We start from the raw sequence: 230,686 nt of genomic DNA on the forward strand, positions 1-230,686 counted from the left end.
GGACTCGAAGACCATCGTCGCCATCAACAAAGATCCTGAAGCGCCGATCTTCTCCGTGGCCGACTACGGCATCGTGGGCGATCTGTTCGACATCGTGCCGCAATTGACCGCCGAGCTGAGCGCGTAACTCCCCGGGACTGTGATCTTCTCCGAGGCCCAAGAGGGCCTCAAGGCAGCCGCCAGCAAGGTGCTCCACACCCGTGGCAGCGCTGGCGGGTTTACACGGCCCGGGCGGTGACGCTTGTAGAGCTACGCTGAAGCAGTTCTTGCACTCGGCAGTCAGACAGGCCCGTGATCGGACAACCGAAGGGGGCGGGCAGCGCCCATGAGCGAACGGCCAAGTGATAAAATGCAAGTGCTTTACAATTCTCGTTTTTGGGACGCCATCTTTTTGAAATAGATAGCCACCTTCTCTAGAACTTTTAGTATTTCCGGTTCGATATTGCAACATAGCGAAAAAGACCATGGGCCACAACATCCAATCCATCAAAGAAGCCTGCGCCCTCGCGCTGCGTGTCTGGCGCGAAGCGTCGGCCTTCTTCTTCAGCATCGAACTGTGGCTGATGGTGCTGGTGGCCATGGCCACCGTAGGCGGGGTGTTCCTGGCTTTCATGGGCAGCCCGTTCAGCATCCTCGCTTTCGGCTTCGCCATCGCCTACGTCGGCACGCGCGCCGTGCTGCACGCCAAGCGCATCCTGCACTGGCCGTTTATCTGACCTGGCCTGCTTGCCGCCATGGTGGCCGGTGTTGAATTTCGTTGGCTGTATTGAGCATTATCGCAATTGCCGCGCAGCGCGGGCTCATGCAATATAGCGCCTACGACATCACTTCGTAACAACGTCAAGACTAACCACAGTGAGCCGGGCGCAGCGGCCTTGCAAGTATCGCCCCGCCGAGAGGCGTGGCGCCGAGCCTGTTCCAAACCTATCCAAATGCAAGAGCTCTATAAAAAGGCGCTGCTGGCGCTGGTGTTGCTGGTGGTCGCGGACGCGTTGCTGGCGGGCTTTTTCGTCTACCGCAGTTTTCCGACGCAGACGCTGCTGCCGGCACACAGGGATGGCGCCCGCTGGCGTTCCGAAACGTATTCCGATGTCGCGACCGGCGGCGCGTCCGCGGTGCGCTTGCACGGCGCGTCGCGCGAGCGGCTGCGCTTCGACTTCAAGCTGAAGGACGCGGCCCAGTATCCTTTTGTCTCCGCTCTGCTGTTCATGGATGACGGTAAAGGAGGGCAGGCCCATGAGGACTGGTCGCAATTCCATGCCATTAGCTTTGTCGCCAAATGCGCGCCGGCCACGTCCATGGTGTTCGAACTGGCCACCTTCGATGAAATAGTCTCCAGGCCAGGCAAACTCGATACTTACCGTCCGCCGGGGACGTATTTTTCGTGCAATGAACAGGGTATGCCGGTTACGCTCGACCTGGCCCGGCTGGTTGTCCCCGAATGGTGGTTGCTGTCGATGAAACAGGACTTGGCGCATCAGGGTTATAGACTGGACAGGGTTGCGAGAATCCTGTTTGGCACCAGCAGCGCCACACCACACAATGTTGATACCTATATCGAAATCAGCGAACTGACGTTGCATGGCCGGGATTACCGCTATATGGCGGCGATGCTGGCCATTGTCCTGGGCGGCTGGGGCGCATTCGGCGTCTGGTTCTTCGTGGCCCATTCCCGCGCGCTGACGGCAAGCGTGGATTCCAAAATGAAGAAAGATTTGCCATTGCTGGCTTATCGCCAGTTGACCCTGGAACCGTACAAGGATATGGAAAAGACGTCGGTCCTGCGCTATATCGCGACCAACTACACCGATCCCCGACTGGACCTGGAAACCGTGGCGGCCGGGACTGGCGCGAACCGCCACAAAATCAATGAAGTGCTGAAATCCGAACTTGGCATGACATTTACCGCCTATGTGAATAAATTGCGGCTGACAGAAGCGTCCAGGCTGCTCGCCGAGAAAAGCAGCGCGGCCGTGTCGGAAATCGCCTATTCGGTTGGCTATGCGAATGTTCCTTATTTTAATCGGCTGTTCAAGGAAGAATACGGCTGCACGCCGAAGTCATTCCGGTCCCTTGCCGCTCAGCCGGGCCAGCAGGCGTTGCCTGCCCAAGTGCCGCCGCGTGAATCGCTCGCTTGAAGCGCCCCGTCCCTGCATCGGCCCGAAGCCGGCCTTGCACTGCGGCTAAAAATTCTTGCAATTTCTGCGGTGTGCAAGGAATTCGCACGCCCGCGATACCGCTGCGCAGGACGTCCATCCTATGCTTCACCCTGTACGGCCCCAGGGTTGCCCTGGCGCGTACGCGCAGTGGCCGGTGCTTGCCCGCCATGCAAATAAATAAGAGTGAATGGGAGACGATTGTGGCAGTGGAAGAAATTCGCGCGTTGCTATGGGCTGCATTGTTGGCTGGACCCGCAGTCCACGCGGAAAATTACAAAGAGGCGCCGGGCTCGCGGCCCCCGGTTTTGGCTGCCATCTTCGGCGACCATGCTGTCCTGCAGCGCGGCCAGCCCATCGCCATCTGGGGCAAAGCGCCGGCCGGTAGCGTTGTTACCGTCCAGCTCAATGGCGAATCGGTGCTGGCCACGGCCGATGGCGGCGGAAAGTGGCGCGCCCGTTTGCCGGCCATGGCGGCCGGCGGCCCCTACGCGCTGAGCGTCGGCGCGAACGGCGGCACCAGCACAGTGAACGACATCATGATCGGGGACGTCTTCCTGTGCGGCGGGCAGTCGAACATGGAACTGCCGATGGCTCAAGCGACGAATGCGGCGATGGACGTCGCGTTCTCCGCCAGCCCGCTGATCCGGTTCGTCAATATCCCGCGCGACAGTTCGGCGGTCCGTCTTGACGATTTCAAGACCGTCCCGCAATGGCAGGTCGCTGGAGCGCAGACTACCGGCCAGGCCTCCGCCGTCTGCTACCACATGGCCCGCGCGCTGCAGCGCCGGTACGAGGTCCCGGTGGGCTTCGTCAACGCCAGTTGGGGCGGCAGCACGATCCAGAGCTGGATCAGCGGCGCGTCCATGCGAAAAATGGCCGGGTACGCCCAGGCGCTGGATGTGGTGGACCAGTACGCGGCGGACGCGGCGGCCGGCATGCGTGCGGAGGAGGTCCGTCAGCAAGCCTGGTGGGAGACGGCCGATCCGCAGGCCCGCGCGCAACGCGCCTGGGCCGGCAAGGCGTTCGACGACAGCGCCTGGCCCGTCATGCAGCCGGCTGGACGCTGGAACGAGTCCGGAATCGGCGCGCTCAGCACACATCGCGGGGTCGCGTGGTTCCGCACTACGGTCGAGCTGACCGCGCAGCAGGCCGCTGCTGTGACCCACCTGTTGCTCGGCCAGGTGGCCACCGCCGACACCACCTGGGTTAACGGTGTGCGGGTGGGCGCCAACACCAACTGGTGGACTGGCCGCGAATACGCCGTGCCCAGAGGCGTGCTCACGCCGGGGCGCAACGTGGTCGCGGTGCGGGTGCTGGGCGACGACCAAGGTGGCGGACTGGTCAGCCCTGCCGGCCAGCGCGCGCTGCGCACCGCGGATGGCGCAAGGATCGCCTTGCCGTTACGCTGGAAGTACCAGGTCGGGTCCCAATTGAGCGCGACGCAGCCGCCCACGCCCTGGGAGGCGCCAACCAGCCTGGGTACGCTGTACAACGGCATGATCGCACCGCTGCAAGGCTATGCGTTCAAACTGGCGGCGTGGTACCAGGGCGAGGCCAACGCCGGCGCGGCCCGGGAATACCGCACTTTGCTGCCGCTGCTGTTCGACGACTGGCGCCAGACCTTTGCCCAGCCGGACTTGCCCTTCCTTGTTGCACAGCTGACTTCGTTCGGGGCGGTGTCGACCACACCGGGCCGGTCGGCGTGGGCCGAATTGCGCCAGGCCCAGTCGGCGGCGGTCCGGAACGATCCGCATGCGGGATTGGCGGTGACCTTCGACTTCGGCGACCGCTCCGATATCCATCCAAGCCAGAAAGCAATTGTCGGTCAGCGCCTGGCCCGGGCCGCCCGTGCGGTGGCATATGGCGAGAAGATCACGCCGGGCGGGCCGGAGGCCGTCTCGGCAAGCCGTAGCGGAGAGGATGTCGTGATCCGCTTTGCCAATACCAATGGCGGGTTGCGGACCTACTCATCGGATACGGCGATCGGATTCGAAGTATGCGAACAGGACGCGTGCCGCTACGCGCGCGCAACAGCCGAGGGCGACACGGTCAGGCTACCGGGCGCGGCCACCGTCCGCGCAAGCAAAGTGCGTTACGGCTGGTCCGACGCGCCGTTTATCAACCTGTTCAGCATGGACGATCTGCCGGCCAGCGGCTTCGAGCTGGATTTGAACTGATGCCGGCACATTTCGGTGTGCCGTGACGACCGCAATGGCGGCAACTGCCACGGTGCGCCGGCCTTTTCCTTCCTTTTTTGAAAAACTATCTGATGACGATGAAAAAACTGAGTGTGCTGTTGGGATTGGCCTTGGCAACTGGCGCCGCGTTCGCGCTCCAGAGTCCGGACCGGCAGCTGGATGTGTCGGTACTGGTCAATCCGGACCAGACCCTGTCCTACAGTATCAAGCGCAACGGCCAGCCGGTGTTGTTGCCTTCGCCGCTGGGCTTGAAGCTGGCCGGCGCGGACTTCTCGCAGGGCCTCAAGCTGGCGGGCACTTCGCCGGTGAGGCCGGTCTCCGAGCGTTACACGATGGCGGTGGGCAAGCGCGGTGTCATCCAGTACCGCGCCAACGAGCAGGTGTACTCGCTGGTCAATGCGGCCGGCCACAAGATGGAGGTGGCGTTCCGCGTGTCCGACGATGGCGTGGCCTTCCGCTATGTCGTTGCCGAGCCCCGGCTTGCGTCCAAGCGCTTTGTCGGCGAGACGACCGGTTTCGCATTCGACCCGAAGACGCGCGCCTTCCTGCAGCCGATGGCGGTGGCCAAGAGCGGCTGGGGCAAAACCAACCCTTCCTATGAAGAGCACTACCAGGTCGACATGCCGGTCGGCCAGCCCGCGCCCTTGAAAGCCGGCTGGGTCTTCCCGGCGCTGTTCCGCAGCGGCGAGACCTGGGTGGCGCTGACCGAGGCCAATATGGACGGCAGCTTCCATGCCTCGCGGCTGGCCACCGACTCCCCCGGTGGCGTGTACCGGATCGATGGGCCGACATCGCCGGAGGTTTTCACCAACGGCGGGCTGCTGGCGGAAACCGCGGGCACGCTGGTTACGCCCTGGCGCGTCATTGCCGTGGGTGCGCTCAGCACCGTGATGGATTCCACCCTCGGCACCGACCTGGCGGCGCCGGCGGTCCCGTTCGACGCCAAGCTGATCCGGCCCGGCCATGCATCCTGGAGCTGGCCGCTGCTCAAGGACGAGGCCACGGTGTTCGACGTGCAGAAAAAGTTCATCGACTACGCGGTGGACATGAAATGGGACTACACCCTGGTCGACGCCGAGTGGGATCGGCAAATCGGCTACGCCAAAATGGCCGAGCTGGCGCGCTATGCCGCTGCCAGGGGGGTGGGCGTGCTGGTCTGGTACAACTCGGCCGGCGCGTGGAACGATGCGCCGCAGACGCCGCGCAACCAGCTGTTGACGCGCGATGCGCGCGTGAAGGAATTCGCGCGCCTGAGGAAAATGGGCGTCAAGGGCGTGAAGATCGATTTCTTCGGTGGCGACGGCGCGTCCATGATCCGGTACTACGTCGACATCCTGAAGGACGCGGCCGCTGCCGGCCTGCTGGTGAACTTCCATGGCGCGACGCTGCCGCGCGGACTGGAGCGAACCTTCCCCAACCTGATGACGGCCGAAGCGATCCGCGGGTTCGAGTTCACGACCTTCGACCAGAAAGACCATGACGCCGTCGCGCCCCATGCGGTGAATGCGGCCATGATCCGCAACCTGTTCGACCCGATGGACTTCACGCCGATGGTGTTTGGCGACATGGGCCAGATCAAGCGCCTTACCCGCAACGGCTTCGAGCTGGCCCAGTCGGTGCTGTTCTTGTCGGGCATCCAGCATTTCGCGGAGATCCCGGAGGGCATGGCGAGCGTGCCGGAATATGTCCGAAGCTTCCTGCGCGACTTGCCGCGCCGCTGGGACGACAGCCGCTTCCTCGCGGGCTATCCGGGTTCGCATGTGGTGCTTGCCCGCCAAGCCGGCAGCAGCTGGTATGTGGCCGGCGTCAATGCCGAACAGGGCGAGCGCACGGTCGAGCTGGACCTGTCCTTTATCGGCAAGCGCAAGGGCGCCATGATCACCGACGGCGCCGGCCAGCGCGAATTCAGCCAGGCCGAGCTCCAGTCCGGCAAGGTGCGCGTGACGCTGAAACCGCGCGGCGGCTTTGTGGCGGTCTTTCGCTGAGGTGGGATCATGAAATTTCCAGGCAAGGCCATCCCGGCCATCTCGCTCGCGCCCGCTGCCGTTTGCGCCAACGCGGCGGGACCGGTCCCCGGTGGACTGGACAAGAACGGCCGCCGGCTGGCGGCCCCCATCGCCAGCCGCGCCGGCTTCGGCTACGTGCGCCCGGCGCGGTTGCTGGGCGACCTGGCCGCCGGCGGCCTGGTGCGCCGCCGTCGCCCTCCGGTCTCCGCCAGCGCCGCTGCGGTTGCCTTGCTTGCCATCGCCGCCGTGTCATTCGGCTTTCCCGCCGCTGCGGCGGAATGCGGCGCCGACGCATTGGGCACGGCCCGCACGCTCATACTCAAGCGCGAGTACGGCGCCTGGGGCGCGAGCCAGCATACCGCGCTGCCGCTGCGCAAGGGAGAGGTGGTCCTGACCTTCGACGACGGTCCGCGCCCGGACACCACGCCGCGCGTGCTCAAAGCGCTTGCCGATCACTGTGTCAAGGCCACGTTCTTCATGGTCGGCAATAACATGGCCGCATTCCCGGACCTTGCGCGCAGCGTTGTCCGCGCCGGCCATTCGGCTGCAATGCACAGCTATGCCCATCCCTATCTTGGCCATCTGGCGCCCGCCGATCAACTGGCCGACCTGAAGAAAACCCAGGAAGTCTACCAGGCGACCCTGGGCGCGGCGGCGCCGGCTTATCGCTTTCCCATGCTGGCGGAAACGCCGACCTTGATGGCGGCGCTGCAGGCGCAGCATATCGCGGTCTTCTCGATTGACGTCGGTATCGGCGATTGGGAAGCGGATGTGACGACCGGCGTCCTTGCGGCCCGCCTCGCTGAAAACCTGAAAGCGGCCGGCGGCGGCATCGTGCTGATGCACGATGCCTACGGGCCGCTGGCGGACGCCTTGCCCGTGCTGTTAAAGTTGCTCAAGGACGGCGGGTACCAGGTCGTGCACCTGGAATGGGAAGGGGCCAAAGATCCTGATTAAACCACCCCGCCTCCGCCACCTTGCCGCCCCCATGGCGGCGTTGGCGATTTGCCTGTTGCTGGTCCGGTTAGGCAGCCGGGCAGCCGGTGTGTTGCGCAATGTGCGCCGCTATCTGCTGCAGCAGCGTTTGCAGTTGTTCCACGATGGCCATGGCCATGGCGGGCGCGCGTTCACTGTCCGCCTCGCACGGCGCAAGCTGCTCCAGCTGCTCGCACAAGTCGCCCATGCGGAACGCGCCGACGGTGCGTGCTGCCGCCTTCATGCGGTGGCCCAGTTCGCGCACGGCGTCCAGGTCGCCGTGGGCCAGCGCAGCCTCCATATCGCGCACGCCCTCCTGTGAACTGTGCAGGAATTTGGCGGCGAATTTGCGTACTTTCTCCGCATCGTAGCCAAGCAGCATGGCCAGCACCGACAGGTCTATCACGTCCGGGTTGCCGCCGTGCGCGGCCGTGGCCTCAATGACCTCAGTAGCCGTGGGCGCCGGCGCCGCCGGCTGCGGCTCGGCCGGCGGCACGCGCGGAGGCAGCCAGTTGGCGATGGTTTGATACAGCAGCGCCGGCTGCACCGGCTTCGAAATAAAGTCGTTCATGCCTGCATCGATGCAGCGCACCCGGGCTTCGGTGGTGGCGGTAGCCGTCATTGCCAGCACCGGTATCTGGCCGAATCGCGGCGAGGCGCGGATGCGGCGCGTCGTTTCCAGCCCATCCATGACCGGCATCTGCAAGTCCATCAATACGCAGTCGAAATCGGTCTTGTGCAACAGCTCCAGCGCGGCCGCGCCATTGTTGGCAAGGCAAACGGCAGCGCCCATTTCTTCCAGCATTTCCTGCGCTATCTGCTGATTGAAGACGTTGTCCTCCACCAGCAGGATGCGGGCCGTGCGCAGCGACGCCATCATGGCCGATGCGCGGGAATTGGCCAGCAGTTCGCCGGCAGCGTCGCTGATCTGGCTGATCAGCGTGGACATGGGCCGGGGCGATATGCCGAGTTGGGCCGTGAACCAGAATGTACTGCCGACGCCGGGCTGGCTGTCGACTCCGACGCGGCCGCCCATCAGTTCTGCCAGTTCCTTGCAGATCGCCAGGCCCAGGCCGGTGCCGCCATATTCGCGCGTGGTCGACGTGTCGGCCTGCTGGAACGAGACGAACAATTTGGCCATCTCCGCTTCGGACAGGCCGATGCCCTGGTCGCTCACTTCAAAGCGCACCAGGCAGCCGTCGGCGCCGCTGGCCACCATGCGCGCGCGGAAGGCGATCCTGCCTTGCTCGCTGAACTTGATGGCGTTGTTGGCGTAGTTGATGAGCACCTGCTTCAGCCGCAGCGGATCGCCCACCAGCACCGGCGGCAGCGCGGGATCCAGGTCGAACACCAGTTCCAGGCCGCGCGAGGCCGCCTTTGGCGCTACCACCGCCGTCAGCGTTTGCACCACCTGGTCGAGCGAAAAGTCGACATGCTGCAGGTCCATCTTGCCGGCCTCGATCTTGGAAATGTCAAGAATGTCGTCGATGATGCCCAGCACGTGCTCGCCGGCGAAGCGGATCTTTTCCAGATAGTCGCGCTGGCGCGGGTCCAGCTCGGTCTTCAGCGCCAGGTAGGCCATGCCGATGACGCAATTCAGTGGCGTGCGGATTTCATGGCTCATATTGGACAGGAACTGGCCCTTGGCCATGCTGGCCGCCTCGGCCAGTCGCTTGGCCTGCAGCAGTTCCTCGTTCTTGGCCTCAAGCTGCTGTTCGTAGTGCCGCTCGGATGTCACATCGTGATAAATGGTGACGAAACCACTGACCGCCCCGTCCGCGCCGTAGATGGGGCGGCCGACGATGTTCAGCACCACGCCGTCCACGCTGATGCGGGTGAAATTGTGAGGCTCGAACTTCAGGCACAGCGCCTCCCTGGCTGCCACCAGCCCGTCGATGTCGCCTGGCCCATAGTCGCCGCGCGCGGCGAGGGCGCGGAATACATCGCCCATGGTGACGCCGGCGTGCATCACGTCGGCCGGCAGGCGCTGCAACTGGCAAAAGGCGGGATTCCAGAACCGGATGGTCAGGTCGCTATCGACTATGGTCACCCCAACCGGCATGTATTCCAGTGCGGCGGCCAGCCTGGGGAAATTCAGCCTGATGAATTCTTCGCTTTGAATAGTGTGGACAGTGGAATCCATAAGCCGGTCATCCCGCATGGCGAAACTGGAACGTGTTTCTGGGCCACGCTCGCTGGCTGGCACATCAGGCAGAACTCTAACTGATATGACGGTCGCTGTCAGGAGCTGCGATGGTTCCTATCATCCAGCCATGCGGCGCCAGCGTGGCGTGTTGAGCCTGCCAGCCCGACGCGTACAGCGGCTGTGCGCGCGCCAGTGCGGCATCGAGCGCCAATTCCGACGGCGACAGGTTGGCCAGCACCACCATGTGCCCGTCCCTGGCACTGCGGGTAAAACCGATGGCGCCCGCCGGCAATCCATCCAGAAACGACGTGGCGCCGGTGCGCAGCGCGGCATGGCGGCGGCGCAAGCCGATCAGGGCCTGGTAGTGCGCAAACAGCCCGCTGTCGAAGGTGTTCCAGTCAAGCCGGTAGGGATCGAACAGCACCGGCCAGCCAGTCCAGCTCGGCTCGTCGAATTCCTGCCCCATCAGGATGTGCGGCACGCCGTCCATGGCCAGCAGCACGGCGGCCGCCGGACGATGGGCGGCGCGGCCCAGGAAGGCGGATGCGCGTCCCTGTTCCTTGTCTTCCAGCCAGCGCATGCGCAAGGCGCCGTGCGGGAAACTGTAGGTGGACTCGTTCCAATAGCGGGCGAATGCGGCGCCATCCGCCTCGCCATGGGCGCAGCGGCGCAGCATCTCGCGCGTGCCGCCTTCGTAGGTCAGGTCGCAGGCGGCCAGGTGGTGAAATTCGTCGTAGGACTGGGAGATCAGGGCGATGTCGGAGCGTACGGCTGCCAGCGCCGCGCGGACCTCGTCGAGGAAATCCAGCGGCGTGATGTCGGAATCGTCGAAGCGCAGGCCGTCGAAGCCGAAGCGCTCGAGCCAGCCGCACATGCTGCCGATCAGGTAGGAGCGCAGTGTGCGGTCGGTGAAGTCGAAGCCGGCGAAGTACTCTCGGTTGGGAACGGCGTAATAGATGCTGCCGTCGGCACGCCGCGTGTACCAGTGCGGATGCGAGCGCGTGAACGGATGGTCCACGCTGCTGCGGTTGAGCGTCCAGTCCATGATCACACGCATGCCGCGCGCGTGCGCCGCGTCCACCAGCGCGCGCAGGGCCTCGGCATCGCCCAGGGTTGGATCGATGGCGTCGAAATCACGCACCGCGTAAGGGTCGCCCGACGCGCCCCGGCGGGCTTCGATGCCGATGGGGTGGAGCGGCATGATCCACAGCACGTTTGCGCCCAGCTCGCTCAAGTAGGGCAGCCTGGCGCGCACGCCGTCGAAGTTGCCGCCGAAGGCAGGCACGGAGAGCTGGTAGATCACGCCGTCGCGCAGCCAGTCCGGGCTGGCCAGCGCTGCGCGCGCGTGCAGCGGGCCCGGCGCGGCGGCGCTCAGGCCGGCCTGGCGCATCAGCACCACGCCGGATTCATCGACCGTCAGGCAGGAGTTGTGCTGGCCGTCTTCCGAGATCCAGGGATTGGCGGGGTCGGCGATCCAGTCGGTGCCGTTGACGACCAGCTTGTAAAGGTGCCGCCCGGCCGGAATCGGCAGCGTGGCCTGCCAGCGCGTGGCGGAAACGCGCTCCAGCAAGCAGGCGTCGCCTGCCCAGCTGTTGAACGTGCCTGCCAGCGCAACGCTGCGGGTGTCGGGCGCGGCGTCGAAGACGAAGCGCACGCCACCGGGCGCGGCGTGCGGCAAGCGGGCCGGGGTAGGGCGGAATTGCAAATCCATGGCGTTCGATCCTGTGTAGTTTTACTACTATTTAGCAGTAAACTACGCGATAGCGGCAGGAATTGCAATATTGACTAGGTAATTCTATTACAAGATGAGGCGGTCCCGCTTTAGCGGACGTCCAGCAGCTCCACGTCGAAGATCAAGGTGGCATTGGGCGGGATGGGGCCTGCGCCGCCGTCGCCGTAGCCCATGGCGGCCGGCACGATCAGTGTGCGCTTGCCGCCCACCTTCATGCCTTGCACGCCTTCGTCCCAGCCCTTGATGACCTGGCCGCCGCCCAGCTGGAAGTCGAACGGACCGCGACCGGCCGAGGAATCGAACTGTTTGCCGTGCAGCTGGGGCGCGGCTGGATCGTACAGCCAGCCGGTGTAGTTGACCACGGCGGTGCTGCCGGCCACGGCTTCCTTGCCGGTGCCGGCAACGCTGTCGATCTTCTGGAAGGCTACCGCAGGTACGGCGGCCGCCGGCGGGGCCTTGGCGCGGTCGCAGGCGGCCAGCGTCAAAGTCAGGGTCAGCGCGATGGCGCAGGAGGAGAACAGATGTTTCATGGTGTGCTTTCGGATGGTGAATGCTGGAAATCGCAGCAGCATACACCAGGCACAGGTCATGTGCCGAGCGCTTGCGCGGTTTCGGGTGTGCCGTTGCGCTCCACGTGCACGATCGAAATGTCGAAGTGGTAGGACATGGCCGACACCGCGCCCATCGCATCGCCGGAGCAGATCCGCTCCACCACGGCGTCGTGCGCGTCGATCACGCGCACCAGTTCGCTCTCGCTGCGGCTGTCGTCGAAGTGGATGCGCGAAGACGCCTCCACCGGCGTGCGCAGGGCCGCCAGCAGGATGCTGTTCAGCGGGTTGCCGCTGGCTTCGGCGATGATGGTGTGGATCGCGGTGTCGCAGGCCACGCGGCGCACGTGGTCGGAACCGGCTGCCCGCATTTGCTTCACCAGGTCGCGCAGCGCCTGGCGCTGGGCCGGCGTGGCGTAGCGCGCCGCCAGCTGTGCGGTCTGCAGTTCGATGGCGCGCCGGGTCTCGATGACGTGCGCCACGCTGACCTGCGCCGTGGTGAGCGCGTAGTCGAACACCTGCGCCAGCACTTGCGGGTCGATGGCTTTCAGGCGCGGCCGCCGTCCGCCCTCGATTTCCAGGATGCCGAGTGCCGCCAGGGTGCGGTAGGCTTCGCGCACGCTGCCACGGCTGACCTTCAGGTCCAGCCCGATTTGCACTTCGCTCGGCACGGTGTCGCCCGGCCGCAGCTGGTCGCGGTTGATCAGTGCCAGCAGGTGGCGGGCCACCTGGGAGGACAGGGTGGGGCGTTCAAGCGCTGAGATGGGCGCAATCGTGGGGGCAATCGAGTTCATCGCATTAGCCTAACGTGTCGCGCCAGACCTGTCAAACAGGTTGCGCGTGCCGGCCCGGATACACGCGCGCGATGCGCCGTGCCAGCAGCCAGAAGAACATTCCTGTGAGCAAATTGACCAGCACGATGGCCGTCATGGCGCTGCGCAGGCCGTCCACCCCATTGTCCTTGGTCTGCAGCGCATCGCTCAGCAGGCCGACCAGCACCGGCCCCATGCCGTGGCCGATCACCACGCCGGCCACGCCGATGATGGCGACCGCCGTGGCGCGCGCCTGCGGCGCCACCAGGTCCTGCACGGTGCCGAATACCGGCCCGGCCAGTGTGCCGGCTACCAGGAAAGCCAGGAACAGCAAGCCCAGTGCGACCATCGGGTTGGGGACATGGAAGCTGGCGATCAGCGGCACCAGCACGGCCCAGCTCACCAGCGCCGAATAGCGGGCTGCGGCGGAGCGCGACTTCCTGGCCAGGCGTACGCTGACCTGGCCGCCCACCAGCGCGCCGATGCCGCTGGCCAGGCCGATGCACAGCCCCAGTCCCAGTCCGATTGTCATCGGCTTCATCTGGAAGGCGCGTTCAAAATAGCTGGGCAGCCAGGCGCCGACCGCGCCGGCCAGGCCGACGAAGGAGAACGCCAGCATCAGCATGAAGAAGCAGCGCAGGTCGCCCAGCTGGCCCCAGATGCCCGCGCCCAGCGTGGCGGGGGGCGGCTGGTCCACGCGCAGCGGTTCGCGCACGGTGAAGTGGAAGATCAGCGCCATGACCGCGCCGGCGATGCCCAGCCAGATGAAGCCCAGGCGCCAGCCCACGGTCTGGACCAGGATGCCGCCGCCCAGCATCCCGCCCAGCATGCCGAGGTAGACGCCGCTGAAATGGGTGGCGTAGGCGCGTCCGCGCAGTTCGCGCGGGTAGTAGTCGCCCAGCATCGAATGGCTGGCCGGCACGCAGCCCGCCTCGCCCACGCCGACGCCGATGCGCGCCGCCAGCAGCAGCGCGAAGCTGGTCGCCATGCCCGACAGGCCTGTCATCAAGGTCCAAGCGATGAAGCTCAGCGTGATGATCCACTTGCGGTTGCCGCGGTCTGCCATGCGCGCCAGCGGGATCGATACCAGGCCGCCGAGCAGGGAGAACGCCAGGCCGTTGAGCAGGCCAAGTTCGGTATCGGTGAGCAGGAATTCCTTCTTGATCGGCTCCATGAACATCGAGATGACGACTTTGTCGACCGAGCACATGAAGCCCACCACGGCCAGCGCCACCAGCACGTAGGTGCGGTAGGCATTGCTCATGGCGCCGGGGCCGGCCAGTGTGTCCGCAGCCGGTGCGGTGGCAAGCTGCGCGCCGGCCAGTCCGTGCGGATCGCTTGGTGCGATGGCAGTTTTCATGCTGCTACCTCCTGGTTCATGAAGAGACGTAAATCGTCTGCCCACAGCGCCGCGTCGGCGCCGGAGGCGAAATGGCCTTTTTCGCTGTCGAGTTCCCGGTAGGCCCAGCCGGCCGCGCCGGGCAGGGCCAATACCTCGCCGGCCAGCGTTGGCGAGAACACCGGGTCGGTGCGCGACAGCACGTACAGCACGGGCGCCTTGATCCGGCCCAGGTGCGCGCGCAGGTCGAACGCTTCGGCGGCCTGCATCAGCACCACCAGCGACATGGGATTGAATTCCCCGGCCCACTCATGCGCCAGGCGCTGGATCTCGGCCGCGCGCTGTGCCGGGTCGGGAATGCGCGGCGCCAGTTCGGCGTCCACGCCGTAGGTGGTCAGTGTATTGACGCGCATGGCGGCCAGGTGCGGCACCATGGCGTTGGCATCGCCTTTGCACCATGCCTGCCATCCGTCGGCGGCCTCCAGCCCGGCCCGGATCGCCGCAGCGGCGCCGGGCGGCATGGGATGGAAGGGCGCGCCGACTGCGGCCACCACCCGCTCCACCATCGCTGGGTAGCTGAGCGCCCAATGGAAGGCCTGGTAGGACCCGAACGACGGTCCGGCCACCGCTGCCAGGCGGCGCACGCCCAGCGCATCGAGCAGCGCCTTCTGCGAATTGACGATGTCCTCCACCGTGATGGCGGGGAATTCGGCGCCGCATCCGGGGCCGGTGCTGCCGTAGCACGAGCCGAGCATGTTCGGGCAGACCACGAAGTACTTGTCGGTGTCGATGGGGCGCCCGGGACCAACCAGGACGCTCCAGGAACCTTCGGCCACGTTCGCGCCTTCCTCCAGCATGGCCGTGCCGGTGGTATAGCCGTGCAGCACCAGCACGCAGTTGGTGCCGGCGGCGTTCAGTGTGCCCATCGAACGATAGGCCACCACCAGCTGCGGCAGCACGGTCCCGCTGGCGAGCATGAACTCGCCGAGCGCTTTGGAGTGGACGGTGGCCATGGTCAGAAGCGGTAGCTGATGTCGGCGCCGAAGGTGCGCGGCGCGATCACGCCTGCGCCGAACGGGCTGCCTTGCGGCTGCAGCGAGAGGGACTTGAGGAAGGTGACGCCGCGTTTGTCGCCCAGGTTCTTGCCGTACAGGGACAGGCGCCAGTTGCCGTTCTCGATGCCGCCGCTGATATTGATGGTGCTGTAGGAGGGCACGTCTTGCGCGGCACGCTGGCTGAAGTCGGAGCGGCGGTCGCCGGTGTAGTTGATGCTTGCGCCGGCCGACGCCTTGAAGCCGCCGCCGACGTTCCAGCGGTAATTGGCGCCCAGCGAGCCGCTGACCTTGGGCACGAAAGGCAGGCGGTCGCCGTCCAGGCCACCGGCCGCGGGCGCCGCTTCACTCAGCTTGGCGTCGGTGTAGCCGATCGATGCGCGCAGCGACAGGCCCGGGACCGGGAACAGCATGAGCGACGCTTCCGCGCCCCTGCTGGTGGCGGCGCCGCCGTTGACGTAGAAGTTGAAGCCATTGGCGCTGGTCTGGATCTGGATGTCTTTCCAGTCGGTGCTGAACAGGGCCGCTTCCAGCGACACTTTTCCTTCGGCCATGACGGCCTTGTAGCCCACTTCATAACTGGTCAGGGTGTCCGGCTGGAAGGTTTGCGGGGCGTTGCCGGCTCCGGTGGGCGGCACGGCGTTCGGGCCGCCGGGACGGAAGCCGTTGGCGACGCGCGCATACAGCGCGGCGTCCGAGGACGGCTTGTAACGCGCTGTGAACAGGTAGGTCGATTTGTTCTCGCTGGAGCCGGAATTGATCACCACCGGCGCGGGACCGACCAGCAGGCCGCTGTAGTCCTGCGCGTAGACCTGGTCATCCTTGCCGTGGCGGACGCCGGCCAGCACGTCGAACTTGTCGCTGACGGCGTAGGTGGCGTTGGCAAACACCGACCATTCCTTGTAGCTGCTGTCGATCGAGGCCTTGACGATGCTGGGCAGAGGATAGGTGGTGCCGGTGGTGGTCGAGAACGGGCGGAAGCCGGGGATGCGGTTGGTGTTGTCTTCCTTGGTGTAGTAGACACCAGCCTCGTAGGTCAGCTTGTCGCCCAGCGCGCTTGCGCCGGCGCGGATTTCCTGCGACACCCGGCGCGTGGTGGTGGCCTGTGCGTAGGAGACGCCGAGGTCCGGAATCTTGAACGCCGCGCCCAGTGCCACGCCATAGCCATAGGTGCCGTCGGCGCCTTGCGAGGCGTCGAAATCCTGCACCGTGGTGGAGGACACCAGCGTCAGGCCGCCGATGCTGCCGTTCAGGGTCAGGTTGGCAACGTCCAGCTTGGCGGTGGAGACTTCGGGCGCGTAGCGGGTCTGCGTCAGGTCGCCGCGCAGAGGCTTGAGCGTGGCCGGATCGACATCGACGATGCCGTTGGCGTCGCCTTGCACCTTTTGCGTCAGGGCGAAGGCCGACAGCTTCCAGTCGCTGTTGATCAGCCAGTTGAAGGCCACGCGCCCGCCGCGCACCTTGGTCTCGTTGACGTCCTTGGCGCCGCCTTGCGTGTTGTCGATGTAGCCGGCGTCGGTGCGTTCAAAGGCGGACAGGCGCAGCGCCATGGTGTTGTCGGCGAAGGGTAGGTTCAGGGACAAACGGCCGCTCTTGCCATTGCCGCCGTTCTTGACCGCGTTGCCGCCCAGGGTCACGCTGCCGCGCAACGCGCGGTAGTCCGGCGCGGCGGTCACGTAGCGCACCATGCCGCCCATGGCGCCGGCGCCGTACAGCGTGCCTTGCGGCCCCTTCAGCACTTCCACGCGCTGCAGGTCGGCCGGATCGATGTCCGGCGTGACCGAACTGCCGGCCGCATACGCGTTGACCGAGCCGATGGGCGCTTCGTCGATATAGAAGGCGGTGCTCGACGCCGACTGCGCCACACCGGTGGTGATGCCGCGCAGCGTGACCTGGCTGAAGCCCTGGCGGAAGGAGGACAGGGACAGGCCGGGAATCTGCGCCACGTAGTCTTCGAGCTTGGTCTTGCCGTCGCGCGTGAGCTGCTCGGCGACCACCGCCGTGACCGAGGCCGGCACGTCGATCGCGGCCTGCTCGCGTTTTTGCGCGGTGATCACCACCTTGTCGACGGTCTGGTTGGCTTCGGCTTGTTGCGCCATGGCGGGAATGGATTGCATGGCGCACAGCAGGGCCGCTGCGGCGGCGGTTGCGGTACGGGGCAGGCGTGGGGCTGATTGCATGGTTGTCTCCTGATTTTTATAGTGGTGTTGCGACTTGCCGGGGCAGCTTATGCGCCGAATATCTTCCCTGGATTGAGGATCATGTTGGGATCCCACGCCTGCTTGATCGTGCGCATGAGGCCAACCACCTCCGCACCATATTCCATCAGCAGCTTGTCCTTCTTGCCCATGCCGATGCCATGCTCGCCGGTGCAGGTGCCGCCCATTTCCAGCGCGCGTTCGACCATGGCGCTGTAGACCCGGTCCACTGCCGCGTGCTCGGCCGCGTTGTCCGGCATCGGCATGAACAGCACATGGAAGTTGCCGTCGCCGACATGGCCGAGGATGGGGGCGACCAGTCCTTCGCGGTCGATCATGGCGCGCGCCATGCCCACGCATTCGGCCAGCGCCGACATCGGCACGCAGATATCGGCCACGATGCTCACGCAGCCGGGGCGCAGCGCCAGCGCGGCGAAGTAGGCCAGGTGGCGCGCGTGCCACAGGCGGGAACGGTCTTCCGGGCGCGTGGCCCACTGGAAGTCGACGCCGCCATGGCTGGCCGCCACTTCCTGTGCCAGTTCGGCTTGTTCCTTGACCGCCAGCGGCGTGCCATGGAATTCCAGGAACAGGGTTGGCATCTCGGCCAGGCCCAGGTGCGAGTGCGCGTTGCAGGCGCGGATCTGGTGTTCGTCCAGGAATTCGATGCGGGCGAACGGCACGCCGCACATCGACATTTCCGCCACCGCCTCCACCGCTGCGGCCAGCGTGGGGAAGGCGCAGGTGGCGGCGGCCACGTCGGCCGGCAGCGCGTGCAGTCGCAGCGTGACTTCGGTGATGATGCCGAGCGTGCCTTCGGAGCCGGTCAGCAGGTGCACCAGGTCGTAGCCGGCCGACGATTTGCGGGCGCGGGTGCCGACCCGCACCAGGCGGCCATCGGCCAGCGCCACTTCCAGGCACATCACGTTGTGCGCCATGGAACCGTAGCGCAGGGTGGTGGTGCCGGAGGCGCGGGTGGAGACCATGCCGCCTATGGTGGCGTTGGCGCCCGGGTCAACCGGGAAGAACAGGCCGCTGCCTTTCAGGTGGGCGTTCAGGTCTTCGCGGGTGATCCCCGGCTGGACCACGCAATCGCCGTCTTCCAGGTGCACCGCCAGCACGGCGTTCATGCGCGACAGGTCGATGCACACGCCGCCGAACGGCGCGCTGACATGTCCTTCGAGCGAACTGCCGGCGCCAAATGGAATGATGGGTACTTGCTGGGCATTGCACAGGGCCAGGATGGCGCACACTTCGGCCTTATCCTGGGGCCAGACCACGACGTCCGGCGCCAGGCTGGTCGACAGGCCCTCGCCGCGAGCATGCTGCTCGCGCACGGCCCGAACCACGCTGACGCGGTCGCCGTAGCGCTGCTGCAGCGCGCCGATGACCTGCTCGACGGCGCCGTAGGCAACTGGAGGCAGTTCTTGTTTCATGGTGTCCCCGTGTTTGGATGGTTGATCTTGGATGGTTTGATCCGAGAATACGCCCACAAAATAAACCTGTCAAACAGGTTGTACATGTTCGATAGGTTGCGTGTCTAAGCTGCCACAGGCTTGCTAACGCGTCAAATTTGCCTCATCCTGTCGGACATGTTGAGACTGGGGAGATAAAAATGCAGATGACTGTGATCCTGATTCACGGCGCCACCCTGAATGGTGCGTCCTGGGCGCCCGTGCGGCGCCACCTGGAGGGAGCGGGCCTGCGGGTGCTGACGCCGGATCTACCCGGCCACGGCAAGCGCCGGAGCGAGCGCTACAGCTTGCCCGAGGCGGTGCGCACCATCGCCGAACTGGCCGCGACGCTGGACGGCGGGCCGCTGATCCTGGCCGGCGACTCCCTGGGAGGTTATACCGCGCAGGCGGCGGCCGCCCATCTGCCGCGCGAGCAGTTGAAAGGTCTGGTGCTGGGCGGGAGCAGCCATGAATTCAGGGGCTGGCCCACCATTCCCTACCGCGCCAAGGCATTGATGTTCCGCGCCACCTTTGCGTTGAAGGACGAGCGCAAGGTGATCGAGGAAAAGGTTCCCGGCCTGCTGCGGGAGTATGGGCTGGAAGAGAGGGATGTCGCCGCCACCATGGCGGGCGGTTTCAGCCTGTCGGTCTTTCCGCAGGCGGTGGCGGCGCTGTGCGGCGTCGATTTCCGCGCCAAGCTGGCAGCGATTCCGCAGCCGGTGATGTTCATCAACGGCGACCTCGATACCAAGCATGTGCGCGGCGAAGCCGCTTACGTCGCCGCCGCGCGGGATGCGACAGTGCACCGCTTCGCCGGCTGCGACCACGGCGTGAGCCTGCGGCGCAGCGGCGAGTACGCGGAATTGGTCAGGCAGTTCGCGCAGCGCGTGGCCGCTTGATTTCCACGGTTGTTTCCACCATCGCCCCCGCATTCGCGGGGGCGGCGGCCAGCGCCGCCACCTGGCGCTGATATTGCTCCATGGCCTGGTGTTTCACGGGGCCGAAGCCGCGTATCTCCTGCGGCAGGCGCGCCAGTTCGGTGGCATGCGCCAGGTTGCCCCGCGTCAGGTTCGCTGCCGCAGCGCGCACCTGCTCTTCGAACTTCTCGGCCAGCGCGCGCTCCATGCGACGCTCTTCGGTATAGCCGAAGGGGTCGAAGCGCGTGCCGCGCAAGCCCTTCAACCCGCCCAACATGCGCAGCAGCGGGAATACCCATGGACCGAATTTGCGTTTCTGCGGCCTGCCGGTGGCGGGATCGATGCGTGACAACAGCGGCGGCGCCAGCCAGACCGACATTTTTCCGGTGCCCGAGAACTGGGCTGACAGGCTGGCTTTGAACTCGTCGCTGCCGTACAGGCGGGCGACTTCGTATTCATCCTTGTAGGCCATCAGGCGATAGGCGCTGAGGGCGGTGTGGCGGGTGAATTCACCGGCCGCGCCGGCAAGCGCCTGTTCGGCGTCGCGGGCCACCTGCACCAGTGCGCGGTAGCGGCTGGCGTAGGCTTCGTCCTGGTAGGCCGCCAGGTCCTGCGCCCGGGCGGCAATCAGTTCGTCGATCGTCATGGAGGCCGCCGTGTTTGCGGTCGCTGGTGCGGCGGTGCCCTGCAGGCGCGCCAGCAGGTCCGGGTGCTGGGCGGCGATGCGGCCCCAGGTAAAGGCGCGCCGGTTCAGCGCCACGGCGGCGCCGTTCAGTTCAATGGTGCGGTCGAGCGCGTCGAACGACAGCGGCACCAGCCCTTTTTGCCAGGCGTAGCCCAGCATCAGCGTGTGCGCGGTGACAGTGTCGCCGAACAGCGTCTGCGCCAGCGCGCTGGCGTCCAGTTCATGGAAACGGCCGGGCGCGCAACGCTGGCGCACGCGCTGCGCCATCAGGCTGGTGGGCTGGGTGGCGTCGCGCTGGCTTACCACGGCCGATGTCGGCGTTTCGCCGGTGTTCAGCACTGCGGCGCTGCGCGCCGGCGACAGGCGGCCGGCATTGTCGGCCGCTGCCGCCACCACCATGTCCGCGCCCAGCAGCAGGTCGGCGGCGCCGGGGCCGATGCGCACCGCGCTGATCATGCCGGGCGAGGGCGCGATGCGCACCTGGCTGACCACGGCGCCGTTCTTCTGCGCCAGGCCGGTGAAATCGAGCACCGTGGAGCCCATGCCTTCCAGGTGGGCCGCGCCGCCGATCAGGGCGCCCATGGTCAGCACGCCGCTGCCGCCGATGCCGGTCACGAGCACATTGAAGTGCCCGTCCAGGGCGGGGACGCGTGGCGCCGCCAGGGCGGCCCCCAGTTCGGTTTCCATCGCCTGCATGCGGGCCGCGTCGGGCTTGCGCAGCTGGGCGCCCTCGATTTCGACGAAGCTCGGGCAGAAGCCCTTGACGCACGAGAAGTCCTTGTTGCAAGCGCTCTGGTTGATCTTGCGCTTGCGCCCGAACGCCGTTTCCAGCGGCTCGATGGAGATGCAGTTCGACTGCACCGAGCAGTCGCCGCAGCCTTCGCACACGCGCTGGTTGATGAACACGCGCTTGTCCGGGTCCGGCATTTCCTTGCGCTTGCGGCGGCGCCGCTTCTCGGCCGCGCAGGTTTGCTCGTAGACGATGGCCGTCACCCCGGCAATTTCGCGCAGTTCGCGCTGTACGGCGTCGAGCTCGCTGCGGTCGTGCACCGTGACGCCCGGTGCCAGCTCCGCGTCGCCTTGCCAGCGCTGCGGGTTGTCCGACACCAGCGCGATGCGCAGCACGCCCTCGGCGTCGAGCTGGCGCGTGATGCGCGCCGGATCGATCACGCCTTCGGCCGCCTGGCCGCCGGTCATGGCGACGGCGTCGTTGTACAGGATCTTGTAGGTGATGTTCGCCTTGGCCGCTACCGCAGCGCGTATCGCCAGCAGGCCGGAATGCTGGTAGGTGCCGTCGCCCAGGTTCTGGAACATGTGCGCAGTGGCGGAGAACGGCGCGGCGCCCAGCCATTGCGCGCCTTCGCCGCCCATCTGTGAAAAGGTGGAGGTCTTCAGTTCGGGCTGCGCCAGCGACATCACATGGCAGCCGATGCCGCCGCCGGTGCGCGAACCTTCCGGCGTCCTGGTCGAGGTATTGTGCGGGCAGCCGGAGCAGAAGTAGGGCGCGCGGATCGGGATCACCGCCGCGCTTACCGGATGGTGCGCCGCCTCCAGCGCCTGCAGGCGCTCGCGCAGCAGCGGCAGCGCATCGCCAAAGCGGGCGGCGAGGGCGCGCGCCACCATCAACGGCGTGAACTCGGATATTTCGGGCAGCACGGTGGGACCGGCGCCGGCATGCTTGCCGCTGATGCGCGGACGGTGCGTGTCCGGCAGGCCGTACAGCGCCTCTTTCAGCTGGGTCTCCACGTTGGCGCGCTTTTCCTCGATCACCAGCACTTCCTCGTTGCCCTCCGCGAAAGCGGCGGCGCCGTCGGTTTCCAATGGCCAGCTCATGGCGACCTTGTAGACTGAGATTCCCATGGCGCGCAGGTCGGCGCTGCCCAGGCGCAGCTCATCGAAAGCCTGCATCAGGTCCTGGTGCGCCTTGCCGACGGTGATGATGCCGAAGCGGCGCTGCGGGGCCGCGACGATGGTGCGGTCAAGCCGGTTGGCCTTGGCCCACGCGCGCGCGGCGGGCAGGCGTTCTTCGATCAGGCGGCGTTCCAGTTCCGCGCGCTGGCCGGGCCAGGCGATGCCCGGGTCCCAGTTCAGGCCATGCGCCGGCAACGCGTGCTCGGGAGTGATGAAGGGGGCGGGCGGGTCGAGGTCGAAGGCGGCGGCGGTTTCCACCACTTCGGCGATGGTCTTCAGGCCGACCCACAGGCCGCAGTAGCGCGACAAGGCAATGCCGGCCAGCCCGAGTTCAATCACTTCGCGCACGCTGGCAGGCTGTAGCACGGGCATCGAGGCGGAGTGGAAAATGCCATCGGTCTGGTGCGGATACATCGAGGACTGCGCCGCGTGGTCGTCGCCGGACACCGCCAGCACGCCGCCAAGCGGCGAGGTGCCAAGCATGTTCGCGGTACGGAACACGTCGCCGGTGCGGTCCACGCCCGGACCCTTGCCGTACCAGATGCCGAACACGCCGTCGACCTTGGTTTCGCCGTACGCCTTGTGCATTTGCGCGCCCCACAGCGCGGTTGCCGCAAGGTCTTCGTTCAGGCCGGGCTGGAACACGATGTCGTGCGCGGCGAGGTCTTTCTGCGCTTTCCACAACTGCTGGTCGTAGGCGCCCAGCGGCGAGCCGCGATAGCCGGACACCAGGCCGCCGGTGCTCAAGCCTTGCGCCCGGTCCATCTGCCGCTGCAGCATCGGCAGCATGACCAGGGCCTGGATGCCCGTCAGGAAAATGCGTCCCTGCGTGTTCGCGTAAATGCTGTTCGCCGCCATGATTTTTTGTCCCGTTAGAGTTCTGTCTGTATATCGATTTTAGGGCGGAGCTTTGAGTAAATGGGACTGAAACAGCTTATACAAAAGCGTAAAATTAGTTAGAATTGCCAGGATAGGCAAATACTGTAGGTGAATATGACTAATGCTGCGGATCTTGATAAGACCGACCTGAAAATCCTCAAGGAGCTGGCGCTGGATGGCCGCATCGCGTGGAGCGCACTGGCCGACAAGGTGGGGCTGTCGCTGACGCCGACGCTGCGCCGTGTGCGCCAGCTGGAAGAGAGCGGATTGATACGCGGCTACGTGGCGCAGCTGGATGAAGCGCGCCTGGCCGGGCGCATGACGGTGTTCGTCTCGGTGACGCTGACCAGCCAGGCGGAAGAAGTGATTGCGCGCTTTGAAGAGCTGATTGCGCTCGCGCCGGAAGTGATGAGCTGCTTTCTGATGACGGGCGATGCCGACTACAACCTGCGCGTGGTGGTGGCCGACCTGGACGCCTACCACCACTTTCTGACGCGCACGCTGACCCGCATCCCCGGCGTGGCGCACATCAAGTCGAGCTTCGCGCTTAAAACGGTGCTGATGCGAGCTTCGCCGCTGCTGTAGCGATGGCCGCGCGCACTTGCGCATTCTGCACGCAGAACGGATCGAGTCGCACCTCCCCGTAGAGGCGGATGTACAGTGCCGGCAGCATGGCCGCCGCGTCCAGCGGCAGGCCGAGGCGGACCCGGTCCATTAACGTCGGCACGATGAAGCCGGACAGCTTGGCCGCGCTATCGGCCAGCACGCGGTCCACCGTGTCTTCGATGGCAGCGCTGGCAAAGCGCTCGATGACCGCGTCGCGGTAGGCGGCGAGATCGATCGGGCTGGGACGCAGGCAGTCGAACACCGCCCCGGTCACATACTCGTGCACCAGCGCGCGGATGCGCGGGTCGGCCAGGCAGGCGTGGATGGTGGCGTGTCCGGCCAGAGCGCCGGCCCACGCGGCGCAGCTGTGGCTGGCATTCAGGATGCGGATCTTCGCTTCCTCGTACGGCGCCACCGACGCCACCATTTGCACCCCAACGCCGGCCCAGTCGGGGCGGCCGTTGCAGAAGTTGTCCTCCACCACCCATTGCAGCCAGGTTTCGCTGCCTACCGCCGCTGCGTCGTCGATGCCGGTGGCGGCCTTCACCCGTTCGCGCAAGGCCGGCGTCGGGCGCGGCGTGATGCGGTCCACCATCGCATTCGGGCAGCTCGTGTTCGATTCCGCCCACGCCGCCAGATCCGGTTCGTTGGCCGCCGCCAGATACTGCTGCAGGCCGCGCCTTACGGTATCGCCGTTGTGGCGCAGATTGTCGCAGGACAGCAACGTCACGGCTCCATGCCCGCCGGCGCGGCGCGCGCGCAGTATCCCGGCCAGCACGCCGTACAGCGCCGCGCCGCTGTCGGGGCCATATCCGCTTTCCGTCACGGTGAACGAAATGATGCGCGTAGCGGGATCGGCCCCGATCGCCGTCAGCGCGGCGTTGCCTGGTACATGGGGCAGGGCGCGTCCGATCGCCGTGATGCGCCGGTAGCTGCGCTGGCCGGACGGCGACACGGTCTCCAGCATGTAGGCGTTGCCCTGCGCCCGCATGGCGGCGGCCGGATCGTTGGCATCGGGGCGGATGTTCCCGCTGGCGAGGGTCCAGCTGCGGTCGCCCCGGTCGTGCAGCGCCTGCAGGTATACCGCCTGGTGCGCGCGGTGGAAATTGCCGAGGCCCAGATGAAGGATGGTTGGCATAGGCTGTAGGATAGGTTTTGTGTTATTTCAAAGAATGGTGATGCGTTCGGTGAAATTCTACAGTAACATGTATGACAGGTTGCGTTTATTTTGAAGGGGAATCGCCATGGTTCATGCCAGTAAATCCGCCTCTACCCGGGCCGCCATTCTCGACCACGCGCTCAGCGTCGCCAGCCACGAAGGGCTGGAGTCGCTCACCCTGGGCACCATTGCCGACTCGCTCAAGATGAGCAAGAGCGGCGTCGTGGCACGCGTCGGTTCGCGGGAGACGCTGCAGCTCGCCGTGCTGGACCAGTACCGGCAGCGCTTCGAGGCCGAGGTCATCGCGCCGGCGCGCTGCAGCGTGCCGGGCCTGGCGCGCTTGCGGCGGCTGTTCGCCATGAGCCTGGAGCAGGTGGCGTCGGGCCAGTCGGCGGGCTGTTTCTATATCAGTTGCGCCGCCGAGTACGACGACCGCCCCGGCTCCGTGCGCCTCGAACTGGCCAGCAGCGTGGCCGCGTGGCGCGCCGCCTTCGAGCAATGCGCGGAGCAGGCCATCGCCGCAGGCCAGCTGGCGGCGGGCACTTGCCCGGACCAGCTGGTGTTCGAGGTCTACGCGCTGCTGCTGGCGGCGCAACACGACACGCGCCTGCTCGAACGCAGCGATGGCGTCGCGCGCGCCACAGCGGGATTTGAACGCATCATGTCGCGCTGCATGGCGCAGCCGGAGGAAGCGCAGCATGGACACGAATGACACGGCCCGGCAGGCGGTGATGGCCGCGCTGGCGGCGCAGTTGCCCGGCATACCCGAGCGGGACCTGCCGCGCTTTGCCGCGTCGTTGCTGGTGGCCGGGCAGTACGCGGCGCCCGCCGTCGATGCCGGCGTGCCTGCGGGCAGGCTGAGCGCCGGGCGCCATTGCAGCACCTCGCTGTATCCCGGCGTGGAGCGCGGCTACACCCTGTATGTGCCGCAGCAATATGACGCGCGGCGGCCAGCCGCCCTGATGGTGTTCCAGGACGGCGCGCGCTATCTGGGCCAGGAAGCGAATGCCGCGCGCATCCTGGACATGCTGATTGCCAGCGGGGAGATGCCCGTCACCATCGCGCTGTTTGCCGAACCAGGCGAGCGGGGCCCCGGCTTGCCCATCTATGGCGGCACCGATAACCGCAGCGTTGAATACGATGCGCAGGGCGACCGCTACGTGCGTTTCCTGCTGGAGGAATTGCTGCCGCAGGCGACGGCCGGATACAGCCTCTCGTCCGATCCCGCACAGCGCGCCATCGCCGGGATCAGCTCAGGCGGCGCCTGTGCCTTCAACGCCGCCTGGGCACGCCCGGACCAGTTTGGAAAAGTGATGAGCCACTGCGGCAGTTTCGTCGGCATCCGGGGCGCCGACAGCTGCGCGGCGCGCGTGCGGTGCGAGGCGGCTCGGCCGTTGCGCGTGTACCTGCAAAGCGGAGAGCATGACCTCGACATCGTGTTTGGCAACTGGCTGCTGGCCAACCGCACACTCGCCGGCGCGCTCGCGTACCGCGACTATGACCACTGCCTGCTGGTCGGGCAGGGCGGCCATTCGCTCGAACACGGCGGCGCGGTGCTGGCGGATGGCTTGCGCTGGCTGTGGCGCGCTGCTGTCTGACCGCTGCCTATTTTTCAGCGCGGGCGGATGGGGTGGTTCATCTTGTCGATCAAACTGGATATTTCGCGCTCGGTCGCCGATGCCATATTCATGAATTTGCAGCCTACGTGGAGCTGTTCGCCGAGCAGGAAGGAGCGGTAGGAGCGGGTGAGGCGCACTTCCAGGTCCGCGACGATGACGGTCTGCGGACCCAGTTCGAGCCGCACGTCGAGCAGCTTGCGGCCTTTGATAAGGCCGCGTGCTGCGTGCTTGGCGCAGCGCAGGCCCACGCCGCCCAGCGACAGATCGTACAGCGGCAGCTCGTACGGCGCACCGTTGACCACGAAGGAGGCGGTGAAATTCGCGCCCAGCGGCGTCTCCAGCCGCTCGCTGGCGCGCCGGTTCAGCACGTCGCAGGTTTCCGGGAAGGTCATCGGAATCCGCGCCGGCAGGCCGGGCTGCGATCGCCACTCGGGCTCTGTCAGGCTGAACTGCATCTTGGCGTTGCGCAGCCAGGCGACAAAGGTGACTTTTCCCGGCGGCAGAATTTCGCCCTGGTTCAATTCCATCACAAAGTGCGGCAGCTCGGGGTCGACCGAGAAGATGCGCCCCAGCACCGCCTTGCGGCTGCCCGCCGCGTACATTGAAATCGCATCCCCTGATTCCGCCAGCAGCGTCAGCGCGTCGCCGATTTCGTCGATGTCCGCTATCTCGTGCGGCCTCATGGCGGCCGGAATTGGCTCGATTGCGTCTTGCGGCCGAGGCGGGCCCTTGCGGATCAGCAGGATGTGTTCGTTTAATTGCATATTTTTTATGGATGAACGTTTAATTTCAATGTAGATATGCAGCTCACATAGTCTATAAGCTAATCTTGTATTTTCATTGCGCTAAAGCAATAAACTTGAATTTCAGCCATAAACTGTGGCGAAAACCACACTCGCGGCTGAAACGGTGCTGCCGATATATTGGCCTGACCGGTTTGACAATTGGTCTAATAGGTTTGTAGAATGGATGCGCAATCTCCGCCACGCCCGCTACCAGACAGGAAGACCATGAAGCTATCTCCAACCGTATCGGCGCCGCGCCGCGCGCTGCTCAAAGGGGCCGTGTCGGCCGGGCTGGTGGCGGCTGCCGGCAAGCCGCTGGCGCAAGCCGCCGGCACAGCGCGCAGGCGCGTGATCGTATCGACCGACATCGGCGGTACCGACTTCGATGATTTCCAGTCCTTGGTGCACCTGCTGTTGTACAGCGACATGCTGGACCTGGAAGGCATGATCGCCTCGCCATGGGGCGAGGGGCGCAACCGCAAGCAGCATCTTCTGAGCCTGATTTCAGTCTACGAGCAGGATTATCCCAAGCTGCGCACATGGTCGCCGCACTATCCCGCTCCCGAACGGCTGCGCGCCATTTCCAAACAGGGCGGCACGGACCTCGCGGGGCCGCATGGCTGGGGGCAGGCCACCGAAGGCTCCAGCTGGATCATCGAGCGCGCGCGCAGCAGCGATCCGCGCCCGCTCTGGGTACTGCTGTGGGGCGGCTTCGAAGACCTGGCGCAGGCGCTGCATGATGCGCCTGACATCAAGGGCAAACTGCGCGTGTACATGATAGGGGGGCCGAACAAGAAGTGGTCTACCAATGCCTATGACTACATCGCGCGCACCCATCCGGACTTGTGGATTATCGAGAACAATGCGAGCTACCGGGGCTGGTTCACCGGCGGGCAGCAGTCGGGCGATCTTGGCAATGTCTCCTTCGTCCAGCAGCACGTGAAAGGCAAGGGCGCGTTGGGCGACTACTTCACCACCATCGCGCCGCAGATCAAGATGGGCGATACGCCGTCGCTGAGCTATGTATTGGGCGCCAATCCTGAACAGCCGGGCGCAGGCGGCTGGGGGGGACGTTTCGTGCGCGCATGGGACCGGCCGCGTGTCACGTTTACCGCACCGCCCACGGAGGCGGACGTGGTGGAAACCTTCGCCATCGTCGAGCTGGTGTACCGCCCCGCCGGCGCCGAACCAGAGCGGGCGCAAGCCACGCTGGTGGTGGACAATCAGGAATTCAACGGCTACCGCGATGCCGGCGGCGCCTGGCGCTTCCTGTTTTCCCCGAAAGAGGCCAAGGCTTGGCGCTACCGCATCGAGAGTAATCATCCCGGCCTGGCCGGACAGACGGGCGGCTTCACTTCGCGCAACGCCGCACCGGAGCAGGCGCGGCATCCGTCCGCGCGCTATCCCAACTGGTGGACCGACGATCCTGCGCCGGAATTCAGCGTCGGCCCGCACCAGGGCGCACAAACGGTCAGCCGCTGGCGCGCCGGCTTCCTGCGCGACTTCGCCGCGCGCCTGCTGCGCGCGCAAGCGGCCGCCCCCGCCAAGCTGTGAACGGACCCTGACTGATGAAGAAACTTCTGCTTTCCATGCTGCTGGCCGCTGCCACGGCTTATGCGCCCGGCGCCTGCGCGGCCGACAAACCGCGCGTGATGGTGCTCACCGATATCGAGAACGAGCCGGACGACGCCATGTCGCTGGTGCGCTTCCTGGTCTACGCCAATCAGTTCGACATCGAGGGTCTTGCCGCCACCACTTCGGTGCACCAGCGCGGCCGCGTCGCGCCGCAGCGCATCCGCCAGATCGTCACGGCCTACGGCAAGGTGCGCAACAACCTGGAATTGCATGAACCCGGTTTCCCAACTGGCGAGGCGCTGCTGGCGCGGGTGAGCGAAGGCTTGCCCGTGTATGGCATGGAAGGGGTAGGCGAGGGCAGGGATTCGTCGGCCTCCGAGCAGCTGATACGGGCGGTGGACCGCGACGATGCGCGTCCGCTGTGGGTACCCGTCTGGGGCGGGTCCAGCGTGCTGGCGCAAGCGCTGTGGAAGGTGCGCGCCACGCGCTCGCCGGAAGCGCTGGCGCGTTTCGTCGCCCGACTGCGCGTCTACGCCATTTCCGATCAGGACGACAGCGGCCCCTGGCTGCGCGAAAACTTCCCGCGCCTGTTCTATATCGTCAGCCCCGGCATCAACGCCAGCGGGGGCTACCACCACGCCGCATGGTCCGGCATCGCCGGGGACAACTTCCATGGCCGCTTTGCCGGCGGCGATGCGCTGATCGTGTCCAATGAATGGCTGGAGCACAACGTGCGGCGCAAGGGGCCGCTGGGCGCCGAGTATCCGCATTGGGAGTTCATGATGGAGGGCGACACGCCGTCTTTCCTGAACCTGGTCAATAACGGACTGAGCAACCCCGAACGCCCCGACTGGGGCGGCTGGGGCGGCCGCTACGAGCTGTACACGCCGCGCAAGGAGCGCTGGTTTGTCCAGCCGGAAACGCGTCCGATCTGGGCCGACACGCAGGACGAGGTGCTGGGCGCGGACGGCAAGTGGCATACCTCCAACCACGCCACCATCTGGCGCTGGCGCGCCGCCTTCCAGAACGATTTCGCCGCCCGCATGGACTGGACCGTCAAACCGTACGCGGGCGCCAACCATCCGCCGGTGCCCCGCCTGGGCCATGCCGCCCAGCTCACCGCCCGGCGCGGCGCGCGCGTGGACCTGAGCGCCGAGGGCAGCAGCGATCCGGATGGCCACAGCCTGTCGTATGCGTGGTTTGCGTATGCGGAGGCCGGCACCATGGTGGTGTCCAGCGGCCGCTCGGGGCAGCCCGTCGAGATCAGCGGCCATGACCAGCAGAAGGCATGGTTTACCGTGCCGACCACGCGCGTGCTGCCGCCGGGGACGGGCACCCTGCACGTCATCCTGGCCGTGACCGACCACGGCACGCCGCGCCTGACGCGCTATCAGCGGGTGATCGTCAACGTGGTCCCCTGACCGCTGCGTTGGTTGCTGCGCGGACACGAAACGAAGGACTTTCTCTCGTCTTATGTCTTATAGAAGACTTGTTGAGGTACAATAGCGCACACACTCGGCGGCCGCGCTCGCGCGACCCCTGCTATTAACCCTCACTGAAAGAGTCTTTCATGTTAGCTGCTTACCGCGAACACGTCGCTGAACGTGCTGCCCTCGGCATTCCTGCACTGCCGCTTTCGGCTGCCCAGACCACCAGCCTGGTTGAGCTGCTGATCAATCCGCCGGCTGGCGAAGAAGCCTTCCTGGTCGACCTGATCACCTACCGCGTGCCGGCCGGCGTGGACGATGCCGCCAAGGTCAAGTGCGCCTTCCTGGCAGCCGTTGCCAAAGGCACGGAAACCAGCCCGCTGATTTCGCGCGAACTGGCTACCCGCCTGCTGGGCACCATGCTGGGCGGCTTCAACATCAAGCCGATGATCGACCTGCTGGACGACGCGGTGGTTGGCGCCGTGGCCGCCGAAGGCCTGAAGAAAACCCTGCTGATGTTCGATTACTTCCACGACGTGAAGGAACTGGCGGACAAGGGCAGCGAGCGCGCCAAAGACGTGATCCAGTCCTGGGCCAACGCCGAGTGGTTCACCTCGCGTCCCGAAGTGCCGCAAAGCCTGACCCTGACCGTGTTCAAGGTCTCCGGCGAAACCAACACCGACGACCTGTCGCCGGCGCCGGACGCCACCACCCGTCCCGACATCCCGCTGCACGCGCTGGCCATGCTGAAGAACGCCCGTCCAGGCATCAACCCGGACGAGCCGGGCCAGATCGGCCCGATCAAGCAGATCGAAGCGCTGAAAGCCAAGGGCCACCTGGTTGCCTACGTGGGCGACGTGGTCGGCACCGGCTCTTCCCGCAAGTCCGCCACCAACTCGGTGCTGTGGTTCACCGGCGAAGACATTCCATTCATCCCGAACAAGCGCTTCGGCGGCGTGTGCCTGGGCGCCAAGATCGCGCCGATCTTCTACAACACCATGGAAGACGCCGGCGCGCTGCCGATCGAACTGGACGTGTCGCAGATGGAAATGGGCGACGTGATCGAACTGCGCCCGTTCGAAGGCAAAGCGCTGAAGAACGGCGAAGTGATCGCCGAGTTCAAGGTCAAGTCCGACGTGCTGTTCGACGAAGTGCGCGCCGGCGGCCGCATTCCGCTGATCATCGGCCGCGGCCTGACCTCCAAGGCGCGCGAAGCGCTGGGCCTGGCCCCTTCGACCCTGTTCCGCCTGCCGCAGAACCCGGCCGACACCGGCCGTGGCTACACCCTGGCGCAGAAGATGGTTGGCCGCGCCTGCGGCATGCCTGAAGGCAAGGGCATCCGCCCAGGCACCTACTGCGAACCGAAGATGACCACCGTCGGCTCCCAGGACACCACCGGCCCGATGACCCGCGACGAGCTGAAAGACCTGGCTTGCCTGGGCTTCTCGGCCGACCTGGTGATGCAGTCGTTCTGCCACACCGCCGCCTACCCGAAAGTGGTGGACGTCAAGACCCACCGCGAACTGCCGGCTTTCATCGAAAACCGTGGCGGCGTAGCGCTGCGCCCGGGCGACGGCGTGATCCACTCGTGGCTGAACCGCCTGCTGCTGCCGGACACCGTCGGCACCGGCGGCGACTCGCACACCCGCTTCCCGATCGGCATCTCGTTCCCTGCGGGTTCGGGCCTGGTGGCCTTCGCCGCCGCCACCGGCGTGATGCCGCTGGATATGCCTGAATCGGTGCTGGTGCGCTTCAAGGGCGAAATGCAGCCTGGCGTGACCCTGCGCGACCTGGTCAACGCGATCCCGCTGTACGCCATCCAGCAAGGCATGCTGACCGTGGACAAGAAAGGCAAGAAGAACATCTTCTCCGGCCGCATCCTGGAAATCGAAGGCCTGCCGAAGCTGAAGGTCGAGCAAGCGTTCGAACTGTCCGACGCCTCGGCCGAGCGTTCCGCCGCCGGCTGCACCGTGCACCTGGATAAGGAGCCGATCATCGAGTACATGAACTCGAACATCACCCTGATGAAGTGGATGATCGCCACCGGCTACCTGGACAAGCGCACGCTGGAACGCCGCATCCAGGCCATGGAAGCGTGGCTGGCCAAGCCCGAGCTGCTGTCGCCGGACGCGGACGCCGAGTACGCCGCCGTCATCGAAATCGACCTGGCCGACATCCACGAGCCTATCGTGGCATGCCCGAACGACCCGGACGACGTGAAGACCCTGGCGGACGTGGCCGGCGCCAAGATCGACGACGTGTTCGTCGGCTCCTGCATGACCAACATCGGCCACTTCCGCGCCGCCTCCAAGGTACTGGAAGGCAAGTCCGATATTCCAGTCCGCCTGTGGATCGCGCCGCCGACCAAAATGGACGCGCAAGTGCTGACCTCGGAAGGCCACTACGGCACCCTGGGCCGTACCGGCGCGCGCATGGAAATGCCGGGCTGCTCGCTGTGCATGGGCAACCAGGCGCAGATCCGCAAGGGCGCCACCGTGATGTCGACCTCGACCCGCAACTTCCCGAACCGCCTGGGCATCGACACCAACGTCTACCTCGGTTCGGCCGAGCTGGCAGCGGTGTGCTCGGCGCTGGGCCGCATCCCGACCAAGGCGGAATACATGTCGCAGATCGGCGTCATTGCGGACAACGCGGACCAGATCTACCGTTACATGAACTTCGACCAGATCGCGGAATTCCGCGACGTGGCCGATGCTGTGAAAGCCTGAGTCTCCCCTGACTGAGTGAAAAGTCGCCGCTAGCCGGCGATTTTTCATTTGCGCAAACAATCATTTTTGTGAGCCGGATTGCGGCGCCTTTGAAGGGATAATTCCCTATCTACCTAAGCGCGCACAATATGGCCAACTACCGCTCACGCCTGCTGGTTTCGCTCTCCGCCGCAGTCGCCGTTGCCGTCGCTGCAACCCCGCTTGCCGCCATCGCCACGCCACCCGACGGCGCCCGCCTGTTCGCTTCCAACTGCGCCATGTGCCATAGCGCGACGCCGGACCTGCAGCCGCTTGCCGGGCCGGGCTTGTTCAACGTGCTGGGGCGGCGTATCGCCGGCGCGCCCGGCTATGCCTATTCCAAAGCCCTGGCCGCAGCGGGCAGTAGCGGCCGCGCGTGGAGCGACAGCGAACTTGACCGGTATATACTCGATCCGGCCGCCCATACGCCCGGCACCACGATGCCCATGAGCGTGCCGGACCAGGCCGATCGCGCGGCGCTGATCGGCTACCTGAAAACGCTTGCGGGCAAGCAGGCGCCGCCTGCCAGGGCCTTGGCTGCACCAGTATCGGCAGCGAAGGGCGGCGGCGACTGGAGCGCGGACCAGCCGGGACGCATCCACCAGGTGCGCGCCGACCAGCTGGCGGCGCCGTTCGCCACGTCCAGCGCGGGCAACAATCCGCAGACGGTGCAACGCCCGAAAGACACGCTGCCCGCCGTTCCGCCCGGCTTCAAAGTGAACCTGTGGGCCACCGATCCGGACAAGGGCCGCCTGCTCGTCAAGGCCCCCAACGGCGACCTGTTCATGTCCTCCATGCCGAAGCGCCTGATGAAGGTGTTCCGCTCCTCCACCGGCGAGCAGGCCGACACGGTCAGCGTGTTCGCGTCTGGCCTGAACCGCCCGTTCGGCTTTGCGTTCTGGCCCGTGGGGCCGAACCCGCAATACCTGTACGTCGCCTACGTCAATTCCATCGTGCGCTTCCCGTACAAGAACGGCGACCTGGTGGCCAGCGCCGCGCCGGAAGTGGTGGTGCCGTCGCTGGTGGCCGCGCCGGGATCGCACACCACCCGCACGCTCGCCTTCTCGGCCGACAGCAAGACCATGTATGTGTCGATCGGCTCGGCCTCGAATATCGGCGAACGGATAGAGCGACGTGCGCCCGAACCGCTGCCGGACTGGGAGGCGAAGCACGGACTGGGCGGCGCCTGGGGCGACGAGACCGACCGTGGCGTGGTCCTGGCCTTCGACCCGGACGGCGGCAACCGCCGCACCCACGCCACCGGCTTGCGCAACTGCGTGGGCATGTACCGGCACCCGGCAACCGACGACCTGTTTTGCAGCGTGAATGAGCGGGACCTGCTGGGCGACAACCTGCCGCCCGACTACCTGACGCGCGTGCCGCGCGGCGCCTTCTTCGGCTGGCCGTGGTACTACATCGGCGCCAACGAAGAGCCTCGCCTGCAAGGCATCCGCCCGGACCTGAAGGACAAGGTCAGCAAGCCGGATCTTCTGGTGACGGCGCATTCCGCGCCGTTGGGCATGGTGGCGTACGAAGCCGGCGCCGGCGCGCGCAGCCGCTTCCCGGCCGACTACAACGGCGACATGTTCCTGGCGCTGCACGGCTCCTGGAACCGCGCCACGCGCACCGGCTCGAAAGTGGTGCGCGTGTTCATGAAGCACGGCGTGCCAACCGGTTCCTACCAGGACTTCGCCACTGGCTTCGTGGTCAGCGACCGCGAAGTGTGGGGCCGGCCGTCCTCGGTGGCGGTGCAGGACGACGGTTCTCTGCTGATCGTCGACGATGTCACCGGCGAAATCTGGCGCGTGGCGCCGGCCAACACAAATCCTGCGCAATAAAGGCACCCATGTCCCGCCTCCCGTCCCGCCCCATGGTCCGCACCACGCTACGCCAGGCCGTCGGTGTCGCAGCCGCCTTGCTCGGGCTAGGCGCAGCGGATGCCGCCAACGTCCAAGCCGCCAAAGAGGCCGCGTATTCGCTCACGCTGAACGGCGACTGGTCGTTCAAGTACATCGCGGGGCGGGATGCTGGCGCCGATGCCGAATTCAGCTCCGCGAGCTTCGATGCATCCCGCTGGAACACCATCCCGGTGCCAGCCAACTGGGAACTGAAAGGCTTTGCCGAGCCTATCTATGCGGACGAACTGAAGGAGGGCCAGGGCCTGTACCGGCGTACATTCCGCGTACCGGTGAGCTGGCAGGGCCGCCGCACCTTGCTGCGCTTCGAGGGCGTGGCATTCGGCTACGAACTGTGGATCAACGGCAGGAAGGCCGGCGCATCGAGCGCCAGTGCGTTCAACCGCCACACCTTCGACGTCACCGAATTTCTGCTGCCGGGCGAAGCCGCCAACACGCTGGCGGTACGCGTGACAACCAGGCCGCCGGGATACGAATTCGACCTGAACGACGACTGGTCCCTGTCCGGCATTTACCGCGACGTGACGCTGTTCTCCGTACCCGCCGCGCATATCGCGGAGCTGGCGACCAGCACCAGGCTGCTGCCGGACGGCGCGGCCGAATTCTCGCTGGATGTGGAGCTGAGCAAGGATGAAGGCGAGCTGCGCGCCACGCTGATCGCGCCCGACGGGACAAGCGCCGCGACTGCGCGCCTGGTGACGCCGGCGGGCAAGGATGGCGCGCGCCGCCGCGCCGTGCTGCGCGTGGCCAAACCCAGGCTGTGGACGGCGGAGACGCCCGCGCTGTACCGCCTGCAGCTCGCGCTTGCGGACAAGGGGAAGACCGTGCATGCGGTGGATGAGCGGGTGGGGCTTCGCGAGGTCCGCATCGATGGCAGGGTGCTGCTGCTGAACGGGCGCCCGATCAAGCTGCGCGGCGTAAACCACCACGACCTCGATCCGCTGCATGGCCGCGCCATCACCGAGGCGCAGATGCGCGCCGACCTGGCGCTGATGAAAAAGGCTAACGTCAATTTCGTCCGCACCTCGCACTATCCACCCAACGTCCGCCTGCTGGAGCTGGCCGACGAAATGGGCTTTTACGTGATGGATGAAGTCTCGATCGGCCACGGCGAGAAAAACCTCGTGAAGCCCGAGTACCGGGACAACATCCTGGCGCGGGTGGAACCGACCATCGCGCGCGACAAGAACCATGCGTCGGTCCTGATCTGGAGCATCGGCAACGAGAACCCGGTCACGGAGGTGGAGCTGGAAGCAGGGCGGCTGGCGAAGCAGCTCGATCCGTCCCGGCCGATCACCTACCCGAAGATCGGCAGCTACTTCGCTGCGAACTACCAGAAAATTCCGGACTGGGTGGATATTCACGCGCCGCACTACCCAAGCAATGCGCGCCTGGTGGACTACGCAGCCACACTCGCGCGGCCGGCCATCATTACTGAATATGCGCACGCGCTGGGCTTGGCTACAGACCGCTTGCAGGAGCAGTGGGAAACCATACAGAACAGCCCGGTACTGGCCGGCGGCGCGATATGGCACTTCATGGACCAGGGCATCCTGAGCACCAGCGCCGCACCGGTCGATCCGGCAAGGCCGACGCAGTACGCGTGGCTGGACCCGACACGCTACTACAACACGCATGGGCTGGACGGCACGGACGGCGTGGTCTACGCGGACCGCACGCCGCAGACCGACTACTGGCAGATGCGCAAGGTGTATGCGCCGGTGCGGTTTCCCGAGCAGCGCGCGCAGGTGAAGCCAGGACGGCAGCAGGTAAGCGTTACGGTGGAAAGCCGCTATGATTTCCGGCCACTGCGCGGCGTGGGCCTGCACTGGTCCTTGCAGCGCAACGGCAAGGAAATCGGCCGTGGCATGGCGGGCTTGACGGCTGCGGCGCGCAGCAGCGAGGTTGTGCGCATTCCGCTGGATATCCCGGCCGGGGCGCAGGGCGACGTGCTCGCGCTGCAGCTGCGGGCGGTCGATGAAAGCGGCATGCAGGTGAATGAACGCACTGTGCAGCTCGATCTGCACGGCGCCGCCGGCACCCATATCGGCATGCAGCCGCGCGCCGGTTGGCCCGCTGGATTGCCGGCGCAGGGCGAACCCGCCGTCAGCGAGAGCGAAGATGGCATACAGGTCACCTTGCCGCAGTGGGTGCTGACGGTGCAGCGCTCCTCGGGAGCGCTGACGATCCGCGACCACGAAGGCAAGGTGCTGGTGGACGGGATTTATCCGCATTCCGGACGCAAGCCGCTGATGGCGGAGGCCTTGCGTGCCAAGCTGTCGGGGCTCTGGCTGAAGTCCACCCTTACGCGGCTGGAAAACGCGGTGATCAAGGTGCAAAAGCGCGACGGCAAGGTGCTGCTGGCCGTATCGGGCGAATATCCGCTGCCGCCGGATGGCAAGGACGCTCCGGCTGCGGCGCGTTCGCCGTCGCAGCCGTTTGACGATTTGGTGCCGGATGCTCCGGGCGCCGCGCAAGCGGCCGCCGCGCCTGCCCATGCACGCGGCGCAGTCCGCGACACGCTGCGCGGCGGCTACCAGCTCGACATCGCGGCCAACGGCGCCATCACGGTCTCGTACGCATTTAGGCCTGCCGCTGCTTCAGGTTTGCTGTCGGAAGCCGGCCTGTCCGTGGTGGCGCCGGCGGGTGTGGAAGAGTTCCGCTGGATCGGGCAGGGGCCGTACGCCGGCTATCCCGGCAAGGACATGCTCAACGAGTTTGGGCAGTATCACCTGAACCGCGCCGACCAGCGCTTCCAGGGCAACCGGCGCGGCACCGAGCTGGCGCTGCTGAGCGAAACCCGGGGCGCCGGCTTTGCGGTGGCCATGCAGCCCGGCGACGTCGCCGTGGAGCGCGACGGCGAACGCACGCTGCTGAGCCACAACGCCTTGGTCGGCGGCCTTGGCAACAAGGGCACCGCGCCGGAGGTGACCTACCTGGCGGAGAACAGCCCCCAGATCGCCGGCTCCTTCACGCTGGTGCCGCTGGGGACGCGCTGGCCGGCGGCGCTGGTCCGCTGGTTCGGAGCACCGGCGCCTGCAAAGGCGGTGTTCAAGCCGTTTTTCCACAGTTACGATCAATAGCCCTGCCGGGCAGGGCGTGCCGCGTCAGGACGCAGGGCTGGAGACCCGAATGCGGTCGCCGTCCGTTTGCACGTTCAGGCCGAAGCCCACGTGCAGCAGGCGCGCGAAGGCTTCCACATTGTGCGCATCGAACACGCCGCCGATGGCGATGCGCGCGGCAGCGTCGTCCTCGATCACCAGCTGCCGGCGGCCGTAGCGGTTGAACTGGCGCGCCGCGTCGGCCAGGCTCACCTGGTCGAACACCAGTTTGCCCTGCAGCCAGCTCAAGCTGGCGCTCAACTGCTGGCTGGACTTCCTGGTCACCAGCACATTGGCGACGTCGGCCACGGCGGCGTCGTCGCGCGCCAGCACGGTGGCGCTGGCGCGCGCGGTCTTCACCTGCACGCGTCCTTCCAGTACCGCCACGCGCAGCCGGTCGCCTTCGCGGAACAGTGAAAATTTGGTGCCCAGCACCGTCACGGTCTGCTTGCCGGCATGAACCACGAACGGCCGTTTCGCGTCATGGGCGATGTCGAAGAACGCTTCGCCCTGGTCCAGCCACACTTCGCGCGCCTTGGGCGTGACGGCGGTGCGCAATTTTGTGGCGGTGTTCAACGTCAGGTGCGAGCCGTCGGCCAGGGCCACCGATTCGCGCTGGCCGCGCGCGGTGGCATAGCGCTGCGTATCGGACTGTCCAAAACCGCCCAGCCCGCCAAGGCCGCCAAGGTCGGTCACCAGCACCAGGGCCAGCACAGCCAGGCTCAGGCCGGCGGCCGCGCGGTATACCGGCGGCCGCGCCAGCCATGCCAGGCGCGCGCGCCTGGGCGGCTCTGCGCCAAGGGCAGGGGATGGTGTTTGCAGCGCGCGCAGGCGGTCGGCACGGCGCCAGGCGTGGTCCAGGCGCAGGTAGGCAACCCGGTTGGCGGTGGATGCGTTCAGCCATTCGTCCAGTGCCTGCTGGCGTTCGGACGGCAAGCCCGCGTCGTTGCCGTCACGTTCCGCGATCCAGTCGGCCGCCCGTGCTTCAATTTCATTCAGTGCTTCAGATTTCATTGTATGGTTCCTTTCTTGCGCGCCGCCGCAATGCGCGCAGCGGCGGCGCTGCCACCCAGCGCGGCCGCCTGCAGCGCCACAGCCAGGGCGCGCACGCCCTTGGACACCTGGCGTTCCACCGTGTCCTCTGTGATGCCCATGCGCGAGGCTACCTCGCGCTGCGACAAGCCTTCTATCTTGCGCAGTTCGACCACTTCGCGGCAACGGGCCGGCAGCAGGTTCAGGGCAAGCTGCAGCAGCCGCAGCTCGCTGCGCGCGGCCAGATGCCGTTCGGGACTCAGCTCATCGATGGTCGGCGCCAGCGTATCCATGTCGGCGAAGGCTTCGATGGAAACGATTTGCGCGCGGCGTGCACGGTCGATCAGCAGATTGCGGGCTGTCGACAACACGAATGCCTGGGCCGATTCGGGCCGGCGCTGCGCGCAGCCGTCGTAGACGCGCGCGTACACTTCCTGCCGCAAATCGGCGATCTCGCCCGCATCGCGCCAGTTGCGGCGCAAATAGCGTTCGAGCACGCCTTCCAGCGGCAGGACCTGTTCGACAAACCAGGCGCTTAATTCATCATCTTTCAATCCGACCCCTCGCAAGTTTGCGGTTCAGCCATCATCCTCGTTGCCCTCAACGTCCTATATAGTAAGACGAGGCAGCGAAAAAAATCCGGTATCCCGCAACGAAATATATTTTTGAGCGAAATGCATACCGGATTGCGGCGCGGGGTTCGTCTTAGTTTGGTGGAGACACCCTAAAAAAGAGAAAACAATGAAACCGAAAACAACGATGAAGCTCCTGGTCCGGCTGGCCGTCGCTGGCGCAGTGGTATTGTGCGCCGGCGTGCAGGCCCAGGAACGCAATTTCGATATCGCCGGCGGCGAGTTGAAGGCTGCACTGGATGCGTATGCGGCGCAGTCGGGCACGCAGCTGATCTACAAGATAGAGGACGTCAAGGGCCGCAGCACCAAAGGCATCAAGCGGGCGTTGTCGTCCGAAGAAGCGTTGCGGCAGCTGCTCGATGGCACTTCGCTGTCGGTGCGGCGCGACGTATCGGGCGCCCTGGTGATATTTGTCGATGCGCCGCCGCCCAGGCCGGAAAAACGCGCGCAGACCGAGCCGCCCGCCATGGACACGGTGGTCGTCAGCGCCACCCGGCGCCGCGAACCGGCGCGCGAAGTGCCGATGCAGGTCAGCCGGCTGTCGACCGAGAAGCTGAGCCGCTCCGGCGCCAAGTCCTTGCAGGACTACCTGGGCAACGAGGCTGGCGTCGATGTCAAAAGCACCGGCGGGCCCGGCATCGGAACCCTGGCCATCCGGGGCGTGAGCACCGGAACCCAGACCATAGCGACGGTCGGCGTGTACATCGACGACGTGGCGTTCGGCTCCAGCACCGCTGTCGCCAATGGCGCGCAAATGGCGCTGGACATGGCCTTGCTGGACCTGAGCCACATTGAACTGCTGCGCGGTCCGCAGGGCACGCTCTACGGCGCCAGCGCGATGGGCGGCCTGCTCAAGTACGTGACCAACGACCCGGATACCTTCGAGTTTTCCGGCAAAGCCGCGTTGAGCGTTTCCGGCACGCGGGGCGGGGGCGTCAACCACACACTGAGCGCGGTGGTCAACGTGCCGCTGAAAGAGGACGTCGCGGGCCTGCGCATGTCGGCCTTCACCGACCACGCGGGCGGCAGCATCGACAGCGTAGGTTCGCCCAGCCGGCAGAACATCGACCGTGGCAACACGCGCGGCGCCCGGCTCGCCCTGCTGCTTACGCCCACCAGCCGGCTCAGGGTGCGGCTGACCGGAACCGCCCAGAACATCAGCCGTGAAGGTTACGAGTTTGTCGACTACAGCGCCGCCACCGGCCGCCCCATCGAGGGCGAGACCATCCGGCGCCTGTATGCCGCCGAACCCTATAGCGTGAAGATTGGCCTGCTGGCGGCCGATATCGAATACGACTTCGGCTGGGCGCGGCTCAATTCCATCACCTCGCGCCAGCGCGTGCGCTCCAGCGCTGCCACCGACGCCAGCGCTGGCTATATTCCGCTGCTGGCCGATTTCGGCATGGACCTGGGCAGCACCCCCGCGCTGGTCAGGGTGGCGCTGGACAAGTCTACGCAAGAGCTGCGCCTGACGTCCAGGCCCGACAAGCAGCTCGAATGGCTGGCCGGCTTCTATTACAACCAGGAGAAAAGCAACAACCGGCAGCGCGTGAAAAGTACCCTGGCCAGCGGGGCGCCGGGATCCGATCTGCTGACGGCGGAAGTGCCCGCCAGCTATCGGGAAGCGGCGCTGTATGGCGATCTGACCTGGAAATTCGCCAAGAACCTGTCCGTGACGGGCGGCCTGAGGGTGGCGCGCAACGAGCAGCAATATGTGCAGCGCTCCGACGGGCTGCTCGCCGGCGGTGCGCAAGTCATCGACGCCCGTTCCGCCGACACCAGCCGCACCTGGCTGCTGACCGCGCGCTACGGCCTGACGCCAGCCAGCTCGGTCTATGTGCGCGCCGCCACCGGCTACCGGCCCGGCGGACCGAACTCGGTGCTGAGGGATCCGCACACCGGTGCACTGAACGGCCTGCCGGCGTTCCAGCCGGACACCTTGACCAGCCATGAGCTTGGCTACAAGGCCGATTTGCTGGGCAAGCGCCTTTCAGTCGAGGCGGCGCTGTTCAAGCTGGACTGGAGGAATCTGCAGCAGTACCGGCCGATCAACGGCGTGTCGGCAATCGTCAATGCCGGCGCGGCGCGCGTGCGTGGCGCCGAACTAATGCTGGGCTACCGGCCGGATGCCCATTGGACCCTGGCCGGCAACGCCGCCTACCTGGACGCCGTGCTGACCGACGATGCGCCCGGCCTGGGCGCGCTGGCCGGCGCGCGCATGCCGGCCAGCGCCCGCCTGTCGGCCAGCCTGAGCGCCAATTACGCCTTTGAGCTGGCCGGTTTCGCCAGCTACGCCGGGGTGGCGCAACGCTACGTCGGCGCGCGCAACGGCGGCTTTCCGGGCAGCGTAGCGATGCCGCTGTATCGGCTGCCGGCCTATGCGCTGACCGATCTGCAAGCCGGGATCGATTTTAAACGCTACAGCATCGCCCTGTTTGCGCGCAACCTGTTCGACAAGCGTGCCCAGTTGGGAGCGGACAGTACAGTGCAGGCACTGGGCGGCCCGGTCTGGGTGTCATTGGCCAAGGCGCGCACGCTGGGCGCCACGGTGACAGTGCCGTTCTAAGCCACCCGCGCGGCTAGCCGGCGCAGTTGCCGGCACATCCGCACGCTGCCGGCGGCGTTCCGCCGCCGGATCCACATTCTCTTTTTCTTCTAGGGGCTACGCTCATGGACAATCACGTCTTGCATTTCGCTGCGCCGCCGCAGTCCACCACCTCGTCCGCGGGCGGCCTGCTGGCCGGCTACGGGCTGCTGGTGCTGGTAATCGCCACCATTTTCAGCGCGCTGGACCGGCAGATCCTGGTGCTGTTGGCAGAGCCGATGCGCCAGAGCCTGGGCCTGTCGGACACCAGGCTGGGCTTGGTGCAGGGTGTCGGCATCACCCTGTTCGCCGGCGCGGCCGCCGTGCCGTTGGGCTGGCTGGCCGACCGCTACGGCCGCCGCACGCTGCTGGCCGCCTGCGTCCTGGTGTGGGGCGCCGCCACCGCAGCCTGCGGCATGGCGCAGGATTTCACTTCGCTGTTCGTCGCGGCCATCGGCCTGGGCATCGGCGAAGCCGGGCTGGCGCCCATCGTCTACGGGCTGATACCGGAGATCGTGCCGGAGCGCCGCCGCGTGCTGGCCAACGGCGTGTACACGCTGGCTGCCATCCTCGGCTCGGGCCTGGGGATGGCGCTCAGCGGCGCGCTGGTGGACGCGCTGGACGGCGTGCGTCCGCTGTTGCCGCCCATCCTGCAGGCGCTGGAGTCCTGGCGCCTGGCCTTTCTTGCCGTGGCGCTGCCCGGCCCCCTGGTAGCGCTGGCGGTGCTGCTGATACGGCTGCATCCGCAGCGCGCCGCCGCCCATGCGCCATCCGAACAGGCCAAGCCCGCCGTGCCCGCCTATATCCGCGCCCATGGCCGGACCATGGCTTGCGTGTTCGGCGGCTCCGGCCTGATGGCGCTGGGAATCGCGGCGAGCGCCAACTGGGCGCCCATCGTGGCCTCGCGCATGTTCGGCGCCACCACCGGCCAGGTGGGGCAGGGGATCGGTGTGGCCTATTTGCTGGGTACGGTGGGCGGCGCGGTGCTGGGCGCGGCCGGCGTGCGGATGCTGCGCGGCCGGGCCGGGCTGGCCACGCCGGTGCGGGTAGTCACCATCGGCGCCGTGCTGGCCGCGCTGGCTTCGTTGCTGATGCCGGCCGCGCGCAGCGCCGACGGCCTGTACTGGCTGTTCGGCGCGCAGGTGGCAGCGCTGATCGCCGGCAGCGTGCTGGTGCCGACCCTGCTACAGGACATGACACCGGCGGCGCTGCGCTCAAGGCTGATCGCCATCGGCAGCGGCGTGACCGTGGGGCTCTCGGCACTCAGCCCGCTGCTGGTGGGCGCGCTATCCGACCTGCTGCGGGCGGACCCCGAGGGGCTGATGACCGCCATGGCAGCCGTCGGCGCGGCCGCCTTTGCACTGGCCGCACTGGTCATGCGCATGGCCGAAAAGCCCTTTGTGAACACCGTTGCAACCATCCACCCCGACCTCGCGCTGCGCGGGGCTTGACCGCTTTACTGGAGAGACCATGAACGAGGCAAACATGATAGACAAGACCGGTACGCTGGACGCGCTGTTCCAGCCCCACAACCGCAGCGACGCGCCCGGCCTGGTGGTCGGCGTGGCGCAGCACGGCCGGCGCCTGTACCGGCGCGGCTTCGGCCTGGCCAGCGTGGAGCTGGGTGTGGCCAACACCGCCTGGACCCGCATGCGCATCGGCTCGACCAGCAAGCACTTCACCTGCCTGGCAGCGCTGCTGCTGGCCGAGGAAGGCAAGCTGAACGTGGATGCCGGCGTGCGCGAGTATTTCCCCGCGCTGCCGCCGCTGCGTGGCGAACCCACCCTGCGCCAGCTCATGACGCACACCAGCGGCTACCGCTGCTTCCTGGACCTGGCCTCGATCGGCGACGGCATGGCCATCAAGCCGCAGGGTGCGGCCCTGGCCGCGCAGTTGCGCCAGACGGCGGTAAATTTCGCGCCGGGAGAAAAGATCTTGTACTGCAACGGCGGCTACCACCTGCTGTCCCTGGTGATAGAGAAGGTGGCCGGCATGCCCTTTGAGCAGTTCCTGAAGGAGCGCATCTTCACGCCGCTGGGGATGGTGGACACGATCTCGTCTCCCAGCGATTTCGAGATCCATCGCGGCATGGCCACGCTGCACGTGCCGCGCCCGCCCGAGCAGGGCGGCGGCTGGCGCCTCGGGATTTTCCCGACCGAGGAATTGCGCGGCGAGGGCGCCATGATCTCCACGCTGGACGATATGCTGACCTGGCTCGCGCATCTGCGTTCAACCAGCAAGACGGTGGGCAGCGAGGCCAGCTGGCGCCAGATGACCACCCGCGCCACGCTGAATAACGGGCTGTCCGTGCCTTATGGGCTGGGCCTGATGCTGCACGGCTACCGGGGCGTGGAGGTGATCCACCATGCCGGCGGCGTGGTCGGCGGCACCTGCCAGATGATCACCGTGCCCAGTCACGCGCTCGACATCATCATCATGACCAACGGCGCGCAGGCCAATCCCATGGACCTGGGCTACAGCATCATCGACACCATGCTGGGCGACGCCTTGCCTGCCGCCGCGCGCGAAAAGGCTGCCGCCGCGCGTTTCCAGCCTATGCTGGGGACGCGCTACCATTCCGGCGCCTCCGGGCTGGTATGCGGCTTTACCGAAGCGCCGGAAGGGAAGCTGGGCCTGAGCTTCCTGGACAGCCTGCCGGTGCCGATGACGGAACACGATGCCAGCTTGCGCATCGGTTTCGAGGAGTTGGCGCTGGGGCCGTTGGAAGTGCCGGCCGCCGCGCTGGCGATGGAAGGCCAGCAGGCGCCGCCCACGCTCACGCTCAGCGAGGGCGGCCGTGCCGAGCGCTACGAGCGCCTGCCTGCCACGCCGCCGGCCCTGGCCGAAGTGGGCCTGGCCTTGCTGGGCCGCTACCACGCGCCGGACCTGGGAGCCGATGCGCTGATGCGCTTCGACGGCGCCCAGCTGAAACTGGAAGTGTTCGGCGCGCACGGCTGCGACGTCATGGTGCTGGAAGCGTTTTCGGACCTGGTGTTCGGCCTGCGCTTCGGCGGTGAATACCCGCCCTTGCGCGGTGTGCTCAGCGCCGAACGGTCGGACGGCGCGGTCAAGGCGTTCCGCATCAACACGCACCGCACCCGCAACCTGCGCTTCGAGCGCCTGGCCGACTGAAGGGAGGCGCGATGAAATTCTTTATTGCCCAGTTGGCCACCGAGACCAATACCTTCGCCACCACGCCGACCGGCCGTGGCGGCTTCGAGGAATGCGGCATTTTCAGGGGCGACGGCAGCCGCGAGGATCCGGACGGCACCGGCGCCATCATGCACGCCTGCCGTTCGATGATGGAAGCCGACGGCCACCAGGTCGTTGAAGGCCTGTGCACGCTTGCCGAGCCCTCCGGCCGCACCGTGCGCGCAGTGTACGAGGAGCTGCGCGAAATGCTGCTGGAAGACCTGCGCGCGGCCCTGCCGGTCGACGCGGTGCAGCTGATGCTGCATGGCGCGATGGCGGCGGACGGCTATGACGATTGCGAAGGGGACCTGCTGGCGCGCGTGCGCGAAATCGTCGGCCCCGGCGTACCGGTGGGCGCAGAGCTGGACTTGCACTGCCATTTCACGGAACTGATGCGCGCCTCGGCGGACGTCATCATCGCCTTCAAGGAGTATCCGCACACCGATATCGCCGAGCGCGCGCGGGAGCTGTACCGCATCCTGGCCGACACGCACGCCGGGCGGGTGCGGCCGGTCACCGCTGTATTCGACTGCAAGATGGTAGGCGCGTGGCAGACCACGCGCGAGCCGATGAAGGGTTTCGTGCAGCGCATGCAATCCTTCGAGGGGCGGGACGGCGTGCTGTCGGTGTCGCTGGGCCACGGCTTCCCGTGGGGCGACGTGGCCGATTCCAGCGCCAGGCTGTGGGTCGTCACCGACAACGACACGGCGCTGGCAGAAAAGCTGGCTGCGCAGCTGGCGCACGAGTTCTGGAACCTGCGTGAACTGGCCGGCGTGCAGGTGCTGCAGCTCGACGCCGCATTGAACCAGGCCCTGAACCTGGCCCTGGAGCAGGCCACGGCGCAGAATCCCGGTCCCGTGGTGCTGGCCGACGTGGCCGACAACCCCGGCGGCGGCGCGCCCGGCGACGCCACCTTCGTGCTGCGGCGGCTGATCGAACGCGGCATCGGCAACGTCGCCATCGGCGCCTTCTGGGACCTCGGTGCGATCCAGATCTGCAAGGACGCCGGCGTGGGCGCAACCATGGATCTGCGCATCGGCGGCAAGTGCGGTCCCGCCTCGGGCCAGCCGCTGGACCTGCACGTGACCGTGCGCGCGGTCGTCGAAGGCCATAGCCAGAGCGCGGCGGCCGTGGGCGGGCGGGTGGGGCTGGGCACCTGCGTCTGGGTGGAAGGGCCGAACCGGGTGCACATCCTGCTGGCGTCGCTGCGCGGCCAGATATTCTCGCCCGAAGCCTTCACCGGTGTCGGCCTGAGCCTGGAGGACAAGAAGCTGGTGGTGGTGAAATCCGCCGTCCACTTCCACGCCGAGTTCGCGCCCATCGCCAGCACGGTGCTGTACGCCTCCACCCCCGGCGCCATCGCGCCCGACTTCGCGGCCCTGCCGTACCGGGTGCGCAACCTCGACTACTGGCCGCGCGTGGCCCAACCGCACGCGGCCTGGCGCTAAACCCATTGACCGGAACGGACTTTCCCATGCTATTGCTACGTAAACCCTACCTGCTTTTCCTCGGCGACGCCACCTCACCCGTCACCGCCAAGACCGCTCTCGGCGTGGCCGAATGGTGCCCGGCCGACGTGGTTGGCGAACTGCGCTTTGCCGGCGCCACCGTCACTACCGGCAAGCCCGCGCTGAGCGTGGCGCAGGCCGTCGCCGCCGGAGCCGGTTCGCTGCTGATCGGCATTGCACCCGCAGGCGGCCAGTTGCCGCCGCACTGGCTGCCGACCCTGATCGAGGCCGCCGCTGCAGGCCTGGACATCGTCAGCGGCCTGCATACGCGCCTCAGCGGCATACCCGAGCTGGTGGCCGCCGCCGCTGCGGCAGGCGTGCAGCTGCACGATGTGCGCCACGGCGACTGGCCGCGCGTCACCGGCACCGGCCGCAAGCGCCCGGGCCGGCGCCTGCTCACGGTGGGCACCGATTGCGCGCTCGGCAAGAAGTACACCGCGCTGGCGCTGGCCCGCTCGCTACAGGCGCGCGGCGTAGCCGCCACCTTCCGCGCCACCGGACAGACCGGCATCATGATCTCCGGCGGCGGTGTCGCCATCGATGCGGTGGTGGCCGACTTCATCGCCGGCGTGGCCGAGCAGCTTTCGCCCGACAACCACGCCGGCCACTGGGACGTGATCGAAGGGCAGGGCTCGCTGTTCCACCCCGCCTATGCGGGCGTCAGCCTGGGCCTGCTGCATGGCTCGCAGCCGGACGCGCTGGTGCTGTGCCACGATCCCAGCCGCACCCACCTCGACGCGCTGCCCGGCTATCAGACCCCGCGCCTGGAGAACGCCATTGAAATGTATCTGCAGGCCGGCCGGCTGACCAATCCCGCCGTCCGCTGCATCGGCATCAGCGTCAATTCCTCGTCGCTGGGCGAGGCCGCCTGGCGCGCCTACCGGGACCGCATCGAGGCCGAGCTGGGCCTGCCCGTGGTCGACCCCATCCGAGGCGGCGTCGAAGCGCTCGCCGCCGCCATCACACATCAACAGGAGACTTGCCATGACAATTGAATGCACCATCACGCTGGAAAGCTGGCCCTTGCAGGAACCGTTTGAAATCTCCCGTGAGACGATGACGGCCATCGACGTGCTGGTGGTGAGCCTGCGCGACGCGCATGGCACCGTCGGCCGGGGCGAGGCCGCCGGAGTGCCCTACGACGGCGAGACGCCGCAGTCGATCGCCGCGCAGATCGGTGCGGTGGCGCCGCTGCTGCGGGCCGACGTGTCGCATGCGGAGCTGGCGCAATGGCTGCCGGCCGGCGGCGCGCGCAACGCGCTCGACTGCGCGTTGTGGGACCTGCGCGCGCGGCAGGCGGGCCAGCGGGCCTGGCAGCTGGCCGGACGCGTTCATGCGGCGCCCGTGCTGACCGCCTACACGATTGGACTCGGAACGGAAGCGGATGTGCGCCGCAAGATCCGCGCCGCGCGCCACTTCCCCTTGCTGAAGCTGAAGGCCGATGCCACCCGCCACATCGACATGGTGCGCTTCGCGCGCGAGGAGCATCCGCACGCCCGGCTGGTGATCGACGCCAACCAGGCCTGGAACCGCCAGCTGCTGGAGCAGATCCTGCCTGAATTGCAGGCCCGCGGCGTGGAATTGATCGAACAGCCGGTGCCGCGCGGCAGCGACGCGCAGCTCGATGGACTGCAGTCGCCTATCCCGCTGGCGGCGGACGAGTCCTGCACCGACCGCGGCTCGCTGGACGCCCTGGTCGGCCGCTATCAGTACGTCAATATCAAGCTCGACAAGTGCGGTGGCCTGACCGAGGCGCTGGCGCTGGCGCGCCGCGCCAGGGAACTGGGCTTCGAGCTCATGGTGGGCAATATGGGGGGCACTTCGCTGGCCATGGCGCCTGCCCACCTGGTGGCACAGGAATGCACCTACGTCGACCTGGATGGACCGCTGCTGCTGCGGGAAGACCGGGCCGCAGCCATGCGCTACCAGGCTGCGTTGCTGAGCGCTGCGGAGCCGGACCTGTGGGGATGACATTTGACAGCGCAGGCATGACCCGCAAGGACTGCATCGCGCTCGATGCGCAGGATGCGCTGGCCCCCTTGCGCGCGCATTTCGAGCTGCCCGAAGGCGTGATTTACCTCGACGGCAACTCGCTGGGGGCGGCGCCCGCCGCAGCCATGGCGCGCGCGCGGCAAGTGATCGCCCAGGAATGGGGGCAGGGGCTGATACGCAGCTGGAACACGGCCGGCTGGTTCGCACTGCCGAAGCGCCTGGGCGACCGGATCGCGCCGCTGATCGGTGCCGCAGGCGGCGAAGTGGCGGTGACCGACACCACCTCCGTCAACTTGTTCAAGGCGCTGGCCGCCGCGCTGCATTTGCAGGCCCATCACCCGTCGCACGGCGGGCGGCGCGTCATCGTCACTGAACGCGGCAACTTCCCGACCGACATCTATATCGCCCAGGGCCTGTCGTCCTGGCTGGCGCGCGGCTACACGGTGAGGCTGGTCGATTCGGCCGCCGAGCTGCCAGCCGCAATCGATGCCGACACGGCGGTGGTGATGCTGACCCACGTGAACTACCGCACCGGCTACCAGCACGACATGGCCGCCGTCAGTGCGCAGGCCCATGCGCGGGGCGCGCTGATCATCTGGGATCTGGCGCATTCGGCCGGCGCCGTGCCGCTGGCGGTGGCGGCGGACGGCGCCGATTTCGCGGTCGGCTGCGGCTACAAGTACCTCAACGGCGGTCCGGGTGCGCCGGCATTCATCTGGGTGCCCCGGCGCCACCAGGCCGGTTTCATGCAGCCGCTGTCGGGCTGGTGGGGACACGCCGCGCCGTTCGACATGGCGCCAGATTTTGCGCCCGCCGCAGGCATCGGCCGCGCGCTGTGCGGCACGCAGCCCATGGTGTCGCTGGCGCTGGTCGAGTGCGGGCTGGACGTGTTCGCGCTCACCACCATGGAGGCGCTGCGCGCCAAGTCGCTGGCGCTGACGGATCTGTTCATCGGCCTGGTGGAAACGCGCTGCGCCGGCCGCGGGCTGGAGCTGGTCACGCCGCGCGAGCATGCGCGACGCGGCAGCCATGTCAGTTTCACGCACCCGCACGGCTACGCGGTGATGGCCGCGTTGATTGCGTGCGGCGTGATCGGCGACTACCGGGAGCCCGCCATCATGCGCTTCGGCTTTGCGCCCTTGTACACCGGCTTTGCCGATGTGTGGGACGCGGTGGAGATCCTGCGCCAGATCCTGGCGCGGCAGGACTACGATGTCGCGGCCGAACGCGGAGCGGTGACATGACGGCGCGGAGCGACAATGAGCAGTGGCACGGGGCGCGCATGGATTTCAGCAAGTCGATGAGCTACGGCGACTACCTCGCGCTGGACAGCATCCTCACGGCGCAGCACCCGCTGTCGCCCGCGCACGACGAGATGCTCTTCATCGTCCAGCACCAGGCCAGCGAACTTTGGATGAAGCTGATGCTGCATGAACTGCACGCCGTCCGTGCCTCGGTGCGGCAGGGCGCAGTGGCGCCCGCTTGCAAGATGCTGGCGCGGGTGGCGCGCATCATGGACCAGCTGGTGCACGCCTGGGACGTGCTGGCCACCATGACGCCGCCGGAGTACACGGCGCTGCGCCCTTATCTCGGCGCGTCGTCGGGCTTCCAGTCGTTCCAGTACCGCGAGATCGAGTTCATCCTCGGGAACAAGAATGCAGCCATGCTGGCGGTGCATGCCAGCGTGCCGGACCGCCACGCGCGGCTGGAGGAAGAGCTGAACGCCCCCTCGCTGTACGACGAAGCGGTTCATCTGCTGGCGCGCAGCGGCTTTTCCATTGCACCGCAGCGGCTGGATGGCCGCTGGTCCCGGCCCACCGAGGCAGACAGCTCGGTGCAAGCGGCGTGGCTGGAGGTATACCGCGAGCCGTCGCGGCACTGGGCACTGTACGAGTTGGCTGAAAAGCTGGTCGACCTCGAGACCGCGTTCCGGCTCTGGCGCTTCCGCCACGTGAACACGGTGGAACGCATTATCGGTTTCAAGGCCGGCACCGGCGGTACGGCGGGCGCCAGCTACCTGCGCAAGATGCTGGACACGGTGCTGTTCCCGGAACTGTTCGCGCTGCGCACCCAACTATGAAAATGAAGACGAAAGAAGGCATGGAATTCAGAATCAAGGAGCAGGACACGCGCAGCGGCTGCATCGCGGTGGGCGTCTTCGAGCAGGGCCGCCTGTCGGCGCAAGCGAAGCAGCTGGACGGCGAGGGCGCTATCACGCAAGCGATGCGCTCGGGCGACATCAGCGGCAAGCCCGGGTCCACGCTGCTGCTGCGTGGCGTGGGCGGCGTGGCGCGCGTGCTGCTGGTCGGATTGGGCGCGCAGGGCGCGTTAACGGAAGGCGCTTTCGGCGCGGCGGTGCGGGCCATGCTGGCGGCGTTCGCGCCGCTGGGGGCGGCGCAGGCAACGGTTGCGCTGCCGCTCGATGAGGTGGCGGGGCGCGGCCTGGCGTGGGCCATCGGCTGCGTGGTGGCTGCCGCGCGCGACAGCGTGTTCCGCCGCGATGGGCTAAAGAGCCGCAAGCAAGCCACGTCCGCCGGGGTGAAGCGCATCGTGCTGGCCGCGCGGCCGGATGCCGAGGCCAAGGCCGCGCTGGCCGGGGCGCTGGCCACCGCCAACGGCGTCGATCTGTGCAAGGAACTGGGCAACCTGCCAGCTAACATCTGCACGCCAGCCTACCTGGCCGAAGCAGCCCGCAAGCTGGGCCGCGAGTGGGGCACCGGCGTGCAGGTGCTCGACCGCAAGCAGATCGAACAGCTGGACATGCGCTGCCTGCTGGCGGTGGCCGACGGCAGCGACGTGCCGCCGCGCTTCATTATCCTGAAGCACATGGGCGGCAAGCCCCGGCAGGCGCCGGTGGTCCTGGTGGGCAAGGGCATCACCTTCGACTCGGGCGGCATTTCGATCAAGCCCGGCGCCGGCATGGAGGAGATGAAGTACGACATGTGCGGCGGCGCCGCAGTGCTGGGCGCCTTTCGCGCCATCGCAGAAATGGGCCTGCCCTTGAACGTGATCGGCCTGGTGGCGGCGTGCGAGAACATGCCTTCCGGGCGTGCCGTCAAACCCGGCGACATCGTCGCCTCGATGAGCGGCCTGACCGTGGAAGTGCAGAACACCGACGCGGAAGGGCGCATGGTGCTGTGCGACGCGCTTGCCTACGCGGAGCGCTTCAAGCCTGCCGCCGTGGTCGATATCGCCACGCTGACGGGCGCTTGCGTGTCGGCGCTGGGCCACCACCATTCCGGCCTGTTCACCCGGCACGACGCGGCGCACGACGCGCTGGCCGGCGAGCTGCTGTCGGCCGGGCGCGCCAGCGGCGACCTGGCCTGGCGCATGCCGCTGGGCGAGGCCTACCAGGAGCAGATCAAGTCCGAGTACGCCGACCTGGCCAACCTCGGCAGCCCCGGCGCGGGCAGCATCACGGCGGCCTGCTTCCTGGAGAATTTCACGCGCGCCTATAGCTGGGCGCATCTCGATATCGCCGGAAGCGCCTGGGGCGGGAGCGGGACCAAAGGCGCCAGCGGCCGCCCGGTGCCGTTGCTGGTGGCCTTCCTGCTGGCGCGTGCGCGCGGCTGAAGGGCGGGCCAACAGGCGGCCTTGATATCCGTTTGGATATCAAGGCGGCTGAAAACGTCATTGGACGCGAATTTTTGTCTGCGATATCGTGCAATCGGCCGAACACGGCTTAAAAAAACGATAAAAATATCGGAGACAAAAATTGACCAAGACCTTATCGCTATGGGGCGCGTGCGCCCTGATGGCCACTTCCTTGCTGTCCACCCACGCGACCAACGCCGCCGCGCAGGCAGCGCCCCCGCCCGTCACGTTCCAGAACGCCGCCGTCCATGATCCTTCGGTGATCAAGTCCGGCGGCACCTACTATGTGTTCGGCTCCCACCTGGCGTCGGCCAAATCCACCGATCTGATGCGTTGGCAGCAGATCACCGATTCGGTCAGCGCCACCAACAAGCTGTTCCTGAACGGCGCCAGCAACGTGTACACCGAACTGGCCGAGACATTCAGCTGGGCGCAGACCAGCACGCTGTGGGCGCCGGACGTTATCCGCCTGGCCGACGGCAAGTACTACATGTACTACAACGCCTGCAAAGGCGATTCCCCGCGCTCGGCCCTGGGCATTGCCGTCGCGGACAATATCGAAGGTCCGTACGTGAACAAGGGCGTGATCCTGAAGTCCGGCATGTGGGGCCAGGCCAGCCATGACGGCACCATTTACGACGCGCTGAAGCACCCCAACACGGTCGATCCGAACGTGTTCTTCGATAACGGCGGCCGGCTCTGGATGACCTATGGTTCCTACTCCGGCGGCATCTTCATCATGCAGATGAATCCAGCCAACGGCATGCCGCTGCCGAACCAGGGCTACGGCAAGCGCCTGATAGGCGGCAACCACGCCCGCATCGAAGGCGCGTACGTGATGTACAGCCCCGCCACGCAGTACTACTACCTGTTCACTTCATTCGGCGGACTGGATGCCGGCGGCGGCTACAATATGCGCGTGGCGCGCTCCGCCTCGCCGGACGGCCCGTACGTCGACGCCCAGGGCGTCAGCATGGCCAGCGTCAAGTCCGATCCCGCCAGGCCGTTGTTCGACGACGCCTCGATTGCTCCCTACGGCGTGAAAATCATGGGCAACTTCCTGTTCGAGCGCAGGATAGGCGACGCCGGCACAGGCATCGGCACCGGCTATGTCTCGGCCGGCCACAATTCGGCTTATTACGACGCGGCCACCGGCAAGCATTTCCTGATCTTCCACAGCCGCTTCCCCGAACGCGGCGAACAGCACGAGATCCGCGTGCACCAGATGTTCATGAACGCCGATGGCTGGCCGGTGGTGGCGCCGTACCGCAACACCAACGAAACCCTCACGGCGGTGCGCCGCGAATTCGTGCTTGGCGACTATATGTTCGTCAATCACGCCAAGGACATTTCCGCCACCATCAAGAAGTCGCGGCTGATCACCCTGAATACGAACGGCACCGTCAGCGGCGCCGCTTCCGGCACCTGGACCCTGACGGGCACCAACCGCATCGAGATCAACCTGCCGGGCTCGTCGCCGTTCAAAGGCGTGTTCCTCAGCCAGTGGGACGAAACCTCGAAGAGCTATGTGATGACGTTCTCCGCCACCTCGCGCGAAGGCGTTTCCATCATGGGCAGCCGCCTGATTCCCCGCACCGATGCGCAGGTGACCGCGGCCGTCTACAACGAACTTAGTCTCGGCAACACCAGCGCGGTAACCGGCAACCTGACCCTGCCGACGCTTGCCGCGCGCGACGCGGTTATCCGCTGGACATCGTCGAATCCGGCCGTATTGAGCAATACGGGCGTGGTCACCAGCCCGGCCAGCGACGTCACGCTCACGCTGACGGCCACCATCACCAAGGGCACCTCGACTGTCGTCAAGACCTTCACTGTCACGGTCCGCAAGATCGGCGGCATGCTGGCCCACTATGCTTTCGACGGCAGCCTTGCCGATTCGACCGGCACGTTCGGCGCCGGCAGTGTCATCGGCAGCAAGATCGACGCCGCAGGCGGCAGCATGGCTTACGAGGCCGGCATGAAGGGCAGCGCGGCCGTCTTCAACGGCGCCAGCGGCGTGCGCCTGCCCAATGGCCTGATCTCGACCAACAGCTACACGGTGGCCATGTGGCTCAAGCCGGCGCAGTTGACCGCCTTCACCACCACCTTCTTCGGCGCCCGCAACGGCGATTCGTGGATCAGCCTCTTGCCTAGGGGGCATGACGGTGTCGGCGGCGCGACCATGCTGTGGTCCGGCACGGCGTGGTACGACGCCGGCCTGGGCATGACTATCCCAACGGGGCAGTGGTCGCATGTGGCGCTCACCGTCAACAACGGCGCCGTCAGCGTGTACGTCAATGGCGCCAAGCGTTTCGGCGGCGTGAATTTCCCGAACGTGTTCACCACCACCAGCGGCGTATTCGCGCTGGGCGTGAACTGGTGGGACGTGCCGTACAAAGGCGCGATGGACGATCTGCGCATCTACGGCTCGGCATTGACCGACGCCGAAATTTCCAGCCTCGCGCGCTGAACCAGGGAGAAACAACATGACTGACATGCTGAAAAAGATGCTGCTGTCCTTGCTGTTCGGAACAACGTGTGCCACGGCTTCCGCCGGCGTAATCAGCTTCGACGATCTGTCCGGCGACTTCACGGAAGCGATTGCAGCCGGCTACCAGGGCCTGGTCTGGGAGAACATGGGCGCGATCCGTTCGGATGCGTTTCCCGGCAGCGGCTACGAAGCGGGTACGGTTTCGCAGGCCAACGCGGCCTACAACCGCGATGGCGGCACGGTGGCGATTTCGAAGGCGGGGGCGGGCACGTTCGACTTCGCCGGCGCCTTCTTCACGTCCGCCTGGTTCGAGCAGGAACTCGCATTCGAGGGCTACCTGAATGGCCAGCTGCTGCACGCGACGGCAACGTCCTTCGTCATCGACACTGTCACGCCCTTGTGGGTGCAGCTGAACTGGGGCGGGATCGATACGCTGGTCATCTACAACAGCAGCGGCACCCAGTGGGCCATGGACGACATGGCCGTGCCCGAGCCGCCGTCGCTGGCGCTGTTCGGCGCGGCCGCGATGGGGCTGGTGCTGGCGCGCCGCCGCTCCCGCCGTCAGTAGAGCGCTTTGTATCCCAGTGTGTCCGGCCCGCGCCTGGATACGCTGGGAGCGTGTTTTGACATGCGCTGGACATCTGCACGATACAGCTGCAAGGTGTAATGTCTGCATCGACAATCACTTCAGACGAGGCAGACAGATGAAACGCATTTCTTTGGCGCTGGCCGGCAGCTTGGCCGGCATCGTGATGGCAGCAGCGGTGGGCGGCGCCTCGGCCGCACCGGCCGCAGCTTCCGCTCCATTCCGCAGCAACCTGCCGGTGGAAGGCACGGCGCCCGGCTTCGACGGCGCGGTCACCTGGCTCAATTCGGCTCCGCTTACTTCCAGGCAGCTGCGCGGCAAAGTGGTGCTGGTCGATTTCTGGACCTACTCCTGCATTAACTGCATCCGTACCGTGCCCTACGTGCGCGCCTGGGCCAGCAAATACCGCGAGCACGGGCTGGCGGTGGTGGGCGTGCACACGCCGGAATTCAAGTTCGAGCAGGACCTGACCAATGTGAACGCCGCCGTGGGCCGCTTCCAGATCGATTTCCCGATCGCCGTGGACAGCAACCAGGCCATCTGGCAGGCATGGGGCAATCGCTACTGGCCGGCCTATTACCTGGTCGACGCCAGCGGCAAGATCCGCTACAAGCAGTTCGGCGAAGGCGATTTCGACAAAATGGAACGCGCCATCCAGTCGCTGCTGGCCGAAGCACGCGGCAGCGCGGTCGATATGGGCCTGGTGAATCCCCCCGCCACTGCCGAGCAGGCGGCGCCCGATCTCGGCAACATCCGTTCCGGCGAAGCCTATATCGGCTACCGTCAGGCGGCCAATTTCAGTTCGCCCGAACGCCTGCGGGAGGACCGTCCGCAGCAGTACACCGTGGGCGCGCTGCGCCTGAATGAATGGGGCTTGTCCGGGCAGTGGACGGTGGGCGCCGAGAGCGCGATGGCCGGCCAGCCGGATGCGGGCGTGGCGCACCGCTTCAGCGCGCGCGACCTGCACCTGGTGCTCGGGCCAGGCAAGGCCGGCGGCAGCGTGCGCATCAAGGTGACGCTGGACGGCCAGCCGCCGGGTGCGGACCACGGCGCCGATATCGACGCGGAAGGCAACGGCGTGATCAATGCCACCCGCCTGTACCAGCTGGTGCGCCAGTCCGGCAAGGTGCGCCAGCGCCGCTTCGAGATCCGCTTCCTCGACAAGGGCGCCGAAGCTTACGCCTTCACCTTCGGCTAAGCAGCTTTAATTCGACACGCGCCCAGATCGGCGGTTTACCGGCTGCCATGGTGAAATTGCTCAAAGGCGGGAACGAAACCGTGGTGTGGAATTTTATTCCTCCGCTTGGGCGATTTTGTAATTGCGCCGCAAGCTGGCCGCCGGCACAATCGGGTTCACTTTTTCTCACGAATGGCGTTGATGAACCCAGGCGCACAATTCATCCCGGCCGTCTTGCTGGCGGCGTGGGCACTTTGCTCGCAGGCCGCCGGCGCACCGGCCATTTCCCTTTACGCGGGCAAGCCTGTGCCGTCGTGGCAGGTAACCGTGGCCGGCTTCGAAAGCCCCGAGCAGGTACTGCGGGGCGGCTCGCTGACCCTGGCCAAGCCCGCAGACTCCTACGCCCCCAACGGCATGGTGGGCGCCAGCGCCGGGCCAGCCGCAGGGAAGCGAGGCGCACTGACCTTGCGCTGGAAGGACGCCTGGTTTGCCAGCCTGCGCCTGGATGGCGGCGCGCCGCTCGACCTGCGCCCCTACCTGGCCGCCGGCACGCTGGAATTCGATATCAATGTGCGCGAGCTGTCCAATGGCGGCATGTACGTCGCCATGCGCTGCGGCCCGGAATGCAACCGCAAGGTGCCCTACGTCCTGCCGGGCCGCGCGCTGCAGGGCAAGGGCTGGCAGCGCCTGTCGTTCTCGCTGTCCTGCTTTGCCCGCGAAAAGGACGACTTCAGCCAGGTGCCGATGCCGTTCGCGCTGGAAGGCAACGGCGCCGGCGAAGTGGCCGTGGCCAATGTCAAGCTGGTTCGGAAGGGCAAGCCCAATGCCGAATGCCCGGACTACCGCACCGTCGCCGTCACGCCCGCGCCGCTGACCCACGCCTGGGCGCTGGGCAAATGGGAGGCGCGCCATGAGCAGAAACTGGCCGAGCTGCGCAAGCTCAAGGAAGCAGGCAAGAATCCCGGCATCGTCTTCATTGGCGACTCCATCACCGAGGGCTGGGAAAAGGCCGGGCTGCCGGTGTGGAAGCGCTACTATGAGCAATACAACGCGCTGGCGCTGGGCTTCGGCGGCGACCACACGGAAAACGTGCTGTGGCGCCTGCGGCACGGCGAAATCGACGGCATAGCGCCCAAGGTTGCGGTGCTCATGATCGGCACCAACAACGCGGGCGACCGGCAGGACGAACCCGAGGCCACCGCCGCCGGCATCAAGGCCATCGTTGACGAGCTGCGCCGCCGCCTGCCGGACACCAAGGTGCTGCTGCTGGCCATTTTCCCGCGCGACGAGCAGCCATCGGGATCGCTGCGCCGCCTCAACGAGCGGGTGAACAAACTCATTGCCGGCTATGCCGACGGACGGCAGGTTTTCTTTGCCAACCTCAACGCCGCGATGCTGAACCCGGACGGCTCGCTGCCGCGCGAGCTGATGCCCGACATGCTGCATCCCGGCGAGAAGGGCTACGAAGTCTGGGCAAGGGAGCTGGGTCCGCACCTGGAAAAACTGCTGGCGGACGCACCCGAAGCGGCCAGGGAGGCTGTCGCATGCGCCACCAATGCCGCGCCGCGCACCGTCGACTATCCATGGATGTCGATGGCACGCTGGCGCCGGATGCACGAGGAACAGGCCGCGCGCGCCGCGCAGGGCGATATCGAGGTGATGTTCGTCGGCGACTCGCTTACCGAGATGTGGCCAAAAGCGCAGTGGGACGCGAACTTCGGACGCCTCAAGGCCGCCAACTTCGGCATCGGCGGCGACCACACGGGCAACCTGCTGTGGCGCCTGCGGAACCCGGCCATTGCCGCGCTCACGCCCCGGCTGGTGGTGTTGATGATAGGCGTGAACAACATCAATCTGTGCGGCGAACGGCCGGAGCAGGTGTTCACCGGCATCCAGGCCGTGGTGGCGCGGCTGCGCCAGCAGTATCCGGGCGCGCGCATCCTGCTCAATGCAGTGCTGCCGGAAGGCGCACTGCCGGACGCGCCCGAACGCCGCCACGTGGCGGCGCTCAACCAGATGGTCAAGACACTGGACGACGGCAAGAACGTATTCTTCCACGACTACGGCGCGCGCTTCGTCGGCGCAGACGGCAAGCTGTCGGCGCAGCTCCAGCCGGATTTCCTGCACATGTCGGAACAGGGTTACCAGGTCTTTGCCAGCGCGATCCGGCCCGATATCGAGCGCTTGTTGAAGGCTGAGCCGGCCGCAGGCGCCGCCTTGTCCGCGCCGGACGACGTGCGGGCCTTGCCGCCGCCGCCGCCCGGCTTCGCCGATCCGCAGCCCGGCGCCGCGCAAGGAACGTTGCAGGAATTTGCCTACCAGTCGGTGGTGACGGGTACGCAGCGCAAGGCCAGCGTCTACCTGCCAGCCGGTTACTCGGCCCAGCGCCGCTACCCGGTGCTGTACCTGTTGCACGGCATAGGCGGCAGCCAGGATGAATGGCGCGGCTACGTGCGCGCCAACGCGGTGCTCGACCGGCTGATCGCCGGCGGCGAGGCCGTGCCGATGATCGTCGTCATGCCCAACGGCCGGGCGCTGGCCGACGACCGGCCGCCGCCGGCCGAACGCACCTTCTCGCCCGGACACGTGGCGGCGTTTGCGGCATTCGAGCGCGACTTGCTGGAATCGCTGATACCGGCCATCGACAAGGCCTACCCGACCCTGGCCGTGCGCGGCCAGCGCGCCATCGCCGGGCTGTCGATGGGCGGCGGCCAGGCGCTGAACTTCGGCCTCGGCCATCTGGACACGTTTGCCTGGGTGGGCGGCTTCTCCTCCGCGCCCAACACGCGCCCCGCAGCGGTCTTGCTGCCCGACCCGGCCGCTGCGCGCCGCCAGCTGCAACTGCTGTATCTGTCGTGCGGCAGCCAGGACGGGTTGATCGGCGTGTCGCAGCAAGTCCGCCGCTACCTGCGCGAGCACGGCGTGCCGCATGTCTGGAATGTGGACGGTTTTGGACATGACCGGGACAGCTGGGCCGAAAACCTGCATCACTTTGCCCGGCTGATTTTCCGTCCGGCGCGTTGAGCCTGCGCGCGGCCGGATTCGCCCCAAGCGGCTGCTGCCGGCTGTTATGATGCGAGGGAGAATGTAACTTTTTAGTGTTGAAATGCAAGATTTCTACAAGAAGGCGTTGCTGGCGCTCCTTCTGCTGATGGTGGCGGATATGCTGCTGGCGTGCCTGTTCGTGTTCCGGAGCTACCCCTCGTATTCCCTGCTGCCGGCGCAGGGGAGCGGCCCCAGCTGGCATTACCGGACCTATTCCGACGTGTCCACGCATGGCACATCGAGCGTGCGGCTCCACAGTTCGACGCGCGAGCGCCTGCGCTTTAACTTCCGGCTGACCGACGCCGCTCCCCATCCCTACGTTTCAACCGAGCTTGTGCTGGACGACAGGCAGGGCCGGCAGGCCCACGCGGACTGGTCGGCATACAGCACCATCACCTTCCTGGCCAAGTGCGCGCCGGCCGGCTCGATGACGCTGGTTATTTCCACCTTTGACGAAGCAATCTCGCGGCCCGGCAAGTTCGAGACCTACCGCTCGCCGGGCACCTATTTCCCCTGCAACGAGCGGGGCGTGCCGGTGTCGCTGGACCTGGCGCGGCTGACGCTGCCGGACTGGTGGTTCGAGCAGATGAAGCTCGACCTGTCGCACCAGGGCTACACGCTGGACAAGGTGGCGAAAATCGTTTTCGGCACCAGCGCCCACAGCGCGCGCAACGTCGATTCCTATCTTGAAATCAGCGGCCTGACCTTGCGCGGCCGCGATTACCGCTATCTGGCGGCGCTGGCCGCCATCATCCTTGCAAGCTGGCTGGGATTCGGCCTGTGGTTTGTCCGGGGGCATGCGCGCGCGCTGGTCGCCAGCCTGGATCACAAGATGAAAAAGGACCTGCCGCTGGTGGCATACCGCCAGTTGACGCTGGAACCTTACAGGGACAAGGAGAAGGCGTCCGTATTGCGCTTCATTGCCACCAACTATACCGATACCGCACTGGATCTCGAGCGCGTGGCAAATGAAACCGGCGCCAACCGCAACAAGGTCAATGAAGTGCTGAAAGCGGAACTCGGCATGACATTTACGAGCTACCTGAACAAGCTGCGGTTGACGGAAGCGGCGCGGCTGCTGGCCTAGAAGAACGGCGCGGCGGTGGCGGAGATCGCCTATTCGGTCGGCTACGCCAACGTGTCCTATTTCAACAAGCTGTTCAAGGAAGAATACGGCTGCACGCCGAAAGCCTTCCGCTCCCTCGCCACGCCCGCGGCCTAGCCGAGCCGCTGCAGGCGCCTGAGCGGTCGGCCGGCCTTTTAGTCACGATATTGATCGCTGCGATCATTCTTTGTCGAATATCCTAGTGCCCATGCAAGGCACTTATTATTCGACAAGGAGACGTATCAGATGAATGCTTCGACGCTGCGCCGCTGTGTGACCGGTGCGCTGGCCGCCGGCCTGTTCCCGGTGGCGCTCAACGTATCGGCCCAGGAAGCGCCCGTGGCCCAGGAAAAAGGTCCGGCCCCGGCCGACGCCATGCTGCATGCGCTGGCGGTGACCTACCCGACTCCTTACCGCGCCATGGAAACCGCCGAAGTGAAGGCGGTGCTGGACCGCGTGTTCGCCTACCTGGACAGCACGACGCCCGCTGAACTGATCAGCAAGAGCAGCGGCGCGGCGGTCACCGACCTGTCGCGTGCCGACCCTGATACGGTGCTCAAGCCGGGCGACTTCCGCCTGACCAGCTACGAGTGGGGCGTGACCTACCTGGGCATGCTGGCCGCCGGCGCAGCCACCGGCGACCAGCGCTACACCGACTACACCGTCAAGCGCCACCAGCTGCTGTCGCAGCTGACCAAGGCCTACTACCCGGCGGTGAAAGCCGACCCGAAGAACGCGCACGCGCCGATCAAGAGCTTCCTCAATCCGCACGCGCTGGACGACGCGGGCGCGCTGTGCCACAGCTTCATGAAGGCCAAGCTGGGCGGCTCGCCGGTCGATTACGGCCAGATGATAGGCATCTGCGGCGACTTCGTCACCAAGCAGGAATACCGCCTGAAGGACGGCACCCTGGCGCGCGGCGGCCCGGACGGCAAGGGCGGCGTGAAAATGCGCCCGCTGCCGGACACGCTGTGGCTGGACGACATGTTCATGGGCGTGCCGACCATGGCCTACTTGGGTGCCGTCTCCGGCGACCGCAAGCACTTCGACGACGCCGGCAAGCAGGTGCTGCAGTTCTCCAAGCGCATGTTCAATCCGCAGCTGGGCATCTATATGCACGGCTATGTGGAAGGCCTGCGCGACCATCCAGAGATGCACTGGGCGCGCGCCAACGGCTGGGCGGTAATGTCCATGGTGGAGATCCTGGAAGTGCTGCCGAAGAACCACAAGCACTACAAGGCGGTGCTCGAGCAGCTGCGCGCCCACATCAAGGGCCTGGCGTCGTACCAGACCCGGGACGGGTTCTGGCACCAGCTGATCGACCGCCCGGACACCTACCAGGAAACCTCTGCCACCGCCATCTACACTTATGCCATTGCGCGCGCCGTGAACCGCGGCTATGTGGATGCGCAAATGTATGGCCCGATGGCCAACCTGGCCTGGAACGCGGTGGCCAGCAAGGTCACCGCCAACGGCCAGATCGAAGGCATCTGCGTCGGCACCGGCATGGCGTTCGACCCGGCGTTCTACGCTTACCGGCCCACCAGCGTGAAGGCGGCGCACGGCTACGGCCCGGCACTGCTGGCCGGCGCCGAGATCATCGAGATGAACAAGAAGTTCAAGTTCGGCCTCAATGACAGCGGCTTGATGTACCAGGGGGCGCGTCAGTAGGGCGGGCGGCCGCAGTCCGTAGCGGCCGGTCACAGTTCCAGCACCAGCCTGCTGGATTGGCCGGTCTGGCCGGCCCATGAGACGCAGGTGCACATGCCTGCGCTTCGCATGGCCGGTGTCAGGCACACGTCGCGGTGCTGCGGCCGGCCCTGCAGGACAGGGGTGTAGCAGCTGCCGCACTCGCCGCGCTTGCATTCGTAGGAAACGAATACATCCGCCGCAATCAGCGCGTCCAATATTGACGTGCCTGGCTGCACTTCCACCGTCATCTGCGACAGCGCCAGTTCCACCGTGAGCGGGGCGTCCTCCGTCTGCGCACGGGGGCCGAAGCTCTCGAAGCGCATCGCGCCGGCCGGCCATCCGAGCTGCGAGCCCGTTTCGGCAAGGCTTTGCAGCAGCGCCACCGGGCCGCAGGCGTAGAATGTGCCGCCCGCGCGGTAGGGGCCGAGCAGGGCTGCAAGGTCGGCGCGGCCGTCTTCCTGCGACAGGTGCGGAACGATGGCGGCGTGCGGGATGGCGCGCAGCTCCTCCATCAGGACCAGCCGGTCCGCGCTGCGCGCCAGATAGTGCAGTTCGAACGGCATGCCCAGCGCATGCGCCATCGATACCAGGGGCGTGATGCCGATGCCGCCGGCGATCAGCACCACGCGCGCACTCTCCTGCGCAGCGCTTAGTGGAAAACTGTTGAACGGGCCGCTCACTTCGAGCGTGCTGCCGGCGCCGAATTCGTCGTGCAGGCAGCGCGAACCGCCCTTGCCGTGCGCTTCGCGCTGCACGGCGATGCGGTAAGTATCGGCCGGTCCCGCTACGCCGACCAGCGAATAGTGGTTTTCGAAAACGGTGCCGTCGGCAGCGGCGAAGCGCAGCACGATGTGCGCGCCGGGCTGCCAGTCCGGCAGCGGCGCGCCGTCCTGGCGCCGGATATGGAACTCCTTGACGGCCGCGCCGAGGGCGGCCACGCTGGCGATGACATGGCTCATGACCCAGGCCTCAGGCATGCGCCGGCGGGTTGAACGGGGAGGCGTCCAGATACTCCCATTCCAGCGGCTGTGGCGTGTCGCGCAGTATCCATTGCCCCACTTTGAATTCCCAGTAGCGGCGGGTGCCGCCGGTTTCGTTGTGCGGATCGTCCTGGTCCCATTGCACCGTGGCCGTGCCGGTCAGCTGCAGCAGCTGGCCGTGCACGAAGTCCGGGATGCACAGGCCGGCGCGCGGATCGGCAGTGATGTTGCCCAGCGTGTTGAACAGGCTGTTGCCGTGGTAGTCCGGGATGCGCAGCGTGGTGTCGTCCACCACCTTCACGAAGCCGGGCGTGCCGCCGCGGTGCGAGGCGTCGGCCCCGCTGGCCGTGTTATGGCTGGCCACGAAGACGGTGTCGGCCTGCTGGACGATGTCCGCCACCGTGCCGCGCAGCACCGTGCCATGCGCCGCCTGTACCGGCAGCGCCGGCTCGCCGGCCTGGCGCAGGTGGCGGCGCTGGATGTACTTGGGACAGTTCGGATAGGCCTCGCGGATCGCCACTTCGGCGCCGTGCGCATCGAGGTGCTGCACCGTGCCGTTGACGCGGTAGCGGCGCCGCGAACCGAGTTCGATGAACAGCATGCCGAGGTCGGAACCGGTTGCCAGGTTGGCCCACAGCGGGTCGGCCTGGTCGCGCTCCTTCTCCGCCACGTCGATCACGATGGCGCGGCCGCTGTCGGTGTGCAGGAAGCCCGGCTTGCCGAACACCAGCGAGGACCATACCTTGCCGTCCGCGCCGACGCTGGCCAGCACCGCCATGAACTGCTTGGCGATGAAGGGACGGGCGCCGCCGATGACGGTGTCCGTCAGCACTGCGATATTGCGGTCGGCGATGGCGGTCTCGCCTGCGCTTTGCTGCACCGCGCGTTCGCCGGCGTGAAAGAAATTGTGCTCGTTCATGACGCTCTCCCATCGGTATGATTGCTGTTGATGCTATTGTGCGAAATAATTCGGCAAACAAGAATGGGCGCCGTACGCAAATCACCATTTCGCCTGGAGTAATGAATGGATCAAGTCCACTTGATGAATGTGTTTGTCGCCGTGGGGGAGGAGGAGAGCTTCGCGGCCGCCGCGCGGCGCCTGGACCTGTCGCCGGCGGCGATTACCCGCGCCGTGTCGGCCCTGGAGGAGCAACTGGGCGTCAAGCTGCTGCTGCGCACCACGCGCAACGTCAGGATGACGGAAGCGGGGCGGCGCTATATGGACGACAGCCGCAACATCCTGGCCAGCATCGCCGAGGCCAACGAGGCCGCCGCCGGCGTCAATTCGGCGCCCAAGGGCAATCTGTCGGTGACGGCGTCGGTGCTGTTCGGCAAGTCTTTCATCATGCCCTGCATCGTCCATTTCCTGGAACGCTACCCGGAGGTGGAGGTGTCGGCTTATTTCCTGGACCGGGTGGTCAATCTGGTTGACGAGGGCATCGATGTCGCGGTGCGCATCGGCCACCTGCCGGATTCGAGCCTGAAGGCGCTGCGGGTAGGGCAGGTGCGGCGCGTGCTGTGCGCGGCGCCCGAATACCTGGCCAAAAACGGCGTGCCCCAGCATCCGGCCGACCTGCTGCGCCATACCATTATTGCCGCCAGCGGCATTTCGCCGCGGGTGGAGTGGAAATTCGGCGCGGTGGACGATCCCACCATGGTGCGCATGAAGCCGCGCCTGATGGTGACAAGCAACGATTCAGCCATCGACGCCGCCGTGGGCGGGCTGGGCATCTGCCGCCTGCTGTCCTACCAGATCGCCGGCGAGCTGCAGGACGGGCGCCTGAAAATCATCCTGGCCGAGTATGAAGAGGCGCCGTGGCCGGTGCACGTGCTGCACCGGGAAAGCAAGTTCGGCTCGTCGAAAGTGCGCAACTTCATCGACCTGCTGGCGGCCCACTTGCGGGCGCATCCGCATTTGAACACGCCAGCTACTGTTCCCTCTGGCGAAATAATCAATTGACTCCGGCGCTGTTTCTCTCGCTGTTCCAAGTGCCTAGAATGGCCTCATCCGCTGCACTGTGCGGCGGGCCAGTCTGACCAACCAACGAGGGGAACCACCATGAAAGCAGCCATCATCATCCTGTCCGATCCCAAAGCCGGCGAAGAGGCTCTGGGACGCATGTTCAACGGCCTGGCCGCCGCCTACGATTTCAAGCACAAGGGCAGTGACGTCGGCATCTACTTCCAGGGCACCGGCACCCGCTGGCCTGGCGTGCTGGCGGCGGAAAGCCACCCGATCCACGCGCTCTACAAGGCAGTGGAAGACAAGGTGGTCGGCATTTCCTGCGGCTGCGCCGACGTGTTCGGCGCCCGCGAGGAAGTGGAGAAGGCGGGCTTCGACCTGATCACCGACAACAGCGTGCCCGGCACGTCCGGCCTGCCCAGCATCGCGCAGATCGCGGCGGACGGCTACACCGTCTTCACTTTCTGAGCAGGGCGCACGCGGTAGGATTTTCCCTTGGCCGCGTCGAACGCCAGCGTGTAGCCGATTGCGCTGCGCCGGCTGCGCGCCTTGACGCCATCCACGGTCACCGGCGCCGCCGTGCGGATCACGCAGCGGCCGCCCCGGCGGGCCTCGATGCGGGCCTCCTGCAGGCTGCCGTCTTTCCAGCCCAGGTCCACCACGAAGTTGCCGCGCCCGACCAGCCCTTTGACTTCGCCGTCCCGCCAGGCCGCCGGCAGCGCTGGCAGCAGGTGCAGTTCGTCGTTCTGGCTTTGCAGCAGCATCTCGATGGCCCCGGCCGTGCCGGCGAAGTTGCCGTCGATCTGGAACGGAGGATGGGCGTCGAACATATTGGCGTAGGCGCCGCCATGCGAATCGCCCTCCCTGGTCAGCCGCAGCAGGTCGCGGAACAGCTTGTAGGAGCGGTCGCCGTCCAGCAGGCGGGCCCAGAAGTTGACCTTCCACGCCAGGCTCCAGCCGGTGCCTTCATCGCCGCGCAGTTCCAGCGCGCGGCGCGCGGCCTTGGCCAGCTCCGGCGTGGCCAGCGGCGAAATGATGCGCGCCGGGTGCAGCGCGTACAGGTGCGACACATGGCGGTGATGCGGCTCCACCTCGTCGAAGTCCTGGTACCACTCGAGCAGCTGGCCCTTCGCGCCTATCTGGAACGGGAACAGCTTTTGCCCGGCCGTCTTCACTTCCTTTCGGAACGCGTGGTCGGTGTTCAGCACCTTCCCGGCCGCATCCAGGTTGGCAAACAGGTCGCGGGCGATCGACATGTCCATGGTGGAGGCCACGCTGACGATGCCGGTTTTCCCGTCGCCGTAGCGGAACGCGTTTTCCGGGGAGGTCGATGGCGCCGTCACCAGGCGGCCTTGCGCATCGGGCTGCAGCCAGGCCAGCAGGAAGCGGGCCGCGTCCTTCATCACCGGATAGGATTGCTTCAGGAACTCGCGGTCGCCGGTGAACTGGTAGTGTTCCCACAGATGGCGCGTCAGCCACGCGCTGCCCATCGACCAGTTTGCCCATTTGGGATCGCCTTTGCCGAAATCGCCAACCGGGTTGCTGGCGGCCCAGATGTCCGAATTGTGGTGCACCACCCAGCCCGGGGCGTGGTAGAACGACGCCGCCGTTTCGCTGCCGGTGACGGACAGGTTGCGGATCAGGTCATTCATGGGCGAGAACAGTTCGCTCAGGTTGGCGCTTTCCACAGGCCAGTAGTTCATCTGCACGTTGATGTTGGTGGTGTAGTTGCTGCTCCATGGCGGACGCACGTGCTGGTTCCAGATGCCCTGCAGGTTGGCGGGGGCGTCCTTGGTGCGGGAGGAGGAGATCAGCAGGTAGCGGCCGAATTGCACGTACAGCGCCTCCAGGGCGGGATCGGACTGTCCGGCAGTGTGCTCGGCCAGGCGGCGGTCGGTGGGGATGGCGCTGCGGTCGGCTGCGGCTTGGCCCTTGCCCTGGTCCTTGCCCCGGTACTGGCCCAGCGTCAGCGACACGCGGTCGAAGTAACTGTGGAAGTCGGCGATGTGCGCTGCGCGCAAGGCCGCGTAGCCGCGCTGCGCGGCGCGCTCCAGGTGGCCGGCGGCCAGCGCGTGCTGGTCCTTGCCGGCGCTGTCCGGACACCGGTCGAAGCCGGCGAAGCTGGTCGCGGCCGACAGCAGCAGCACCACTTCCGACGCGTCGCCCACCTGCAGGCGCTTGCCTTGCGTGGCCAGTGTGCCGTCGGTGGCGACCGGCTTGACCATCAGTTCATAGCGCATGCCCTTGCAGCCGGACGGATCGTCCTGCGCCACGGGTTCCACGTTGTAATTGATGTAGCTGGGGTCGACGCGGGCTGGCGCCTTGCCGCGCAGCGTCAGCATATTGTCCGCAGCAGTGGCCTCGGCGCGCAGCTGGCTGCGGGTTTCCAATGCGAGGTTGAGCGCGCGCGGCCGGTCGGCCGAGATGCGCACCACGATCACCTGGTCCGGGGCGGAGGCGAACACTTCGCGCCGATAGCGAACGCCGTTGGCGGTGAAGCTGGTGGTGGCGATGCCGTCGCGGATGTTCAGGTCACGCCTGTAGCCGGCGGCGGTGGCGCCCTTCAGGTCTTGCTGGATCAGCAGGTCGCCCAGCGGCATATAGCTTTCCGTGTAGCGGCCCTGTATCTTGTGCGTCAGCGCATAGGCGGCGGCGTAGTCGCCGCCGGCCAGCGCCTGGCGCACCTGGCCCAGCGCTTCGAACGCCCCCGGATTGACGTTGCTGCCCACCGGCCCGCCGCTCCACAGCGTCGCTTCGTTCAGCTGCAGCAGCTCCTGCTCGGGGCGGCCGAACACCATGGCGCCCAGCCTGCCGTTGCCGACGGGGAGGGCGTCGGTCCATACGGCCGCCGGTTTGTCGTAGTGCAGGGTCAGCGCGTCCGGGGTGGTGGATAGGGAGTTGGCGCTGGCGCTGGCGGCCAGGATGGCGGCCAGCGCCAACGCGGTGCGTATGGAGATCATCGCAACAGTCCTGTACATGTCAGTGGCTCCGCCGTGGACTGCTACTGCGTGCCGGCCAGGCCTGCGGTGGCATCAGCCGGCTGTGGCGGAAGGGGCGGGGGTGGGCAGCGCCAAATCGCGGCGGTGAATTCCAACTCATTGTTTCGTCCTAAGTGTGGGCGGAAAAGCGCCGCCGTGCGGTTGGCAGCTTGCTTGACTAAGCGTGATTGTATTGTATATATTAAGTGCACTCAAACTTTTTCTCCGTTCGCCCGGTAATGGTTCAAGTACCGGCCGGCAGCGGCGCCGGCGGATCCGGGCCGCCGGGGAGTGGCCACCCCGGACGACCTGGCCGATCATGCGGCGGCATCTTTTTTATCACTTGGAACGAGGATGGATCATGGAACGCATGGGCATGGTGATCGGAATAGATCCCGCCAGAATCGATGAATACCGGGCCTTGCATGCCGCAGTGTGGCCACAGGTACTGGCCACGCTGGCGGCGGCGAACGTGCGCAACTACACGATCTTCCTGCGCGAGCCGGAGAATTTGCTGTTCGGCTACTGGGAGTACCACGGCAGCGATTTCGAAGCCGACATGCGCAGCGTGGCGGCCGACCCCGACACCCGGCGCTGGTGGACCTTCTGCGCACCGTGCCAGGCGCCGCTGGCCAGCCGCGCCGAAGGCGAACACTGGGCCATGATGCGTCCCGTGTTCCACATGGACTGAAGCAGCGGGTATTCCGGGATCGGCCAACGGAAATTTCGTTCCGGCGATTGGCCGTTTTCGTAATTGCGCTGCCTGTGCGCCCCCCGCACAATCGGGAGAGTCCACTTTAGCGAATCCCGCCGGTGACCCAAGCATACGATTCGTTACAGCGGCGTTCCCGCCGGCCTGCGCCCGGAAGGCGGCGCGCCAGCGAAGCGGCCTGCCGTTCGGCAGTATAAAAAAAGGAGAGGGAGCATGCTTTTGAAACCGATCGGTGCGCTGCTGTCGGCAGCACTGCTGATGTCGCTGTCCGCCCGGGCGGAAACGTATAAATGGGACGCCGTCGCCATGGGCGGGGCCGGCTATGTCACCGGCGTGATTCCGAGTAAATCCGAGCGCGGCGTTGTCTATATGCGCACCGACGTGGGCGGCGCCTACCGCTGGGATCCGCAGCGCGAGCGCTGGACCGCGCTGCAGGACTGGATAGGCGAGGAACGCTCCGGCTTGATGGGCGTGGAATCGGTGGCGGTCGATCCCAGGAATGCCGCCAATGTCTACCTGATGGCCGGCACGGATTACCTCAACGGCGGCAAGAGCGCCATCCTGCGTTCGCGCGACTATGGCCGCAACTTCGAGGTGCTCGACACCACGCCGCAGTTCAAGGTGCATGGCAACGGCATGGGACGGGGCAACGGCGAGCGGCTGCAAGTCGACCCGGGCGACAGCAACGTGCTGTATGCGGGCACCCGCCGCAACGGCCTGTTCAGGAGTAGCGACGCGGGCACGACCTGGAACCGTGTGGCGTCGTTGCCGGTCACCTCCACGCCGAACGACAACGGCATCGGCTTCGTGCTGCTGGATCCGGCCAGCGCCGACGGCGGTCCTGCGCAGCGCATCTTCATCGGCGTGTCTCGCCTGGAGCCGAACCGGCCCAACCTGTATTTCAGCTATGACGGCGGCGCAAGCTTCGAGCCGGTGGAAGGCGGTCCCGCTGGCTTGATGCCGCAGCGCGCCGTCATCTCACCCGAAGGCAAGCTGTATATCACTTACGCGAACGGCGCCGGCCCCCATCCCACCGCGCTGGAGGCCATGAACCAGGGCCAGGTGTGGGAATACGACGCGGCAGGCGGCAACTGGAGCAACATCACGCCGGCCGGCATGACTGGCCCATTCGGCGGCATCAGCATGGATCCGGCCGACCCGCTGCACCTGGTGGTGTCCACCACCAACGTCTGGTATCCGCAAGGCAGCGGCTATGGCGACCAGATTTACACCTCCAGCGATGCGGGGCGTACCTGGTCCAATGTAATGGCGCGCCCGTTTACCATCGACCCGAAAGGCGCTGCCTGGATTACGGGCAGCTCCATCCACTGGGCTTCCGACGTGGTGTTCGATCCCTTCGACACCAGGACAGCCTGGGTCGTTTCCGGCAACGGCGTGTTCCGCACCACCGATATCGACGCGCCGGCCACCACCTGGCATTTCGCCGTGGCAGGCGTGGAGGAGAGCGGCGCGTTCTCGGTGATCAGCCTGCCGAACGGGCAACTGGCGACCGCGATCGGCGACTACGACGGCTTTATCCATAGCGACCCGTCGCAATACGGCGCGCGCCACAACCCGGCGATGGGCACCACCACCAGCCTGGCCGCCAGCGCCGACGGCCGCGTGCTGGCGCGGACCGGCAACCAGCTCTACTACTCCACCGATACCGGCGCCAGCTGGACCAAGGCGTCCGCCAGCAATGGCAGCGCCGGCCAGCTTGCGCTGTCTGCCGACGGCCAGGTGCTGCTGCACAATCCCGACGGTTCATCCACCACCTACCGCTCCGCCAACTATGGCGCCAGCTGGACTACGGTGGCCGGCCTGAACCTGGCCGGCGCGCGCCCCGTCGCGGACACGGTCAACCCGCTCAGGTTCTACGCCTATGACAGCGGCACCGGGCGCATGCTGGCGAGCACCGACGGCGGCGCTTCCTTTGCGCCGCAGGGCAGTCCGGGGCTGGGTGGTTCGAAGTTCATCACGGCCACGCCGGGGATCGAGGGCGACCTGTGGGTATGCCTGCCCGGCGGGCTGGCGCACACCACCGACGGCGGCGCAACCTTCAGCAAGATCGCCGCCGTCAGCAACTGCGCCACGGCCGGCGTGGGCAAGGCTGCGCCGGGCGCCGGCTATCCCGCGCTCTACGTGTGGGGTACCGTGGGCGGCACGCGCGGCATGCTGCGTTCCACAGACCGGGGCGCGACCTGGGTGCGCGTGAACGACGACGCGCACCAGTTTGGCGGAATCGGCGCGGCCCCGGTGATTGCCGGCGATATGAACAATTACGGCGCCGTGTACATGAACGCGATGGGGCGCGGCGTGGCCTATGGCGTGGTGGCGGCGGACGGCGACGTCGTGGTCACGCCGACCGACCCGAACAGCGGGCCGCAGCAGCCGCCCAACAAATGCGAGTACGTGATCACCGCATCCTGGCAGGGCGGTCATATCGCCGATGTGCGCATTACCAACAACCGCTCCGTGTCCGTCAACGGCTGGTCGGTCAACTGGACCTACAGCGAGAACTCGACGGTGGATTCATGGTGGAACGGCGCCGTCTCGGGCACCTCGCCGAGCTTTACGGCCGCGTCCTCGGAAAGCTGGAACACCGTCATCGCGCCCGGTGCGACAGCCAGCGTCGGCATGGTCGTCGGCAATTACAACGCTGCGACGGTGCCAACTGTAAGCGGCGACGGCTGCAACTGATACCGGCCGGAGGCGCTGCTGGCGCTTCCTCACAACACACAAGAGGACACCATGAAAAGCTTGATACCCGGCCTGATGGCCGGCGCCGGCCTGCTGCTGGCTTCCACGGCCCACGCCGCCGTGATTGACTTCGACGATCTGGACGCGGGCGGGAAACTGGCCAGCCTGTCGAAAAACAATCCGTACGCCGGCTTGGTGTGGAGCGCCAGCTGGTATCTGGGCGACACCGCCGTGGCGGGTTACGACAACGGCGCGCACTCCGGTACGGAATTCGTTTTGAACGGCTTCGGCACGAACCATCTCAGCATCAGCAGCGCGACGCCGTTCGCGTTTGCCGGCGCCTGGTTCGCCACGCCGAACACCAATGGCGCCAAGGCCAGCTGGGTCAACATCACCGCATACGATAGCGCCAACCAGCTGATCGGCAGCACCGGCAACATCGCCATTTCCTCCACTTACGCAATGGTCGCGGCTAATTTCGGCAACGTCGCGCGGCTCGACATCGCGCGCGACAAGGGCTGGTTCGTCATGGACGACCTTGCCTTCAGCCGCGCTGCAACGGTGCCCGAACCGGGCAGCATGGCGCTGCTGGGCCTTGGCGCGGCGGCCATGGGATGGGCCGCGCGGCGCCGCGAGAACGTGGCGGCGCGGCGCGGGGGCGGACCATGCGCCTGAATAAGGGCATGCTGGCGGCAAGCGGCGTGGCACTGCGGGGCGTGGCGGCATTCGCTGCGATATTTGTGGCTGGATCGGCTACCGCACCGGCTGCCGCAGCGCCGGTGGGGGCCGCGCCGGTGGTGGTCACTTCGCCGGACGGCCGCACCGCCATCGCGATCGCGCGCGACGCCGGCCGGTTCTCGGTCTCGCGCGGCGGAGAAGCCGTGATCGCGCCTTCTCCGCTGGGCCTCGACTTCGACGGCGCTGCGGACCTCGGCCCGCTGGCGCTGGAAAAGCAGGATAGAACAGCGGTCGATCGCACCATCCCCCTGGTGGCCACCAAGGCTGCCGCCGCACGCGACCACTACAACGGCGCCACCCTGGTGTTCCGCGAAAGCGCACCGGCCGGGCGCCGGCTGCTCATCGACGTGCGCGCCTACGACGACGGCGTGGCATTCCGCTACCGCATCGCCGATGCCAATCCGGTGCGCCTGCGCGGCGAGCGCACCGCTTTCGTGCCGGCCGGCGATCCCGCCTGCCTGGTCACGCTGCTGGAGGGCGCGCACGAGCTGCCGTTCGAGCGCAAGCAGATCTCGCAGCTGAGCAACGGCGTCGCCTACGATGTGCCGGTGGTCTGCGCCACGCCATCGGGCCGGACCTCGTACGCGATTACGCAAGCTTACCTGGACGGCTACACCGGCTCGTCGCTGTGGCGCGAGGGCGACGCCCTGCGGGTGCGGCTGTCAGCCGTGCCGCAGCGGCCCGCGCCGGCATTCCAGTCAGCGGCCGGGCTGCAGACGGCCTGGCGCGTGGTCATGCTGGGCGACCGGTCCGGCGACATGATCGCCTCCAACCTGATCGGCAACCTGAACCCCGCGCCGACGGGCGACTTCAGCTGGGTCAAACCCGGCAAGGCGGCATGGGACTTGTGGTCCGGGCCGTTGGCCGGCATGAAGCCGGACATGGCGGCCTATCGCCGTTTCATCGATTTCGCCGCCGCATCCGGCTTTCCCTACTACCTGATCGACGCCGGCTGGGCCAAGGGCTCGGGACCCAACTGCTGGGAGGCGCTGCCCGCCACGGACATCACCCGCGCCGAAGACGGCATCGACATGCCGGCGCTGGCGCGCTACGCGGCGGAGAAGGGCGTGGGGCTGCTGTTGTGGGCGCACTGGGAACACGTGGCCCCGCGCATGGACGAAGTGTTCGACACCTACGCACGCTGGGGAATCAAGGGCGTGAAGGTCGACTTCATGAACCGCGACGACCAGGATATGGTCGGCTTCTACCACCGCATTGCGGAAGCCGCCGCCAGGCGCCGCCTGCTGCTCAATCTGCATGGCGCCTACGTCCCGGCCGGCTTGCAGCGCACCTGGCCCAACTTCATCACGCAGGAAGGCGTGCTGGGCGCCGAGTGGAACAAGATGGATGCCCGCATCACGCCGCAGCACAACCTGACGCTGCCGTACACGCGCATGCTGGCCGGTCCGATGGACTACACGCCGGGCGGCTTCCGCAACGCAACGCCGGCCGGCTTCCAGGTGCGCGAGGTGATGCCGATGACGCAGAGTACCCGTGCCCAGGCGCTGGCGATGTATGTGGTGTACGACAGCCCGCTGCAGATGGTGTCCGACGATCCGGAAACGTACCGCGACGCCGCCGGCTTCGATTTCATCCGGCGCGTGCCGACCGCCTGGGACGAGACGCGCTTCCTGGCGGGCGAGCCGGGGCGTGACATCGTGCTGGCGCGGCGCCAGGGGAGCACCTGGTACGTCGGCGCGATGACGGCGGCCGGCGACGGCGAGGGGCGCAAAACCGGCAGCGTGCCCTTGCGCTTCCTGCCTGCCGGGCGTTACCGCGCCACGGTATGGGAGGATGGCGGCACGCCCAACGAGCTGCGGCGCCGCGAACTCGGCGTCACGGCTGGCGACACGCTCACGCTGCATCTGGCGCTTGCCGGGGGCGCTGCCGTGGTGCTGGAGCGCCTGCCATGACGGCCTTGCATTTCTTCAAGAGCGCCACGGTATCGGGTGCGCTGCTGGCTGCCGCACTGTCGCTGCCAGCCGGCGATGCGCCGGCACAGGCCTGGTATGCGCCCGAACGGCCCATACAGCGGCTCGAGGGCGAAGACCCTGCGGCGCGCGTCAAGTGGTGGCGCGGGGCGCGCTTCGGCATGTTCATCCACTGGGGCTTGTATTCCGTTCCCGGCCGTGGCGAATGGGTGCAGTGGAACGAACAGATTCCTGTCGGGGAGTATGCCAGGCTGGCCGACCAGTTCAAACCCGGCGACGTGAATTTCGATACCTGGGCCGAAACCGCCAAGGCCGCCGGCATGAAATACGTGGTGTTGACGGCGCGTCACCATGACGGTTTCGCCCTGTTCGACGACGGCGCCAACCCGTTCACCAGCGTCAGCACCGGCGCGCGCCGCGATCTGGTGGCCGACTACGTGAAGGCGGTGCGCAAGGCGGGGCTGGGCGTTGGCCTGTACTACTCGCCGATGGACTGGCGCTTTCCGGGCTATTTTTTCCCCGACCTGCAGCGCGACAGTGCGGAAGCCATGCGCGAGCAGTATCACCGCCAGGTCGAGAAGCTGATGGCCGGCTACGGCAAGATCGACGTGCTGTGGTTTGACGGGGGCGAGGCCAACTGGCTGAACTTCGGCGCCGACTGGAAGGATGCCGGCGCCCATCCCAAGTGGGTGGCGCGTCCGCGCGGCCAGCAGTACAAGGGCGGCTTCAGCTGGCAGCACGACAAGGTGTATTCGACAATACGCCGCCTGCAGCCGCAAGTGCTGATGAACGGACGCGCCGACATGCCGGAGGATTTCGCTTCCCGTGAGGGCGACGGCGCGCTGGGCGATTTCGACAACCAGCGTCCATGGGAGCTGTGCACCACCATCGCCGGCGCGTGGGGCTACTAGAGCGACGCGCAAGTAAAGCCGCTCAAGCACTACATCCAGCTGCTGGCCAAGGTGGCGGGGCGCGACGGCAACCTGCTGCTGAACGTCGGCCCGCGCGCCGACGGCCGCATCGATCCGCCGCAGGTGCAGCGCCTGCGGGAAATCGGCGCCTGGCTCGGCAAGCATGGCGAGAGCATCTACGAAACCCGCGGCGGCCCGTTCCTGCCGGCGGAATACGGCGCCTCCACGCACCGCGGCAAGACGGTGTATGTGCATGTGCTGAGCTGGCCGAAGGACAAGCTGGCCTTGCCGCCGATTCCGGCGAAGATCGTTGGCGCCTCGGTTCTGGGAGGCGGCAAGGCGGTGTTGACCCAAACCGGGCGCGGCATCGAGCTGTCTGTGCCGCCTGCGGCGCGCAGCGACATCGACACCGTCATCGCCCTCGAGCTGGACTCGCCGGCCGAAGCCATCGTTCCGGTGCGCGTGGCCGACTGAATGCTTGCGCACCGGCCGGCGCCTTGCGGCGTCCTGCGGGTGCGCGGGCGTGGAGGAGCGGCTTACTTGGCGTCCTCTTCGATGATGGCGACGTCCCACGGCGCCAGCGTCAGCTTTTCCCCGGCGGCCACGCGGCCGCCGCCCAACAGGCTGGCGCCGGGCTTGCGCGCATAGTTGAAGCTCACTTCCGCACCGGAGTAGTTGAAATAGTAGTGCACCGCGCGCTGGTAACCGTTGGTGCCGGTGCGCGTCTTCACGCTGGCCGGCAGCTGCTGGTCCGGTCCCGCCACGCCCAGCTCCTGCAGCGAGGACCGCAGCACCGCCCGCTGCAGCTTGTCCGACAGATAAGTGCCCTCATACACCACCTTGCCCGCGCCGAACTGGTTAGACGTGATGGCCGGCCAGCGGCCGAAGAAGGGGTGGTCATACCAGGCCAGCGCCCTGGCCGTGTCCAGTTCCAGGAACTCGGCCCAGTGCTGCACCTTGTTGTCCGCGCCGGCCTGGAATGGATCGCCCTTCAGGGCCAGCGGCTGCGCCAGGTTGGAGAATTCCTGGTAGTGGAAGCCCAGCGCTTCCCTCAGCGGTCCCGGCGCCATGGTCCAGCGCACGGCCGCGTTCTCGTTGGCGAAGCCGCTCTTGAAGGTCATCACCACGTGGCCGCCCTGGCGCACGTATTCGGTGATGCGCCGCAGCAGCGCCTCGTCCGCCACGTACAGCGATGGCACCACCAGCAGCTTGTAGGAAGAGAAGTCCTGCGTGTCGTCGAACACGAAGTCGGTGCCCACGTTCATGTCGTACAGCTGGCGGTGGATCTGGCGCACCTGCGAGCCGTAGTCCGCCTTGGTGCCCGAGCCGCCCCATTGGGATTCCTTCGCGAACGGCATGTCGTTGAGGGCGTTGAGCGAATCGCGGCTCCACAGGATGGCCACGTCGTTGCGGATCTTCAGGTTCACCAGGCGCGGGCCGATCTTCTGCAGCTCGCGGCCGGTGCGGCTCATTTCGGCGTACGCCCGGTTCGGCTCCAGGTCGTGCGACAGCACGCCTTTCCAGTAGGTCTCCTGGTTGGCGTGCACCGAGGCCCAGTGCCAGTATTCGACCATGTTGGCGCCGTTGGCCAGGTGGGTGTAGACGTCCTGGCGGAACTGGCCGTCGTAGGGCGGATACTGGAACGAGGAGCTCCAGTCGGTGCTCTGCGCATTGGTTTCGGTGACCAGGAAGTTGCCGCGCTTGAGCGAGCGCGTGAAGTCGGCGTCGAGCGTCTGGCCGGCGCCGCTGTAGTACTCGCGCTGGCCCCAGTGGTAGACGTTCACGGACGGCATGTCCAGTGCGCGCGTGACGGCCACTTCGTTCACGTCGGCATGCATGGAGCCTGCGAAATCGTGCGTGACGAACTGGCGTGGCGACGCCGATTCGCGTATCAGCTGCGCCTGCCAGCTCAGGAAGTCGGTCACCCGCATCTGCCCCCAGCGCGACCATTCCAGCTTGTAGCCGGTGCTCTGGGCGCCGTCCGGGCGCGGCAGGTCCACCCAGCTGTGTAGGTTCTGGCCCCAGTAGTTCAGGAACCAGGCCTTGCTGAGGTTTTCCGGCGTGCCGAATTTTTTCTCGAGATAGTGCTGGAAGCGGATGAACACGTCGTCGTTGGCGGCGCCGTAGGTGCCGGTTTCATTGTCCACCTGCCAGCCGATGACGTAGGGGTTGTCCTTGTAGCGGGCGGCGATCTTGCGTATCAGGCGTTCGGCGTAGAAGCGGTAGGCGGCCGAATCGGTGTTCATGTTCTGGCGCATGCCGTAGGTGTTCTGTACGCCGTTGAACTTGCGGGCCAGGATTTCCGGGTTTTGCCTGGCCATCCAGGCGGGGATCGAGTAGGTCGGCGTGCCCATGATGACCTTGATGCCGGCCTTGCCCATGGCGTCGATCACGCGGTCCATCCACGCGTATTCGAAGCGGCCGTCCTCCGGTTCCCACAAGCTCCAGGTGGACTCCCCCAGGCGCACCACGTTGAAGCCGGCCGCCTTCATCATCGCCACGTCCTTGTCCAGCCGCTCGTAGGGCATGTACTCGTGGTAGTAGGCTGCGCCGTACAGGATGGTGGGGAATTCCGGCGGCGCGGCGGTTGCGGTTTGCGCCGCTGCCGGCGCGCACGCCGCGGCGGCCAGCGCAAACGACAAGGCGCACGACAGTACTGTTCGTTTCAGCATTCGATTTCTTTCTGATGGTTGACGTGGTAAGGGGCAGCCTATTGTGGCCACGCGCGGCGGGTCCGCGCAATTATGAAAATGTCCAGTGCTGCGTATGATTTGTCGCCGGCCGCGTCTGCGCAATTTCATATTGGCCGTTGACGAATTTTGCAATTGCGGCGCATGGGCGCTGCTTCCACAATAGTTGCACCGGTAGCTGCCGGGGCCGCAGGAGACGCGGCATCCAACCCGCCGCGCCTAACCCCTACCAGAGGTGGAAGAGATGAACGCTGTGTTATCCAAGGCCTTGATTGCCGTTGCGGTCTGCGCGGCGCCGTTTGCGCAGGCGCAGAACTGCGGCAGCGGCGGCGGTGCGACGGTGTGCCTGACGGCGGCCGGCACCGGCAGCGGCGTCCAGTTGAACTGGACCGTGGGCGGCGCGGTCAGCGGCGTGCAGATCTACCGCGATACCGACACCGGCGCCAACGGCCGCAGCCGCGTCGCAGTCCTGAACAAGAGTGCGACCAGCTATACCGACAACAGCGCGGCCCCCGGTACCGCCTACTGGTATTGGGTCAAGTTCAGCGCCGGCGGCGGCAGCTACAACTCCGGCGCCGCCAAGGCCGTGCGCGTAGGCGTGATGCGCAACCTGACCAGCATGCAGCTGTCCGGGCAGATGTCGCCGGGCTGGAACCTGGGCAATTCGCTGGAGGCGATCGGCGGCGCTTACGTCTGGGGCAGCACCAGTTTCAACGAAACCTACTGGGGCAATCCGGCGGCGAACCAGGCGCTGTTCGACGGCATCAAGGCCGCCGGCTTCAGGAGCGTGCGCATCCCGGTGTCGTGGAAGCAATATGCGGACGCGAACGACAACATCAGCCCGCAGTGGATGGACCGCGTCACGGAGGTGGTGAACTACGCCCACAACGCCGGCCTGGCCGCCATGATCAACATCCACTGGGACGGCGGCTGGATGCAGCCGACCTACGCCCAGCAGGGCGCGGCCAACGCCAGGCTGGCCAAGTTCTGGACCCAGATCGCCAACAACTTCAAGAACCACGACGACACCCTGCTGTTCGCCGGCACCAACGAGGTGATGGTCGACGGGAACTACAATCCGCCGACGGCCGAGTACTGCTCGGTGCAGAAGGGCTTCAACCAGGCCTTCATCACGGCCGTGCGCGCCACCGGCGGCAACAACGCCAGCCGCCACCTGGTGGTGCAGGCCTACAACACCAACATCGACCATGCGGTCAATTGCAATGCCGCGATGCCGAGCGACTGGGTGGCCAACCGCATGATGATGGAAGTGCACTATTACGACCCGTTCGACTTCGCGCTGGACGCCAACGGCACTTCCTGGAAGTGGGGCCAGGCTGCCAATCCCTCGGGCTGGGCCAACGAGTCCTATACCGACGCCCAGTTCCAGAAGATCAAGACCGCCTTCATCGACAGGGGCGTGCCGGTGATCCTGGGCGAGTACTCGGCCATCCTGCGCACCGAATACGACCCGGCCGGCGCCTACCGCAAGTACTGGGACCAGTACATCACGCGGGCCGCCTTCACGCGCGGCGTGGTGCCGATGTACTGGGATAACGGCTACACCGCCAACCATCAGTCCGGCCTGTTCAACCGCGCGGCCGGCACGCAGGCATTCCCGGACGTGACGGCGGCCATCGTCAACGCGGCCAGGTGAGGCAGGGCGGCGCCAGGGCGCCGCTGCACAGGTTTTTTTCGTAGTCCGTTGTGTCCGACTGCCTAAACAGCAGTTTTAGGGCGGCTTCGGCCGCCCGCTTTTTTACCCGATATTCACATCAATGGAAGCAAACATGAGATTCAAGAAGCAGATCAGTATCTTGGCGGCCGCAGTGGCCATGTGCTACGGCTGCGCGCTGGCTGCGGACGCAGGCGGCCAGCCGTGGATGAACGCGCGCCTGGACCCGGCGCAGCGCGCCACCCTGGCGGTGGGCGCCATGACCCTGGACGAGAAGCTGAAGCTGGTCTACGGCTACCTCGGCAACGATATGGAGAACAAGAAGACCAAGCGTCCCGAGGAGGCGCACATCCAATCGGCCGGCTTCATCTACGGCGTGCCGCGTCTCGGCATTCCGCACCTGCGCGAAACCGACGCCGGCCTGGGCGTGGCCAGCCAGGGCGGACCGAATGTGCGCACCGCGACGGCGCTGCCGTCCGGCCTGAACACGGCCGCCACCTGGGACATGAAAACCGCCTACGAGGGCGGCGCCATGATAGGCGCGGAGGCGCGCGCCTACGGCTTCAACGTGCTGCTGGCCGGCGGCGTGAACCTGATGCGCGATCCACGTAACGGCCGCAATTTCGAGTACGGCGGCGAGGACCCTCTGCTGGCCGGCAAGATGGTGGGCGCGCAGATCAAGGGCATCCAGTCCAGGCGCGTGGTGTCCACGCTGAAGCATTTCGCGCTGAACGACCAGGAAACCGGACGCACCACGCTCAACGTGAAGATCGACGACCAGGCCAACCGCATGTCGGACCTGCTGGCCTTGCAGATCGCCTACGAGGAGGGCAATCCCGGTTCGGTCATGTGCGCCTACAACCGCATCAATGGCGAGTACGGCTGCGAGAACAACTACCTGCTGAACGAGGTGCTGAAGAAGGACTGGGGCTTCAAGGGCTGGGTGATGTCGGACTGGGGCGCGGTGCACAGCACCATACCGGCCGCCAATGCCGGGCTGGACCAGCAGTCCGGCATGCCGTTCGACTTGGCCGACTACTTCGGCCCGCCGCTCAAGGAAGCTGTGCTCAACGGCTGGGTGCCGCAAGCGCGCCTGGACGACATGGTGCGCCGCATCCTGCACGCCATGTTCGAACACGGCGTAGTGGACCACCCGGTGAAGCCGGCCCTGGACGGCATCGACTTCAAGGCCAACGCCGCCGTGTCGCTGAAGGACGCGCAGGAGGGCATGGTGCTGCTGAAGAACGGCGCCAACCTGCTGCCGCTGAACCCGGCCGTCAAGCGGGTCGCCGTGATCGGCGGCTATGCGGACCGGGGCGTGATGGCGGGCGGCGGTTCCTCGCTGGTGTATCCGGCCGGCGGCAACGCCGCGCCTGAGCTCACGCCCAAGACCTGGCCGGGCCCGGTGATGATCTACCCGTCCTCGCCGCTGAAAGCCATCCAGGCGCGCCTGCCCAAGGCGGTGGTGGCCTACAGCGACGGCACCGATCCCGCAGCGGCGGCCAGGCTGGCGCGGGAAAGCGACGTGGTGCTGGTGTTCGCCACCCAGTGGACCGGCGAAGGCTTCGACATGCCCAACCTGTCACTGCCCAACAAGCAGGACGAGCTGATTGCCGCGGTGGCGGCGGCCAACGCCAAAACGGTGGTGGTGCTGGAAACCGGCGGCCCCGTGACCATGCCGTGGCTGCCCAAGGTGTCCTCGGTGCTGGAAGCGTGGTATCCGGGCAGCAACGGCGGCGAGGCGATTGCCGGCGTGCTGTTCGGCGAAGCCAATCCGTCCGGCCATTTGCCCGCCACCTTCCCGGCGTCCGAGTCGCAGCTGCCCCGGCCGGCGCTGGACGGCTATCCCGAAGTGGCCGACAAGCGCTTCGAGGTTAACTATCACGAAGGCGCGGCGGTCGGCTACAAGTGGTTCGACCTGAAGGGCCTGAAGCCGCTGTTCCCGTTTGGCCACGGCCTGTCCTATACCGAGTTTGCCATGTCCGGCCTGGAGGCCGGTGTCAAGAACGGCGTGCTGCACGCGTCGTTCACCGTGAAGAACACCGGCAAGCTGGCCGGCAAGGAAGTGGCCCAGGTCTACGTGGCGCCGCTCAACACGCGCTGGGAAGCGCCCAGGCGCCTGGCCGGCTTCCAGAAGGTCGATGTCAAGCCGGGTGCCAGCGTGCAGGGCGCCGTCAGCGTCGATCCGCGCCTGCTGGCCATGTTCGACTCGGCCAGCAGGACCTGGAAAGTGGCCAAGGGCGACTACAAGGTCATCCTCGCGGCAGACGCCGCCGCAGCCGCCGACAGCAAGGCCGTCAGCAAGGTGGTGCACCTGGAAGCCGCCGTCTACGACGTGAACGGCAAGCCGCTGAAATAGCCACAACCCCCGGGAGCGCGCAATGAACACGACAGAAATATTCTTGCTGGCCATGCTGCTGATCTTCAGCGTGCCTTACCTGGTGTGGCGGCTCGGCAAAACCGACTATGTCGCCCCGCTGGCGGTGGTGCAGATTATTGGCGGCGTGCTGCTCGGCCCGGGCGTGCTGGGGGCGGCCTTCCCGGAATATCACCGGTTCGTGTTCACTCCCGCCGTCATGCAATCGCTGAACGGCATCGCGTGGTGGGCGGTCATGCTGTTCGTGATGCTGGCCGGCATGGAGCTGGACTTGAAGAAGGTCTGGCAATACCGCCGCGAGAGTGGCGCCACCGCCGCCTTCGCGCTCGGCGTGCCGCTGCTGTTCGGCTGCGGCGCCGCGCTGCTGCTGCTCGGCTACCAGGGCTGGATCGGCCCGAAGGGCAAGGACTGGCAGTTCATGCTTGGCATCGGCATGGCGTGCGCGGTCACCGCGCTGCCGGTGCTGGTGCTGCTGATGGAAAAACTGGAGATGCTGCGCCAGCCCATGGGCCAGCGCATCCTGCGCTACGCCAGCCTGGACGACGTGGCGATCTGGGGCGTGCTGGCGGTGATCATGCTGGATTGGGAGCGGGTAGGGCGCCAGGCCGGCTTCCTGCTCGCTTTCGCCGTGCTCACCGTGCTGTTCCGCCGCCTGATGGTCAAGCTGGAGGAGAGCGACCGCTGGTATGTGTCGCTGATCTGGCTGGCCGCCTGCGGCTTCGGCGCCGACTGGGCCGGCCTGCATTACATGGTGGGCGCTTTCCTGGCCGGCGTGGTGATGGACGCGCACTGGTTCGAACAGCGCAAGCTGGACATGCTGTTCAAGCACATCCTGCTGGCGCTGATGCCGGTGTTCTTCCTCAGCACCGGCTTGCGCACCCAGTGGGACATCGGCAGTTATCCGGTGTTCTTCGCGGCCGGGCTGATGCTGCTGGCCTCCGTGGGCGGCAAGCTGGCGGGCGCCCGCCTGGCCGGGAAGATGCTGGGCTGGAAGCAGGGCGAGGCCTCGATTATCGGCTGGCTGCTGCAGACCAAGGGGCTGATCGAGATCATCTTCGCCAATATCCTGCTGGACAAGCAGATCATCAGCGGCGAAACCTTCACCGCGCTGCTGCTGATGGCCTGCGCCAGCACCATGCTGACGGTGCCCATGGTTCATCCCAAGCTGCACCGCGCGGCCGGCTCCGGCCTGCTGCAGCAAGCCAGTTCCTAGCGCCTGCCGATAGAACGCACTGGTGCCCGGTTGTGCTGCTATGATGCAGGCAAGCCCACCCGCTAGAGGTGTGGCATTGAGACATCTCAACACACTGCACCATCATGCAAGAGTTCTATAAGAAGGCGCTGCAGGCGCTGATTCTCCTGTTGCTTGCGGACGCGCTGCTTGCGGCATTTTTCATCTATCAGAGCTACCTGACCGTGACCGTGCTGGCGCCGCAGCCAGGCGGCCTGCACTGGAAATATGTCGGCCACTCGGATGACGCGCAGGGCGGCACATCGACCGTCCGCATAGACGAGGCCAGGGACGGCGCACTGCGGTTCGACCTCAAGGTGACCGGCGTCGCGACCTATCCTTTTTCGTCGGCCAGCCTTGTGCTGGACAACGGCAAGGGGCAGCCGGCGTTGGTGGACTGGTCGAAGTATTCCACCATCACCTTCCTGGCGAAATGCACGCCCTCCAACTCGATGGTGTTCGCCCTGTCAACGTTCGACGAGAAGGTGTCCACCAAGGGTGAATTCCTGACCTACCGCTCGCCGGCAACCTACTTTTCCTGCAACCGGCATGGCGTGCCGGTGTCCGTCGACATGACCCGGCTGACCATTCCCGACTGGTGGTTCTACACCATGAAGCTCGACCTGACGCACCAGGGGTATGCCTTGGACAAGGTGGGCAGGCTGGTGTTCGGCAGCAGCGTCAACAGTCCTCGCGACATTGTATCCCACGTGGAAATCACTGAATTGACGCTGCGGGGGCGGGATTACCGCTATATCGCCGCGCTGGCGGCGATTCTGCTGGCTGGATGGAGCGCGTTCGGTATCTGGTTTTTCCGCGCCCATGCGCGCGCGCTGATTGCCAGCCTGGACTCCCGGCTGAAAAAAGATTTGCCGCTGATGGCGTACCGGCAATTGACTCTGGAACCTTACAAGGATAAGGAAAAAGCTTCGGTATTGCGTTTTATCGCCACCAATTACACCAATACCGAGTTGGACCTGGAATGCGTTGTTATCGGAACGGGCGCCAACCGCAATAAGGTCAACGAGGTGCTGAGAACGGAACTGGGCATGACCTTCACCAGTTACCTGAATAAATTGAGATTGACGGAAGCGGCCAGGCTGCTGGCCGAGAAAAGCAGTGCGGCGGTGGCCGAAATCGCTTATTCTGTCGGTTACGCCAACGTGTCGTATTTTAATAAATTGTTCAAGGAAGAATACGGCTGCACGCCGAAAGCCTTCCGCTCCATTGCTACTCAGCAAGACCAACCTGCCGCATGCGCGGCCTTGCCTTCCGCCCCTGCGGCGGACGCGTCACACTAGCGCTCCAGCGCGTTTTTCACTGCTTGCACTCCCTGCAGAACTAATCGCAATTTCTGCACGGTGATAGAAATCCTTCTGCAGGCGTTATCGCTGCTGCAGCCCAGTCAATATGCTTGGGCTGTAGTTTGGCGTTCGCCACCTTACTGACCGAGGCGCTGCCATAAAGCGCCCGGCAGCGGGCCTGTTATTGCCTGGGTTATAAAAAGCAATAGAGGAGGAGACCTTTGTATCTGAAAGCGCTGTGCGGGCTGCTGTCCGCCGTATTATTGCCGTTTTTTTCTGCGCATGCGGAGACCTATCAATGGAATTCGGTCGCCATGGGCGGCGGCGGCTTTGTTTCAGGGGTAATTCCAAGCAAAATTGAGCGCGGCATTGTTTATGCGCGCACCGATGTCGGCGGCGCCTATCGCTGGGATGCGCGCGCCGAACGCTGGGTGCCGCTGCTGGATTGGGTGGCGGAAGAAAATGTCGGTTATCTGGGCGTTGAATCGGTGGCGGTGGATCCGAAAAACGCCGCCAACGTGTATCTCATGGTGGGCACAGCCTATTTAAATGGCGGAAAATCCGCCATCCTGCGGTCCCGCAATTACGGCAAGACTTTCGACATCACCGATGTCACCAGACATTTCAAGGCGCACGGCAATGGCATCGGGCGCCAGAACGGCGAACGGCTGCAGGTTGACGCGGACGACAGCAAGGTGCTGTACGCCGGCACGCGCGCCGATGGCCTGTTCAAGAGCGCCGACGCCGGTGCGACCTGGAAGCGCCTGGACGCGCTGCCGGTCACCGCCACGCCGAATGGCAACGGTGTCAATTTCGTGCTCGCCGCCCCGGGCAGGCGGCTGTTCGTTGCCGTCTCGCGCGCCGAATCGGCCGGTCCCAACCTGTACGCCAGCCGCGACGGCGGCGCCAGTTTCGAACCGGTCAAGGGCGGTCCCGCCGGCCTGCTGCCGCAGCGCGCAGCGCTGGCGCCGGACGGCAAGCTGTATATCACCTACGCCAACGGCGCCGGCCCGCATCCGTCCGGCGCCGAAGCCATGGACCGCGGCCAGGTGTGGGAGTACGACAGCGCCGCCGGTGGCGGGACCGGCAGGTGGACCGACATCACGCCGGCCGGCAGCAAGGGCCCGTTCGGCGGCATCAGCATCGACCAGGCCGATCCCCGGCGCCTGGTACTGGCCACCATCAATGTCTGGCAGCCGCAAGGCAAGGGCAGGGCCAGCGCGCAGGGCGACCGCATCTACACCACGCGCGACGCCGGCCGCAGCTGGACCGACGTGGTGGGACGCGGCTTTGCCCTGGACGCGCGCGGCAGGAACTGGATCGCCGGCAGCTCCATCCACTGGACCGGCGACGTGCAGTTCGATCCCTTTGACAGCCAGGCCGCCTGGGTCGTGTCCGGCAACGGCATATTCCGCACCACCGGCATCGATGCGGCCACGGCCACCTGGCGGTTTGAAACCGCCGGCATGGAGGAAACGGTGCCATTCTCGGTGATCGGCCTGCCCGGCGGCCGGTTGGCCACGGCGATCGGCGACTACGATGGCTTTGTGCACCGCAGCCCGGCGCATTACGGCGCCCGCCACAGCCCGGAGATGGGCACTACCACCAGCCTGGTTGCCAGCGCGGACGGCCGCGCCTTGGCGCGTGCCGGCAAGGCCATCTACTCCTCCAATGATGGCGGCGCCACCTGGTCCAAGGCGCCGGCGCTGGCCCACGCCATCAGCGGCGGCTTCGGCCAGCTGGCCCTGTCGGCCGACGGCAGCGTGCTGCTGCATAGCCCGTCGCACGCCTCCGCCACATTCCGCGCCACGGTCGGCGCGATCAGCCGCGCGGGCGGAGCGGGCGCCGGCTGGAGCGCGGTGGCTGGGCTGGACGTGCGCGAAGCGCGCCCGGTGGCGGACGCGGTCAACCCGCAAAAATTCTACGCCTACGACAGCGCCAGCGGCCGCCTGCTGGTGAGCAGGGACGGCGGCGCCTCCTTCGCACCGCAGGCCCGCCTGGCTGCCGGGGGCTCGAAAATCCTCGCCGCCACGCCCGGCGTCGAGGGCGACGTCTGGGCCTGCCTGGCCGGCGCCGGACTGGCGCACACCACCGACAGCGGCGCGCGCTTCCGCAAGATCGCCGGCGTGAGCGCGTGCGGGGCGGTCGGCGTGGGCAAGGCCGCGCCGGGAGCCAGCTATCCCACGCTCTATATGTGGGGCACGGTGGGCGGCGTGCGCGGCATGCTGCGCTCGACCGACAAGGGCGCCAGCTGGGTGCGGATCAACGACGACGCCCACCAGTACGGCGGCCCCGGCAACGGCCAACTGGTGGCCGGCGACATGAACACCTACGGCACCGTCTACATGACGACGGCGGGCCGGGGCATTGTGTACGGCAGGACAGCCGGCACGGCCGGGGACGTGCCCGTCACCGCAACAGGGACGGGTTCAGCTTTATAAAAAAAGAATAGCAATTCAGACCGGAGACAAAGACCATGAAAACGAAAGCGCACCGCATTGCTCTGCTGTTCAACGCAAACAAGAGTTTCGACCGTGAAGTCACCGCCGGCATCGCCGCTTACCTGGGCAGCACGCGCGCAACCTGGGACCTGTTTCTGGAAGAGGACTTCCGCCTGCGCCTGGCGGGGATCGAGTCCTGGCAGGGCGACGGCATCATCGCCGACTTCGACGATCCGGCGGTGGCGGCGGCCCTGTCGCGCTGCCGCGTGCCGGTGGTGGCGGTGGGCGGCTCCTATGCCGAGCAGGCCGACTACCCGTGCGGCGTGCCCTACGTGGCGACCGATAATTTCAAGCTCATCAAGCTGGCGCGCGACCACCTGATCGATGTCGGCCTGCACCGCTTCGCCATGTTCAGCCTGCCCAAGGCCAAGGAAAACCGCTGGGCGCAGGAGCGCGAGAACGCCTTTCTCAGCCTGATGCTGGAAGACCAGATGGAAGCGGAGATCTTCCGCGGCTGCGAAACCAGCGCCTCGTCGTGGGACGAGGCGGTGCAGGGCCAGATCGCCTGGCTGCGCAGCCTGCCCAAGCCTATCGGCATCATCGGTGTGACCGACGCGCGCGCACGCCAGCTGCTGCAGGCTTGCACCATCGCCGGCATCGAGGTGCCGGAGCAGGTGGCGCTGATCGGCATCGACAACGATCCGCTGGTGCGCATGCTGACCCGTATCCCGCTCAGCTCCGTGATCCAGGGCGCGCAGGAAATGGGCCGCACGGCGGCCCACCTGCTGGACCAGATGCTGCACGGCGTGCGCCTGGCCGACACCCGCATCCAGGTACCGCCGGCCGGCATCAACGTATTCGCCTCCAGCCAGCACCAGCCGGTCAAGCATCCGCACGTGATGCGGGCGCGCCATTTCATTCGCCAGTACGCCTGCCAGGGCATCAAGACGCACCAGGTGGCCGAATATGTGGGCGTGTCGCGGTCGTCGCTGGAGGCTTACTTCCGCCAGGAGCTGGGCTGCAGTGTGCACGACGTGATATTGCGCTTCAAGCTGGACGCGGCCAAGGCGGGCCTGGAAGAAGGCGAACGCAGTATTGCCGACGTGGCCCTGGGCTGCGGTTTCACGTCCACCCAGTATATGCACCTGGTGTTCAAGCGCGAACTGGGCTGTACCCCGCGCGCCTACCGCGACCGCGCATTGGGCGAGAGCGCAGCGGCGGCTTGAAGGTACCGGGATCCGCGCCGGCGCCGCCGCCGGCCCGGCTTCAATACCGGCGCCGCGCCAGCTCGCCGGCTGCCGCATCCGCAGGGAACACCGACTCGGCCGTGGTCACCCACCTGGGCACGCGCCTGCCGGCAAGCACGTCGCGGGCCAGCTGCATCAGCTGGGGGCCGATCAGCGGACTGCATTCGACCGCCACATTGAGCTTGCCAGCCACCATGGCCTCGAACGCCGCCCGCGAGCCGCCTATGGCCATCACCAGCACGTCGCGCCCCGGCTTCAGGCCTGCTTCTCCGATGGCGTCGATGGCGCCCATCGCCAACTGGTCGCTATGCGCATACACCACATGGATATTCCTGCCTTCGGCTTTCAGCCAGGCCGCCATGGCCTGCCGGCCTTGCGCGCGCGACGCTGCGCCGCCCTGCGCATGCAGCAGCTTGAGTCTGGGCCGGGCGGCAATCGCCTGCGCGAAGCCTTTGCTGCGGGCGAGGGTGGCGGGCGAACCCGGAGCGCCCTGCAGTTCCACGATGTTGAAGGCGGCGTCCGGCGCGGCGGCTGCGCGCGCGGCCAGCCAGCGTCCTGCGCGCCGGCCCTGTTCGGCAAAGTCCGAGCCGATGAAGGCTGCGTACAGGCCCAGGCCGCCCGCTTCCACGGCCTGGCCGGCCACCAGCACCGGGATGCCGGCCGCTTGCGCTTCGCGCAGCACCATGTCCCAGCCCGATTCCGCCACCGGCGAGAAGGCGATCAGGTCGACTTTTTGAGCAATGAAGGAGCGCATCGCCGCGATCTGGCTTTCCCGGCTATCCCCGGCGTCGGCGAACTTGAGGGTAATGCCTTCCAGGGCGGCGGCGGTCTTGATGGACGCGCTGTTGGCGTTGCGCCATGCGCTGTCGTTTCCCGCCTGGGAGAAGCCGATCACCAGCGGTGCGGCTGATGCGGCCGCAACCGCGGCCTTGGCTGCCGCGGCGGCAGCGGCCGGGCCGCTGGCCGCCGCGATGAGGGCGGCGGCCAGCAGGGTCCTGCGTAGCGCCTTCATGATGCGCGGCGGCCACCGGGTCCCTGCTACCGCTTACCACCAGCCGCTGTAGATCGCAGCCAGCGTTACGCCAATGACGGCCGAGCCGAGGGCAAAGGCGCCGTCTACGCGGAACAGCGAGGTGTCGATATGCAGGTGCCTGGACGTGCCTTGGCGGCGCGCCTCGGCCAGTTTGCTGATCAGCACCATGCCGGCGACGACGAAGAAGAACACGATGAACATGCGGTCCAGGAAGGGAATCTCGGCCACGCCGGCGTCGGTGACCTTGGCAAAGCCGATCGGGATCAGGAAGGACAAGTCCATCATGGCCGGCAGGAATTTCAGCACGATGGAGCCGACCAGGCCGCCCACGGTGGCGAACATGGCCGCGCCGGCGGTGGTTTTCTTCCAGAAGAAGCCCATCAGGAACATGGCCAGGATGCCGGGCGAGACAAAGCCGGTGTATTCCTGGATGTACTGGAAACCGCCTTTCTTGTCGATGCCCAGCATCGGCGCGATGAACACGGCCAGGCCCATGGCCACCACCACGCTGACGCGGCCGATCCACACCATGCGCTGTTCGTTGGCTTCCTTGTTGAAGTTTTTCTTATACAGGTCGAGCGTGAAAATGGTGGCGATGCTGTTGGCCTTGCCGGCCAGCGACGCCACCACGGCGGCTGTCAGCGCGGCAAAGGCGATGCCCTTCAGGCCCGATGGCAGCAGGTTCAGCAGGACCGGGTAGGCGCGGTCCGGATTGACTTCGCCGCCGTGCTGCATGGCGGTGCCCAGCGCGCCGGCCTGGTCCAGCACGTACGCGGCAATGCCGGGCAGGACCACGATGATGGGCATCAGCAGTTTCAGGAAGGCCGCGAACAGCAGGCCTTTGCGGGCGGTCGGCAGGTCGGCGCCCAGTGCGCGCTGGGTGATGTACTGGTTGCAGCCCCAGTAGTTCAGGTTGACGATCCACATGCCGCCGATCAGCACCGACAGGCCGGGCAAGTCCATATAGTTCGGGTTGTCGCGCGCGAGCACCATGTCGAAGTGGCCGCCGGCGCGCACGAACAGTTCGGAGAAGCCGGCAATCGCGCCTTGCTTGTTGGCCAGGGCCGCCACCATGTCCAGCGCCAGCCAGGTGGTGACCAGGCCGCCGATCACCAGGCAGGTCACCTGCACCACGTCGGTGTAGCCGATCACCTTCATGCCGCCCAGCGTGATGATGGCGGCGAACACGGCCAGGAACAGCATGCATGGCAGCAGGGCGATGCCGGACAGGCTGCTGATGGCCAGCGCGCCCAGGTACAGGATGGAGGTCAGGTTGACCACCACGTACAGGCCCAGCCAGAACAGCGCCATGGTGGTGGCCACTGCCTTGCCGTAGCGCTGCTCCAGGAACTGCGGCATGGTGTAGATGCGGTTCTTCAGGTAGACCGGCATGAAGAACACGGCCACGATCACCAGCGTGGCGGCGGCCATCAGTTCATACACGGCGATGGCCATGCCGATCTTGAAGCCGGAGCCGCTCATGCCGATGAACTGCTCGGCCGAGATGTTGGACGCGATCAGCGAGGCGCCGATGGCCCACCAGGTCAGCGAGCCTTCGGCCAGGAAGTAGTCGTGCGAGGCCGAGCCGGAGCCGGCCTGCTTGCGCCGGTACACCCAGAGCCCGTAGCCGGACACCAGGACGAAGTAGAAGAGGAAGACGATCACGTCGACGGTTGAAAAGGTGCTCATGAAATGCTCACGGTGAAAGGTTGTCTCTGGGCGGGCGGCCGTGCTGTGCGCCGGGCCCCATTTATAAAAATCGGCAAAAGGAAAATCTTAGACGACATGGGCCTATGATTTCCAATATGACTTTTGCATCCAGCTATACTGTTTCGGCATGGATCAGTTCGCTTCTGCGACCCGCTGCGCTCGCATTATTGCCCAAGACCGGGGCCCGTAAACGCCTTTGCGGGGCAGTTAGCCAGAATCGTTCCGCCCCTTGGTGATTTTCGTAATTGATAGGCCGTGCCGGCGATTGCAGAATGGCATGGTGCCGTTCTCGTACAGGAAGCCCCGCATTGCAATGATGACCAAACCCTTTCCCGGCACCGTGGCGGAGCCGGACGAATACCGCTTGTTTACGCTCAAGAATGCCGGCGATATGGCGGTCACGATCAGCGAACGGGGCGGCGCGCTGCGTTCGTGGCGCACGCCCGACCGCTACGGCCGCATGGCCGACGTGCTGCTGGCCGGGCGCGACGGCGCCGCAGCCCTGTGGCAGGGCCGCCAGGCCGGCGGCGGCGTGGCCATGCTGCTGACGGCGCCGGGTGGCACCCCCGGCATGCTGGTTGACTATCGGCTGGACTATCGCCTGGACGACGACGGCAGCCTGACCGTCGACTATCACGCCACGGCCCGGTCCGCAGCCAGGCTGGAAGCCAAGCCGCACACCTGCTTCAACCTGAACGGCGGCGTCACCGACGTCGGCGACCACATCTTGCGGATCGACGCCGACTACTATGTGGAAGTGGATGCCGAAGGCACGCCGGCCGGCGTGGCCGCGGTAGGGGGAACGCCGTTCGACTTCCGCCAGCCGGCGCCCATCGGTCCGCGCCTGAGCTGGCCAGACCGGCAGATCCACCTGGCCGGCGGCTTCGACCACTGCCTGTTCGTGCGCAGCCACTACACCGGCGGCCAGGGCGTCTTGCGCGAAGTGGCGCGCGTGGTCGATCCCGGCTCCGGACGCTGCCTGCAGATGTACACCACCGAGGCGGCCGTGCAATTCTGCGCCGGGGCGCGCTCCCCGGGGGCCGGCCAGATCCCGGGCCTGGGCCCGGGGCCGGGCGGCTTCTGCCTGGACACCAGTGCCCGGCCGGGCCTGACCAGCGCCGCCTGGCCGCACGTCATGCTGCACCCGGGGAAAGCGTACCGGCAGACCACGGTCTACCGGTTGTCGCTGGAAGCCTAGCGCACGGCAGGCGCCCGCTCAGGCGGGCGGCAAGCCCCGATAGCGGAACTGGCTGATCCTGACCTGGCCCTTGCCGGCGCTGTAAATGCCCACCTTCAGGCTCAGGAAGCCGCCGAACACGTTGTGATGGAAGCCGGACACCTCCATCTGCCAGGGGTGCTTGATCCACTTTTTGCCGTCGTGCGAATAGTGGAAGGTGACGATGTTGGCCCGGTTGGCCACTTTCACGTGCACCGCCTTGACATCCATCTTCTCGCGCATCCAGCCCTGTTCCTCGGAGCAGTGGTAGGTGAACATCTGCTCCGCGCTGAAGCCGATGCCGCAGTAGGCGCGCTGGCTGTAGTACAGCAGCAGGCCGCCTTGGGCGCCGCCGCTCATTTCCAGCACCACCGATGCTTCATAGTCGCGGTCGCCGACGATGCAGGTCAGCGGCGAACAGTCGGCGGCGGAGGCGCCCTTGCCCTGGATGACGAGGCTGTTGCCGTCGTAGCGAGCGCGCTGCGCCTCGTTCGGCCCGGGGGCGAAGAAGCTCCATTGCACGCCGAACCGGTCGGACGAAAAATCGTCCGACAGCGCATGGCCCGAAGGGCAGGCGCGCCCGCCCTTCGGCTTCGGCATGGGCTTGGCCAAGGTGCCGCCGCGCGCGCGGAACCAGCCGTCGGTGGTCCATTCGACAGGTTCGAGCAGCGTCTGCCGGCCCAGCGTGCGGAAGCCGTTCTCGTAGCCGTGGTAGACCATCCACCAGTCGCCGCCCGGGCCTTCGATGACGGTGGCGTGGCCGCGCGACCACCAGGGCTCATCCGCGCTTTGGGTGCGGACGATGGGATTGTGTGGGCAGTTCTGCCACGGGCCGTGGATCGAGGCGGAACGGGCCACTGTCACCATGTGGCTGGTGGGCGGACCGGAAGTGCCGCCCACGGCGGACACCAGGTAAAACCACTTGCCGCGCCGGAACAGCTTGGGGCCTTCGGGCGCGAACATCTCCACCACCCAGTCTTCGGGATAGCGCCACGGGTCGTAGACGTGCTCCAGCTTCCCGGCTGTGGCCAGCCCGTCGTCCGCCAGGGCGATGCGGCGCACGCCGTTCATGAACAGGTAGCGCTTGCCGTCCTCGCCCACGGCGTGGCCGGGATCGATGCAGCCGGCGATCTTCAGATCGACCGGCTCGCTCCATGGCCCCCGGATGTCGTCCGCGTAGATGACGAAGATGGCGCTTTCGCCGTTCGGGCTGGCGGGAATGTAGATGTAGTAGCGGCCTTCGTGCTTGACCAAATCCATCGCCCACACCGAACCGAGCGGTTTGGTGAGGGCGGCACAGATGGGCGCCCAGTTGACCAGGTCGCGCGAATGCCAGATCACCACGCCCGGGTAGGAGAAGAACGACGAAAACGTCATGTAGTAATCGTCGCCGTCTTTCAGGATGGTGGGGTCCGGGTGGTCACCGGAGACGATGGGGTTGATGAAGGTGCCGTTACCGAGGTCCGCCTTGCGCTGGCCTTCGATGCCGTAGGCGGCGCCCGCTGCTTGCTCTGCGCCTGCGGCACTGGCCGCGAACGGCGCGGCAGCGGCGGCGCCCGCGCCGGCCAGGGCCAGCTTGAACAGGCCGCGCCGGCCGGCTTGCCTGCTGCCGGCTTGTTTAGGCGTGCTCATTTGCCCACCACCTTGGTGACGCTCGGCGCCATGCGGGCCAGTTCCTGGTTGCCGCTCACGCTCAGGCGGCCCGCGCCGTCGTTCCACTGCAGGCGCGCCAGCGTGCCCTTGCCCTTTTCATAGTCGTACGACACGCCATCGTCGTCATACAGCGAGAAAGCGCCATCCTTGCCGGGATAGACGCGGATCTCGGCGATCGCCTGTCTGGTGGCCGTCGACTGAATCTCCGCGCCGAACGGCACGATGGAGCCGGCCTTGACGAACACCGGCATCTGCTCGATGGGCGCCGCCACCTTGACCCAGCGGCCGCCGGCCAGCTTCTCGTTGGTCCAGAAGTTGTACCAGTCGCTGCCGGCCGGCAGGTAGACGTCCTTCTCGGTCTGGCCCTGCTCGGTGACCGGCGCCACCAGGAAGGCCGGGCCGAACATGTACTGCGTGCCGATGTTGGCCACGTTGGCGTCGTTGGGGAAGTCCATCCACAACGGCCGCATGAACGGCGCGCCGCTGTCCCAGGTGGCCTTGGCCTGGCTGTAGATGTACGGGATCAGCTTGTAGCGCAGCCGGTCGTAGTCGGCCAGGATGGTTTCGGCGTGCTGGCCGAATTCCCAGATCTCCGCGTGCTTGCGGTCGCCGTGCACGCGCAGGGTGGGCAGGAAGGTGCCGTACTGGAACCAGCGCGTGAGCAGCTCCGGATAGTCGTGGTTCTGGCCGATGGTGGCGGCGGCGCCGGCCGGATCGACCAGCGGTTTCCTGGTCGCCTTGGTGGCCTGCGGCAGCCACTGCCAGCCGCCGATGTCATTGCCCCAGTAGGCGATGCCGGACGCCGTCATGTTCAAGCCGGTCGGCACCTGCCGCGCCAGCGCTTCCCAGGACGGATGGATGTCGGAAGACCAGAACAGCGCGCCGCTGCGCTGCGAGCCGAGGTAGGCCGCGCGCGACAGGATCAGCGCGCGCTTGTTCGGCTTCCATGCGCGCATGCCGTCGGCCACGCCCTGCACGTGCAGCAGCGGGAACAGGTTGCGGTAGCGGTCGCCCGAGCCTATCGAGTAGAAATAGCCGTCCGGCACAAGGTCCGGTTCGGTCTCGTCCAGCCACGGATAGTCGAAGCCCTGCGACAGGATGTTGTCGCGCACGCGCTCCCAGAACCACTGGCGCGCCGCCGGATTGGTGGCGTCGATCAGTGCGCCGGTGCGGTCGGAGCGGAAGGGCAGGCCGTCCACGGTCTTGCCGTCCTTGTCCTTCAGGAAGTAGCCCTTGGCATCGAGCTCGTTGAAGTAGCGGCCCGAGGTTTCATAGCGCGGCCACACCGAGATGATGGACTGCATGCCGAGGCCGTGCAGTTCCTTGTTCATGGCCACCGGGTCGGGGAACTGGGCCGGATCGATGTCCATCTGCCCCATGCGGGTCCAGTGGAACCAGTCCACCACCATGATATCGAGCGGGTACTTCTTCTGGCGGTAGGTGTTGGCCACGCGCAGCACTTCCTGCTGGCTCTCGTAGCGGGCCTTGGACTGGATCAGGCCGAAAGCGGCCTTGGGCGGGATCGGCGTCTTGCCGGTCAAGCGCGCATAGCCCGAGTAGATTTCTTCCGGCGTGTTGCCGGTGATGACAAAGAAGCTGACACGCTCGCCCACGTTGGACTGGAACGCCGTGCGGCCGTTGACGCCGGCGATGAAGCGCGTGGCGGAAGGATTGTCCCAGACGAGGCCGTAGCCCTTGGACGACACCATGAACGGCACGCACACCGATTCGCCGGCCGGCGCGTCGTACCAGTGCTTGCAGTCGAGCACGCGGCCGCGCAGGTCGAGCGGGCCGGTCGATTCCTGGTTCTGGCCCATGCCGTAGTAATGCTCGTCGGCCGGCGCGCTGAAGGAGGCGCCGGCCTGGTAGGTCTTTTCGGTGTTGACGGTGTGCGGCGCCAGCTCCCAGCCGGTCATGTCGAGCACCGTTTCGCCTTTTGCGTTTTTCACCTTCAGCGCGACCGGTGCGAGCTGTGGCGCGAAGTACTTTTCGCCGCTGGTCGGCACGCGCGGCAGCGGCGCCGGGGCGACGGTGAGGCTCAGTGCGGAGGACGCGAAGGTGTCACCGTCCTTGCCGCCGGTGTGGCGGAAGGCGGAGTTGTCGGCGTTCTTGGGCAGGATGCCATGGCCGGGGCCTTTCAGCGCCTCGGCCTTGTCGGCCGCTATCGTGAGGTGGATAACGTTCGGACCGTAGGCCTCCACCGATACCCATGCGCCATTGCGGTCCAGCGTGGTGATGGGCGCGGCCAGTGCCTGCGCTGCTGCTCCGAGAGCCATCAAGGAAATCGAGGCGGCCAGGGCCTTGCGCTTGTGATGCACTTTCATGTCGTCTCCTGCATGCGTTTTGATAATCCGGTGCATCTTCACAGACTCGCCAACCGGCGGCAATTATGAAAATGACCGACGCTGCGTATGATTTGCCGTAATCAACGCGGCAGCCGTTCCTGGCGCAAAACGATGGTGATAGCATCGCCTCCACTACTGAAAACGGGGGTAAGGAAGAATGAAACATGTACCGCGTATTTGCCTGGCCGCGATTGGCGCCGCCTGCCTTTCCATCGCTGCCGCGGCGCCGGCGTCGAAGGTGCCGCCGCGCCAGGTCGTGCTGGATGCGGCCAGGGCCAGCGAGCCGCTGGACCGCTTCTTCGACCTGTCCATCGGCTCCGACTATCCCGGCACGCTGATACGCGACGACAGCATGGCGCAGCTGAAGACGCTGACCGGGGAGACCGGCTTCCGCTACATCCGCTTCCACGCCGTCTTCCACGACGTGCTGCAGACCGTGCGCAAGGAGAACGGCGTGCTGGTGTACGACTGGACCCGGCTCGACGAGCTGTACGACAAGCTACTGGCGCGTAACATCAAGCCCTTCGTGGAACTGGGCTTCACGCCCAAGGCGCTGGCCACCTCGAACAACAAGATCTTCTACTGGGAGGGCAACACCTCGCACCCCGAGCACGCTGGCTGGAAGGACTTGATCGGGGCCTTCGTCAACCACATCCAGCAGCGCTACGGCAAGGAAGAAGTGCGGACCTGGTTCTTCGAGGTGTGGAACGAACCCAACCTGGACGGCTTCTGGGAGAAGGCCGACCAGAAAGCCTACTTCGAGCTGTACGACCTGACTGCCAAGACCATCAAGGCGATCGATCCCGCGCTGCGCGTAGGCGGCCCGTCCACAGCGGGCGCTGCCTGGGTGCCGGAGTTCCTCGACTACATGGACAAGAGCGGCGCGGCGGTGGACTTCGTCACCACCCATACTTACGGCGTGGAAAGCGGCTTCCTGGACGAGAAGGGCGTGGACGACACCAAGCTGTCGCCGTCGCCGGACGCCATCATCGGCGACGTGCGCCGCGTGCGCGAGCAGATCACGGCCTCGAAGTTCCCCAAGCTGCCGCTGTACTTCACGGAGTGGAGCACCAGCTACACGCCGCGCGACCTGGTGCATGATTCCTACATCAGCGCACCCTACATCCTGAGCAAGCTGCAAGGCAGCAAAGGCCTGGCGCAGGGCATGAGCTACTGGACCTATACCGACCTGTTTGAGGAGCCGGGCCCGCCGACCAAGCCGTTCGAGGGCGGCTTCGGCCTGATGAACCCGCAGGGCATCCGCAAGAGCGCCTACTTCGCCTACAAATACCTGCACGCGCTGAGCGGCAAGGAAATTCCCGTGAAGGACGCGCAGGTGATGGCGGCCACGGACGGCAATGCGCTGCGTGCGGTTATGTGGGACTTCCAGCAGCCGGACCAGAAGCTCAGCAACCGCTCCTTCTACAGCCGCGTGCTGCCGGCCACCCCGTCGGCGCCGGTGGCGGTGCAGTTCCGCCACGCCCGGGCGGGCAAGTACCGCCTGCAAGTGCGCCGCACCGGCTTCAAGGCCAACGACGCCTACACGGCCTACATCGAAATGGGCGCGCCCAATACGCTGACGCCGGCTCAGGTCGACCAGCTGCACACGCTGACCAACGATGCGCCCGAGACGGACCGGGTGGTCACGGTAGGCAAATCCGGCGCCTTCAACACTTCCGTGCCGATGCGCAGCAACGATATCGTGCTGGTAACCCTGGAGCCGCTGAGCCGGTAGCTTCGTCGTTCGCGCCCCGCTTTTCGCGCTTCGTCGCCTGGCCCCTCCTGCGGGGGCCGCGCCGCCTCACATTGCCGTCATGGGTACGATCATGACATGCGAGGGAGGCCGCCTAGCGCCTGGAGTGCAGGTGCACGGCAGCGCGGAAAAGCTGCCGGCCAGCCGCACCTTCGCGCACCTGTTCCCGGACTGAGGCGATTGCCGGGCTAGCGGCCTGCCGGCGCCGCCTGGTATTGCCATTGCACCGTATCGGTGGCGGCGCCCGCCGTCAGTTCGATGCGGTTGACGCCTTCGGCCAGCCGCACTTGCCAGACCGCCACGTGCCCTACCACGGGCTGTGTGCCCAGCTCAACTCCGTTAAGGCGCAGGCTGGCGCTGGCCTGGTTGCTGTACGCTTTAAGCTGCACGTCGGCCGCGTGGCGCTGCACAAGGCGGCGCGAGGTGATGTAGGCCATCGGCCGTGCGCTCCAGTTGGCCTGGTACCAGAAATACGCATCCTTCTTCACGTTGCGGTCGAAACTGACCAGGCCCTTGTCATTGAAACCCGGCCGGTCGCCCTCGTTGCGCCCGGCCGAAGGGAAGTCGAATCCCACCCAGATGAAACTGGCCCACAGCCAAGGCCGTGCGGCCAGCTGTGGCCAGGCGGCTTCGTGGTACAGCGCCTGGTACTGCTCCGGGTGCCAGCGGCCGTCCGGCTTGGGCCGGCGCGGCGGATCCTCCTGCTGCAGCGCGCTGCCGCCGGCCCCGTATTCGCTGACCGAGAGCGCCGTGGAAGGACGGCGCGCACTGTTTGCGTCCAGGAAGGGCCCGAGGCCGCCGAACTCGCCGTCGTACCAGCCGTAATACACGTTCGATCCCACGGCGTCCGTGTGCGACGCTTGGGGACCGTCGATGGGCGCGCAGCAGTTGGCGTATGCTGTCGGCCGGCTGTCATCCTCCTTGCGCGCCAGCCGCTGCAGCAGCGCCAGGACTGCCGCGCTGTCGGCGTCCACTTTGTAGATCTCGTTTCCTAGCCCCCATACCATGACGCACGGGTGGTTGCTGTTCTGGCGTATCAGCTCGCGCAGCTGCTGCACGCTGTTGGCCTGGAATGCCTCCGTGCCGGCGACGGAAGCCGTTAGCGGCATCTCGGTCCAGACCAGCCAGCCGTTGCGGTCGGCCAGGTCGTAGGCGCGCTGCGGGTGCTGGTAGTGCGCGTAGCGCAGGCCGGTCACGCCCAGGTCCGCCAGGATGCGGTAGTCGGCATCGATGTCGGCCTCGGAGACGGCGGGGCCCTTGCCGGGCAGGGCGGTCTGGTGCACGTTCACGCCGTGCACCGGACAAGGGGCGCCGTTCAGCAGCAGGCCTTGGGCCGCGTCCAGCCGGATCTCGCGGATGCCGGTCTGGAACGACAGCCGGTCCAGTGCGCGGGCGGGGGCGCCGTCGACGCTCAGTTCGGCCTCGCTGGTGTACAGGTAGGGATCGCTCACGCCCCGCCAAAGGCGCGGTGCGGCCAGCGTGCCGTCCAGCGCAACGCCGATCACGCTGCGCGGGGGCACCGTCACCGTTCTGCGCGCGGTGGCCACCACGCGCCGTGCCGCGTCGCGCAAGCGGGTGGTGACCACTGCGCGCACGGCGCTGCCACGGTCATTGGCGACACGGGCGGTCCAGCTTAGCGAGGCGCCCTGCGCCGAGATCCCGGTGGCCTTGAAGTAGACGCCGGGTCCCCCGTAGTCCAGCATGTCGAAATGCACCCCGCCGGTGGATACCAGCCGTACCTGCCGGTACAGGCCGCCGAACATCGTGTAGTCGCCGCCCAGCGGCGCCACGTTGCCGTCGGGTGCATTGTCGACGCTGACTTCGATGTCGTTGCGCCCTGCCTTTAGCCATGGCGTCACGTCGAAGCGGAAGCGCGCAAAGCCGCCCGCATGGCGCCCGGCCGGCTTGCCGTTGACCCGCACCTCCGTCACCAGCATGGCGCCGTCGAATTCCAGGAAGTGGCGCCGGTCCGCGTCCTGGCGCGGCAATTCCAGCGTGCGCCGGTACAGGGCTTTGCCGCGGTAGGGCTGCGGGCTGGCGCCGTCGCCGGTATCGAAGCTGTGGGGCAGGGCGACGGCTTGCCAGGTCTGGCTATCGGCCTTCCTGAAATGCCAGTCTGCGTCCAGCGGCGTGGTGGCGCGCGTGGCGGCGGGCGCCTGCTGCCGGTGGGCCCGCACCTTTCCTGCTGCAGCGGCGTCGCCTGCGGCACAAGGCGCCATCAGCGCCGCCTGGCAAATCCACAGCGATGCGTGTCGTAACGTGAGCATTTTTCTCCCTTCCAAATAGTTTGCGGCCATTCTCCGCGCGCGCGCGCGGCCCGGCAATCGGGGCAGCGCCGCTTGGCTGATTTCGTTCGCCGGTTTAACGAATTTCACAATTGCCGCAGGCCGGAGCAACTCGCACAATGTTCTGCCAAGTAGAAGAGAAATTCAGAACAATTCAAACGAATGCAGGGAGACGTGCATGGAGACCGCATACAAGCGCATCGTGGTGGTTGGCGGCGGCGCGGCCGGCTGGATGGCGGCAACGGCGCTGGCCAGCGCCCTGCCGGGCAGCACGGTGGAACTGGTTGAATCGGAAGAGATCGGCATCATTGGCGTGGGCGAAGCTACCTTCCCGTCGATCCGCGCCTTTCACAAGATCCTCGGCATCGACGAGGCCGAATTCCTGCGCGCGACCAACGGCACTTACAAACTCGGTATCGAGTTCCGCGACTGGCGCGTGCAGGGCGAGGGCTACTTCCATACCTTCGGCGACTTCGGCGCGCTGGCCGGCCCGCAGGCCCTGTGGGGCCAGCTGCGCCGCGTGGGCGAGGCCGGCCTTGGAACGCTGGGCGAACAATGCCTGCCCAGCGTGATGGCCAGCCAGGGCCGCTTCCAGGCGCCGCCTGAGCGCGAAGAGTACTTCAACTACGCCTATCACTTCGACGCCGTGCTGTACGCAGGCTTCCTGCGCACGCTGGCGCTGCAGCGCGGCGTGCGGCGTACCGAAGGCCGCATCGTCGAGGTGCTGCGGCGCGCCTGCGGCGCCGTGGACCGGATCAAGCTGGCCGACGGCCGCGCCGTGGCCGGCGACCTGTTCATCGATTGCTCCGGCTTTGCATCGCTGCTGCTGGGACGCGCGCTGGACGAGCCCTTCGTGGACTTCAGCCACTGGCTGCCGGTGGACCGGGCCTGGGCCTGTCCCAGCGAACGCAGCGGCACTGAGCTGGCGCCGTACACGCGCGCCACGGCGCTGGAAGCCGGCTGGGCGTGGCGCATCCCCCTGCGCAACCGCACCGGCCACGGCCACGTGTTCGCCAGCCGCTACATCGACGAGGACCGTGCGCGGGAGCAGTTGATGCGGCAGATGGATGGCCCGGCGCTGGCCGCACCGCGCCTGCTGCGCTTTGCCACCGGCCACCGCGAGCGGTTCTGGGTGCACAACGTGGTGGCGCTGGGCCTGTCGTCCGGCTTCCTGGAGCCGCTGGAGTCGACCAGCATTTTCCTGGTGCAGAGCGGCCTGGGACGTCTGATCGAGCAACTGCTGCCCGGAGCGGAGCCCAGCGCGGAGGCGGTGGCCGGCTACAACTCGGCCATGGTGCGCCAGTTCGCGCGGGTGCGCGACTTCATCATTTTGCACTACCGCCTCACGGCGCGGCGCGACAGTGAACTGTGGCGTGCCATGGCGTCGATGGCGTTGCCTGAAACACTGGCCTTCAAGATCCACGCCTGGCGCCAGACCGGCGCGCTGCACCAGTACGGCGACGAGGGTTTCGACGCCACCAGCTGGCTGGCGATCCACGCCGGCATGGGGCACTGGCCTGAGCGCCCCGACCCGGCGCTGGCCGACCTGGCGCCCGGCCTGGCCTTGCAAGCGCTGCGCCAGCGCCGCGACAGCATCGCCGCCGCCGTGGCTGCCATGCCCAGCCATGACAGCTATCTGCGCAGTGTGCTGGCGCGCTGAACCAACTATTTACAGGAGACAGGATGAAGCGCAGAGATTTACTGAAGTCCATGGGCGCTGCGATTCCCGCAGCCGCCTTGTCCGGTGTCGCGCAAGCGGCCGACGCGTTGGCGCAAGCGCCATCAGGTTCGATCGCCGCCGGCCCGTTTTCGCCGGACTGGAGTTCGCTGGAGAAGTACCAGACCCCGGACTGGTTCCGCAACGCCAAGTTCGGCATCTGGGCGCACTGGGGCCCGCAATGCGAACCGGAGTTCGGCGACTGGTACGGCCGCATCATGTACGAGGAGGGCAGCGACGTCTACCGCTACCACGTGCGGAAGTATGGCCATCCGTCGAAGTTCGGCTTCAAGGACGTGATCCGCCAGTGGAAAGCCGAGCAATGGAATCCCGACGAGCTGATGGCCTTGTACAAGCAGGCCGGCGCCAGGTATTTCATGGCGCTGGCCAATCACCACGACAACTTCGACCTGTACCGCAGCCGGCACCAGCCGCAGTGGAATGCCACGGCCATGGGCCCGCGCAAAGACCTGATCGCCGGCTGGAGCAAGGCCGCGCGCGCCAAGGGCATGCGCTTCGGCGTGAGCGTGCACGCGGCGCACGCGTGGACCTGGTACGAGACGGCACAGCGCGCCGACAAGAGCGGCCCTTACGCCGGTATTCCCTACGATGGCAAGCTGACCCGCGCCGACGGCAAGGGCCAGTGGTGGGAAGGGCTCGATCCGCAGGCGCTGTACGCGCAGAACCATCCGCTGAGCAAAGCCGACGGCGACGGCGGCGTGCATCACGAGCAGTGGCATTGGGGCGGCGGCGCCTCCATTCCAAGCCAGGCCTATTGCGACAATTTTTTCAACCGCACGCGCGACCTGATCGATTCCTACGATCCGGATATGGTGTATTACGACGACACCGTGCTGCCGCTATGGCCGTTTAGCGACGTCGGCCTGCGCCTGGCCGCGCACATGTACAACCGCAGCATCGCCGCCAGGGGAAAACTGGAGGCTGTCGTCAACGGCAAGATACTCAACGCGCAACAGCGCCGCAGCATGGTGCTGGACATCGAGCGCGGCCAGAGCAACAAGATTGAAGAGCTGCCATGGCAAACCTGCACCTGCATCGGCAACTGGCATTACGACCGGCGCGTCTACGACAACAAGAGCTACAAGAGCGCGCAGACGGTGGTCCATACGCTGATCGACGTGGTCAGCAAGAACGGCAATCTGCTGCTGAGCGTGCCGGTGCGCGGCAACGGCACCATCGACGAGCAGGAGCGCGCCATCGTCGAGGAAATCGGCCGCTGGCTGGACGTCAACGGCGAGGCCGTCTACGACACCCGGCCGTGGCGCATGTTCGGCGAAGGGCCGGTGGCGTCGGAGGCGGGGGCGCCAATGTCGGGCGCGGGCTTCAACGAGGGCAAAGGCAAGCCGTTTTCCTCGGCCGATATCCGCTTTACCGCCAAGGGCGGGGCGGTGTACGCCTTCGTGATGGGCTGGCCGGACAGCGGAAGGCTGGCCATCCAGGCCATGGCCAGCGGCAGCCCGCACATGCCCAAGCCGGTGGCGCGCGTGGAGCTGGTGGGAACGGGGCAGGCGCTGGCATTCCGCCAGACCGGCGAGGGCTTGCAGGTGACGCTGCCGGCAGGCAGGCCCGCGCTGGCCTACGCCAGTGCATTGAAGATCACCTGAGCGGAATTTTCGTTTGTTGTATTGGTGATTTTCGCAATTGCGGCTGCACTTGGCAAGTCGCACAATGAAAGCATCGCCGCCGGGGCTTGGGGTTGGACAGTCAAACCGCTGAAGTGGCGACCTGGAACTAGAAGATAAATATGGGGACGAGCAAATTGAAAAACCTTAGAAAAACCGCGATAGCCATGGGCGTAGCGCAGATCGCACTGATGGCCAGCGGCGCCGCACCGGCGCAAACCGCAAGCCCCGCCGGCGGCAATGGTAACGGCAGCACGGTGGTGGTCGTGGGGCAGCGGGCGGCGCTGGAGTCGGCCCAGAAGCGCAAGCAGGACGCGGACGAAATCGTCGATTCGATCGTCGCAGACGACATGGGCAAGCTGCCGGACAAGTCGGTCACCGAGGTGCTGCAGCGCATGCCGGGCGTGACCATCGACCGCACCATGAACCGCTCCGACCCGCAGCAGGGCGTGGGCGACGGCATCATGCGTTTCGCCGCCGAAGGCACCGGCGTGTCGATCCGCGGCATGAGCTATGTGCGTTCCGAGCTGAATGGCCGCGACTCCTTCTCCGCCAACGGCGGCCGCTCGCTGAGCTTCGAGGACGTGCCGCCGGAACTGATGGCGGGCGTGGACGTCTACAAGAGTCCTTCCGCCGAGCAGATCGAGGGCGCCGTCGGCGGCCTGGTGAACCTGCGCACCGCCATGCCGTTCGACTACAAGGGCCGCAAGGGCGCCATTTCGGTGGAGGCGACCCGTTCGCAGCTGCGCGGCAAGGTGGCGCCTTCGTTCTCCGCCCTGCTGTCGGACCGCTGGGAAACCGGCATCGGCCAGATCGGCGCGCTGATCGACGTGGCGGGTTCGCGCATCAAGACGCGCAGCGACGGCCTGGCCGTGTCGCCCTACATTCCCCGCACCGACGCCGTGGTTGGCGACACCAGCGGCAAGCTGCGCTGGATTCCGGCCGGCGGCTCGTGGAACCGCGGCGATTTCGACCGCGACCGCCAGGGCCTGTACGGCGCGCTGCAGTGGAAGAAGGATGCGTGGGCTTCCTCGCTGACCTACTTCAAGTCGAAGTACGAAATGGACACCACGGAAGCATCGCTGTTCCAGTCGGCCAATCCGGCCACCATCAAGCTCGATGCGGGCGCCACTTTCGACGAAAAAGGCGCGCTGCTCAAAGGGACGCTGCGCGCGCCGACCGAGCCCGGCGTGGGTTATGGCACCAACACGCGCGCTGTGGGCCGCGAGGCCGGTACCCGCGACGTTGCCTGGAACCTGACCTGGCGCGCCAGTGACCAATGGGTGTTCCGCTCGGACCTGCAGCACATCAAGGCCACCACCACCGGCTTCGACAACACCGTCGGCCTGGGCGGCTATATTCCCAAGGAGACGCTGGACCTGAGCTCGTCGCCGCCGCGCTTCATTTTCGACGATGCGGACCGCGCCCACCTGGCCAATCCCAACAACTATTACTGGGGCTTCGCCCAGGAGCACCGCGACACGGCCAAGGCTACCCAGACCGCCGGCCGCCTGGACGCCAAGTTCACTTTCGACAGCCCGGTGCTGCAGGACTTGCGCTTCGGTGTGCGCTTCACCGACCGCGAGGCGCAAACGCGCTCCACGCACGACACCGAATGGGCGCAGATCACCCAGCCTTGGGCGGTCGGCGATTCGTGGCAGCCATTGAGCCAGCTGGCCTACCTGAGCGATCCTCGTTTCGCCGGCGGCACCACGCCGCTGACATTCAACAATTTCTTCAACGGCAAAATGCCGACCCCGCCGCAAGTGGTGGCGCCGGACCTGTCCTGGTCGCAGGGTTCGCCGCCGCCGGGCTTTGAAAAGCTGCACAGCTATACGCAGATGGTCTGCAAGTCCCCGTGCACGCAATCCTGGAACTACGCGCCGTACGGCGACGACAAGGGCTTGAACCTGCAGCATGAAAAGACCAAGGCGGCGTTTGCCCAGCTGCGTTTCTCGTTCGAGAACGTGCTGCCCTATCCGGTGGACGGTAACGTGGGCGTGCGCGTGGTGCGCACCACCTCGTCGGCGGACGGCTACACGCTGTTCAACCCACCGGCCAACCTGCTGCCGGGCGTGCCCGCGATTCCGAAGCAGTCGGACAAGCAGACCTTTGACAACAGCTACACCAACACGCTGCCCAGCCTGAACCTGCGCATGAAGGTCAACAACGAGCTGCAGTTCCGTACCGCCTTCTCGAAAGGAATGACGCGGCCCGACTTCTACCAGATGCAGGCCTACACCACGCTGGAGCAGAAGGTCAACTCCCACCAGGACTCCGTGACTGGTCTGCCGGTGCTCGATTCGGTCGCCTATCTTGGCTCCGCACGCGGCAATCCGATGCTGCGTCCGGTGCTGTCGAATAACTTCGACCTGACCGGCGAGTACTACTTCGGCCGCAGCAGCTCGTTCACCGTGTCGCTGTTCAACAAGCGCCTGAAGGACATCATCATCGGCCAGACCTCGACCTACCGTCTGAACGACACGGCCGGCCAGCCGCATGACTTCCTGATCACGTCGCAGGTCAACGGCGCAACGGGCCGGGCGCGCGGCGCGGAGATCGGCTACCAGCAGTACTTCGACAAGCTGCCCGGCCTGCTGTCCGGCCTGGGCGTGTCCGCCAACTACACCTACATCGACAGCCGCATGAACCTCGGCTCGCCGGTGACACGCAGCTGGTGCACGCCGAAGGACACCATGGAAGCGAACCTGGCCCGCGACCTGGCCGGCTGCGACACGGACGGCCACGTGCTGGGTGGCCTGCCGATGGTGGGCATGTCGAAGAACGCCTACAACCTGGCGCTGCTGTACGACCATGGGCCGCTGTCGACGCGCCTGGCCTACACCTGGCGCGGCAAGTACCTGCAGGCGGCCAATGCCTACGGCACGGCCAGCAACGACGGTATCGACCGCAACCCGGACAGCCCGAACTTCGGCCAGGCCTATTCGGTGAACTACGCCTTGCCGACCTGGGGCGGCGCCTACGGCCAGCTTGACATGGGCATTCACTACAAGGCGACCGACAACCTGAGCGTGGCGTTCGAAGCGCAGAACCTGAACAACGCGCTGTACAAGCAGTATATGCAGCAGGGTATCGGCCTGAAAGACCGCTCGGCGTTTTTCACCGGCCGCCGCTTCACGCTGCAGGCGCGCTACTCGTTCTGAGCGTAAGCGGTCCGCATCAAGGCCTTCCGCGATCCCGCCGGTTGCGGGAGGCCTGTTCGCTTGTTCCATACGTTGCGCCGTTTCCGCCGCCCCCTTCACTTTTGCCCGAGTACATGAACAAAACAGCCAACCTTCTCGCCGTCCTGTGCGCACTGGGCTGCTCCGCCGGCCAGGCCGGCGCCGCCGCCCCGATTCCCCACCTGGTCCAGAAAGACGGGCGCCATGCGCTCATCGTCGATGGCAAACCCTACACCATGCTGGCCGTGCAGGCGCACAACTCGAGCAACTATCCGGCGGCGCTGCCGGAAGTCTGGGCCGGCGTGCGGGACGCGCAGGCCAACACGCTGGAGATCCCAGTGGCCTGGGAACAGGTTGAGCCGGCCGAAGGCAAGTATGATTTCAGCTATGTCGACACACTGGTGGCGCAGGCGCGCCAGAACAAGGTGCGCCTGGTGCTGCTGTGGTTCGGCACCTGGAAGAACACCAGTCCGCAGTACACGCCGGCCTGGGTCAAATTCAACAACGCGCGCTTCCCGCGCATGCTGGACAAGGAAGGCAAGACAATCTACTGCCTGTCGCCGCACGGCGAGGAAACGCTGAAGGCGGACCGGCGCGCTTTCGTCGCCTTCATGGCGCACCTGAAGAAGATCGACGAAGAGCAGCGCACCGTCATCATGGTGCAGGTCGAGAACGAAGTCGGCACCTACGGCACCGTGCGCGACTTCGCGCCGAAGGCCGAGGCGGCATTCCGCCAGCCGGTGCCGGCGGCGGTGCTGGCGCGCAAGAAGGCGCCGCAGCCCGGCAAGGCCAGCGGCTCGTGGAGCGACGTTTATGGACCGTACGCGGACGAGTACTTCCACGCCTATGCCATCGCCAGCTATATCGAACAGATCGCCAAGGCCGGACGCGCCGTCTACAACCTGCCGATGTTCGTCAACAATGCGCTGCGCGATCCGATCGAGCCGATGGCGCCGTGGAAGGGCAACTTCGCCAGCGGCGGCCCGACCTTCGACGTGATCGATATCTACAAGGCGGCCGCCCCGCACATCGACATCGCCGCACCCGACCAGTACGCGCCGGAGTCGAACAAGGTCACGGCCACGCTGGCACTGTTCCAACGCCCGGACAACGCGCTGTTCATGCCGGAGATGGGCAACTCGGCGAACTACGCGCGCTACGTCTACCAGATCCTGGGACGCGGCGCGATCGGCGTGGCGCCGTTCGGTGTCGACTACGCGGACTACAGCAACTATCCGCTGGGTTCCAAGCTGAAGGACAAGAGCATGGCCGAGCCGTTCGGCAGGATCTACGCGGCATTCCGTCCGATGGCGCAGCTGTGGGCGGGCTGGGCGCTCGAAGGCCGCACCGCCGGCATTGCGGAAAGCGACGCGCGCACGCCGCAGACGCTGGCGTTCGGTAACTGGAGCATCACAGCCTCGTTCCGCGAGTGGCAGTTCGGCGAGCGCCCGGAGGCGGACAAGGCGAGCGGCAAGGACGCACCGCCTGGCACCGAGTCCCCCACGGGCGGCGTGGCGGTGGCGCAGCTGGGAGAAAACGAGTTCATCGTGATTGGGCAGAACGTCCGGCTGCGCTTCGGCGGCGCTGGCGCCAACGCCGGCAAACCGTTCATGCACGACCGTGTCGAGGAAGGGCAATTCGACGCGCAAGGCAAATGGATCATGACACGCAACTGGAACGGCGACCAGGCAGACCATGGCCTGAACCTGACCGGAAAACCGGTGGTCCTGCGGATCACCATGGGTACTTACTGAGGAAATCATGCATATCAAACCGATGACTGTAGCTGTATGGCTGGCACTGGCCGCTGCTGGCCAGGCCCACGCGGCCAGCTTTGAAAAGACCGCCACCGGTGTGGTGGTACGCCCGGACCAGGGCGCGGCGAAGGAAGTGCGGCTGGAAGTCATGCGGAACAACATTATCCACGTCGTCAAGCTGGACCAGCCGGGCAAGCGCCTGACGCCGTCGCTGATGACGGTGGCCGCGCCGTGCGCCTGCAAGTTCACGGTGGCCGGGAAGGGCCAGGCCGTCACGCTCAAGGCGGGCAAGATCTCCGCCACGGTATCGCTGGCCGACGGCCGGGTGCATTTCGCCGACAGCAAGGGCAAGGTCTTCCTCAAGCAGGCGGCGGAAGCCATCGCGCCGGTGACGGTGGGCGGCAAGCCCTATGTCGCCATCACCGAGGGCTTCAACCACGGCACCAGGGACGCCTACTACGGCCTGGGCCAGCACCAGAACGGGCAGATGAACCTGAACGGCGAAGACGTGCTGCTGGCCCAGCACAATATGGACGTGGCCGTGCCCTTCGTGGTCTCGGACAAGAACTACGGCGTCCTGTGGGACAACAATGCGATTTCCCGCTTCGGCGACCCGAAACCGTACGGCCCCATGGGGCGCGACCTGAAGCTGGTGGACGACGAGGGCAAGCCCGGCGGCCTGACGGCCCGCTACTACGTGGGCGGCAAGCTGGTGCTCACGCGGCACGAGAAGGACATCGCCTACCAGTACCTGAAGGACGTGGACGAGAACTGGCCCAAGGAACTGGGCAAGCTGAAGGAACTGAAGGACGTGAAAGTGGTGTGGGACGCCACCCTGAGCACGGACAAGCCGGGCGTGCACAAGATGCAGCTGTACTCGTCCGACTACGCCACGCTCACGGTGGACGGCAAGCAAGTGCTGGACGTGTGGCGCCAGGGCTGGAACCCGTGGTACCACAATTTCGAAGTGAACTTCACCAAGGACAAGCCGGTGAAGCTGCACCTGGAGTGGAAGCCGTCGAGCGGCATGGTGGCCATCACCCACAACGATCCGCTGCCGCAGGCGGAGCGCCACTCGCTCACCATGTCGTCCGAAGTGGCGGAAGCCATCAACTACCACGTGATCAGCGCCGAGAGCATCGACAAGGTGATAGCCGGCTACCGCCACCTCACCGGCCAGGCGCCCATGATGCCGAAGTGGAGCTACGGCTTCTGGCAGTCGCGCCAGCGCTACGAGACCCAGGAGCAGCTGCTGGACGTGGTGCGCGAATACCGCAAGCGCGGCTGGCCGCTGGACGCCATCGTGCAGGACTGGTTCTACTGGCCGCAGGACGGCTGGGGCACGCACGATTTCGACAAGGCGCGCTTCCCCAATCCCAAGGCCATGGTGGACGAGGTCCACAAGAACAATGCCCGCATCATGCTGTCGATCTGGGGCAAGTTCTACGCCAACACGGACAACTACAAGGAGTTCGCCGCCAAGGGCCATATGTGGACCAAGAACGTCGAGGACGGCGCGCTGGACTGGGTGGGCCCGGGCTACAAGAACAGCCACTACGACCCCTACACCAAGGAGGCGCGCGACATCTACTACCGCCAGCTCAAGACCAAGCTGGTGGACCTGGGCTTCGACGCCTGGTGGATGGACAACAGCGAGGCGGATGTGCTGTCCAATTCTCGGCTGGAAGACTTCAAGCAGCTGATCGGGCCCACCGTGTACGGCGCCGGCGAAGTCACCTTCAACCCCTACAGCCTGGTGCACTCTCAGGCCATGATAGACGGCCTGCGGCGCGACCAGCCGGACAAGCGCCAGTTTATCCTGTCGCGTTCGGGCTTTGCCGGCATCCAGCGCAACGCGGTGGCGGTATGGAGCGGCGACACGGTGGCGCGCTGGAACAACCTGTATGACCAGATCTCCGCAGGCGTGAACTTCTCCATGTCCGGCATCCCGAACTGGACGCACGACATCGGCGGCTACGCGCAGGAAGACCGTTTCCAGAGCGGCGACGTGGGCTCGGCGCAGGAAAACCGCAACGCGGGCAAAGTGCAGATCAAGCCGGAGGACCTGAGGGAGTGGCAGGAGCTGAACCTGCGCTGGTTCCAGTTCGGCGCGTTCAGCCCGCTATTCCGCTCGCACGGCGAAGTGGTCAAGCGCGAGATCCACGTCATCTCGCCGGAAGGTTCGGAGATGCGCGATTCCATGGTCTGGTACGACAAGCTGCGCTACCGCCTCATGCCCTACATCTACGCCACGGCGTCGGACACGCACCACAACGCCGGCACCATCATGCGCGGCCTGGTGATGGACTTTCCTGCCGACGACCAGGTGAAGGACATCAAGGACCAGTACCTGTTTGGCCACAGCCTGATGGTGGCGCCGGTGTACGAATACGGCGCGCGCGAGCGCAGCGTCTACATGCCCAAGGGCGCATCCTGGTATGACTTCGACACCGGCGAAGTGCACAAGGGCGGCGCGTCCGTGACCGTGAAGGCGCCGTACGGCCGCATTCCGGTGCTGGTGAAGGCCGGCGCCATCCTGCCGATGGGGCCGGTGACGCAGTACGTGGACGAGTGTCCGGACGCGCCCATCACGCTGAATATCTACACCGGCGCCGACGGCAGTTTCAGCCTGTACGAAGACGACGGCGTGACCAACGCCTATACCAGGGGTGAATTCAGCCGCATCCCCTTGAGCTACAACGACAAAACCGGTGTGGTGACCATAGGCGCGCGCAGCGGGCAGTACAAGGGCATGGTCAGCAAGCGCGAGTTCCGTGTCCGCTTCATCAAGCCGGGCATGTCCACCTCGCAGTCGCTTGACGACGCGCAGCACACGGTCAGCTATGAGGGCAAGGCCGTCACGGTAAGGGGGAAATAAGCATGAATGATCGGCATGGCCGGGCCATCCGGAAAATTGTCATTGCCGGCGGCGGTACGGCGGGTTGGATGACGGCCGCGCCGCTGGCGCTCAGGCTGGGCAAGGCCTGCGAGATCGTGCTGGTGGAGTCGCCGGAAATCGGCACGGTGGGCGTGGGCGAGGCGACCCTGCCCACCATCGCCTACTACAACCGCGCGCTCGGGCTGGATGTGGCAGATTTCGCCCGCATGACCATGGCAACCTTCAAGCTCGGCATCGACTTCAAGGATTGGGGCCACCTGGGCAACCGTTTCTTCCACGGCTTCGGCGATTTCGGTCCGGCCATCGAGAAGCGCTCGCCGTATCTGTACTGGCTGCGGCTGGCGCGCGAGTTCAAGGACATGCCGTCGTACGAGGACTGGTCGGTGGCGACGGTGATGGGGCGGGCCAACCGCTTCATGGAGCCCTACGGCGACCAGCCTGCCGTGACCAACGCCTTCAGCTACGCCTATCACTTCGACGCCGGGCTGTACGCCGCCTATCTGCGCGACTACGCCGTGCAGCGCGGCGTGACGCGCATCGAAGGCATGATCACGGCGGTGGAGCAGCATCCTGGGACTGGCTTCATTACCGCCGTCAAGCTGCGCGACGGCAGCCGGGTCGAGGGCGACCTGTTCATCGATTGCTCGGGCTTCCGCGGCCTGCTGATCGAAGGCGTGTACCAGGCAGGCTACGACGACTGGAGCGCCATGCTGCCCTGTAACAGCGCGCAGGCCGTGCCGTGCGCGCGCGTGGAACCGCTCACGCCCTACACGCGCTCGACCGCGCAGAGCGCCGGCTGGACCTGGCGCATTCCGCTGCAGCACCGCACCGGCAACGGGCATGTGTACTGCAATGGCTTCACATCGGATGAAGATGCGTCGCGTGTGCTGCTGGCCGGCCTGGACGGCCGCGCGCTCGACGACCCGCGCCAGTTGCGCTTTACCACGGGCCGCCGCCTCAAGTCCTGGATCAAGAACTGCGTGGCCATCGGCCTGTCCAGCGGCTTCCTGGAGCCGCTTGAATCGACCAGCATCAACATCATTGAAAACTCGGTGGGCTGGCTGCTGCAGCACTTCCCTGACCGGGACTTCCGGCCCGCGCTGGCGGACGAGTTCAACCGCCTGGTCTCGCAGCGCTACGAGTTCGTGCGAGATTTCATCGTCATGCACTACAAGATCACCAAGCGCGACGATTCGGAGTTCTGGCGCTACTGCGCCAACATGCCGGTCCCCGACACGCTGCGGCACCAGATCGAACTGTTCCGCGAAACCGGCCGCGTCGCCATCTACGATCCGGAAGGTTTCCAGGTGTCGTCCCATATCTCCATCATGGCCGGGCTGGGCATTACGCCCAAGACCCATGATCCGCTGATCGACCTGATGGACCTGCAGGCATTGCGTACCCATTTCGACCGGGTGCGCGAGACCATCGTGCGGGCAGTGCAGGCCATGCCGGACCATGGCGCCTATGTCAGCCGGCTGGCCGGCACGCCGGCCGTTCCGCCGCTGGCTGCCTGACGCTATACATGCGGCGCAGCCGCCGCTCCACTCAGCTAAACCATGGGGCGAGGTACTTGTCGAAGGCCTGCCAAAATTCCTCGGTTCGTTGCTCCGGATCTTCTAGTGCTTCGAAAATGGACTCCAGCAGTTTGAACATCGCGGAATCCTGCATTTTCACGGCGTCCCAGCGGTTGAGAAACTCCTTGTTTTTTCTTAGATATGCCCAATCAAGAGGCACGTTATCGAGTGATCGGTAAAGCGTGCAATCCGTGACGGCTTTCATGCCCGCGCCCTTCTTTCCCGTGTACGCGACGTCATTGTTGGTGCACGGCGGGTTATCGGCGTCGTACTTGACTTCGAAGAATTGGATGGTATTGCCGACCTTGGTGGCATTGCCGCGCAGGCGGAGCGCCTCGCAGTAGAGGAAGAGGGCCTTGTCCTCCTTGGATGCAATAAAATACTTGGAAAAGACTGGTCGCTCGGGCTCAGTCGATTTAGGGTTGATTATGGTCAGGATGTTTAACTGGCCTTTTGGCGAGACACCCGTGATCCAGGGATATTTTGCCTCAATTGTCGGTGCTATCTCCTTCATGGTGTCCACAGTGATGGAAGTACCGCGGTAGATGAGATCCTTGGTTCTATCGTCTGTCATGAAGCAAGTGCGGTCGAGTATCTTCGCTACATGCAGGCCAACGGCCCGGCCGCAGCCCATGCCAAAGCCGTCGTATCCAAGCACCGTGACGCCGTGCGCTTTGAACTGATTGTAATTGGCGAGTTCTTCGTCCGACACGACAAAAAAAATATCGACTTTCTTCAGAAATCGAACCCACCAGAATTTCTCCGGAGCGCCCAGGGCTGTTCCGAGCCATTGGCCGTTCTTGCCCCCCGATGGAATGATGATGGCCGGCAGCGTGGGAAATTTGCATTCCAAACTTGCAAGCTTGGGCAGCGCGAACGCGCAGCATTGCTGGCGGTGGCCCTGCAAGAGATCGAAGAGCATTAATTTCTGGACCAGGCTATCTGTGCAGACTTTGGGCGTCATCTCTATGACGTCGGGGTATTTGATGTTGGATTTGCCCCGATAGTATTCACTCCAGCTGCGGTCCTGGAACTGGATACACATTGTTGGGCAAAGCTCGAGCGTTTCTGCATTGCGGTTTGCAATCTCGGCAAGGCGGAGTGATTTCAGCTGTGCGGCCTTGGTTGGCTGGAGGGCGCAGGTCTGGATGGCGAGGGAGATTTGCTTGCCGGGGTCGTGTTCATGCGGGCCGGTGCTCGTCTTCTCTGCTTGAATCTTTTTTAGCAGCTTTTCGAGCAGCTCTTGTTTCTTTTTTTCGGGCAGGTTCTCACTCATGTTCAAGTATTGGGTGAGGGCGCTATTGACGTCCTTTGCCAGAGTGTCGGCGACTTTGGGTTCCATAGCGATCTTATGCCCCGAACGTGATGGCGCCGGTCTGATGGAAGCCGCATTTCGCCGCCACCTTCAGTGACGGCATGTTGCCCGGTTCAATGGTGAGCACCAGTTTTTCGGTTTTCATGGCGCTTTTCAGTTGCATCAGCGCCTGGCTGGCGATGCCTTGTCCCCACGCGCGGCGGGCAATCCAGTACGAAACGCGGGTGGCCGTTTCGATGCGCGTGGCAAAGGCGGCGCCGAGGAATTGGCCCTGCCGGTTGACGACCGCGTAGCCGGTTTTGACGCCTGGTTCGCAGTTGCCGATCAGTTCAAGGGCGTCGGCGGCGCTGGTCATGGGCGTCATACGGGCGAGACGCCAGACGTCGGGATGAAGAGCATCGCGGAAGTAGGCGTCTGCATGCCGGTCTTCAAGGGGTATGAGCGAAATGGCGCTACTGCCGGGCGTGGATTTCCGGTACCGGCTGACGATATCGAATTGGGCAGCGTTATCCCAATCGCCCGGTGCGGCGTGGGTAAAGAGCGCCAGAATGCGGACGTCCCGGTCGTAACTGGTGAGAATTTCCTTGAAAGGCGGGTACTCATCGAAGAGCGGACCGACAGTCAGGGAGAGGCGAACGAATGTCTCGGCGTCGTCACGGGCGTGGAGCTCATGAACCGCGATTTTTGAGACGGCCGAGGCGAGCCGAAAGTCGAGTTCGGCCGGAGCCAGTCCAGCGACGGCGTGCGGGGCAGAGGTGCGTAGTGCGGCCAGGACGGAACGGGCCAGTTGGCGGCGACTGTCATGTTCGAAGGTCGAGAGCTGGATAGGGCGGATCGCGAGCATGGGGGGGAGGCCTATGTCAGTGAGGGTGGATGGCAACGCTCGTCAGGGCCGCCTTGGCGGCCCCCTGCGCGCATCGGTCAGCCGCCGGCCGCAAGATCCTTGCACTGCACCAGGCACGCTTCGCGCACCCGTTGCACGGTGGCGGGCGAGTCCATCTGGAACCACTCGTTGTGGCCACGGTCGGCGCGTGCCGCCCGGACCGCCTGTTTGACCGCGAAGAAGGCGGTGGCGGCCAGCGTCATCGGCGGCTCTCCGATCTCCTTGGACGACAGCAGCTCGCTCGCGTCCGGAGCTTGCGGCGCCAGGTCGCGCGGGAACAGGATCACGTTCATCTCCAGCGGGATGGACTGCGCTGCGGGCGGCTTGTATTCCCAGGTGTTGACCGTGTACAGCGCGCCGGGCGCAGGACGGGTGGCCGAGGTCGTGGTGGCGGAGGTGGCTGGCTGGTAGCTCAGCTCCTCGCTCAGCACGTAGCCCAGGCCCTGCACGAAGCCGCCTTCAACCTGGCCCACGTCCACGGCGGGGTTCAGGCTGATCCCCGCGTCGTACACCACGTCGGCCCGCAACACCGTGGTTTCGCCCGTCAGCACGTCGATCTCGACCTCGGTGCAGGCCGCGCTGAAGGTGTAGCCGTTGAAGTAGTCCACTTCTTCGCTTGCGGCCACCAGTTCACCCTGTGCGTTCCTGACCTGCTTGAAGGTCAGGCCGGTGTCCGGCTTGTCGCCGCCCGGCACCGCGATGCGCGCCTGCGCCGACAGGTTGACGCGGGCGTTGAAGGCGCTATCGACGATGATGGCCCACATCAGTTTTGGCGGCGCGCCGTTCGCTTGGGGCATCATGGCGCGCCAGCCTTGCTGGAAATCCCAGAAGTTGATTTGCTTGGTGACGCACCAGGCGTTGCCATGCTGCAGCTGCAGATGGCGGCAGTAGTCCTCCAGCCGCTGCCGCAGCGCCTGGCAGGCTTGCTGGGCGGCCCCGCCGTTGAAGGAGGTGCCGGTCGACGCGCCCGTGCCTTCAGGGTTGGGGACCACGGCGGTATCGCATTCGGCCACACGGATCGAGGCCATCGGCACGTTCAGCGCCAGTGCTACCACCTGCGCCACCTTGGTGTCCAGGCCCTGGCCCATTTCCACGCCGCCGTGGCGCACCAGTACCGCGCCGTCCGGCGAGTAGACCTCGATCAGGGCGCCGCCCTGTTCCAGCGCGGTCAGGTTGAACCCGGAACCGTATTTGACCGGCAGCAGGGAAATGCCGCGCTTGCGCCAGCGGTTGTTGGCGTTGAACTCGTGCACCGCCTGCTGGCGGGCATGGAAGTCGGACTTTTCGATGGTGTAATCCCACACTTCGCGCATGTAGCAGGACTCCAGCGGTTCGCCGTAGGGCGTGCTGTCCCCCGGCACGTACAGGTTCTTTTCCCGCACCGTATGGGCCGGCAGGCCGACGCTGTGCGCGGCCGCTTCGACCGCATCTTCCACGATCAGCACCGCCTGCAGCATGCCCATGGTACGCATCGAGGTGTTGCTGGTCTTGTTGGTGCGGCACACGTCAGCCGCGCAGTTCCAGTTCGGAATGTTGTAGGCGGTGTCGCTGCGCAGCGCCAGGCAGTCGCTGACGATGGGCGAACATTCGTAGGTGCGGCCGCCGTCCAGCCAGAAATCGGCCTGGAAGCCCAGCAGCTTGCCGTGCGTGGCGGGATTGGAAGCGTCGCCGACGGCGATGTTGTAATTGCCCAGCACCGGATGGCGATGGCCGAACATGGCGCTGTCGACCTGGCGCAGCAGGGCCAGGCGCACGGTGCGGTTCTGCTTCCAGGCCGCCACGGCGGCCATGCTGGAGGCGTAGGCGGAGATGTTGCACTTGCCGCCATAGCCGCCGCCGGTGCGGCGCACCTGCACGCTGACCTGGTTCGACGCCAGCCCGATCACGCTGCATGCCGCGCTTTGCACCGAGGCCGGACTCTGGGTGGACGGATGCAGCCGCAGCTGGCGGTCGCCCAGCACTTCGGCCACGCAGGACTGGGTTTCCATGTAAAAGTGGATCTGGCTGCCGACTTTCTGCTTCGACGACACGCGCGTGCAGGCGACCTGCGTGCCCAGCCCCGGCACGGCAACGCCCTTGGCCACCACCGGCTCACCGGGGTCGGGCTGGCTGGTGTCGGCCTGCGGCAGCCACTGCAGCGTGCTGCCCTCGCGCGTGATCTGCCAGATATGGGTGGGGAAGGGCAGCAGGTCGGGGAACACGATTTTCTCGCGTTCGGCCTTGGTGTCGGGCAGGTCGAGCAAGGGCGGCGTGTCCGGATCGGGCGCGAACAGGCACAGTTCGGTCTGCAGGTGCCAGGCGGCTTCCTGCGCTTCCTGTTCGTCCTCGGCCAGCACCATGCCGATGGACTGGCCAAAGCCGGTCAGCAGCAGCGGCGCGCAGGCGTCATAGCCGGCCGGCAGCCTGCCGTGCGGACAGGCGGACGGCTCGACGCTGATGGCGAACAGCGGCTCGTCGGCACCGATGCCGATCACCGCCGCCGCCGGCACGTCGATCGCGGTAACGTAGTCGACCACGCCGGGGAATCGCAGGCGCAGCGCGTCGAGCACCTGGGCCGGACTGGCGTAGCCTTCCACGCCCGGCACGCGGTATGTGCAGGTGCCCAGCGCGATGGTGCTTTGCACCGGGGCGCCGTTCAGGCCGCGCCGGGGCAGCGGAATGTCATGCACATACTGGGCTTCGCCGGTGGCTTGCAGGTAGGCGCCGATCTTGATGTAGGGCAGGTTGGCCGGGTATTCGGCCGGTTCCTTCTCGTAGGCCTGGGTGCCGCGCGTCTCTTGCGGCTGGCTGCGCTGCGCCGCCGAGCGCACCGGTTCCGGCACCGGCAGGCCGCGCCATTGCGCCACCTCGATGAAAAACTTGTACAAATAGGACAGGCACAGCGCCCGCTTGTAGCCGCTGGAATAGCCCTCGTCCGGCAGTTCCGCATAGTGAGCGGCATGGCGGCGCATGATGGTGTCCACTTCGGCGCCCAGCGCCTCCAGCGCCACGCCCAGCGTCGCCTCGGTCCAGGGCTGGCCGAGCAGCGCTGCTTCGCACAGCGGCAAGCGGCAAGCCACCGGCGAGATCCCGCCCAGCACCAGCACCGCTTCGGTCACGCGCTGCTCCGCGTCCAGCAGCACCCGCATGCCGCCGTTGACGATGGAATGGGCATTGACGATGCGCTGGGCGGTCTTGTAGGTCTGCGCGTATTCGTTGTCGCGCGTGGCCGGCACCTCGTAGCGCAGCAGCACGCAGCCGCCGTCCAGCTCCGCCGCACTGTTCCACCGCGCGGCGAAGTCCAGCAGGCCGAAGCGGCGTTCGCCTTCCCAGCCGGGTGCAATGGCGAGCACGTTGGCGCCGAGCGCGGCCAGGGCCGTGAAGCAGTCGGACGGAAACGGTACGCCTTGTTCGCCGTGCCGCACCACCAGCATGGTGTTGCCCGCCAGCGTGGCGGCATTGCGCACGATGGTGCCGGCGGTGCGGCCTGCCATGTAGCGCAGGGCCAGCAGGCCGGGCACGGCGGCGGCGCCGGCAGGCGTGTCGGCGATCTGGCGGTCGAGCAGTTCCAGCAGCGCGCTGTAGCGCATGCCGGCGCCGAGGGTCAGCCTGCCGTGCGCCGCGCGGCTTTCACGCAATTCGCGCACCTGGGCCAGGTCGATGAAGACGCGCGGGTCCTCCACGGTGGCGGGATAGATGCCGATGGAGGTGTTGCCGCCGACCAGGCGCACGTTCTGGCGGTCGGGGTATTGGGCAAGCAGAGCCAGGGCCTCGCCCAGGGTGGTGGGGCGGAACCAGCGGGCGGCCGGCGCTTCGAAGGCCAGCGCGCGTGCGCGGCGGCGCAGTTCGTGCGGGAAGGAGAGCGTGAACGGCACCGCCTTGTCGATCGCCTCCGCCGGATCGATGATGCAGGCCATGCTGCCCTGTTCATCGACGGCGGGATTCCAGTCGGACGCGAATTCCTTCTTGAAGCCATACAGGATGGGACGGTAGCCGGTGCAGCGGCAGATGTTGCCGTCGAACAGCCCCTCGATCTCGGCCTTGGTGCCGGGCTTGGGGCCGCGCTCGGCGATGGCGGCCGTCATGTTCATGACCCAGCCGGGCGTGCAGAAACCGCATTGGGTGCCGTTGTTGTCCGCCAAACACTTCTGGACGGTGCTGATGGCCTCGGACTTCACGCTGCCCGTGCCTTCCACCGTGGTGACCATCATCCCGTCCAGCGCCGCCAGCGGCCGCATGCAGGAGTTGATGGATGAATTTTTCACCGTTTGCGTCGCCTCGTCCCACTCCGACAGCAGCACGGTGCAGGCGCCGCAGCCGCCCTGTTTGCAGCCGATCTTGGTGCCGGTCAGCCCAACGTCGGGTGAGCGCAAATAGTCGGCCAACAGCATTTTCGGGTCCACGTTGTGGCGCTGGACGCGCTTGCCGTTCAAATAAAAAACCAGGTCGGCGCTAAAGCCGGGAACGCTGTGGCTGTCGGGCATGGTGAATTCCTGTTCGCTGTTGGAAGTTATCGTTTTAAAAGCTATTACACGCTGGTGATCCTGATAACCTTAGCAGAAGCCAAATGGCAAATCAATCGCCCGAGGTTGAGTGCTTGCCGCCCGAACGATGGCGGCAATTGTTGTTGTTAATTTGGGAATGGCTGGAAATTCCCAAGCTGGATTCTCGAGTTTTCGAATATATTGTGAGGTCGATAGAAATGGGCGGGCCGGCTGGCGGCTTTCATTTCTTAATCAAACTTCCCGGGAGGCTCCAGATGAACGTGAAATCGGGACTGTCTTGCGCCAGCTTCACCGCAGTGCTGCTGTGCCTGTCCCAAGGGGCTGAGAATTCCTTTGAGCCACACCCATATCGAGATCACGCCGGGAATAGATGGGCAAATTTATGATATTGCCATAGACAATGTGTTCGCGCCGGATTATGACCGAACCAAGTGGTGGTTCCGCCGTCCTATGCAAAAAGCTTGACCGCGAACAGCACGGTTAATTTATGCAGCGGCAATCCCCCCCAAAGTGCCGTACGCGCTCAACGAGACCGTTGCCAGCCAGGGTGTCGACTGGGTACATACGAACTGTGCAGCGAGCGGTTATAAGTCGGCTTTTAAAAACGGACTCATCTACAGCCAGAATATCAATTTGACGAATAGCCAGACTTATTGCCGTCTTTGTCCCAATTGATATTGACTACGCCGCGCTGCGCGCGTTATTGGAAAATGCCTGGGGGATGGGGCATAATGAACCTATGGACGCCGCAGCCGGCATCATTGTCATAGGGAACTTTCCCCAGCTCCGACTGATCGCATGGAATCGTAATCCGCATGAGGCGAGCACCGGGGCGGAGGCGTTCGACCTCTACGAGCACAACTGGCGGTTCGTTGACGCAACTGCCATGCCGCCGCACGAGCGTGCCATGCTCGACCGCCTCACGCATGAATACGGCCATGGCATCTTGCATGTTTGACCGGCCTCGCCACCAGCGCGTCGCAAAGTTCCTCGCATCCCTCAATGCAGATTTTCTTGCCCAGTCCTGCTGCTATTTCGGCGGCGGGACCGCAATCGTGTTGTCGCTGAACGAGTACCGGGAGTCGGCCGATGTTGATTTCCTGTGCAGCTCGGTTGATGGCTACCGTGCTTTGCGCAATACGATCACTAACGCTTCGTTGGGAGACATTCTCAGTCAACCGGTTGAACTGGCCCGCGAGGTGCGTGCGGACCGCTATGGCATTCGGACGTTCGTGCGTGTGGACGGCGTCCCGATCAAATTTGAGATCGGGAATGAGGCCCGGATGAATGTCACAGGCGCGCTGAGTCCTCTGTTTGGTGTGCCAACGCTGTGCCGTGAGGATATGTACGCCGAACAGCTACTGGCTAATGCGGACCGGTACGGCGAACGCTCAGTTGCCAGCCGCGATGCCATCGACTTGGCGATGCTGATTGAGAACTGGGGCCCGATCCCTGACGAGGCCTGGGCCAAAGCACGAAGGGCATATGGTCACAGCGTCGACGCGGGCTACAGCAAGGCAGTTTCATTGGTAAGCGATCAGGCATACTTGTCGTCCTGCTTGCAGAAAATGGGCATGCAGCCCGTTTTGGCCGGGCGTATTCTGGCATTGTTGCAAGGCTTCCAGTCTTCCGAAGGCTAGGCGGCAAAGCGCTTGCGTGCTTCCCGCCGTGGCGACGCCACCGCTGCCGGGTGGCGCCATGCATGCCGGGCGGCAGCGGGTCAGGTGGCGGCGGTTTGCGGCCCGTTGGCCGGCTCGGCCGTGCCGTCGTCATGGTGGAAGGGGGCCTTCCAGCACACGATGAAGGATGGGATGGTGGCCACCATGACGAACACGAAGTAGGTCACGTAGCCCATCATCTCCTGCAGGTAGCCGCTGAGCACGCCGGTCACCATGCCGCACAGGCCCATCAGGCCGGTACCGAAAGCGTAGTGGGTGGTGGCGTACTTGCCGGGGGCCAGCTGCTGCATCAGGTAGATCATGAAGCCGACCGCGCCAAAGCCGAAGAAGAACTTCTCGATCACCACGCCGGAGGCGATGGCGAACACGCTGTCGGGCTGGTAGACGCTCATCACCAGGAAGGTGGCGTTGGGGATGTTGATGGCGCAGCACAGCGTGAACAGGGTGGCTTTCAGCCCGCGCCGCGCCACGAACCAGCCGCCCAGCAGTGAACCCAGCAGCACGGCAGCCAGGCCGTAGGTGCCGTAGATGATGCCCAGTTGCTCGTTCGACAGGCCCAGGCCGCCCTTGCTCACCGGGTCCACCATGAAGAAGGGACCGATCTTTTCCAGGAAGCCCACGCTGAGGCGGAACAGGAAGGCGAAGGCGATCATCAGCCACACGCCGCGCTTGGCGAACAGGGTGCGGAAGGCGTCCAGCAGGATGCGGCGCGCTTCGGCCGCAGAGGAGGGCGTGTCCGGGGCGCGCGCGCCGTCCGGCATCACGCGTACGTGCCAGGCCATCATCAGCAGCGTCAGCACGGCGACGATGATGAAGATGACGCGCCAGGCGTCCATCCACTCCGGGCCGAAGGTCTTCGGATCATGGCCGAACACGTCGGCGTGCAGGCGGCCGGACAGGTACACCAGGCCGCCCGAGGCGACGATGGGGCCGACGTTCCACGACAGGCTCTGGATGCCGCAGTACAGCGACTGGCTGCGCGAGTCGAGCGAGGTGACGTACACGCCGTCGCTGGCGATGTCCTGGGTGGCGCCGATGAAGGACATCAGCACGAACATCACCATCAGCATCACCAGCGCGTTCGGGATCGCCATGGCCAGCGCGATGGCGCCGAAGCCGAGCGCCAGCAGCAGCTGCGTGGCCAGCACGAAGAATTTCTTGGTGCGGTACATGTCCACGAAGGGGGCGAACAGCGGCTTGACGGTGTAGGCGAAGATCAGCAGGCTGGAATAGCCGGCGGCCTGGCCGTTGTCCATGCCCAGGTTCTTGAACATGATGGAACTGACGCTGGTCAGCATCACATAGGCCAGCGCCATGGTGAAGTAACCGGTGGGCACCCATAGCAGCGGCGAGGTGGTGGGGCGGGTTGGTGGCATTGCGTGTCTCCGTTGCTGCTTGCAGCTTATTTTACCGGTGGCTTGAAAACGTTTTCACATTTTATGAAAACGTTTTCATGATACCGAGAGACTTTTCATCATGTCAAACAAAACCGCAGTTTTGCGGCAAATTGATTGCCGGGATAGGCGAACTGCCGGGAGAGGCGGGGACGGGGCGGCTTGCGGCAGCCCCGCAGCAGGCTAGTAGAATTCCGGGACCACGATCTCCTGCGGCACCGGGCGGCGTACATAGTCGTCGTTGTATTCCCGCTCGGGCAGCTGGATCAGCGGGCGCTCGACTTCGACATAGGGCATCTGCTGCAGCAAGTGGTGGATGCAGTTCAGGCGCGCCTTCTTCTTGTCCACGCCTTGCACCACCCACCATTTGGCTTCTTCGATGTGGGTGCGCTCCAGCATGATCTCCTTGGCCTTGGTGTATTCCTCCCAGCGGCGGCGCGATTCGAGGTCCATCGGGCTGAGCTTCCACTGCTTGAGCGGGTCGTGGATGCGGCTCAGGAAGCGCGCGTTCTGTTCCTCGTCCGAGATGGAGAACCAGTACTTGATCACCTGGATGCCGGAGCGCACCAGCATGCGCTCGAATTCCGGCACAGACTGGAAGAATTCCTCGTACTGCTCGTTGCTGCAAAAGCCCATCACGCGCTCGATGCCAGCGCGGTTGTACCAGCTGCGGTCGAACAGCACGATCTCGCCGGCGGCCGGCAGGTGGGCCACGTAGCGCTGGAAATACCATTGCGTGCGTTCGCGGTCGTTGGGGGCGGGCAGGGCGGCCACCCGGCACACGCGCGGATTCAGGCGCTGCACGATGCGCTTGATGACGCCGCCCTTGCCGGCCGCGTCGCGGCCCTCAAACAGGATCACCACCTTGTGGCCGGTGTGCACCACCCAGTCCTGCAGCTTGACCAGCTCGGCCTGCATGCGGAACAGTTCGCGGAAGTAGACCCGTCGCGCTTCCTTTTCCTGCTCACTGCGGCCTTGCTGCGGCAGCAGGGTGCCGGAATCGAGGTCGCGGTCGTCCAGCTCCAGTTCCAGTTCCTCGTCGTAGCTGTCGACAATGTCCTTGTGCACGCGGGCGGTCAGTTCTCTCAGTTGGATGTCCATGGTGGGCGTTCGCAGTAGCCTGATGATAGTCGTCCGAGTATAGGCGGGCGATGTGACATGCCCGTGACCGGGCTGCCGGTTTGTTGTGGCGGACAAACGGTACGCCGGTTTAGATTGCGCATTTCGGGATCGAAGTGGTAACGTTAACCTATAAAAATAATCCTGGTTGCGCTCAAATTGGAGAAACCGATGAATCTCGCTTTTCGCCCGCCGCGCCGGGGCTTGCTGCTGGCTTTGCTATTGCACGCGGGCCTGGCCGCCGTACCTGCCCGCGCCGATGTGTACGACGACATGCGGACCAAGTGGCTGAACCGCAGCGCGAGCGCGCCCGCCCTCGCGCCCGACGATCCCGACGTGGCCATGCAGGCTGCCGGCGGCAGTGCCGCCGCCACGCAGTACTGGAGCACGATGAACCGGGGCCCCGGCCGCACCGCGCTGTGGCCCGACTTGCCGCTGGGCGCAGTGTCGGCCAGTATCACTGCCAGCGTGGCGCGTTTGAGCACACTGATGGCGGCCTACCAGTCCGCCGCTTCGCCTTACTATCAGAATCCCGAGGTGCTGCAGGCAGCGCTGGAGGGGCTGGATTGGCTGCTGGCCAACGGGTATTCCGCCACCGGCACCGGCCATGACAACTGGTGGGACTGGCAGATCGGCGCTCCGGCCAATCTGAACAACCTCATGATGGCGAACTACAGCCTGCTGTCGCCGGCGCGTATCGCCGCGTGCATCGCCGCGATCGACCACTACGCGCCCGATCCGACGCGGCGCGCCAGCATGGATGGTTCGATTGCCGCCAACGCCATTGAGGAAGTGGGCGCCAACCGCCTGGACAAGGCGCTTGGCGCAGTGATGCGTGGCATATTGGGCAAGAGCGGCGCCAAGATCACGGCAGGGCGCGATGCGATCCCCGCGGCGTTGGCCTACGTGGCCACCGGCGACGGCTACTACACCGACGGCAGCTTTATCCAGCACACGCACACGCCTTACGTGGGCGCCTACGGCACGGTGCTGCTGGCCGATATCAGCAAGCTGTATTACCTGCTGAACGACAGCCCCTGGTCCATCAGCACGGACCCGAACTACCTCAATCCCTACGACTGGGCGATGAACGCCTATCGCCCATTCATCTTCGACGGCGCCATGATGGACAACCAGCGCGGCCGCAGCATTTCGCGCCAGGGCACGTCGGACCACCTTAGCGGCCGTGCGACCGTCAGTGCCCTGGCCGAGCTGGCACAGGTGCTGCCCGCAGCGCAGGCGCTGCAGCTGAAATCGGTGATCAAGGGCTGGGTGGAGCGCGACGGCAGCTTTGGAGAAAGCTATTTCACGCCGCAGTACGGCTCCGGCGTGCCGGTGTTCGACATCGCGCTCATCAAGGCCATCCTGAACGATGCGGGCATCCCCTCGGCGCCGGAGGGCAACGAAACGCGCATCTTCCCGTCGGCCGACCGCGCCGTGTCGCGCGGCGACGGCTATGCCTTCGCCTTGTCGATGTTCTCCAAGCGCATCAGTGCCTTTGAATTCGGCAATGGCGAAAACAAGTTCGGCTGGTGGACCGGCATCGGCATGACCCAGCTCTATAACGCCGACCAGACCCAGTACGGCAACGACTTCTGGCCCACGGTCGACCTGCGGCGCCTGTCCGGCACCACGACCGACCGCAGTGGCGGCACGCCGGTGGCGTGGAAGCACTACGGCAACACCAAGAACGCCATCGGCGGCGCGGAACTGAACCGCCAGTTCGCCACCGCCGCCATGGAGTTCGCGCTGACCAACGCCACGGCCAGTACCCTGTCGGGCAAGAAGGCCTGGTTCCTGTTCGGCGACCGCATCGTCGCCGTCGGCACCGGCATCACCAGCACCGACGGCGTGCCGGTTGAAACCATTGTGGAAAACCGCCTGCTGAACGGAGCGGGCGACAATCAGCTGACCGTCAACGACGTGGCCAACGTCATGCCTGCCCCGCTGGGCTGGAGCGAGGCCATGCCCGCCACAAAGTGGGCGCACCTGGCTGGCAATACATCCTACGGGTCCGATATCGGTTATGTCTTTCCCGATCTCCCTGCGGTGGCCGCGTTGCGCGAAAGCCGTAGCGGCGCGTGGCGTAACATCAACGATGGCGGCAGCACGGCCACGGTCAGCAACAACTTCCTGAGCCTGGCGCTGAACCACGGCGTCAATCCGGTGAACGCGGCCTACACCTACGTCCTGCTGCCAAACCGCAGCGCGGAGGAAACCGCCGCCTTTGCCGCCGCCAATCCCATCAGCGTGATCGAACGCTCCACCACCGCCACGGCCGTGCGCGACAATACGCAGGGCGTGACGGGCGTGGTGTACTGGTTCGACGCGCCGAAGACTGTCAACGTCGCGGGCCAGCCTTATCTCACCAGCGACAAGCGCTCGGTGGTCACGCTGCGGCAGGCGGGCGGCGAGCTGGAACTGGCGGTGGCCGATCCGACCCAGCTCAATACGGGCTTGATCAACCTTGAACTGAACCGCGCCGGCAACCTGGTGAGCAAGGACGACGCCATCGCTTTCCTCAATCCGGGCGGCGCCACCATCAAGCTGGCGGTCAGCGTCAACGGCGCGCTGGGCAAGTCGTTCAAGGCCAGGTTCACGCTGATCAACAGGACGGCGCTGGCGCCCGCTGCGGACGCGTATGTGCGCGATGGCACCTACGCCGGCGCCAACTACGGCGCCACCGCGACCATGGTGGTCAAGCAGGAGACGGTGAGCTATACCCGCAAGGCGCTGCTGAAGTTCGACCTTGCCGCCATCAGTGGCACGGTTACCAGCGCCAAGCTGAAACTGGTGCCGACTTCCGTCGGCATGGCGGGCGTGACGCACAATCTGTATCAAACCGCAGCAGACAGCTGGACCGAGAGCGCGCTGACCTGGAATGGCATGCCGGCCAACGGCGGCTTGCTGGGGAGCTGGGAGGTGCCGGCGGCGAATACGCCGGTCGAAATCGATGTGACGGCGGCTGCCAGCGGCGTGATGGGCGGCAGCAAGGTGTTGTCGCTGAAGCTGGAGGGCGCCGCCAATTACGGCAGCGCCTCGTCGGTGGAATATGGGACCAGGGAGCATGGGAATGCGAATTACCGTCCCACGCTGGTCGTGACTTATCAGTAATTCCTGAAGTAATTCACGAGCAACCCTTTGCCCGTTCCTGCGATTCGCCGGGGCGGGTTTTTTTTGGCCGCAGCGCGAGCAAGGCCGCCAGTCCGGCACCCATCAGCAGCAGCGATGCAGGTTCGGGCAGGGCTGCCGCATCCAGATAGTGAATGGTCAGGACCATGCCCGCGCGGTCCGCCGCGTAGGCGCCGTTGTTGGCCACTGTCCATTGCGCCACGGTGGACCCTCGCAGGTGCATGCCGAACCAGCTGTCGCGCGCGGCCAGGCTGGCCGCCAGCAGGGAAGTGAGGTCGAAATGGCTGGTCGCCCGGCCCGCCAGCGTGGACACCACAGAGCCGTAGTTGGCGCCGGGCGCGTTCCAGCTGTAGGCCAGCTTGCCCGCGTTGGCGTCCGCGTCGAAGCCTACCAGCGTGCCGTTCTGCGGCCCGGTCTCGCCCTCCTTGAGTTCAAATGACAGCACCGCGCTGGAAATGGTCTTGCCCGCCAGCGCTCCGATATCGACCTGCATGATGGTGCGGCTCAAATTGCTGCGTTCCACGCCCAGGATGTGCGCCCAGGCGCTGCTGTACATGCCCAGGTAGCCGGTGCCCGCGTAGGTGCTGGCGGTATTGCTGTTCCTGAGCGTGGAGAAGGTGCCGATGTCGTCGAGCGAAATCGCCATCACGCCGGCTTGCGCCTGAGTTGCGGCCAGCAGTGGGATCAGGGCTAACAGTGTTTTCATGATGCGTCTCCGGTGGTGTAGTTGGCAACGTGCTCCGTGCGCGCGCCTTTCTTGTCTGCGCGTCCTTCGAAATAGCGTCCGATTTCCTCCAGCGTCTTGCCGCGCGTTTCGGGCAACAGGATGGCGGCGGCCAGGAAGTACACCACCGTGCAGCCGGCCCAGGCGAAGAACATGGGCGCATAGCCGTGCTGGCCCACGGTGGGCAGGAACACTGCCGCGATGGAGGTCGATACCAGCTGATTGAGCAGCAGGGCCACGCTCATGCCGTTGGAACGGATGCGGTTTGGCATCAGCTCGGACAGCGCCAGCCACACGCACACGCCGGGACCGACCGCGAAGCTGGAGACAAATGCCAACAGGCAGGCCAGCAGCAGCCAGCCTTGGGCTGGCGTGGGCGGTGGACCCAGGCGGGCGCGCTCGATCACCAGCGGCGCGCCTTGCGCCAGCCTCATGTCCGGGAAAGGGTTCAGATGCAGCGCGCGGAAGGCCGCTCCCAGCGCGCTGTCGCCTTCGATACCGCTGGGCGGGGCGATGCTCAGCGCTTGTCCCGGGCGCAGCGTGCGGACCTGGGTCAACGGGCCGTAGCTGTAGGCGATTTCGAGCTGGTAGGCGTCGTTGCCCGCCAGTGCGCGCAGCGCTGGAGCGTCCAGCGTGAGTGCCTGGTTTTTTGCCAGCGGCGCCAGCGTGGCGCGCAGGTCGGCTTTGCCGTGGTCCATGGCCAGGAACAGGGCGCCGGCGGCGCACAGCGAGGCGATGATGCCGCCGCAGCCCAGCATGAGCAGGAAGCGGCGGCCTTTGCGGTCCACCAGCACCACGGCCGCCACCGTCACCAGGGCGTTGGCCAGCTTCAGCGCCACGTCGCCCCAGTTGGCCTGCGATCCGGCCAGGCCGCCCTGTTCAAGAATGTTGACAGAGTAGGCCAGCACCGAGTTCATGCCAGTGGCCTGGTTGCAGGCCAGGATCAGGCAGGCCAGCAGGAAGGGGAGTACAAAGCGGCGCTGCATAAGGCTGCCCTGGTCGGCGGCGCCATGGTTGCCGGCTGTGGCCTTGGTCCCGGTGCTGCCTGCGGCCGCGCCGATGGCGGCCAGCTCGGCGTCGGCATCGGCGTGTGTGCGGGTGCGGCGCAGGGCGGCGAGCGCCTGTTCGCGGCGTCCGCGCGCAAGCAGCCAGCGCGGCGATTCGCTCAGGCCCAGCACGCCGGCGCAGAACAGCAGTCCCGGCGCCAGGCTGAGCCAAAAGATGCGGCGCCAGGCTGCGTCCTGCATGGCGGGCAGCCCGGCGGGATTGGTCTGTGCGACGGTTTCCACCTGCTGCGATACGATCAGGCCGATCAGCGCGGCGGCCACCAGGCCGATGGTGAGCAACAGCTGGAACAAGGCCGTGCCGCGCCCGCGCACGGCCGCCGGCAGCGACTCGGCCAGGTAGAGCGGCACGATCACGCCGACCAGGCCACCGCTGACCCCTTGCAGCAAGCGGCCCAGCAGCAGCGGCACATAGCCGGCGGCCAGCGCGATCATGGGAATGCTGGCTGAGAACAGCAGGCCAGCCACCAGCATGCCGGCCTTGCGGCCGATGGTGTCGGCCAGCGCGCCGGCGGCCAGTGAGGACAGTACTGAGCCGAGCAGCACGGCGGCCACGACCAAGCCGAGCTGTTGCGCCGACAGCTTCCACAGCTGCGCGGCGGACGACTCCAGATAGGGCAGGGCGCCGGCGATGATGCCGACGTCGATACCGTACAGCAGGCCGCCAAGGCCGGCCACGGCCAGCAGGTAACGGGTTTGGCTAGCGTGTTTCTCAGGCGGGTAGGGGCGCATGGTGTTTTCCTTGTTGAATGTCCAGCGGGTCCAGGGGACGGCCGCGCAGCAGCACGGAACGTACTTGCAATTCGTCGTCCAGCACGACGATGTCGGCGCGCGCACCTGCTGCCAGGCGGCCGCGGTCCTGCATGCCGAGGTAGTCGGCCGGGAAGCGCGACACGCGGTCGCTGGCGTCGGCCAGCATCAGGCCGATGCCGACCAGGTTGCGCAGCGCCTGGTCCATCGTCAGCGCGCTGCCGGCCAGCGAATCGCCGCTGGCCAGGCGCACGCAGCCCGCGCATTTCATGACGCGCTGGCTGCCCAGCATGTAGGCGCCGTCCGGCATGCCGGTGGCGGACGTGGCGTCGGTCACCGCGTACAGGCGCGGGATGGCGCGCACGGCGGCGCGCAGCGCGCCGGGTCGGGCGTGGTGCAGGTCGGGGATGATTTCGGCGTATTGTCCGTGCGCCAGCGCAGCGCCGACGATGCCGGGCGCATACTGGTTCAGGCCCGTCATGCCATTGAACAGGTGGGTGAACCCGGCCAGGCCCGCCTCGAGCGCCGCCACGCCGTCTTCATAAGTGCCGGCGCTGTGGCCGGCCTGCACCCGGATGCCCATGGCGCACAACTGGGGAATGAGCTCCAGGTGGCCGGCCACTTCAGGCGCCAGGGTCAACACGCGGATGGGCGCCAGCGCATGCCACGCCAGCACCTGTACCAGCGTGCCGGGCGTGACCAGCGGCGGCTGCGCACCCAGGCGGCCGATGTTGAGAAAAGGGCCTTCCAGGTGCACGCCGGCGATGTGTGCGGCATCCGCAGCGGGGGTGGCCATGGCAGCGGCAGCGCCGCGCAGCGCGTGCGCTATTGCCTCCGGCGGCGCGGTCATGGTGGTGGCCAGCAGCGTTGTGGTACCGTGGCGTGCGTGCAGCCGGGCCACGGTCTGCGCGGCGCCGCCGCCCTGCATGATGTCCACGCCGCCCGCCCCGTGCACGTGCAGGTCGATAAAGCCGGGCAGTATCCAGCGGTCGCCGCGCGCGGTGTCGTCGGCTTCGATGGCAACGATGTCGGCTCCATGGCGCAGGCGTCCGCGTATCCAGCCGCCGGGGGTGAGGATGCGGCCTTCCAGCGTCCCGTGCATGTCAGTTGCCATGCTCGTGCTCCGCAATGATGACGGTGATGCCCTGCGCCGCTAGCTGCTCGCGCAGCGTGGGCGCCAGGCTGGCGTCGGTGATGATGGTGTCCACATGCTTGAGCGCGCAAATGCGGTTCAGGCAGATGCGGCCGAATTTGGACGCGTCGGCCAGCACGATCACCTGGCGCGCACAGGCAGCCATGCGTGCGTTCAGGCTGGCGTCCGCGGCGTCGTGGGTGGACAGGCCGAAGGCCGGATCGATGCCGTCCGCGCCGAGAAACAGCTTGTCGAACACATAGCCGTCCAGGCTGGCCTCGGCCTGTTTGCCTTGCAGAGACTGGGACGCGTGGCGCAGCACGCCGCCTGACACGATCAGGTCGATGTCGCTGGAGTGCGCCAGTTCGGAGGCAATCGGCAGGCTGTTGGTAAACACCGTCAGCGTGCCGCGCGCGCTGAGCAGGCGCGCCAGTTGCAGGGTGCTGCTGCCTGCGTCCAGTATCAGCTTGTCGCCGGGCGCAACCAGGGCCGCCGCGCAAGCGGCGATGCGCTGCTTGCGCTCGCGGTGCTGCAGGCGTTTTTCCGCCAGCGGTGCTTCCGGCGGGGCGGAATGCGCCAGCCGCGCACCGCCGTGCTGGCGCTGCACCAGGCCGGCTTCGGCCAGCGCCCGCAGGTCCAGGCGTATCGTCACCGCCGTGACGCCGAGGCGCTGCGCCAGGCGCTGCACGCGCACACTGTCCTGCTCGCGCAGCGCATGCAGGATTTGCCGGCGCCGTTCCTCGCAGCTGGCCGTGGTGTTGCCGTGGTAGTGCGGCGCGGCGCCGCCGGCCGGGGCGAATGTCAGCATGGCGCGGCCACCCCGTTGAGCCGGCACGCGCGGGCGTAGCGCGCCAGCACCAGTGCGACTTTGTGGCGCGCCAGGTCTGCAGCACGCGCGGGCAGGCGCCCGGCGTTGACCAGTTCGGCCTGTTCCGGCAGGTATTGGCTGAGCAGGGGAAGCGGCAATGGGCCCGCGTCCAGGTTGGCTTTCAGCGTGGCGAGCGCCTGCTGTACCGGCGCCGCAGGCCAGTAGTAGCGGCTGCGGTCGGACAGCGCGTAGCGGCGCAGCGTGGCTTGCTGGCCGGGCGTGCCAGGGTAGTGCTTGTTCCAGTAGCCGGGCTGCTCCAGCATGCAGCGCTCAAGCACTGCCTTGAAGTGCGAGCGCTGCTCGACGGGCAGCAGTTCGTCCTCGATGGCGGCCAGCGCGAACCATGCCTCGCGCAGCGCGTGGGTAGCAGCCGGTCCCACCTTGAGAATGGCGAAGTGGCCGCGCACCAGCGCGTGCAGCGCCTGTTCGGACTGGTAGTCGGTGGAATGGGCTTCATACACCAGGCCCGGATGGTCCTCGATGAAGGCCGACAGTTCAAGCGCTTCCGCCGGCGCGTAGTGGCGCACCGTGCTGTGGTCGAAATCCACGCCCGGCTGCACCACCAGCGCGATCACGCGCTGCCATGCCGCCTCCAGGCCGCGCTGCGCGAAGGCCCGGCGATGTGCCTCCAGCGTAGCGGCCGCCGCCTGTGGGCGCGTCACCTGGATGCCGCCTTCCAGCGACGCTTCGCCGCCCGGCACCGGCACCTCGGTGCCAACCACGTACACCGGCGGCGTCAGGCCGGCACCGGCCGCCGCGCGTTCGGCCACATCGGCCAGGTCGGCCGAACGCGCCGCCACCAGGTCGTCCGGCAGCGGCAGCGGGTCTCCCGCGCAGGCCATGCTGCAATCGAGGTGGATTTTTTCAAAGCCTGCTTCGACGTAGGCTGCGATCAGCACGCGCGCATGCGCCATCGCCTGCTCCGGCGGCAGGTGCTGCCAGGTGTTGGGACCGAGATGGTCTCCGCCCAGGATCAACCGCTCCGCCGGGAAGTCCATCGAACGAGCCAGGCCGCGCACGTAGGCGACAAAGTCGCGCGGGCGCATGCCGGTGTAGCCGCCGAACTGGTCGACCTGGTTGGAGGTCGATTCCACCAGCAGCGGGCCGCCGTGTTCCAGGGCGACGGCAATAGCCGCCTGCAGTACTTCGGCGTTGCTGCAGCAGACGCTGGCGATTCCCGCGGCCGCGCCGTTGCCGTGCTCGCGTATCAGGTTTTGGAGATGGGACATCATGATTCCTTTGCAATGAGGTTGGGCTGGCGCGCCAGCAGGGCCGCGCCGCGCGCGCCGCCGGCGTCGCCGAAGAAGGGCGGCAGGATGGGCGGCACCGCAAGACCGGGCAGCAGGTGGGCACTGGCCGCTTGCGCCAGCTCCGTGTACAAGTGCGGCATGCGCGACAAGCCGCCACCCAGTACGATGGCGTGCGGGTCGTACGCCAGCACGATGCGGGCGATGGCCGCGCCCAGCAGGTCCAGGTGCAGCGCCACGACGCGCTGTGCCACCGGGTCGCCCGCGCAGCGCAGCGCGAGCAGGGCCTCCGCGTCCGCCCCGTTGGCGCCGTTGCCGTCAGTCGCACCGCCGATTGCGTGCCGGTGCAGGCGGCGCATGCCGGTGCCGGACACGTAGCATTCGAGGCAGGCTTGGCTACCGCAGGCGCAGTGCCAGACCGGCAGACCGTAGCGCCGCAGCAGGTCCGGACCGATGGGCCAGTGGCCCCATTCGCCCGCGATGCCGTTGCGTCCGCGAACCAGCTGGCCGTCCAGCACATACCCGGCGCCGGCGCCGGTGCCGATGATGAGGCCAAACATGCTGGGGTAACCTTGCGCCGCACCGCCATGCGCCTCCGACAGCGCAAAGCACTGGCAGTCGTTGCCGATGGCGATGGGACGCTCCAGCATGGTGCGCAGCACGGGCAGCAGGTGGCGTCCGGTCAGGCAGGGCACGTTGGCGCTGAGGTGCTTGCCGCTGGCTGCATCGACGATGCCTGGAACGCCCAACCCCACCGGTGCACGCATGCCCAGTTCCTGGTCGGCGCCGCGCACCAGGTCGGCCAGGGCGGCCACGAAGGTGCCGTAGTCGCTGCCGGGGGTGGGCACGCGGCGGCGCAGGAGCACGTTCAGCGCCGCATCGCACGCCACCAGTTCCATCTTGGTGCCGCCGATGTCGATGCCGTAGGTGTTGCCGCTGACCGGCTCAGGCGGCTTCATCGGCATACACCGTTACGCCTTGCACCACGCGGTTCACGGTGCCGTCGGGGAAGGGATTGTCCGGCGTGAGGCCGAGGCGCACCGACTGGTGCAGCGCCAGCGTTTGCGCCAGCAGCACGTAGGCCGCCGCCAGCCAGGCGTCGGGCAGGTCCGCAGGCGCGCCCAGCGCGGCGCCATCGAGCGCAGCCACGCGGCCCGCCACCCCGTCGCGCCGCAGTTCGGCCAGCAGGTCGTGCTCGTAGCGGCGCGCGTGGGCGCCCTGGCTGTGGAACAGCACCACCAGCGTGTCGCGGTTGAGCATGGACTTGGGGCCGTGGCGGAAGCCCAGCGGCGTGTTGGGCATGGCCAGCACCTGGCCTGCGGTGAGCTCCAGCACCTTGAGCGCCGCTTCGCGCGCTAGGCTTTCGAGGGCTGCCCCGCCCAGGTAGACGATGCGCGACACCGCCAGGCAGCCAAGCTGGCGCCACTCCGCGGCGAGGGTGTCCAGCCAGTGGCCGGCCAATGCCGCCACGGCGTCGATGCGCTGCGCCGCCTGCGCCAGCGGGGCAGGTTCCAGCAGCGACAGCGCGGCCAGCAGCATGGTGGTGAAACTGCTGGTCATGGCGAAGCTGCGGTCGCAGGTGGCCGGCGGCAGCAGCAGGGTGATGGTGTCGCTGCGGCCGCCGCCGTCGCGAGCCAGCGCGCCTTCGCCGTTGCAGGTGATATGCAGGAACAGGACGCCCGGCGCCTTGGCGCGCACCAGGTCCACCACGGCCTGGCTTTCCGGGCTGTTGCCGCTGCGTGCGAACGATACCAGCAACAAGGGCTTGCCGGCGGCCAGGTAGAGGGCAGGGTGGCTCAGCAGGCTGGTGGTGGCCACGGCGCGGACTTGCGCCGGCCAGGCCTGGTTCAGGCCGTCGGCGGCCACTTCGCCGATAAAGGAAGAGGTGCCTGCGCCGGTGAGGATGGCTTGCGCCGACGGGTCGGCCAGCAAGGCGTGCAGCCGGGCGCGGTCGGCTGCGGATATGCTGTTGGCGCCGGGCCCGGTTTCGTCCGGCTGCGCGTCGGTTGCCAGCGCGGCTGCCAGCTGGCGCCATACCGCAGGCTGTTGCGCGATCTCGCGCGCTGTGTGCTGTCCGCCCAGCGCTTCCCATTGTGCGCTGGCCAGGTCGTAAGGCTGTGTCATGTCATGCTCCGGTTCGATGGTGGAATTGATCGATCAAATAAATGGTAACGTTAACGCATCGACTTTTCCAGTTTCACTTTCGGATTTGTTGTCCGAATGCGCAAACGAAGAAACGGAGATAAAAACGCTGGTATTGGCGGATTTTAGTGTGGTATCGTTAACGCATTGTTGCCGCGATGTGGAACCCGGCTTCAGGAAATTTCCCAATTCTTAACAAAGGACGCACTATGAAACCTACTTTGCTCTCCTGGTCCGCAGTCCGGCTGCTGGGCGCCGCCTTGGCGCTGACGCTGCTGGCCGGCGCGCCCGGCGCGGCGGCCGAACGCGCCGTGACGCCTGCGGCCACCCTGGCGGTCATGCAGCGCGTGGCGGACTGGCAGCTGGCCCATCCCAGTACCTACCCTGAGGATGATTGGACCCAGGCGGTTGGCGACGCGGGCATGATGGCGCTGGCCGGCATCGCCGCCGACAGCCGTTACCGCGACGCCATGGTGTCCATGGGCCGGCGCAATGAATGGAAGCTGGGCCCGAGCATGTACCACGCGGACGACTACGCGGTGGGCCAGACCTACGCGGAACTGTACCTGCAGCTGCGCGACCCGGACATGATCGCGCCGATGCGCGCCCAGTTCGACTACATGCTGGCGCACCCGCGCGAAGGCAGCCTGAACTGGATCACGCCCGGCGTGCTGCACCGCTGGGCCTGGTGCGACTCGCTGTTCATGGGGCCTCCGGCCTGGGCGCGCCTTGCGGCCGCCACCGGCGAGCACCGTTACCTGGAGTTCGCGGTAGCGAACTGGTGGCGCACCTCGGATTACCTGTACGACAAGGAAGAACACCTGTACTACCGCGACAGCCGCTTCTTCAAACAGCGCGAAGCCAATGGGCGCAAGATGTTCTGGGGCCGTGGCAACGGCTGGGTGATGGGCGGCCTGGTACGCATGCTGCAGTACGTGCCGGCCGGCCATCCTTCGCGCGCGCGCTTCGTGCAGCAGTTCACCGAAATGTCGGAAAAGCTGCTCACGCTGCAGCAGCGCGACGGCATGTGGCGCGCCAGCCTGCTGGACCCGGCCAGCTACCCGCTGCAGGAAACCAGCGGCACCGGCCTGTACACCTATGCGCTGGCTTATGGCGTCAACCAAGGCTTGCTGGACCGTGCGCGCTTTGCGCCGGCGGTGGCCAAAGCCTGGGACGCGCTGGTGGCCAATGTGGATGCGGCCGGCAAGCTGACCCACGTGCAGCCTATCGGCGAAGACCCCAAGGCTTTCGATCCCGGTTCCACCGACGTGTACGGCGTGGGCGCCTTCCTGATGGCGGGCAGCGAGCTGCACCGCATGCAAGCGCGCGGCGCGGCAAATAGCGGCGACTGAAGGGCAACGGCCCGTCCTGCTGCCCGGCGCTGTGGAATTCTCCGCAAATCCGGTAAAATAACCTGCATCGAGGCCAAAAGCCCGATATCGTTATCAGTAGCCAAAGGACAGCAATGAAGAAATCGACGGTAACCCTGGTCGATGTGGCCAAAAAAGCGGGTGTGTCAGTGATGACGGCTTCGCGCGCGCTGAGCGGCGAAGGCTATGCATCGGACGAAACCCGGGCCAAGGTGCAGGCCGCCGCGCAAGAGCTGGGCTACGCGCCCAACGCGCTGGCGCGCATGATGAAGGGCGGCCGCACCAATGTGATCGGGGTGGTCGTCAACGATCTGGCGTCCACGGTGGTCAACGGCTTCGTCTCGGCCATCAGCGAGGAAGTGCGCAAGTACGAGATGGACATGTTCATCTACAACTCGCTGGGCGACCTGGGCGACGGCAAGGGCAAGCGCCTGAGCCAGATGCTGCACGGCTTGTGGGACGGCCTGATTTATGTGCTGCCGCGCATGAGCGACGATTATCTGCGCACGCTGGAGGCGAGCACCAGCCCCATCGTCATGATCAACTACTGCAAGCAGGAGACCACCTTGCCGGTGGTGCGCGGCGATAACGTCAACGGCGCGCGCGATGCGGTGGCGCATCTGATCGAACTGGGGCACCGTCGCATTGCCTTCGTGCGCGGCACCGGCTACACCGGCCAGAGCGACGAGCGCGAGCGCGGCTACCGGGCGGCGCTGCAGGAGGCCGGCATCGATTGCGAGCCGGAGCTGATTGCGCAGGGCGATTTCAACGAGCCGTCCGGCGTGGAGGCGGGGCGCGCGCTGATGGCGCTGGCCGAACCGCCGACGGCGATCTTTGCCGCCAACGACGCCATGGCGCTGGGCTGCATGAGCGCGCTACGCGAAAAAGAGCTGCGCATTCCGCAGGACGTGTCGGTGATCGGTTTCGATGACATGGCCGGCGCCTCGGTGGCCCAGCCCGGGCTGACCACGTTGCGCCATCCGGTGGGGCCGATGGCGCAAGCGGCCGTGCAGGAGCTGATGCGGCGCATCCAGTCGCAGCCGGGCCGGCGCCAGCGGATTGAGTTCCCCAGCGAATTCCTGATCCGCGCCTCGACCGGGCCGGGACCGGAAGCGCCTGCCGCCAGGAGCAAGCCCCGCGCGCGCAAGCGGGCGGCCTGAAGATCGGCCCGCGGCCAGCGGCCCGGGCCTTTTTTATAGCTGAATATGATAACGATACCTCAAATTCGCGCAACGCAGGCCGAACTGTTCCGGGACGCGCAGGCTGCGGCGCTGGATCAGCTGGAGCGCCACGCGCTGCGCTTCGGCACCGGTTTCCCTGACGACACCGCCACGGACGGCGTGTACCGCCTGCGGCAGGCGCCCGGCTTCCCGCGCGGCGCCAACGTGGGCTGGACCACCGGCTTCTGGACGGGCATGGGCTGGCTGGCCTACGAGTTGTGCGGGCGCGGCGTGTTCCGGCAATGGGCACAAAGCCACCATGCCAGCTTCGCTGCCCGCGTGGCACAGCGCACCGACCTGGATCATCACGACCTGGGCTTCCTGTACGGGCCTTCGGTGGCTGCGTTCCGCGTAACCGGCGAAGAGCACCACCGCGCCCTGGCGCTGGAGGCGGCGCAGGTGCTGGCCGAGCGCTTCCTGCCTGCGGCCGGCGTGATCCAGGCCTGGGGCAGGATCGGCGACCGCGCCGACCAGCGCGACCAGGGCCGCATCATCATCGACACGCTGATGAACCTGCCCCTGCTGCACTGGGCCACTGCCCAGACGCATGAGCCGCGCTACGGCGACGCGGCGCGCATGCACCTGGCCCGCTCGCTGGCGCTGCTGCTGCGGCCGGACGGCTCCAGCGCGCACAGCTGCCATATTGACCTGGACAGCGGCGCCGCGCTGCGCATCAGCACCGTGCAGGGCCACGGCAGCGATTCCTGCTGGGCGCGCGGCCAGGCCTGGGGCGTCTATGGCCTGGCGCTGAACCACCGCCACGCGCCGGGGCAGGGCGCGCTGGAGGCGGCCTGCCGCATGGCGGACCACCTGCTGGCGCGCCTGCCGGACGACGGTGTATGCCAGTGGGATCTGGCGCTGGACTGGCGTGGCGGCGAGCAGCGCGACAGCTCGGCCTCCGCGATTGCGGTATGCGGCCTGCTGGAGCTGGCGGCGCAGCTGCCGCCGGGCGCGCGCGGCCAGCATTACCGGGAGCGCGCGCTGCATATGCTGCAAGGCCTGGCCGCCGGCTACGCTGCGCCGCCCGGACCGGGGCGGGGCCTGCTGTTGCATGGCGTGTACAGCTGGCCCGAGGCGCGCGGCGTGGACGAGGCCAATCTGTGGGGCGACTATTATTTTCTGGAAGCGCTGGCCAGGGTCAATGCCGGCTGGCGCAGCTACTGGAGCGGCGGCGCAGCACCGCAGCACGGTCATGCCGCCGCCTGACTGTGTGCCGCGTGCCGATGTGTAATTCGGGCTGAGTTTCGCACCTGGCTGCTACCGCTGAGTGTCCAAATCGGCTAGCATGCTACAAGTCATCAGCGGGGAGGGGGAGTGGGCCAGAAAGTGCTTTTGCGGCAGGCGCCGCCGCTGCTGCTTGCCGCCGGCCTGGCCTCGCTGCTGCCGCTATGTTTTTTTCTCCTGATGGGGGACCTGGCATGGTCGCTCAAGGAGCGCGCGGTGCAGGAAGTGGTGAAAGCCCAGCTGCGCGAGTTCAGCCGGAATCCCGTGCTGCTCAACGTGATGTTTGGCGCCTTGCCAGCCTTGCTGTCGCTGCTGTTCGGTCCCTTGGTGGGCGCCTGGAGCGATCGCACCCGCACCCGCCTGGGGCGGCGCATTCCCTTTCTGCTGTGCGGCGCGCCACTGCTGTCCGGCTCCCTGGTGGGGCTGGCCTACAGCGAGGCGCTGGCCGACGCGCTGATGGCCTGGTTCGGCATCGGCCCCGCGTTCCGCCGCGAAGCCGTGATTGCCTGCATGGCGGTGTTCTGGGCGCTGTTCGAGCTGTTCAGCATCACCGGCAACGCCCTGTTCATCGCCCTCGTCAACGACACCGTGCCCAAGCCTTTGCTGGGGCGCTTCTTCGGCCTGTTCCGCATTGTCAGCCTGGCGGTGGGCGCGGCCTTTTTCTATGTCGTCTTCGGCAACGACCTGCCGTCGTTTGCGCGCCAGGTCATGCTGGCCATTGCCGCCGTCTACCTGGCCGGCTTCGCCCTGCTGTGCGCCTTCGTGCGCGAACCGGACTGTCCGCCGCCCAGCGCGCTGGCGGCGCCGCCGGGACTGGGCCGCTTGCGCGCGCCGGGCGGCGAAGCGCCCTGGTTCTATGTGCTGCTGTTCGCCGCGCTGGGCCTGGCCACCACCAGCCTGCTGCCAGTGAATATCAACAGCTACAACGCCATCAGCCAGTTCGGCGTGGACCGCAACAGTTTCGGCCATGCGGTGGCGCTCACCTATTGCATCTCCATCGTGCTGGCGCTGCCGCTGGGCTGGCTGGCCGACCGCGTCCATCCGTTGCGGGTGGGCTTCGCCGCGCTGGCGCTGTATGCGCTGTGCATGCTGGGCGCCTGGCTGCTGGTGGTGGGGCGCACCTCCTTCCTGATCTGGTTCGTGGTGCACGGCGTGCTGGCGGGCGCTTTCCTGACCGGTACCGCCGCGTTGCTGCCGGCCTTGCTGCCGCGCGCGCGCTTCTCCGAGCTGGCGGCATTCTCGGCCTCCGTCACCGCGCTGCTGGCGATGGTGTTTACGCTGGCGATGGGCGCCGCGCTCGACTGGAGCGGCAGCGATTTCCGGCTGATGTTCCTGGCCGCCGGCCTGGTGGCGCTGGCCGGAGCCTGCCTGTGGTATGGCGTGCTGCGGCTGTTCCGGCGCGCGGGATTTAGGTCCCCATCGCAGGATCACTGACGCCGTGTTGCCCGGTCTCGAGACGGCCCGCGAAACGTCTCATCCAGCCGCCGCACTGCACGCTGTAGTCGTACCAGTAGCGCTGTGCGTCCAGCGGCAGCAGGATGCGTGCGCTTTCGCCGGGTTCTAGGGTGCGCAGCGGCACCGGCGCGCTGCCATAGGCAAGCTTGCGCAGCGCCACCTCGCACGGGGCCGCGCCGCCATTGCGCAAGCTCAGGCGCAGGCCGCCAGCCACGGTTCCCATTGCGGTTTCCAGCGCGGCCTCCAGCGTCATCGCCAGCGTGTCCGCCTCCACGCTGCCCTGCAGGTGGCGGTGGAAGCCATTCGGCCCCAGCACCCATAGATCATACTTGCCCAAGTCGCCCGGTGCGGGCGTCCACAGGTCCGACAGCGATTTGCCCGCTTCCACTGTATAGCGGCGCGGGATGCGCTCCAGGTGCAGCTTGTCGTACACATGGAATACCGCACCGGCCGCGCCGCTGTTGATGAATTCCAGCGACACGGCGCGTGGCTGCGCCGGAACGGTTTCGGACCGCAGCTCCAGGCGGTAGGGCAGGGCGCGCGATGGGCGCTCGCCCGCAGGCTGGCGCGGCGCGTCCTGGCTGCCCTCAGGCGGCACCTCGATGCCGCCGCGCGCGCGCTGTTGGCGGCGCCAGGCGTCGGCCCAGGCCTGGCCGCGCGGCTCCAGCGGCGGCGGTGCCGCGTCCGGCGTGCGGAAGTCGAAGCAGCTGGTCAGGTCGCCGCACACGGCGCGCCGCCAGGGGCTGATGTTCGGTTCGTGCACGCCGAAGCGCGCTTCCAGCAAGCGCAGGACGGAGGTGTGGTCGAACACCTGCGAATTGACCCAGCCGCCCTTGCTCCAGGGCGAGATCACCAGCATGGGCACGCGCGGTCCCAGGCCGTAGAGCCGGCCGTCCGAGTGGCATTCGGCCGCGTAGTCCACGGTGGATTTTCCGGCGCGGCCGCCGTCGCGCTGGAGCGCAGGCGCGGCGGGCGGCGGGGCATGGTCGAAGAAGGCGTCGTTCTCGTCGTACATTTGCAGCAACACGGTCTTGCCCCACACTGCCGGATCGGCCAGCAGCGCCTCCAGCACCATCTGGGTATACGCGCCGCCCTGTACCGGCGTCGATGGCCCCGGATGTTCGCAGTACAGGCGCGGCGGAACGATCCAGCTCACCTGCGGCAGGCGTCCCGCCAGCACGTCGTCCTTCAGGCCCTGCAAGCTGGCGTTGCGCAAAGTGCTGCTCAGCCCCTTGTCGGCCAGCGGGTGCGGACGGTTCAGGTGCGCCTCGCGGAAGCTGCGGAACACGGTCAGCAGATTGCAGTCGTAGTTGTCGTCCATGTCCTGGTACACCTTCCAGCGCACGCCGGCCTGTTCCAGGCGCTCGGCGTAGGTGGTCCAGGTAAAGCCCTGCGCAGCCGGCCCCAGGCCTTCCATGCGGTTGTCGATGGCAGGTCCGCCGCTGGCGCCGGCGGGGTCGTTGGTGCCGGTCAGCAGATACAGGCGGTTGGGATTGGTGCCGCCCTGCAGCGAGCAGTGGTAGGCGTCGCACAAGGTGAAGGCATCGGCCAGCGCGAACTGGAACGGCAGCTCCCGGCGCGTGTAGTAGGCCATGGAGGCGTCGGTCTTGGCGCGCGGCCAGTGGGCCATGCGGCCGTCGTTCCAGGCGGCTTGCGCGTCCGGCCAGGTGTGCGGCAGGTCCAGCGCGCACTGGGCGTTGCCGGCTTCCTGGTCCAGGTGGTAGGGCATCACCGTGCGGCGGCCGTTGTGCTGCTGCCAGACTGTGCGTCCGTCTTGCAGCGGGATGGTGAAGCGCTCGCCGAAGCCGCGCACGCCGGGCAGGGTGCCGAAGTAATGGTCGAAAGAGCGGTTTTCCTGCATCAGGATGACCACGTGCTGCACGTCCTGCAGCGTGCCGCTGGCGCGGTGCGCCGGCACTGCCAGCGCCTGCCGCAGCAGTGGCGGCATGGTTCCCATCAGGCTTGCAGCCAGGGCCTGGCCCAGGAAGCGGCGGCGTTGTTGCGGCATGGCGGTCTCCTCGCTATCAAAAAAGGGCGTACACGGATGACCGGTACGCCCAGTGGGAGAAATCCTCCCGGAGAGAAAAACTGTTACAGCGGCTGATACATCATTGTTGCATCAGAACTGCATGTCGGCGCGCACCGAGAAGTAGCGCTGGTAGTCGCGGGCCGGGGTCCAGTTGGTGGTGTTGACCGGCACCACGGCGTTGGGCGCCTTGGCGCTCCAGGTGCCGTTCACCCAGCTGTTGGCCAGGCTGGTGGCGTAAGACTTGTTGAACAGGTTGTTGACCATGAAGCTCAGCTTGAAGCCATCCTTCTTGTCCTTGATGCCGGCGCCCAGGTTGACGATGCCGTAGCCGCCTTGCTCGGTCATCGGGTCCTGGTTCAGGTTGAACTGCGTGCGGCTCTGCCAGCGGAAGGCCGTGGTGATGAAACCGTTGTAAGAGCGGTCGGTCAGGATGTCATACTGGCCGCCCAGGTTCAGCTTGAACTTCGGCGCGTTGGGCAAGGTGGCGCCCGCCAGGTTGGCCACATTGGTGTTGTTGTACTTCGGATTGGCCGCGCAATTGCCGCCCGGGACCGTGCCGGTGCCGGCGGCGTTCAGCACGCTGTGGCAAGGCCCGTTCTCGAACTCGGTCACGATGGCCTTGGTGTAGGCAAAGGCGCCGTTCAGCAGCAGTTCGCGAGACACGCGCCAGTTCAAGTCGGACTCGAAGCCGCTGGTGCGCAGCCCGCCGATGCTGTGCAGGGTGGTGCGGAAGATGCCGTCGGCATCGGTGAAGCCGGCCGACTGCTGGAAGCCGGTGAAGTTGGTGCGGAACACGGCCAAATCCAGCGACATGCGGTTGTTCAGCAGGCTCAGTTTCACGCCCGCCTCGATGCTTTTGGCGTCTTCGCCCGGGACCGGCTGGGTCTTGGCAATGGCGGCGTTGAAGGTGCTGGTCAGGTCATATGCCTTGCCCTTGTGGCCGGTGGTGTAGGTCGCATAGGCCATGGCCGACTGGTCGAGGCGGTGCTCCAGCCCCAGCTTGCCGGTGGTCTTGCGCTCGGTGTCGTCGCCCCGGAAGTATTCGGTCAGCACGCGGCTGGTGGCGGGCGGCGGGTTGTAGCGGCTGAAGGTGTAGCCGGTGTCTTCCTTGTTGTAGCGCAGGCCCGCCACCACGCTGGTCTTCGGCGTCAGGTCGAAGCTGCCCTGGCCGAAGATGGCGTAGTTGGTGTTGTAGGCGGTGGCGCCGTAGTCGGTGACGTAGGTGGTGACCGGAGCGCGGGTCAGCTCGCGTTCCAGTTCGTTCTTGCCGTACCACAGGCCGGCCACGTAGCGCACCGCGCTTTTATCGGGCGAGGTCAGGCGCAGTTCCTGCGTCTTGGCCTTGACGTCGAACTTGCCGAACTGGTACAGGCCGCCGCTCACGCCGATGGGCTTGTTGCCGATCAGCGCCTTGCCCAGCACGTCGCTATCGGTGCCGTCGCCGTCCTGGTAGTCGTTCATCTCGTAGTGCGACCAGGAGGTCACCGAGGTCAGGGTGTGCCTGGCCAGCACGCTGTCGTCGCCGAAGGCATAGCTGACCTTCAGGCCGGCGCCCACGTCGCGCGCCTTGCCGCCTGCGGGGTAGTCGTTGCGCACCGAGACATTGTCCGGGCCCGGTACGATGCCTTTCAGTACCTGCGACGCTGGCATATAGTTGCCGGCCGCGTAGGTGGTGCCGTTGTTCAGGTTGTACACGGCGCCGGCCATGTTGGACATGGAGTTGAGCGGCTGGACGCAGCATGCCTTGGTGAATTTGCTGGCGCGTGGCGAGAACACCACGGTCCAGTTGTCGTCCGGGGTCCATTCCAGCTTGCCGGACAGATTGGTGTCGCGTGAGCCGTTCAGCTTGCCGCCGTCGTAGAGGTTTTTCACCATGCCGCCGAAGCTGGTCTTGCCTCCCGCCAGGCGCATGCGCACGGTGTCGCTCAGGGCGCCCGAGACCGAGGCGCCGGCACGCCATTCGCCGTCGCTGGTGAGCAAGGTGGAGGTCTTGGTCTTCCAGATGCTGTCGATCGGCTTGGTGCTGATATTGACCGCGCCGGCAATCGAGCTTTTGCCGAACAGCGTGCTCTGGGGGCCTTTCAGTACTTCGATGCGGTGCACGTCGGCCAGGTCCTTGAAGGCGTTGGCCTGCATCGCATACGGCACGTCGTCGATGATGACCGAGACGTCCGACTCCACGCCGATGCCCAGCGAGTAGGTGCCGATGCCGCGCATATTGATGCTGAAGTTGCCCGGCTGGGTACTGTAGGAAACGCTCAGGGCGGGCGACAGGGCGGGCAGGTCGTCGAAGTCTTTCACGTTATTGCGCTGCAGGACGGCGTCGTTCAGTACGGTGATCGCCATCGGCACGTCTTGCAGGTTCTGGGCGCGCTTGTTGGCGGTGACGACCACTTTCTCCAGTTGCACTTCGTCTTTGGCTGCCGGCGCCGCTTGCTGTGCGTGCGCCAGGCTGGCCATGGCCAGCGCGACCGCCGCTACGACAGGCCGCACTGCGAATCCGGCGGCTGAATGCTGTTTGTTCGTGTTCATGTACTCTCCTCGGTCGAAATTTAACATGTGCTTGCCAGTTGCAGTGCGGCTGGCGTCTCTTATTTATGCGAACGTTACCACTCGGCGTCCTAAAAAACACAGCGGACAATGCTGTGTTGATGTGATAACGATACCAGCAAATTTTTTTGATCACAAGAAAATTTCATATGCTTGCGCGAAAAACGACAGATTTCTTGCGCGCGGAAGCACGAATTGAATTGCATTTGCCGAAATGCTTAGGTAACGTTAACACATCGCATTTTCCGTCCCTGCAAACAAGGAGTATTGATGACACAGACAGCACCCCCAGTCCTGCGGCAACGCCGGCTGCACGCGGCCCTATGCCTGGCTTTGCTGGCGGCGCCGGCGGCAGCGCTGCGCGCCGAACCTGCAACTGCCGCGCGCGCGGTATCCAGCCACGCCGGCGCGGCCGCCGTGCTCGGCGTGATGCAGCGCGTAGCGGACTGGCAGCTGGCCCATCCCAGCAGCTATCCGGAGGATGACTGGACGCAGGCGGTTGGCGATGCGGGCATGATGGCGCTGGCCGGCATCTCCGGCGAACGCCGCTACCGCGACGCCATGCTCGCTGTGGGCGAGCGCAACCGCTGGAAGCTGGGCCCCAGTATGTATCACGCGGATGACTACGCCCTCGGCCAGACATACGCCGAGCTGTATCTGCAGACGCGCGAGCCGAAGATGATTGCGCCCATGCGCGCCCAGTTCGACTTCATGCTGGAGAACCCGCGCGACGGCAGCCTGTATTGGGAAACGCCGGGCGTGCTGCACCGCTGGGCGTGGTGCGACGCGCTGTTCATGGGGCCGCCGGCCTGGGCGCGCCTGTACGCGGCCACCGGCGACCAGCGCTATCTCGATTTTGCGGTGAAGAACTGGTGGCTCACATCGGACTATCTGTACGACCAGGAGGAGCACCTGTACTACCGCGATAGCCGCTACTTCAGCAAGCGCGAAGCCAATGGCCGCAAGGTGTTCTGGGGGCGCGGCAACGGCTGGGTGATGGGCGGCCTGGTGCGCATGCTGCAATATCTGCCCGCGAACCATCCGTCCCGCCCGCGCTTCGTGCAGCAGTTCAGCGAGATGGCCGCCAAGCTGTTGACGCTGCAGCAGGCCGACGGCACCTGGCGCGCCAGCCTGCTCGACCCGGCCAGCTACCCTTTGCAGGAAAGCAGCGGCACCGGCTTGTACACTTATGCGCTGGCCTACGGCGTCAACCAGGGCATACTGGACCGCGCGCGCTTCGGCCCGGCGGCGGGCAAGGCCTGGGACGCGCTGGTGGCCAACGTCAACGCGGACGGCAAACTGACCCACGTGCAGCCCATCGGCGCGGATCCGAAATCCTACGATCCCAACTCCACCGACGTCTATGGCGTGGGCGCCTTCCTGATGGCGGGCAGCGAGATTTACCGCATGCGGCTGCTGGAAGGCGCGCGGTCCAGCGTGGTCGTGGTGCGCAACGGCGGCAGCCTGCACCGGGCGGACGAATCGGTGGAGGCGCCGCTGGCGGCAGGCATGGCGGGTGCCACGGGTGCGGCCCACGCCACGGGTGAGATAGCGCTGCTGGACGCAGCCACCTCGCGCATCGTGCCCAGCCAGCGCGTGGAGCAGGGCGTGCTGTTCCAGGCCACGCTGGCGCCGGGAGAAACGCGGCGCTACCACGTGCTGCCGCGCGCCGCGCTGCCGGCCGTGCCGCCGGTGGACGCCAAGGCCCATGCCCGCTTCGTGCCGGAGCGGCTGGACGATTTCGCATGGGAGAACGACCGCACCGCGCACCGCGTCTACGGCCCGGCCATCATGCGCGATCCGAAGGAGATGCTGGTCAGCGCCGGCGTGGACGTGTGGTCCAAGCGCACCCGCGCGCTGGTGATGGACAAATGGTACGCCAGCGGCGACTACCACACGGACCGGGGCGAGGGCATGGATTTCTACAAGGTGGGCAAGGCGCTCGGCTGCGGCGGACTGGCCGTGTTCGACGGCGGCCGGCTGCATCCCGCGTCGTCCAACTTCAGCAAGTGGAAGGTGCTGGCGGACGGCCCGCTGCGCGCCGTCTTCGAGCTGACCTACGAGCAGTGGGACGCGGGCGGGCGCCAGGTGTCCGAGCTGCGCCGCGTGTCGATCGACGCGGGCACCAATTTCAGTCGCGTGGAGAGCCGCTTCGCCGTGCGGGGCGCGCCCAAGGCCGGCCTGGAGATCGGTGTCGGCATTGCGCAGCGCGAAGGCGAGGGGCGCTACAGCCAGGGCAAAGGCTGGATGAGCTATTGGGAACCGCCTCACGGAACAGCCGGCGCGGACGGCAGCGCGGCGTGCGCGGTGCTGCTGGACGGGCGGCACATGCCGCATGAGGGCCAGTACCTGGCGGTTGGCAAGGCGCAGGCGGGCAAGCCCTTTGTCTACCACCTGGGCGCGGGCTGGAGCAAGAGCGCCGACTTCCCCACGCCGGAAGCGTGGGAGCGTTACGTCAAGGAAGCTGCGCAGCGCCTCGCCGAGCCACTCTCCGTCAACATCGAAGCCGGAAAATAACGTTAATATTCGCCCCTGCGCGGGGCGATCCTATAAAGGAATAACTGATGAAGTTTGTGACACTTGCAATGATGCTGGCGGCAGCGTGGGGCGGGCATGCGCGGGCAGCGGATACTCCGCCCGCGGTGCATATCGATTGTTCGGCTGCCGCAGCCGGCGCGGGCAGCCTGCGGCAGCCCCTGAACAGCCTTGCGCAGCTGAACGCCATCCGCTTCCAGCCTGGCACGCGCATCCTGTTCAAGCGCGGCGCCACCTGCCACGGCAGCTTCCAGCCCATGCCGGGCAGTTCGGGAACGCCGGGCGCACCGATTGTGGTGGACAGCTACGGCGATGCGGCCTTGCCGCGTCCCGCGATCGCGGCCGGCTGCCGTTCATCGCGCCCCGACCCCACGCAGGAGAGGACCGAGGCCAGCAAGCGGCCCGAGGGCGTGAGCCCCTACCATACGCTGTGTACCGCCGGCGACGGCCCGGTCAACCGCGCCGCGCTGCACCTGTTCAATGCCGAGCACTGGGAAATCAACGGACTGGAGCTGAGCAATGACGGGCTGGAGGAAGCGGGGCGCGTCGGGCTGCTGGTGCAGCTGGAGGACTTCGGCACCGGGCGCCACTACCGCATCAACGACGTGCTGGTGCACCATGTGCGCGGCTACCTGAAGGACGAACCGGGCCGCAAGCTGGCCTACAAAGCCACCGGCGGCATCCTGTTCGAGGTCACGCGCGACAGCGAGCGCAGGGGCGCGCGCCAGAAGAAGACCAATTTCGACGACGTGCTGGTTGAAAACAGCGAGATCTACCACGTGGACGGGATCGGCCTGTCGAACCGCTCGGCCTGGATGTGCCGCCCGCGCGGCGCGCCTTGCGGCGATTTCCCGCCCTATAAGAACAACCCCGGCTACCTGCAGGAGAGCGCGGCGCAGGCCGCGACCGAGTTTTATCCGTCCACGCGGCTGGTGTTCCGCAACAACCGGATCCACGACATCGGCGGCGACGGCATCGTGGTGCGTACCGCAACGGCGCCGCTGGTTGAAGCCAACCTGCTGTACGACATCTGGATGCGCTCGCCCGGCAACAGCGCCGGCGCCTGGGCCATCAACACGGACGGCGCCGTGTTCCAGTACAACGAAGTGCATGGCGTGCGGCTGCGGCCGGAACTCGAGGCGGTCGACGGCATGGCTTTCGACGCCGACATGGGCACGCGCGGCACGCGCATCTACGCCAACTACAGCCACGGCAACGCCGGCGGCCTGATGCTGTTCTGCGCCTGCGGCAAGGATGGACTGGGCCAGCGGGCCATGGTGGAGGATGTGGTGGTGGAGCGCAACCTGAGTCTGAACGACCGGCGGCGCGCCATCCTGATGGCTGGGCTGGACAACGCGGTCGTCAGCGGCAACCTGATCGTGACCGCCGGCGCCACGCCGCTGCTGGAAAGCCACGACAACGGCACCAGCGACACGATCGAATTGCGCGGCAACCGGTTTGTCGACACCAGCGGCAGCGGGGCATTGTACCGCCCGTTCAAGAAATCCGGCAGCTACGCCCGCCATGCCTGGCGCGGCAACACTTTCCACGGCTATCCGGCCAGCGCGGAAAGCGGCACGGCGGTGCCGGCGGCGGAGGCCGATGCAGCGGCGCTGGTCGAGCAATGGTTCACCGACACCCAGTTCCGCCAGCGCGGCTACCGCCCGCGCTGAGTCGGGCGGCAAGGCGGCCCGGGGCCGCTTCAGGGCCGCTTCAGTTCGAAGCGCGCCTGATGGGATTTACCCGCCGAGCCTTTCACCGCCACGGTCATCTTGATGGTGGGGCTCAATTGCTGCACCGTGATGGCCGGGTCGTGCAATAGCACGGCGCGCGCGCTGCGGTGCAGCTCCAGGTGGATCACGTCCGTGTTCTCCTGGGTGGGATCGGCCACGGCCAGCTGCAGGCCGGCGCCATCCTGCTGCACCACCACGGCGGCCTTGCGGTCGCTGGCCAGGTAGGGCTTGCCCGACACCTTCACGGTCTTGGCCGCGTCTTCCCAGAACACCATGCCGGTCAGGCCCAGCGCGCTGTCGGTCACCGCTGTGGCGCTGGCCGAGCGTTCCGCCACGCGCACCGGGTTGGCGGCCGCGAACGCCGCCACCTGGGCCGCGCTGCGGTTGGGCAGCAGGATGAAAGTGTAGGCGCCGTCTGTAGGGCGCACGCCATGCGGCAGCGCCAGGCTCAGATAGCTGGCGCTGACTTGCCGGGTGGAGCCTTCGGCATTGATGTCGCGCCAGGCGCCGGTGCGCGTCTCGCGCAGGCCTTGCACGGTGGGCGCATCCGGGAACACATAGCCGATGTCCGCGCCGGGCACGCTGCCCGCGAGGTGCGCCCATTTCGTGTTCGGCAGCGCCTGCGACCAGCCCGCGCCAGCCGGCTGGCGCATGCCGTTGACGGTCAGCGCATTGTCGCCGCCGGCATTGAGCTTGCGGTTCTCGACGATGGTTTCCACCGGCCTGGCGGCAGGGTCGGCGGGGGCGGCGGAGATCGCCGAGCCCACCGCCACCACGCGGTCGCCGAACAGGAACCAGGCTTTCCTGCCCTGCAGGCCGCTGTCGCTCCATGCCTTGGTGGAGAAGTCCATGCCGATGGCGGCATGCTGGCCCGCCAGCTCCGCGCCGCCCACGGCGGACTTGTCGTTGCTGTACAGCTTCCATTTCTCCGGCGTGCCGCTGCCGCCATGGTCGGTGGTGGTGCCGGGCATGCGCCATGCATCGGCGGTGGGCCAGTAGTTGCCGCTGTACTGGGTCTGGTCGGCGTTGTAGAGGGAGTGCGTGCCGGCGCCGGTCCACCAGCCGCGCAGGTTTTCGCCGTTGCCGGATTCGAAGGAGCTGATGCGCTTCGAGAACATCGCCAATGCGAAAGCGTGACCGGGACGGCGCTGCACGGCGCGGTCGGTGGCCGGGTAGTAGCGGGTTTCCACCGCCTCGGCCAGTGGCGCCACGGCGGCATCCCGCTGCAGCGCCTTCAGCAGCCCCATTTGATAGACCGGCAGGCCGGCGTAGATGCCGGGCACCGCCGTCGCCACCGGCGTGAAATAGGACGCGCCGAAAGTGCGGTCGCGCTGCAGCCAGCCTTTCAGCACGGCTTTCAGCTGCGCCCCCTGCGCGGGCGGCAGCACTTCGGCCAGTTCCGCCATCGTACCCGTGACCGTGCGGCCCACGCCGTGGTCGGAATAGAATTCGCGCGAAATCGAGCGGCCGCGCTGCATGTCCATCATGGCGCCGTCGTAGATGAACGGGCGGTAGGCCCGCATGGACCACTCGAAGGGCAGGCCGGCATTCGGGTCCGTGAGCTGCCAGGGCGAGCCGTTCAGCACATAGTACAGCGCCGCGATATCGGCCATGATGACCACGCCGTAGCCGCCGATATAGGACACGTAGCTATGCTGGACAAAGGAGCCGTCGGTATAAAACCCGTCGCCGCTGCTCACGTAGGGCAAGGCCTGGCTGATGGCGTCGCGGCCCTGGGCGATCTTGGCGGCGTGCTTGCCGTTCACGCCGCGCATAATGGCGACGAAAGCCTTGTCGAGGCGGTTGGCGCCGGTTTCTTCGGTGCGCGACAGGGTGCCGGATGGCGTGGTGCGCCAGGCGGGATCGGGCACATGGAAATCGATGGCGGCCAGGCAGCGTTCCAGCTGTTCCGGCGCAAGCAGGCCGCGCACCGCCAGCACGGCCTCGTTGAGCGCCATCGGCGCGCCGATCTGCCAGTCCCACCAGTTGTTGTAGGCATGCCGGCCGGCGGTGTAGCGGTGCTTGCTCATCCAGTCCAGCCCGTCCACCACGGCAGCGCCCAGCGCGGCATTGCCGTGCAGCGCAGACTTGGGCGAGGCATACACGGCGGCCATGGCGGCCAGACGCCGGTAGGCGCTGGTGACGTGGGCGGACACGGTGGTGGAGGCCAGGTCGGGCCAGAGCGCGGCGCGTTCCGGCGCGGTCTGCATGGACGACCAGTAGCGCTGCGCGTTGGCGTCGTCGAGCTGGAGTTGGGCGGCGATCTGCTGGTCGGCGGTATCGGCCGCAGCGCCGCCGGCCGCGCGCAGCAGCCACTTGGCGCGCATGTCGTCGAAGTCATCGGCCAGCGCCGGCGTCACCGGCTGGCAAGCGTGCAGCACAGCGGCCAGCAGCAGGCTGCGCCGCCAGGCCGGGCGAAACGGTGGTAAACGATGCCGCATCAAGCTCTCCTCAAGATTATCGGTTCGAGCCTATGATAACGTTAACCTAGCCGTCGCGCCACATTTGGCTACACCCGCTGGCAGTCCTGCGCTTCCCCGGTGCTCACTTCGAAGGCGTGCAGCTGTTCTATCATCGCCGCCGGCGTGAGCAGCACTTCGGGCAGGTAGCGGCCTGCGGCCGCCGGAGCGCCGCTGTCCAGTCCCAGCAGGCGTTCCAGTCCCAACGCCACGCCCAGCGCGGTCAGCGGCGCCGCCCATGTCCTCGTCGTCCAGCACTGCACCTATGCCGACGGTGTCGAGCGCGGCGAATTCATTGGCGACATGCAGCACCGGGAAGACGGCGGCATAGCTTGCAAGCGCATGCCGCCTTGCCTGACGCTTACGCCGGCTGCTGGCGCTGCCTGCGCGGGGAACGCATGGCCAGCAGGCCCACGGCCATCAGCAGCGCCGTGCCGGGCAAGGGGATGGCGTTGATGGCGAAGGATTGCAGCGGCGAATCGTCCAGCTGCGCCGGGCTGTAGAAGGCGTCATTGCTCCAGTCGAACAGGCCGTTGCCGGCCGAGGTGTCCAGCGTCAGCGTGGCGCCCAGGTCCAGCAGCGTGAGGTAGAAGCCGGCGTCCTGCTCGCCAGGAACCGCCGGATTGGTGTTGGCCAGGAATACCCACGATTCCGGCTGTGCGTTCTCCAGGTTCCACACCTTGTCGATGGTGGTGGTCTGCGCCAGGTCCACCAGCGTGCCGGTGATTTGCGTGATGCGGTATGGCGAGGCGCCGTCGTAGTAGAACTGGCCGCTGAACTGGCCGTCGCGCCAGGTGGCGTCGAGCTGGTACCAGCCCATGTGCGCAGCCAGGGCCGATGGCGAGAACAGGCTGAGCGCGAGTGCGCCCAGTGCGCAGAGTGCATAGAACTTTTTCATTTGGTTTCCTTGTTATGGCACGAGCAGTTCGTCGATATTGGCCAGGCTCTGGCCGGTGGATTCGAAGCGCAGCGTGTTGTTGCTGCCGGCGGCCAGGTTGACGGTGGCGGTCATGGTGGTCCAGGCGGTCCAGCCGCCGGTGATCTTGAAGGTGATGGGCTGCGGCACGCCGTTCACTTTCAGCACCCCGGTGCGCGGCGTTGGATTGCCGTTGGCGTAGCGGATGGTGATGGTCTTGGCGCCGCCCGCGCCGCCGTTGATGCGGCCGAATTCCGCGCTGCCGCCGCTGGACGGGAAGGACAGGAAACCGGTGTGGCGGTATCCCGCGCGGTCGGTTTTCGCAGCCGTTCCGCCGCCCACGATGGCCGTTTCCGCCTGCACCGTGCCGCTGCCGTCGTACGGGATGTGCACCGGGTCCTGCGGGAAGGACGTGGCGCCATGGCCCAGGTAGAAGCTGGGGTGCGGCGGCTGGTTGTAGCCGGCGTTCTGTCCCGCCACCTGGGTGCGGTACTGCGGGTTGTGCATCAGGGTGTTGATGCGCGTGGCGGTGGGAATGGTGGTGCTGTAGACCTGCAGCTCGGTATTGGCGGCGTTGCGCCAGACGACTTCCTCGCGCCAGTCGCCGAACAGGTCGGCCGTGAGCACCGGCGTGGCCTTGGTGCCGTTGTTGGAGGCGGCGCCGTTGAGGGCCGCGTCCACGATCTTGCTGCCGGTGCGGGTGACCGGGTCGAACTTGTCGATCGAGGTGCTGCCCATCGGTTCGCGCAGCAGGTCGCCGTCCCACCAGGCCGCGAAGTTCATGTAAGCGGTGGGCGCGGTGGCGTTGATCAGCGCGCCGGTGGCGGTGCGGAAGCCGCCCCGGCTGGCCCAGCATTCCTCGCCTTCGTAGTTCGGATCGACGTCGAAGCACACGCCGCGCCCCACGTCCGCGTTGGAGCCGCTGGCGCCCCAGATCAGCGCGCCGGTGGCCGCGTCGTGCATGCCGGAGCCGGTCACGCCGTAGACCGACGGGGTTTCGTGGATCATGTACACCTGCTGGCCCGCGCGGTTCGGGTCGAATTTACCGAAGTGCAGGGCGTCGCCGTGGCCCAGGCCGGTGGCGTACTTGAACTGGCCATAGCTGTCGATGGTGGCCGCGCCGTACACGATGTCGTCCTTGCCGTCGCCGTCGGCGTCGCCGGTGGCGAACCAGTGCGCGCCCTGGCCGCGCGCGGCGGCGCCGGATTCATTGGTGTCGAATACCCAGCGGCTGGTGAGCGCGCCGTCGCGCCAGTCCCACGCGGCGATCACGGCGCGCGTGTAGTAGCCGCGCGAGAAGATGGCGCTGGGGCGGGCGCCGTCCACATTGGCCACGCCACCCAGGAAGCGGTCGACCCGGTTGCCGTAGCTGTCGCCCCAGGAGGACACGGTGCCCCGCGCTGGCAGGTAGTTGGTGGTCTTCATGGCGGCGCCGGTCAGGCCGTTGAACACGGTGAGGAATTCCGGTCCGGTCAGGATGTAGCCCGCGCTGTTGCGGTGGTCCGCAGTGGCCGAGCCGATTACCACGCCCAGGCCGTCCACGGTGCCGTCGGCGGTCTTGGCCATCACCTCGGCCTGGCCGTCGCCGTCGAAGTCGTAGGCCAGGAAGGTGGTGTAGTGGGCGCCGGCGCGGATATTCCTGCCCAGGTCGATCCGCCACATGCGTGTGCCGTCCAGCTTGTAGGCGTCCAGGTAGGTGTTGCCGGTGTAGCCGGACAGCGAATTGTCCTGCGCGTTGGTCGGCTGCCACTTGATGATGATTTCATAGGTGCCGTCGCCATCCAGGTCGGCAGTGGAACCATCGTTGATCTCGTAGGTGTAGGCCTGGCCGGTGGGGGTGACGCCCGCCGGCGGCGTTTGCACCGGGATCGATTTATAGGCGTTGGCCCAGGTTGCGCCAGCGTCGAAGCCTGGCTGTTCCACGCCGCCCACCACCGCGCGCACCGAGTAGCTGCCGGCTATCGTGCCGGCTGTGTCGGTGTAGTTGAGGGCGTCCAGCGGGGCGGCGTTCAGCTTGGTGGCGCCGCGGTATACATTGAAGGTGGTGCCTGCCGGGTCGCCGGCCAACTGGCGCCAGCTGATAAACACGCCGGCGGCGGACTTGATGGCGACCGCGCCGCGATTCAGGTTTTCGATCTGCTTGCCGGGTGAAGTGATGACGGCGCCGGCACTGCCGGCCATGGCCATCAATGCAAGTAGGACGTACGAGGCTGTTGCTTTCCGAAGCATGGTTTTGTCTCCCTTTGGATGGATTGTTTTTGCCCTGCGCTGCCAAAGGTACTGGAAAAAGTTTGCAAAATGTTCATGCGGGGTGGGCGTGGATGCAATCGCTCAACAAGTCGAGCAAAGCCGTTGTATTCGCGTCTGCGGCCCTGTCATGCGCCACCGCGCCCTACATGCGTATAGACTGGTAGCAAACAAGATCAGCCTCGGAGGGCATATGCGCGGGTTCGCAACACGGTTCGGAATGCTGATGCTGCTGGCGGCCACGCTGCTGCTAAGCGGGTGCGGCTACAACACGCTGCAGGCGGGCGACGAGCAGGTCAAGGCCAACTGGTCCGAAGTGGTGAACCAGTACCAGCGCCGGGCCGACCTGGTGCCCAACCTGGTCAATACGGTAAAGGGCTACGCGGCGCATGAGAAGGAAGTGCTGACGCAGGTGGCCGAGGCGCGCTCCAGGGCGGGCGCCATCCAGGTGACGCCGGAGCTGCTGAACGATCCGGCGGCGTTCGCGCGCTTCCAGGAGGCGCAGGGCCAGCTGTCCGGCGCGTTGTCGAAGCTGATCGCGGTGAGCGAAAACTATCCGCAGCTGAAGGCGGATGCCGGTTTCCGCGACCTGCAGGCGCAGCTTGAGGGCACGGAGAACCGCATTGCGGTGGCGCGCAACCGCTACATCAAGTCGGTGCAGGACTATAACGTGACGGTGCGCTCCTTCCCCACCAACCTGGTGGCGATGATGTTCGGCCACGGCGTGAAGCCCAACTTCTCGGTGGAGAACGAAAAGGCCATTTCCACGCCGCCGGCGGTCAATTTCGACACACCGCCCAAGCCGCAGCCAGGGAAGTGACATGGCTGCCCTCCGGCTCTGGCTACTGGGTTTGCTGCTGGCGTGCGCGCAGTGCCTGCACGGCGCCGGCGCGCAGGAACTGGCCGCCGTTCCTGCGCTGAGCAGGCCGGTCACGGATTTGACAGCCACGCTGGACGCCGCGCAAACCGCCCGGCTGGAGGAAAGCCTGCGCGCCTTCGAACAGCGCAAGGGCAGCCAGATCGCGGTGCTGATCGTGAAGAGCACGAAACCCGAGGCCATCGAGCAGTTTGCCATCCGGCTGGCGGAACAATGGAAAATCGGCAGGAAGAAGGTGGATGACGGGGCGATCCTGATTGTCGCCAAGGATGACCGTGCCTTGCGCATCGAGGTGGGCTATGGGCTGGAGGGGGCGCTCAATGACGCCACCAGCAAGCGCATCATCGAGGAAGCCATCACGCCGCGCTTTCGCAACGGCGATTTCCATGGCGGCATCGCCGCCGGTCTGGACAGCATGATGAAGGTGATAGACGGCGAACCGTTGCCGCCGCCGGCCACGGGCGGACAGGCGGGGCAGTCCGGGCAGTTCTTCTCCGGTGGCATAGGGCAGATGCTGCCGGTTGCACTGGTGGCAGCGGTGGTGCTGGGCGGCGTGCTGCGCGCAGTGCTGGGACGTTTCGCGGGGGCGGCGGTCACCGGCGGCGTGATCGGCGTCGGCGCCTTCCTGATGGCGGGCGTGCTGGCCGCAGTGCTGGCGGGCGGCATCGCCTTCCTGTTTACGCTGCTGGGCGGGGGACGCTCGGGGCTGGGCGGCATGTCGCGGGGGCGCAGCCACGGCGGCTGGATCGCCGGCGGGCTGGGCGGCCTGGGCGGCGGGATTGGCGGTGGCGGAGGTGGCGGCTTCGGCGGCGGCGGTGGCTGGGGCGGCGGGGGCGGCGGCTTTGGCGGCGGCGGCGCATCGGGAAGGTGGTAGCCATGGATATCCGGCGTTTCCTGCGGCACCTGTTCACCACCCGTGCGGCTGTCAGGCGGCACTTCCCGCCGGCGTCCTTGCAAGCTATCGAGGCCGCGATCGCCGAGTCCGAGCGCGGCCACCGGGGCGAGATCCGTTTCGTCATTGAGCCGGCGCTGGATCCGGGGCAGCTGATGGAAGGCATGGCGCCGCGCGAGCGCGCGCTGGAGGTGTTCTCCGAGCTGCGAGTGTGGGATACTGAAGAAAACAGCGGCGTGCTGGTTTACGTGCTGTTTGCCGACCACGCCATCGAGATCGTGGCCGACCGGGGCATCCATGCTGCCGCCGGCCAGCCGGCCTGGAAGCGCATCGCGGCGGACATGGAAACCGCCTTCGCCGCCGGCGATTATGGGGCGGGCGCGCTGCGCGGCATTGCCGCAGTGACGGCCGAACTGCGGCGCCATCTGCCGCCCGGCGGCGGCGGGGTGGACGAACTGCCGGACGAGGTGACGCTGCTCTGATTGGCGCAGGACGCGTGGTGGCGGATAGCGGATAGCGGAGGCAAGGATGGGAACGAAAGTCCTGCTGGACCTGCTGGGCGGCGTGGCCTTGCTGCTGTGGGGCTTGCACATGGTGCACAGCGGGATCGTGCGCGCGTTCGGCACCAGGATCAGGCGCATCCTGGGCCTGATTCTGCAAAGCCGCTACCGTGCGTTCGCCGCCGGCGTCGGGGTCACCGCCGTGCTGCAAAGCAGCACCGCTACCGCGCTGATGCTCAGCTCATTTGCCGCTTCCGGCCTGGTGGGCCTGGTGCCCGCGCTGGCCGTCATGCTGGGCGCCAACGTGGGCACCACGCTGATCGTCCAGCTGCTGTCATTCGACTCCTCCGCTTTCGCGCCGCTGCTGCTGATAGGCGGCGTGGCCGCGTTCAAACGGGGCAGCCGCACCATCGTCAAGGACCTGGGCCGCGTGGCCATCGGCCTGGGCCTGGTGCTGCTGTCACTGCACCTGCTGCTCGACAGCCTGGCGCCGGCCGAACATGCGCCGGCCGTGCGGACGCTGTTCTCGGCCATCACCGGCGAACCGCTGCTGGCGCTGCTGATCGGCGCCGCGCTCACCTGGGCGGCGCACTCCAGCGTCGCCATCATCCTGTTGACGATGTCGCTGGCCGCCTCGCAGTTCGTGTCGCCGGTGGCCGCGCTGGCCCTGGTGCTGGGCGCCAACCTGGGCAGCGCGCTCAATCCGCTGGTGGAAGGGGCGGCCAGCAGCAATCCTGCCGACCGCCGTCTGCCGGTGGGCAACCTGATCAACCGTGTTGTGGGGTGCGTGCTGTTCCTGCCGCTGCTGGACCCCGCCGTGCGGCTGATCCAGGCCATCGATCCTAACCCGGTGCGGCTGGCGGCCGACTTCCATGCGCTGTTCAACCTGGTCATGGCGCTGCTGTTCATCCTGCCGCTGGGCGCCTTCGCGCGGCTGCTCGAGCGGCTGCTGCCGGATGTGAAGAACGGCAGCGATCTGTCGGTGCCGCTCTACCTCGGCGCCAGCGTGAACGACCCGCCTTCGGTCGCGCTGGCGTGCGCCGCGCGCGAGACGCTGCGCATGGGCGATATCGTCGACACCATGCTGGAGCAGGCCATGACGGCCATCCTGACCAACGACCGCAAGCTGGTGTACGAAGTGAGCCAGAAGGACAACGCGGTGGACCGCCTGCACGAGGCGGTGAAGCTGTACGTAATCAACGTGACGCATGGTTCGCTGGACGAGGCGGACGCGCGGCGCGCCGTGGAGGTACTGAGCCTGGCGATCAACCTGGAACATATCGGCGACATCATCGACAAGAACCTGATGGAACTGGCCAGCAAGAAGATCAAGCGCCAGCTGCAGTTCTCCGCCGAGGGCGCGCGCGAGCTGGAAGAATTCCACCGCGTGGTGCGCGACAATTTGCGGGTGGCGATGGCGATTTTCCTGTCCGGCGACCTGAAATCGGCGCGCCGCCTGCTGAGCGAGAAGTCGCGCATCCGGGAGCTGGAATTCGCCGCCTCCGAGAACCATATCGCGCGCCTGAAAGAGGGGCGGATCGAGAGCATCGAAACCAGCTCGCTGCACATCGACATCCTGCGCGACCTGAAGCGCATTCACTCGCACATCTGCTCGGCCGCGTATGCCGCGCTGGAGACGGCGGGTGAGCTGGACCGGTCGTTCGCGCGCTGGCGCGATACCGAGACCGATATGGCGCGCGGCAAGTAGGCCGGAGCCCGCGCGCCTACAGCTTGCTGGCCGGGACCGGCTTGCCTTTTTGGACCCTGCTCAGGTAGACCTTGTTCAAGCCCTGGTGGTCCTGCGGTCCGAAGGCGATATCGAGGCCGCCCAGGTTGACGTTCATTTTTTCCAGCGCGGCCAGGAAACCGGTGCGTGTCAGGTCGGGGCCGGCCTTCCTCAAGCCTTCCACCAGCGCCACCGCGTCGATGTAGCCTTCGAGCGAGGTGTAGTCGAATTCGCTCGCGCCGGCGGCCTTCATGTCGGCCTGGTACTGCTTGACGATGGGGACGGACTCGTCGAACGGCGACGGTACCACCTGGGTGATGTAGACGCCTTCGGCAGCATCGCCGGCCGCCTTGATGAAGTTGGCCGTGCCGACAAAGGACAGGTTGAAGAACTTCGGCTTGTAGCCGGCCGCGTGCGCTTTCTGCACCAGCGCCGCGCAGGCCTTGTAGGTGCCCACCATGAGCACCGCTTCGGGCCTGGCCGCCAGCAGGGCGGCCAGGCCGGCGTCGACGTTCTCGGTGTTGCGCATGTAGTGGCCTTCGGCGGCAATGCTCATCTTGCGCTTCTGGAGCGCCAGCAGCAGGCCTTCCTTGCCCACCTTGCCATAGGTGTCCTCCTGGTAGAACAGGCCGATTTTGGTAACGCCGGCGTCGCTGACCAGCCGTTCGACCTGCATCTCGATCTCGTTGAAGTAGGACGAGCGGATGTTGAAGACGTACTTGTTGACCGGCGCGCGCAGGAATTCGGCGCCGGTGAAGGCGCCGAAGAACGGCACGGCATTGTCGACCACCAGCGGCAGGGCAGCCTTGCTGGTGGGCGTGCCCACATAGCCGAACAGGGCGAACACGTTGTCTTTCTTGATCAGCTTTTCGGTGGCGCTGGCGGTGCGCGGCGGATCGTAGCCATCGTCCTCGCTGACCAGGGTGATCTTGCGTCCGTTGATGCCGCCGGCCGCGTTCACCTTCCTGAAGTATGCCTCGCTGCCAGACTTGATACCCTGGCCCAGGCCCGCAGTCGGCCCGCTCAGCGCATTGGCCATGCCGATCTTGATTTCGGTGGCGGTGACCCCGCTTTCGGCCCTGGCAGCCGAAGTGAGCGAAGCGAGCGACAGCGACGCCAGGAACAGGGCGGCGGCAGAAATATGCATTTTGGTTGTCATCGTTTCCACCTTTCAGGTTGAGCCGGCGTGCAGCAGGAGCGCTGGACCACAGTAGCCGTTTCAGTCCCTGCTGACAAGTGCCCGCTGTGCCTGGCGCAACAGCCACAGGCGGAATAGCTCCAGCGCGGGCGTGTCCGGCGCCGTCTCCGGCGTCACCAGGTAGTAGGCGCGCTGGCCGCCCAGCGGCTTGTCGCATACAACCTGCAATTCGCCCCTGAGCAGTTCGGCTTCCACCAGCATGCGCGGCAGCAGGGCCACGCCCAGGCCGTGCGCGGCGGCCACCGCCTGCATGGAAAACAGTTCGTAGCGGGGGCCGTGCATGGCCAGCCCGGTCTCCACGCCCATGGCGTCGAACCACTGGCGCCAGGCGTCGGGACGGGTGCTTTGCTGCAGCAGCGGCAGGCGCGCGATGTCCTGCGGCCCCCAGCGCCTGCGCCCCGCCAGCAGGCGCGGACTGGCCACCGGCAGCACGGTTTCCGGCATCAGCATCACCGCGCGCGTGCCGGCCCAGTTGGCAATCTGCTCCGGGCTGCCGGCATACAGCGCGGCGTCGAATTCGGCTTCGGCGAACATGAAAGGGCGGGTGCGCGCGTCCACGTGGACCACGATGTCCGGATGGCCGGCGTGCAGGTCCGCCAGGCGCGGCAGCAGCCAGCGGGTGGCAAAGGTGGGCACGGAGGCCAGCCGGATGGTGCCGCCGGCGCCTTGTCCGGCCATCGCGTCCAGCGTGTCGCGCTCCAGTCCGGCCAGGCGCAGCGCCACCTGGCGCGCATAGGCTGTGCCGGCCGGCGTGAGGGCCACGCCGTGCCGGGTGCGCTGGAACAGGCGTACGCCGAGGAAGTCTTCCAGCGCCGCCACCTGGCGCGACACGGCGCCCTGCGTCAGCGACAGTTCGCGCGCGGCGTTGGTGTAGCTCTCGTGGCGGGCCGCCGCCTCGAAGCAGGTCAGCGATTGCAGCATCGGGATCTTGCGTGTCATGGCGTGTTATGAGCTTTGTTCATATCTGGGTGAGTATAAATCGTTTGCCGGGAACCCGTGGCGCCACTAAGATCAGGCCATCCTTTCACCCCGCACACTGAGCACACCGAGGCCGACATGACCAAGACCGCATTCAACTGGAGTTCCCCACTGCTGCTGGACGAGCAGCTGCATGCCGAAGAACGCGCCGTGCGCGACGCGGCGCGCGAGTATTGCCAGGGCCGCCTGGCCGGGCGCGTGCTGGAGAACTTCCGCCACGAGCAGACCGACGCTTCCATCTTCCGCGAGATGGGCGAGCTGGGCCTGCTGGGGGTGACCATTCCGGAGGCTTACGGCGGCACCGGCTTGAACTACGTCTGCTATGGCCTGGTGGCGCGCGAGGTGGAGCGCATCGACTCCGGCTACCGCTCGATGATGAGCGTGCAGTCCTCGCTGGTGATGGTGCCCATCTATGAGTTCGGCAACGAGGTCACGCGGCAAAAGTACCTGCCCAAGCTGGCCAGCGGTGAATTCATAGGCTGCTTCGGCCTGACCGAGCCGGATCACGGCTCCGACCCCGGCTCCATGGTCACCCGCGCCCGCAAGACCGACGGCGGCTACCTGCTGTCCGGCGCCAAGATGTGGATCACCAACAGCCCGATCGCCGACGTGTTCGTGGTGTGGGCCAAGGACGATGAGGGCGCGATCCGCGGCTTCGTGCTGGAGAAGGGCTGGAAGGGCCTGAGCGCTCCCGCCATCCACGGCAAGATGGGCCTGCGCGCCAGCATTACCGGCGAAATCGTGATGGACAACGTGTTTTGCCCCGAGGAGAATGCCTTCCCCGATGTGCGCGGCCTGAAAGGCCCGTTCACCTGCCTGAACAGCGCCCGCTACGGCATCGCCTGGGGCGCGCTGGGCGCGGCAGAGGACTGTTTCGAGAAGGCGCGCCAGTACACGCTGGACCGCAAACAGTTCGGCCGGCCGCTGGCCGCCAACCAGCTGATCCAGAAGAAGCTGGCCGACATGCTGACCGAGATCGCCATGGGCCTGCAGGGCTGCCTGCGCCTGGGCCGCATGAAGGACGAGGGCACGGCGGCGGTGGAGCTGACCTCGATCATGAAGCGCAACAGCTGCGGCAAGGCGCTCGACATTGCCCGCATGGCGCGCGACATGATGGGCGGGAACGGCATCAGCGACGAATTCGGCGTGATCCGCCACCTGCTCAACCTGGAAGTGGTGAACACCTACGAAGGCACGCACGACGTGCACGCGCTGATCCTCGGCCGCGCCATCACCGGCTTGCAGGCCTTCTCCTGAGCTGAGGGGATGCCAGCGGCATGCGGATGCGGAGCGGAGCAAGCAGCGCGGCGGGCGAGCGCTTTTGCATGTCGCGGTGGACCGAGATCGGCCAGGAAAAGCGCTGCATCACCTGCGGCGAGTACTGGCCGGCGGACGCCGAGTTTTTCGAAGCGGCCAAGAAGACGCGGGACCGGCTGTCGCCGCGCTGCATCGCCTGCATTGTGGAGAAGACCTGGTCATCGGTGCTGGTCGCCGCGCGGTGAAGGCCGCGCCGGCGGTTACGCTGGGCGCAGCAGCGCGGCGTCGCCCTTCAGCGCGAACGGCACGCCGCGCGCCCAGCGGTTGGACGACAGAGAGAAGGTCAGCGCGCGCACCTGGTGGTACCAGCCGGCCGGCACGTACAGCATGTCGCCCGGGCCGACGATGACCTCCACCATGGCGGCCTGGCGGGCCAGCGGGAACTTGTCGAAGTCCGGCGCTTCCGGGTCGAACGGAGAGCCGAACAGGATGGCGTTGGCCTCGCTGGGATAGAGGAACTCATCGTGGTGGGGCGGCGACAGGAAGATGCGCTTGGTGCCCCAGATCTGCGCGAAGATGTTGTCGTCGTAGTCGCAATGCAGCGGCGTCACCGTGCCGGCCGGGCCGATCCAGAAGCGCGGCGGCCCCATTTTCTCCAGGTAACCGGGCCAGTGGCACAGGCGGTTCAATTCGCGCAGTTCCAGGTTGCCCAGGTAGGGGGGCAACGGATGCGTGCCGGTTTGCACCAGGTCCAGGTACTCCAGCATGGTCATGTCCTGCATGGCGCGGTCGGCGGCGAAGGCGGTGTTGATATAGTCGCCCACCCGTGCGCGCACCGGCAGGTGGCTGTAGTGCTCGCGCAGGGTTTCGGGCGGCAGGGCGGTCAGCGGCCACTTGTTTACCAGCCCCGTGATCAGGAAGGGCAGGCCCTGCGCGGCCCGGGCGCGGAACGCTGCCGCGTCGAGCACGCCCAGGCGCGGCACGTCGGTGATGGCGGGCAGGCTGCGCCCGGCGCGCCGGATCGCCTGCCGCATTTCATCGATTGACGTGACGCCGCGCACCAGCGCGTCTTTCTGCTCGCGCGCCAGCTTCCTGGCGGCGGCATCCTCTGGCCGGGTGGGCCGCGATGCCTCCAGCGGCGGCAATTTTTTCTCTTTTGACATCGGCTTCACCATCTCTTCTTTGCTGTCCTTGGCTATGCCAGGCGGGCAGACAGCATAACGCATGCGATGGAGATGTTCCAGCCCCGGCCTGCAGGGGAGGCGGCCGCGTGGGATAATGGCCGGCTGCCCACGATACCACCGCCTCCGCATGCTTGACATCCTTGCCATCGTCAGTCCCATTTACATCATCCTTTTCCTCGGCTACGCCACCACGCGCGCCGGGCTGTTCGGCAAGGGCGAGCTGCTCACGTTCGGGAAATTCGTCATCAAGCTGGCACTGCCGGCGCTGGTGTTCAACGCCATCGCGCAGCGCCATATCGCCGACATCATCGTTCCCGGCTATCTGCTGGCCTATACGGCCGGCGCGCTGGCCATGCTGGGCGGCGCCTATGCGGTGGGCCGCAAGGCCGCTGGGCTGAGCCACCAGCAGGCGCTGCTGCATGCGATGGGCATGTGCAGCTCGAACAGCAGCTTTATCGGCTACCCCATCTTGCTGCTGGCGCTGCCGTCGGTGGCCACGACGTCGCTGGCGCTGAACGTGGTGGTGGAAAACGTGGTGATGCTGCCGCTGCTGCTGGTCCTGCTGGAGACCAGCGTGAAGCAGGCAGGCGCGGACCAGCGGGGCTGGCGCCGCGCGCTGACGGCCACCTTGCGGCAACTGGCGCGCAATCCGCTGGTTGTGGCCTTGCTGGCGGGGCTGGCCGTGTCCTTGCTGGAGCTGCCGCTGCCGTCGCCGCTGGGCCGCAGCATCACCATGTTCGCGCAGACCAGCGGCGCGCTGGCGGTGTTCGTCATCGGCGGCACACTGGTGGGGCTGCCGATGCGCGGTGTGGCGCTGAAGGTGGCGCCCATCGCGCTGGGCAAGCTGGTGATGCATCCGCTGGCGGTGGCGCTGGCCGTGGCCAGCCTGCCGTTGGTGGGCATGGCGCCGCTGGCGCCGGAACTGCGCAACGCCGCCATCCTGATGGCGGCCATGCCGATGATGAGCATCTACCCCATCCTGGCGCTGCCCTACGGCTTTGCCGACCGTGGCGCCGCAGCGCTGGTGCTGGCCACCGTCGGCTCCTTCGCCACGCTCAGCGCCTTGCTGTGGCTGCTGGGGAGCCTGGCGTAGACCGATCGGGCCCCACGCGGCCCGATCGCTCCCCTCGGCCTGGCCCTTTTAGTTGACGCAGCCCTTGGTGCGGATGCGGTCATACGCGGCCTTGGCCTGCACCAGGCCGTAGCCGTAGTAGACGTCGCGGCCCGGCGCGCCCAGGTCCAGCGCCGACTTGTCCAGCGTGCTGCGGATCTGCTCCGCCGTGCAGGCCGGGAAGTAGCTCCACACCAGCGCCGCCACGGCCGACACGTGCGGCGTGGCCATCGAGGTGCCGTCGAACAAGGCATAGTTGACTGCCTTGATGTCGATGGTCGCGCTCTGGCCCAGCTGGTTTTGCAGCGCCGCGCCCTCTACCCCGGACGCCGTCACCGACGGAATGGTGGTCGCAACGCCGCCCAGCGTGCCGCTGAAGCCTTCCGGCGCGTTGTTGTAGACCACGGCGCCCACGCCGCCGCTGGCCTGGCAATTGGCCACTTTTTCACCGAAGGTGATGCTGCCGCGCGCGATCAGGCACACCTTGCCCGCCACCGCCGTGTTCACCTGGTCGCCCAGGCCGAATGCGGCCAGCGGCGCGGTCACGGTGCCGGCCGGCGTGCCATCCATGCTGCCGGGCGCATAGCTGGTGGCGCCCACCTTCAGGGTGGCGACGCGGCCCTGGCCCATCGGCACGGTGGACAGCACCTGCACCCCCGGTGCGGCGATTTCCACTTTTGGCGTGAACTGCGAGAAGTCGGCAACCAGCTTGTTTTCGTCCAGCGCCGCCACCGACATCACGCTGGCGTAGCCGGCAGGGTAGGACTGCGCGTTATTGCCGTCGTTGCCCGCCGCCGCAATGGACAGCACGCCGCGCTGCGCCAGCGCGTTGAAGGCGCGCTCCTCGCCCCGGCTGGGCACGTCGCCGCCCAGCGACATGCTGATGATGTTGGCGCCGGCGTCACCGCACTTGTTCGCCGCCGCGATCAGTGTCGATGTATAGGTCCATTCCTCCGGGCCGAACACCTTGACGATGTGCAGGTTGATCTGGCGGTTGGGGAGCACGCCCACCACGCCGGTCGCCGCATTGTTGAGCGCCGCGATGGTGCCCGCCACATGGGTGCCATGATGGTTTTCGTCCGTGTACCACGGGCCGGTGCCCGGGTTGGTATGGCCGCTCAGGCGGTTGCCAGCCAGGTCCTCGTGTGCGCGGTCGATGCCGGAGTCGATGATGCAGACGGTGCGGTTGCCGGCATAGGTGTCGGGCAACTGGTCGGCCTGTACCATCGGTATTCCGTATGGCACCAGCTGGCCTGCCAGATAGGGCGCGCCGGTGGACGGCGTGCTGGCGGCTGGCCCGCTGGGGCGGCTGCGGGCCAGCAGCTTGCGCCGGCCGTCTTCCTCGACAAACTCGATGTGCGGGCTGTTGCGCAGGTCTCCCAGTGCCTTGGACGGCACTTCGGCGGCGGCGGCGTCGATGGACGGCAGATCCTCCTTGATGCTGCCCCTGGCGGCGGCGATGGCGGCCTTGCCGTTCTGCTGCGCGCCTTTCTTGAAGGCGACGATGACGCGCACGTTATCCGGCTGCGCGGCGGCGGCGGCGCTGGCGCTGACGGCGGCGGCCGTCAGGCCCAGTGCGAAGAGTGCGCTTGACTTGCTGTTTTTGGCTAAGAACATGTTGTCGTCCCATGGCTGAAAGTTCGATCGAAGCGCCCGTGGATGAGGCGTATGGCAACCGATCTTAGTCAGCAGTCAATTGACGGTCAATCATGATGATTGGCAATTTCAAGATAAAAGCAACACCTGGGGAGGGGACTTGCAGCGCCCCGGCGCAGAGCCGGAGCGCTTTGGCTCAGCGCTTGCCGGTTGCCCGCCGGCGCTGCGTCAGGGCCATGCCGGCCAGGCCGGCGCCCAGCAGCAGCAGGCTGGCCGGCTCCGGCACTACCGTGACGCCGGGATCGGAAACAACGGCGCCGATGCTGCCCTTGCCGCCCGCGGTCAGTGCCGGGGTCCAGCTGAAATCGGCCAGGGCCAGGCTGAGCGGGTTGTACGTCCCCAGCGGCGCGATGTCCTGGTCGAAGGCGGACACCAGGAAGTGCGACACGTAGCCGGTGAGCGGATCGTAGTCGCCGTCCAGGGTCAGGTCGAAGGACAGCACGCCGCCGAAGGTGGCGGTGTGCGACAGATAGTTGGAGGTGTCGTTGCGGAACTGGAAGCCGCCCGGCACCGCCGTCCAGCCGTAGTTCAGGTCCAGCGCGCCGAAGCCGGCCAGGTTGCTGACCACCGCGGTGGCCAGCGGCACGCCTGCGCTGGCGCTGAGCTGCATGTCCAGGTAACCGCTCGCCGCGCCGAAGGTGGACGTGTCGATGCTCACATGGATGGTGGCGGCGCTGGCCGGGGCGCTGCCGGCCGCCAGCGGCAAGGCCAGCGACAGTGCCAGCGCCGGCGCCAGCATCAGCTTGCGTGCCAGTGTCCGCGCCAGTTTCCGCGCCGGAGTCTGCGCAAGCGCGCGCAGCGCGGCGGAGAGCAGGTGCTGGCCCTGCTGTCGAATATTGAGTTTCATGTCATGTCTCCTTAGAAGCTGCCTTTGTACAGCACGGGCGTGTAGGCGACCACGCTGCGTGCCGGGTTGGTGAAGGTCAGCGGCACGCTGACGGTGGCGCCGGCGTTCAGCGGGCCGGGCAGGGTGATGTAGGGTGCGCCGGCGTCGGTGCCGCTGGCATTGTCCAGCGTCAGCCCGGCGGTCAGGCCGGTCAGCTTCAGCTGCAGGGGGCCTGCAAGCGCCGCGCCGCCGGTGTTGGTCACCGTGACGCTGCCGAGGTACTTGCCGGTGGCGCGGTTGAGCAGGGCGCCTTGCTGCGTCATCTTCACGCTGGCGCTCACGTCCTGCGCGGCCATTTGCACACTGCCATGGAAGCGCACTTCGGACAGGTTGCCGAACCAGTTATTGCCGTTGAAGATGCGGATATAGCGGTAAGGCACGGCACCGGCCACCGGCAAGGTTTGCCAGTCCTGCGTCGTCACCGCCGCTGCGGTCAGGGTGGTCCAGCTGGCGTTGTCGTTCGAGCCCTGCACCACGGTGCCCTTGGCGCGCGCGGCCTGGTCCTGGCGGGCCGCCATTTCCACGCCGGTCAGCGTGGCCTGGTTGCCCGCCTTGAAGTCGAACGTGATGTAGCTGGCGGTGCCGAGATTGCCGGTGCCGGTGCGGTAGTCCGAGCTGGTGCCCAGGTTGGAGTCGAACAGCGAGTTCGTGATGGACAGCGTGGTGGCGGCCGGCCGGTTGACGGTGGAGTCGATCAGGGTGGCGATGCCGGTCACGTTCTTGATCACGTCCGCCTCGTCCACCAGCGTCAGCAGGGTGCCGTCGGTGGTGGCCGTGTTCGGGTAGCCGTCCTTGCCGGCCTGCGTCTTGTAATTGATGGCGAAGCCCACCGCGCCCGGCGCCGAACCTTGCGGCAGCACCGCGCTGGCGGTGAAGTTGACGTTGTCGGTAGTGGCCACGGTGGCCGGCACGCCATGAATGGTGGCGCTGACGTTGCTGATGGCCTGCTTGGCCGTGAACGCCACCTTGACGGTGTTGCCCGGCACCACGCGGCCGCGCAGCGCCTGCGCCGACGACAGCGACGCGGCCGAGATCATGTTCACCGACGCCACCGCGCCGTACAGGCGCACTTCGGACATGTTGCCATACCAGGCATTGCCGTTCACCACGCGGATGTAGCGGTATGGCTGCAGGCTGTTGATCTTCAAGGTCTGCCAGTCCGGCGAGCCGTTCGAGGCCGGGGAAATGGTGTCCCAGGCCGTGTTGTCGTTCGAGCCCTGCACCACGGTACCGTTGATGCGGCTTGCGTACTGGTCCTGCCGGCCAATCACCTCGACCCGGTCCAGGGTGGCCTGGCCACCGCCCTTGAAGTCGAACTTGAGCCAGCCGCCGTTGCCGGAGCCGTTGACGCGGAAGTCGGTGAAGCTGCCGAGGTTGTTGTCGAGCAGCAGCGTGGCCTGCGCCAGCACGTCGGCCTGGTTCCTGCCGCTGGAGTCGCTCAGGGCCGTCAGGCCGATCGGGTCGATCAGGCCGGTCTGGTCTGAGATGAACAGGGAGGTGTCGTCGGTGGTGAACAGGGTCGGCTCGGCGTCGACGCCGGCCGCCGTTTTGTAGTTGATGACGAATTTCACGGCGCCGGCCGGGGCGCTGGCGCTGGCGATCCAGGTGGCGGTCCAGTTCACGTTGTCGGTGGTGGAGACGGTTGCCGCCTGGCCCTGCACCATCACGTTGACGTTGTTGATGGCTTCCCTGGACTTGAAGGCCAGCTGCACCGTGTTGCCGGGAACGATGCGCTTCTTCAGGCTTTGCGCCGAGCTGATGGAAACCGACGCGATCTTGTTGACGGTTTCATGGCGCTGGCCGAAGATGCGGAATTCGCCCACTTCCAGGATGGCGTAGGTGGGCTGCACCATCTGCAGCTTGAAGAAGCGGAAGCGACGGTCCCTCAGCGCGTCCTGCACCGGCAGGGTCTGCATGTCGTCCGAGATCACGGTCAGGCCTGGCGTCAAGCGGGTCCAGTTCTCGTTGTCGTCGGAGCCGAACATGGCCACGCCGCCGATCCGTTCGGGGAAGCTGGCGCGCACCTGCATCTGGAAGCCCGACGCCGAGGCCTTGAAGTCCGGGCCGAAGTCCATGATGTGCGCCAGGTTGGGCGCGTAGGTGCCGGGCGCGGTGGACCAGCTGGTCGGCGTGTTGTCCATCAACAGCGGCACGGCGTTGCCGAAGGTGGAGGTCTTGAACATGTTACGGTAGTTCATGCTGCCGTCGGCCAGCAGCGGAGTCAGTTCCTGCAAGCCCTGCACGGCGCTGTTCAGTGCCGCCAGCTTTTGCTGGAACACCGCGTCGCTGGCGCTGGCGGCCGCGCCTGCAATGTCGGCATAGGCCGCGTTGTAGGTCTCCAGCGTGGACGCCACGTACAGCGTCCCGGCCTTGTAGGCGGCATTGACGGCAGTGATGGCGCCCTGGCGGTCGCCCGCCACGGTGATCTGCACGAGCTTGCTGGTGATGGTGGTGCCGTCCGAGGTGGTGATGACAAAGCTGTAGCTGCCCGCCTGCGCCGGCAGCCAGGAGAAGGCGCCGGTGGCGGTGTCGAAGGTGGCGCCGGCCGGCAGGTTGTCCACCTGGTAGGTCAGCACGTCGCCCGCGCCGGCGTCGGTGGCGGCAAAACTGTGGTTGATGGCGGCGCTGGAGCTGGCGTAAGTCACCAGGTTCAGGTCCGCGTCGCCGCCGGTGAACACGGGCGTGGTGAAGCTGCCGCCCTGCACGTTGATATGGTCGATGTCGACCCGCGTGCCGGCGCCCTTGACAGTGAGGTACTGCACGTCGCCCAGGCCGTGGTAGGCGTCCAGCGTGTAATTCACGTAGCGCCACTGGCCGTTGGTGTTAGGCAGCGCCACGGATTCGTCGAACGCTTCCAGTGTGGCCACGCCGTTGGTGCGGATCTTGAAGGCGATGCTCTTCGAACCATGGCCGTAGCCGACCACGGCCAGCCTGGCGCCGGTGGCGGTGGTATTGATCTGCAGGAAAGACGCGGTCTCGTCCTGCATGGCAGTCACGTCGCCATCGAGTACCGTGAAGCGGTCTTCCACTTCGCGGTAAGGATCGGCGATGGGCTTGACCAGCAGCTGGCCGCCTTCGGCGTCGGCCGCCGCAGGCGGGATGAAGAGCCAGTAGTCGCCGCCGCCGTCCACGCCGTCCCAGTTGTAGCTGGTGCGCAGCGAGAACATGTGGCTGAGGTAGGGCGCGCGCTGCGCCATGTCCACCCCTTTGACATACTTGTAATAGTAATAGGGTTCCCACAGGCTGGAGAACATGCGGCCCCGGTAGCCGCCGGCGATTTCTCGGTAGACCACGGTGGGCACGCCGTTGGCATCGGTATGCGAAGCGGTGGGGACCCAGGGCGTGTCGTAGCCGGTCATGTAGCGGCCGAAGAAGTCGGCCGCGTCCAGGATGCGGTCGTTCAGGAATTCATAGGGGCCGACCGCTTCCGGCGCGGTGGAGACCGTGCCGTCGGCCGGATCGACCTTGGTGCCCTGGGCGTTCAGCAGGCGCGCCAGGATGCCGGCGTTGGTGATGTCGCCGCCGCCGTGGGCCTGGTCGCGGCCCATTTCAACGTGCTGCACCACCGGCGTGACGGCCTCGCCGGTCAGGTCGTTCTTCTCCACCAGGCGGAACAGCGCCTTGATGGCGCCGTTCTGGCCCTGGTCCACCGCCGTCCTGTTCACGGTGAACCATTCCACGCCCTCGTTGTAGCGCGCGCGGTTGCCGCTGAAGATATAGCCCGACATCGCGCCCAGCAGCGGATACAGGTGCTGGTTCATGAAGCGGTAGTTGGTGTGCTGGAAGGTCTCGATGACCGGGTTGATCAGGTTGTTGGTGAAGTTGGCGGTGTCCTGTTCGGTCCACTCGAGCGCGGCCGTCTGGCAACTGGTGTAGCGCATGATCTCGGCGGCGGCCGCCATGCGGCTGAGCGGGATGCCGGTGTGGATATGCGAATCGACGAAGTAGGCATACTGCGCCGGGTCCATCTGCGCCCAGATGCGCAGGATGCGCATGGTGTTGGCGCGGTAGGTCTCGTCGCCGGTGATGTAGTAGAGCAGGGCCTGGGTGTAGGCCTTCAGGCCGTCGGCGATGAATTTCGAGTTGAAGCCCTGGCTGCTGAAGGCCAGGCTGCCGGGTTTGGTCGGATCGCTGCCCTGGTTGCTGGAGGTGACGGTCTTGGACGCGGCGGGCGATAGCAGCATGGCGTTGAAGTGCGTATTCCACGGCTCCTTTTGCGCCAGCACCTGGGCCCGCACGTTTTCCAGCATTTCCCTGGTCAGGCCCACGCCGGGGTGCTTGAAGCCGTTGGCGTCGATGCTTTCGGCGATGGTGGGCTGATAGGCGGTGGCCAGCGTTTCTATGGTGTCGGCGGCGCTGGCGCTGGGCGGCAGCAGTGGCCCCATCAGGCCCAGCGCGAGCAGCAGTGCGGCAATGGCGGTGGGCTGGAAGGTGGGCTGAAGGGCGGGCACAGGCGTGCGCGCGCCCCGCGATCCGAGTCTTTTCATGGTTGCTTCCCTGTCTCTTTTATAAGTTGTTGTATGGTGAAACGAATCCGCCGGCGCCGTCTGTTATCGATAACGAGGATTCTCGCCAATTCTATCCAATTGTTGCAGGCCTGATGTATTCCTTTTTTACCGGCCTGCAACGGATATTTATGGCTTATCGATAACGATGCACCGTCAAGCCGTCATTAGCGCCGCCACCGCCGCGGCGCTGAGGGCGCCCCGGTAAATGCGGAAATCGTCTATCTTGCCGTTGAAGTAGGGGTCGGGATACTGCGACCGGCCGATCCAGTTCTGGCTGGTGCTGCCCAGCCGGAACGGGGCCAGGAACATGTCGGCGTTGTTGCCGGCCACTGCGCCGTTTACATACAACGTGGCGTTTTTCCCCGACAGCGTGACCGCCACGTGCGCCCATTGCCCGGTGGGCAGCGCGGCGCTGCCGTTGACGGAGCGCTCGCCGTAGCCGCCGTTGACGGTCATGGCGAAGCGCAGCACGCCGGTGTTCGAGCGCGCCGTCAGCATCATGTAGTCGCCGGTGCCGTTGCCGAAGTCGAAAATGCGCTCCCAGTTGCGGGCGGCGTTCCAGTAGACCCAGGCGGCGATGGTGAAGTCGCCCACGTCCGTCATCAGGTCGGCCGGCAGGCTGACGTAGCCGGTGCTGCCGTTGAGCGCGACTGCGTTGGCCTGCTTGCCGGCCACCCAGCTGGCGCCGCCCATCAGCGTGCCGGGGTGGCCGTTGCCGCTGGCGTCGGCGGCAACGGCGCCGCTGGCCGCGTCGAAGGGCAGGCAGGTGTGCAGCGGCGTGCCGGTGATGGCGCGCGCTTCGTTGGAGGCGGCTGTGGCGCCCGACGGCGTGGACGCGGTGACCACGTAGTAGTAGGTGCCGGCGGCCAGGCCGCTGTCGGTCCAGGTGAGCAGGCCGGTGATGCCGCTGGCCACGGTGGTGTACGGGCCGCCCGCCACGGTGGCGCGCTTGACCGTGTAGCCGGTGGCGTAGGCGCTGCCCCACCAGGAAAGCACCACCGCGCCGCCGCTGATATCGGCGCTCAGGCCGCTGGGCGCGGCGCCGCCGGCAATGGGGTCCAGGCCGCAGGTCAGCGTGCCGTAGCCCAGCTGGTCGTAACCGCCGCTGGTGGAGCCGGAGCCGCCGCCTTCTGGCTGGATCAGCAGCGCGAACTGTTTGGACCAGGGCGCGGCCAGGCCCTTGCGGTTCACGTAGTGGTTGTACACCAGCGCCCAGCAGGGCCGCTGGTTGCCGATGCCGGCGGTGGAGAAGCCGGTCTGGTTCACATTGTCCACATTGTTATAGGTAACGTAGGGCACGCTGTAGTACGTGGTGCCGGACTGGATCAGGTTGGCCTTGGCCACATACTCGGCCGCCATCAGGAAGCGGTTGTTGTCGTAGCCATACAGGTCCACGCCCTGGTTCCAGGCCATCTCGCACAGGGCTCCCATCAGCGCGATGCCGAGCGTGTTGTGGCCCTGGTCGCGGCCGGACTCCTGCCACTGGCCAAGGTAGCCAGGGTGCACGTAGTACACCGCCTTGCCGATGGCGCCGTTGCCGGCGCCGCTCTTGAAGTAGGTGACCGCTTCGTCGAACAGCGCCTGCTCGTCGCACAGCACGCCGATGGCCATGATGGAGGCCATGTTGCACACGTCCCAGTTGGCCCAGTAGTGGGTGGCTTCGGTGTTGTTGTGGCGGATCAGGAAGTCGTGGTTGATGGGGTAGAAGATGTTGCGCATCATGCCCTGGAAGCGGATGAAGTCGGCCGCCGCCCAGCCGCTGTAGCTGCGCATCATCTCGCCGGCGTTGGCGAACTCGTAGCCGTAGATGCCGGCCGCCAGCTGGGAATCGGTGGTGCCGCTGATGGCGGTGAGGGTGGCGGACCAGCCGTTCATGATCTGTACCGCCTTGTCGGCGTAGGCGCTGTCGCCGGAGATTTTCCAGCGCAGCGCGCAGGCGTAGGCGGCGGCCACGTCGTTAAACAGCTTGCTGTAGTTCTGCGGATGGACGCCGTCGTCGCCCCGGTAGACCACCGCCTGGGGCGAGGCCACGTAGGACAACTGCGCGTGCGGGTTGGCGGTCAGCTTGTCCCAGCTGCCTTTCCATGGCTGGGTGTTGTACTTTTGCATCATCCGGTTGAAGTCGGCCTGGGTGTGCAGCAGGCCGGGGTGGGCGAAGCCGGTGGCCGTTGCGCCCAGCAGGCGCGGGGCCTGCGCCGGCTGCGCGGCTTCAAAGACGGAACCGCCGCAGCCGGCCAGGGCCAGTGCGCCCAGGCTGTAGAGGAAACTGCGGCGCGGGAGGTCGGTTCCGTCCTGCTCCCTGGATTGCGCGTGCGCCGATCTTGGTGCTGTCATCTGTCTGTCTCCATAAGTGTTGTTATCGATAACATTCCGTGGCACAATGATTTGTGCAAAATCATTCTAGGTAGCCGCCGACACAAACACGTATAGCATTTCGTCAAAAATGCATATCGATTTGGGATAGCTGCTCAAAATTTTCTGTGCTACCATCGTTTCTGTTATCGATAACTTGCAGCATCCGGTAGCAGGGGTAAGACCAAGAAACGAGGGACTGATTGAAGCAAGCACGCGCTGTAAAGCGCGAAACTAGAATAATTGGAGACAGAAATGAACAAGCAACTGAAGCACTCGCTGCCGATTTCCGCCATGGCGCTGGCTGTGGCACAAGGCCTGTTTGTGGCGCCATGCGCGCTGGCCCAGGACAACACCGTGGTGGTGACCGGCATCCGCGCCAGCGCCCGCTCGTCGGTGGCCATCAAGCGCGACACGATGGAGGTGGTCGATTCCATCACCGCCGAGGACATCGGCAAGCTGCCGGACCTGAACGTGGCCGAGACGATGACCCGCATCCCGGGCGTGCAGGGCTACCGCTACGGCGGCGAGGGCGCTTCGCCGGTCGGCGCCGGTTCCGGCCTGACCATCCGCGGCCTGAGCAACCAGACTGCTTCGCAAATCAATGGCCGCTCCTTCAACACCGCCGGCGGCCGTGAATTCAACATCGAGAGTGCGATCCCGGGCATGATCGCCGGCGTCGATGTGTACAAGAATCCGTCGGCCGAGCATATCGAGGGCGGCATCGGCGGGCTGGTCAACATCCGCAACCGCAACCCGAGCGATTTCAAGGGTCCGACCTTCGCGGCGTCGGTCAGCTTCAGCAACAACGATCTGGCCAAGAAGACCGATCCCGAGCTCTTCGTCATGGGCGCCAACCGCTTCGACCTGGGCGGCGGCAGCCGCATCGGCGTGATGGGGGCGGCGGTCTACCAGAAAAGCACCGGCCGTTCCGACAACAACCCGGCCAACCGGGGCGGCAGCCTGAAGCGCGCGGTGCGTGCCGACAGCGCCGAGTATGCAACGCGCGCCGCCGCCAACACGGCCAACAACCCGTCCCTGCCGATGTCGGCCTATGTCGGCCGCAACGACGTCAGCTTCCTGGACAACGTGGGCACCACCGGCGCCAACATGCCCAACCTGGCCGGCCTGACGGCGGACCAGATCGGCAACGTGATGTCGGCCACCGGCGTGACCAGCAACGTGTTCCAGGAAACCATCATGCGCGAGCGCAAGGGCCTGAACCTGGCCGCCGACTACCGCGTCAGCAACACCTTGCGTTTCTATGCCGAGGCGAACTACGTCTACTACCTGTACCACCAGAACTACCGCGGCCTGAACTCGGTGGACGGCGCCAACGTGCAGAACCTGCAGACCACGCCGTTCAATTACACTGAATCGCTGGCCAACCGCAACGTCAACGGCGGCAGCGACGACGTGCTGGTCAACAAGCGCCTGCTGAGCGGCAGCTTCCTGAATTCCGCGCTGACCAGCCTGGGCGGCGACGAGCACACGCCTTACACCACCTGGGTAGGCGCGGCTGGCGCCGAATGGAGCCCGACGGCGGACCTGGCGCTGAAGGCCGACTTCTCCTACATCAAGTCCGACAAGACCCAGGACAACCGCTCCGTGATCATGGACTCGGCGCCGGGCAAGCTGTGGTCCACCAACCGCATCGCCGACGGCGCGCCGCACCAGCTGACCTTTAACGGTCCGGACCTGGGCGACCCGGCCAACTTCGTGTTCCGTTCGTATGACAACGGCACCAACCAGAGCTGGGACGACAGCGGCCACGCCACCGCGCTGAGCGGCGCCTACAGCCTGGATGCGGGCCCGTTCAACAAGCTCAAGTTCGGCACCCGCTACGCCCACATGGATAGCCTGTACAAGAACTACCGCTTCACCGGCAAGCCGCTGACCACCGACGGCCTGGCCCTGACGGCCAACCGCTCGAACGCCATCTACGCCTCGTCCATGCCCGGCGTGATCCAGAACGCGCCGACCAACTTCATGGGCGGCGACGCGGGCTACGCCGGCGGCTTCGCCGTCTATTCGCCGGACGCCCTGCTGGGCAACGGCGTGCAGACCGCCTTCCCGAAAGCGGGCATTGCGCAGGACGGCGCCTATCCTGAAATCGCCGCCGACCGCCGCTACGTCGAAGAGAACACGCTGGCCGGCTACCTGGTGGGCGAATTCTCGGCGCTGGACGACCGGCTCAAGGGCAATGTCGGCGTGCGCGTGGTGCGCACTTCCGGCGAGGCCGTGGCGCGCGTGGTGGGCTTGAACGGTTCGCTGGTGGATGTGGTCGGCAAAACCCGCTACACCAACGCTCTGCCGTCGTTCAACGCCACTTACGACATCACCAAGGAACAGCTGGTGCGCTTCGCCTATGGCCGCGGCTTGACCCGCGCCGGCATCGGCGACCTGAATCCGTCCATCAGCGGCGTAAACACCGCCAACGGCACGGCCAACGTCGGCAATCCGGAACTGCGTCCGCTGGTGGCGGACAGCTTCGACCTGTCGCTGGAACACTACTTCAACAAGACCAACTACGCCTCGGTTGCCGTGTTCGACAAGGAGATCGATGGCTTCTTCAATTCGCTGATCTCGTGCCAGACGCTGGACGCCGCCATCGCCGCGCCTTACACCGGCCCGGCCAACGGCTGCTCGGGCGGCCAGTACTCGGTCAGCAAGCGCGTCAACGCTGAAAAAGGCTATGCGCGCGGCGTGGAAGTGGCGGGCCAGTACTTCTTCGACAGCTCGGCGGGCTTCCTGCAGAACTTCGGCGTGTCCGGTTCGTACACCTTCGTGAAGACCTCCAATCCGCTCAACTTCGGCACGGCCGCGGCGCCGAACGTGGTGAGCATGCCACAGCCGTTCCAGTCCAAGCACAGCTACAGCCTGTCCGGCATGTATGAGGACAAGAAGCTGTCGGCTCGCCTGGCCTACACATGGCGTTCGATGTCGCTGTTTAATGATGTTGCGGTCAACCCGATCGACAGCCGTTCCATCGACGCCTACGGCATCCTGGACGGTTCGGTCAACTATGAAATCGCCGACAACCTGACGCTGTCGTTCAACGTCAAGAACATCACCGACAAGGCGCTGCACCGCTACATCGGCGAGCCATCGCACAAGACCGGCATCGAGTTGCAGCACTATGGCAACGGCCGCACCTTCGTTCTCGGCCTGCGTTACAAATTTGGCCAGTAATATCTGGTAGTCTGCACGTACAAATGGATGGACGGCTTCGGCCCTCCATCCATTTGTCCAATTTGATCATGGATGTGATCAAGAATTTGATCACCAGTTGATCTCCAGTCGAACCCTTTGAATAAAAAGCCCATGCCCAAGCAACTTAGCCCGATCGCCTTAGCCGTTTTCATGCTGTGTTCCACCCTGGCGCCGCACGCCGCAGCGCAGCAGCCCGCGCAATCCGTGCCCGAATGGGAACAGCCCGAAGTCTTCGCCGTGAACCGCGAACCGATGAAGACCACCTTCTTCAACTTCGAAACGCGCGAGCAGGCGATCAAGGGCGACATGGCGGCTTCGAAGTACTACCGCTCGCTGGACGGCGCCTGGGCCTTCGCCTACTCGCCCACACCGGAAGCGCGGCCGGTGCGCTTCTACGAACCGGGCTATGACGTCAGCGGCTGGAAGTCGATCCAGGTGCCGGGCATGATACAGGCGCAGGGTTACGGCCTGCCGGTGTTCACCAACATCCAGTACCCGTTCCCGATGAACGAGCCTTTCATCCCGCACGGCATGAACGAAGTGGGCTCCTACAGGCGCGACTTCGAGGTGCCGGCCAATTGGGACGGACGCGACGTGTTCCTGCATATCGGCGCGGCCGGCGCGGCCTACTACGTATGGGTCAACGGCCAGAAGGTGGGCTACTCGGAGGACTCCAAGCTGCCGTCCGAGTTCGAACTGAGCCGCTACGTCAAGCCGGGCAGGAACACCATCGCCATCGAAGTCTACCGCTGGGCCGATGGCTCCTACCTGGAGGACCAGGACTTCTGGCGCGTGTCCGGCATCGAGCGCAGCGTGTACGTCTACGCCGAGCCAAAATCGCGCCTGCGCGACTACCGCGTGACGGCGCTGCTCGACAAGCAGCGCTACGCGGACGGCGAGTTCACCCTCCAGGCCGACATGGCCGGCCTGCCGGCCAGGGGCGAAATCGCGGTGACCGTGTACGATGGCGAACGTACGGTGCTGAGCGGGAAGGGCGCCGTCGCCGACGGCCGCGCCGCGCCGGTCACGGGGGTGATCAAGAACGTCAAGCCGTGGTCGGCCGAGACGCCCAAGCTGTACCGCATGGTGGTGGAATACAAGGGGGCCGACGGCGCGCTGCTGTCGGCCACCTCGAGCCGGATTGGCTTCCGCACGGTGGAAGTGAAGGATGGCGAAGTGCGCGTGAACGGCAAGCGCGTCATGATCAAGGGCATGAACCGGCACGAGCACGACCCGGTCACCTACCGCGTGATGTCGATGGAGTCCATGCGCAAGGACATGGAGCTGATGAAGCAGGCCAATGTCAACGCCGTGCGGACCTCGCACTATCCGAACGATCCGCGCTGGTACGATCTGGCCGACGAGTACGGCATGTATGTGTTCGACGAAGCCAATATCGAAACCCACGGCTACATGGAAGCCGGCGACAAGGCCGGTCCGGGCAAGCGCGAGGCCATCCAGCTGGGCTACAAGCCGCATTGGAAGGCGGCCCACCTGGACCGCGTGTCGCGCATGGTGCAGCGCGACCGCAACCATCCTTCCATCATCTTCTGGTCGCTCGGGAACGAGGCCGGCACCGGCCCCAATTTCGAAAACGCTGCACAGTGGATACGCCAGAACGACAGCACCCGCCTGGTGAGCTACCTGGGCCATGGCACACTGGGCGAAGAGCACAAGCCGAACAACTACGTCGACATCTACGCGCCGATGTACGACGATATCGAGAAGATGGCGGACTACGCGCAGGACCCGCGCTACAAGCAGCCGATGATACAGTGCGAGTACGCGCACGCCATGGGCAATTCACTGGGCAACCTGGAAGATTACTGGCAGGTGATCCGCGCGCACAAGAAGCTGCAGGGCGGCTTCGTGTGGGACTGGGTCGACCAGAGCGTCTATGCCAAGGACAGCAAGGGCCGCAGCTACTGGGCTTCCGGCTTCGACCTGAATCCGGGCCACGGCGACAACAGCGTGGTCGGCGACGGCGTGGTGCGCTCGGACCGCACGCCCGACCCCGAGTACTATGAATTGCAGAAGGTCTATTCGCCGGTGGTATTCGAGGGCGATCCGAAAAGCGGCAAGCTGAAAGTGGTGAACCGCTACGACTTCAAGGACCTCTCCGAGTTCGAATTCAGCTGGACCGTGATGAACAATGGCGTTCCGGTGGCGAAAGGCACGCTGGACGGCGTGCGCGTGGCCGCAGGCGCCACCCAGGCCGTGCCGATCAAACTGCCGGCGCTCAAGCGCGCACCAGGGGTCGAATCGGTGCTGACGGTGCAGGCCCGCTACAAGGGCGCCACCACGCCCGGCGTCGCTGCCGGCAGCGTGGCCGGCTGGACCCAGTTCGTGCTGGCGCCGGCCGCAAGCGGCGCGGCGGTGGCCAAAGCCCCATCTGGCGTCAAGCCGGTGCGCACGGGCGACACCGTCACCATGTCCGCCGCCGGCGCGGTGCTGGCGGTCGATGCGCTGACCGGCCAGGTGAGCTACAGCGCGGCGGGCCAGCCTTTGCTCAGTGGCGGTACGCCGAACTTCTGGCGCGGCCTGACCGACAACGACGAGGGCACCGGCGTGCAGAAGACCCACGCCGTGTGGAAGAAATTCACCGAGGAGCGCAATGTGCGCGCCGTGACGGTGGGCGCCGGCAGCGTCAAGGTGCTGTACAGTTTCGGCGCCGGCGCGGCCCACTGGGAAACCGAGTATGCGTTGTCGCCGCAGGGCGCGCTGCGCGTGAGGGCGGCCTTCACGCCCTTGCGCGACGATCTGCCCGATCCGCTGCGCCTGGGCCTGCGCTTCAACCAGCCGGCGCGCCTGGAGAACGTGAAATGGTATGGCCGGGGGCCGCAGGAATCGTATGCCGACCGCTACACCGGCTTCCCGCTCGGCCTGTATCAGGGCAAGCTGGCCGATCAGTTCCACAGCTATATGCGTCCGCAGGAGAGCGGCAACCTGACCGGCGTGCGCTGGCTGGCGCTGCTGGACGGGCAGGGCTCGGGCCTGAAGGTGGCGGGTGAGCAGCCGCTGTCCGTCAACGCGCTGGCCTTCCCGTACGAAGACCTGTATCTGCGGCCGCGCGGCGCGTGGAAGAGTTCCGAGATCGCGCCGCATGGCGACGGTTCGCTGCTGGTGGACCTGGTGCAGGCCGGCGTGGGCGGCGATACCGGCTGGAGCCTGGACGGCCGTCCGCTGCAGAAATACCGGATCAGGCTGGAACCTGCAAGCTATAGCTTCACGGTGACGCCGGGCAGACTATAATGGTAGCCTTCCTACAAACAGCGGCAACAAGGGACAATGGCACCAGCAGCTAAACCAGCTAAACCAGCTAAACCAGCCAAGCAAGCCAAGCGAGTCGAACGCGGCAACAGCAGCGCCACCATCTATGATGTGGCGCGGGTTGCCGGCGTATCCGCCATGACGGTGTCTCGCGTCATGAACGGCAACACGCACGTCTCCGACATCACGCGGGAAAAAGTCACGGCGGCCATCGAGTCGCTGAACTACCAGGTCAACACCGCTGCCCGCGCGGCGCGCATCGGCACGCTGGGCATAGGGCTGTTGTACAGCAATCCCAGCTCGGCTTATATGAGTGCCTTCCTGGTCGGCGCCATGGACCAGTGCAGCCAGAGCGGCGGCCAGCTGATCCTGGAACGGTGCGATGACTTGCGCAGCCAGCGCAGCGCCATCGCCAAGCTGATCTCCAGCGGCGCGGATGGCATCCTGGTGCCGCCGCCGCTGTGCGATTCCAAGTCCGCCCTGAAGCAGCTCGACGAAATCGGCATGCCGACGGTGGCGATTGCGACCGGCCGTCCGGTGGCCAGCGTATCGGCCGTGCGCATCGACGACTATGAAGGCGCCTACGCCATGATGCGCCATCTGCTGTCGCTGGGGCACAAGGACATCGCCTTCATCCAGGGCGACCCGAAACACACGCCGGCGCAGCTGCGCTACAAGGCTTACGAGGACGCGATGGCTGAAGCCGGCCTGCCGGTGCGGCCGGAGCGCGTGGCGCCCGGCCTGTTCACCTACCGTTCCGGATTGGACGCGGCGCGCCAGCTGCTGGCGCAACCGACGCGGCCCACCGCCATTTTCGCCAGCAACGACGACATGGCCGCAGGCGCCATGGCGGTGGCGCACGGCATGCACCTGCAGGTGCCCGAGCAGCTCACCATCTGCGGTTTCGATGACACGCCGGTCGCCACCACGGTGTGGCCCGAGCTGACCACCATCCACCAGCCCATCGGCGACATGGCGCGTGCCGCCGTGGACCTGCTGGTGGAGCTGATCCGCCGCCGCCGCGCGGGCGAGCCGGCGATGGTGCAGCACAAGCTGCTGCCGTTCACCCTGGTCACGCGCGAATCGGCCGGCCCCATCGGCGCCTAGCATTGCGACAACGCGGCAGGGCGGGTTGGCGGGAGTTCCGCGTAACCCGCCAGACCCGCCTACAGAACGAGTATCCCCTGCAGCGACGACAGCTTGCCGGCGTCCGACCAGCCGCCCAGCAGCGTGCCCGCCGCGTCGAACTCCAGCAGCTGGCGCCCCTTGGCCCCGTTGTCCGGTCCGTGCCCCTGCCAGTTGGCCACCACCACATGTCCGTTGTCCAGCACCTGGAATGTGGCATAGAAGAAGGGCGCCACCTCCTCCCGCAGCGCCTCCGGCAGCTGGTCCGCGCCTCCGAAAGTGCCTGCCAGCTTGCCCTGCGCATCGAAGCGCGCCATGAACGCCCCATAACCGGCCGACACCAGCGTGCCGCCGTCCGCCATGCGCTGCGCCTTCCACGCGTGTTCAAAGCCCGGTGCCGCCAGCGTGCGCAGGGCGTTCAGGCCGTGGTCCGTTTCAAGGATATGATCGTTGGCGCACAGCAGATAGCTGCCGCCGGCCGGGCGCATCAGGCGCACGTAGTCGCCCTCGCGGCGCGCCGACGCGGTTTGCACCAGGTCGGGATCCAGCGTCAGGACGTTGATGCCGTTGCTGCCACCGTCGAGATCCATGCCGGTGAGCAGCGTGTCGCCGTTGTCGAGGCGGCAGGCGGCCGTGACGCCGCTCCAGCGGTCGCACGCGCGCAGCACCTCGCCGCTGGCAATGGCCAGCTCGAAAAAGCCGCGCTCGAAGCCCACCAGCGCGCGGTCCGGGCCGATGCGCTGCATGTCGCGCGCCAGCGGGAAGTCCGCCAGGCCGCGGCTCCAGCCTGCGGCCGGGTCGCTGGTGTCGATCAGGTGCAGGCGCTGGCGGCCTTCGTCTATTGCGAGAAATCGGTGTTGCAGTGTCATGCCTTGGTCCTTACCAGTATGGTTGCCAGTCGCGGGTCAGCCGCACCAGCGCTTCAAAATAAAAATAGTCGCCCCAGATGCAGCTCTCGTCCACGCCCATGCGCTGCGGCTTGTGGTACACCGCATGCTTCAGCAGGCCGCTGCCGGGAGCGCCATCGGCGATCAGGTAGCGGCTGGACAGCTCTTGCACCATGCCGCCGGCGGCGCGCTGGTAGGCGCCGCGCAGCGGATCGGCTTCCGGCAACTGGCGCGCCAGCTCCAGCAGGCCGCAGGCAGCAATGGCGGCGGCCGAACTGTCGCGCTCTTCCGGGCCGGAAGTGAAGATCAGGTCCCAGTAGGCGATGCCGTCGTCCGGCAGGCGGTTCAGGAAGTAGTTCGCCACCACCTTGGACAGGTCCAGCAGGCGCGTGTCGCCGTTGTGGCGGCATACCAGCGGAAAGCCGGAAATGCCCCAGGCCTGGCCGCGCGACCAGCACGAATCGTCCGCAAAGCCCTGGTGGGTCTTGCCGTGGCGCGGCAGCCCGGTGGCCGGGTCGAAGAAGAAGGTGTGGAAGGTCGAGCCGTCGGCGCGCACGATATGGCGCGCGGCCGCCTCGATGTGGCGGTTGGCCGCGTCGGCGAAGGCGCGTTCGCCGCTGTGCTGCGCAGCCCAGTACAGCAGCGGCAGGTTCAGGTTGCAGTCGATGATCATGCGGCCGGCCTGTTCCGGGTCGTTCAGGTCGCCCCAGGCCTGGATGATGCCGGCGCGTTCCATATAGCGCTCCAGCAGCAGCCGCGCCGCGCCCATGGCCGCTTCGGCGGCCAGTTCGCTGCCGGTGAGCTTGTGCGCGGCGATGCAGGAGAGGCTGTACAGGAAACCCAGGTCGTGGTGGTTGGTGTTGATGCGCTGCGCCTGGCGCTGGTGGAAGCTGCGCACATGCGCTTCGGCCGCCTCGCGGTAGCGGGCGGCGCCGCTGACCTCGTAGGCCAGCCACAGCATGCCGGTCCAGAAACCATTGGTCCATTCGATATTGCCCATGGCGGGATAGACCGAATTGACGCTCGATGGCGCGGGGAACGCCGTGCCGAAGTGCTCCAGGTTGCGGTCGATGGCGGCCAGCACCTGCGCGAGGGCCTGCTGCAGCGCAGCCTGGTCCGGCCGCGCTTCCCAGTGACGCGGCAGCGCACCGGACAGCGGCTCCATGGCGGCCGGGTTGAGGGATGGGGACATGCTTTGCTCCTTGTCTGTCTTGTATTGTCTTGTTTATCGGGCGCTGCCGATGGGCTGCGCATCCTTGCTGGTCTTGGCAGGGGGCCGGAACTCGGCGGGGGTCGGTTCGAGCGCCCAGATGGAGATCACCCAGAACACCAGTCCCAGCGCGGCCAGCAGCAGGTAGGTGTGCGGGAAGCCGATGGCGTCGTAGCTCATGCCGACCAGCGGCGACAACGCGGAAAGCCCCAGCGAGTGGCCGAAGCTGAAGCCGACCATGTACACGGTGGAAGCGAGCCGGTTGTCGAAGTGGCAGGCAATGTAGCGGAACACGGACACCACCAGGATAGGCAGCTCCACCGAGTGCAGCATCTTCAGCGCGGAGATGGCCAGCGGACCGTCGGCCAGGCCGGAGCCGGCGATGCGGACCAGCATGATCGACCCGGCCAGCAGCAATCCGTTCTTCGCGCCGATGCGTTTGATCAGCAGCGGCGCCAGGAACAGGCCGCCGGCCTCGATGAAGATCTGCGCCGAATTCAGATAGCTGAACATGGCAGTCCCTTCCTCAGGCGTGGGGAACAGGGAGCGGAAATAGTTCTGGAACTGCTGGTCGAAAACCAGGTAGAGGTTGGTCACGCTCAGGATGAAGACCATGAAGCGCCAGAAGTGCTTGTCCTTCATCAGGGCCAGCGCCTCGTTCAGTTGCACGCGTCCGGCGGCTTCTCCCGGGTCTTCGTCGGCGCGGGTACGCCAGACAACCAGCATGACCAGCATGAGCACGCCGGCGCTGGAGGCCAGGAAGAAGTTGATGCCCGGGTTGATATTGTAGATATTGCCCGCGAATATGGCGGCGCTGGCGAAGCCCAGCGAGCCCCACAGCCTGACGCGGCTGTATTCGAAGCCGTATTTGCGGCCGACGCGGTCGACGTACGACTCGATGGCGTAGCTGCCGGCGTAGAAGGTGATGCCCAAATACAGGCCGCCCAGCGCGGCGCCCAGGTAGATATTGGTCCTTAGCAGGGGCGCGTACACGTACAGCAGGAACAGGCCGCATAGGGAGCACAGCAAGCTCACCGTGAACAGGATGTGCTTGCGCATGCCGATGCGGTCGGAGACGTAGCCGTAGATGGGTTGCGAGATCATGGCAGCGATGAAGTTGGCGCCGAGGACGATGCCGGTTTCCGTTCCGGTCAGCTTGAGCTCCGAGCGCAGCCAGGTCGCAAGCAGCGAGATGCTCATGGCCTGCGCGAAGAAGTACACGTACACAAAGGCGCTGAGGAAGCGGTAGTGCGACTGCCTGGTGTTCATTTACTAGTCTCCTTATCTTTCCGGCGTCAGCCAGATGGCCTGGCCGCCGGACGGCGGCAGCTCGGCTTCGATGACCGAGTCTGCATTGACGCGGCGCTTGCTGATGCCGACTTTGGTTTTCGTGGGGGCGGCCGCATCGTCCGCGTAAATGGTGGCGGTGTAGCTGCGGCCCGCTTCGAGGAAGTCCAGCTTCACGCTGGCCTTGCGCGCGTCGTTGTTGGTAATGGTGCCCACGAACCAGTCCTGGCCCTTGCGGCGGGCGGTGCTGACGAACTGGCCCGGTGCGCCCTGCAGCACCTTGCTGTCGTCCCAGGTGGTTGGAATGCGGTCCCAGAATTCCAGCTCGGGCTCATTGGCCGACATCTCCGGCTTGTCGTACCAGTACAGCGTTTGCAGCGGGCTGTAGTAGATGGCGGCGAGCGCCAGCTGGTGCGCGTGCGTGGTCTTGATGCGCGGGTCGTAGTAGCAGATGGTGTAGTCCGCCGCGCCGGCCAGAAAGCGCGTGAACGGCAGCACGGTGTTGTGCGTGGCGTCCGGCATTTCCTCGTTACCGCGTATGCCTTCGGAGGTCATCAGGTTGGGCCAGGTGCGCTGCTCGCCGGTGGGGCGCCAGTCGTCGTGGATGTTGACCATCAGCCCGGCGTCCGCGGCCTGGCGCACGGCCTGTTCCAGCCACGTGGTCCAGCGGTGCGAGCCCACCTGCACGAAGCCGAACTTCACGCCTTTCACGCCCCACTGCCGGTAGGTCTTGAAGATGCTGTCGCCCTGCGCGAGCAGCGCCTGCTGGTTTACGTACAGCCACACGCCGATACCTTTGCCGGCCGCGTAGCGGATGATCTCGGGCAGGTCGAAGTCCGGGATGGCCACCTTGGTGGCATCCGACCCGAACGAGAAGGCGTGGCCATACCACTTCCAGTCGAACAGGATGTACTCCAGCTTGCGCCTGGCGGCAAAGTCGATATTGGCCTTGGCGCTGGCGGTGGTCTGCGTCATCACGCGCATGATCTTGCCGGGCTTGATCCAGTCGGCCTTGGGGATGGCGGACGGCGGGTTCAGGTTCAGGATGAAGTGGTTGTTATCCGCCAGCGCGCCTGCGGTTTCGGCCACCATGATGCCGCGCCAGGGCGTAACGAAAGGCGAGATCAGGTCGGCCGGGTCGTGCATGGCGGTGACGATGGTGTTCGGCTTGGTCTTGTGCAGCTTGAACTTGGTGCGCGAGTAGTCCACCATGTTCGCCTCCAGCAGTGCCACGTGGATGCGGCCCAGCACTTCCAGCGTCAGCGGGCGCTCCGATTCGTCCGGCCATCCAGCCAGCGGCAGCAGCCGGTAGGGCGCTTGCGCCCAGCCGTGGAACCAGGCCTTGGTCTCGACCGGGAAGGTGAACTCGGTGTTCTCCTGCACCACGCGGTAGTAGGTGCCTTTTTCGTTCTCAGGGAAGACGAAACGGAACGCCACGCCTTCGTTGTAGGCGCGCACCTCCAGCGACAGCGGATAGATCGGGTTGTCGTCCTTGACCATGTTCACCGTCATCTGGTTGTAGTGGTCGCGGATAGTGGCGCGTTCGCCGGTTTCCGGCTTCCAGGAGCTGTCGTGCGCGCCATGCCTGATGGCGGTGATGGCCAGGTTGTCGAACCACTTTGCCTGCCTGTCGACCTTGAGCGCCATCGCGCTCTCGGACAGGTGGTTGTCAAGCTGCAGGTCGAGCAGCGAGTCGAGGATGATGGTCTTGTGCTTGTAGGTGACGCGGTAGTACAGCTCGCGCTTGCCGCCAGCGTCGGCCTTCTGGTAGAACACGAAGCGCAGGTTCTGGTCCGGCGAGGCCACGCTGGCCTGGCCCGGTTGCTCGTTGACCTGTGCCGTGGCGCCCAGCGGCAGCAGCAGGGCGGCGAGGAAAAGCAGGATGGTTTTCATGCGGCGTTTTTTCCAGTTGATGAGGACATCAAGTTCGTCACTTGCTGCAAGGTGGGCGGCGTGGCGCCCGGCGCGAGGCAGGCTGCCGCACCGGCGGCGACGGCAAAGCGCAGATGCGACTGCAGTTTTTCGGCGGGCCGCCCGATGAAGCTGTAGAGCAGGGCGCCGATGCTGGCGTCGCCCGCGCCGACGGTATCCACCACTGCAATTTCCGGCGCCGGCGCCTTCCAGCAGTTGGCTCCCTGGTAAAGCTGCGCGCCGTCCGCGCCGCGTGTGTACAGGTAGATGGCGTCCGGATTCATGGCGCGCAGCTTGCCGAAGGCCAGCTCCGCGTCGCCGGTGCGGAACAGTCCGCGCAAATCCTCATCCGACACCTTGATGAGGTCAGCCAGCGCCGCCATGCGCTGCAGCACGGCGTCGTAGCGCCGGTCCATCAGGGCGCGGAAGTTGGGGTCGTAGCTGATGGACACGCCGTGCCGCTTGAGGTCCTCGGCCATTGCCAGCAGCTTGTCCGCCAGCGGTTGGCGCGCCAGGCTGATGCCGCCGAAATGCACCCAGCGCGCGCCGGCCTGCCAGCCCTGCGGCAGCAGCGCGGCGTCGAAATGCAGGTCCGCGCTGTCGTCACCGATGAAGAAGTAGTTCGGCGGATCGAGTTCGTGCACCACGGCCAGCAGGGGCGCCTTGTCCAGCTGCTGCAGGAAGCGGCCGTCCAGGCCGGCGGCGGCGTTGGCGGCGGCCAGCTGCGCGCCAAACACGTCGCGGCTGACGGCGCCGGCGAAGGCGCTCGGCACGCCCAGGCTCGCCACTACACGCGCCACGTTCCAGGTCGAGCCGCCGACCAGGCTGCGCCAGCCGTCCGGGCCGCTGCGTATCAGGTCGGTCAGGGCTTCGCCGGCGGCGACGAAGGCGGGGAAATCGGCGGAGTCCGGAGTGTTCATGGCTGGCGTCCAATAGCAGGTTCGGTAGCAAGGGCGATCACATTGAGCACCTCGTGGCAGGCGCCCATCGTATGGTAGTCGACTTTCCCGGCCGGGCTCTTCTCGGCGCTGATCTTGCGGTTGTCCGGTGTCAGGATGCGGTACCAGGCGCCGTGGCGGTGGTCCACCATGTGCTCCCAGCTGTAGGCCCAGATCCTGTCGTACCAGTCCCAATAGCGCTCGTCGCCGGTGCGCGCGGCCAGCACGGCGGCGGCGGCCAGGCTCTCGGCCTGCACCCAGAAGTATTTGTCGCCGTCGCAGATTTCGTCCTGCGGGCCGAAGCCGTAGTGGATGCCGCCGTGCTCACGGTCCCAGGCCTTCTGCAGCGCCAGGTCGAACAGCTGCGCGGCGCGCGGCGCCAGCCAGTCCGACGCGGCGGCCAGTGCATCGGCATGGCGCTCCATGATCAGCAGCAGCTTGGCCCATTCGGTGAAATGGCCGGGCTGGTAGCCCCATGGGCGGAAGATGTTGCTCTTGTCGTCGCGGTTGTAGTCCCAGTCCACCGACCAGTCGGCGCGGTAGTGCTCCCAGATCATGCCGCCGGCCAGCGCGGCCTGGCGTACCGTGATGTTGTATGCCAGCTGTTCGGCGCGGTGCAGGTAGCGCTGCTCGCCCGAGGCCTCATAGGCGGCCAGCAGGGCTTCGCAGGCGTGCATGTTGGCGTTCTGGCCGCGGTAGCCGTCCAGCACGGACCAGTCGGCGCTGGCCTGGTCGGCGTACAAGCCGTGGTCCGCCTGCCAGAAGCGGCGCTCCATCAGTGCGAAGGTCTCGTCCATCCAGCCGCGCGCTTGCTCGACGCCGGCCGCCAGCGCATGCGAGTAGGCCAGCATGACGAAGGCCAGGCCGTAGCAGTGGTTGTCGCCGTCGAGTACGCGCCTGGCGCCATCCTTCCATTCCAGCTGCCAGGCATAGCCGCCGGTGTGCGGGTCGCGGTGGGCGTTGCGCAGGAAATCCACCCCGTGGCGCACGGCGTCCAGGCAGGACGCCTCGCCGAACCGGCGGTAGGCCATGGCGTAGTTGAACACGAAACGCGTGCTGCTGACCAGATGGCGCGTGCTGCGGTCGTAGATGCTGCCGTCGTCCAGGTAGAAATGGTAGAAGCCGCCGCTGGGATCGATGCAGCGCGGGTGGTAGAACTGCATGGTGTGCGCGATGTGCGACAGCAGCATGCCGCTGGTGCGGAAATTCGGTTGCATGGTGTATTCGTCAGGATTGATCGGGCGCGGCCTGGTTCCAGGCTGCGATGCGGTATTGCGTTTGCCATGGTTGCTGCGGCGACAGCATCAGTCCCAGCCGGTCCGCCAGCGGGTGGCCGGCAGGCGCGTGCGCCACGCGGCCCAGGTCGAACAGGCTGTTGACCGGCTCGGCGCCGATGGCGAGGTGGCGGCTCATCCAGGGAAAGTGGATGCGGCCGCCGTTGCTAATCCAGAGCATCAGGTCGGGCAGCTGCGCGGTGTCCCACCACATGCCGACGCAGGCGGCGTAGTCGAGATAGTGCAGCGTGAAGGGCGCGGCGCTGCCATGGCCACCCTGCACGCCGCGCACCTGCAGCAGTTCTTCGCTGGGGCCGGGCAGTGGCAAGCGGCTCAGGTCCAGCGGGCCGTCCATGCCGGCCATGTGCGCCAGGCTGGCCGAGTGCGTGTCGGCGCGCAGGCGGGAGATGGCCCCGGGGGCGTTGGTGGGGTAACTGTGCACGCCCTCGTGCGCTCCCAGTTCGACCCGCACGCGGCCCGCCGCCGGCGGCAGGCGGAACGTGGGGTGCAGGCCGGCCGGCAGGCGCGCTTCCCGGCGCGCGTGGATGATGAGGGTGATGTCGAGCGCCGGCGCGTGCGGATCGGCGGCGATGATGCGTTCAACCCGCGCCACGGCCGATTCGTCCGGATAGTCGATCGCCAGGTGCAGGCGCTGCGGCACGGCCTCGATGCAGTGCCAGGCGTGGTTGGCGGCGTAGCCGTGGTCCCACCGGTCTTCTGCGGGGTGCGTGCGCCAGTCCGGCGGCAGGTCGTGCGGCCGGTCGGCGCGGCCGAAGGGCACGCAGGGCCATTCGCCCCGCAGGCGCTGCAGGATGCCGGGCAAGGTGTCGGCGGCCGTCATGCCGTGCCACGGCGCCACGTGCATGATGTCGACATCGCGTCCGCCGTCCAGGCGCAGCGTGACCGGGCCCAGCATGCCTCCCAGCGGCTGCACTTCGGCGCTGCCGTGCTCCCATTGCAGTCTCCACGGGCGCATCATGTGGCGCTCCCGGCGCGGCGCGGCCGGCTGCATGGCCGGGCCGCAGCGCTAACGTTGGCGTTAGCGGCGCACATCGAGCGCTCCCGTCATGGCCGCCTGCACCTGGGCGGCGCTGACCAGGTTGAAGTCGCCCGCGATGCCGTGCTTCAGCGCTGCGGCGGCCAGGCCGAACTGCAGCGTGTCCGTGTGCGCCCAGCCGCTGTGCAGGCCGTGCAGCACGCCGGCCGCGAATGCGTCCCCGGTGCCGATGCGGTCGACGATACCGTCCAACTCCACCGGCGCCGCGGCGAACGTTGCGGCGCGCGTGTGCAGGGTGGCGCCCAGGGTGTGGCGGCAGGTGCTGTGCTGGAAGCGCACCGTGGCGGCCAGTGCTCCGAGCTTGGGGAAGGCGGCGAAGGCGGCAGCCGCCGCAGCGGCACGGCGGTCGCCGGACCTGTCATGCGGGCCCTGTTCGAGCTCCGGGCGCCGCAGCACCAGGGCGATGTCGCGCTGGTCGGCAAAGGCCAGGTCGGCATGGCTCATCAGTTCGCGCAGTATTTCGGCGCCGTCCTGGCCCTGCGCGGCCCACATGGACGCGCGGTAGTTGCCGTCGTAGGCCACGCGCACGCCCAGCGCGCTGGCGGCGCGCACGGCGGCCAGCACTGCTTGCGCCGCGCCGGGCCCGATGGCAGGCGTGACGCCGGAAACGTGCAGCCAGTCGGCGCCTTCCAGCAGTGCGGACCAGTCATGCAGGCCGGCGCGCGCTTCCGCGAACACCGAGCCGGCGCGGTCGTAGATGATTTCGGACGGCCGCGTGACGGCGCCCGGCGTGAGGAAGTACAAGCCCATGCGGCCGGGACGGAAGGCGATGGCGCCGGTGTCCACGCCATGGCCGCGCAGCACGTTGCGGGCCGCGTGGCCGAGCGCATTGTCCGGCAGCGCGCTGGCCATCGCGACTTGGTGGCCGAACTGGGCCAGCGACACCGCCACGTTGGCCTCGGCGCCGCCGATGCACACTTCGAGGGAGGGCGATTGCAGCAAGATGCGGCCGGCTGGTGCGGACAGGCGCACCAGCACTTCGCCGAAGCAGACGATGCGGCCGGTCATCGCGCCAGCCATCCGCCGTCTACCGGCAGCACGGTGCCGTGCACGTAGTCGCTGGCGCGGCTGGCCAGGAACACTGCCGCACCGCCCAGGTCGGCCGGCTCGCCCCAGCGTCCGGCCGGGATGCGGGCCAGGATGGACGCATTGCGCTCAGGGTCCGCCTTCAGGGCGGCCGTATTGCTGGTGTCGAAATAACCCGGCGCCAGCGCGTTGACGTTGATGCCTCTCGCGGCCCATTCGTTGGCCAGCGCCTTGGTCAGGCCGGCCACCGCGCTCTTGCTGGCGGCGTAAGCCGGCACGCGGATGCCGCCCTGGAAGGACAGCAGCGAAGCCACGTTGATGATCTTGCCGCCGCCATGCTGCGTCATGTGGGCCGCGGCCGCTTGCGACAGGAAGAACAGTGATTTCAGGTTGGTGTTGATGACGGCGTCCCAGTCTTCCTCTGTGACCTCCAGGCTGTCCGCGCGGCGGATGATGCCGGCGTTGTTGACGAGGATATCCAGCCGCCCGTGCGGCGATGCGGCCAGCGCTTCGGCCATTACGCGCGGTATCGGTTCCAGGGAGGACAGGTCGGCTTGCACGAAGCCGAAGCGGCGGCCGGCAGCCGTCACTTGCCCGGCGGTGCCGGCGTGGCTGGCGGCGTCGCTGCGGCCCACCGCTACAATATCGGCGCCGGCCTGGGCCAGCGCCACCGCGATGGCCTGGCCCAGGCCCGTGTTGGCGCCGGTGACGAGGGCGGTGCGGCCGTCCAGCTTGAACAGTTCAGACATGGCGGCCCCTTATTTCAGCTGGCAGATGTCGAGCACGTTCATGTCGGTGTAGTCGAGGTTTTCCCCGCCCATGGCCCAGATGAAGGCATAGTTGGCGGTGCCCGAACCCATGTGGATGGACCACGGGGGCGACACCACGGCTTCCTCATTGGCCACGATGATGTGGCGCGCGGAGTCCGGCTCGCCCATGAAATGGAACACGCGCTCGCTTTCCTTCAGGTCGAAGTAGAAATACACTTCGGAGCGGCGGTCGTGCAGGTGCGGCGGCATGGTGTTCCATACGCTGCCCGTTTTCAGGATGGTCAGGCCGAGCAGAAGCTGGGCGGACTGGCACACGCCAGGGATGACATATTGGTAAATGGTGCGGGCATTCGCGGTTTCCGCGCTGCCGCGCTCCAGCGGCACCGCTTCCGCGTTCGAGATCTTCTTTACCTCGTAGCGGACATGGGCCGGGGTCGAGGCCAGGTAGTAGCGCGCCGGCTGCGCCGGGTCCAGCGATTCGAACGTGACATCCCGGGTGCCCATCGGCAGGTACAGGCCGTCGCGCGGCGCCAGTTCGTAGGCTGTGCCGTCCACCGTGACGCGGCCGGCGCCGCCCGACACGTTGATGACGCCCATCTCGCGCCGCACCAGGTAAGGCTGGCCAGCCGCGGAGGCCGGTTCGGCGTGCCGTGGCAGCGAGACCGGACCGCTCACGGGAGCCGCGCCGCCGATCACAAAACGCTCATGATGGGAGTAATTCAGCTGCACGGTGTCCGCAACGAAGAGCTTGCTGATCAAATAGCGCTCACGCAGCTGATCGTTGCTGACATGGTCCATCATGTCGGGATGGGTGGCGTGGTAGGTTTTTTCGTACATTGCGGTCTCCATACTGCGCATCAAAACGCTTGCGATCTGTTATCGATAACAACTATAATACCCATGTCGGCTGAAAATGCCAAGCAGAACAAACATAACGAGAGACGAGACACAGTGATGATCAAGCAGCTATGCATGTTGGTGCTGGCCGGGGCGGCCGGCGCAGTGAGTGCCAGCGCAGTGTCCACCGCCGCCGGCCCGGCCGTTGCGCAGCCATGGGCTGCGGACCTGGGCAACGGCCAGTACCGCAACCCCATCCTGCATGCCGACTACTCCGATCCCGATGTGATCCGCGTCGGCGCCATGTTCTATATGACTTCGTCCAGTTTCAGCAACGCCCCCGGCTTGCCGCTGCTGCAGTCGACCGACATGGTCAACTGGGAATTGGTGGGGCACGCGCTGGCGCAACTGCCGCCGGCGGAGATTTTCGCCGTGCCGCAGCCGGGCAAAGGCGTCTGGGCGCCGGCCCTGCGCCATCACGACGGCAAATTCTGGATCTTTTATCCTGACCCGGACGCCGGCATCTACGTGATGACGGCCGAAAAATTCGCCGGCCCCTGGAGCGCGCCCCGGCTGATCCTGGCGGGCAAAGGCATTATCGACCCAGCTCCGCTGTGGGACGACGACGGCAAGGCCTGGCTGGTGCACGGCTGGGCCAAGAGCCGCTCCGGCATCAACAACATCCTCACGCTGCGCAGCATGGCGCCTGACGGCAGCAAGCTGCTGGACGAAAAGGGCAGGGACATCATCAACGGCGACAAGCTGCCGGGCTACTTCACCATCGAAGGCCCCAAGCTGCACAAGGCGCACGGCTACTACTACGTGTTCGCCCCGGCCGGCGGCGTGGAAAACGGCTGGCAGTCGGTGTTCCGCTCGCGCAGCATTGAAGGCCCGTACGAAGACCGCATCGTGATGGCGCAGGGGATGTCGGCCGTGAACGGGCCGCACCAGGGCGCCTGGGTCGATGGCGTCGACGGGCGCGACTGGTTCTATCATTTCCAGGACAAGGGTGCGTATGGCCGCGTGGTGCACTTGCAGCCCATGCGCTGGAAGGACGGCTGGCCGGTCATCGGCGAGGACAAGGACGGCGACGGCGTGGGCGAACCGGTCATGCGCCATGCCAAGCCCGCGGGGCAGGACAGCGGCGTGCTGGTGCCCGCCACCACGGACGAATTCTCGGCCAAGGCGCTGGGCCTGCAATGGCAATGGAACGCCAATTACCTGCCTTCGTGGGCTACGCTGACCGCGCGCCCGGGCTATTTGCGGCTCGCCGCATTGCCGGCAGCCGACGGCGCCAGCCTGCGCGGGCTGCCGTCGGTGCTGACGCAGAAATTCCCCGCGCCCGCCTTCGGTGTTGATGCCAGCATCGTACTGGGCGGAAGCGGCGGCGCGGGCGGCAAGGCCGGCGGCGCGGATGGCCAGCGTGCCGGCCTGATGGTGCTGGGCATCCGCTATGCCTGGGTGGGGCTGCGCAGGCAGGGCAATGTCACGCAGCTGGTGCATTCAATATGCGAAGTCCCGGCCGACACATGCCAGGAACGCAGCGAGGTGCTGGCGTCACTGCCGGCCGGCGCAGCCGGGGCGTCGGCTGCAGCTGCTGCGACCGGCCCGGTGTACCTGCGCCTGCGCGTCGATGCCGGCGCGATGGCACAGTTTTCGTACAGCCTGGACAACAAGACTTTCACCCCTGCAGGCCGGCCGTTCAAGGCCAGCGTGGGGCGCTGGGTGGGCGCGCAGCTAGGCCTGTTCAGCACAGTACCCGCAACCGCGGCAAGCAAGAGCGCCTGGGTGGACGTCGATTACTTCCGCGTCACGCCCTGAGCAGCGACTACAACTAGGAGACATAGTGATCTGTAAATTGATACGCGCGCTGGCCACCGGCGTAGCCGCTGCAGCATTCGGCGTGCCGGCAATGGCGGCCGCCGCAGCCCCGGCGCCGGCAACGCTAAACGCCCTGCAGGTGCATCCCTTCCCGGAGGCCTTCCGCTACTCGCACCATAACGACGACTACACGGTGCGCGTGCGCACGCCCGGCGGCGTGTGGCAGGACCTGTACGAATACAACGTGAAGGTGGACCTGGACAAGCCGGTCAAGGATGCGTCCATGGTCTACTTCAACTTCGACGGCAGCGTGGAAGTGGCTGTGCAGAAGAACAACGGCAGGTTCTCGGAAGTGGCTGTGCGCCCGAGCGCGCGCGGCATCAAGCCGACGGTCAGGGGAAACGTGGCCTACTTCACGCTGAACCGCGCGGAGAACTTGAGCGTGGAGTTCGACGGTGACCGCCACCATAACCTGCACCTGTTCACCCACGCCATCCGCAAGGACATGCCGCGTCCCGCAGCACCGGTCACCGGCATGAGCACCGGCAAAGGCGCCACGCCGGACTTCACCCAGCCGGTGGTCTACTTCGGGCCCGGCCTGCACGACGGCGAGTTCACGCTGCGCTCCAATACCACGGTCTACATCGATGGCGCGGCAGTGCTGAAACGGCCGCTCATCATCGACGCAGTGGAGAACGTCAAGGTCTACAGCGATGGCCTGTTCATGGGCGCCAGCCAGCTCCAGATCCGCAACTCGCGCAACGTCCTGATCGACGGCCCGATCTTCATCAACCAGCCGGAAGGCACCATGCGCTGCATCACCTCACAGGACCTGGAGGAGCGCAGCATCCGCACCATCGGCGGCGGCCAGTGGTCCGACGGCCTGGGCCACTTCGCCTGCGAGCGCGTGAAGATCTCCGACAGTTTCATCCGCACCTCCGACGACTGCATCACGCTGTACAACCACCGCTGGGATATCTGGGGCAATACGCGCGACATCAGCGTCAAGGACAGCACGCTGTGGGCCGACGTGGCGCACGCCGTCATGATCGGCATCCATGGCAATACGCCCACGCCCGCGCACCCGGACCAGGAAGTGCTGGAGCGCATCCGCTTCAGCAATATCGACATCCTGGAGCACGACGAGGATGACCCGGAGTATGAAGGCGCCATCGGCATCATGGCCGGCGACGACAACCTGGTGCGCGATGTGACTTTCGAGGACATCCGCGTCGAGCGCATCGAAGAGGGCAAGCTGTTCAACCTGCACATCGCCTACACGCCCAAGTACAACACCAGCCCGGGACGCGGCATCGAGAACATCACGCTGCGCAACATCAGCTACACCGGCAACGGTTCGCCCAGCGCTTCGGTCATCTACGGCTACGACGCCACCCGCAAGGTGCGCAACATCGTCATTGACAACGTGACGGTGGGCGGCCGCAAGCTGAAGGGCGCCGAGGCCAACTTGCTCGACATCGGGCCGCACGTGGAAGGAGTGCAGTTCAAATGACAATGAAACGATCCGCCCTGGCATTGAGCCTGGCGCTGCTGGCGGCGCCGGTGTGCGCGCAAACGCTGCTGACCAGGCACTTCAGCGCCGACCCGTCGCCGCATTTCTTCCAGGGCAAATACTACGTCTACGCGACGGACGACCAGAACAATTCCGGCGAGAAGTGGGACTCCACTTCCTGGCGCTTGCTGGTATCCAGCGACCTGAAAAAATGGGAAGACAAGGGTCCCTTCCTGCCCGCCACGGTGTTCAAGTGGGCGGCGGCGGGCGCTAACGCCTGGGCCCCGGAAGCGCTGGAGTACAAGGGTAAGTACTACTTCTTCGCGCCGGTGAACCAGACCCAGATCGGCCTGGCGGTGAGCGACAAGCCGGATGGCCCATTCGTGGATGCGCTGGGCAAGCCGCTGGTGGACAAGGCGCGCGACGCCAACGCCGGCGCCGAGCCCATCGACCCGGCGGTGTTCGTCGACAAGGATGGCCGCATCTATATGTACTTCGGCACCCGGGTGCCCAAGGTGGTGGAGCTGGCGCAGGACCTGGGCGGCACCGTGGGCCCGATCCGGGACGTGGCCGTAAGCGGCTTCCCGCCCAAGAGCAAGCCCTATGGCGAAGCGCCTTTCCTGCACCGGCACAAGGGCCAGTACTATTTTTCGTTCTCCACCGGCTGGCCGGGGCAGATCGTGTACGCCACCGGCAGCTCGCCGCTCGGTCCGTTCAGCTACAAGGGCGTGCTGATCGACTACCTGAAAATTTCAACCAACCACCACGCGATCCTGGAGCAGGCCGGCAAGACGCTGCTGTTCTATCACGACAACGTGCTGCCCGGCGGCGGCAGCCACAAGCGCTCGATCCTGATGCAGGAAATCCGCTATGACGCCGACGGCAATATGCTGCGCCAGTAACTGAACCGATCTCCGGAGCCGGGCGGCGCGGTTTTTTCCTCTTTCCGTGTCGCCTGTTCCCTCTTTGCCCGCTTGCTCGCGTAAGCGGGTTTTTTTTGGGCTATGCCAAAACTCTGCAAAAAACTCATAGCTCAGTTAAAAAAATATATAGGTGCCGCGCGCGGAAGGCGGGTACGCTGCCGGGATACCCCACTACCTGCACCTATGCCATGGCAACTACCTCTCCAATCAAAATCGGCCTGGTCGGCCTCGGTAAAATCGCCGTCGACCAGCATATTCCGGCCATCCGCAACAATCCCGGCTTCGAACTGGTAGCGGGTTGCTCCCCGCACGCCCGTCCCGAGGGTATTTCGGCCTATAACGACATGGCGGCCATGCTGGCGGCCCACCCCGAGATCGAGGCGCTGGCCATCTGCACGCCGCCGCAGGTGCGCCACCGCATCGCCAAGGAGGCGCTGGCCACCGGCCGCCACGTGTTCCTGGAAAAGCCGCCCGCCACCACACTGGGCGAAGCGGAAGCGCTGCGCGATTTCGCGGCCCAGAAGCGTGTCACGCTGCTGGCGAGCTGGCATTCGCGCTTTGCGCCGGCGGTGAACGCGACCCGCGAATGGATTGCGCAGCGCAAGCTGAAGAACATGCAGATCGTCTGGAAAGAGAACGTGCGCCAGTGGCATCCGGGCCAGGCCTGGATCTTTGCGCCGGGCGGCATGGGTGTGTTCGACCCGGGCATCAATGCCTTGTCCATCCTGACCGCCGTCGTCGGCGACCAGGTGATCGTCAAGAAAGCCGACCTGCACATTCCGGTCAATTGCGATTCGCCGATCGAGGTGCAGCTGGAGATGGTGACCGAGCAGGGCGGCGTGCCGGTGCGGGCAGACTTTGACTTCCTGCAGGAGAACCTGCAAACCTGGAGCATCTACGCGGAAGCGGAGGACGGCGGCAAGCTGGCGCTGCACATGGGCGGTACCACGCTGGAGATCGACGGCGCGGCCGTGATGCAGGAGCCGGAGCGGGAATATCCCGGCCTGTACGCGCACTTCCATGCGCTGATCGCCAACGGCCAGACGGACGCCGATTTCGCACCGCTGCGCATCGTGGCGGACGCTTTCATGCTCGGTAAGCGCATCGCTGCGCCTGAATACGTGGAGTAATCGCAGGCGTACAGGCGCATCGCTGCGCTACGACCGCAGTTCTTTCAAAATGATGGCCGCGGCGCGCTCGGCCTCCGCCTCGGCCGATTGCTGGTCCGGTAGCGTGAGGTCCGCCGACACGCGCCGCTTCGGATAGATGTGCGTCATATGCATCGGGTTGGCGGAAGGGGCGAAGATGGAAACGTACGCTCCCCAATGCTCGGTGCCCTCCAGCAATTCGCCAGTAAACTCAACCTCAAAGCCGTCAATTATCTTGGCAGGCATGGCTTTCTCCTGTTGGGAAAGGCGCTTCAGCGAGCTGGAGTGCGCGCCGTGATCGGGTGGCCGGGGCGCAGCTGCCGCCGGCCTGGATTCCGACGCACGGCTGCTCCAGTGTAGCAGGGCGTGCTGCCGGCGCAACTGCTGCACCGATGGCGATGGGCCATCAACCCAGCGCCAGGAGTTTGGTTTCCTGGACAGGATTGCACGTTACCGGGGCGGTGGCGGTCAAACCGAACGCAGCGTAAATCCGCTGCATGAGGGTAAATTCAGGTAGCGCATAGAAAAAAGAAGCCCCCGGGCTTGCGCGCCGGGGGCTGCTTCATTACGCCAGCTTACAGCACCAGCGCTATTAGATGGTTTCCAGCGCGGTGTTGAAGGTGGCGCTAGGACGCATCACTGCGGCCGTCTTGACCGGGTCGGGGAAGTAGTAGCCGCCGATGTCCATGGCCTTGCCTTGTACTTCGGCCAGCTCTGCAACGATCTTCGCCTCGTTCTCGCCGAGGGCCTTGGCCAGCGGTGCGAAGTGCGCTTTCAGTTCCGCGTCTTCGTTCTGCGCTGCCAGCGCCTGCGCCCAGTACAGCGACAGGTAGAAGTGGCTGCCACGGTTGTCCAGCTCGCCGGTGCGGCTAGACGGGGACTTGTTATTGTCCAGCAGCTTGCCGGTGGCCTCGTCCAGGGTCTTGGCCAGCAGCTTGGCTTTCACGTTGCCGGTCTTGATGCCCATGTCTTCCAGCGACACGGCCAGCGCCAGGAACTCGCCCAGCGAGTCCCAGCGCAGGTGGTTCTCTTCCACCAGCTGTTTCACGTGCTTCGGCGCCGAACCGCCGGCGCCGGTTTCGTACATGCCGCCGCCGGCCATCAGTGGCACGATGGACAGCATCTTGGCCGAGGTGCCCAGTTCCAGGATCGGGAACAGGTCGGTCAGGTAGTCGCGCAGGATGTTGCCGGTTACCGAGATGGTGTCCAGGCCGCGGAAGGCGCGTTCCAGCGTGTAGCGCATGGCGCGGGTCTGCGACATGATCTGGATGTCCAGGCCCTTGGTGTCGTGGTCCTTCAGGTAGGTCTGCACCTTCTTGATCACTTCGTTCTCGTGCGGACGGTAGGTGTCCAGCCAGAACACGGCAGGCATGCCCGAGTTGCGCGCGCGGGTGACGGCCAGCTTGACCCAGTCGCGGATCGGCGCGTCTTTCACCTGGCACATGCGCCAGATGTCGCCTTCTTCGACGGTCTGGGTCAGCAGCACTTCGCCGGTGGCCAGGTCGGTGATGTTGGCGATGCCGCCTTCCGGTACTTCGAAGGTCTTGTCGTGCGAGCCGTATTCTTCGGCTTGCTGCGCCATCAGGCCCACGTTAGGCACGGTGCCCATGGTCTTCGGATCGAAGTTGCCATGCCACTTGCAAAAGCCGATCATCTCCTGGTAGATGCGGGCGAAGGTCGATTCCGGCATGACCGCCTTGACGTCCTTCGGACGGCCGTCGGCGCCCCACATTTTGCCGCCGATGCGGATCATGGCAGGCATCGACGCGTCGACGATGATGTCATTCGGCGAATGGAAGTTGGTGATGCCCTTGGCCGAGTCGACCATGGCCAGTTCCGGACGGTTGGCGTGGCAGGCGTGCAGGTCCTTCAGGATTTCTTCCTTCTGCGACGCCGGCAGCTTTTCGATCTTCTCGTACAGGTTGCCCATGCCGTTGTTTACGTTCACGCCGATCTCGTCGAACAGCTTGGCGTGCTTGGCGAACGCTTCCTTGTAGAAGATGCGCACGCAGTGGCCGAACACGATGGGGTGGGACACCTTCATCATGGTCGCTTTCACGTGCAGCGAGAACATCACGCCGGTCTTGCGCGCGTCTTCCAGTTCGCGCTCGTAGAACTCCAGCAGCGCTTTTTTGCTCATGAACATGCTGTCGATGATTTCGCCGGCCTGCAGCGAGACCTTCGGTTTCAGCACGATGGTTTTGCCGGAAGCGGTGATCAGCTCCATTTTCACGTCACGGGCGGCGTCCAGGGTCATGGACTTTTCGCCGTGGTAGAAGTCGCCATGGTGCATGTGCGACACGTGGGTACGGGAAGCCTGGCTCCACTCGCCCATCGAATGCGGGTTCTTGCGCGCGAACTCCTTGACGGCCTTCGGTGCGCGGCGGTCGGAGTTGCCTTCGCGCAGTACCGGGTTGACCGAGCTGCCGATGCACTTGCCGAAGCGGGCTTTCAGTGCTTTTTCTTCGTCGGTTTTCGCGTCTTCCGGGTAGTCCGGCAGCTTGTAGCCGCGCGCTTGCAGTTCGCGCACGCAGGTCTGCAGCTGGGCCACGGAGGCGCTGATGTTCGGCAGCTTGATGATGTTGGTTTCCGGTTTCTGGGTCAGGGCGCCCAGTTCGGCCAGGGTATTCGGAACTTTTTGTTCGTCGGTCAGGAATTCGGGGAATTCCGCCAGCACGCGTGCAGCCACCGAGATATCGCTGGAGACGACATCGACGCCGGCGGGCGCAGTGAATTTTTTGATAATGGGCAGCAGGGAATAGGTCGCCAGCAGCGGCGCTTCGTCAGTCAGAGTGTAGATAATTTTTGATGTTGGTGTTGCCATGGTTTCCCTCGTATGCGGTCGGTGCCTAGTATTCACTTGATAAGTTTTCAGGCACAGGAATAGTCTTTCTTGCCCTGGGCGCTACGGTGTCGGCGCTGACCCCTTGTTCGCCCAAGTGCGTATTTTAGACCCTTGACACTAATAATGGGCGGAAACCCCTCGCCCGGGCGCGGATTCTTGCCAAAGTTTTATACTATTGCTATCACTGATAGCGTTCGTGGAGGGTGTTATGGCTCAATTATTGGTTCGCAACCTGGATCCTGAGCTGGTGGAGGCGCTGCGCCGCCGCGCCGTCGGCAGCGGCCGCAGCGCGGAAGCCGAACACCGCGACATCCTGCGCTCCGCCCTGCAAGAGCAGCCCCCCAAGCGGTTGCTGAAGGACGTGCTGGCATCCATGCCATACTTCGAGGACGATGACCTGTTCGACGTGCGATAGGCGCCGGCATGGCCTATCTGATCGATACCAATGTCATTTCCGAGTACCGCAAGGGCGGCCGCTGCCATCCCGGCGTGGCCCGGTTTTTCCGGGACGCGGACGATGCGGAGCTGTTTTTGCCGGTGCAGGTCATCGGCGAAATCCGCGCCGGAATCGCCAAGGTGCGCAGGCGCAAAGAGCTTTCGAAGGCCGGGATGTATGAGGCGTGGCTTGACGGACTGCAGGCCACATTTGCCGGACGGATAGTCGAATTCGATGCCGATAGCGCGCAACGTCAACCCATTTCCGAGTACTGAAGAGCTGGGCTTCCGCCAGGAATCAGCCCGCCTTGGTGCGCGCCCACACCACTAGCGGCGCGAGCCAGCGCGGACGCCAGGTCAGCGTGAAGGCGACGACCAGCGCCGAACCGGCCAGCGCCATCACCCACACCAGCGCCGCCATCGACGCGTGGTCCACGCGCAGGCACAGCAGCAGCGCGGCGAGCCAGGCCAGCGCGCCCAGCACCCGCAGCAGGCGCACCGTGCCGGGCGTAGCGGGCTGCGCGCCGCGCACCTGCTCCCAGTGGCTGTCCATCGACAGCGCCAGCCAGCCGGCGCCGGCCACGGTGGCAGCCAGGGCGGCGATCAGTATCAACGCATCATGCATGGGAGCCTCGCGGGTCGGTGCCGTTGCCGGCGGTGGCGTTCGGGGCGGCGGCGGGTAGGCTGTCCGGCCGCTCGCGGCGGCGCAGCTTGCGCGCGGCCACGACGGCGATGGCGGCGCTGGCCAGCATCGCCAAATCCATGCCGGCAACCGGCCAGTAGCCTTTGCCAATGGTCTTGAGCAGGTGGTCGCCGGTGGTGACGGCGTTCAGCACCGCGGCGGACACCGCCAGCACCGCGATCATCCAGCATTGCTCGCGCCAGGCCGGTGCGATGCGGGCCTGCAGCACCGGCGAGCTGCGCCAGGCTGCGTGCAGCAGGGTCAGCAGCCAGGCGCCCCAGAACACGTTCTTTTCCCAGTCGCCGCGGTGCGGCAGGTCGGCCGGCAGCAGGCGGTTGGCCACCAGCATGGACAGCGCGGCAATGAGCATGCCGGTGACGGCGGCCGTGGCCAGCGCGTCCACCCAGCGCGCGCCGGCGGCGCCTTGCTTGGCGTGCTGCCGCTTGCGCTTTTCCACATAGAAAATGAAGCCGGTGGCGATGCAGGCGCTGCCCGCCAGGCCGCCCAGCACGTAGAACCAGCGCAGCAGCCAGTGCTCGAAGTGCTGCAAATGCAGGCCGGTGAGGAATTCGTTGATGCCGGATGCCACCGTGGGCACCGGATCTTCGCTGATGACGCCGCCGGACGCGTTGAAGTGCACGGCCTGGCCGACCAGCGCCACGCGGTCGCTGCCGGCGCGGTAGATGCTGACGTAGCTGTTGGCGTCGCCGATGTGGTTCACCACCAGGAAACCCACCGTGCCGGGCATGCCGCGCTCGGCCCAGCGGCGCTTCGCCTCCACCACCATCGCGTCCACCGACGCCAGCGGCGCGGCCACGCCGGCCGGCGTGAACGGCAGCCCTTTGGCCTTGGCCTCGGCCATGGCGTGCTGCATCGCCTGCGGTTTCAGCATGGTCTCGTCCACCGGCAGGTAGATGCCGGCGAAGATCACCAGCCCGGTCAGGGCGAAGATGAAGTGGAAGGGCAGGGCCACCACGCCGGTCAGGTTGTGCAGGTCCAGCACGCTGCGCTGGGCTTGCTTCTTCGGGCGGAAGGTGAACAGTTCACGGAAGATCTTGCGGTGCATCACCACGCCGCTCACCAGCGCGGCCAGCATGGCCAGCGCCGCCAGGCCGACGATCCAGTAGCCCAGGCCTTTCCATTCGATGTGCAGGCTGTAGTGCAGCGGGTAGAAGAAGCCGCTGCCGATTTTCAGCTGGTCGTGCGGCAGCACGTTGCCGTTGCGCGGGTCGATGGTGACGTGGCCGTGCACGTGCTCGTCCGGGTCGGCCGGGTTGTTGCTCACGCCGAATTCGGCGAAAAGCTGCAGCACCGGGTCGCGGTGCGTGGTGTACGCGCTCCAGCTGCGCGCCGGGCCCACCGCCGGCGCGGCGCCGATACGGCCGCGCGCCGCTTCGATTTCCTCGTCCTCGGGCGTGATCTGCTTGAAGATCGGGGCCAGCAGCTTGTCGTAGGACGGCATCGGCTGCGGCTCGAAACGGGTCTGCGGGATGGCCCAGCGGTCGATTTCGCGGTCGAACACGGACAGCGTGCCGAAGAAGAAGACGGCCATCAGCACGAAGCCGAGCACCAGGCCGAACCAGGTGTGCAGCCAGGCCATCGACAGGCGGAAAGAGTGAAACATAGTGTACTCCGGTAGGAAAACTTGAATCGGGCCGGTTCAGGCCCGCGCCAGCAGCCAGGCGGCGCCGCTCATGGCGGCGCCGCCGCCCAGCAGCACGGTCCATACGCGCACCAGGCTGGCTGCGGCGTAGGTCCAGCAGAAGCACGCCAGGAAAACCAGGAACGCGAGCAGGTAGGCCACCGTGCGGGCTTCCCCGTAGGGCAGGCCGGCGGCCAGCAGCAGCGTGATGCCCAGCACCACGCTGCCCCAGACGAATGCGTACGCTCCCAGCAAGCTGGCGGCCACGCGCGAGACGATGTGGCTGGCGGAATGTTTCATGGCGGTTCCTTTGGATTAGAAGCGGTAGTCCATCGTCAGCAGCACTTTGCGCGGCTGGCCATAGGTGTAGGGCGCGCCCCACCAGTAGCTGCCCGAACGATATTTCTTGTCCGTCAGGTTGGAGACGTTCAGCTGCAGCGACAGCTTGTTGTCGAACGCATAGCGCGCCATCACGTCGACCAGCGCGTACGCCCCCTGGCCCACCTTCTCGGTCGCGCCGGTGGCCGGATTGGTTGCGCTGGCAGGACGGTCGCCTTCCCAGTTGACGCCGCCGCCGAAGCTCAGGCCGCTCAAGTCGCCCTGCAGGGTGTACTTGGTAAACAGTTTCAGCTGCTTGCGCGCGTGGTCCACCGCCACGTCCACGCCGTCGGCGTCCTTGGCGGAGAAGTGGGTCCAGCCCAGGCTCACGTTCCAGTTGCGGGCCAGGTCACCGTTCACTTCCATTTCATAGCCTTTCACCGTCACGCCCTGCGCGGTGCGGAAGGCGGGATTGGTGGTGCCCGGCACGAAGAAGCCGACGTCGGCCACCGCGAAGTTGCTCTGCTCGGTGCGGAACACGGCCGCCGAGGCGTTCAGTTTGCCGTCCAAGAACTCGCCCTTCAGGCCGGCTTCGTAGCTCTTGCCTTCCAGCGGGTCGAGATAGGCGCCGTTGCGGTCGCGGTTGGTTTGCGGCTTGAACTGGTCGGTGTAGCTGGCGTAGGCGGAGGTCTGCGGGGCCAGGTCGTACACCAGACCGGCGTATGGGGTGAACACGCGCTTGTGGTCGATCTGGTAGGCCGACGCGGTCCACGCGGCCGCTTCCTCGTCGCGCTGCCAGTTGCTTACGCGGCCGCCGACGATAGCCTTGAGCGCGTCGGTGAACTGCAGGCGCGCGGCGCCGTACAGGCCGGACTGCTCGGTGGTGCCGCGCGAGCCCTGGTAGCGCGGGCCCATGGCCGGCTCCGGATAGGACCCGTCCCAGTGGTTGAAGTCCGGCAGCGGCGCCATGTCGCCCACCAGGTCGCGGTTGCTCCAGCCTTCCGTCAGGCGGCTGTGCGTCAGGCCCACGTTGAGCTCGTGGTTGCGGCCGAACAGCTGGAACGGGCCGCTGGCGCTGGCGCTCACCTGGGTCTGCTTGGGATCGGAAATGTAGTGGTAGGGCAGGCCTTGCAGGCCGAGGCCGGTGGCGCGGTCCGGGTCGCCCCACACCCACAGCAGCTTGGAGTCCTCGTTCTGGCGGTGGTGGCTGATGTCGGCGCGCAGCGTCCAGCGGTTGGCCAAGGTGTGCTGCAGGTTGATGAAGGCGGTTTGCTCGTGCGTGTCCCACTGGTTCCAGCGGGTGGCGGTGGTTTTCGCGGTGTCCCAGTCGGTGCGCGAACCGTCCGTGTACCAGTAGGGCAGGCCGGCCCACAGTACGCCGTTGCGCTCGTCGCGCTGGTCGCTCAGGCCCACGCTCAGGCGGGTGCTCTTGCCCAGGTCCGCGTCCACGACGCCGTAGAACACCTTGTTGTCGGTGTGCTCCAGGTCGATGAAAGCGTCCTGTTTGCCGATGCTGGCGACAAAGCGGCCGCGCACCGAACCGTCCTGGTTCAGCGGGGTGCTCAGGTCCACCGTGCCGGTGCGCTGTTTCCAGGAACCGAGCTGGGCGCTGACGGAACCGGTGAACACCTTGCTGTCCGCATGCTTGCGCACCAGGTTCACGGCCGCCGACGGATCGCCCGCGCCGCCCAGCAGGCCGGTCGCGCCGCGCACCACTTCGATGCGGTCATACATGGCGGTGTTGCCGGTTTCGATGCCGATATTGCCGGTGGCCATGGGGATGCCGTCGAACTGGAAATTTGTGATATCGAAGCCGCGTGCCGACAGCTGGTTGCGGCCCCGGTCCACCGGCTTGACCGAGATGCCGATGGTGCCGCCCAGTGCGTCGGCCACGGTGATCATGGCCTGGTCTTCGATGCGCTGGCGGGTGACGATGGAGACCGACTGCGGCGTGTCGCGCACCGACAGGTTCAGGCCGGTGGCCGTGCCCATGGCGCCCTTGGTGTAGGAATTCGATCCCTCGGTGGCGCCGGTCAGGCTGGCGCCTTGCACCACTACCTGGGGCAGGACCTCGTCGGCGGCGGTAGCGGTATCAGGTTGCGGCTGGTCTTCGGCCTGGCTGTGCATGGCGCACAGCGCAAGGGAGACTGCCAGGACCAGGCGGCGGGGAGCGGGGGGATTCATGGGGTATCGGCCTCTAGATGAGAATGCAAATGAGAATTGTTCGCAATATTATATGGTGAAGATGCCCAATTTGCAAAAAAATGCCGTTGCCCTAGGGGCGGCGCGGTTATCGGCCTCGCTGAAATACCACCCGTACGCCATGCCGCCCCAGCGCTTGCGCCAAGCCGGCAGGATCTGCCACATGCCCGATGCTGGCGTATGCGTAGGGGGAGGGAAACGATTGATAGAAGACGACGACAGTCTTGGCACCGTACAACATGAGGTCGCCATTGCGTATCGTTCCCGGTTTGCTGGCATCCGCTGGCAATGCCGCCGGCAGATCCGCGTGCTTCTCGTTTCCGTTGAGCTCGGCCATCTGCAGTGTCAGCGGCAGCATCCCTGCCAATGCGCGCGCGGTCGCGTTCTCGGCCAAAGTGACGCCGAAGCGGCGTTCGCCGACCACCATGCAGACCTGCGATGTCTCCACTGCAGGGCTGGTGGCGCCCGCTGCATTGGCGCCCTGGGCCGGCTGTGCGCGCGAGGCCAGGAAGGTGAGGAAGGCGGCCATCAGCAGCATGACTGCGCTCGCGATCAGCGTGCTTCGGTATCCGGCCTTGTCGAATAACAAGCCGCCGATGGTGGAGCCGGACGCGATGGCAAGCTGCACAACGGCCACCATCAGCCCGCCTCCGGCTTCCGCATCCCGGGGCAGGGTTTTCGCCAGCCAGGACCACCAGCCCACCGGCGCAGCGGTCGCAACCGCGCCCCAGATGCCCAGCAGTGCGGCCACGATGGCGACCCGGCCGCCAAAGATGGTGAGCGCCACGGCGATCAATGCCATCAGGATGGGAATCGCCACCAGCGTCCAGTAAAAGTTCCACTTCAGGAAGCTGCCGATGACGGTGCTGCCCACGAAGCCACCAACGCCAATTCCCAGCAGGACAAGCGAAAGCGTGGAGATCTCCACGCGCGTGACGGTTTCCAGGAACGGGCGCAAATAGGTGAACAAGGTGAACTGCCCCATGAAGAACGCGGCCACGGCCAGCATGCCCCATGCCACCGCCGGATTCCTGAGCAGTCTGAAGGCGTTGTGGGAGCCCGCCACGCCAGCTCGGGGCTGCATGGCGGGCAGGCTGCACCACTGCCAGGCAAAGGCAAGCAAGGCCACTGGCACCAGGCAGAAGAATGCCCCTCGCCATCCGATCACCGCCCCCAGGTAACTGCCCAGCGGCGCAGCAACCACGGTTGCCAGCGCGTTGCCGCCATTGAAGATGGCCAAGGCGCGCGGCACCTGGTGAGATGGCACCAGACGCATCGCGGTGGCTGCCGACAGCGACCAGAAGCCGCCGACAACCACGCCGATCAGGGCGCGGCCGGCCATATAGAGCAGGTAGTTCGGCGCCATCGCAACGACGGCCCCGGAAATGGCCATCAGCGCAGTCAGCCCCAGCAGGAGGATTCTGCGGTCCATGCTGCCGGCCACTGCCGAAATCGACAGGCTGGTGAGCACCGCGAACGTCCCGGAGATGGCGATCCCTTGTCCTGCCTGGCCTTCGCTGACCAGGAGATCCCTGGCCATCGGGGTCAACAGGCTGACCGGCATGAACTCCGAGGCGATCAGCGTGAAAACGCAGAGCGTCATGGCGAAGACGCCGCCCCATGCTGCCGCTTGTGCATCCGCCTGGCTGCGCCCAAGCGCGCCCTGTTGGGTAATGGGCATATTTTTTTCCAGTGTGCATAGGGAATGAGGCGAACGCTCATCCGTTCAACGCCATCCTAGGGCGCGGCCAGGGCGCCGACACGCGGGAAAGCGGAAAAAGTATATGGGCTGCAGCCATGAATGTTCGGTATATTCATGCTTAAAATCGCAGATAACTTGGGGGCGATGTATGGCCAGAGACAACATTATTGATATCCTGATCTTTTTCGAGGTCGCCCGCGAACGCAGTTTTACGCGGGCCGCGATCAAGCTTGGCATGTCTCAGTCCACGCTCAGCCACATCGTTCGCGATCTGGAGGCCCGGCTGGGCGTGCGGCTGCTGAACCGGACCACGCGCAGTGTTTCGCCGACTGACGCGGGCGAGCGCCTGCTGCGGAACGTGGCGCCCCGGCTTGACGAGGTGCACGCCGAAATCGCTGCCGTCAGCGACTTGAACGGCAAGCCGGCAGGCACGGTGCGCATCACCGCCATCGACCACATTATCGACACGCTGCTATGGCCCAGGCTGGCGCCGGTGCTGCCGGATTATCCCGACCTGAACGTCGAGATGCACTCGGACTACAAGCTGATCGACATTGCGGCAGACCGGTATGACATCGGCGTGCGCTACGGCGACCAGGTGGAAGAGGACATGATCGCAGTCCGGCTCACGCCCGACATCCCGACGATAATCGTCGGCTCGCCTGGCTACTTCTCGTGGCACTCCCGGCCAGCCACCCTGCAAGACCTCATGAAGCACAACTGCATCACCTTGCGGCTGGCAAGCAGTGGCGGCATCTACGCGTGGGAACTGCAACACGGCGGCCGCCGTATCGAGGCCAGGGTGAGCGGGCAGACAGTTTTCACCAGCGCTTTGCCCATGGTGCAGGCTGCACTGAGCGGCAATGGACTGGCATTCGTGACGGAAGATCTGGTGGCTGAGCATGTGCGCGAAGGCCGGCTCATCAGCGTCATGCCGGACTGGTGCGGCAGCTTTCCCGGCCTGCACGCGTACTACCCCAGCCGCCGCCACGAATCAAGAGCGCTGCGCATCGTGGTCGATGCCATCCGGCACAGGGGATGAGCCGTTAACTTCAGCTGGCCGCAAGAGAATCTAATGCACCGCGTGCAGCTTGACCGCCGTTCCCTCGTCGCGCCCGCCCCAGGCGGCGATGGCGGCGGCCATGCCGATGGCGAAGGCGCCGCCCACCACCATGGCGCTGGCCACGCCCAGGTGGTCGACCGCCATGCCGCCCACCAGCGCGCCGCAAGCCAGCGACACCTGGGCCGTGGCGACGAACACGGCGCCGCCGCTTTCCATGGCGTCCGGCGCGGCGCGGAACATCCAGGTTTGCACCGAGATCGGCATCATGCCGAATGCCAGGCCCCAGGTGATGATGAGGGCGGTGGCGCCCCACAGGGTGGTGCCCAGCAGCGGCAGCAGCGCCGCCGACACGCCCATCACCAGGCCGGTGGCGATCAGCGAATTGCGCACGCTGCGCGCCACGGCCCAGCCGCCGATGAGGTTGCCGATGAAGCCTGCCGCGCCATAGGTCAGCAGCAGGGCGCTGGTGGCTTTCGCGCTCAGCCCGCTGATCTGGGTCAGGAACGGCGTCACGTAGGTGTAGGCGGCAAACTGGCCGATGAACACCAGCAGCGTGGCGAGCATGCCCAGGCGGCCTTTTTTCACGCGCAGCAGGGCCGGCAGGTGGGCAAAGGTGGTGGCCTTGTCGGTCGGCAGGCGCGGCAGCAGGAACAGCTGCATCAGGAACACCAGCACGGAAACCGCGCCGGCCGCCGCGAACGCCATGCGCCAGCCCAGCGCCTCGCCGATCAGGGCGCCGGCCGGCACGCCGGCCACGGTGCCCAGCGAGATGCCGGCGAAGATGATGGCGGTGGCGCGCGTGGCGGACGCCGCCGGTACCAGCCGGCCGCCCAGCGCGCCGCCTATGGCCCAGAAGCCGCCCACGCCAATGCCCAGCAGCGCCCGGCCCAGCAGCACCACCGGCAGCGAGTGCGACAGGGCCACGATCAGGTTGGAGACGGCCAGCAGCGCGGTCAGGCCCAGGATCACGTGGCGCCGGTCGCTCTTGCCCACGCCGACGGTGACCAGGATGGCGGCGAACGCCGCCACCACGCCGGGGATGGTCACCATCATGCCGGCGATGCCTTCGGTCACGGCCAGCTCGGCGGCAATGGCGGGCAGCAGGCCCACCGGCAGGAATTCCGTAGTGACCAGCGCGAACGAGCCTACCGCGACGGACAGCACGGCCAGCCACGCGGAGCCGGGCGGCGGGCTGGCGGGGGAGGAAATGGGGGCGTCGCCGTCGGGCGCGCGCAGGGCGTTTGATTTGTTTTGCATGGGTATCCTTATGGCCTGTGCAGTAAAAACACTTGAGTTTTTTACTGATCGGTTCATAATCTACGCCAGCGACGCCTTTGTCAATCAATTTTTAACTGATCGGTATGAAAGATAGTTCCGCCACCGCCCGCAAAACCGGCCGCCCGCGTACCTTTGACGAGGACGCGGCGCTGGAGCAGGCCATGAACGTATTCTGGGAAAAGGGATTCGAGGGCAGTTCGCTGCAAGACTTGACCGACGCCATGGGCATGAACCGGCCCAGCCTGTATGCCATCTTCGGCAACAAGGAGAATCTGTTCCGCATGGCGGTGGAGCGCTACAGTGCGGGCCACGAACCGGAAGCCGTGGCCGCGCTGATGGAGCCGACCGCGCGCGCGGTGGTGGGGCATCTGCTGCGCGCCGCGGCGGACGCGCAAACCGAAGACGGCAAGCCGCACGGCTGCCTGGTGATCAACGGCGCGTTGGCCTGTGGGGAAGAGGCGCTGCCGCTGCGGCAGTCGCTGGCGGAGCGCCGCGCGCAAAAGGAGGACAGGCTGCGCCAGCGTTTCGAACGCGCCCGGCGCGAAGGCGACCTGCCGCCCGACACCTGCGCGCTCCAGCTGGCGCGCTATGTGATGACCGTTTCGCACGGCATGGCGGTGCAGGCCATGGACGGCGCCACGCGCCGGCAACTGCACGAAGTGGTGGACCAGGTGCTGCGCGCCTGGCCATCGTGACCTGACTTCAGCGCTGTTACGGCCTTACTTTCCCGGCCATGCTGCGCGCCGCAATGCGGCCAGCGGCAAGCCGAACAGCGCTGCCACCATCGGGTCGCGCTGCACCAGGCAGTCATTGGGACGGAACCGCAACGGTTCGTCGTCGATCAGCCGGTGCACCCGGTGGCCCTCGCGGCTCACGGTGACGTTCAACTTCGGGCCGACATACCGGCGCGCCAAGTAATCATCCATTTTTTCCTCCTGCGTTAGACCTGGCCGTCATTGTGCGCGCGCCGCGTTGGCCGCGCCATAGCTCGTCCTGCCTAGTCACTCTTCTTTTTCTGTCTCACAGGAAATCTTGATTCAGATCATATCGCCGCGCCGGTACTGGCGCGGACAATGGCGCTTGCCTATCCACACCAAAGCAGACCAAGCACACTAAGGAGTAACAGCAGATGGACAGCAGCAAAAACAACAACGATATCGATGGCGTACAGGTGAGCCGGCGCGGCTTCCTCGGCAAGGGCGCCATGCTGGGCCTGGCCGGCGCGACGGTCGCGCTGGCAGGCTGCAAGGCCGAAGGCGGCAACGCGGCGGCCCCCTCAGGCGGCGCCGCAACTGCCGGCCATGCGGGCGGCAGCGAAGTGAAGCCCGGGCAGCTGGACGACTACTATGCCTTCATCAGTTCCGGCCACGCCGGCGAAGCCCGTGTGCTGGGCATGCCCTCGGGCCGCACGCTCAAGCGCATCCCGGTGTTCAATATCGACTGCATGGTCGGCTGGGGCATCACCAACGAATCGAAAGCCATCATGGGCACGCGCCCGGACGGCACGCTGAAGTACACCACCGGCGACACCCACCACGTGCATGGCAGCTACCGCGACGGCACCTACGACGGCCGCTGGCTGTTCATCAACGACAAGCTGCACTCGCGCGTGGCGCGCATCCGCATGGACACCATGGAGTGCGACAAGATCACCGAACTGCCGAACGTCATGGGCATGCACGGCCTGTTTCCGGACAAGTGCGACCCGGTCGACAAGGCCATCAACTACACCACGCGCGTATTCTGCGGCGCCGAATTCCACGTGCCGCTGCCGAACGACGGCCACGACCTGGATGACCCGTCCAAGTGGGGCGCGCTGTTTACCTGCGTAAGTGCGGCCAGCATGGAAGTGCTGTGGCAGTGCCGCGTGGACGGCAATATGGACCTGGTGGCTACCTCGTACGACGGCAAATACGCCGCCTCCAACCAGTACAACACCGAGAACGCGTCCGACCTGGCAGGCATGATGGCCGCCGAGCGCGACGCCTGCGTGTTCTTCCATATCGAACGCATCGAGCAGCAGATCAAGGCCGGCAAGTTCACTACCATCGGCGCCTCCAAAGTGCCGGTGGTGGACGGCCGCAAGGCCGCCAACGGCGACGCCAAGACGGCGCTCACTTGCTACGTCCCGGTCGGCAAGAACCCGCACGGCGTGAACGCCAGCCCGGACGGCAAGTATTTTGTCTGCTCCGGCAAGCTCTCGCCCACGGCCACGGTGATCGAACTGGCGCGCGTGGACCAGTGGTTCGCCGGGTCCCTCAAGGACGCGCGCGAGGCGGTGGTGGCGGAGCCGGAAATCGGCCTGGGCCCGCTGCACACGGCCTTCGACGGCAAGGGCAATGCCTACACTTCGCTGTTCCTGGATAGCCAGTGCGTGAAGTGGAACGTGGACCAGGCCATTGCCCAGTTCAAGGGCGACAAGGCGGCCAAGGTCATCATCGAGAAGCTCGACGTGCACTACCAGCCGGGCCACAACTACAGCTCCATGGGCGAGACACGCCAGGCGGACGGCAAGTATCTCAACTCGGGCAACAAGTTCTCCAAGGACCGCTTCCTGCCGGTCGGGCCGCTGCACGTGGAAACCGAGCAGCTGATCGACATCAGCGGCGCCGGCATGAAGCTGGTGGCGGACCACACGGCCTACTCGGAGCCGCATGACGGCATCATCGTCAAGCGCGACGTGGTGAAGACGCGCCAGATCTACACCATGAGCGACTTCCCCAACGCGGTGACGCCGGAGACAGCCGGCATCGAGCGGCGCGGCAACAAGGTGCATGTGCGCCTGATGTCGCAGGCGCCGTCGTACAGCATGCCGGTGATTAAGGTGAAAAAGGGCGATGAGGTGACGCTGACGCTGACCAACCACGACAAGGTGGAAGACCTGACGCACGGCTGCGCGCTGCCGACCTACAACGTGAACTTCATCGTCAATCCGCAGGAAACCAAGTCGGTCACCTTCAAGGCCGACCATGCGGGCGCGTTCTGGCTGTATTGCACCCACTTCTGCCACGCGCTGCACCTGGAAATGCGCAGCCGCTTCCTGGTAGAGGCGTAAGCGATGTTCCTGCTGCGGCGCTTGCTGGCGGCCATGCTGGCCTTTCTGCTCCTGCTCGCATCGGTGCTGATGGTGCTGCTGCCGCTGCCGTCGCGCGCCGGCAGCTATGACGCGGACTTGTCCGCCGCGCTGCTGAGCGGCCCGGACTTGTGCGCGCACGCGGACTGCCGGGCAGTGCTGCCCACGGCAGTCCGCTTCACGCAGCGCAAGGGGTCGCCGCAATACGTGGAAGGCTATGCGCGCGCTGCCGACGGCAGCGAGCAGCTGGCCGGCTACGTCTTCCTGTCGACCGACGTGGTCGACATTCCGGCCTACTCAGGCAAGCCGGTGGTCACGCTGATCGGCATGGACCGCGGCGGCGTGATCGCCGGTGTGCGGGTGCTCAAACACTCGGAGCCGATCCTGCTGGCGGGCATCCCGGAATCGGCGCTGCAGCGCTTTATCGGCCAGTACCCAAGCCGGCGCGCCGACGGCCGCTTCGAGATCGGCGGCGACTCCGGGCTGGACGCCATCAGCGGCGCCACCGTAACCGCCATCGCCGAGAACCAGGTGATTGCACGCAGCGCCTATGAAATCGGGCGCCAGGTGGGCATCTTTACGGCGGCGGCCCGTCCGCCGGCCCGCTTCACCGCGCTGGACCTGCGGCAGGACTGGGCCACGCTGGCAAAAGAAGGCAGCATTGCGCGCCTGCAGGTGAGCGCGCGCGCGGCGGGCACGCCGTCGGCCGGCCCCTATATCGATATGCAGTTCGGCTATCTGAACACGGCCAGCGTCGGCAACAGCGTGCTGGGCGAGGAGGGCTACCGCAAGCTGATGTCCGGGCTGGGGCCGAACGAACACGCCATCTTCATCGTGGCGCAGGGAAGCGGCTCCTTCAAAGGCTCGGGCTTCGTGCGGGGCGGCATCTACGACCGCATCCAGCTGCGCCAGGACACCCAGACCTATACCTTGCGCGACACCGACTACCTGAACCTGTACCAGGTGCAGGCCGCCGGCGCGCCTTCTTACACCGAGTCGGCCATTTTCATCATCCGGTCGGCGGACTTCAACCCGGCCTGGCCGTGGTCGCTCAGCCTGCTGGTGCACGGCGCCAGCGCCGGCGGCAAGCCCGGTTTCACGCGCTTCGAACAGGAATACTGGCTGCCGGCGCGCTACCTGGAGGGAGGCCACCCGCGCCTGGTGCGGCCGCAGCCCGCCTGGCAGGCCATCTGGCAGGCACGCATGCCGCAAGTGGCGGCCTTTGCCGCGCTGCTGGCGCTGACCGCCTTGCTGTATTCGCAGCGCGACCGCCTGGTGCGTGCTTCCACCCGCAGGCACAAGCCGCTGATCACCATCCCGCGCACCGTGCTGTGGCTGGCCAGCGCCGGCTTCTTCGGCTTCTGCCTGAAGGCACAGCCCAGCATTACGCAGGTGCTGACCTGGGTGCATGCGCTGCTGTACCAGTGGAAGTGGGAACTGTTCCTGTCGGACCCCTTCATTTTCCTGTTCTGGATCTTCATCGCCGTCACGGTGCTGGTATGGGGGCGCGGGCTGTTCTGCGGCTGGCTGTGTCCATTCGGTTCGCTGCAGCACCTGGCCCTGAAGCTGGGCAAGCTGGTGGGGTTGGAACGCTACCAGCGCCTGCTGCCCAAGCGCCTGCACGACCGCCTGAAATGGATCAAGTACGGCGTGTTCTTCGGCTTGCTGGGCGTGTCGCTGTGGTCGATGGAGAGCGCCGAGATGCTGGCCGAAGTGGAGCCGTTCAAGACCACCTTCCTGGTCGGCGTATGGCAGCGCAGCTGGCCGTACGGCCTGTTCGTGGGCGCCATCCTGGGCCTGGCCATGTTCAGCGAGCGGCCCTACTGCAAGTACCTGTGCCCGCTGGGCGCGGGGCTGGCGCTACCCGGGCGCTTGCGCCTGTTCGGCTTGAAGCGCAAGGCGGAATGTACTTCGTGCAAGGCCTGCGCGGCCGGCTGCGGCTCGCACGCGATCGACGCGCAAGGCCGCATCGACCAGACCGAATGCATGCTGTGCCTGGATTGCATGGTGATGTACTACGACGACCACGCCTGCCCGCCGCTGGTGGGCGAGCGCAAGCGGCGCGAAAAGGCCGGGCAGGCGCTCAGCCGCATCGACGCCGGCGGCCACTTCATCGCGCTCGACAGCCTGCGCGCCAGCATGCCTGCGAAACGGAGCGAGCCATGAGGCGGGCGTTATCCTGGCTGGCGCTGGGGGTGTTCGCGCTGGCGCTGGCGGCGGTGCCGGCGAGTGCGGCGGTGCATGCCGTGCAGCCGGGCATGTCGCTGGCGGCCGCCGTGGCGGACGCCGCGCCGGGCGACACGGTGCGCGTGCTGGGCGGCCAGCATCCCGGCCATCTGCTGATCGACAAGCCGCTGACACTGGAGGGCGTGCACAAGCCGGTCATCAGCGCCGGAGGCAGCGGCGACGTGGTCCGCATCAGCGCCAGCGGCGTCACGCTGACCGGCTTCATCGTGCGCGACAGCGGCGAGGACCTCACTGCGCAGAACGCCGGCATCTATGTGCAGCCGGGCGCGCACCGCGTCACCATCGCCGACTGCGATCTGGTCTACAACCTGTTCGGCATCTGGCTGGAACGCTCCGACGACGCGCGCCTGCTGCGCAACCTCGTCACCGGCCGGCGCGACCTGCAGTCGGCCGCGCGCGGCAACGGCATCCAGGTCTACAACACGCGCGGCGCGCAGGTGATCGGCAACCGCATCAGCCACACCCGCGACGGCATCTACGTCGACGTCTCGCGCGACGCGCTATTCCGGGGCAACGTGATCCATCACGTGCGCTACGGCACCCACTACATGAACACCGACCACAGCACCTGGGAAGACAACCAGGTGCACGACAACCGCGGCGGCCTGGCGCTGATGGAGGTGCGCAACCTGGTGGTGCGCCGCAACCAGGCCTGGCGCAACGCCGACCACGGCATCATGCTGCGCACCATCCAGGATTCCGTCATCGAGGACAACGTCGTCGCCGGCAACGGGCGCGGACTGTTCATCTACGACGCCGAATACAACGTCGTGCGCCGCAACCTCGTGGTCGCCAACCACACCGGCGTGCACCTGTCGGCCGGCTCGTCGAACAACCAGGTGGATGGCAACGACTTCATTGGCAACCAGGAGCAGGTGCGCTTCGTGGCCGCGCGCGACACCGAATGGGGCCGCAGCGCGGGCAACTACTGGAGCAATTACAGCGGCTGGGACCAGGACGGCGACGGCGTGGGCGATTTTGCCTACGAAGCGAACGACCTGGTGGACCGGCTGTCCTGGCAATACCCCCTGATGCAACTGCTGTCCACCAGCCCGGCCCTGCGCACCTTGCGCTACGCGGCGCGCCAGTTCCCCGTGCTGCGCGCGCCCAGCGTGGTGGACCGCCGGCCCCGCATGCAACCCTACCACCCAGATTGGAGACGCTGGAATGCGCTATTCCCCCGATAACGATGCCGACCCCGTGCAACTGCAGGACGTGCGCCGCCGCTACGGAACGGTGCAGGCGCTGGACGGCGTGTCGCTGAGCGTGCGGCGCGGCGAACTGTTTGGCCTCATCGGCCACAATGGCGCCGGCAAGAGCACGCTGTTCAAGATGATGCTGGGCCTGATCCAGCCCAGCGGCGGCACGCTGCGCGTGCTCGGCATGGACACCCGCAGCAGCGCCTTCCGCCACGCGCGCACCCGCATCGGCTACCTGCCCGAGAACTTCGTCACCTACGACAACCTGAGCGGACTGGAAGTGCTGTACCTGTTCGCGGACCTGAAGACAGTGCCGCGCAGCCGCTGCGGCGCGCTGCTGGAGCAGGTCGGGCTGGGAGCGGCAGCCGGCCGCCGCGTGCACGGCTATTCCAAGGGCATGCGCCAGCGCCTCGGACTGGCGCAGGCGCTGCTGGGCGATCCGCGCCTGTTGTTCCTGGACGAGCCGACCAGCGGCCTGGACCCGGCCGGCGTCGCCGACTTCTACGCCATCCTGCACCAGCTGCGCGAGGGCGGCGCCACCATCGTCATCACGTCCCACATCCTGGCCGAGATCCAGCAGCGGGTGGATCGCCTGGCGATCCTGCAGGGCGGACGGCTGGCGGCGCTCGGCACGCTGGGCGAACTGCGCACCAGCCAGCCGCTGCCGCTGCGCATCGACGCGACGCTGCACCGGGGTCTGCCCGCCGCCTCGCTCGACACCTTGCGCGGCCTGGGCATGACGCTGCAGCAGGACGGCGACGGCGCCGCCGCGCGCGCCGCCATCGCCTGTCCGCCCGAGCGCAAGATGCAGCTGCTGGCGGCGCTGGCGCCGCTGGCGTCGGCACTGGAGATCCATGAACCCACGCTGGAGCAGCTGTTCCTGGGCTACGGAGGCGCACATGGCCGAACACACTGAGCGGCGTATTGCGTGGCGCCTGGTGGGCGTGCTGGCGGCCAAGGAGTGGCGCGACCGGCTGCGTAACCGCTGGGTGCTGGCGGTGGCGCTGCTGTTCGCACTGTTTGCGCTGGCCATCGCCTATTTCGGCGCGGCGCAGCAGGGCGCGGTGGGCTTTCGCAGCCTGGACGCCACGCTGGCCAGCCTGGCCAGCCTGGTGGTCTACCTGGTGCCGCTGATCGCGCTGCTGCTCGGCTACGACGCCGTGGTGGGCGAACGCGAACGCGGTGCGCTGGACCTGCTGCTGTCGATGCCGGTCAGCCGCTTCGAGGTCTTGCTGGGCAAATACCTGGGCCTGGGCGCGGCGCTCACCGGCGCCACGGCGCTCGGCTTCGGCGCCGGCCTGCTGCCGCTGGCCAGCCAGCTGACCGTGTCCGAAGGATGGCGCTATGCCGCCTTCGTGGCCGCCGCCATCGCCATGGGCCTGGCTTTTCTGAGCGTCGCCCTGCTGGTGTCGGTGCTCGCCCGCGACCGCGTGCGGGCCAGCGGGGCAGCACTGGCGCTGTGGTTTTTCTTCGTGCTGGTGTACGACCTGCTGCTGATGGGCGCTCTGGTCCTGAGCCAGGGTGGCATGGCCAACAGCGTGTTTGCCACCTTGTTGATGCTCAATCCGGCAGACGTGTTCCGCCTTTACGCAGCCGGCGGCACCGATGCGGGCGGCCTGGCTGCCGTGATGCCACCCGGCATGACCTCCGGCGCCGCGCTGCCGGCGGTCATGCTGACCTGGATGACGCTGCCTTTTCTTATTGCTTACTGGAGATTCAAACAATGAACACCAACATGAACACGACCCCCGGGCCGGCCCGTACCGGCAGGTCCGGCTGGGCCATGCTGTCGGCCGCGCTGCTGCTGGCAGCTTGCGGCCAGCCGGTCAGCAAGCTGGCCGCGCTGGAGCCCGGCGTCGACGCGGCCTGCGCGCTGGACGGCATGGTGCTGAAGGACTATCCCGCATCCAAGGCCCAGATCCGCTATGCCGACGGCCAGACCGACTACTTCTGCGATGTGATGGAGCTGTTTGGCGCCGTCCTGGCGCCTGACCAGCGCCGTCCCGTGGCGGGCCTGTACGTGCAGGACATGGGCCGCACATCATGGAAGCAGCCGTCCGGCCACTGGATCTCCGCGCGTGACGCATGGTATGTGGCGGGCAGCCGCCGTCCCGGTTCCATGGGGCCGACCATCGTACCGTTTGCCTCGGCCGATGCGGCGCGCGCTTTCGCCACCGTGGAAGGCGGCAAGGTGCTGCGCTTTGACCAGGTCGATGCCGGCATGCTGCGCATGGGCGGCGGGGCGGCGCACGACCAGGGCATGGGCCATTGACCATTTTTATCACCAAGAAGGAAGCACCATGACATACCCGAAAACCGCCATCCTGCTGCTCGCCCTGTGCGCCGGCAGCGCCGCCGCCGCTCCCGTCAACGGCGAGAAGATCTATACCGCCACCTGTTTGGCCTGCCATGGCGCCGGCGTGCTCGGCGCGCCCAAGACCGGCGACAAGGCCGGCTGGAAGCCGCGCGTCGCCAAGGGCAAGCCAGCCTTGTACGCCAGCGCGCTGAACGGCGTGAAGATGATGCCTCCGCGCGGCGGCAATCCCGCGCTGAAGGACGATGAAATCAAGGCCGCTGTCGATTTCATGATAGCCAAGAGTAACTAGCAGAAATCAGCAGGCGCGGCACCGGCGGGACGGTAACCGTGCCGCCGGTGCCGCCGCCGGGAAGGACTACCATGAGTACTTTATCGGACAGGGCGGTTGCGCCGCGCGCAGCGCCTGCCGCCACCTCCGCCGCAGGCGGCAGGCGCTCCGCGCTGCGCATCCTGTCGGCGGCGCTGGCGGCGCCTGCCGGACTGGCCGGGCTGGCCGCCTGCGGCAGCGAGCCGCGCAACCACCACACCTGGGGCCACGTGTTCGGCACCACGGTTGGCATCACCATCCATGACGGCTCCACGCAGCGCGCCCAGGAGCTGGGCGCTGCCGTGCTGGCCGAATTCGACCGCCTGCACCACAAATTCCACGCCTGGCAGCCCGGCATGCTGACGGAGCTGAACCAGCACGTTGCGCGTGGCCTGCCGTTCCATGCGGACGCCGAAATGGCCATGCTGCTGCAGTCGGCGGCGCGGCTGGCCGAACGCTCGGAGCACCTGTTCAACCCCGCCATCGGGCACCTGCTGCGGCTGTGGGGCTTCCAGGGCGGCGCGACCGGCAAAGCCGCGCCGGACCGCGCCGAGCTGCGCCACTGGGTCGCGGCCAATCCGCGCCTGTCGGACCTGCGCATTGCGGGCACCCGCATCGCCAGCGTCAATCCCGCGGTGCGGATCGATCTGGGCGGCTATGCCAAGGGCTATGCGCTGGACCGCGGCGCCGCCATCCTGCGCGCGGCAGGCGTGCAGGCCGCGCTGATCAACATCGGCGGCAATGTGCTGGCGATCGGCCAGCCGGGGAGCAGGCCATGGCAGGTCGGCATCCGCGACCCGCGCGCGGCCGCCACGCTGGCGACCGTCGGGTTGCGCGACAACGAAGCCATCGGCACCAGCGGCGATTATGAACGCTATGTGCTTGAGAACGGACAGCGCCGCGCGCACATCATCGATCCGCGCACCGGCATGCCGGCGCTGGGCGCCGCCTCGGTGACGGTGCTGGCCGGTGGCGGCGCGGACGCGGGCCTGCGTTCGGACGGCAACAGCAAGCCGCTGTTCATCGCCGGCGCCGCACGGTGGCAGGCCATGGCCGGCCAACTCGGTTTGCCGCAAGCCCTGCTGGTGGCCGACGAGGGCGGGGTCTCCATGACGGCCGCCATGCGGCGCCGCATCTCGGGCCGGGTCTGAAAACGGAAGCGCGCCCGTCCTGCGGCGCGCGGTCAGGTTCCGGCGTTGGCTGCATCACGCGGCCAGCGCGCCTTCTGGCATCGCCCCGCGCAGGCGCCAGTACAGGCGCAGCGCATATCCCAGGTTGAACATCAGCGCCAGGCAGGATGCCAGCATCATGCCGGCCGCAGGGCGCGCCAGCAGGTCAGGCCGCCGGCAGGCCGCCAGCAGCAGCGCCAGTGCCGCCAGGTGCAGGCCGAACTGGCGCTGCGCCCATGCTTCCGGAATGATCTTGCGCACGCCTGGCACCGAACGGCAGCCGCCGGGCAGCGTGCTTTGAAGGTGGTACCACAGCAGGAAAGGCACGATCTGGTACAGCATGCCGTTGATGACGGACAGTGCGAAGCCCGCCAGCAGCAGTGCGCCCAGCGCCAGCGGCAAGCCGGCGCCGGCCGTGTCCCATGGCAGCAGCACCAGCACGCAGGCCGCCAGCAGGCTGCCCACGGAGGTATACCAGAACAGCGTGGCCGGCTCGGGGCGCGGCCGCTTGCGGCGCAGCAGCAGCGCGATGGTGACGGCCGCGAACGCGCCGTAGCCGGCCGCGCCCAGCGCCATGCCCGCTTGCGTGAAGTGGCGCGCCGGCGCCTCGTCCAGGCGGCTGGCGATCGACACCGCCACCAGCAGCAGGAACAGCCAGGTGGTCAAACCGCGCGTAAGCCAGTCCGGATAAGTCTCGGTTACCTGGAACATCGGCACCACCTGGTAGGCCACGCCGATCACCGTCAGCCCGGCCCAGCCCAGCATGCCCCACATGGCGTGCAGGTCCGTCAATGGCAGCAAGGGCAGGGCAGCACTGCCGGGCCAGGCGAACTGGCTGCCCAGCAGTGCACCGAGGACGGCAGTAACGGCCAGCGCCGCCAGTGCCACGCGGATCGCCGCCATCATGGCGCTGGCGCCCGCCGCGTGGTGCTGCCACAGGCCGGCCGCGCAGCGCGCCAGCATCAGCAGCAGGGAAGGCAGCAGCAGCGCCATGGCCAGCGCGAACAGCACCGGCTGCGCAGACAGGAAGCCGGCTGCCAGCAGCAGCGTGCCGGCGCATAGTCCGGCGTGCACCGTGCGGCCCCTGGACTGCGGCAGGCCGATGCCCGCCACTGCGGGCAACAGCTGCAGCAGCGCACCGATGATGGCCATGCTCACGCAGCCCAGCGTCAGCAGGTGGGTGGCAGCCAGCATGCCCGGCGTCCAGCGGCTGGCAAACGCCGCTTCGCCATGCCACAGCAGGACCGCGGCGGCCAGCGCCGCGAACAGGGGGGCGCACAGCAGGAAGCGCAGCGGCAGCGACAGCGACGGGTTGTGTTCAAAGCTCAGGGCGCGTTGCATGGCGGGACCCGTCAGGCGAAGGCTTGCCAGATGCGCAGGGCGTAGCCGTCGCCGGTCCAGTGGCCCTCGTGGCGATAGCCGTCGCGTTCCAGGATTCCGAACAGCGGATGCGGTTCGCGATCCATGGCAACGTGCAGCACGTCGCCCTGCGCCAGGTTCTCCAGCGCATCCATGATGTGCTGCATGGGTTCCGGCGGCGGCAGGCCGCGCACATCGAGCGGCACGGCACGGCCATTGGGCAAGGGGTTCAGGTTCTGCTTGGTTTTCATGGAATTCTTCCGCGGGGTGAGAGGCGTAAAACAGAGACATAAATGGGTGCACCGATTGTCACATTCCCGCAAGTCGCTCTTCCTTGATACAGATCAAGGATTGCCGCCTTGCCCCCGCGTTACAGTGCGGCAGCACCGGCGTGCTGCCGGTTTCTCCACTGACGTAAAGCGAACACCATGAGTCTTACTGCATCACATGATGCCGCAGCCGGCGCCCAAACCGGCGCGGCGGGCATCGAACTGGTTTGCCCCGCAGGCAGCCTGCCTGCGCTGAAGGCGGCCGTCGACAACGGCGCCGACTGTGTCTATCTCGGCTTTCGCGACGCGACCAATGCGCGCAACTTCGCCGGCCTCAATTTCGACGACGCCGCCATTGCCCAGGGCATCGCCTATGCCCACCAGCGCGGACGCAAAGTGCTGCTGGCGCTGAACACCTATCCGCAGCCGTCCTCCAGCGACCTGTGGCGCGGCGCCATCGCGCGCGCGGCGCAGGCCGGCATCGACGCGGTGATCCTGGCCGACCCCGGCCTGATGCGCTACGCCGCCGACCACTATCCGGAGCTGCGGCTGCACCTTTCGGTACAAGGATCGGCCACCAATGCCGAGGCCATCAACTTCTACCAGCGCCAGTTCGGCGTGGCGCGCGCGGTGCTGCCGCGCGTGCTGTCGCTGGCGCAGGTGGAGCACGTGATTGCCAACACCGGCGTGGAAATCGAGGTATTCGGCTTTGGCAGCCTGTGCGTGATGGTGGAGGGGCGCTGCGCGCTGTCCTCCTACGTCACGGGCGAGTCGCCCAACACGCACGGCGTGTGCTCGCCGGCCAAGGCGGTGCGCTGGCAGCCGTCGCCGCAGGGTCTGGACGCGCGCCTGAACGGCGTGCTGATCGACCGCTACCAGGATGGCGAGAACGCCAGCTACCCCACGCTGTGCAAGGGCCGCTTCGACGTCGAGGGCGAAACCTACTACGCGGTCGAAGAGCCCACCAGCCTGAATACCCTGGAGCTGCTGCCCAAGCTGCTGGCGATGGGCGTGCGCGCAGTGAAGATCGAGGGGCGCCAGCGCAGCCCGGCCTATGTGGCGCAAGTGACGCGCGTGTGGCGCGAAGCGATAGACCAGTGCAGCGCGCCGTCGGCGCGCTACGCCGTCAAGCCGGCCTGGATGGCGGAACTGAACAAGGTGGCGGAAGGCCAGCAGCACACGCTGGGCGCCTATCACCGCGCATGGAAATGAGGGGAACATCATGCTGAAACTGGCACTGGGGCCATTGCTGTACTACTGGCCCAAGAACACCGTGCAGGCCTTTTACGAGGAAGTGGCCGCAGGTCCTGCCGACATCGTCTACCTGGGTGAAACCGTGTGCTCCCGCCGCCACGAGCTGCGCCTGGCCGACTGGCTGGCAATTGCCGCCATGCTGGAGGCGGCGGGCAAGGAAGTCGTGCTGTCCACGCTGGCCCTGCTCGAATCGAGCGCCGACGTGACCGCGCTGCGCCGCATCGCCGCCAACGGCCATTACCAGGTCGAGGCTGGCGACATGGGGGCCGTCAACCTGCTGTGCGGCGAAGGCGCGCCTGCCGCCGGCTTCGTGGCGGGGCCGCAACTGAATGTCTACAATGTGCCCACGCTGGAGTTGCTGCACGGCCTGGGCGCGCGGCGCTGGGTGATGCCGCTGGAGATGGGACGGGCCGGGCTGGCGCCCATGCAGCGCGGCCGTCCAAAGGGCATGCAGACCGAGGTGTTTGCCTACGGCCGCATGCCGCTGGCGTTCTCGGCGCGCTGCTTCACCGCGCGCAACCGCAATCTGCCCAAGGACAATTGCCAGTTCAGCTGCCTGGAACACCCGGACGGCCTGCTGATGCAAACGCGCGAGCAGCAGCCTTTCCTGGTGTTGAACGGTACACAGACGCAGTCGGCCCAGCACTACAGCCTGGCCGGCGAGGTCGGTGAACTGGAGGCCATGGGCGTCGACGTGCTGCGCATCAGTCCCCAGTCCCAAGGTACGGCGGGTGTACTGGCCGCTTTCGACGCGCTGCGGCGCGGCGCCGAACCGGCACCGGACAGCCTGCTGCCGCTGGCGGCCGGCGCGGCCTGCAACGGCTACTGGCACGGCGAACCGGGCCTGGCGCAGCACTACGCGGAGGCCGCATGAACGGCGCCGAGCGCAAGCACTTCACCGGTCCGGCCAGCCGCGCGCTGCCGCCTTCCGGTTCCGCATCCGGCGCGGGGCCTGGATTGCCTCCCGCTGCACTGCCGCCCGCAATGGCGGCAATACTGGGCAAGCTGCCGCCGCTGCCAGGCTCGCTGCTGTTTGCCGCCGCGCTCAACATCGCGCTACGGCCCTATCTGCCGGACGACGTGCGCGCCAGCCTGCTGGGGCGCCGCCTGCGCCTGACCGTCAGCGACGCCGCGCTGTCGTTCGACTATGAATGGCGCGGCGAGCGTTTCGCCGGCCTGCCGCGCGGCCCTGCGGCCGACCTGGAAATCGCCGCCAGCGCGCGCGACCTGCTGGCGCTGGCCCGCCGCGAGGAAGACCCCGACACGCTGTTCTTCAGCCGGCGCCTGTCCATGTCGGGCGACACCGAGCTGGGGCTGCTCGTGAAGAACACGCTGGACGCAATCGACACACCGCTGCCGGAGGCGGCGCGGCACGCAGTGCTGGCCTGGCTGCGCAACCTGGGCCGGTTCGGGAAGTCCGGCCTCCGCTAGCCACAATCAACTAGGAGGGCATCATGAGCCACAAAGACGCGGCGCTGCCGCTGGTGTATTCGTGTTCCGGCTGTTCCAGCGCCGCACAGACGGCCAACGCCGCCGCGCTGGAGCTGGATAGCCGGGGCAGCGCGGAAATGTCCTGCATCGCCGGTGTCGGCGGCGGCGTCGCGCCGCTGGTGCGGCTGGCCAGGTCGGGCCGCACCATCATTGCCATCGACGGCTGCGCGCTGGCGTGCGTGCGGCATTGCCTGGCGCAGCACGGCATCGAAGCCACCCACCATGTACTGCTGCCGCAGATGGGCGTAAAGAAGAAATACCACACCCGCCACGACCCGCAGCAAGCGGTGCGCGTGGCGCGCGCGGTCGAGGCCATGCTGGCGCCCCGGTCCGAGGCCATGGACGCCGAGCCGAACACCATCGAGGAAATTACCACATGAACCTGTCCACCTCCCTGCTGCAGGCGCTCAAGGCGTACGGTGCGCGCGAGCTGTTCGGCCTGCCGGGCGACTTCGTGCTGCCGTTCTTCCAGCAGGCTGAGCAAGCGGCCGCGCTGCCGCTGTACACCCTCAGCCACGAACCCGGCGTCGGCTTCGCCGCCGACGCGGCCGCGCGCTACGGCGGCGGCCTGGGCGTGGCCGTCATCACCTACGGCGCCGGTGCGCTCAACATGGTCAACGCGGTGGCCGCTTCCTACGCCGAGAAGGTGCCGCTGGTGGTCATTTCCGGCGCACCGGGCGCCCGTGAGCGCAGCAACGGCTTCCTGCTGCACCACCAGACCCGCAGCCTCGATTCGCAGTTGGCCATCTTCCGCGAGATCACCTGCGACCAGGTGGTGCTCGACAACGCCGCCGAAGCGCCGGCGCTGATTGCCCGCGCGCTGGCGAACTGCGTGGCGCAGTCGCGCCCCGTGTACATCGAGCTGCCGCGCGACATGGTGGCGGCGCCTTGCGCGCCGGTGCCGGTGCTGCCGCCGCCGGCAGCCGATCCGGACGCCGTGCGCGCCTGCGCCGCCGAAGTGCTGCGGCGGCTCTCGGATGCTCGCCGGCCGCTGCTGCTGGTCGGCATCGAGATACGGCGCTACGGGATCGAGCACAAGGTGGCGCGCCTGGCGCAGCTGCTGCGCGTGCCGGTGGCCACCACGATCATGGGGCGCGGCCTGCTGGCTGACGAGGACGCGCCGCTGCTGGGAACCTATCTCGGCGTGGCGGGCGATCCGGCCGTTACGCGCGCGGTCGAGGAGGCCGATGCGCTGCTGATGCTGGGCGTGCTGCTGTCGGATACCAATTTCGGCGTCTCTGCGCGCAAGATCGACATGCGCGGCAGCATCCAGGCGCTCGACGGCCAGGTGGCGCTGGGCCATCACGTCTATCCAGGCATTCCGCTGGAAGCGCTGATCGACGCCTTGCTTGCCCAAGGCGCCCCGGTCGCGGCGCAGGCGCCGCCGCAGCAGCCGGTGCGCTATCCGCGCGAGCTGCGCGCGGATGGCGGGCCGGTGGCGCCGATGGACATCGCGCGCGCGGTCAACGACGCGCTGGCCCAGGCCGGGCCAATGCCCATCGTGTCCGATATCGGCGACTGCTTTTTTACCGCACTCGATATCGACGGCGGCGGGCTGCTGGCGCCGGGCTATTACGCCACCATGGGCTACGGCGTGCCGGCCGGGCTGGGTCTGCAGGCGTCGGCCGGACGGCGGCCGCTGGTACTGGTGGGCGACGGCGCTTTCCAGATGACGGGCTGGGAGCTGGGCAACTGCCAGCGCTATGGTTGGGACCCGGTGGTCATCGTGTTCAACAACTGCGGCTGGGAGATGCTGCGCGCCTTCCAGCCGGAAGCGCGCTACAACGATCTGAGCGACTGGCGCTTCGCCGACATGGCGGCGGCGCTGGGCGGGGATGGCTACCGCGTCGAATCGCGCGCGCAGCTCAGGCAGGCGCTGGACAAGGCGCTGGCTACGCGCGGGCGCTTCCAGCTGATTGAAGCCATGCTGCCGAAGGGGGCGCAGTCCGATACGCTGGCGCGCTTCGTGGCGGGCGTGAAACGCCTGCAGGCGGCGGGGTGAGCTTGCTTTGGCGGGTTAGGCACTGCGTGCTAACCCGCCTGCGCCGTCCGAGGCTAGTGCGCCTGCCTCAGCATAAAGCGCGGAAACAGCGGCGCCATGCGGGAGGCCAGCGCCTCGTCGGGATATCCCGGCAGCGCCTGAAGATTGAGTGCGGCATCGCGGCAGCCGGTGGCGCGGAACTGCTGCAGCACATAGTGTTGCACGCCCATGTCCGCCAGCGTGGCTGCCAGCCGTTCCAGCGAGGCGGGCGGCAACAGGCCGGAATGCGCCGTGGTGCGGCACTCGTACGCCACGCCGCTGTCCAGGATGGCGCGCACGCATTGCTCCGCCTGGCGTCCGCTGCCGGGCACGCCGGTCACGCTGGCGTAGTCCTCGAACGGCGCCTTCACGTCAAAACCGATCCAGTCCAGCAGCGGCAGCACGCGCCTTAGCCGCTCCGGGTAGATGCAGGCCGTGTGCAGCCCCACCTTGAAGCCGAGCGCGCGCACCTGCGCGATGGCGGCCGGCAGCGCCGGGTCGGTGGTCGGCTCGCCGCCGCTGAAAACCACCGCGTCCAGCAGGCCGGCGCGTCCTTCCAGCCGTTCCAGCAGCCGTGGCCAGGAGAGGGGGCTGGTGCGCGGGCGCGCTTGCAGCTCGGGATTGTGGCAGTAGCCGCAACGCCAGGCGCAGCCCTGCACGAACACCACGGCGGCCAGCTGGCCGGGATAGTCGGTGGCCGAGAACGGCGTAAAGCCGCCCACGTTCAGCTGTCCGCCGTCCATCTTAGTGCGACGCCGCTTCGGTGAAATACTGGCGCTCGTGGAACTCGCCCTGCTTGCCGATGTTGAAGGACGACAGCGGACGGTGGTAGCCCATCACGCGGGTCCAGATTTCGCACGGCTGGCGCTCGCTGTCGTCCAGCATCAGGTTGCCGGTGGTGGCGATGGCGTTGTTGGTAGCTTGCATGGTCTTCCTTTTCAGTGGTGGGTAAAATCGGGGCCTCAGGCGGCCAGTTTGCGTGCGATGAGGTCATCGTCGCACTTGGGACAGAAGGGATGGCGTCCGCTCAGGTAGCCGTGCTTGGGGCAGATCGAGAACGTGGGCGTGACCGTGATGTAGGGCAGGCCGAAGCGGCTCAGCGAGCGCTTCACCAGCGTGCGGCAGGCGTCCGCGCTGGACAGCGCTTCCGTCATGTACAGGTGCAGCACGGTGCCGCCGGTGTACTTGCGCTGCAGCGCATCCTGCTGCTCCAGCGCCTCGAAGGGATCGTCCGTGTAGCCGACCGGCAGTTGCGAGGAGTTGGTGTAGTAGGGCATGTCCGGCGTGCCGGCCTGCAGGATGTCTGGATAGCGCTTGCGGTCTTCGCGCGCGAAGCGGTAGGTGGTGCCCTCGGCCGGCGTGGCTTCCAGGTTGTACATATGGCCGGTCTCCTCCTGGAATTCCAGCATGCGCGCGCGCACGTGGTCCAGCAGGCGCAGGGCGAAGGCGCGGCCTGCCTCGGAGGTGATGTCGTCCGCGCCGGCGCTGAAGTTGCGTATCATCTCGTTGACGCCGTTTACGCCCAGCGTGGAGAAGTGGTTGCGCAGCGTGCCCAGGTAGCGCTTGGTGTACGGGAACAGGCCGTTGTCCATGTGGCGCTGTATCACCTTGCGCTTGATCTCCAGGCTTTGCTTGCCCAGCTCGAGCAGCACATCGAGCGCGGCCAGCAGCGCGGCCTCGTCGCCCCGGTGCAGATAGCCCAGGCGCGCGCAGTTGATGGTGACCACGCCCAGCGACCCGGTCTGCTCGGCCGAGCCAAACAGGCCGTTGCCGCGCTTGAGCAGTTCGCGCAGGTCCAGCTGCAGGCGGCAGCACATGGACCGTATCATGTTCGGCTTCAGTTCCGAGTTGATGAAGTTCTGGAAATAGGGCAGGCCGTAGCGCGCCGTCATTTCGAACAGCAGCTCGGCGTTCGGGCTGTGCCAGTCGAAGTCGGGCGTGATGTTGTAGGTCGGGATGGGGAAGGTGAAGGCGCGGCCCTTGGCGTCGCCCGCCATCATGACTTCGATATAGGCGCGGTTGATCATGTCCATCTCGGCCTGCAGTTCGCCGTAGCTGAATGGCATGGGCTGGCCGGCGATGTGCGGGATCTGCCCGCGCAGGTCTTCCGGACAAACCCAGTCGAAAGTCAGGTTGGTAAACGGCGTCTGGGTGCCCCAGCGCGAAGGCACGTTGAGGTTGTAGATCAGTTCCTGCATGGCTTGCTTCACGGCGGCGTAATCCAGGCCGTCGTTGCGCACGAAAGGCGCCATGTAGGTGTCGAAGGAACTGAAGGCCTGCGCGCCGGCCCATTCGTTCTGCAAGGTGCCGAGGAAGTTGACGATCTGGCCGATGGCGCTGGACATGTGGCGCGGCGGGGCCGACTCCACCTTGCCCGGCACGCCGTTCAGGCCTTCGTTGAGCAGGGTGCGCAGCGACCAGCCGGCGCAGTAGCCGGCCAGCATGTCGAGATCGTGGATATGCAGGTCCGCTTCGCGGTGGGCCTGGCCGACGGCCGGCGGGTAGACGTGGTCCAGCCAGTAGTTGGCGATCACCTTGCCGGACACGTTCAGTATCAGGCCGCCCAGCGAGTAGCCCTGGTTGGCATTGGCGTTCACGCGCCAGTCCTGGCGGTTCAGGTACTCGTTGACCGAGGCTACGACGTCCACCAGCGAGCTGCGGTCCTGGCGCAGGCGGCGGTGCTGTTCGCGGTAGACGATGAAGGCGCGCAGCGTGGCGCGGTTGCCGCTCTCGTACAGTGCGCGCTCCACCTGGTCCTGCACGTTCTCGACATCCAGCGGGCTATCTTGCGAGAGGCCATGCGCGGCGCCAGGCGCGGCCTGCCGCTGGGTGCCGAGGTAGGTGAGCACCAGCTGGGTCAGCTGGGCCGCCGTGGCGGCGTCGAATTCGCCGCTGGCTTCCCCCGCACGGCGCAGCGCCGAGTGAATCTTGGCCGGGTCGAAGGGCTGGCCGGCGCCGTCGCGCTTGATGATGCTGGTATGGGGTGATGCGAAGAGCACATGTCCTCCTTGGCTACTAGATGTGGTGTGAGTGCTCAGATTAGGCACTGTATGTAGTGGGGTCAACAGCTGCGGGCGCTGTTTTTGAATTTCTTGATCTGGCTTAAGACCGGTCCTACAGCGGCGTTACAGTGGCCAGGCCTGCTTGGTGACGGCGACCGCGATGATGTAGGCCAGCGTGGCCGTGGCGGCCAGCAGGGCGGCGCGCCGGCCGGTGCGGGTGCGGGCGCGCTTGAGCGCGAAGGCGCCGAGAACGATGTAGAGCGCCACGGCGCCGAGCTTGGCGGACAGCCAGGGCTGGACCAGCGGCGACTGGCCGCTGGTCCAGGCCAGCGTGACGGCGCTGGCCAGCAGCAGGGTGTCGATCAGCGGCGGTACGGTGCGCGTCCAGCGCTGTGCGGTCCAGGCGGCGCCGCACCACATGCCGGCGCCGCGCAGCAGGAACAGGCTGACGCTGGCGGCGACGCAGCTGACGTGTATCAGCTTGAGCACATGGTAGTCCATCATTCGTCGTCCCTCATTGCCTCATTCTGCCACGATCAGGAAGTCGATCAGTATCTCGCCCGGCGTGCGGGATACATAGGCGGC

Annotated in this window: 163 protein-coding genes and 3 pseudogenes (1 of these 166 cut by a window edge); 92 read left to right on the forward strand and 74 right to left on the reverse strand. The window is 66.4% G+C overall.

Annotated features, from left to right (window positions below; genetic code table 11):
* The 6 genes and pseudogenes from ASD15_RS32150 to ASD15_RS05140 form a co-directional block, all read left to right on the forward strand.
* Nucleotides 1-127 (forward strand): annotated as a pseudogene (locus tag ASD15_RS32150) (electron transfer flavoprotein subunit alpha/FixB family protein); the annotation flags it as partial.
* Nucleotides 128-464: 337 nt separating this feature from the next.
* Nucleotides 465-716, forward strand: coding sequence for a hypothetical protein (locus ASD15_RS05120; protein WP_057153746.1), 252 nt, complete (start codon nucleotides 465-467; stop codon nucleotides 714-716).
* Nucleotides 717-932: 216 nt separating this feature from the next.
* Nucleotides 933-2,138, forward strand: coding sequence for an AraC family transcriptional regulator (locus ASD15_RS05125; protein ID WP_157200823.1), 1,206 nt, complete (start codon nucleotides 933-935; stop codon nucleotides 2,136-2,138).
* 221 nt (nucleotides 2,139-2,359) lie between these two features.
* A complete protein-coding gene (locus ASD15_RS05130; protein WP_200953922.1) occupies nucleotides 2,360-4,336 on the forward strand; it encodes a sialate O-acetylesterase in 1,977 nt (658 codons plus the stop codon).
* Nucleotides 4,337-4,428: 92 nt separating this feature from the next.
* Nucleotides 4,429-6,342 (forward strand): glycoside hydrolase family 97 protein, encoded by a 1,914-nt coding sequence (locus tag ASD15_RS05135; protein ID WP_200953923.1) that lies wholly within the window; start codon nucleotides 4,429-4,431, stop codon nucleotides 6,340-6,342.
* A 9-nt stretch (nucleotides 6,343-6,351) separates the two neighbouring features.
* Entirely contained in the window at nucleotides 6,352-7,320 is a 969-nt protein-coding gene (locus ASD15_RS05140; protein WP_057153748.1) for a polysaccharide deacetylase family protein, read from the forward strand.
* A 67-nt stretch (nucleotides 7,321-7,387) separates the two neighbouring features.
* Here the strand turns inward: ASD15_RS05140 and ASD15_RS05145 are convergent, their stop codons facing one another.
* The 8 genes from ASD15_RS05145 to ASD15_RS05180 form a co-directional block, all read right to left on the reverse strand.
* Nucleotides 7,388-9,481 carry a response regulator gene (locus ASD15_RS05145; protein ID WP_162249877.1) on the reverse strand — a complete coding sequence of 698 codons (2,094 nt, stop codon included), beginning with the start codon at nucleotides 9,479-9,481 and terminating at the stop codon, nucleotides 7,388-7,390.
* Nucleotides 9,482-9,557: 76 nt separating this feature from the next.
* On the reverse strand, nucleotides 9,558-11,195 hold the full coding sequence (locus ASD15_RS05150; RefSeq protein WP_082551568.1) for an alpha-amylase family glycosyl hydrolase: 1,638 nt from the start codon (nucleotides 11,193-11,195) through the stop codon (nucleotides 9,558-9,560).
* A 110-nt stretch (nucleotides 11,196-11,305) separates the two neighbouring features.
* Nucleotides 11,306-11,746, reverse strand: coding sequence for an FKBP-type peptidyl-prolyl cis-trans isomerase (locus ASD15_RS05155; protein ID WP_057153750.1), 441 nt, complete (start codon nucleotides 11,744-11,746; stop codon nucleotides 11,306-11,308).
* Between the two features lie 56 nt (nucleotides 11,747-11,802).
* Complete coding sequence (locus ASD15_RS05160; RefSeq protein ID WP_082551569.1) at nucleotides 11,803-12,558, reverse strand: FadR/GntR family transcriptional regulator; 756 nt, start codon at nucleotides 12,556-12,558, stop codon at nucleotides 11,803-11,805.
* Nucleotides 12,559-12,589: 31 nt separating this feature from the next.
* Nucleotides 12,590-13,936: an MFS transporter gene (locus tag ASD15_RS05165; protein WP_057153752.1), complete on the reverse strand. Its 1,347-nt coding sequence runs from the start codon at nucleotides 13,934-13,936 to the stop codon at nucleotides 12,590-12,592.
* Nucleotides 13,933-14,928: an alpha/beta fold hydrolase gene (locus tag ASD15_RS05170; RefSeq protein ID WP_057153753.1), complete on the reverse strand. Its 996-nt coding sequence runs from the start codon at nucleotides 14,926-14,928 to the stop codon at nucleotides 13,933-13,935. Before ASD15_RS05170 ends, ASD15_RS05165 begins: the two co-directional genes overlap by 4 nt.
* 2 nt (nucleotides 14,929-14,930) lie before the next feature.
* Nucleotides 14,931-17,147: a TonB-dependent receptor gene (locus ASD15_RS05175; RefSeq protein WP_057153754.1), complete on the reverse strand. Its 2,217-nt coding sequence runs from the start codon at nucleotides 17,145-17,147 to the stop codon at nucleotides 14,931-14,933.
* A 47-nt stretch (nucleotides 17,148-17,194) separates the two neighbouring features.
* Nucleotides 17,195-18,598: an FAD-binding oxidoreductase gene (locus ASD15_RS05180; RefSeq protein WP_057153755.1), complete on the reverse strand. Its 1,404-nt coding sequence runs from the start codon at nucleotides 18,596-18,598 to the stop codon at nucleotides 17,195-17,197.
* Nucleotides 18,599-18,777: 179 nt separating this feature from the next.
* Here ASD15_RS05180 and ASD15_RS05185 point away from each other — a divergent pair, with 179 nt between their 5' ends.
* Nucleotides 18,778-19,515 carry an alpha/beta fold hydrolase gene (locus ASD15_RS05185; RefSeq protein WP_057153756.1) on the forward strand — a complete coding sequence of 246 codons (738 nt, stop codon included), beginning with the start codon at nucleotides 18,778-18,780 and terminating at the stop codon, nucleotides 19,513-19,515.
* On the opposite strand, the gene ASD15_RS05190 is transcribed toward ASD15_RS05185, so the two are convergent.
* Nucleotides 19,484-22,987 (reverse strand): indolepyruvate ferredoxin oxidoreductase family protein, encoded by a 3,504-nt coding sequence (locus tag ASD15_RS05190; RefSeq protein WP_057153757.1) that lies wholly within the window; start codon nucleotides 22,985-22,987, stop codon nucleotides 19,484-19,486. The genes ASD15_RS05185 and ASD15_RS05190 overlap by 32 nt on opposite strands.
* 135 nt (nucleotides 22,988-23,122) lie before the next feature.
* Here ASD15_RS05190 and ASD15_RS05195 point away from each other — a divergent pair, with 135 nt between their 5' ends.
* The gene (locus tag ASD15_RS05195; protein ID WP_057153758.1) at nucleotides 23,123-23,593 is read left to right on the forward strand and encodes an Lrp/AsnC family transcriptional regulator; all 471 of its coding nucleotides are present in this window, start codon (nucleotides 23,123-23,125) and stop codon (nucleotides 23,591-23,593) included.
* On the opposite strand, the gene ASD15_RS05200 is transcribed toward ASD15_RS05195, so the two are convergent.
* Entirely contained in the window at nucleotides 23,556-24,752 is a 1,197-nt protein-coding gene (locus ASD15_RS05200) for a mannitol dehydrogenase family protein (protein WP_057153759.1), read from the reverse strand. The genes ASD15_RS05195 and ASD15_RS05200 overlap by 38 nt on opposite strands.
* 106 nt (nucleotides 24,753-24,858) lie before the next feature.
* On the opposite strand from ASD15_RS05200, the gene ASD15_RS05205 reads away from it, so the two are divergent.
* On the forward strand, nucleotides 24,859-25,485 hold the full coding sequence (locus ASD15_RS05205) for a TetR/AcrR family transcriptional regulator (RefSeq protein WP_057153760.1): 627 nt from the start codon (nucleotides 24,859-24,861) through the stop codon (nucleotides 25,483-25,485).
* Complete coding sequence (locus tag ASD15_RS05210) at nucleotides 25,472-26,371, forward strand: esterase family protein (RefSeq protein ID WP_057153761.1); 900 nt, start codon at nucleotides 25,472-25,474, stop codon at nucleotides 26,369-26,371. The genes ASD15_RS05205 and ASD15_RS05210 overlap by 14 nt, the downstream gene beginning before the upstream one ends.
* A 14-nt stretch (nucleotides 26,372-26,385) precedes the next feature.
* Here the strand turns inward: ASD15_RS05210 and ASD15_RS05215 are convergent, their stop codons facing one another.
* Nucleotides 26,386-27,156: a flagellar brake protein gene (locus tag ASD15_RS05215; RefSeq protein WP_082551571.1), complete on the reverse strand. Its 771-nt coding sequence runs from the start codon at nucleotides 27,154-27,156 to the stop codon at nucleotides 26,386-26,388.
* 246 nt (nucleotides 27,157-27,402) lie between these two features.
* Here ASD15_RS05215 and ASD15_RS05220 point away from each other — a divergent pair, with 246 nt between their 5' ends.
* The 5 genes from ASD15_RS05220 to ASD15_RS05240 all read left to right on the forward strand — a co-directional run bounded on the left by ASD15_RS05220 (nucleotide 27,403) and on the right by ASD15_RS05240 (nucleotide 37,925).
* Nucleotides 27,403-28,731: a nucleoside hydrolase-like domain-containing protein gene (locus ASD15_RS05220; RefSeq protein WP_082551572.1), complete on the forward strand. Its 1,329-nt coding sequence runs from the start codon at nucleotides 27,403-27,405 to the stop codon at nucleotides 28,729-28,731.
* A gap of 14 nt (nucleotides 28,732-28,745) precedes the next feature.
* On the forward strand, nucleotides 28,746-30,173 hold the full coding sequence (locus ASD15_RS05225; RefSeq protein ID WP_082551573.1) for a DUF1593 domain-containing protein: 1,428 nt from the start codon (nucleotides 28,746-28,748) through the stop codon (nucleotides 30,171-30,173).
* A 149-nt stretch (nucleotides 30,174-30,322) separates the two neighbouring features.
* A complete protein-coding gene (acnB, locus tag ASD15_RS05230) occupies nucleotides 30,323-32,908 on the forward strand; it encodes a bifunctional aconitate hydratase 2/2-methylisocitrate dehydratase (RefSeq protein ID WP_057153763.1) in 2,586 nt (861 codons plus the stop codon).
* Nucleotides 32,909-33,036: 128 nt separating this feature from the next.
* On the forward strand, nucleotides 33,037-34,764 hold the full coding sequence (locus ASD15_RS05235; protein WP_057153764.1) for a c-type cytochrome: 1,728 nt from the start codon (nucleotides 33,037-33,039) through the stop codon (nucleotides 34,762-34,764).
* 8 nt (nucleotides 34,765-34,772) lie between these two features.
* Nucleotides 34,773-37,925, forward strand: coding sequence for a glycoside hydrolase family 2 TIM barrel-domain containing protein (locus ASD15_RS05240; RefSeq protein ID WP_082551574.1), 3,153 nt, complete (start codon nucleotides 34,773-34,775; stop codon nucleotides 37,923-37,925).
* Between the two features lie 24 nt (nucleotides 37,926-37,949).
* Here the strand turns inward: ASD15_RS05240 and ASD15_RS05245 are convergent, their stop codons facing one another.
* Both ASD15_RS05245 and ASD15_RS05250 read right to left on the reverse strand, forming a co-directional pair.
* Entirely contained in the window at nucleotides 37,950-38,957 is a 1,008-nt protein-coding gene (locus ASD15_RS05245; RefSeq protein WP_057153766.1) for a FecR family protein, read from the reverse strand.
* Nucleotides 38,954-39,529, reverse strand: a complete 576-nt coding sequence (locus ASD15_RS05250; RefSeq protein WP_057153767.1) for an RNA polymerase sigma factor — start codon at nucleotides 39,527-39,529, stop codon at nucleotides 38,954-38,956. Before ASD15_RS05250 ends, ASD15_RS05245 begins: the two co-directional genes overlap by 4 nt.
* A 205-nt stretch (nucleotides 39,530-39,734) precedes the next feature.
* Here ASD15_RS05250 and ASD15_RS05255 point away from each other — a divergent pair, with 205 nt between their 5' ends.
* The 16 genes from ASD15_RS05255 (at nucleotide 39,735) to ASD15_RS05325 (ending at nucleotide 62,552) form a co-directional block, all read left to right on the forward strand.
* A complete protein-coding gene (locus ASD15_RS05255) occupies nucleotides 39,735-42,173 on the forward strand; it encodes a TonB-dependent receptor (protein WP_229418071.1) in 2,439 nt (812 codons plus the stop codon).
* Between the two features lie 104 nt (nucleotides 42,174-42,277).
* On the forward strand, nucleotides 42,278-43,642 hold the full coding sequence (locus ASD15_RS05260; protein WP_057153768.1) for an MFS transporter: 1,365 nt from the start codon (nucleotides 42,278-42,280) through the stop codon (nucleotides 43,640-43,642).
* Between the two features lie 19 nt (nucleotides 43,643-43,661).
* A complete protein-coding gene (locus ASD15_RS05265; protein WP_057153769.1) occupies nucleotides 43,662-45,323 on the forward strand; it encodes a serine hydrolase in 1,662 nt (553 codons plus the stop codon).
* Nucleotides 45,324-45,334: 11 nt separating this feature from the next.
* The gene (locus ASD15_RS05270; protein WP_057153770.1) at nucleotides 45,335-46,831 is read left to right on the forward strand and encodes a M81 family metallopeptidase; all 1,497 of its coding nucleotides are present in this window, start codon (nucleotides 45,335-45,337) and stop codon (nucleotides 46,829-46,831) included.
* A 26-nt stretch (nucleotides 46,832-46,857) separates the two neighbouring features.
* A complete protein-coding gene (locus ASD15_RS05275; RefSeq protein ID WP_057153771.1) occupies nucleotides 46,858-47,886 on the forward strand; it encodes a DUF1611 domain-containing protein in 1,029 nt (342 codons plus the stop codon).
* On the forward strand, nucleotides 47,876-48,862 hold the full coding sequence (gene dgcA / locus ASD15_RS05280; protein WP_057153772.1) for an N-acetyl-D-Glu racemase DgcA: 987 nt from the start codon (nucleotides 47,876-47,878) through the stop codon (nucleotides 48,860-48,862). Before ASD15_RS05275 ends, dgcA begins: the two co-directional genes overlap by 11 nt.
* On the forward strand, nucleotides 48,859-50,127 hold the full coding sequence (gene kynU, locus ASD15_RS05285; RefSeq protein WP_229418072.1) for a kynureninase: 1,269 nt from the start codon (nucleotides 48,859-48,861) through the stop codon (nucleotides 50,125-50,127). The genes dgcA and kynU overlap by 4 nt, the downstream gene beginning before the upstream one ends.
* Nucleotides 50,124-50,963 carry a tryptophan 2,3-dioxygenase gene (gene kynA, locus ASD15_RS05290; protein WP_057153774.1) on the forward strand — a complete coding sequence of 280 codons (840 nt, stop codon included), beginning with the start codon at nucleotides 50,124-50,126 and terminating at the stop codon, nucleotides 50,961-50,963. The genes kynU and kynA overlap by 4 nt, the downstream gene beginning before the upstream one ends.
* Nucleotides 50,964-50,983: 20 nt before the next feature.
* Entirely contained in the window at nucleotides 50,984-52,456 is a 1,473-nt protein-coding gene (locus tag ASD15_RS05295; protein WP_057153953.1) for a leucyl aminopeptidase, read from the forward strand.
* A 142-nt stretch (nucleotides 52,457-52,598) separates the two neighbouring features.
* Nucleotides 52,599-54,947, forward strand: coding sequence for a family 43 glycosylhydrolase (locus ASD15_RS33625; protein WP_082551575.1), 2,349 nt, complete (start codon nucleotides 52,599-52,601; stop codon nucleotides 54,945-54,947).
* Nucleotides 54,948-54,963: 16 nt separating this feature from the next.
* Entirely contained in the window at nucleotides 54,964-55,536 is a 573-nt protein-coding gene (locus ASD15_RS05305) for a PEP-CTERM sorting domain-containing protein (protein ID WP_082551576.1), read from the forward strand.
* A 136-nt stretch (nucleotides 55,537-55,672) separates the two neighbouring features.
* Nucleotides 55,673-56,752 carry a redoxin family protein gene (locus tag ASD15_RS05310; RefSeq protein ID WP_082551577.1) on the forward strand — a complete coding sequence of 360 codons (1,080 nt, stop codon included), beginning with the start codon at nucleotides 55,673-55,675 and terminating at the stop codon, nucleotides 56,750-56,752.
* A 180-nt stretch (nucleotides 56,753-56,932) separates the two neighbouring features.
* The gene (locus ASD15_RS32755) at nucleotides 56,933-59,755 is read left to right on the forward strand and encodes a GDSL-type esterase/lipase family protein (protein WP_162249878.1); all 2,823 of its coding nucleotides are present in this window, start codon (nucleotides 56,933-56,935) and stop codon (nucleotides 59,753-59,755) included.
* An 82-nt stretch (nucleotides 59,756-59,837) separates the two neighbouring features.
* Nucleotides 59,838-60,863 (forward strand): AraC family transcriptional regulator, encoded by a 1,026-nt coding sequence (locus ASD15_RS05320; RefSeq protein WP_157200824.1) that lies wholly within the window; start codon nucleotides 59,838-59,840, stop codon nucleotides 60,861-60,863.
* A gap of 15 nt (nucleotides 60,864-60,878) precedes the next feature.
* Entirely contained in the window at nucleotides 60,879-60,998 is a 120-nt protein-coding gene (locus ASD15_RS32155; protein WP_157200825.1) for an AraC family transcriptional regulator, read from the forward strand.
* Nucleotides 60,999-61,127: 129 nt separating this feature from the next.
* A complete protein-coding gene (locus ASD15_RS05325) occupies nucleotides 61,128-62,552 on the forward strand; it encodes a glycoside hydrolase family 105 protein (protein WP_057153778.1) in 1,425 nt (474 codons plus the stop codon).
* Nucleotides 62,553-62,581: 29 nt separating this feature from the next.
* On the opposite strand, the gene ASD15_RS05330 is transcribed toward ASD15_RS05325, so the two are convergent.
* Entirely contained in the window at nucleotides 62,582-63,532 is a 951-nt protein-coding gene (locus ASD15_RS05330) for a PDR/VanB family oxidoreductase (RefSeq protein WP_057153779.1), read from the reverse strand.
* A gap of 10 nt (nucleotides 63,533-63,542) precedes the next feature.
* Nucleotides 63,543-64,472, reverse strand: coding sequence for a pyridoxamine 5'-phosphate oxidase family protein (locus ASD15_RS05335; RefSeq protein WP_057153780.1), 930 nt, complete (start codon nucleotides 64,470-64,472; stop codon nucleotides 63,543-63,545).
* Nucleotides 64,473-64,577: 105 nt separating this feature from the next.
* Between ASD15_RS05335 and ASD15_RS05340 the strand changes: the two genes are divergently transcribed.
* Nucleotides 64,578-65,513 (forward strand): LysR family transcriptional regulator, encoded by a 936-nt coding sequence (locus ASD15_RS05340; RefSeq protein ID WP_057153781.1) that lies wholly within the window; start codon nucleotides 64,578-64,580, stop codon nucleotides 65,511-65,513.
* Between the two features lie 99 nt (nucleotides 65,514-65,612).
* Entirely contained in the window at nucleotides 65,613-65,984 is a 372-nt protein-coding gene (locus ASD15_RS05345) for a DsrE family protein (protein WP_057153782.1), read from the forward strand.
* On the opposite strand, the gene ASD15_RS05350 is transcribed toward ASD15_RS05345, so the two are convergent.
* Nucleotides 65,963-68,476: a glycoside hydrolase N-terminal domain-containing protein gene (locus ASD15_RS05350; RefSeq protein WP_057153783.1), complete on the reverse strand. Its 2,514-nt coding sequence runs from the start codon at nucleotides 68,474-68,476 to the stop codon at nucleotides 65,963-65,965. The two genes, ASD15_RS05345 and ASD15_RS05350, sit on opposite strands and share 22 nt — an antisense overlap.
* A 379-nt stretch (nucleotides 68,477-68,855) precedes the next feature.
* Between ASD15_RS05350 and ASD15_RS05355 the strand changes: the two genes are divergently transcribed.
* From ASD15_RS05355 to ASD15_RS33070, 5 genes and pseudogenes are all read left to right on the forward strand, one after another.
* Nucleotides 68,856-69,185, forward strand: a complete 330-nt coding sequence (locus tag ASD15_RS05355) for an L-rhamnose mutarotase (RefSeq protein ID WP_057153784.1) — start codon at nucleotides 68,856-68,858, stop codon at nucleotides 69,183-69,185.
* Between the two features lie 234 nt (nucleotides 69,186-69,419).
* A complete protein-coding gene (locus ASD15_RS05360) occupies nucleotides 69,420-71,906 on the forward strand; it encodes a cellulose binding domain-containing protein (protein WP_157200826.1) in 2,487 nt (828 codons plus the stop codon).
* A 51-nt stretch (nucleotides 71,907-71,957) separates the two neighbouring features.
* Entirely contained in the window at nucleotides 71,958-72,581 is a 624-nt protein-coding gene (locus ASD15_RS05365) for a PEP-CTERM sorting domain-containing protein (protein WP_082551579.1), read from the forward strand.
* Entirely contained in the window at nucleotides 72,572-74,557 is a 1,986-nt protein-coding gene (locus tag ASD15_RS05370) for a glycoside hydrolase family 97 protein (RefSeq protein WP_200953924.1), read from the forward strand. Before ASD15_RS05365 ends, ASD15_RS05370 begins: the two co-directional genes overlap by 10 nt.
* Nucleotides 74,554-75,960: pseudogene (locus ASD15_RS33070) on the forward strand (alpha-L-fucosidase). The gene ASD15_RS05370 and the pseudogene ASD15_RS33070 overlap by 4 nt, the downstream one beginning before the upstream one ends.
* Before the next feature lie 62 nt (nucleotides 75,961-76,022).
* Here the strand turns inward: ASD15_RS33070 and ASD15_RS05385 are convergent.
* Nucleotides 76,023-78,158, reverse strand: coding sequence for a beta-galactosidase (locus ASD15_RS05385; RefSeq protein WP_057153788.1), 2,136 nt, complete (start codon nucleotides 78,156-78,158; stop codon nucleotides 76,023-76,025).
* A 262-nt stretch (nucleotides 78,159-78,420) separates the two neighbouring features.
* Between ASD15_RS05385 and ASD15_RS05390 the strand changes: the two genes are divergently transcribed.
* The 6 genes from ASD15_RS05390 (at nucleotide 78,421) to ASD15_RS05415 (ending at nucleotide 88,430) form a co-directional block, all read left to right on the forward strand.
* Nucleotides 78,421-79,833, forward strand: coding sequence for a glycoside hydrolase family 5 protein (locus ASD15_RS05390; protein WP_057153789.1), 1,413 nt, complete (start codon nucleotides 78,421-78,423; stop codon nucleotides 79,831-79,833).
* Between the two features lie 133 nt (nucleotides 79,834-79,966).
* Complete coding sequence (locus ASD15_RS05395) at nucleotides 79,967-82,210, forward strand: glycoside hydrolase family 3 C-terminal domain-containing protein (RefSeq protein ID WP_057153790.1); 2,244 nt, start codon at nucleotides 79,967-79,969, stop codon at nucleotides 82,208-82,210.
* 22 nt (nucleotides 82,211-82,232) lie between these two features.
* Nucleotides 82,233-83,441 carry a cation:proton antiporter gene (locus tag ASD15_RS05400; RefSeq protein ID WP_057153791.1) on the forward strand — a complete coding sequence of 403 codons (1,209 nt, stop codon included), beginning with the start codon at nucleotides 82,233-82,235 and terminating at the stop codon, nucleotides 83,439-83,441.
* A gap of 104 nt (nucleotides 83,442-83,545) precedes the next feature.
* Nucleotides 83,546-84,760 (forward strand): helix-turn-helix domain-containing protein, encoded by a 1,215-nt coding sequence (locus tag ASD15_RS05405; protein ID WP_157200828.1) that lies wholly within the window; start codon nucleotides 83,546-83,548, stop codon nucleotides 84,758-84,760.
* A gap of 224 nt (nucleotides 84,761-84,984) precedes the next feature.
* Complete coding sequence (locus tag ASD15_RS05410) at nucleotides 84,985-87,204, forward strand: hypothetical protein (protein WP_057153792.1); 2,220 nt, start codon at nucleotides 84,985-84,987, stop codon at nucleotides 87,202-87,204.
* Between the two features lie 35 nt (nucleotides 87,205-87,239).
* On the forward strand, nucleotides 87,240-88,430 hold the full coding sequence (locus tag ASD15_RS05415; RefSeq protein ID WP_057153793.1) for a XylR family transcriptional regulator: 1,191 nt from the start codon (nucleotides 87,240-87,242) through the stop codon (nucleotides 88,428-88,430).
* A gap of 40 nt (nucleotides 88,431-88,470) precedes the next feature.
* Here the strand turns inward: ASD15_RS05415 and ASD15_RS05420 are convergent, their stop codons facing one another.
* On the reverse strand, nucleotides 88,471-89,463 hold the full coding sequence (locus tag ASD15_RS05420) for an ABC transporter substrate-binding protein (protein WP_057153794.1): 993 nt from the start codon (nucleotides 89,461-89,463) through the stop codon (nucleotides 88,471-88,473).
* Nucleotides 89,464-89,496: 33 nt separating this feature from the next.
* On the reverse strand, nucleotides 89,497-91,173 hold the full coding sequence (locus ASD15_RS05425; RefSeq protein ID WP_057153795.1) for a sodium/solute symporter: 1,677 nt from the start codon (nucleotides 91,171-91,173) through the stop codon (nucleotides 89,497-89,499).
* Nucleotides 91,174-91,507: 334 nt separating this feature from the next.
* On the opposite strand from ASD15_RS05425, the gene ASD15_RS05430 reads away from it, so the two are divergent.
* Complete coding sequence (locus ASD15_RS05430) at nucleotides 91,508-92,392, forward strand: hypothetical protein (RefSeq protein WP_057153796.1); 885 nt, start codon at nucleotides 91,508-91,510, stop codon at nucleotides 92,390-92,392.
* An 18-nt stretch (nucleotides 92,393-92,410) separates the two neighbouring features.
* Here the strand turns inward: ASD15_RS05430 and ASD15_RS05435 are convergent, their stop codons facing one another.
* Nucleotides 92,411-94,042: a family 43 glycosylhydrolase gene (locus ASD15_RS05435; protein WP_057153797.1), complete on the reverse strand. Its 1,632-nt coding sequence runs from the start codon at nucleotides 94,040-94,042 to the stop codon at nucleotides 92,411-92,413.
* Nucleotides 94,039-96,387: a glycoside hydrolase family 31 protein gene (locus ASD15_RS05440; protein WP_057153798.1), complete on the reverse strand. Its 2,349-nt coding sequence runs from the start codon at nucleotides 96,385-96,387 to the stop codon at nucleotides 94,039-94,041. The genes ASD15_RS05435 and ASD15_RS05440 overlap by 4 nt, the downstream gene beginning before the upstream one ends.
* Nucleotides 96,388-96,565: 178 nt before the next feature.
* On the opposite strand from ASD15_RS05440, the gene ASD15_RS05445 reads away from it, so the two are divergent.
* Nucleotides 96,566-98,143 carry a beta-xylosidase gene (locus tag ASD15_RS05445; protein WP_057153799.1) on the forward strand — a complete coding sequence of 526 codons (1,578 nt, stop codon included), beginning with the start codon at nucleotides 96,566-96,568 and terminating at the stop codon, nucleotides 98,141-98,143.
* 206 nt (nucleotides 98,144-98,349) lie between these two features.
* Here the strand turns inward: ASD15_RS05445 and ASD15_RS05450 are convergent, their stop codons facing one another.
* Nucleotides 98,350-100,428 (reverse strand): glycoside hydrolase family 2 protein, encoded by a 2,079-nt coding sequence (locus ASD15_RS05450; protein ID WP_162249879.1) that lies wholly within the window; start codon nucleotides 100,426-100,428, stop codon nucleotides 98,350-98,352.
* Nucleotides 100,429-100,624: 196 nt separating this feature from the next.
* Between ASD15_RS05450 and ASD15_RS05455 the strand changes: the two genes are divergently transcribed.
* From ASD15_RS05455 to ASD15_RS05480, 6 genes are all read left to right on the forward strand, one after another.
* Nucleotides 100,625-102,106 (forward strand): tryptophan halogenase family protein, encoded by a 1,482-nt coding sequence (locus ASD15_RS05455; RefSeq protein WP_057153801.1) that lies wholly within the window; start codon nucleotides 100,625-100,627, stop codon nucleotides 102,104-102,106.
* Nucleotides 102,107-102,129: 23 nt separating this feature from the next.
* Complete coding sequence (locus ASD15_RS05460) at nucleotides 102,130-103,788, forward strand: alpha-L-fucosidase (RefSeq protein ID WP_057153802.1); 1,659 nt, start codon at nucleotides 102,130-102,132, stop codon at nucleotides 103,786-103,788.
* Between the two features lie 185 nt (nucleotides 103,789-103,973).
* Entirely contained in the window at nucleotides 103,974-106,970 is a 2,997-nt protein-coding gene (locus ASD15_RS05465; protein WP_229418073.1) for a TonB-dependent receptor, read from the forward strand.
* 113 nt (nucleotides 106,971-107,083) lie between these two features.
* Complete coding sequence (locus ASD15_RS05470) at nucleotides 107,084-108,742, forward strand: DUF5597 domain-containing protein (RefSeq protein ID WP_057153956.1); 1,659 nt, start codon at nucleotides 107,084-107,086, stop codon at nucleotides 108,740-108,742.
* A 7-nt stretch (nucleotides 108,743-108,749) separates the two neighbouring features.
* Complete coding sequence (locus tag ASD15_RS05475; RefSeq protein ID WP_057153804.1) at nucleotides 108,750-111,623, forward strand: TIM-barrel domain-containing protein; 2,874 nt, start codon at nucleotides 108,750-108,752, stop codon at nucleotides 111,621-111,623.
* A gap of 2 nt (nucleotides 111,624-111,625) precedes the next feature.
* Nucleotides 111,626-113,161 carry a tryptophan halogenase family protein gene (locus tag ASD15_RS05480; RefSeq protein WP_057153805.1) on the forward strand — a complete coding sequence of 512 codons (1,536 nt, stop codon included), beginning with the start codon at nucleotides 111,626-111,628 and terminating at the stop codon, nucleotides 113,159-113,161.
* Between the two features lie 31 nt (nucleotides 113,162-113,192).
* On the opposite strand, the gene ASD15_RS05485 is transcribed toward ASD15_RS05480, so the two are convergent.
* The 3 genes from ASD15_RS05485 to ASD15_RS05500 form a co-directional block, all read right to left on the reverse strand.
* Nucleotides 113,193-114,563, reverse strand: a complete 1,371-nt coding sequence (locus ASD15_RS05485) for a hypothetical protein (protein ID WP_057153806.1) — start codon at nucleotides 114,561-114,563, stop codon at nucleotides 113,193-113,195.
* A 7-nt stretch (nucleotides 114,564-114,570) separates the two neighbouring features.
* Nucleotides 114,571-115,380, reverse strand: a complete 810-nt coding sequence (locus ASD15_RS31525) for a GNAT family N-acetyltransferase (protein WP_082551582.1) — start codon at nucleotides 115,378-115,380, stop codon at nucleotides 114,571-114,573.
* Between the two features lie 77 nt (nucleotides 115,381-115,457).
* On the reverse strand, nucleotides 115,458-119,882 hold the full coding sequence (locus tag ASD15_RS05500) for a molybdopterin cofactor-binding domain-containing protein (RefSeq protein ID WP_057153809.1): 4,425 nt from the start codon (nucleotides 119,880-119,882) through the stop codon (nucleotides 115,458-115,460).
* Between the two features lie 760 nt (nucleotides 119,883-120,642).
* On the opposite strand from ASD15_RS05500, the gene ASD15_RS05505 reads away from it, so the two are divergent.
* On the forward strand, nucleotides 120,643-120,861 hold the full coding sequence (locus tag ASD15_RS05505) for a hypothetical protein (RefSeq protein ID WP_229418074.1): 219 nt from the start codon (nucleotides 120,643-120,645) through the stop codon (nucleotides 120,859-120,861).
* A complete protein-coding gene (locus ASD15_RS05510) occupies nucleotides 120,854-121,543 on the forward strand; it encodes a nucleotidyl transferase AbiEii/AbiGii toxin family protein (protein ID WP_057153811.1) in 690 nt (229 codons plus the stop codon). The genes ASD15_RS05505 and ASD15_RS05510 overlap by 8 nt, the downstream gene beginning before the upstream one ends.
* 80 nt (nucleotides 121,544-121,623) lie before the next feature.
* On the opposite strand, the gene ASD15_RS05515 is transcribed toward ASD15_RS05510, so the two are convergent.
* Entirely contained in the window at nucleotides 121,624-122,958 is a 1,335-nt protein-coding gene (locus tag ASD15_RS05515; RefSeq protein WP_057153812.1) for an MFS transporter, read from the reverse strand.
* Nucleotides 122,959-123,159: 201 nt separating this feature from the next.
* Nucleotides 123,160-124,077, reverse strand: a complete 918-nt coding sequence (ppk2, locus tag ASD15_RS05520; protein ID WP_057153813.1) for a polyphosphate kinase 2 — start codon at nucleotides 124,075-124,077, stop codon at nucleotides 123,160-123,162.
* A 189-nt stretch (nucleotides 124,078-124,266) separates the two neighbouring features.
* On the opposite strand from ppk2, the gene ASD15_RS05525 reads away from it, so the two are divergent.
* Nucleotides 124,267-127,209, forward strand: coding sequence for a polysaccharide lyase family 8 super-sandwich domain-containing protein (locus tag ASD15_RS05525; RefSeq protein ID WP_082551583.1), 2,943 nt, complete (start codon nucleotides 124,267-124,269; stop codon nucleotides 127,207-127,209).
* A 13-nt stretch (nucleotides 127,210-127,222) separates the two neighbouring features.
* Here the strand turns inward: ASD15_RS05525 and ASD15_RS05530 are convergent, their stop codons facing one another.
* The 7 genes from ASD15_RS05530 to ASD15_RS05560 are packed head-to-tail and all read right to left on the reverse strand — an operon-like array spanning nucleotide 127,223 to nucleotide 135,136.
* A complete protein-coding gene (locus ASD15_RS05530) occupies nucleotides 127,223-127,933 on the reverse strand; it encodes a PEP-CTERM sorting domain-containing protein (RefSeq protein ID WP_057153815.1) in 711 nt (236 codons plus the stop codon).
* Nucleotides 127,930-129,747 (reverse strand): MFS transporter, encoded by a 1,818-nt coding sequence (locus ASD15_RS05535; protein WP_057153816.1) that lies wholly within the window; start codon nucleotides 129,745-129,747, stop codon nucleotides 127,930-127,932. Before ASD15_RS05535 ends, ASD15_RS05530 begins: the two co-directional genes overlap by 4 nt.
* Nucleotides 129,728-130,867 carry an N-acetylglucosamine-6-phosphate deacetylase gene (locus ASD15_RS05540; RefSeq protein ID WP_057153817.1) on the reverse strand — a complete coding sequence of 380 codons (1,140 nt, stop codon included), beginning with the start codon at nucleotides 130,865-130,867 and terminating at the stop codon, nucleotides 129,728-129,730. The genes ASD15_RS05535 and ASD15_RS05540 overlap by 20 nt, the downstream gene beginning before the upstream one ends.
* A 1-nt stretch (nucleotide 130,868) precedes the next feature.
* On the reverse strand, nucleotides 130,869-131,705 hold the full coding sequence (locus ASD15_RS05545) for a DeoR/GlpR family DNA-binding transcription regulator (RefSeq protein WP_082551584.1): 837 nt from the start codon (nucleotides 131,703-131,705) through the stop codon (nucleotides 130,869-130,871).
* Nucleotides 131,699-132,997, reverse strand: coding sequence for a D-tagatose-bisphosphate aldolase, class II, non-catalytic subunit (locus tag ASD15_RS05550; protein ID WP_307188270.1), 1,299 nt, complete (start codon nucleotides 132,995-132,997; stop codon nucleotides 131,699-131,701). Before ASD15_RS05550 ends, ASD15_RS05545 begins: the two co-directional genes overlap by 7 nt.
* Nucleotides 132,994-133,971, reverse strand: a complete 978-nt coding sequence (locus ASD15_RS05555; RefSeq protein ID WP_057153958.1) for an ROK family protein — start codon at nucleotides 133,969-133,971, stop codon at nucleotides 132,994-132,996. Before ASD15_RS05555 ends, ASD15_RS05550 begins: the two co-directional genes overlap by 4 nt.
* Nucleotides 133,958-135,136, reverse strand: coding sequence for an SIS domain-containing protein (locus ASD15_RS05560; RefSeq protein WP_057153819.1), 1,179 nt, complete (start codon nucleotides 135,134-135,136; stop codon nucleotides 133,958-133,960). Before ASD15_RS05560 ends, ASD15_RS05555 begins: the two co-directional genes overlap by 14 nt.
* A 227-nt stretch (nucleotides 135,137-135,363) precedes the next feature.
* On the opposite strand from ASD15_RS05560, the gene ASD15_RS05565 reads away from it, so the two are divergent.
* From ASD15_RS05565 to ASD15_RS05580, 4 genes are all read left to right on the forward strand, one after another.
* Nucleotides 135,364-136,506 carry a glycoside hydrolase family 105 protein gene (locus tag ASD15_RS05565; protein WP_162249880.1) on the forward strand — a complete coding sequence of 381 codons (1,143 nt, stop codon included), beginning with the start codon at nucleotides 135,364-135,366 and terminating at the stop codon, nucleotides 136,504-136,506.
* A gap of 113 nt (nucleotides 136,507-136,619) precedes the next feature.
* Nucleotides 136,620-137,684, forward strand: a complete 1,065-nt coding sequence (locus tag ASD15_RS05570; RefSeq protein WP_057153821.1) for a LacI family DNA-binding transcriptional regulator — start codon at nucleotides 136,620-136,622, stop codon at nucleotides 137,682-137,684.
* Between the two features lie 45 nt (nucleotides 137,685-137,729).
* Nucleotides 137,730-138,950: a glycoside hydrolase family 88 protein gene (locus ASD15_RS05575; RefSeq protein ID WP_057153822.1), complete on the forward strand. Its 1,221-nt coding sequence runs from the start codon at nucleotides 137,730-137,732 to the stop codon at nucleotides 138,948-138,950.
* Between the two features lie 108 nt (nucleotides 138,951-139,058).
* A complete protein-coding gene (locus ASD15_RS05580) occupies nucleotides 139,059-140,402 on the forward strand; it encodes an MFS transporter (RefSeq protein ID WP_057153823.1) in 1,344 nt (447 codons plus the stop codon).
* Here the strand turns inward: ASD15_RS05580 and ASD15_RS05585 are convergent.
* Both ASD15_RS05585 and ASD15_RS05590 read right to left on the reverse strand, forming a co-directional pair.
* Complete coding sequence (locus ASD15_RS05585; protein ID WP_057153824.1) at nucleotides 140,377-142,431, reverse strand: phosphocholine-specific phospholipase C; 2,055 nt, start codon at nucleotides 142,429-142,431, stop codon at nucleotides 140,377-140,379. The two genes, ASD15_RS05580 and ASD15_RS05585, sit on opposite strands and share 26 nt — an antisense overlap.
* Nucleotides 142,432-142,542: 111 nt before the next feature.
* Nucleotides 142,543-144,984 (reverse strand): TonB-dependent receptor, encoded by a 2,442-nt coding sequence (locus tag ASD15_RS05590; protein ID WP_057153825.1) that lies wholly within the window; start codon nucleotides 144,982-144,984, stop codon nucleotides 142,543-142,545.
* A 288-nt stretch (nucleotides 144,985-145,272) separates the two neighbouring features.
* Here ASD15_RS05590 and ASD15_RS05595 point away from each other — a divergent pair, with 288 nt between their 5' ends.
* Entirely contained in the window at nucleotides 145,273-147,519 is a 2,247-nt protein-coding gene (locus tag ASD15_RS05595) for a glycoside hydrolase family 88 protein (RefSeq protein WP_082551587.1), read from the forward strand.
* Nucleotides 147,520-147,566: 47 nt separating this feature from the next.
* Complete coding sequence (locus ASD15_RS05600; protein WP_082551588.1) at nucleotides 147,567-149,210, forward strand: right-handed parallel beta-helix repeat-containing protein; 1,644 nt, start codon at nucleotides 147,567-147,569, stop codon at nucleotides 149,208-149,210.
* 29 nt (nucleotides 149,211-149,239) lie between these two features.
* On the opposite strand, the gene ASD15_RS05605 is transcribed toward ASD15_RS05600, so the two are convergent.
* From ASD15_RS05605 to ASD15_RS05615, 4 genes are all read right to left on the reverse strand, one after another.
* Complete coding sequence (locus ASD15_RS05605) at nucleotides 149,240-151,711, reverse strand: polysaccharide lyase 8 family protein (protein ID WP_057153828.1); 2,472 nt, start codon at nucleotides 151,709-151,711, stop codon at nucleotides 149,240-149,242.
* A 68-nt stretch (nucleotides 151,712-151,779) separates the two neighbouring features.
* Nucleotides 151,780-151,992 carry a hypothetical protein gene (locus tag ASD15_RS32855; protein ID WP_200953925.1) on the reverse strand — a complete coding sequence of 71 codons (213 nt, stop codon included), beginning with the start codon at nucleotides 151,990-151,992 and terminating at the stop codon, nucleotides 151,780-151,782.
* A gap of 98 nt (nucleotides 151,993-152,090) precedes the next feature.
* Nucleotides 152,091-152,627, reverse strand: a complete 537-nt coding sequence (locus tag ASD15_RS05610) for a hypothetical protein (protein ID WP_057153829.1) — start codon at nucleotides 152,625-152,627, stop codon at nucleotides 152,091-152,093.
* Between the two features lie 12 nt (nucleotides 152,628-152,639).
* Nucleotides 152,640-154,874: a carbohydrate-binding protein gene (locus ASD15_RS05615; protein WP_082551589.1), complete on the reverse strand. Its 2,235-nt coding sequence runs from the start codon at nucleotides 154,872-154,874 to the stop codon at nucleotides 152,640-152,642.
* Nucleotides 154,875-155,085: 211 nt separating this feature from the next.
* Between ASD15_RS05615 and ASD15_RS05620 the strand changes: the two genes are divergently transcribed.
* Genes ASD15_RS05620 through ASD15_RS05635 form a run of 4 tightly spaced genes read left to right on the forward strand, consistent with a single transcriptional unit; the run spans nucleotide 155,086 to nucleotide 158,869 of the window.
* A complete protein-coding gene (locus ASD15_RS05620; protein ID WP_200953926.1) occupies nucleotides 155,086-155,712 on the forward strand; it encodes a LemA family protein in 627 nt (208 codons plus the stop codon).
* Between the two features lies 1 nt (nucleotide 155,713).
* A complete protein-coding gene (locus tag ASD15_RS05625) occupies nucleotides 155,714-156,643 on the forward strand; it encodes a YgcG family protein (protein ID WP_057153831.1) in 930 nt (309 codons plus the stop codon).
* Between the two features lie 2 nt (nucleotides 156,644-156,645).
* Nucleotides 156,646-157,143: a TPM domain-containing protein gene (locus tag ASD15_RS05630; protein ID WP_057153832.1), complete on the forward strand. Its 498-nt coding sequence runs from the start codon at nucleotides 156,646-156,648 to the stop codon at nucleotides 157,141-157,143.
* A gap of 46 nt (nucleotides 157,144-157,189) precedes the next feature.
* Nucleotides 157,190-158,869: a Na/Pi cotransporter family protein gene (locus ASD15_RS05635; protein WP_057153833.1), complete on the forward strand. Its 1,680-nt coding sequence runs from the start codon at nucleotides 157,190-157,192 to the stop codon at nucleotides 158,867-158,869.
* Nucleotides 158,870-158,885: 16 nt separating this feature from the next.
* On the opposite strand, the gene ASD15_RS05640 is transcribed toward ASD15_RS05635, so the two are convergent.
* Together ASD15_RS05640 and ASD15_RS05645 are read right to left on the reverse strand one after the other, a co-directional pair.
* A complete protein-coding gene (locus ASD15_RS05640; RefSeq protein WP_057153834.1) occupies nucleotides 158,886-160,046 on the reverse strand; it encodes an ABC transporter substrate-binding protein in 1,161 nt (386 codons plus the stop codon).
* A gap of 60 nt (nucleotides 160,047-160,106) precedes the next feature.
* Nucleotides 160,107-161,024: a LysR substrate-binding domain-containing protein gene (locus ASD15_RS05645; RefSeq protein ID WP_057153835.1), complete on the reverse strand. Its 918-nt coding sequence runs from the start codon at nucleotides 161,022-161,024 to the stop codon at nucleotides 160,107-160,109.
* Between the two features lie 117 nt (nucleotides 161,025-161,141).
* On the opposite strand from ASD15_RS05645, the gene ASD15_RS05650 reads away from it, so the two are divergent.
* A complete protein-coding gene (locus ASD15_RS05650; protein ID WP_057153836.1) occupies nucleotides 161,142-162,320 on the forward strand; it encodes an acyl-CoA dehydrogenase in 1,179 nt (392 codons plus the stop codon).
* A 68-nt stretch (nucleotides 162,321-162,388) separates the two neighbouring features.
* Nucleotides 162,389-162,565: a hypothetical protein gene (locus ASD15_RS32165; RefSeq protein ID WP_157200829.1), complete on the forward strand. Its 177-nt coding sequence runs from the start codon at nucleotides 162,389-162,391 to the stop codon at nucleotides 162,563-162,565.
* A gap of 15 nt (nucleotides 162,566-162,580) precedes the next feature.
* Here the strand turns inward: ASD15_RS32165 and ASD15_RS05655 are convergent, their stop codons facing one another.
* Nucleotides 162,581-163,483: a cupin-like domain-containing protein gene (locus tag ASD15_RS05655; RefSeq protein ID WP_057153959.1), complete on the reverse strand. Its 903-nt coding sequence runs from the start codon at nucleotides 163,481-163,483 to the stop codon at nucleotides 162,581-162,583.
* 148 nt (nucleotides 163,484-163,631) lie between these two features.
* Between ASD15_RS05655 and ASD15_RS05660 the strand changes: the two genes are divergently transcribed.
* Nucleotides 163,632-164,597 (forward strand): AEC family transporter, encoded by a 966-nt coding sequence (locus ASD15_RS05660; RefSeq protein WP_057153837.1) that lies wholly within the window; start codon nucleotides 163,632-163,634, stop codon nucleotides 164,595-164,597.
* 48 nt (nucleotides 164,598-164,645) lie between these two features.
* Here ASD15_RS05660 and ASD15_RS05665 read toward each other — a convergent pair whose 3' ends face one another.
* From ASD15_RS05665 to ASD15_RS05680, 4 genes are all read right to left on the reverse strand, one after another.
* Nucleotides 164,646-166,232: a S8 family serine peptidase gene (locus ASD15_RS05665; RefSeq protein ID WP_057153838.1), complete on the reverse strand. Its 1,587-nt coding sequence runs from the start codon at nucleotides 166,230-166,232 to the stop codon at nucleotides 164,646-164,648.
* 175 nt (nucleotides 166,233-166,407) lie between these two features.
* Entirely contained in the window at nucleotides 166,408-167,118 is a 711-nt protein-coding gene (locus tag ASD15_RS05670; RefSeq protein ID WP_057153839.1) for an NF038129 family PEP-CTERM protein, read from the reverse strand.
* Between the two features lie 11 nt (nucleotides 167,119-167,129).
* Nucleotides 167,130-171,644 carry a discoidin domain-containing protein gene (locus tag ASD15_RS31530; protein WP_082551590.1) on the reverse strand — a complete coding sequence of 1,505 codons (4,515 nt, stop codon included), beginning with the start codon at nucleotides 171,642-171,644 and terminating at the stop codon, nucleotides 167,130-167,132.
* Nucleotides 171,645-171,818: 174 nt separating this feature from the next.
* The gene (locus ASD15_RS05680; protein WP_057153840.1) at nucleotides 171,819-173,999 is read right to left on the reverse strand and encodes a LamG-like jellyroll fold domain-containing protein; all 2,181 of its coding nucleotides are present in this window, start codon (nucleotides 173,997-173,999) and stop codon (nucleotides 171,819-171,821) included.
* A gap of 273 nt (nucleotides 174,000-174,272) precedes the next feature.
* Here ASD15_RS05680 and ASD15_RS05685 point away from each other — a divergent pair, with 273 nt between their 5' ends.
* The 3 genes from ASD15_RS05685 (at nucleotide 174,273) to ASD15_RS05695 (ending at nucleotide 181,607) form a co-directional block, all read left to right on the forward strand.
* Nucleotides 174,273-177,209, forward strand: a complete 2,937-nt coding sequence (locus ASD15_RS05685; RefSeq protein WP_057153841.1) for a TonB-dependent receptor — start codon at nucleotides 174,273-174,275, stop codon at nucleotides 177,207-177,209.
* Nucleotides 177,210-177,380: 171 nt separating this feature from the next.
* The gene (locus tag ASD15_RS05690) at nucleotides 177,381-180,482 is read left to right on the forward strand and encodes a glycoside hydrolase family 2 TIM barrel-domain containing protein (protein ID WP_057153960.1); all 3,102 of its coding nucleotides are present in this window, start codon (nucleotides 177,381-177,383) and stop codon (nucleotides 180,480-180,482) included.
* A gap of 36 nt (nucleotides 180,483-180,518) precedes the next feature.
* A complete protein-coding gene (locus tag ASD15_RS05695; protein WP_082551592.1) occupies nucleotides 180,519-181,607 on the forward strand; it encodes a LacI family DNA-binding transcriptional regulator in 1,089 nt (362 codons plus the stop codon).
* 59 nt (nucleotides 181,608-181,666) lie between these two features.
* Here the strand turns inward: ASD15_RS05695 and ASD15_RS05700 are convergent, their stop codons facing one another.
* From ASD15_RS05700 to kduI, 10 genes are read right to left on the reverse strand one after another with little or no spacing between them, the layout of a single operon-like run.
* A complete protein-coding gene (locus tag ASD15_RS05700) occupies nucleotides 181,667-182,494 on the reverse strand; it encodes a hypothetical protein (RefSeq protein ID WP_057153843.1) in 828 nt (275 codons plus the stop codon).
* A 10-nt stretch (nucleotides 182,495-182,504) separates the two neighbouring features.
* Nucleotides 182,505-183,704, reverse strand: coding sequence for a glycoside hydrolase family 88 protein (locus tag ASD15_RS05705; RefSeq protein ID WP_082551593.1), 1,200 nt, complete (start codon nucleotides 183,702-183,704; stop codon nucleotides 182,505-182,507).
* Between the two features lie 33 nt (nucleotides 183,705-183,737).
* A complete protein-coding gene (locus tag ASD15_RS05710; RefSeq protein WP_057153845.1) occupies nucleotides 183,738-184,991 on the reverse strand; it encodes an oligosaccharide MFS transporter in 1,254 nt (417 codons plus the stop codon).
* 12 nt (nucleotides 184,992-185,003) lie between these two features.
* On the reverse strand, nucleotides 185,004-186,902 hold the full coding sequence (locus ASD15_RS05715; RefSeq protein ID WP_057153846.1) for a glycoside hydrolase family 97 protein: 1,899 nt from the start codon (nucleotides 186,900-186,902) through the stop codon (nucleotides 185,004-185,006).
* Nucleotides 186,899-187,840 carry a carbohydrate kinase gene (locus ASD15_RS05720; RefSeq protein WP_057153847.1) on the reverse strand — a complete coding sequence of 314 codons (942 nt, stop codon included), beginning with the start codon at nucleotides 187,838-187,840 and terminating at the stop codon, nucleotides 186,899-186,901. The genes ASD15_RS05715 and ASD15_RS05720 overlap by 4 nt, the downstream gene beginning before the upstream one ends.
* Nucleotides 187,837-189,075 (reverse strand): AGE family epimerase/isomerase, encoded by a 1,239-nt coding sequence (locus ASD15_RS05725; RefSeq protein ID WP_057153848.1) that lies wholly within the window; start codon nucleotides 189,073-189,075, stop codon nucleotides 187,837-187,839. The genes ASD15_RS05720 and ASD15_RS05725 overlap by 4 nt, the downstream gene beginning before the upstream one ends.
* Before the next feature lie 10 nt (nucleotides 189,076-189,085).
* A complete protein-coding gene (locus ASD15_RS05730) occupies nucleotides 189,086-190,111 on the reverse strand; it encodes a hypothetical protein (protein WP_157200830.1) in 1,026 nt (341 codons plus the stop codon).
* A 60-nt stretch (nucleotides 190,112-190,171) separates the two neighbouring features.
* Nucleotides 190,172-191,209, reverse strand: a complete 1,038-nt coding sequence (locus ASD15_RS05735) for a sugar kinase (RefSeq protein WP_200953927.1) — start codon at nucleotides 191,207-191,209, stop codon at nucleotides 190,172-190,174.
* Entirely contained in the window at nucleotides 191,194-191,964 is a 771-nt protein-coding gene (gene kduD / locus ASD15_RS05740) for a 2-dehydro-3-deoxy-D-gluconate 5-dehydrogenase KduD (RefSeq protein WP_057153850.1), read from the reverse strand. Before kduD ends, ASD15_RS05735 begins: the two co-directional genes overlap by 16 nt.
* A gap of 9 nt (nucleotides 191,965-191,973) precedes the next feature.
* On the reverse strand, nucleotides 191,974-192,822 hold the full coding sequence (gene kduI, locus ASD15_RS05745; protein WP_057153851.1) for a 5-dehydro-4-deoxy-D-glucuronate isomerase: 849 nt from the start codon (nucleotides 192,820-192,822) through the stop codon (nucleotides 191,974-191,976).
* A gap of 117 nt (nucleotides 192,823-192,939) precedes the next feature.
* Between kduI and ASD15_RS05750 the strand changes: the two genes are divergently transcribed.
* The 4 genes from ASD15_RS05750 (at nucleotide 192,940) to ASD15_RS05765 (ending at nucleotide 198,209) form a co-directional block, all read left to right on the forward strand.
* The gene (locus tag ASD15_RS05750) at nucleotides 192,940-194,643 is read left to right on the forward strand and encodes a glycoside hydrolase 43 family protein (RefSeq protein ID WP_057153852.1); all 1,704 of its coding nucleotides are present in this window, start codon (nucleotides 192,940-192,942) and stop codon (nucleotides 194,641-194,643) included.
* Between the two features lie 25 nt (nucleotides 194,644-194,668).
* Nucleotides 194,669-196,156, forward strand: a complete 1,488-nt coding sequence (locus ASD15_RS05755) for a glycosyl hydrolase family 28 protein (protein WP_157200831.1) — start codon at nucleotides 194,669-194,671, stop codon at nucleotides 196,154-196,156.
* A 2-nt stretch (nucleotides 196,157-196,158) separates the two neighbouring features.
* Entirely contained in the window at nucleotides 196,159-197,058 is a 900-nt protein-coding gene (locus ASD15_RS05760; RefSeq protein ID WP_057153854.1) for a family 43 glycosylhydrolase, read from the forward strand.
* A 209-nt stretch (nucleotides 197,059-197,267) separates the two neighbouring features.
* On the forward strand, nucleotides 197,268-198,209 hold the full coding sequence (locus tag ASD15_RS05765) for a Gfo/Idh/MocA family protein (protein ID WP_057153855.1): 942 nt from the start codon (nucleotides 197,268-197,270) through the stop codon (nucleotides 198,207-198,209).
* 27 nt (nucleotides 198,210-198,236) lie between these two features.
* On the opposite strand, the gene ASD15_RS05770 is transcribed toward ASD15_RS05765, so the two are convergent.
* Both ASD15_RS05770 and ASD15_RS05775 read right to left on the reverse strand, forming a co-directional pair.
* Complete coding sequence (locus tag ASD15_RS05770; RefSeq protein ID WP_057153856.1) at nucleotides 198,237-198,473, reverse strand: hypothetical protein; 237 nt, start codon at nucleotides 198,471-198,473, stop codon at nucleotides 198,237-198,239.
* 346 nt (nucleotides 198,474-198,819) lie between these two features.
* Nucleotides 198,820-201,051 carry an NADP-dependent isocitrate dehydrogenase gene (locus ASD15_RS05775; RefSeq protein WP_057153857.1) on the reverse strand — a complete coding sequence of 744 codons (2,232 nt, stop codon included), beginning with the start codon at nucleotides 201,049-201,051 and terminating at the stop codon, nucleotides 198,820-198,822.
* 229 nt (nucleotides 201,052-201,280) lie between these two features.
* Between ASD15_RS05775 and ASD15_RS05780 the strand changes: the two genes are divergently transcribed.
* Together ASD15_RS05780 and ASD15_RS05785 are read left to right on the forward strand one after the other, a co-directional pair.
* Complete coding sequence (locus tag ASD15_RS05780) at nucleotides 201,281-201,487, forward strand: hypothetical protein (RefSeq protein ID WP_057153858.1); 207 nt, start codon at nucleotides 201,281-201,283, stop codon at nucleotides 201,485-201,487.
* A gap of 8 nt (nucleotides 201,488-201,495) precedes the next feature.
* Nucleotides 201,496-201,783 (forward strand): PIN domain-containing protein, encoded by a 288-nt coding sequence (locus tag ASD15_RS05785; protein ID WP_057153859.1) that lies wholly within the window; start codon nucleotides 201,496-201,498, stop codon nucleotides 201,781-201,783.
* A gap of 22 nt (nucleotides 201,784-201,805) precedes the next feature.
* Here ASD15_RS05785 and ASD15_RS05790 read toward each other — a convergent pair whose 3' ends face one another.
* From ASD15_RS05790 to ASD15_RS05810, 6 genes and pseudogenes are all read right to left on the reverse strand, one after another.
* Nucleotides 201,806-202,132 (reverse strand): DUF3325 domain-containing protein, encoded by a 327-nt coding sequence (locus ASD15_RS05790; protein ID WP_057153860.1) that lies wholly within the window; start codon nucleotides 202,130-202,132, stop codon nucleotides 201,806-201,808.
* On the reverse strand, nucleotides 202,125-203,813 hold the full coding sequence (locus ASD15_RS05795) for a PepSY domain-containing protein (protein WP_057153861.1): 1,689 nt from the start codon (nucleotides 203,811-203,813) through the stop codon (nucleotides 202,125-202,127). The genes ASD15_RS05790 and ASD15_RS05795 overlap by 8 nt, the downstream gene beginning before the upstream one ends.
* A 36-nt stretch (nucleotides 203,814-203,849) precedes the next feature.
* Nucleotides 203,850-204,131, reverse strand: coding sequence for a hypothetical protein (locus ASD15_RS05800; RefSeq protein ID WP_057153862.1), 282 nt, complete (start codon nucleotides 204,129-204,131; stop codon nucleotides 203,850-203,852).
* Nucleotides 204,132-204,146: 15 nt separating this feature from the next.
* On the reverse strand, nucleotides 204,147-206,333 hold the full coding sequence (locus tag ASD15_RS05805) for a TonB-dependent siderophore receptor (protein ID WP_082551596.1): 2,187 nt from the start codon (nucleotides 206,331-206,333) through the stop codon (nucleotides 204,147-204,149).
* A 106-nt stretch (nucleotides 206,334-206,439) separates the two neighbouring features.
* Nucleotides 206,440-206,778, reverse strand: a complete 339-nt coding sequence (locus tag ASD15_RS33760) for a cyclophilin-like fold protein (protein WP_229418083.1) — start codon at nucleotides 206,776-206,778, stop codon at nucleotides 206,440-206,442.
* A gap of 48 nt (nucleotides 206,779-206,826) precedes the next feature.
* Nucleotides 206,827-207,954, reverse strand: a pseudogene (locus ASD15_RS05810) (MFS transporter); the annotation flags it as partial.
* Nucleotides 207,955-208,201: 247 nt separating this feature from the next.
* Between ASD15_RS05810 and ASD15_RS05815 the strand changes: the two are divergent.
* Nucleotides 208,202-209,095, forward strand: a complete 894-nt coding sequence (locus ASD15_RS05815; RefSeq protein ID WP_057153864.1) for a LysR family transcriptional regulator — start codon at nucleotides 208,202-208,204, stop codon at nucleotides 209,093-209,095.
* A 30-nt stretch (nucleotides 209,096-209,125) separates the two neighbouring features.
* Here ASD15_RS05815 and ASD15_RS05820 read toward each other — a convergent pair whose 3' ends face one another.
* On the reverse strand, nucleotides 209,126-210,373 hold the full coding sequence (locus ASD15_RS05820) for an MFS transporter (RefSeq protein ID WP_057153865.1): 1,248 nt from the start codon (nucleotides 210,371-210,373) through the stop codon (nucleotides 209,126-209,128).
* Between the two features lie 104 nt (nucleotides 210,374-210,477).
* Between ASD15_RS05820 and ASD15_RS05825 the strand changes: the two genes are divergently transcribed.
* Nucleotides 210,478-211,089 carry a TetR/AcrR family transcriptional regulator gene (locus tag ASD15_RS05825; protein ID WP_057153866.1) on the forward strand — a complete coding sequence of 204 codons (612 nt, stop codon included), beginning with the start codon at nucleotides 210,478-210,480 and terminating at the stop codon, nucleotides 211,087-211,089.
* Between the two features lie 24 nt (nucleotides 211,090-211,113).
* Here the strand turns inward: ASD15_RS05825 and ASD15_RS05830 are convergent, their stop codons facing one another.
* Nucleotides 211,114-211,320: a hypothetical protein gene (locus ASD15_RS05830; RefSeq protein WP_057153867.1), complete on the reverse strand. Its 207-nt coding sequence runs from the start codon at nucleotides 211,318-211,320 to the stop codon at nucleotides 211,114-211,116.
* A 203-nt stretch (nucleotides 211,321-211,523) separates the two neighbouring features.
* Here ASD15_RS05830 and nosZ point away from each other — a divergent pair, with 203 nt between their 5' ends.
* The 8 genes from nosZ (at nucleotide 211,524) to ASD15_RS05870 (ending at nucleotide 220,688) form a co-directional block, all read left to right on the forward strand.
* Nucleotides 211,524-213,449 (forward strand): TAT-dependent nitrous-oxide reductase, encoded by a 1,926-nt coding sequence (gene nosZ / locus ASD15_RS05835; RefSeq protein ID WP_057153868.1) that lies wholly within the window; start codon nucleotides 211,524-211,526, stop codon nucleotides 213,447-213,449.
* A gap of 33 nt (nucleotides 213,450-213,482) precedes the next feature.
* Nucleotides 213,483-215,633, forward strand: coding sequence for a 4Fe-4S binding protein (locus ASD15_RS05840; RefSeq protein ID WP_057153962.1), 2,151 nt, complete (start codon nucleotides 213,483-213,485; stop codon nucleotides 215,631-215,633).
* Nucleotides 215,630-216,901, forward strand: coding sequence for a nitrous oxide reductase family maturation protein NosD (locus ASD15_RS05845; RefSeq protein ID WP_057153869.1), 1,272 nt, complete (start codon nucleotides 215,630-215,632; stop codon nucleotides 216,899-216,901). The genes ASD15_RS05840 and ASD15_RS05845 overlap by 4 nt, the downstream gene beginning before the upstream one ends.
* Nucleotides 216,882-217,829 (forward strand): ABC transporter ATP-binding protein, encoded by a 948-nt coding sequence (locus ASD15_RS05850; RefSeq protein ID WP_057153870.1) that lies wholly within the window; start codon nucleotides 216,882-216,884, stop codon nucleotides 217,827-217,829. Before ASD15_RS05845 ends, ASD15_RS05850 begins: the two co-directional genes overlap by 20 nt.
* Nucleotides 217,813-218,640 (forward strand): ABC transporter permease, encoded by an 828-nt coding sequence (locus ASD15_RS05855; protein ID WP_057153871.1) that lies wholly within the window; start codon nucleotides 217,813-217,815, stop codon nucleotides 218,638-218,640. The genes ASD15_RS05850 and ASD15_RS05855 overlap by 17 nt, the downstream gene beginning before the upstream one ends.
* Before the next feature lie 8 nt (nucleotides 218,641-218,648).
* Nucleotides 218,649-219,185, forward strand: a complete 537-nt coding sequence (locus ASD15_RS05860; protein WP_057153963.1) for a nitrous oxide reductase accessory protein NosL — start codon at nucleotides 218,649-218,651, stop codon at nucleotides 219,183-219,185.
* Nucleotides 219,186-219,213: 28 nt separating this feature from the next.
* Nucleotides 219,214-219,519: a cytochrome c5 family protein gene (locus ASD15_RS05865; RefSeq protein WP_057153872.1), complete on the forward strand. Its 306-nt coding sequence runs from the start codon at nucleotides 219,214-219,216 to the stop codon at nucleotides 219,517-219,519.
* A gap of 71 nt (nucleotides 219,520-219,590) precedes the next feature.
* Entirely contained in the window at nucleotides 219,591-220,688 is a 1,098-nt protein-coding gene (locus ASD15_RS05870; protein WP_082551598.1) for an FAD:protein FMN transferase, read from the forward strand.
* A 54-nt stretch (nucleotides 220,689-220,742) separates the two neighbouring features.
* On the opposite strand, the gene ASD15_RS05875 is transcribed toward ASD15_RS05870, so the two are convergent.
* On the reverse strand, nucleotides 220,743-222,047 hold the full coding sequence (locus ASD15_RS05875; RefSeq protein ID WP_057153873.1) for a hypothetical protein: 1,305 nt from the start codon (nucleotides 222,045-222,047) through the stop codon (nucleotides 220,743-220,745).
* Between the two features lie 11 nt (nucleotides 222,048-222,058).
* On the reverse strand, nucleotides 222,059-222,316 hold the full coding sequence (locus ASD15_RS05880) for a DUF2249 domain-containing protein (RefSeq protein ID WP_057153874.1): 258 nt from the start codon (nucleotides 222,314-222,316) through the stop codon (nucleotides 222,059-222,061).
* A gap of 177 nt (nucleotides 222,317-222,493) precedes the next feature.
* Here ASD15_RS05880 and ASD15_RS05885 point away from each other — a divergent pair, with 177 nt between their 5' ends.
* Genes ASD15_RS05885 through ipdC form a run of 5 tightly spaced genes read left to right on the forward strand, consistent with a single transcriptional unit; the run spans nucleotide 222,494 to nucleotide 227,081 of the window.
* A complete protein-coding gene (locus ASD15_RS05885; protein WP_057153875.1) occupies nucleotides 222,494-223,546 on the forward strand; it encodes a peptidase U32 family protein in 1,053 nt (350 codons plus the stop codon).
* Nucleotides 223,547-223,556: 10 nt separating this feature from the next.
* A complete protein-coding gene (locus ASD15_RS05890; protein WP_057153876.1) occupies nucleotides 223,557-224,462 on the forward strand; it encodes a U32 family peptidase in 906 nt (301 codons plus the stop codon).
* The gene (locus ASD15_RS33630; protein ID WP_082551599.1) at nucleotides 224,459-225,019 is read left to right on the forward strand and encodes an SCP2 domain-containing protein; all 561 of its coding nucleotides are present in this window, start codon (nucleotides 224,459-224,461) and stop codon (nucleotides 225,017-225,019) included. The genes ASD15_RS05890 and ASD15_RS33630 overlap by 4 nt, the downstream gene beginning before the upstream one ends.
* Nucleotides 225,020-225,042: 23 nt before the next feature.
* Complete coding sequence (locus tag ASD15_RS05900; RefSeq protein ID WP_057153877.1) at nucleotides 225,043-225,459, forward strand: putative zinc-binding protein; 417 nt, start codon at nucleotides 225,043-225,045, stop codon at nucleotides 225,457-225,459.
* Nucleotides 225,456-227,081: an indolepyruvate/phenylpyruvate decarboxylase gene (gene ipdC, locus ASD15_RS05905; protein WP_057153878.1), complete on the forward strand. Its 1,626-nt coding sequence runs from the start codon at nucleotides 225,456-225,458 to the stop codon at nucleotides 227,079-227,081. Before ASD15_RS05900 ends, ipdC begins: the two co-directional genes overlap by 4 nt.
* Nucleotides 227,082-227,134: 53 nt before the next feature.
* On the opposite strand, the gene ASD15_RS05910 is transcribed toward ipdC, so the two are convergent.
* The 5 genes from ASD15_RS05910 to ASD15_RS05930 all read right to left on the reverse strand — a co-directional run.
* On the reverse strand, nucleotides 227,135-227,842 hold the full coding sequence (locus tag ASD15_RS05910) for an anaerobic ribonucleoside-triphosphate reductase activating protein (protein WP_057153879.1): 708 nt from the start codon (nucleotides 227,840-227,842) through the stop codon (nucleotides 227,135-227,137).
* Between the two features lies 1 nt (nucleotide 227,843).
* The gene (gene nrdD / locus ASD15_RS05915; protein ID WP_057153880.1) at nucleotides 227,844-228,026 is read right to left on the reverse strand and encodes an anaerobic ribonucleoside-triphosphate reductase; all 183 of its coding nucleotides are present in this window, start codon (nucleotides 228,024-228,026) and stop codon (nucleotides 227,844-227,846) included.
* A 35-nt stretch (nucleotides 228,027-228,061) separates the two neighbouring features.
* Nucleotides 228,062-230,098 carry a ribonucleoside triphosphate reductase gene (locus ASD15_RS05920; protein ID WP_057153881.1) on the reverse strand — a complete coding sequence of 679 codons (2,037 nt, stop codon included), beginning with the start codon at nucleotides 230,096-230,098 and terminating at the stop codon, nucleotides 228,062-228,064.
* A 126-nt stretch (nucleotides 230,099-230,224) separates the two neighbouring features.
* Nucleotides 230,225-230,605 carry a SirB2 family protein gene (locus tag ASD15_RS05925; protein ID WP_229418076.1) on the reverse strand — a complete coding sequence of 127 codons (381 nt, stop codon included), beginning with the start codon at nucleotides 230,603-230,605 and terminating at the stop codon, nucleotides 230,225-230,227.
* 18 nt (nucleotides 230,606-230,623) lie between these two features.
* Nucleotides 230,624-230,686, reverse strand: the 3' portion of a protein-coding gene (locus ASD15_RS05930) for a DUF2249 domain-containing protein (protein ID WP_057153882.1). The gene runs 201 nt beyond the window's last position; the window shows 63 of its 264 coding nt (coding positions 202-264); its start codon lies beyond the right edge, outside the window — the gene reads right to left on this strand; it ends in the stop codon at nucleotides 230,624-230,626.

This window comes from Massilia sp. Root351 (assembly GCF_001425045.1).
Classification (GTDB): domain Bacteria; phylum Pseudomonadota; class Gammaproteobacteria; order Burkholderiales; family Burkholderiaceae_D; genus Rugamonas.

What these genes read in the sequence shown, in the direction of transcription:
- ASD15_RS05120 (WP_057153746.1), top strand. Translation starts at nt 465, where the DNA reads ATGGGCCACAACATCCAATCCATCAAAGAAGCCTGCGCCCTCGCGCTG.
- ASD15_RS05125 (WP_157200823.1), top strand. Translation starts at nt 933, where the DNA reads ATGCAAGAGCTCTATAAAAAGGCGCTGCTGGCGCTGGTGTTGCTGGTG.
- ASD15_RS05135 (WP_200953923.1), top strand. Translation starts at nt 4,429, where the DNA reads ATGACGATGAAAAAACTGAGTGTGCTGTTGGGATTGGCCTTGGCAACT.
- ASD15_RS05140 (WP_057153748.1), top strand. Translation starts at nt 6,352, where the DNA reads ATGAAATTTCCAGGCAAGGCCATCCCGGCCATCTCGCTCGCGCCCGCT.
- ASD15_RS05145 (WP_162249877.1), bottom strand. Translation starts at nt 9,481, where the DNA reads ATGGATTCCACTGTCCACACTATTCAAAGCGAAGAATTCATCAGGCTG.
- ASD15_RS05150 (WP_082551568.1), bottom strand. Translation starts at nt 11,195, where the DNA reads ATGGATTTGCAATTCCGCCCTACCCCGGCCCGCTTGCCGCACGCCGCG.
- ASD15_RS05155 (WP_057153750.1), bottom strand. Translation starts at nt 11,746, where the DNA reads ATGAAACATCTGTTCTCCTCCTGCGCCATCGCGCTGACCCTGACTTTG.
- ASD15_RS05160 (WP_082551569.1), bottom strand. Translation starts at nt 12,558, where the DNA reads ATGAACTCGATTGCCCCCACGATTGCGCCCATCTCAGCGCTTGAACGC.
- ASD15_RS05165 (WP_057153752.1), bottom strand. Translation starts at nt 13,936, where the DNA reads ATGAAAACTGCCATCGCACCAAGCGATCCGCACGGACTGGCCGGCGCG.
- ASD15_RS05170 (WP_057153753.1), bottom strand. Translation starts at nt 14,928, where the DNA reads ATGGCCACCGTCCACTCCAAAGCGCTCGGCGAGTTCATGCTCGCCAGC.
- ASD15_RS05175 (WP_057153754.1), bottom strand. Translation starts at nt 17,147, where the DNA reads ATGCAATCAGCCCCACGCCTGCCCCGTACCGCAACCGCCGCCGCAGCG.
- ASD15_RS05180 (WP_057153755.1), bottom strand. Translation starts at nt 18,598, where the DNA reads ATGAAACAAGAACTGCCTCCAGTTGCCTACGGCGCCGTCGAGCAGGTC.
- ASD15_RS05185 (WP_057153756.1), top strand. Translation starts at nt 18,778, where the DNA reads ATGCAGATGACTGTGATCCTGATTCACGGCGCCACCCTGAATGGTGCG.
- ASD15_RS05190 (WP_057153757.1), bottom strand. Translation starts at nt 22,987, where the DNA reads ATGGCGGCGAACAGCATTTACGCGAACACGCAGGGACGCATTTTCCTG.
- ASD15_RS05195 (WP_057153758.1), top strand. Translation starts at nt 23,123, where the DNA reads ATGACTAATGCTGCGGATCTTGATAAGACCGACCTGAAAATCCTCAAG.
- ASD15_RS05200 (WP_057153759.1), bottom strand. Translation starts at nt 24,752, where the DNA reads ATGCCAACCATCCTTCATCTGGGCCTCGGCAATTTCCACCGCGCGCAC.
- ASD15_RS05205 (WP_057153760.1), top strand. Translation starts at nt 24,859, where the DNA reads ATGGTTCATGCCAGTAAATCCGCCTCTACCCGGGCCGCCATTCTCGAC.
- ASD15_RS05210 (WP_057153761.1), top strand. Translation starts at nt 25,472, where the DNA reads ATGGACACGAATGACACGGCCCGGCAGGCGGTGATGGCCGCGCTGGCG.
- ASD15_RS05215 (WP_082551571.1), bottom strand. Translation starts at nt 27,156, where the DNA reads ATGCAATTAAACGAACACATCCTGCTGATCCGCAAGGGCCCGCCTCGG.
- ASD15_RS05220 (WP_082551572.1), top strand. Translation starts at nt 27,403, where the DNA reads ATGAAGCTATCTCCAACCGTATCGGCGCCGCGCCGCGCGCTGCTCAAA.
- ASD15_RS05225 (WP_082551573.1), top strand. Translation starts at nt 28,746, where the DNA reads ATGAAGAAACTTCTGCTTTCCATGCTGCTGGCCGCTGCCACGGCTTAT.
- acnB (WP_057153763.1), top strand. Translation starts at nt 30,323, where the DNA reads ATGTTAGCTGCTTACCGCGAACACGTCGCTGAACGTGCTGCCCTCGGC.
- ASD15_RS05235 (WP_057153764.1), top strand. Translation starts at nt 33,037, where the DNA reads ATGGCCAACTACCGCTCACGCCTGCTGGTTTCGCTCTCCGCCGCAGTC.
- ASD15_RS05240 (WP_082551574.1), top strand. Translation starts at nt 34,773, where the DNA reads ATGTCCCGCCTCCCGTCCCGCCCCATGGTCCGCACCACGCTACGCCAG.
- ASD15_RS05245 (WP_057153766.1), bottom strand. Translation starts at nt 38,957, where the DNA reads ATGAAATCTGAAGCACTGAATGAAATTGAAGCACGGGCGGCCGACTGG.
- ASD15_RS05255 (WP_229418071.1), top strand. Translation starts at nt 39,735, where the DNA reads ATGAAGCTCCTGGTCCGGCTGGCCGTCGCTGGCGCAGTGGTATTGTGC.
- ASD15_RS05260 (WP_057153768.1), top strand. Translation starts at nt 42,278, where the DNA reads ATGGACAATCACGTCTTGCATTTCGCTGCGCCGCCGCAGTCCACCACC.
- ASD15_RS05265 (WP_057153769.1), top strand. Translation starts at nt 43,662, where the DNA reads ATGAACGAGGCAAACATGATAGACAAGACCGGTACGCTGGACGCGCTG.
- ASD15_RS05270 (WP_057153770.1), top strand. Translation starts at nt 45,335, where the DNA reads ATGAAATTCTTTATTGCCCAGTTGGCCACCGAGACCAATACCTTCGCC.
- ASD15_RS05275 (WP_057153771.1), top strand. Translation starts at nt 46,858, where the DNA reads ATGCTATTGCTACGTAAACCCTACCTGCTTTTCCTCGGCGACGCCACC.
- dgcA (WP_057153772.1), top strand. Translation starts at nt 47,876, where the DNA reads ATGACAATTGAATGCACCATCACGCTGGAAAGCTGGCCCTTGCAGGAA.
- kynU (WP_229418072.1), top strand. Translation starts at nt 48,859, where the DNA reads ATGACATTTGACAGCGCAGGCATGACCCGCAAGGACTGCATCGCGCTC.
- kynA (WP_057153774.1), top strand. Translation starts at nt 50,124, where the DNA reads ATGACGGCGCGGAGCGACAATGAGCAGTGGCACGGGGCGCGCATGGAT.
- ASD15_RS05295 (WP_057153953.1), top strand. Translation starts at nt 50,984, where the DNA reads ATGGAATTCAGAATCAAGGAGCAGGACACGCGCAGCGGCTGCATCGCG.
- ASD15_RS05305 (WP_082551576.1), top strand. Translation starts at nt 54,964, where the DNA reads ATGACTGACATGCTGAAAAAGATGCTGCTGTCCTTGCTGTTCGGAACA.
- ASD15_RS05310 (WP_082551577.1), top strand. Translation starts at nt 55,673, where the DNA reads ATGAAACGCATTTCTTTGGCGCTGGCCGGCAGCTTGGCCGGCATCGTG.
- ASD15_RS32755 (WP_162249878.1), top strand. Translation starts at nt 56,933, where the DNA reads ATGAACCCAGGCGCACAATTCATCCCGGCCGTCTTGCTGGCGGCGTGG.
- ASD15_RS05320 (WP_157200824.1), top strand. Translation starts at nt 59,838, where the DNA reads ATGCAAGATTTCTACAAGAAGGCGTTGCTGGCGCTCCTTCTGCTGATG.
- ASD15_RS05325 (WP_057153778.1), top strand. Translation starts at nt 61,128, where the DNA reads ATGAATGCTTCGACGCTGCGCCGCTGTGTGACCGGTGCGCTGGCCGCC.
- ASD15_RS05330 (WP_057153779.1), bottom strand. Translation starts at nt 63,532, where the DNA reads ATGAGCCATGTCATCGCCAGCGTGGCCGCCCTCGGCGCGGCCGTCAAG.
- ASD15_RS05335 (WP_057153780.1), bottom strand. Translation starts at nt 64,472, where the DNA reads ATGAACGAGCACAATTTCTTTCACGCCGGCGAACGCGCGGTGCAGCAA.
- ASD15_RS05340 (WP_057153781.1), top strand. Translation starts at nt 64,578, where the DNA reads ATGGATCAAGTCCACTTGATGAATGTGTTTGTCGCCGTGGGGGAGGAG.
- ASD15_RS05345 (WP_057153782.1), top strand. Translation starts at nt 65,613, where the DNA reads ATGAAAGCAGCCATCATCATCCTGTCCGATCCCAAAGCCGGCGAAGAG.
- ASD15_RS05350 (WP_057153783.1), bottom strand. Translation starts at nt 68,476, where the DNA reads ATGATCTCCATACGCACCGCGTTGGCGCTGGCCGCCATCCTGGCCGCC.
- ASD15_RS05355 (WP_057153784.1), top strand. Translation starts at nt 68,856, where the DNA reads ATGGAACGCATGGGCATGGTGATCGGAATAGATCCCGCCAGAATCGAT.
- ASD15_RS05360 (WP_157200826.1), top strand. Translation starts at nt 69,420, where the DNA reads ATGCTTTTGAAACCGATCGGTGCGCTGCTGTCGGCAGCACTGCTGATG.
- ASD15_RS05365 (WP_082551579.1), top strand. Translation starts at nt 71,958, where the DNA reads ATGAAAAGCTTGATACCCGGCCTGATGGCCGGCGCCGGCCTGCTGCTG.
- ASD15_RS05370 (WP_200953924.1), top strand. Translation starts at nt 72,572, where the DNA reads ATGCGCCTGAATAAGGGCATGCTGGCGGCAAGCGGCGTGGCACTGCGG.
- ASD15_RS05385 (WP_057153788.1), bottom strand. Translation starts at nt 78,158, where the DNA reads ATGCTGAAACGAACAGTACTGTCGTGCGCCTTGTCGTTTGCGCTGGCC.
- ASD15_RS05390 (WP_057153789.1), top strand. Translation starts at nt 78,421, where the DNA reads ATGAACGCTGTGTTATCCAAGGCCTTGATTGCCGTTGCGGTCTGCGCG.
- ASD15_RS05395 (WP_057153790.1), top strand. Translation starts at nt 79,967, where the DNA reads ATGAGATTCAAGAAGCAGATCAGTATCTTGGCGGCCGCAGTGGCCATG.
- ASD15_RS05400 (WP_057153791.1), top strand. Translation starts at nt 82,233, where the DNA reads ATGAACACGACAGAAATATTCTTGCTGGCCATGCTGCTGATCTTCAGC.
- ASD15_RS05405 (WP_157200828.1), top strand. Translation starts at nt 83,546, where the DNA reads ATGCAAGAGTTCTATAAGAAGGCGCTGCAGGCGCTGATTCTCCTGTTG.
- ASD15_RS05415 (WP_057153793.1), top strand. Translation starts at nt 87,240, where the DNA reads ATGAAAACGAAAGCGCACCGCATTGCTCTGCTGTTCAACGCAAACAAG.
- ASD15_RS05420 (WP_057153794.1), bottom strand. Translation starts at nt 89,463, where the DNA reads ATGAAGGCGCTACGCAGGACCCTGCTGGCCGCCGCCCTCATCGCGGCG.
- ASD15_RS05425 (WP_057153795.1), bottom strand. Translation starts at nt 91,173, where the DNA reads ATGAGCACCTTTTCAACCGTCGACGTGATCGTCTTCCTCTTCTACTTC.
- ASD15_RS05430 (WP_057153796.1), top strand. Translation starts at nt 91,508, where the DNA reads ATGATGACCAAACCCTTTCCCGGCACCGTGGCGGAGCCGGACGAATAC.
- ASD15_RS05435 (WP_057153797.1), bottom strand. Translation starts at nt 94,042, where the DNA reads ATGAGCACGCCTAAACAAGCCGGCAGCAGGCAAGCCGGCCGGCGCGGC.
- ASD15_RS05440 (WP_057153798.1), bottom strand. Translation starts at nt 96,387, where the DNA reads ATGAAAGTGCATCACAAGCGCAAGGCCCTGGCCGCCTCGATTTCCTTG.
- ASD15_RS05445 (WP_057153799.1), top strand. Translation starts at nt 96,566, where the DNA reads ATGAAACATGTACCGCGTATTTGCCTGGCCGCGATTGGCGCCGCCTGC.
- ASD15_RS05450 (WP_162249879.1), bottom strand. Translation starts at nt 100,428, where the DNA reads ATGCTCACGTTACGACACGCATCGCTGTGGATTTGCCAGGCGGCGCTG.
- ASD15_RS05455 (WP_057153801.1), top strand. Translation starts at nt 100,625, where the DNA reads ATGGAGACCGCATACAAGCGCATCGTGGTGGTTGGCGGCGGCGCGGCC.
- ASD15_RS05460 (WP_057153802.1), top strand. Translation starts at nt 102,130, where the DNA reads ATGAAGCGCAGAGATTTACTGAAGTCCATGGGCGCTGCGATTCCCGCA.
- ASD15_RS05465 (WP_229418073.1), top strand. Translation starts at nt 103,974, where the DNA reads ATGGGCGTAGCGCAGATCGCACTGATGGCCAGCGGCGCCGCACCGGCG.
- ASD15_RS05470 (WP_057153956.1), top strand. Translation starts at nt 107,084, where the DNA reads ATGAACAAAACAGCCAACCTTCTCGCCGTCCTGTGCGCACTGGGCTGC.
- ASD15_RS05475 (WP_057153804.1), top strand. Translation starts at nt 108,750, where the DNA reads ATGCATATCAAACCGATGACTGTAGCTGTATGGCTGGCACTGGCCGCT.
- ASD15_RS05480 (WP_057153805.1), top strand. Translation starts at nt 111,626, where the DNA reads ATGAATGATCGGCATGGCCGGGCCATCCGGAAAATTGTCATTGCCGGC.
- ASD15_RS05485 (WP_057153806.1), bottom strand. Translation starts at nt 114,563, where the DNA reads ATGGAACCCAAAGTCGCCGACACTCTGGCAAAGGACGTCAATAGCGCC.
- ASD15_RS31525 (WP_082551582.1), bottom strand. Translation starts at nt 115,380, where the DNA reads ATGCTCGCGATCCGCCCTATCCAGCTCTCGACCTTCGAACATGACAGT.
- ASD15_RS05500 (WP_057153809.1), bottom strand. Translation starts at nt 119,882, where the DNA reads ATGCCCGACAGCCACAGCGTTCCCGGCTTTAGCGCCGACCTGGTTTTT.
- ASD15_RS05505 (WP_229418074.1), top strand. Translation starts at nt 120,643, where the DNA reads ATGGACGCCGCAGCCGGCATCATTGTCATAGGGAACTTTCCCCAGCTC.
- ASD15_RS05510 (WP_057153811.1), top strand. Translation starts at nt 120,854, where the DNA reads ATGTTTGACCGGCCTCGCCACCAGCGCGTCGCAAAGTTCCTCGCATCC.
- ASD15_RS05515 (WP_057153812.1), bottom strand. Translation starts at nt 122,958, where the DNA reads ATGCCACCAACCCGCCCCACCACCTCGCCGCTGCTATGGGTGCCCACC.
- ppk2 (WP_057153813.1), bottom strand. Translation starts at nt 124,077, where the DNA reads ATGGACATCCAACTGAGAGAACTGACCGCCCGCGTGCACAAGGACATT.
- ASD15_RS05525 (WP_082551583.1), top strand. Translation starts at nt 124,267, where the DNA reads ATGAATCTCGCTTTTCGCCCGCCGCGCCGGGGCTTGCTGCTGGCTTTG.
- ASD15_RS05530 (WP_057153815.1), bottom strand. Translation starts at nt 127,933, where the DNA reads ATGAAAACACTGTTAGCCCTGATCCCACTGCTGGCCGCAACTCAGGCG.
- ASD15_RS05535 (WP_057153816.1), bottom strand. Translation starts at nt 129,747, where the DNA reads ATGCGCCCCTACCCGCCTGAGAAACACGCTAGCCAAACCCGTTACCTG.
- ASD15_RS05540 (WP_057153817.1), bottom strand. Translation starts at nt 130,867, where the DNA reads ATGCACGGGACGCTGGAAGGCCGCATCCTCACCCCCGGCGGCTGGATA.
- ASD15_RS05545 (WP_082551584.1), bottom strand. Translation starts at nt 131,705, where the DNA reads ATGCTGACATTCGCCCCGGCCGGCGGCGCCGCGCCGCACTACCACGGC.
- ASD15_RS05550 (WP_307188270.1), bottom strand. Translation starts at nt 132,997, where the DNA reads ATGATGTCCCATCTCCAAAACCTGATACGCGAGCACGGCAACGGCGCG.
- ASD15_RS05555 (WP_057153958.1), bottom strand. Translation starts at nt 133,971, where the DNA reads ATGAAGCCGCCTGAGCCGGTCAGCGGCAACACCTACGGCATCGACATC.
- ASD15_RS05560 (WP_057153819.1), bottom strand. Translation starts at nt 135,136, where the DNA reads ATGACACAGCCTTACGACCTGGCCAGCGCACAATGGGAAGCGCTGGGC.
- ASD15_RS05565 (WP_162249880.1), top strand. Translation starts at nt 135,364, where the DNA reads ATGAAACCTACTTTGCTCTCCTGGTCCGCAGTCCGGCTGCTGGGCGCC.
- ASD15_RS05570 (WP_057153821.1), top strand. Translation starts at nt 136,620, where the DNA reads ATGAAGAAATCGACGGTAACCCTGGTCGATGTGGCCAAAAAAGCGGGT.
- ASD15_RS05575 (WP_057153822.1), top strand. Translation starts at nt 137,730, where the DNA reads ATGATAACGATACCTCAAATTCGCGCAACGCAGGCCGAACTGTTCCGG.
- ASD15_RS05585 (WP_057153824.1), bottom strand. Translation starts at nt 142,431, where the DNA reads ATGCCGCAACAACGCCGCCGCTTCCTGGGCCAGGCCCTGGCTGCAAGC.
- ASD15_RS05590 (WP_057153825.1), bottom strand. Translation starts at nt 144,984, where the DNA reads ATGAACACGAACAAACAGCATTCAGCCGCCGGATTCGCAGTGCGGCCT.
- ASD15_RS05595 (WP_082551587.1), top strand. Translation starts at nt 145,273, where the DNA reads ATGACACAGACAGCACCCCCAGTCCTGCGGCAACGCCGGCTGCACGCG.
- ASD15_RS05600 (WP_082551588.1), top strand. Translation starts at nt 147,567, where the DNA reads ATGAAGTTTGTGACACTTGCAATGATGCTGGCGGCAGCGTGGGGCGGG.
- ASD15_RS05605 (WP_057153828.1), bottom strand. Translation starts at nt 151,711, where the DNA reads ATGCGGCATCGTTTACCACCGTTTCGCCCGGCCTGGCGGCGCAGCCTG.
- ASD15_RS05610 (WP_057153829.1), bottom strand. Translation starts at nt 152,627, where the DNA reads ATGAAAAAGTTCTATGCACTCTGCGCACTGGGCGCACTCGCGCTCAGC.
- ASD15_RS05615 (WP_082551589.1), bottom strand. Translation starts at nt 154,874, where the DNA reads ATGCTTCGGAAAGCAACAGCCTCGTACGTCCTACTTGCATTGATGGCC.
- ASD15_RS05620 (WP_200953926.1), top strand. Translation starts at nt 155,086, where the DNA reads ATGCGCGGGTTCGCAACACGGTTCGGAATGCTGATGCTGCTGGCGGCC.
- ASD15_RS05625 (WP_057153831.1), top strand. Translation starts at nt 155,714, where the DNA reads ATGGCTGCCCTCCGGCTCTGGCTACTGGGTTTGCTGCTGGCGTGCGCG.
- ASD15_RS05630 (WP_057153832.1), top strand. Translation starts at nt 156,646, where the DNA reads ATGGATATCCGGCGTTTCCTGCGGCACCTGTTCACCACCCGTGCGGCT.
- ASD15_RS05635 (WP_057153833.1), top strand. Translation starts at nt 157,190, where the DNA reads ATGGGAACGAAAGTCCTGCTGGACCTGCTGGGCGGCGTGGCCTTGCTG.
- ASD15_RS05640 (WP_057153834.1), bottom strand. Translation starts at nt 160,046, where the DNA reads ATGACAACCAAAATGCATATTTCTGCCGCCGCCCTGTTCCTGGCGTCG.
- ASD15_RS05645 (WP_057153835.1), bottom strand. Translation starts at nt 161,024, where the DNA reads ATGACACGCAAGATCCCGATGCTGCAATCGCTGACCTGCTTCGAGGCG.
- ASD15_RS05650 (WP_057153836.1), top strand. Translation starts at nt 161,142, where the DNA reads ATGACCAAGACCGCATTCAACTGGAGTTCCCCACTGCTGCTGGACGAG.
- ASD15_RS32165 (WP_157200829.1), top strand. Translation starts at nt 162,389, where the DNA reads ATGTCGCGGTGGACCGAGATCGGCCAGGAAAAGCGCTGCATCACCTGC.
- ASD15_RS05655 (WP_057153959.1), bottom strand. Translation starts at nt 163,483, where the DNA reads ATGTCAAAAGAGAAAAAATTGCCGCCGCTGGAGGCATCGCGGCCCACC.
- ASD15_RS05660 (WP_057153837.1), top strand. Translation starts at nt 163,632, where the DNA reads ATGCTTGACATCCTTGCCATCGTCAGTCCCATTTACATCATCCTTTTC.
- ASD15_RS05665 (WP_057153838.1), bottom strand. Translation starts at nt 166,232, where the DNA reads ATGTTCTTAGCCAAAAACAGCAAGTCAAGCGCACTCTTCGCACTGGGC.
- ASD15_RS05670 (WP_057153839.1), bottom strand. Translation starts at nt 167,118, where the DNA reads ATGAAACTCAATATTCGACAGCAGGGCCAGCACCTGCTCTCCGCCGCG.
- ASD15_RS31530 (WP_082551590.1), bottom strand. Translation starts at nt 171,644, where the DNA reads ATGAAAAGACTCGGATCGCGGGGCGCGCGCACGCCTGTGCCCGCCCTT.
- ASD15_RS05680 (WP_057153840.1), bottom strand. Translation starts at nt 173,999, where the DNA reads ATGACAGCACCAAGATCGGCGCACGCGCAATCCAGGGAGCAGGACGGA.
- ASD15_RS05685 (WP_057153841.1), top strand. Translation starts at nt 174,273, where the DNA reads ATGAACAAGCAACTGAAGCACTCGCTGCCGATTTCCGCCATGGCGCTG.
- ASD15_RS05690 (WP_057153960.1), top strand. Translation starts at nt 177,381, where the DNA reads ATGCTGTGTTCCACCCTGGCGCCGCACGCCGCAGCGCAGCAGCCCGCG.
- ASD15_RS05695 (WP_082551592.1), top strand. Translation starts at nt 180,519, where the DNA reads ATGGCACCAGCAGCTAAACCAGCTAAACCAGCTAAACCAGCCAAGCAA.
- ASD15_RS05700 (WP_057153843.1), bottom strand. Translation starts at nt 182,494, where the DNA reads ATGACACTGCAACACCGATTTCTCGCAATAGACGAAGGCCGCCAGCGC.
- ASD15_RS05705 (WP_082551593.1), bottom strand. Translation starts at nt 183,704, where the DNA reads ATGTCCCCATCCCTCAACCCGGCCGCCATGGAGCCGCTGTCCGGTGCG.
- ASD15_RS05710 (WP_057153845.1), bottom strand. Translation starts at nt 184,991, where the DNA reads ATGAACACCAGGCAGTCGCACTACCGCTTCCTCAGCGCCTTTGTGTAC.
- ASD15_RS05715 (WP_057153846.1), bottom strand. Translation starts at nt 186,902, where the DNA reads ATGAAAACCATCCTGCTTTTCCTCGCCGCCCTGCTGCTGCCGCTGGGC.
- ASD15_RS05720 (WP_057153847.1), bottom strand. Translation starts at nt 187,840, where the DNA reads ATGAACACTCCGGACTCCGCCGATTTCCCCGCCTTCGTCGCCGCCGGC.
- ASD15_RS05725 (WP_057153848.1), bottom strand. Translation starts at nt 189,075, where the DNA reads ATGCAACCGAATTTCCGCACCAGCGGCATGCTGCTGTCGCACATCGCG.
- ASD15_RS05730 (WP_157200830.1), bottom strand. Translation starts at nt 190,111, where the DNA reads ATGATGCGCCCGTGGAGACTGCAATGGGAGCACGGCAGCGCCGAAGTG.
- ASD15_RS05735 (WP_200953927.1), bottom strand. Translation starts at nt 191,209, where the DNA reads ATGGCTGGCGCGATGACCGGCCGCATCGTCTGCTTCGGCGAAGTGCTG.
- kduD (WP_057153850.1), bottom strand. Translation starts at nt 191,964, where the DNA reads ATGTCTGAACTGTTCAAGCTGGACGGCCGCACCGCCCTCGTCACCGGC.
- kduI (WP_057153851.1), bottom strand. Translation starts at nt 192,822, where the DNA reads ATGTACGAAAAAACCTACCACGCCACCCATCCCGACATGATGGACCAT.
- ASD15_RS05750 (WP_057153852.1), top strand. Translation starts at nt 192,940, where the DNA reads ATGATCAAGCAGCTATGCATGTTGGTGCTGGCCGGGGCGGCCGGCGCA.
- ASD15_RS05760 (WP_057153854.1), top strand. Translation starts at nt 196,159, where the DNA reads ATGAAACGATCCGCCCTGGCATTGAGCCTGGCGCTGCTGGCGGCGCCG.
- ASD15_RS05765 (WP_057153855.1), top strand. Translation starts at nt 197,268, where the DNA reads ATGGCAACTACCTCTCCAATCAAAATCGGCCTGGTCGGCCTCGGTAAA.
- ASD15_RS05770 (WP_057153856.1), bottom strand. Translation starts at nt 198,473, where the DNA reads ATGCCTGCCAAGATAATTGACGGCTTTGAGGTTGAGTTTACTGGCGAA.
- ASD15_RS05775 (WP_057153857.1), bottom strand. Translation starts at nt 201,051, where the DNA reads ATGGCAACACCAACATCAAAAATTATCTACACTCTGACTGACGAAGCG.
- ASD15_RS05780 (WP_057153858.1), top strand. Translation starts at nt 201,281, where the DNA reads ATGGCTCAATTATTGGTTCGCAACCTGGATCCTGAGCTGGTGGAGGCG.
- ASD15_RS05785 (WP_057153859.1), top strand. Translation starts at nt 201,496, where the DNA reads ATGGCCTATCTGATCGATACCAATGTCATTTCCGAGTACCGCAAGGGC.
- ASD15_RS05790 (WP_057153860.1), bottom strand. Translation starts at nt 202,132, where the DNA reads ATGCATGATGCGTTGATACTGATCGCCGCCCTGGCTGCCACCGTGGCC.
- ASD15_RS05795 (WP_057153861.1), bottom strand. Translation starts at nt 203,813, where the DNA reads ATGTTTCACTCTTTCCGCCTGTCGATGGCCTGGCTGCACACCTGGTTC.
- ASD15_RS05800 (WP_057153862.1), bottom strand. Translation starts at nt 204,131, where the DNA reads ATGAAACATTCCGCCAGCCACATCGTCTCGCGCGTGGCCGCCAGCTTG.
- ASD15_RS05805 (WP_082551596.1), bottom strand. Translation starts at nt 206,333, where the DNA reads ATGAATCCCCCCGCTCCCCGCCGCCTGGTCCTGGCAGTCTCCCTTGCG.
- ASD15_RS33760 (WP_229418083.1), bottom strand. Translation starts at nt 206,778, where the DNA reads ATGGTGGTCGGCGAACGCCGCTTCGGCGTCACTTTGGCCGAGAACGCG.
- ASD15_RS05815 (WP_057153864.1), top strand. Translation starts at nt 208,202, where the DNA reads ATGGCCAGAGACAACATTATTGATATCCTGATCTTTTTCGAGGTCGCC.
- ASD15_RS05820 (WP_057153865.1), bottom strand. Translation starts at nt 210,373, where the DNA reads ATGCAAAACAAATCAAACGCCCTGCGCGCGCCCGACGGCGACGCCCCC.
- ASD15_RS05825 (WP_057153866.1), top strand. Translation starts at nt 210,478, where the DNA reads ATGAAAGATAGTTCCGCCACCGCCCGCAAAACCGGCCGCCCGCGTACC.
- ASD15_RS05830 (WP_057153867.1), bottom strand. Translation starts at nt 211,320, where the DNA reads ATGGATGATTACTTGGCGCGCCGGTATGTCGGCCCGAAGTTGAACGTC.
- nosZ (WP_057153868.1), top strand. Translation starts at nt 211,524, where the DNA reads ATGGACAGCAGCAAAAACAACAACGATATCGATGGCGTACAGGTGAGC.
- ASD15_RS05840 (WP_057153962.1), top strand. Translation starts at nt 213,483, where the DNA reads ATGCTGGCCTTTCTGCTCCTGCTCGCATCGGTGCTGATGGTGCTGCTG.
- ASD15_RS05845 (WP_057153869.1), top strand. Translation starts at nt 215,630, where the DNA reads ATGAGGCGGGCGTTATCCTGGCTGGCGCTGGGGGTGTTCGCGCTGGCG.
- ASD15_RS05850 (WP_057153870.1), top strand. Translation starts at nt 216,882, where the DNA reads ATGCGCTATTCCCCCGATAACGATGCCGACCCCGTGCAACTGCAGGAC.
- ASD15_RS05855 (WP_057153871.1), top strand. Translation starts at nt 217,813, where the DNA reads ATGGCCGAACACACTGAGCGGCGTATTGCGTGGCGCCTGGTGGGCGTG.
- ASD15_RS05860 (WP_057153963.1), top strand. Translation starts at nt 218,649, where the DNA reads ATGAACACGACCCCCGGGCCGGCCCGTACCGGCAGGTCCGGCTGGGCC.
- ASD15_RS05865 (WP_057153872.1), top strand. Translation starts at nt 219,214, where the DNA reads ATGACATACCCGAAAACCGCCATCCTGCTGCTCGCCCTGTGCGCCGGC.
- ASD15_RS05870 (WP_082551598.1), top strand. Translation starts at nt 219,591, where the DNA reads ATGAGTACTTTATCGGACAGGGCGGTTGCGCCGCGCGCAGCGCCTGCC.
- ASD15_RS05875 (WP_057153873.1), bottom strand. Translation starts at nt 222,047, where the DNA reads ATGCAACGCGCCCTGAGCTTTGAACACAACCCGTCGCTGTCGCTGCCG.
- ASD15_RS05880 (WP_057153874.1), bottom strand. Translation starts at nt 222,316, where the DNA reads ATGAAAACCAAGCAGAACCTGAACCCCTTGCCCAATGGCCGTGCCGTG.
- ASD15_RS05885 (WP_057153875.1), top strand. Translation starts at nt 222,494, where the DNA reads ATGAGTCTTACTGCATCACATGATGCCGCAGCCGGCGCCCAAACCGGC.
- ASD15_RS05890 (WP_057153876.1), top strand. Translation starts at nt 223,557, where the DNA reads ATGCTGAAACTGGCACTGGGGCCATTGCTGTACTACTGGCCCAAGAAC.
- ASD15_RS33630 (WP_082551599.1), top strand. Translation starts at nt 224,459, where the DNA reads ATGAACGGCGCCGAGCGCAAGCACTTCACCGGTCCGGCCAGCCGCGCG.
- ASD15_RS05900 (WP_057153877.1), top strand. Translation starts at nt 225,043, where the DNA reads ATGAGCCACAAAGACGCGGCGCTGCCGCTGGTGTATTCGTGTTCCGGC.
- ipdC (WP_057153878.1), top strand. Translation starts at nt 225,456, where the DNA reads ATGAACCTGTCCACCTCCCTGCTGCAGGCGCTCAAGGCGTACGGTGCG.
- ASD15_RS05910 (WP_057153879.1), bottom strand. Translation starts at nt 227,842, where the DNA reads ATGGACGGCGGACAGCTGAACGTGGGCGGCTTTACGCCGTTCTCGGCC.
- nrdD (WP_057153880.1), bottom strand. Translation starts at nt 228,026, where the DNA reads ATGCAAGCTACCAACAACGCCATCGCCACCACCGGCAACCTGATGCTG.
- ASD15_RS05925 (WP_229418076.1), bottom strand. Translation starts at nt 230,605, where the DNA reads ATGATGGACTACCATGTGCTCAAGCTGATACACGTCAGCTGCGTCGCC.